Consider the following 179,671-nt stretch of genomic DNA (forward strand, 5'->3'; position numbering starts at 1 on the left):
GCCTGACGGGCCCGCCCCTGACGGGCCCGCGCCTGACGGGCCCGCGCCCGGCCGGGAGCCACCCGGTGAAGCCGGGAAGGCCGCCCGGTTCTCCGCCGGGCCCGCCGCCCCGCCCCGTACCCTCCTCGACGTCTTCGAGGCCTCCGTACGGGCCCACCCCGACGAACCCGCCCTGGACGACGGCGCCTCCCGGCTGACCTACCGGGCCCTGGCCGCGCGGGTCGAACGCCGCCGGCGCGCGCTCGCGGCCGCCGGGGTGGGGCTCGGCGACCGGGTCGGGGTACGCGTCCCCTCCGGGACCAACGAGCTGTACGTGGCCGTCCTCGCCGTCCTCGCCGCGGGCGCCGCCTACGTACCGGTCGACGCCGAGGACCCCGAAGAGCGGGCCCGCCTGGTCTTCGGCGAAGCCGGCGTGCGGGCGGTCCTGGGCGCCGGCCGGCGCATCGACCTCACCGGCCGTCCCTCCCCCTCCGCCACCCCCACGCCCGCCGCCCGGCCCGGACCCGAAGACGACGCGTGGATCATCTTCACCTCCGGCTCCACCGGCCGGCCCAAGGGCGTCGCCGTCACCCACCGCAGCGCCGCCGCCTTCGTGGACGCCGAGGCCGCCCTGTTCCTCGCCGACGAGCCGATCGGCCCCGGCGACCGGGTCATGGCCGGACTGTCCGTCGCCTTCGACGCCTCCTGCGAGGAGATGTGGCTGGCCTGGCGCCACGGCGCCTGCCTCGTCCCCGTGCCCCGCCACCGGGTCCGCAGCGGCGCCGACCTCGGGCCCTGGCTGGTGGAACAGGAGATCACCGTCGTCTCCACCGTGCCGACCCTGGCCGCGCTCTGGGAGCCTTCGGCCCTCGACGAGGTCCGGCTCCTGATCTTCGGCGGGGAGGCCTGCCCGCCCGAACTGGCCGCACGCCTCGTCACCGAAGGCCGCGAGGTCTGGAACACCTACGGCCCCACCGAGGCCACCGTCGTCGCCTGCGCCTGCCCGCTGACCGGCGAGGAGCCGATCAGGATCGGCCTCCCGCTCGCCGGCTGGGAACTGGCCGTGGTCGACGGCTCCGGCGAGCCCGTCCCCATGGGCGGCAGCGGCCAGCTCGTCATCGGCGGCGTCGGCCTCGCCCGCTACCTCGACCCCGCCAAGGACGCCGAGAAGTACGCCCCCCTCGAATCCCTCGGCTGGTCCCGCGCCTACCGCAGCGGCGACCTCGTACGCGCCGAACCGGAGGGCCTGGTCTTCCTCGGCCGCGCCGACGAACAGGTCAAACTCGGCGGCCGCCGCATCGAACTCGGCGAGGTCGACGCCGCCCTCCAGGCCCTCCCCGGGGTCGCCGGCGCGGCCGCCGCCGTACGCACCGCGCGCGGCGGCAACCAGCTGCTCGTCGGCTACCTCGTCACCCAGGACGGCTGGGACCGCGCCGAAGCGGTCGAACGGCTGCGCGCCGAACTGCCCGCCGCCCTCGTGCCGCTGCTCGCGCCCGTCGACGCGCTGCCCACCCGCACCTCCGGCAAGGTCGACCGGGACGCCCTGCCCTGGCCCCTGCCGGACGCGGAGACCACCGCCCCCGCCGAGCGGCTGCACGGCACCGAGGCCTGGCTCGCCGAACAGTGGGGCGAAACCCTGGGCGTGCCCGTGACCGGCGCCGGCGACGACTTCTTCGCCTCCGGCGGCAACAGCCTCGCCGCCGCGCAGCTCACCACCCGGCTGCGCACCCGCTACCCCGCGGTGGCCGTCCTCGACGTCTACCAGAACCCGACGCTGCGGAAACTGGCCCGGCGGCTGGAGCGGTCCGTACGCGACGACGGCGCCGCCCGCACCGTCGCGCCGGTTCCGCTGCGCTCCAGGGCCGCCCAGTGCCTGCTGCTGCTCCCGCTGTTCACCCTCGTCGGCCTGCGCTGGACGGTGGCCCTGCTGGCCCTGGGCAACCTGCTGCACCGGCTCGGACCGTACCCGTGGGCGCCGACCGCCTCCTGGTGGTACGTCACCGCGGGCGCGGCCTTGCTCCTCAGCCCGCCGGGCCGCCTCGCCATCGCCGCCGGCGGCGCCCGCCTGCTGCTGCGCGGGGTCCGGGCCGGCCGCCACCCGCGCGGCGGAAGCGTGCACCTGCGGCTGTGGACGGCCGAGCGGCTCGCCGAGTGCTCCGGCGCCACCTCCCTCACAGGCCCCTGGCTCCAGCGCTACGCCCGGGCGCTCGGCGCCCGCGTCGGCCCCGAGGTTGACCTGCACTCCCTGCCCCCGGTCACCGGCATGCTCCGGCTCGGCCGCGGCTGCGCGGTGGAGGCCGAGGTGGACCTGTGCGGCCACTGGCTGGACGGGGACCGACTGGAGATCGGACCCGTCCGGATCGGCGCGGAGGCCGTCGTCGGCACCCGCAGCACCCTCTTCCCCGGAGCCCGGGTCGGCAAGCGGGCCGAGGTGGCACCGGGTTCCGCCGTGACCGGACGGGTCCCGGCCGGCCAGCGCTGGGGCGGGGCCCCCGCCGTCAGGCTCGGCAGGGCGAAGCACGACTGGCCCGAGGAGCGGCCGCCGCGCCCGCTCCACTGGCGGGCCGTGTACGGGGCGACCGGCTTCTGCCTGACGGCCCTGCCGCTCGTCGCCGCCCTGCCCGCGCTGCTCGTGGCCGCCCGGTTCGTGCCCGCCGGCGCCGGACCCGGCAGGGCCCTGCGCGGAGCGCTGCTCGCGGCGGTGCCCGGGGCGCTCGTCTTCGCGCTGGCGTACGCGCTGCTCCTGCTGGCCGCCGTACGCCTGCTCAGCCTCGGGCTGCGCACCGGCAGCCACCCCGTACACAGCCGCGTCGGCTGGCAGGCCTGGGCGGTCCTCCAGCTGATGGACCTGGCCCGGGCGGCGCTCTTCCCGCTGTACGCCGGCCTGGTGACCCCGGTGTGGCTGAGGCTGCTCGGCATGCGCGTCGGGCGGGGTGCCGAGGTGTCGACCGTGCTCGCGCTGCCGAGCCTGACCACCGTCGGCGACGGCGCGTTCCTCGCCGACGACACCCTCACCGCCCCCTGCGAACGCGGCGGCGGCTGGATCCGGATCGGGCGCTCCGAGATCGGCCGCCGGGCCTTCCTCGGCAACTCCGGGATGACCGCGCCCGGCCGTACCGTGCCCGACGGCGGGCTGGTCGGCGTCCTGTCCGCCACTCCGAAGAAGGCCAAGAAGGGCAGCTCGTACCTGGGGCTGCCGCCGGTCAGACTGCCGAGGTCCGCCGCGGCCGCCGACCGCGGCCGCACCTACGATCCGCCCGCCCGGCTGCTGTGGGCGCGCGGCCTGGTCGAGGCGGCCCGGTTCGTGCCCGTCCTCTGCTCGGCCGCGCTGGCCGTGCTCACCCTGGCCGCGCTGTGCGCGCTGAGCTCGACGGCCGCGCTGGGCGTCCCGGGCGCGGCCCTGCTGTCCGGAGCGGTCCTGTTCGTGGCGGGCGCCGCCGCGTGCGCCGTCAGCGTGGGCGCCAAGTGGCTGCTGGTGGGCCGGCACCGGGCGGGGCAACACCCGCTGTGGAGCGGCTTCGTCTGGCGGGGCGAACTGGCCGACACCTTCGTGGAGGTACTGGCGGTGCCCTGGTTCGCCGGCGCGGTCCCCGGCACCCCGCTGCTGGTCCTGTGGCTGCGCGGGCTCGGGGCGCGGATCGGGCGCGGCGTGTGGTGCGAGAGCCACTGGCTGCCGGAGGCGGACCTGGTGACCCTCGGCGACGCGGTCAGCGTCAACCGGGGCTGCGTGTTGCAGACGCACCTCTTCCACGACCGGATCATGCGGACGGATACTGTGGTCCTCCGCGAGGGCGCCACCCTGGGCCCCGGCGGAATCGTCCTGCCCGGGAGCACGGTCGGGGCACGCACCACCCTGGGTCCCGCCTCCCTCGTGATGGCCGGGGAGTCCGTCCCGGCCGACACCCGCTGGCTGGGCAATCCGATCGAGGCGTGGCGGTCCTGAACGGACCCGGGCACGGCGCAGGGAGCGCGAGCGGCGATGAGTGGCCAGACAGCGGCGGCTGACCCGTACTTCCCGGACAACGGAGACCCCCGGTACCGGGTGCACCGGTACGAACTCGCCCTGGACTACCGGCCCGGCCCCAACCGGCTGGCCGGCACCGCCCGGCTCAGCGCCATCGCCGGGCCGGCCCCGCTGGCCGAGTTCCACCTGAACCTCGCCGCGTTCAGGATCGGCCGGGTCCTGGTGGACGGCCGCGTCCCGCGCCACACCCACCGGGCCGGACGGCTCCGCGTCCGGCCGGCCGCACCGCTGCCGCCCGGCGCCGCGTTCACGGTCGAGGTGCACTGGGCGGGCAACCCCCGGCCGGTCCGCAGCCCCTGGGGCGGCCTCGGCTGGGAGGAACTGACCGACGGGGCGCTGGTGGCCAGCCAGCCCGTCGGCGCACCCTCCTGGTACCCGTGCAACGACCGGCCCGCGGACAAGGCCGCCTACCAGATCTCCCTCACCACCCCGTCCGCCTACACGGTGGCCGCCGTCGGCCGGCTGCTCACCCGGACCACCGGGGCCAGCACCACCACCTGGGTGTACGAACAGGCCGCGCCCACCGCCAGCTACCTCGTCGGCCTGTCCATCGGCACGTACCGGACGGTGCCGCTCGGCGACCCGGACGGCGGCGGGGTTCCGCAGAGCGCCCACGTTCCCGCCCGCGTGCTGCCGCGCTTCTCGCGGGACTTCGCCCGGCAGCCCGCCATGATGCGGCTCTTCGAGGAGCTCTTCGGCCCCTACCCCTTCGGCGAGTACACGGTGGTCGTCGCCGACGAGGAACTGGACGTACCCGTGGAGGCCCAGGGCCTCTCCCTGTTCGGCACGAACCACGTGGACGGCGCCCGCGGCTGGGAACGCCTCGTCGCCCACGAGCTGGCCCACCAGTGGTTCGGCAACAGCGTGGGCGTCGCCGACTGGCGCCACATCTGGCTCAACGAGGGCTTCGCGAAGTACGCCGAATGGCTCTGGTCGGAGCGCTCCGGAGGCCGCCCGGCGCACGAGCACGCCGCGGCCGCGCACCGGATGCTGGCAGGGCGGCCCCAGGACCTGGTACTGGCAGACCCGGGCCGCAAGCTGATGTTCGACGACCGCCTCTACCAGCGGGGCGGCCTCGCCGTGCACGCCGTCCGCGGCGCCCTCGGCGACGGGGCCTTCTTCCGGATGCTCCGCGACTGGACCGCCCGCCACCGGCACGGCGTGGTGACCACCGGCGGATTCACCGCGCACGCGGCCGACTACGCCGCCGGGCCGCTGGACGGCCTGTTCCGGGCCTGGCTGCACGAGCCGGCGTTGCCGCCGCTGCCCCCGGCGCCCGCCGGGGGCCCCGCCGCCTGACCGGGCCCCGGGGAGCCCGGCCGGACGTCACTGCCCGGCGCGGCCGCTCACCAGGGGCCACTCGCGGTGCAGGGCGCCCAGCGGGACACGCCGCTCGACGACCGGCGTACCGAACACGGACAGCTGGAGCTGGAGCTGCCCGCTCAGGCCGAAACCGCCGTACAGCGCCCAGGAGCCGTTCGCCGTGGTCCCGCCGCCGGTGGCCGCGCTCGCGGTGGCCTCGGCCTCGCCGCGCAGGTAGGGGGCGAAGTCGGCGGTGACGCCGACGGCCCCGTACAGGCCCACGGAGGCCTCGGCCCCGAGGGTGCTCCTGACGCGCCCGGCGGTGGTGACGGCCGCCCTCACCGGAGTGCCGCGCACGTCCGAGGCGCTGACCGGGGACCAGCCCTTGCCGGCCGCGTAGCTGCCGCCGACCCGGAAGTCGCCCTTGACGTCCTGCTGGACGTCGAGGGTGACCCGGCCGTCGGCCTCCACCTGCACGTAGCAGGTCAGTTCGAGGTTGACGACGACGGGGACCGGCCCCACCTGGACGACGGGGGCGCTGCGCAGCCTGGCGAACGGGATCCGGCGGGGCTCGCCGGTGCTCGCGGCGGCGCGGCCCTTGAGCGCCCACCGGGAGGACCAGTCGCCGCTCATGCCGAGGAAGGCCGTGCCCGGTCCCTGGCCGCCGCCCTTGCCGCCGTCGTACGCGAACTCCACCCGCGGGGCCAGCTGTACGAAGCCGGACACCGAAGCACCCGCCGAGGCGGAGGCGCCCCCGGCGGTGTCCACGGCGGCGTCCACGTCGAGCCGCAGGGTGCCCAGCGGCAGCCCGGCGCCCTCGGGTCCGTAGCGGACGCCCTGGCCCTTGGCCCAGGAGAAGGTGACCCCCTTCATCAGGGGCTCGACGACCACCGAGGCGGGATCGACGGGGACCTTGCCCTCGGCCTTGTCGTCGCCGAGGGCGGCGGCGAGCGTCGCGGGCGCGGTCTTCACCTCGGTGCCCCGGTCGCTCTTCCCGACGACCTCGGTGACCTTCGCGAGCAGGCCGTCGGGGGCGCCGGGGGCCGGCGCGCTGGCGATGACGTCACCCACCGCGACGGGTTTCGCGGGGGCGGCGGAGGGCCCGGCGGAGCGGCTCGGCACGGCGCCCGCACCGGCTTGCGTGGACGCGGATATGACGGCGCGTCCGCTCGCCTTGTCGTAGGAGGCGACCTTCAGCGGGGCCTTCTCCGGGCCCTGGCCGCCGCGGGTGCGGGCGATGGCCGACGGGGTGGCCGCGCCCTGGGGCGCGGAGTCCACGTCCAGCTGCCGGGTGCCGTCGGCGGAGGGGAGCGCGGCGGGGCTGCCCGGCGCGGCCGCGCCGGTGCCGGCCGGGGAGGAGCAGCCGGCGGTGGTGAGCGCGAGGGCGGTCAGGCCGGGCAGCAGGAGGCGTCTGGTGAGCGTACGCACGTGGTGTGACCTTCATGGGGGGAATTGCCGTTACTGGCGGGTAATGTGAAGGTTGATCATGCCACGCGCGCCCGGCGCGGGTCACATCGGCCGTTTGCCAACTCGTCTGCCGGGCAAGGTGATTGAAGTTTCACTCACGGTGGTGTTCAGCCCCGCCAGATCCTCCGGTACGCCTCGCGGTAGCCGGGCGGGTCCCAGGAGGCGGCGCCCCGGCTGTTGGCGGCGGTGGCGATGTGCACGGGGGCGACGTGGCCGCTGGCGGGCTGCCCGGCGAAGGCGCGGTTGAACTCGTCGACGATCTGCCAGCCCTGCTGCGACAGCGGCTCGGGGACGGTGGCGGCCTGGTACTGCCCGCTGTTGATCCGGTGGAAGGCGGAGGGGTCGCCGTCACCCGCGCCGATGTTCAGGGGAGGACCCGAGCCGGGCCGTCCCGCCGCCCGCAGGGCCGGGGCCGCGTCGGCGAAGTACAGGTCGTTGATGGCCACCGAGTGGGTCCAGTCCTTCCCGAAGCGGGACAGCAGGGAGGAGACCGCCTGCGGGGTGCGGCTGCTCGCGTCCGGGATCGGGATGTTCTCGTACGTCAGGAGCCGCACCCCGGCACAGGTGGCGAGCTCCCGCTTGATGAGGGCCGCCTTGTTCCGGGCGAAGGGGATCGAGTCGTCGGTGAACAGGACGACCCCGGCGTCACCCCCCGACCGGGCGATGATCCAGTCCGCGCTGATCCTCGCCACGTCCTTCACCCGCGTGGTGACGTTCGTGAAGAGCGCCGGGTCCCGGGTGGGCCCGGGGGAGTCCACCGCGTGCCAGCCGACGACCGGGATGCCCGCCGCCTCCGCCCGCGCCAGCTGCCGCGCCTCCGGACGGGGGTCGAAGCCGCCGATGACGATGCCCGAGGGCCTCAGGGTGACCGCCTGGCTGAGCGCCGCCCGGATGCCGGCCGGGGTGCCGTCCCCGTCGATCACCCGGACCGGCCAGCCGATGGCCCTGGCCGCCTCCTGGACGCCCTTCGCGACTCCAGCGACGCCCGGGTTGGTCATGGTCTGCGCCACGTAGACGAGGCTCTTGCCGGCAACCGCCGCCGGACCGGTGGTGGGGCCGGCCCAGGAGGCGTCGGCGGTCTCGGCCCGCCGGACGGCTGCCTCGGCCCGCGCGAGCGCCTCGGGGCAGCCGGTCCCCGACGGCCGGCCGCCGGACGGCGGGCCGCTCCCGCAGCCGGCCAGGAGGACGGCGGCGACCGCGGCCAGGGCCGCGGCGGTGACGGGCGTTCTCGGATTCGGGTGCTTCGGGTGCTTCGGGCGCTTCGGGTGCACGGTGCTCCTGGCGTGGGTGCGCGTACGGGGATCTACGAGGGGCCGTCCCCGCCCGGCGCGGGCGGACGCCGGACGTCCGCCCGGCCGGAGGCGGCCGCCCCGGCGCGCAGCCGGCGGCGGGCCGCGTATCCGGCCAGGCCGACCGCGGCGAGCAGGGTGGCGCCGTTGAACAGCGGAGTGGCCCAGAACTGGGCACCGAGCTGGCCGATCCCGGCGAGCCCGACGGCGAGGACCGCGACGGCCACGACCGTGCCGAGGGCGTTGGCGCGGCCGGGCCTGATCGTGGTGGAGCCGAGCAGGGCGCCGACGAAGGCCGGCAGGAGGTAGTCCAGCCCGACGCTCGGATTGCCGGTCTGCTGCTGGGCGGCGAGGAGGACCCCGGCGAAGCCGGTGACCAGGCCCGAGGCGGCGAAGGCCCAGACGCAGTAGGACCGGGTGGGGATGCCCAGGGCGGCGGCCGCGCGCCGGCTGGAGCCGATGACGTACAGGCAGCGCCCGGCCGGCAGCCGCTCCAGCACCACCCACAGGACGGCCGCCACGGCCAGGACGTAGAAGGCGGGCAGCGGCAGCCCGAGGAACCGGGAGTCGTACAGGGCGGTGAAGGAGGCGGGCAGGCCCCGCGGACCGGGCACGATCCGGGCGCCGTCGGTGATCCAGCCGGTGACCGCGTACATCATGCTGCCGGTGCCGAGCGTGGCGATGAACGAGTCGATCTGCCCGAACTCGACGATCACCCCGGCCAGCGCACCGGCCGCCGCGCCGCCGGCGACCACCACCAGGCAGGCCAGGGGCCAGGGCCACCCCTCGGTGACGACGAGCCGCATCACCATGACGTGGGCGAGGCCCAGGCCGTAGCCGATGGACAGGTCGAACCTGCCGGTGACGATCGGAACCGTCGCCCCGAGCGCGAGGACGGCGGGGATCGCCTGGTTGGACAGGATCGCGGAGACGTTGTCCCGGGTGGGGAAGGTCTGCGGCAGGAGGAGGGAGAACACCAGGAAGAGCAGGGCAGCCAGGACGGGCAGGCCGTAACCGCCGATGTGCCGCCCACCCACGTGCCCCAGCGGGGACCGCGGCGGGGAGGAGCGGGTCACGGTCCCGTCGCGCTTCCGGTGATGGCCGGCATCGCCGACGCCGTCCGGGTCAGTTCCGCCACGGTCAGGTCCGGGCCGAGGAGCTCGGCGCCCACGGCTCCTCGTACGAAGACCAGCGCGCGGTGGCACAGGTCCGCGACCTCCTCGAAGTCGCCGGAGACCAGCAGCACGCCCAGGCCGGCCGCGGCGGCCTCGCCGAGCAGCCGGTGGATCACGGCCTTCGCACCGACGTCCACACTGGCGGTCGGCTCCTCCAGGACCAGCAGCCGCAGCCCGCCCCGCAGCCACCGGCCGACCATGACCTTCTGCTGGTTGCCGCCCGACAGGGTGGCGATCGGCACCTCGCTGTCGCGGGGGACCACGGAGAACCGGTCGATCAGCGCGGCCGCTTCGGCGCGCTCGCGCCGGGGCGCGGTCCAGCGCCACGCGGGCACACCGGCGGCACGGGGGTTCGCCAGGAAGTTCTCCCGCACCGTCAGTTCCGGGGCGCAGCCCTCCTCCTGGCGGTCGCCCGGCACGAAACCGACACCGGCGCCGAGGGCGTCGGCGACCGTACGCGGCCGGTACGGGCGGCCCCCGAGCAGCATCCGCCCCCCGAGGGCCGGCCGGAGGCCGGCCAGCGCGCGGCCCAGCTCCCGGTGCCCGGCACCGGTCAGACCCACCGTGCCGAGGATCTCGCCGGCGCGCAGCTCCAGGCCGACCGGTCCGGCGTGCGCGGTCCGCACGCCGTCGAGGAGCAGCAGGGGAGCGCCGCGGGAGGGGGCGGGGGCGGGAACGGCGGGGCGGCGGACGGCCGGCTCGTGGCCGGCGACGGCGCGCACCAGACGGTCCGGGCCGTAGCCGGCGAGCGGGCCGTGCTCGACCAGGCGGCCGTCGCGCAGGACGGCGAAGGTGTCGGCGACCCGGTACACCTCGTCGAGCCGGTGGGTGACGTAGAGGATGCCGTGGCCCCGGTCGCGGAGGGCGTGCAGTACGCCGAACAGCCGGGCGCAGTCGGCGGCGGGCAGGGTGGCGGTCGGCTCGTCCAGGACGATGACCCCGGCCCGCGCGGCCAGGGCGCGGGCGATGGCGACCAGCGAACGCTCGGCCGGGTCGAGGTCCGCGATCCGGGCGTCGGCGTCGAGGTGCCCGGCGACGATCCCCAGGGCGCGCTCGCACCGCTCCCGGGTCCGCCGCCAGGAGATCAGACCGCCGCGGCGCGGGTAGCCGGTGCCCAGGGCGATGTTCTCGGCGACCGTCATCCAGTGGACCAGGCCCGGGTCCTGGTGGATGAAGGACAGGTGCCGGGCGGCCCCGTGGGAACCGAGCGGCTGACCGGCCACGGTCACCTCGCCCCCGTCGGCGCGGTGGACCCCGGCGAGCACCTTGATGAGGGTGGACTTGCCGGCGCCGTTGGGACCGAGCAGGGCGAGGACGCTGCCGGGGTGCAGGTCGAGGTCGACCGAGTCCAGCGCGAGGGTGCCGCCGAAGCGCTTGCGCAGACCGCGCACGCGGACGAGAGGTTCTCCACCGAAGCGCGGAGGTGGGCTCATTCCTCGACTCTAGAGGATCACCCGTCGGGATCGGCTCACGCCGCGTCCAGGGCGCATTCGGCCCATATGACCTTTCCGTCCGGCGTGTAGCGGGTGCCCCAGGCCTGGGCGAGCTGCGCGACGAGGAACAGGCCCCGGCCGCCCTCGTCGGTGCCGGCCGCCCGGCGCATGCGCGGGGCGGTGCCGCTGGTGTCGTACACCTCGCAGATGAGGGTGCGGTCGTGGATCAGGCGTACCCGGACGGGCCCGCCGCCGCCGTACCGGATGCCGTTCGTGACCAGCTCGCTGAGCAGCAGTTCCGCCGCGAAGGCGGTCTCCTCCAGGCCCCACCGGCTCAGCTGGCCCATGGCGGCGGCGCGGAGGTCGCAGACGCGGGCCGGGTCGGCCGGCAGCTCCCAGCCGGCGATCCGGTCGGCGGGCGTGGCGCGGGTGCCGGCGACCAGGAGCGCGATGTCGTCGGCGGGGTGCTCGGGCGCCAGCGCGTCGAGGACCGCCCGGCAGGTGTCCTCGGGGGAGCGTCCGGGGTGGCCGGTCAGGGTGCGGCGCAGCTCGCCGAGGGCCACGTCGATGTCGCGGTGGCGGTCCCCGAGGAGCCCGTCCGTGTAGAGGACCAGCCGGCTGTCCTCGGGGAGGCGGAGCTCGGCGGACTCGAACGGCAGACCGCCCAGGCCCAGCGGGGGGCCGGCGGGCAGGTCGGGGAAGGTCACGGTGCCGTCGGGCCGTACCAGGGCGGGCGGCGGGTGGCCGGCCCGGGCCATCGTGCACAGCTGCGTGGTCGGGTCGTAGACCGCGTACAGGCAGGTGGCACCGACGATGGCGGTACGGCCCAGGGCCGGATCGTCCCCGCCCTCCTCGCGGTCCAGCCTCACCATGAGGTTGTCCAGGTGGGTCAGCAGCTCGTCGGGGGCCAGTTCCAGCTCGGCGAAGTTCCGGGCGGCGGTGCGCAGCCGGCCCATGGTCGCCGCGGCGTGCAGGCCGTGGCCGACGACGTCGCCGACGAGGAGGGCGACGCGGGTCCCGGACAGGGGGATGACGTCGAACCAGTCGCCGCCCACTCCGGTGTCGGCGGGCAGGTAGCGGTGGGCGACCTCGACGGCGCTCTGTTCGGGCAGCCCGTGGGGGAGCAGGCTCCGCTGGAGGGCCAGGGCGAGGGTGTGCTCACGGGTGTAGCGGCGGGCGTTGTCGATGCACAGGGCGGCGCGGGCGGCGAGTTCCTGGGCCAGGGAGCGGTCGTCGTCGCCGTAGGGGGCGGGGTCGCGGGAGCGGTAGAAGCTTGCGACGCCCAGGACGACGCCGCGGGCGAGCAGGGGGACGGCGATCAGGGAGTGGACGTTGTGGGCGAGGAGCAGCCCGGTGTGCTCCGCGTCCTGGGCGATCCAGCCGAAGGCGGCCCGCAGATCGGGTTCCAGCACCGCCTGTCCGGTGGCCAGGGCGCGCATGTGGGGCGTGGTCGGGCGGAGCTCCACCCGCTCGCCGGCCGGGTAGAAGGGGCAGTCGTCGCGGATGCCGTGGACCACGGTGCGGACCAGCTCGCCGGTCGGGTCGCCGGACTCCTCACCGCGCAGCACCGACTCCGGCAGGTCGACGGTGACGAAGTCCGCCAGCCCCGGGACCGCCGTCTCGGCCAGCTCCCGGGCCGTGCGGCCCACGTCCAGCGTGGTGCCGATCCGGGTACTGGCCTCGGCCAGCAGCTCCAGGCGCCGGCGTGCCGCGACGGCGTACCTTCCCACCTCCGGCTCGCCCACCAGCACCAGCCCCCGGACGGCACGGCCACCCGGGCCGGCGGCCCCGGCGGGGGCGGCGGCCGTCCCGGACGGCGGGCGGGCCGCGTGGGCGGGCGGGGGCGCGTGGTGCTCGTCCTCGTCGGGCAGCAGCGCCTCGACGACGACGCCCTCCACCCCGTCCGCACTCGTCACGGGCCGGCTCACGAGGGTGACCCGCCGCCCGCGGGACAGCGGCACCTCGGCGGCGGCGCGGTGCGCGCCGCACAGCAGCTCGGTGGCCTTCTCCTTGAGGGTCGTGTGGTCGCTCTGCTCCAGCTCGCTCAGGAGCAGCTCCGCCAGGGTGACCGGGTGCCCGTCGAGGGCGTCCCCCCGGGTCAGGGCGAGGGCCCGGGACCGGCTCCCGGCCTCCAGGTACGCCTGGAGCAGGCCGCGCTCGCGCGCCGAACTCTGCTCCATCAGCCGCCGCTCGATGGCCTCGGCGGCCCGGCGCACGACCGCGGCCAGCGCCGGGTCGGCGTCCGTGCAGGGGTAGCCCAGGCACAGGACGCCCTCGATGTGCCCGCTGAGCTGGTCGCGGACGGGCACCGCGGTGCAGGCGCTGGACTGGGAGCGCTCGGCGAAGTGCTCGGCGCCGTTGACCTGGACGAGCCGCCGTTCCGCTAGGGTCAGTCCGATCCCGTTGGTCCCCGCGACCCGCTCGGCGAAGACGAAGCCGGGCTGCGTCTGGATCGGCGGCAGCCGGCCGGGCAGGGACCTGTCTCCGAAGCGGCGTTCGAGGACGGTGCCGCGGCCGTCCGCGAGGCAGATGTTCATCCGGCTGCCCGCGAAGATCGACGCCAGCCGGTCGAGTACGGGTGTGGCGGCGCGGACGAGGGGACCGTCCGCGTCGAAGTCCTGGGTGAACGGCAGTTCGGTCTGGTCCGGCGACAGCCCCAGCACCATGCTGCGCTGCCAGGAACTCAGGATCGGACCGCGCACGCTCCGCACGACCGATTCGGCCGACCCGCCGTGCAGGAACCGGTCACGGGACTGCACGGGGCCGGTGCTTGTGCGGTCGTCCACGACCCCCATGTGCACCACTTCCCTCGCCGCAGTAGTCTCGATGGCCCGATTTGAGTATATTCCTCACTTTTTGCCCGGGTGTGGGGGTGGGGGCGGCCCGCCGGAGGTCCGGTCACAGCACCGCGACCGGATTGACGGGGGATCCCGTGCCGCCCGGCACGTTCAGCGGGGTCACGACGAGCATGAACGTATGGCGGCCCGCCTCGGCGCAGGCGGCGGACAGTGCCTCCAGGTCGAGGTTGTCCAGCAGGGGGACCCCCATCGCCGTGATCGCCAGCGTGTGGACGGGGGAGTGCAGGCCCTCCACCGGTGAGGGCCGTACGTCGCTGTCCCCGTCGGCGCCGAGCAGGGCGACGGCCCGCCGCGCCAGCAGCGGTACGGCGTCCACGTGCCAGCCCGCGCTGCCCGTGGCCGGGTCCCACGGGCCCTTCTCCCGCCGGCGGCGGAAGCGTCCGGAGCGCAGCAGGACCGCGTCGCCGTCGCCGATGGTCACGCCGAGCGCCTCCTCCGCGGCCAGGACGTCCCGCGCCCGCACCGCGTGCCCCGGCTCCAGCCACGGCACCCCGAGGACGGCGGGCAGGTCCAGGAGTACGGCCCGGGTGACCAGCGGGCCCAGGGCCGCCACCGAGCCGAAGCGGACGCCCCCGGCGCCGGTCTCCTCGCGCGCCGTGCGCCCGTCGTAGAGGCGCCCCCGGTAGCCCATGTGCGCCAGCGCGTCGAGATGGCTGACGGCCTTGCCGTGGTAGTCCGCGCCGAGGAAGTCCTTGTACGCGGACGGCTCCGGGGGCTCCACGTCGCCGAGGTCGGTCATGTGGTGCAGGGCCGGCCGCGCGTTGTCCGGGCCGGGGACGGTGTCCCAGGGCCGCCCCAGCGGCACGACCGTGCCGGACCGGACCAGTGCGGCGGCCCGGCGCACGTGGTCGGCGGTCACCGCGTTGAAGGCGCCGCGGCCGGGGTCCTCCCACCGGCCCCAGGTCCGGACGGCGTCGAACAGGGCGTCGAACTCCCGGCGGGAGACGGAGGCTCCGTCCGGGGCAGTCCCGCCGGGGCCCCCGCCCCCGGGACGGGGCGGGGGAGCGGGGGCATCGGCGGCACTGGGGCTCATGGGGCACTCCGGGGTCGTACGTCCGTGGCCCGAGCTCTATCCCCGCCGGGACGCGCCCTCTACCAGGCCCGCATCGGCTCGCCCTCCACGAGCTGGGAGACGAAACCGTCCGGACCCTGCGCGGGCTCCCCCAGGACCGTCACGCGGTGCATGACCCGGTCGACGTCGAGGTGGGCGAAGTCGGTCGGGGCGAAGTGGCAGGTGCTGCGGTTGTCCCAGAAGGCGATGCTGCCCGGCTCCCAGCGGAAGCGGACGGTGTACTCGGCGCTCGTCAGGTGCTGGAACAGCAGATCCAGCAGGTGGCGGCTCTCCAGCTCGGTGAAGCCGGTGATCCGGGTCGTCGAACCGGGGCTGACGAACAGCGCCTTCTCGCCGGTCTCCGGGTGGACGCGCACCACCGGGTGGACGGCCACCTGGGGGTCCTCGCAGTAGATCCGCAGGATCTCCCGGTCCCGCGCGTCGGAGTGGCGCAGGTGGACGGCCGTGAAGAAGGCGTGCTCGGCGGTCAGCCCGTCCACGAGCTCCCGCAGCGGTGCCGACAGGCCCTCGTACGCGGCGACCGTGTTGGTCCACTGGGTGTCGCCGCCGAAGGCCGGGGTCCGCTCGGCCCGCAGGATGGAAAGGCTGGGCGGGTTGACGGCCTGGGTCAGGTCGCTGTGCCAGCCGGCCAGCGGCGAGGACCACTTGCGGCGGTAGTGCTCCTCGAAGTCGGCCCCGTAGCGCTCGGTGTCCGCCTTCGGGTCGACGGTGAGGATCTCCGGGTGCCCCTCGGGGTGCACGCCGTGCTTCTTGCCCGGCCGCCGGGTCAGCGCGCCGAAGCGGCGGCCGAAGGCTATGTGCTGGGCGTGGGTGATGTCCTGGCCGCGGAAGAAGACGACCCGGTGGGTCAGGACGGCCTGCCGGATCTCGGCCACCGTGGCCTCGTCGAGCTCCTGGCCGAGGTCGACCCCGGAGATCTCGGCCCCGATGCGGCCGGCCACCTGCTCGACGGAGATCCTGGTGGGCTGCGCGGTCTGCGTCACGGTTCTGCCTTTCTGGGACTTTCCACGCAAATGGTGCAAGGAACGGCGTGGGTGAACAGCCCCTCGTCCGAGGGGCTCCGACGGTTGACGGGCTCAGGCCGGCCGGGCCACCAGCTGCGTCCACAGGGGCAGCAGCAGCAGCGCGAGGACCGAGCTCTTGATGACGAGGGAGGCCGACATGTCGACCCCCACGTCGTAGCGCTGGGCGAAGATGAAGAGGTTCTGCGGCGCGGGCATCGCCGCGATCAGGACGAGGTAGCTCAGCCACTCGCCCTCCACCCCGAAGACGTAACGGCACATCGCGAAGGTGATCAGCGGCAGCGCCACGCACTTGAAGCCGATGATCCAGATCTCCTCCAGGGTGGTGCCCCGGACACTGATCCCGCTTCCGCCCAGGTGCAGGCCGAGGGCGAACAACGCCACCGGCGAGGCGCTGTCGCCGACGAAGGCGAAGCTGTCCAGCACGACCCCGGGCACGGTGACGGGGAGCAGGTTGAGCAGGATGCCCGCGTTGCAGGCGATCACGACCGGGGTCATCAGCGAGGCGGCGACGGCCGATCCCAGCCGCCGCGCGGGACTCCCGGCCCGGTCCGGCCGGCCCAGCTCCATGATCGAGATGACGATCAGGGACAGCACGCACACCTGGAAGAGCAGCACCGGGAAGATGGGCGCCGCGTTCCCGAACAGCATGATGAACACCGGCACGGCGAAGTAGGCCGTGTTCACCTGGACGGCGGCCATGATGCGCAGCGCCACACCCCGCGGATCGCGTACGCCCACGGTCCAGGCGATGACCCCGATCAGCGCGGCCGCGGCGCACGCCGCGGCCGCGTAACCGCTGATGGCCCGCCAGTCGAACAGGGCCCCCAGATCACTGCGGTAGATGTTCCCGAAGAGGAAGCAGGGCACGGCGAAGAGGAACGCGTAGTCCGCGAAGACCTTGGAACTCTCGGCCGGCACCACCTTCCGCCGTGCCAGGACGACCCCGCATCCGAAGGCCAGCACCACCGGTGCGAGTTTTTCCAGAGCATCTACCGCTCCCATGCACGTGCCCTTGCTCTTGCGGCCCCCAAGGGGCCTGCTTTTCCGTCGCGACGGCTTGCTACCGGGCCCGTCCGCCGGGGGCGCGCAGCTCCGCGCGCCCCCGGACCAGCTCCTGGTAGGCCGTGACGATCTTGCGTGTCACCGCGTTGCCGGCGACGTCGTAGTGATGATCATCGAGGCGGCCGACGGGGAGGATCTCACACGCGGTCCCGCACAGGAACGCGCCGTCGGCCTCGCCCGCGAACGCCGGGGCCAGATCGGCGACCACGCACTCGATGCCCTCCCGCTCGGCGATCGCCAGCACGCACGCCCGGGTGATCCCGTCGATGGTGCAGCGGGTCGTCGGGGTGTACAGCACCCCGCCCTTCGTGAAGAACAGGTGCGCCCCGGTCGCCTCCACGAAGTTCCCCCGGTCGTCGAGGAGGAGGGCGTCGTCGAAGCCCGCCCGCAGCGCCTCGTTCTTGCTGACCGTACCGATCATGTAGTTGCCGGCGGCCTTGCTCTTGACCGGGGCGTACTCCGGCGAAGGCCTGCGGTAGCGGCCCGTCACCAGGGAGATCCCCTGGTCGACGGCGTCCTCCGCCGCGTAGTAGCCCGCGGGGAGCTCCCACGCGGCCACCGAGGTGTGCACCGACGTCTTCAGCGCGGCGGTCTGGATGATCTCCGAGCCCCGCCAGGCGTTCATGCGGACGTAGCCCTCGCTGAGGCCGGCCTCGGCGATCACCGCGCGGGTGGCCTCGTACAGCACGTCCTCGCCGTACTCGAGCTCGAAGTCGAGGATGCGGGCCGAGGCGCCGAGGCGCGCGATGTGCTCCTCCAGCATGAACGCCTCGCCGCCGTACACGCGGATGCCCTCGAAGACGCTGGAGGCGTAGTGCAGTCCGTGGCTGAGCACGTGGAGCCTGGCGTCGGCCCAGTCCACGAGGGCGCCGTCGTACCAGATCTTACCGGTGCGCTGGTCGAAGGGGATCACTGCTGCCTCCTTCTCAGAGCGCGAGGTCGAAGAGCTGACGGGGCAGGTCCCCGACGAGGGCGACGAAACGCCGCTGGTGCCGGGTCAGGCTCCGCACCGACACCCCGTGCAGGGCCAGCGGGTTGATCGGGTACAGCACCAGGGTGTTGCTCCGGTACGGGACGGTCGTGACCTCCTCGACGTACTCCGGGTCGATGTCGAAACGGTTGTCACCGTACTCGGAGGCGCTGGTGCGGAACTTGTGCGCGCCCGGCCGGTACTTGTAGAGCACCAGGTCGCCGCCGGTCGCGTCGTCCTCGGGAAGGCGCATGTAGAACAGCCCGCCGAAGAGCTTGTGCGGTTTGTCCACGTGCGGCCCCCGGTACGCGGAAGGACGCCCGGTGACCGCCGAGTTGATGACGGCCGTGCAGTCCAGGAGGATGTCGTGCGTCTCGAAGCCGTCCCGGTTGCGGCGGCCGACGCGCAGCTCGCGCAGCGGACCCACCAGCTTCTCGGCGTCCGGGAGGTTGGCGAGCAGGTCCTCCTGGAAGAGGTCGAGGAACTCCTCGTAGAAGGCGGGGGAGGAGTGGTAGGTCACGAAGTCCTTCCACACCGCCGCCATCGTGTCGTCGGCCAGGACCATCTCGGACATGTAGTTGTAGCGCTCGTTCGAGGTGATCGGCTTGCCGATCCGCTCGCCGATGTACTCCGCGGTCGGCATCGACTTCGCCAGCGCCTCGTACAGCTCCTGGGGCAGGGCGTCGCTGATCACGATGTGCGGGAACGGGTCGCGGCGGATGTCGTCCTTGGTGACGCCGGCCAGGAGCGAGGTGATGGCGGGCCGGGATTCGGGCGTGTCGGTCATGTCCTGTCTCTTTCCTAGGGGTGGAGGGGGGCGGGGGTCAGCCCGCGGGCGGAGAGCCAGCTCTCCAGGACCAGGAGGGACCAGAGCAGCTCGGCGGCGTGCGCCCCCGGGCTCTCGGTCTGGGCGCGGAACAGCTCGTGGACGGCGTCCCGCCGCACGTAGTCGCGGCAGCGGGCGCCGGGGCCGAGGAGGAGGTCGCCGACCATGTCGTACAGCGCCTCGCCGGGCCGGATCATCGCCGCGACCGGCAGGGTGAACGGCTGCTTGGGCCGCTCGATGACGCTCCGGGGCACCCAGCGCCGCGCCGCCCGCGCCACCGGCGCCTTCACCGTGTCCCCGGCCACCTTGACGCCGGCGGGCAGCGCGTGCGCCAGACGCATCACCGACGGCTGGAGGAACGGGATCCGGGCCTCCACCGAGTGGGCCATGCTCAGATGGTCGACCCGGCGCAGGATGTAGTACGGGAACCGCTCGGCCTGGTCGTAGCGCAGCAGCGTCTCCAGCCTGCCGTGCCCGCCCGCGCCCGCCCGCCGCGCCAGCTCGTCGCCGCTGCGGTCGCCGAAGTGGCCCCCCGACGCCCGGACGTGCTCCAGGTAGCCGGGCGTGTACAGCCGGGCGAGCGACGCCGTGCCCGCGACGGCCATCGTGTCCTGGTAGGCGCGGTGCCAGGCGGAGTCGCCGTCCCGGTCGGCCTTGACGAAGCGGGCGTACCCGGCGAAGAGCTCGTCGGCCCCGTCGCCCGTCAGGGCCACCTTGAACCCGGCGTCGTGCACGGCCTCGAACAGGGCGAAGGTGCTCAGGCTGTGCGGGGCGTTGTTCGGCTGGTCCAGGTGGCGGGTGAACCGCTCGACGAGCTCGGGGAACCCGGCCGGGTCGAGGAGCACCTGGTGGTGCTCCGTACCGCAGTGCCGGGCCACCTCCGCGGCGTAGTGGCGCTCGTCGGCCGGCCAGTCACCCCGGTAGGCGATGTTGAACGAGGCCACGTCGGACACCAGATGGGCGGCGAGCGCGGTGGTGTAGCTGGAGTCGAGCCCGCCGCTGGTGATCACGCACACCGGCACGTCCGCGTCGAGCATGCGGCCCATCTCGGTGAGCAGCAGTCCGTCCAGCAGGTCCGCCGCCGCGTCGACGGTCGCGACCCCGCCGGGCCAGTCCGGCTCGGCGGGCTCCAGGGCGGTCCGGGTCAGGGCCGGGCGCCCGTCCGCGAACCGCAGCACCGAGCCGGGCTCCAGGGTGCGGACCCGGGTGTAGACGGTGCCCGGTCCCCACACCGCCTTCCCGCCGAGGTAGCGGTCGACCGCGAGCGGATCGAGCTCGTCGGGGAAGTCCGGGAAGCGGGAGAGCGCCCGCAGTTCGGAGGCGAAGCACAGCCGGCGGCCGTCGGCGGACACGTAGTAGTAGAGCGACTTCATGCCCGCGTGGTCGGTGAAGAGCTTCAGGCACGGCTCTTCGCGCTCGTCGACGACCGCGATGGCGAACATGCCCTCCAGACGGCTGGTGAAGGCGTCGCCGTACAGCTCGTACAGCGGCAGCAGCACGTCACCGTCGCAGTCGCCCTCGAAGGAGTAACCGTGCGCGGCCAGTTCGGCACGCAGCTGCCGGTGGTTGTAGATCTCGCCGTTGAACACGCAGCACAGCGCGCCGCGTACGAAGGGCTGGTCGCCGGCGGAGACGCCCTGGATGGCGAGCCGGTTGTTGCCGAGCGCCCAGCCGTCACCGCGCCGGACGGTCTGCGCGTCGGGCCCGCCCTCGAACATCGCCGAGGAGACGGCGTCGAGCACGTCCCGGCCCGCGGGCTCCCCGCCGAAACAGCCGTGGATGCGGCACATGGCTCACACCTCCGTCCGGGCGGGGGCGGGGACGCTCCCCGCCGCTTCGAGGGAGAGCGCGGCGGATCCGGCGCGGCTCTGCCGGGCCCCGGGGTGGTGCCGGCCGACGAACTCGGTGACCAGCTCGACCTGCCGCAGGATGTCGTCCAGCTGCACGGGGGAAGGACTGACGCCGTGGCCCTCCAGGGCACTGTTGCCCGTCTTCAGGTAGACCGGCGACGCCACCCGGACGATGTCCGGGGCCTCGTAGGTGCGGATGAACCCGCCGGAGGACCGCGGGTTGTCCACGTGCAGGTCCAGCGGAACCGTCACCGCCTGCCGCAACGCCGCGATCATCGGCAGCGTCAGGTCGCGCACCGGGTTGAAACTGTTCGCGCCGAGCATCTCCAGCATCTGCGCGGACGCCGGATTGCCCTGACCGCAGTGCGCGGAGACCTTCAGGTGGATCCCGGCCGGCAGGTCACCGGCGGTGCGCAGCCGCCCCAGCACCCACAGCAGGCCCTCGTCGTAGACGACGAACCCGCGTACGCCCAGGCCGATCCCGCGCTTGACGTCCTCGACGGCGCGCACGATCTGCTCCTGGCCGCGCAGCCGGTAGCCGATCCGGGCACCCTCGGGCGTCTGGGCCCCGGCACCGATGTCGTTCGTGGCGCGGGGGCCCACCGACATCAGGACCTCGGCGCCGAACTCCTGGCCGAGCGCGACGTATTCGCCGATCTCCCTGGCCGTGTGCCGGTACATGCCGCGGGTCTCGGTGATGCGGTTGATCGTGAATCCGCGGCGCCGGCTCTCCCGCAGCAGCCGTTCGGCGGCCGCCACCGAGTTCACCGTCGGCACCTCGATGCGGAAGTGCCCGCCGTCGGCGAAGACGGCGTCCGAGTCGGGGGTGAGCTGGGGGTCCCCGTCCGGCAGGCCCAGCCGGGCGAGCTGCCGGCGGGTCTGGTCGAAGAATGCGGTCGTGGTCGTCGTCCTCACCTCGTCACCTCGATGCCGAGCCGGTCGGCCATGCCCCCGACGATGTCCTCGGCGATGCGGATCGACGTCTCCCGGTCGGCGTGCACGACCTGGACCTCGCCGAAGTTGCCGAGGTTCCCCCGGCAGGGCAGCAGGGTGTCGCCCTCGGGGAAACGGACCGTGAGCGAGTGCAGGCTGTCGCCGTACTCCTCGGCGGCCCAGCCGAGGTCGGGCACCCGCTCGGGGGTGGCCACCCGGTCGGCGGCGCCGAACCAGCGGACCGTCGCGTACGCGTCGAAGACCGTCGGGCCGCGCTCGATCGGTTCGTTCAGGTGGATCCGGACGAGCAGTTCGAAGATGTCACCGCCGCCCGCGAGCCGGAACAGGTTCGGCAGGCAGGAGCCCATGATGCGGGGGTTCAGCTCGATCAGCCGGGGCGTGCCGTCCGCGCCCAGCATCACCTCCACGTGGAAGACGCCGAGCCGCAGACCGACGGCACCGACCACCTCCTCGGCGAACCGCATCACCCGGTCGTGTTCCTCCGGCGAGATCCCCGCCGGGATCGTGGTGCCGGTCTCCAGGGCCTCGTGCCGGTGCCAGGTGGACCGCTCGCTGACGGCCAGCCGCAGGAACCGGCCGTGCACGAGGCCGATCTCGGCGGAGACGAAGCGTCCGCTCAGGTACTCCTCGACGAGGATGCCGGCCGCGTACGCGTCGTCCGGGGCGTCCGCGAGGACGGCTGCCAGCCGCTCCCCGTCCGCGACCACGTGGGCGCCCTCGCTGCCGGAACCCCGGGCCGGTTTGACGACGACGGGGTATCCGCCGTCGGCCGCGAACGCGGCGGCCTCCTCGAAGCCGGAGACGACCGCGTACCGGGTGGTGTCCACGCCGGCCGCCGCGAGGATCTCCCGGCAGCGGTCCTTCTGCTTGGCCGCCTCGGCGGCGCCGGCGTCGGTGAAGGGCACCCCGATCTCCTCGGCGATCCGCGCGACGGGGACCACCAGCGCGTCGACGGTGGCCACGAACCCGTCGACCGGCCGCTCCCGGTGGACCTCCAGGACGAGGGAGCGCAGCGCCACGGGGTCGGTGGCGTCCTTCAGGACGTGGACCCGGTCGACGAACCGCGCGTACGGGGAGGCGTCGAAGTCGATGTTCTGCGCCTGCTCCATGAGCAGCGAGCGGATCAGCGTCACGTGGTGGCCGAGCCGCTTGGCCGCCTCGAACGCGGGCGCGTTGCCGGCCTTCCAGGTCACGAAGACCACGTGCCGGACGGGCGCGGACGGGTGTGGGGGGTGGATCGGGTCTGTCATCGTGTCTTCCTCGCGAAGCGCTGGCCGATGCGGACGAATCCCGGGACCGCGGTACCGGGGGTGGGAATGAAGGAGATCGAACCGGCGAGTATGTTCTTCTCGGACATCGAGCTGAAGCCGCCGGCGCCGGACAGCACCAGGTCGCCCTCGTCCAGGCACAGCCACGCGCCGTCCGGCTGCCGCTCGGAGTACGCGTAGCGCAGGTGCTCCGCGCCGTGCAGCACCTCCAGCCGGTAGCCGTCGGAGGCGTACACGCCGGCGCAGTCGTCGAGTTCCATCTCGAACGGGCGCCCGGTGCGGATGAGCCCCTCGCCGGTGAGGGAGCGCAGCAGGTCCTCGTACAGACCGAAGGCCGGGTAGGCGTTGGCGAGCAGCAGCAGGAAGGAACGTTCCTCGGGGAAGATCTGGATGAAGTTGTGGTGGCCGCTGCCGTTGGAGTTGAAGCCGAAGGCGGACGGCCCGAACATCAGCCAGCCCAGGCCCCAGGCGTGCATGAAGTGGTGGCCGGGGACGGGGATCTGGGGCGTGCGCATCTCCCGCGCCAGCCCGGCCGACAGCAGGCGCTCCCCGCCGGGGGCGACCCCGTCGCCGACGGCCAGCATCGCGATCCGCGCCAGTTCCTCCAGGGTGAGGCACACGGAGAACGAGCCGGCCGCGTCGTCGGCGATGGTCTGCGGCGGCGGGTCGTGGCGTACGTAGCCCTTGACCCGTTCGGTCCACACGTAGCCGACGGAGACGGCGTCCCCGTAGTGGCCGTCCTCGGTGAGGGTCTCGGGGACCTCCCGGATGCCGAGCGGGGCGAGCATCAGCTCGTTCACCGCACGCCGCCAGGGCATGCCGAGCAGCTTCTCGATCAGCGCTGCGACGATCGACGTGCCCACCGCCGAGTACGCGAACACCTCGCCCGGCTCGAACAGCTGGCCGTAGGCGGGCAGGGTGGCGATGTAGCTGTCGAGGTCCGGCAGGCCGGTGTCGTGCCAGACCTCGTACGAGTCGTCGACTCCGCTGGTGTGCGACAGCAGGTGCCGCAGGGTGACCTTGACGGTGCCGCCGTCGCGGCGCCGGAACGCCTGCGGCAGCAGCTCGTCCAGCGGCTGGTCGAGGCCGAGCAGCCCCCGGTCCACCAGCCGCAGGGCGACGAAGGCCAGCATGGGCTTGGTCACGCAGGTGACGCGCTGGCGCGTGCCGGGACCGTACGGGGCCCCGGACGCGGTGTCGGTGACGCCGTGGTAGCTCAGTTCCAGGGTGCCGTCGAGGAACACGGCGGCGCCGGCTCCCGGTACCCCGTGCCCGCGCGCGGACTCCCGCAGCGTGTCGGCCACGGCGCGGCGCCGCTCCGCCGGCCCCGCCGCCGCCCCGGAGGCGGAGGCCCCGGCGGCCTCCTCGCGGGTGCGGCGCAGCAGCGCGGCCTGCTCGGCGAGGGTGCGGTGGCGGTAGACCTCCGCCACCCGGACGGGCCGGCCGGCCGCGTCGGACAGGCGCGCCGCCAGCAGCGTGGCGAGCAGGGAATGCCCGCCCACGGAGAAGAAGTCCAGGCCGGGGGAGACCTCGGTCAGACCGAGGAGGTCGGCCCACACCCCCGCCACTTCCGCCTCGTCGGGGCCGGTCGGGCCGTCACCGGTGAGCCCGGCCGCCGCCGGCCCCGGCCCCCACTCGATGTCCCGTGCCGCCAGGGACTTGCGGTCGACCTTGCCGTTGGGCAGCCGCGGCAGCCGCTCCTCGACGATGATCCGGGCGGGCTGCATGTAGTGCGGCAGCTTGGCCCGCAGATGGGCGGCCATTGCCTCGACGGTGACGTCGTCGCCCTCCAGGCCCACGTAGCAGACCAGCCGGGTGTCACCGCCGGTGCGCACGGCCAGGGCCGCGACGTCGCGCAGGCCCACGACCCCGCGCAGCGTCGCCTCGATCTCGCCGAGCTCTATCCGGAAGCCGCGCACCTTCACCTGGTTGTCCTTGCGCCCGAGGAAGTGGAGCTCGCCCTCCTCGGTCCACCGGGCCAGGTCGCCGGTGCGGTAGAGCCGTCCCCCCGGCACCGCGCCGAGGTGCGCCGGTGCGGCGACGAACGAGGCCGCCGTGCGCTCGGGGTCGTTGATGTAGCCGGCGGCCAGGCCGTCGCCGCCCAGATGGAGTTCGCCGGTGGCGCCGTGCGGGACGAGCCGGCCGAGCGGGTCCAGGAGGTGGGCGGTGGTGTTGTGGACCGGAACCCCGATCGTGGGGGCTCCGTCGACGGGGCCGGTGAAGCACTTCCAGGTGGAGTACGTGGTGTCCTCGGAGGGCCCGTAGAGGTTGTAGAGCCGCTCGGTGCCGGTGGACGCGAAGGCCTCGTTGACCAGTTCCCGGGAGAGCGGCTCGCCCGCCACGTTGAGGACGCGGGTGGAGGAGGGCACCGCGCCGCGCTGGAGCAGGACGTTCAGGGCGCTCGGCACGGTGTTGACGAGGGTCGGGAGCAGCCCCTCGTCCTCCGTGAGGGCGAGGACGTTGTCCACGACGACGACGCAGCCGCCCCGGGTGAGCGGCGCCCACAGCTCGAACACGGACAGGTCGAAGTTGAGCGAGGTGGAGAAGAGCACCCGGCGCAGGTCCTCGGCCGTGTACGTCTCCCCGGCCCAGGCGAGGAGGGCCACCACGTTGCGGTGGCTGATCACCACGCCCTTGGGCAGGCCGGTGGAGCCGGAGGTGTGGATGAGGTGGGTGGTGGAGGCCGGGTCGACGGTGACGTCCGGCGCGCTCTCGTCCTCCGTCTCCGCCTTCTCCCACAGCTCCCGCCACGGCAGGGCCCGCACGCGACCGTCACCGAGCCAGGCCGGGGCGTCCTCGCCGTCGTGGACGACCGCCGCGAGGTCGGCGGTCGCGGCGATGGCGCCCAGCCGGTCGGCCGGATAGGCGGGGTCGAGCGGTACGTACGCGCAGCCCGCCTTGTGGACGGCGAGCAGGAGGACGACGCTGCGGTGCGTGCGGGCCAGCGACAGCCCGATCCGCGAACCCGGCGCGATCCCGTGGGAGGCCAGGGCCCGGGCCAGCCGGTTGGCCTGCCGGTCGAGCCGGCGGTACGTCAGTACGCTGTCCCGCCACGCGACGGCGGGCGCGTCGGGGGTCCGGGCGGCCTGGGCCTCCACCAGGGCGTGCAGCGGGGTGTCCCGGTCGTAGGGGCGGGCCGTGTCGTTGAACCCGTGGAGCAGCCGGTGGGCCTCGGGCCCGGACAGCAGGGCCAGGTCACTCACCGGAACCCCGGGGCGGGCGGCCGCGTCCGCCAGCAGGGTGTCCAGGTTCGCGGCCATCCGCGCGATCAGTGCTCCGGGGAAGAGGGCCCGGTCGTAGTGGAGGGTGAACAGCGGGCCGTCCGGCCCGGTCCGCGCCTCCAGCAGGAGCGCGAAACCCCCGGGCACGGGGGCGGTGCCGTCGGACTCCAGGAAGCCCGCCCGCAGGCCGTCGCCGAGGTCGGCCACCGTGCCGGGCGCGGCCTCCCGTGCCGCCTTCCGGTACGCGCCGGCGAGTGCGAGCGCCAGGGCGGGGAGGGTCGGCTCCGGTGCGAGTACGGAGCGGACGGCGACCGGCGGCGTACCGTGCGCGCCGCCCGCCCGGGCCAGCACGATGTCGTCCTGGCCGCTGTAGCGGTGCAGGAGCACGGCGAACGCGGCGTGCCACAGGTCGGCGGGCCCGGCCCCGGCGGTCGTCCCGCCCGGCGCCGGGACGGTGCCCGGCCAGGAGTGCGTGCCCCGGCCCGTGCCGTCGGCGCCCTGCCCGGCGTCCCGCACGGGCAGTTGCAGGGCCTGCGGTGAGTCGGCGGAAATGTCGCCCACAGTGATGGTCCCCTCGTTTGCATTTCGTTCGCCGGCCGTGCGGCGGACATGCCGAATACACGCACGGCACATCTTCGGACCCCGCGCAATCGGATTTCTCCGCAGCGGGTCATTCGTACGCGCGCGTCATCGCCCGGACCGGAATGCGGTAAAGGGTGACGGCGCGGAAAAACACCGGAACAGGAACGGGTAAAGGAACGGCGGAAAACCGGACGGAAAGGCCGGAAGGGCCGTGAAGGCAGGGAATGGCGGGAAGTGGGCGGGAAGAACCGGAATCGGCGGCGGGCGGAAGGGGCGGGCGGGACCCCCGTCAGGCGGGGAGGGCCTCGGGGGCGGCCTCCCGGCTCCTGAGCGCCCGGTCGGCGATGCGCGGCATGGCGGCTCCGGCCAGCGCGAACCCGAGGGCCATGGCCAGCCAGCCGAGGCTCCCGTGCTCGATGGCGAGCCAGGTCAGCAGCGCCGGAGCGATCATCTTGCCCATGTCCGAGCCCATCGCGTACGTGCCCTGGTACTGGCCCTGGGCGTGCTCGGGCGCCAGCGCGAACGACATGCCCCAGCTGCCCGCCGACTGGCGGATCTCGCCCAGCACGTGGGCCAGGGCCCCGAGGAGCAGCAGGACTCCGGCCAGCGTCGCCGAGGTCCCGCCGCTGAAGGAGAAGACCACGCAGGCGAGCGCGAGGCACAGCGCCCCGGACCGCGAGGCCCTCGCCGCGGCGCGCGGCTCGTCGGTGCCGCGAGCAGCCCTGACCTGGAGGAGGACGACGGCGACCGTGTTGGTCAGCAGGATCGCCGCGATCATCCAGCGCGGTGCGTCGGTGCGGTGCAGCACCCACAGCGGCAGGACGACGTCGAGCAGCAGGTTGTGCATGGACAGCAGGCCGTCCAGCACCACGAACGTCAGGTACGGGCGGTCCCGCAGCACCTTCAGGGCCGGTCCGGGGCGGGCCGGCTGGGCAGCGACCGCGGGCAGCATCAGGGTGAGCAGCCCCGTCGCCAGATAGGTGGCGGCGTTGAAGGCGACGGCCGCCTTGTACGCCCAGACCGAGTCGGCGGCGAGCAGCAGCCCGGCGAGGGCGGCTCCCACCGAGACGCTGACGTTGCTGGTGGCCCGCAGGTAGGCACGGACCGAGACCCGGTCCTGCGGCGGCACGAGTCCGGCGACCATGGCCATGCGGGCGCTGCGGCTGGCGCTGTAGGCGACGGCCTGCGCGCTGACCACCAGCAGGTAGGCCGTGAAGCCCTCCACCGCGAGCAGGGCCGCCGTGAGCGGACCGAGGGCGATGAAGGACCAGATCTGCACCGAGCGCGGACCGATGCGGTCGGCCAGGTGTCCGGTCGGGGTGCTGACCAGGAGGGCGATACCGGCTGCGACACCGACGCCGAGGGCGAACCGCCCGGGCGAGAGCCCGAGCACGGCGGTCGCGAAGATGGCGTTCAGTGCCATCCAGAGGCCCTGCCCCAGGGTGTGCACCAGGGTGATGCCGGTCAGGACGCGTGCCGGGCCGGCGGGCGGCAGCAGGCGGTTCAGCATCGGCCTGCCGCGTTGCGGTCCGCTCGTACGGACGTCATGAAGCTTCCTCGTGCGCACGCCAGGATCACTGACACGCCCCCACCCCTCGTTAAGCGCCGTTGCCAACGACAAGATTCGGGAAATTCCCCCGTGGTCGCGGAGCCGAGATCGTCGGCGCCGCAGGCCATATCGAAACTTGATCGACATCTGGCTGTCCAGGAAATACCCCTGTGACCCCGATCACATGATCGAAATCCTGGGATCGGGTAAAGGGTGCAGAAAAACCATGTGGAGAAACGGTCGCCCCCCTGCCCTTACCGGCCAGTAGGGCATAGGGCGGAGTGCTGCATTCCGGGGGGTCTTCCGGTCATCCCGCCGCTCAGGAGGATTGGCCGGGCCGTCCTCGGGCAGGCGGCGGGTGGAGCGGAGGAGGCCGTATGTCGCGAGAGACGCCCCAGGGGCGCGACGAGAGCCCGGACGAGCGGGCGGACCGTCAATGGCAGGAGCTGATCCAGGAGATCCGGGTGGCCCAGACGGGGGTGCAGATCCTCTTCGGGTTCCTGCTGACCGTCGTCTTCACGCCGCACTTCCAGGGGCTGGCCGACATGGACAAGGCCGTCTACGTCGCCACGGTCGTCCTCGGCGCGCTGGCCACCGGCGCCCTCATAGGGCCCGTCTCCTTCCACCGGATCGTCTCGGGTCGCCGCATCAAGCCCAAGGCGGTGGTCTGGGCCTCGCGCCTCACCTTCGCCGGCATCGTCCTGCTGCTGGCCACCTGCACCTCCGCCCTCTTCCTCGTCCTGCGGGTCGCCGCGCCCGACACGGTCGTGCCCTGGCTGGTTTCCGCCGTCGTCGCCTGGTACCTGCTGTGCTGGTTCGCACTGCCGCTGTGGGCGCGGACGCGCTACACCTCCGAGGAGTAGGAACCATGGCCGGGCACGCACTCTCCCGCAGCGAACGCAGGTCCCTGACCGCCATCGAACGGACCCTGCGGACCGACCCGCGGTTCCGGCGGGTGATGACCGTCGGAGCGGAGCTCCTCCCCGACGGGCGCGGCACTCCGGAACGCCGGGCCGAGCCGGAGGAACCGCGCAGCAGGCTCCCGGGCGCGGTCTGGGCGTCGGTCGTCCTCTCGCTCGTCCTGCTGCCGCTGGCGGCCGCCACCTCGTCACCCGCCCTGATCTGCGCCTTCGCCGTGTCCTACGCGGTCACGCTCGTCGGCATCGGGCTGCTGCTCCGGCACTGGTGCGGCCGGTGCGGCTGATCCGCCGGGCCGGGACCGCGAGAACCGAGCGGCTCACGAAGACAGAGGAGACCGAAAAGACCGAGAAGACCTAGGAGTGCGATATGAGCGAGCACAGGCAGCCCCACCGGTCCGCGCCGTCCACATCCTCCGGGCCGGCCGGCGAGAGCGGCGACGGCGCGGCGCGCCGTCCGGCGGATGAGGCCGAGACCGGCAGGGCCGGGGACACCGGCCCCGACGAGGAGGGCGGCGGCCGCTTCGCCAAGCGGCAACGGCCGGGCCTCGGCCGCGAGGAACAGACCCGCCCCTACCCGCCGGGCTCCCACCCGCGGCCCGAGCGGGAGAGCGACGACCGCTGACCGCGTGCCCGACAGGGCCTAGAGCAGCGCGGCCGCGCACTCCTCGGCGAGGTCCTCGGCGTGCGGCGGCAGGGGTCCGCCGGCGCGCAGATGGCGGCGGACGACCGAGAGCGGCACGTCGACCATGGCCAGGGTGACGCGCTCGTGGCCCTGGGCGTCCGTCGCGCCGAGGGCGGCGGCGAGGGCGCGCACGGTACCGAAGACGCGGTGATTGCCCCGGTCCGCACGCGCCCGGTGTTCCTCGGACCAGTCGGCGCGGCCGAACTCCTCGGGCCCGTGGAGCAGCAGCGATGCCTCCTGCGGGTGCGCGCGGCTCCACGCCACGACGTGCCGGGCGGCCGCGCGGGCGGCCCGTCGGGGGTCGGGGTCGCTGCCGAGGGCGGCGGAGTAGCTCTCCTGGAACCGTTCGACGGTGCGCAGCCACACTTCGGCGAGCAGGGCCGTGCGCCCGGCGAACCGGTAGTACATGGAGCCGCTCGGCGCCCCGATCGCCTGGGCGACGGCGGACACGGTCACGGCGCCCGGTCCGGCCGAGGCGGCCAGCCGGACGGCGGCGTCGAGGATCTGGTCGGTGTCGAAGCGGGGTGGTCTCGCCATGAATCAGAGAGTACCCTCCAATTTATTAGAGAGAACTCTCTAATACTGTGACGGGAGGACCGACGCATGGGCGTCTACAACGTGCACGAGCGTTTGCTGCCGGCGAAGGGGAGTGAGGTGGGCGCGCTCGTTGACACCGTGTCCCAGGGGGCGGGGGACCGGCTGTGGCCGCACGCCTGGCCGCCGATGGAGTTCGACCGCGGCCTGACCGTGGGCTCGGCCGGCGGCCACGGCTCGGTCCGCTACCGGGTCACGGCGTACGTGCCGGGCACCTGGGTCCGATTCACGTTCGGCGGGCCGCGCGGATTCCACGGCTTCCACGAATTCGCCGTGCTGCCCGTCGACGAGGAGCACACGGTCCTGCGGCACACCCTCGCGATGAGGACCACCGGCCTCTCGCGCCTGGGCTGGCCCCTCGTCTGGCGCCCCCTGCACGACGCGCTGCTGGAGGACGGCCTGGACCGCGCCGAACTGGCGACCGCGGGGACGATCGCCCGCCCCGCCCGCTGGAATCCGTACGTCCGCCTCCTCTACGCCCTCGTCCGCCTCCTCGGCCCCAAGAACTAGAGTTTCGGATCTGGCCGGGGCCGCGCGACGCGACGAGTCCGACACCCCACAGGGGTCAGGGGAGCTCGGGGATGAACGGCAGGTAGTCCTCGGTGCCCTCCGACGGGACCACCGCATAACTCGCCTCGGGCAGTTCGTTCCACACGCCCGGCAGGCTTCCGAGGGGCTCGGAGACCACCAGCCGCGTCTCGTCGGACACCTCGCGCAGGTACGGCAGCTCCGGGTAGAGCTGGCGCACCGTCTCGGCCCTGCTGCTGTAGTACAGCGAACGGGACCGGCCCTGGCTGGAGTAGCGGAAGGCCCAGACCCGTGTGCCCTCGCTGACGGCGACCGTCATCTGGAGCGGGTCGGCCACCCCGTGCTCCTTGCCGAGCCGCTCCACCAGACCCACCATCCGGGCGACCGCCCCGGGCGGGTCCTGGTCGAGCCCGAAGGTGACGGCCAGGTAGAACATCACCTCGGAGTCGGTCGACCCCTCGATGCAGGGGAACAGCGCCGGATCGACGGCCATGCACAGATCGCGCTGGAGGCGGCGGAAGTCGGTGATCGCGCCGTTGTGCATCCACAGCCAGCGGCCGTGCCGGAAGGGGTGGCAGTTCGTCTGCTGGATCGCCGAACCCGTGGAGGCGCGGACGTGCGCGAAGAACAGCGGTGAGCGGACGTGCGAGGCCAGCTCCCGCAGGTTCTGGTTGTTCCAGGCCGGGCCGATGTCCCGGAACACCGCGGGGGTCCCGTCGCCGTCGGCGCTGTACCAGCCGATGCCGAAGCCGTCGCCGTTGGTGGACTCGACCCCCATCCGCGCGTGCAGGCTCTGGTTGATCAGCGAATGCTCGGGCTGGTAGAGGACGGCGTCGAGCAGCATCGGTGAGCCGGAGTAGGCGAGCCATCGACACATGTGCACCATCCCTCTCGTGCGCCACTGCGTCCGAGCCTAACTCGCCGGGCGATCGCACGGCCTCCCGTTGCGCCGGGAGGGTGGCACCCCCGCATGGCGGCGCGCCGAGCGGGGCACGCGGCCCCGCCCCGCGCGTCCGCAGCCGCTTTCCCCGCGGCGGGGAAGCCGGTCCTCCCCGCCCCGCCTACCGTCCGTCGCCGGAGTCGTCCGGCCAGCCGTACCCGGTGCGCGGCGCCTCCGGTACGGCGCCCAGAGCCGCCAGGTCCCGGTCGGCGGCCCGGCTCAGCTGCCCGGCCAGGTCGCGCATCGCCCGGCTCGCCGCCAGCTCGTCACCGATGGCCGGGACGTCCACGTCCTGCGGGTTGCAGCGCGCCCGGCCCCGCCCGACCATCGTGGCCTTCCCGGTCTCGAGCACCGCCCTGGCTTTGGTCGTGCCGTCCTCCTCGACGAGGTAGACGCCGACCTTCCACTCCTCGGCGTGTGACATGGCCTGCCTCCTGACCTCCCGGGGCCTCGTCCTACCAGGATCCCTCCGCCGGGGCCCGTCCGGCCACGGCAGGACGGTCGCCCTGCCCGGGCCGCGTCACACCGCGGGGACGAGGCGTGCGGGGGTCGGGCCGTCGGGACGCACCGTGAGGCTGTACGCGGCCCCGGCCGGGACGGAGTCGAACACCGGGGCCTGCAGCGGCAGCAGCCGCTCCAGCAGGGCGGTCGACTCGCGCAGCGCGAACTGCGTGCCGAGGCAGGCGCGCGGGCCCATGCCGAAGGGCAGGTAGGCGCCGGGCTGCGTGGGCCGGCCGCCCGGGGTGGTGAAGCGGCCCGGGTCGAAGCGCTCGGGGTCCGGCCACAGCCGCGGGTCGCGGTGCGTGAGATACGGGCACACCAGCAGGTCCGTCCCCGCCGCGACGGCGTGACCCGACAGGGTGTCGGCCTCCGCCGCGTGCCGGGGCAGGATCCAGGCCGACGGGTAGAGCCGCAGCGTTTCGCTGACCAGTGCCTGGAGGGCCTCCCGGCGCTCCGGCGAGCCCTCGGGCCCTGCGGCCAGGGCCTCCTCGCGGGCCGCGGGGTGGCGGTCGAGGAGCAGGTACAGCCAGGTCAGCGTGGTGGCGGTGGTCTCGTGGCCGGCGACCAGCAGCGTGACCAGCTCGTCGCGCAGCAACCGGTCCGTGTACTCGGGGTGGGTCGCGGAGGCGTCGACCAGCACCTGGAGCAGCCCCGGCCCGTCCGGGCCCGTCTCGCGGTCCCGGGCGGCGGCGACGGCGTGCCGGGCGACCGCGTCGATCCGGGCCAGGTCGGCGGCCACCGACCCCCGGGCCTCCACCTCGTCGGCGGGCAGGCTCGGCAGCGCCGCCACCACGGCCGCCACGGAAGCGAGCTCCCGCGCGGTGCGGGCGTCCAGGGGGTGGCCGGTGAGCGCGCGCCAGATGGTGTCCAGGGCGAAGCGGCGCATCTCCTCGCCGACGTCGAAGGTCTCCCCGGTACGCGCGAACCGGGCCCAGCGCTCGGCGGCGGTACCGGCCGCCGCCGCGATCCGCTGCTCGTACCGGCGCATGCCCGTACCGGTGAACTGCGACTGGAGCAGCCGTCGTTGGCGCTTCCACGCCTCCCCGGTCGCGGCGAGCACCCCGTCGCCGATCAGCAGGCGGGCCCGGTGGGAGCGCTTGACGTACCGCTCCGGATTCCGGGCCAGCACGTGCTGCACGGCCTCCGGCCCGGTGACCAGCACGGTGGGCTCCGGCCCGATCCGGACGGCGGCCACCCCGCCGCACCGCTCACGCGCCAGTGCCAGCAGCTCGATCAGCCCGCCCCCGCCCGCCCGCCACCGCCCGACCTCGGCGGCGTCGAGCTCGGGCACCGGCAGCCCCCCTCCGGCGGGCTCCTCCTGGGCGGGCGGCCCGGTAACGGCGTGCGTGGCCACGGCGGTTCTCCTGTCCGGCGGGGATGGGGCAGCACGGACTGTACGCGTGCGCGTACCCGCGCACGAGGGTGCTTCGAGCCGATACGGCCAGGTACGCCCCCTAAGGCCCTGTCGTCAAAGTCCCCGCCTGGCCCGCGGCGGCCTGCACCGCACCTCGCCGCGTTGTCGGGGCGCCCGAGTACGTCCAGTACTCGGGCGCCCCTCCGCCTTGCGATGCACGGCACCGAAGGCCGCGGGCCTGACCGGCGCTGCTTTGACGACAGGCCTAGCTCTGGGGTGCCCAGCGCTGTGAGGCGTTGCCGTTGCAGGTGTTGGCGACCAGGCCGCTGCTCAGTCCCAGGTCGAGGCAGCCGCCGTTGTAGACGTTGCGCAGGGTGCCACCGGAGCCGGTGCGCCAGGTGCGGGCGGTGTCCTGGGCGCAGTCGCCCACGAAGACGGCCTGGCCGAGCATGTTGCCGTAGAGGCAGCCGCCCGTCTGCTGGTTGACCAGCTTGAAACTGCCGTCGCCCTGGCTCCGCACCGTCCAGCGGGCCGTCGGGTCGGAGCAGTCGCCGTAGTCGGAGGAGCCGTAGACCTGGGTGACGCACTTCCCGTTGTTGCCGTTGCGGTAGTGGCGGGTGCCGGAGGCGGGGGGAGGCGCGGCCGCCGAGGATCCGCCTCCGCCGGGGGTGCCGGAGCCGCCCGGATTGTCGGGCGTGCCGGCCGTGGGGCCAGGGCCCGTGCCCGTGCCGGGTCCCGCGCCCGTGCCCGTCCCGCCGTTCCCGGCTGGCGGGGCCGGCGGTGCGCCCGGACTCTGGCCCTGCGCCGGGGACTGCCCCGGGGAGGCCGCCGCCGGACCGGACGGGCTGCCGCTCGCCCCCGAGGGCACGGGGCCGGACGGCGCGGCCGACGGAGCGGTGCCGCCCTGGGGCGTGCCCGGGCCCGGAGCGGGCACGGAGGGCTGCGCCCCGGCCCGGGAGGGGACGGTGATGTGCGGCAGGTACTGGACGGCGATGGTCGTGCCGCCCGCCACCACGACGACGGGGAGCACGGCGAGGAAGACCCGGGTGCGGCGGCGCCGTTCGGGACGGGTGGCCGGCGGCTCGGCTCCCGCGGCAGGCTTCCCGCCGCCCAGGGGCAGCGTCGGTACGTCGATCTCCTGCACGTCCGCGGCGAACGCGGCCCGCTCGGCCAGTCGCCCGGTGACCGCTTCGGGCCACAGGGGCGCCTCGAAGGGGCCCCGGGCGGAGGCCCGTTCGAGGAGTTCGGCGGCGGTGGGACGGTGCGCGGGGTCCTTGGAGAGGCAGGCGGCCACGACCTCCGCGAGGTCGGGGTCGAGCTCCCGCAGGGGTGCCAGGTCGGGCTCCTCGTGGACGATGCGGTAGAGCACGCCGTGGCCCGATTCCTCACCGAAGGGCGGCCGGCCGCAGGCCGCGTACGCCAGCACCGAGCCCAGCGCGAAGACGTCCGTGGCTCCGCTCAACGCCTTGGCCCCCGACGCCTGTTCGGGCGCCATGTACGCGGGCGTGCCCACCACCATCCCGGTCCGGGTGAGCTGGCTCTGCTCGGCGGCCCGGGCGACCCCGAAGTCGATCAGGGTGAGGCCGTCGAGGGTGAGCATGATGTTGGACGGCTTGAGGTCCCGGTGCACCATGTCCAGCGCGTGCACCGCCGCCAGGCCCTCGGCGGCCTCCCGCAGCAGCAGCCACAGGGCCCGCGCGGGCAGCGGGCCGCCGTGCAGTGCGAGGGCCTCGCGCAGGGTGAGGCCGGGGATGTAGGCGGTGGCGAACCACGGGGGATTCGCGGTGCGGTCGCTGTCGAGCAGCGGGGCGGTGACCTTCCGCGGCAGCCGGGCGAGGTTGTCGAGCTCGTGTCCGAAGCGGCGCCGGAAGTCCTCGTCCTCACCGACGACGGAGGCGAGGAGCTGCTTGACGGCCACGTACCGTCCGTCCAGGACCCCCAGGTACACCCGCCCCATGCCGCCGGCGCCCAGCCGGCCCGCCAGTGCCGCGCGCCCGATCAGCCGCGGGTCCTCCGCGTCCAGCGGCTCGGCCCCGCTTCCCCTCAGCTCTAACACGTCAGCCCCGTCAGAATTGGAATGAGTTTCCAGAAACCTACCGGACGCGGCGGGATACTTCAGCGGCGATCCCCAACGATTTCCGCCCTGTTGGGCGCGAGCGTCCCGGGACGGCAGGCCCGTACCGGGACGGCACGACGCCCGGGCCGGCCGGCCCGGGCGTCGTGATCGGGATCGCTCAGGCCGCTCAGGCCAGGTCGAACCGGTCCAGTTCCATGACCTTGTGCCACGCGGCGACGAAGTCCTCGGCGAACTTGCGCCCGGCGTCGTCGCTCGCGTACACCTCCGCCAGCGCCCGCAGCTCCGAGTTCGAGCCGAAGACGAGGTCGGCGCGGGTGCCCGTCCACTTCACGGCGCCCGTGGCGGCGTCGCGGCCCTCGAAGGTGTTCTGGTCCGCCGAGGTGGCCTTCCACGTCGTGCCCAGGTCGAGCAGGTTGACGAAGAAGTCGTTGGTCAGCGTGCCGGGGGCGTCGGTGAACACGCCCAGCTGGGACTGCTGGTGGTTGGCGCCCAGGACGCGCAGGCCGCCGACGAGGACGGTCAGCTCGGGGGCGGACAGGTTGAGCAGGTTGGCCCTGTCGACCAGCAGGTACTCGGCCGGGAGGCGGTTGCCCTTGCCGAGGTAGTTGCGGAAGCCGTCGGCGGTGGGCTCCAGCGCCGCGAAGGACTCGACGTCCGTCTGCTCCTGCGAGGCGTCGACCCGGCCCGGGGTGAAGGGCACCTCGACGTCGTGCCCGGCGTCCTTGGCGGCCTGCTCCACGGCGGCGCAGCCGCCGAGGACGATCAGGTCGGCCAGGGAGACCCGCTTGCCGCCGGTCTGGGCGGAGTTGAAGGACTCCTGGACGCCCTCCAGGGTGCGCAGCACCGTGGCCAGCTGGTCGGGCTCGTTGACCTCCCAGCCGGCCTGCGGCTGGAGGCGGATGCGGGCGCCGTTGGCGCCGCCGCGCTTGTCGCTGCCGCGGAAGGAGGAGGCCGCCGCCCAGGCCACGGAGACGAGCTGGGACACGGTCAGTTCGGTGCCGAGGATCCGCTCCTTGAGGGAGGCGACGTCCGCGGCGTCGATCAGCTCGTGCGTGCGGGCCGGCAGCGGGTCCTGCCAGAGCAGGGTCTCGGCCGGCACCTCGGGGCCGAGGTAGCGCACGACGGGCCCCATGTCGCGGTGGGTCAGCTTGAACCAGGCGCGGGCGAAGGCGTCCGCGAACTGCTCCGGGTGCTCCAGGAAGCGGCGCGAGATCTGCTCGTAGGCCGGGTCGAAGCGGAGCGCGAGGTCCGTGGTCAGCATCGTCGGGGCGTGGCTCTTGGACGGGTCGTGCGCGTCCGGGATGGTGCCCGCGCCCGCGCCGTCCTTCGCGACCCACTGCTGGGCGCCGGCGGGGCTGCGGGTCAGCTCGTACTCGTAGCCGAAGAGGTTCTCGAAGAAGTTGTTGCTCCACCGGGTCGGCGTCGTGGTCCACGTGACCTCGAGGCCGCTGGTGATGGTGTCGGCGCCCTTGCCGGAGCCGTACGTGCTCTGCCAGCCGAAGCCCTGCGCCTCCAGCGGCGCGGCCTCGGGGTCGTTGCCCACGTGGTCGGCCGGGCCGGCGCCGTGCGCCTTGCCGAAGGTGTGGCCGCCGGCTATCAGCGCGACGGTCTCCTCGTCGTTCATCGCCATCCGGCGGAACGTCTCACGGATGTCGCGCGCGGCCGCGAGCGGGTCCGGGTTCCCGTTGGGACCCTCCGGGTTGACGTAGATCAGACCCATCTGGACGGCGCCGAGCGGGCCTTCCAGCTCCCGGTCGCCGGTGTAGCGCTGGTCGTCGAGCCAGGTGGTCTCCGGGCCCCAGTAGACGTCCTCGTCGGGCTCCCACACGTCGGCGCGGCCACCGGCGAAGCCGAAGGTCTCGAAGCCCATCGACTCCAGCGCGACGTTGCCCGCGAGGATCATGAGGTCGGCCCAGGACAGGCTCTGGCCGTACTTCTTCTTCACCGGCCACAGCAGCCGGCGGGCCTTGTCGAGGTTGGCGTTGTCCGGCCAGCTGTTGAGCGGGGCGAACCGCTGCTGGCCGGAGCCCGCACCGCCCCGGCCGTCACTGATCCGGTAGGTGCCGGCGCTGTGCCAGGCCATCCGGACCATGAACGGGCCGTAGTGGCCGAAGTCCGCGGGCCACCAGTCCTGCGAGGTGGTCAGCGTCTGCTCGATGTCCCGCTTCACGGCGGAGAGGTCGAGGGACTTGAAGGCCTCGGCGTAGTCGAACCCCTCGCCGAGCGGGTTGGCCACGGCGGGGTTCTTGGCGAGGATCTTCAGATTGAGGCGCTCGGGCCACCACTGGCGGTTCCCGCCGCCCTGGGTGGGGTGGAGGGCGCGCTCGTGCGCGACCGGGCAGCCGCCTGCGCCCTCTGTTTTGGCGTCTACGACGACTGCGTCATGGTTCTCAGACATGGAAATCCTTCCGGACCAGGCGGATCACGCTGTTCAGGAACGGGCGCGAGGTAACGGTGGTGCGACAGCAGGGGGTGCGGCGGCGGACCTCGCCCCGCCGTCCGTCATCCGGACGACGGACCGGCCCGTCACCTCGCTGTCTCCTGCCGCTTCGGGATGTTCTTGTCCCTTGGCTATCAACGCATCAGATCCTACGATGGACACAGTCCAAGTCAAGAAGCACACCAAGCCCGGATCCCATCGGCTCCCGGATTCCCACGGGGGCTCCGGGCGGCCCCGTCGAACCCGAAGAGGTGAGCCGACATGAGTGACCTGCTGGAACGGCTGCGCAGGCGCGGCTGGCGGATGACGTCACAGAGGCGCGTCGTCGCGGAGGTCCTGAACGGCGACCACGTGCACCTGACCGCCGACGAGGTGCACGCCCGGGCCGTGGACCGGCTGCCCGAGATCTCGCGGGCCACCGTCTACAACGCCCTGGGCGAGCTCGTCGCCCTCGGTGAGGTCGCCGAGGTCTCCACCGACGGCCGGGCGAAGCGCTACGACCCCAACGCGCACCACCCGCACCACCACCTCGTCTGCTCCGGCTGCGGCCTCATCCGGGACGTCCGCCCCGCCGGGAACCCGCTCGCCGACCTCCCGGCGGGGGAACGCTTCGGCTTCTCGGTGTCCGGGGCCGAGGTCACCTACCGGGGACTGTGCCCGTCCTGCGCCCCCTGACGGGCGTCAGCCCCCCGGCCGTGCCGCGCCTACCTGTACGCGGCGAACGCCTTCGTGAAGGCCAGCGGCTCCTGGAGCACGGAGCTGCAGGTGGCGTCGGCGTGGCCGAGGGCGCCCGCCGCGCACTGCCGGTCGCGCGCCGAGGACCACATCGCCAGCCGGCCGATCCCCTTCGACTCGGCGAAGCGTACGAGCTCCGTCGCGTCCGCCACGCCGAACACCTCGCTCGCCACGTCGTTGACGCCGATCATCGGTGTGACCGCCACCGCCTTCCAGGCGGCCGCGTCCGAGAGCCCGAGCACGCCCTTGAGCTGCGCCTGGGTCGCCGTCGCGGCCTGGATCGCGTACTGCCCCATGTCCCCGCCGTACGCCGGCCCGTAGTCCATCGCCATGATGTTGACGGTGCTGATCCGCACCCCGTTCCTCGCGGCGTCGGCCAGCAGGGCCACGCCCGGCTGGGTCAGCCCCTCCGGCATCACGGGCAGGGTGAACGCCACGTCCAGGCCGGGGTGGGACTTCTGCAGCCGGGCTATCGCCTGAGCGCGGCGGGTGTTGGCGGCGGTGTCCGGCAGGGCGGCGCCCTCGATGTCGAAGTCGGCCTTGGTGAGCCGGTAGGTGTCGACCACCTTCCTGTAAGCGGCGGCCAGTTCGTCGACGGTGGCGCAGTTCAGCGCCAGCTCACGGCCCGCGGCCCCGCCGAACGACACCCGCACGTCGCCGCCGGCTCCTCGCAGGGCGCCGATCTGGGCAGCCACCTTGTCGCTCGCCAGGTCCGTGACCCCGCCCCACAGCGGCGAGCAGCCCCCGCCGGCGGTGACGAAGGCGAGGTGGAACTCCTTCACCCCGGTCCTGGCCGCGGTGTCGAGGAGGTCGTGGGCGGGATACAGCGAGGTGTCCACGTACGGGGCGAACCGCGCGCCGCCGCGGGGAGCGGCGGTGGCCGTCCCGGTGGGGGAGGGCGGAGCCACGGGACTCGCGGTGGCCGTGGCGGTGGCCGTGGGTGCGGCCGTCGCCGTCGCGGTCGGCGCCGCCGTGGGACGGCCGTCCGGCTGGGGTGTGGCGCCCTGGCCGGGCGAGCACTTCACCGCGTCGATCAGGCAGCCGGTGGGGTCACCGGGCGTGCCCGCGCCGCTCGCCACGAAGCCGACGGTCACGGACGCGCCCGGCGCGAGCACCGCGTTCCAGCCGGCGGGCTTCACGGTGACGCGCTGCCCCTCGACCGTGTGGGTCCCGTTCCACAGCGAGCCGATCCGCACCCCCGCCGGCAGGTCGAACTGGAGCGTCCAGCCGGACCGCTCCCGGCCGGTGTTGTTGGTGATCACGTACTGGCCGGTGTAACCGCCGTTCCAGGAGCTGGACTTGGTGTACACCGCCCCGACGGACGTGGCCTGGGCCGTGCCGGTGAACGCGAAGACCGCGCCCGCCAGTACCGCCGCCGCCACGCCCGCCCCCGCGGCGGCCTTCGCCCTGCCGCTCGTCCTGCGCCGGTGTCCGCCCGTGCTGCTGCCCATGGAGTGCCTGCCTCTGTATGACCGGGGAGTTGGGTACGGGGCAGCACGCTAGCCACCGGGAAACGGACATTCGTCCGCTTCGGGGCACCGTCGGCGAAGCTTAGGTTCCGCTTAAGGCGGCGGAAAGGGCGCCCTCAGGAAGGGACGCGCGCCCAGGAAAAGGCCGCCCTCAGGAAGGGGCGCGTCCACCAGCCCGGCCCGTCGGCCGCCGGATCAGGCGGCGGTCCACCCACCGTCCATCGGCAGGGAGGCGCCGGTGACGTGGCCAGTGTGGGGGCCCCAGAGCCACAGGGTGACCGCGGCCACCTCCTCCGGCTCGATCAGCCGCTTGATCGCGGAGCCCCGCAGCAGCACCTCCTCGACCACCCGCGAGGCGGGGATGCCGTGCGCCTCGGCCTGGGCGGGGATCTGCCGCTCCACCAGCGGGGTGCGCACGTAGCCGGGGTTCGCGCGGTTGCTCGTCACCCCGTGCGGTGCGCCCCCAGGGGCCACGCGCCCCGCGAGGGCGGACGCCGTTCCACCGGATGCGGTGGTGTTCGCGCTAGGCACGCCCCGGATCAGGGACGTACGCCGTCCCGTGCCGATGTGCGCCGCCGCCACACTCGGCGGTCCCGCTGTGGCGGAGCGCACCACTGCCGCCCGGGGGCGTCGGCGTTCTCCGCGCTCTCGGCCTTCTGCGGGGTTCGGGGGGCGGACCGGCCCGGGACGCGCTGTCGCGCGCGCCGCCGGGCCGCCCGTCCTACTGGTGGGGGCGCCAGGCCGGCAGGCCGGCCGACGACGGGCGCCAGGCCATCACCTGTGCCAGGTGGCGGAGGATCTCCTCGGCCTCCCGCCGGACCTGGACGGGGACGTCGCCCCGCTCGCGTACGAGCTGGGCGTAGATCGGCGCATCACTGCTGGTGCTGCTCACTTAGGACTTCACTCCCCTGAAGCCGGCACCGCGGGCCGGGCGGCACAAGTGTAGGCGGCGGCTTCGCGGCAGCCGAACAGAGGTCGGTACGGGCGCGGACGGGCGCTCACTTGCATTCGGTCCCGTCGGCCGGAGCGGTGCCGTCGACCAGGAACGCGTCGACCGCCTTGGTGGCGCAGGCGTTGTTCCCGTAGCTGCCGTGTCCCTCGCCCTTCACGGTGAGGTTGATGCCGACGCCGCGGCCGAGCGCGTCGGCCATCCGCTTCGCGCCCTCCACGGGGGTGGCGGGGTCGCCCGTGTTGCCGATCACCACGATCGGGGCCGCGCCCTCGGCGGACACCTGCGGCTTGTCGCTCGTACCGCGCACCGGCCACTGCGAGCACCCGAGCAGGCCCTCGGCCATCTCCGGGCCGAACACCGGGGAGGCCGCGCGGAAGGCGGGCTCCTGCGCCGTCTTCTCCTCGACGGTGTACCGGCGGCTGGTGTCGACGCAGTTGATCGCCGCCTGCGCGGCGTTGGAATTGCTGTAGCGCCCGTCCTCACCGCGGCCGCTGTAGCTGTCCGAGAGCAGCAGCAGGATGTTCCCCGTTCCCAGCTGCCGCAGCTCGCCCAGACCCTGGACGAGGTACTCCCAGGACTCCTTGTCGTAGAGGCTGGCGGCGATGCCGGTGAGGGCCATGTCGGAGGTCAGCTTGCGGCCGCTGTCCGTGGCGGCGGGCTTCGTCTTGAGCTTCTCCAGCAGCTCGTTGATCCGCTTGTTGCCCTCGGCGTCGCTCGGGCCGGTCGGGCAGTTGGCGGTGTATTTGTCACGGCAGTACTTCATCGCGTGCTCCAGCGCCTGCTGGAAGCCCTTGGCCTGGCCGAGACCGGCCTGAGCCTCGTCCGCGGTCGGGTCGACGACCGCGTCGAACACGGTGCGGCCCACGTTCTTCGGGAACAGGTGGGCGTAGACCCCGCCCAGCTGGGTGCCGTACGAGATGCCGAAGTAGTTGAGCTTCTGGTCGCCGAGCACCTGGCGCATCAGGTCCATGTCGCGGGCCGTGTTGGCCGTGCCGACGTGGGGGAGCAGCTTGGCGGACTTCTGCTTGCAGGCGTCGGTGAACTTCTTGACCTCGTCGAGGATGTTCTCGGAACCGGTGCCCTCGTCCAGCGTCTTGTCGTCCAGGCAGATCACCGGAGCGCTGTTGCCCACGCCGCGCGGGTCGAAGCTGACGAGGTCGTAGACCGCGCCCAGCTTCTTGTAGTCGTCCGCCGCCTGCGGGAGCGTCTGGACGCCGGAGGCGCCGGGACCGCCGAAGTTGTAGACCAGGGAGCCGATGCGCTTGCCGGCGTTGGTGGCCTTCTTGCGGATCAGCGCCACGTCGATGGTCTCGCCGGCCGGCTTCGCGTAGTCGAGGGGCGCCTTCATGGTGGCGCACTGCCAGGCCGCTCCCGGGGCCTCCCCGCCGCCCTGGGCCGCCGACGGCGCCGGGCAGCCGCGCCAGTCGGGCTTCTGCCCGGTCAGCGAGGCGGGCAGCGGGGGCAGCTGCGTGGGCGTGGCGGCGGGAGCCGACCCCGAGGGCTTCGCACGCGCCGGAGCCTTCGCATCGCTGCCGCAGGCCGCCAGGGCGGGCACCGTCAGCAAGGAGACGGCGGCCAGGGCCGCCGTCCGGACGGGGCGGCGTATGAGGTGGGGCATGCGGGGACTCCTGCGCGGTTCGGAGGGCCATGGGTAAACGAAGGACAAAGTGTAGGGGCGGGTTCCGGCCATGCTTCCCCGGGGTCCGCCCAGGTCGTCTCTTTCGGTTCTCGCCGGTCAAGCCCGCGTCTCCCCCGGCTGCCGCCGCGTGCATCGCAGGGGAGGAGCGGGTCAGGCAGATCCGGAAGAGGCGGCCTGGCCGGCGGGCGTCGCGTCCGCCGCCCGCAGGGCCCGGTACCGGCCCGGAGTCGTACCGAACTCGCGGCTGAAGGCGTGCGACAGGGCGTACGGAGTGCCGTACCCCACCCGGCGCGCGACGACGGCCAGCGGCTCCTCGGTGTTCCGCAGCCGGGCGGCGGCGAGGTTCAGCCGCCACCAGGTGAGGTACGCCATCGGCGGCCGCCCCACCAGGGCCGTGAAGCGCCGCGCCAGCGTCGGGCGGGACACGCCCGCCTCGGCGGCCAGCCGGTCGTTGGTCCACGGCGCGGCCGGATCGGCGTGCAGCGCGCGCAGCGCGGCGGCCGCCACCGGGTCGCCGAGCACGGCCGGCCAGCCGCCCGCCGCACCCCCGGCCGTCAGCCAGGAACGGATCATGTAGACGAGCAGCAGGTCGAGCAGGCTGGGCACCACGACCCCGGCACCCGGCCGCTGCCCGCAGAGCTCACGGCCCAGCAGGTCGATCGCCGACCGGAGTTCGGGGTGGCTGCCCACCCGGTTCGGCAGGTGGACCACGGGCGGCAGTTCCGCCATCAGGGGGTGCGCCCGGCTGCGGTCGAGCCGGTACTTGCCGCACAGCATCTCCAGCGCACCCGTGCCGCCGCCCGGCCGCCCGGGCCCGCGCCACGCCTCCGCGACCGTCTCGAACGGCACCGCCCGCGCCACGGCCGCCGCGTCGGCCGGGCCGTCGGCGATCACGTGTCCCGTGCCGTGCGGCAGCAGCACCGCGTCACCCGCGCCCAGCGACACGGGCGGTCCGCCGTCGGGCAGCAGCCAGCAGCCGCCCTCCAGTACGACGTGGAAGCCGGCGCCCTCGTACGCCGCGAACCGCGCGCACCAGCTGCCCTCCACCCGCATCCGGTCCGACGAGGGCCGGCCCACCCGTACCGCCGCGATCGCGTCGCTCACCACATCCACCGCGGCACCCTATCCGAGGGACTCCCGTGTGAGCCGCTCCCGTATGCGGAAGAGCGATCCGGGCATTGAGCCGCTCATGGCAGCCTCCCTAGGGTGATGATCATGGACAACGCGAACGGAAACACCATCGTGCTCGGCGACGTCGAGGTCATCCGGGTCGTTGAGTGGCAGGGCCCCTTCGGACCCGCCGCGGGCCTCGTCCCCCGCGCGGGGGAGCGGCTGTGGCGGGAAAACGAGGACTGGCTGGCCCCCGACCACCTCCGCCCGGAGGACGGCACCGCGGTGATGGCCCTGCAGACCTGGGTCCTGCGCAGCGGCGGGACCACCGTCCTCGTCGACACCGGCGTGGGCAACGGCCGCGAACGCCCCGGCACCCCGCTGTTCCACCGGCGGGAGGGGGACTTCCTCGGAGCGCTGGCGCGGGCGGGCGTTCGCCCCCAGGACGTCGACTACGTCGTCAACACGCACCTGCACGCCGACCACGTCGGCTGGAACACCCGAGACGGCCAGGACACCGATGGCGCCGCGGGGGAGTGGACGCCCTCCTTCCCCAACGCCCGGTACCTCATCCCGGCGGCCGACGACCACCACTTCGGCCCGCGCGGCCGTTACGCCGGAGGAGAGCGGGAGGACGACCGGCTGATCTACGAGGACAGCGTCGCGCCCGTGCACCGGGCCGGACAGGCCGTGCTCTGGGAGGGCTCGCACCGCATCGACGAGCACCTCACCCTGGAGGCCGCCCCCGGACACACCCCCGGCTCGTCGGTGCTGCGCCTGGCCTCCGGCACCGATCGGGCCGTGTTCGTCGGCGACCTCCTGCACAGCCCGGTCCAGATCCTCTCCCCGTCCTGCGACAGCTGCTTCTGCATGGACCCCCGGCAGGCCGCGGCCACCCGCCGCGAGGTCCTCGGCCGGGCCGCGGACCTGCGGGAACTGGTGGTGCCGGCGCACTTCGGCGGAGCGGGGGCCGTGGAGGTCCGCCGGGAGGGGGAGGGGTTCGGGATCGTCCGGTGGGCGGCCTACCGTCCCGGCCGGTGAGCGAGCGGGACCCGGGGCGGGCAGCGGCCGGAGCGGCCGGAGCTGCCGGATTGCGGAGCCGGATCATCCGGCTGTTACGGTCCGGAGCATGCCCGCACTGGTCGCCCCCACCGCCCGCCTGCATTCCTCCTGGCTCGCCGCGCAGGAGGAATGGGGGCCCGACGCCCACATGGACGGCGCCGGACTCGGCTCCGCCGACGACGTCGACACCCCCGAGGGCTTCGCCGACTGGACCGGGGAGCTGCTCCGCCGGTCCGACCGCACGGCCCCGCTGGAGCAGGGCCGGGTCCACGCCACCCACTGGTGGATCACCGAGGGCGACACCTACCTGGGCGCCATCGACCTGCGGCACTACCTGAACGGTTTCCTCCTCGACGCGGGCGGCCACATCGGCTACGGCGTCCGCCCCTCGGCACGCGGGCGCGGTCTGGCCACCTGGGCCCTGGGCGAGGTGCTGCGCGAGGCGCGGCTGCTCGGCATGGACCAGGTCCTGCTCACCTGCGACCCCGGCAACGAGGCGTCCGCCCGCACCATCGAGCGGAACGGCGGCGTCCTGGAAGACGTACGGGAGACCCTCGTCGGCCCGAAGCGCCGCTACTGGATCACCCTCTGACGGACACCCCCGAGCCCTGCGCCAGACCGGAGAGGCGCAGCGCGCGGAGCATGGCCGGAAGGTCCCAGCGGCCGCAGGAACAGCCGCCGGCCAGCGCCTCCAGCGTCCCGGGCGACAGCTCGCGGCGCAGCGCGGCGTCCAGCAGCCGCGCCGCCGTCTCCGCGCGTCGGGCGGCCGCTCCGCAATCGCAGTCGTCCCAGGCGCCTTCGAGCAGCCGCAGCAGCTTCCGGCGGTCGGTGAAGCGGCTCATCCCGCAGTCCAGCCCGTCGTCGTCCAGGTCGTCCGGGTAGGGCGCCCGGACCCAGGAACCGTTCTCGGACCAGTAGACACAGCCGAGCTGCCAGCCGCCCAGCAGGTCGCGCAGGGTCTCGTACGGCAGCCAGTCCGGGCCGCCCGCCAGCATGTCCACGGCCGGCTCGTGCCACTTGACGGCGCTCGACTCGTCCTCGCCGAAGAGCACGTACCGGTCCTCTCCCGTCCGGGCGAAGGTCCACCAGGTGCAGCCGCAGTCGTCGAGGTGCAGCCCCTCCCCGTCGATCCAGTGCCCGGTCCGGTGGACGCCGCGGCCCTCCGCCTCGGTGGTGGCCTCCAGTACGGCGACCAGGGCCCAGTGCGCCCACAGGACCTCGGCGGGCGGCAGGTCCCCGGGCAGGCCGGGGCGGTGGATGGTCATGGTGGCGGAATCCCCCTGGACGTGACGGTCGTTCACCGTCCCAGCCTAGACCGTGTGCCGCGTGCCCCCGCCGTACGGCCGCCGCGGGCCGTGAGCCCGCGGCGGCCGGTTCTCATCGGGCGTTGTTCTCCGGCAGGTCCATCTCGGCCGGGGCCACCGCGAAGCCGCGGGCGGTGGCCTTCACCGGCTTCTTGCCGCAGAAGGCCCCTTCGAGGGTCCCGCCCAGGGCGGTGTTCGCCGCGCCCCGGTTCGAGGTGTTCGCCATGGCGCTGAGGGTGCGCGCGCCGTCGCGGGTGGCGAAGGCGTAGGTGTAGAAGCCCTGCACGGTGCCGGTGTGCCCGTAGACGGACGTGCCGCACGACAGGTCGTAGCGGCGCAGGCCCAGACCGTAGAAGCGGGTGTTCGTGGCGTCGGTGGGCGTCATGGTGAGCATCTGGTCCAGCAGGGCGGGCGAGACCAGCTTCCCGCTCACCAGCGCGGACATGAAGGTGCCGAGGTCGGCCGGGTTCGAGATCATCGCGCCGGCCGACTGCGCCCACGACACCGTCTGCTCGGTGGAGTCGACCAGCGGGGCGCCCGCCTCGTCGGGCGTGAGGTAGCCGTGCGTGTGCAGCCCCTTGATCCTCGTGTCGGGGTGCACGTACGAGGTGTTGCGCAGCTTCAGCGGCTTGATGATGCGGCGGTCGTACTCCTTGGCCACCGGCCGGCCCGTGGCCTTCTCGATGAGCATGCCGACGACCACGAAGTTGGTGTTCGAGTACTTGTACGCGACTCCCGGCTCCGTCGTGCGCGGCTCGGCCAGGGAGAGCTTCACCAGCTCGTCGTAGCCGAACACCTTGTTGCGTACGGCCTCGAAGCCGGGGACGGTCTTGTCGAACATCGCGTTCGTGTAGTCCGCCAGCCCGCTGCGGTGGGTCAGCAGGTGCCGCACGGTGATCCGGTCGTCGGGCAGCAGGCCGGGCAGGTAGCGGTTGACCGGCTTGTCCAGCTCGATCTTCCCCTCGTCCACCAGCTGGAGGAGCACGACCGTCGAGAACGTCTTGGTGACGCTGCCGATCCGGAAGCGGGCCTGGGGGTCCATGGCCTGGCCGGTGACCGTGTCGCGGACACCCACCTTCTCGACCCGGACGTTCTTCCCGTCGCCGATGCGGGCCAGCGCGCCGGGGGCTCCGGCGGCGGTCGTGTTCCGCAGCGCCTGCGCCACGGCCTCCAGGTCGGGATCCGGCAGGGTGGCGGCGGTGGTGGCCGCCCGGGCCATCCCGGGGAAGGCCGCGGGCGCGGCCTGGGCGGCGGTGGCGGGCGCCACGGCGGCCACCGTGGCCAGCAGGGCGGCGCTGACGGCCAGACGGCGGTTCAGGGGCAGGGGCACGTTGTTCCTCTTACTCGGTCGGTGCGGTTCCCGGGACGCGGAGGCCGCCTGCCGTACGGTGCGGGGGCGGGCGGGCGTCCGAGTCGATCAAGAGCTTACGCAAGATCACGCAAAGCCGGTCATCGCGGTTGCGGCCCGCGGTGCCCTCATCTCGCCGCGCCCCGAGGCCCGCTGACGTTCCGTAGGGCAGCGGATGGCGACGGCCTCCGTGCCGGACGGGGGGAGCGGGCCCTCACCGGGACGGCCTCCGGCGGGCGGTGGCCGACGCCGCCCACGGCCCCGGCGGCCGCTGCGGCAAGAGACGGGAAGAGACGCGAAGAGCCGGGAAGACGCTCGACGCCTGCGAAGACGGCCCGCGGCGACGGCCCGCGGCGGTTGCAGCGGCACACCGCGGGGCGGCCCCCGTCCCGGGGCCGGGGCGCCGCGGGCGCCCGGCGGAATCCACCCGGCCGAAATATGATGGGGCCCGGATCTTCACGCGGCGGGAGCAGGGAGAACATGGGCATACCCCGGAGGGGTCCGTGACCCGGTGGCGTCAACCCCATCGGCCGGACAGCGCCGACCTGCTGAGCATGCTGGGACGGCTCAGCGCCCAGGCGAGGGAAGGTGCCCGGTTCCAGCACGCCCGGGTGGAGCTGGCCGGAGCCCTCCAGCGCGAGATGCTGCCCCGCTCCCTGCCCGTACTGCCGGGCCTGCGCACCGCGGCCCGCTACGCGCCCGCCCAGCACGGCCTGGAGATCGGCGGCGACTGGTACGACGGGTTCCGGGTGCCCGAGGAGGCCCTCGCCTTCTCCGTCGGGGACGTACAGGGGCACGACGTGGCCGCCGCCGCCTTCATGGGGCAGGTCCGGGTCTGCCTGCGCGCCGTGGCGGCCGTCGTCGGCGATCCGGGCGAGGTGCTGGGCCGGGCCAACGACGTGCTGCTCTCCCTCGACAGCGACCTGTTCGCCACGTGCACCCTGCTGCGCTACGACCCGCGCACCGGCGACCTCGCCAGCGCCCGGGCCGGCCACGTGCCGACCGTCTGGGCCACCACCGCCGGCCGTCACGGCATCGCCGAGGACGCGGGCGGCCCGCCCCTGGGCACGGTCCCCGGGGCGCGGTACGCGGTGACCCGCCGCCGGCTGACGGAACCCGGATCCATCGTCCTGCTGACCGACGGCGTGGTCGAGGGCCCGGCGTTCCCCATCGAGGTGGGCCTCGAACGGGTGCTGCGGATCGTCAGGGAGGGGGCCGGAGGCGACCCCGGAGAGCTGGCTGCCGAGGTGATGAAGGTGGCCGACTCCACCGGCCACGCCGACGACGCGGCCGTGCTCGTCCTCAGCCACGACGCGGCAGCCCCCTGATCCCGGGCGCCAGGCGTGTCACGCCCCTCCCCGACGGCCGGGCTGTTGTCTGATGCTGTGGTGCGCACCGTGGAATGGCGAGGCCGGTCCGAAGCGCTCCTTCGGATCCTCGGGGTCGCCGCCGCCTACTACCTGAGCGGCCGGCTCGGCCTGCTGCGTCAGGTGGTCGTCGAGGGCTCGGTCGTCACGCCCCTGTGGCCGCCCACCGGAATCGCCCTCGCGGCCCTGCTCTGGTTCGGTCCGCGCGTATGGCCGGGCATCGCCATCGGCACGTACCTCGCGATCGAGGGGATCAGCGGCTTCCGCCCCGCCGGCCTCGTCATCGTCGCGGGGAACACCCTGGCGCCGCTGTGCGCCTACGCCCTGCTCCGCCGCACCGGTTTCCGGCCGCTGCTCGACCGGCTGCGGGACGGTCTGGCGCTGGTCTTCCTGGGCGGCCTGCTGCCGATGCTGATCAGCGCCACCGCCGGAGCCGGGACGCTCGTCCTCACCGGCGACCTGCCGCTGCCGGAGTTCTGGGGGGTGTGGTCGGCCTGGTGGGCCGGGGACACGATGGGGGTACTGCTGGTGACCCCGCTGCTGCTGGTCCTGCGCGGGGCCCGGCTGCCCCGCGACCCCTTCCGGATCGCCGAGGCGGTCGCGCTGCTGGTGGCGGCCGGCGTGGTGACCTGGGTGGCCTCCCGCAGCACCCTGTCGCTGCTCTTCCTGGTCTTCCCGCTGCTCATCTGGGCCGCGGTGCGCTTCCAGCTGGCCGGCAGCGCGCCCTGCGCCCTGCTGGTGTCCGTGCTGGCCGTGGGGGCGGCGATCGAGCAGGAAGGCCCCTTCGCCCACCACACCCTGCTGGAGGTCATGGTCAACCTCCAGGCCCTCAACGGGGCGGCCGCCCTGACGGGGCTGCTGCTGTCGGCCCTGGTCACCGAACAGAACAACATCCGCCGCAAGATCGAGGAGGTGTGCGAGGACCTGGCCGAGGCCGTGGCCCACCTCGCCCCCGGCCGGAGGGACGAGTGATCAGGGCAGCGGCACGCCCCGGGCCGTGGTCCACAGCTCGTACCACTCCTCGTGCGTGAGGTCGGGCCGGCGCAGGGCCGCGTCGCCGCAGGCGCGGATCCGGTCGGGCCGGGCCGTGCCGATGACCGGCGCGATGCCCGCCGGGTGCCGCATCAGCCACCACAGCAGCACCGACTCCGGGGTGGTGCCCTTCTTCCGCGCCAGTTCCTCGAGCAGGGTGGCGGTGGCGTGCTCGGCGGGGGTCCGCTGAAGGCCCGTGAACCGGCCCTGCGCCAGCGCGCCCCAGGCCTGGAGCCGGATGCCGTGGTCGAGGCAGTGCTCCAGCGTCCCGAAGGGGAAGCCGTGGCCGGCGCCGTCGGGGGTGTTGAGCAGCACTCCGGCTTCCACCCAGGCACGGCTGTGCAGGCTCATCTCCAGCTGGTTGGCCACCAGCGGTACGTCCAGACGCGCCTGGAGGCGGGCAATCTGCGCGGCCCCCATGTTCGAGACCCCGAAGGCGCGCACCAGTCCCTGGCCGTGCAGGGACATCAGGGCGGCCGCCAACGCGTCGGGGTCCGCGAGCGGGTCGGGGCGGTGCAGCATGAGCACGTCGATGACGTCGGTCCGCAGCCGTTCGAGGCTCTCCTCGACCCGCCGGACGATGCTCGGGCCGCGCAGGTCGTAGTGGCCCTGGCCGCCGTCCTGGCCGGCCAGGCGGATGCCGCACTTGGTCTGCAGGGTGATGCGCTCACGCAGTCCGGGGGTCCGGGCGAGGACCTCGCCGAAGACGGCCTCGGCCTTGCCGTGCCGGTAGATGTCGGCGTGGTCGAAGGCGGTGATGCCGATGTCGAGGGCGGCGCGTACGGCTTCCTCGGCGGCGTCGATGTCCTGGGGCCCGTACGCACCCGGCTCCCAGCTTCCGCCCAGCCCCATGCACCCGTACAGCACCCGGTGGGCTTCCGCACCCGCGTTCGCGTTCTTCGTCACGGGGGTCAGCCTAGATAGGTCTTCTAATGCCGGCGCCGGTGGGTGCGGGCCTGGCAGGTCCACCACGTGACGGCCCCGGTCAGTCCGCCCAGCCACCACAGGAGGACCGCGGGGGCGGACGCGTACGAGGGCCACAGCAGCAGGCCGATGGCCCAGCCGGTGGCGATCACGGCGAGCGGGGGAGCCGCCGCGTACGCCCACACGGGCGCGCGGCGCGTCAGCCGGACGGCGAGGCGGCCGAAGGCGAACGCGACCAGGGCGAAGCCGCTGATCAGGAGCAGAGGGACGAGCCCCACGGTCGGAGCCTCCAGTGTCGGGAACGCCAGGACGATACGCGACCGCCCTCCGCGCGGTCCAGATGTTCGACAACTCCTTGACTCCTCAAGCATTCTTCTAGATGCTTGAGGAGTCAAGGAGGTAGCGATGAGTGATGCGCTGGATGCGCTGGACGTGTCCCTGCGCCTGGTGAAGGCCCAGACGGCCCTGGTGCGCCGGTTCGACTCCCGTCTCGGGTCGTTGTACGGGGTCAGCCTGGCCGACTTCATGGTCCTGCTCCACCTGGGGCGGGCGGAGGGCGGCCGGATGCGCCGGGTCGACCTCGCCCGGGCGCTGGGGCTGACGGCTTCCGGGGTCACCCGGGGGCTGGGCCCGCTGGAGCGGATCGGCCTGGTCATGCGCGAGGCGGATGCCCGCGACGCCCGCGTAGCCTACGCGGCCCTGACGGACGCCGGCCGCCGGCGGCTGGAGGAGTGCCTCAAGGCCGCCGGACAGGTAGCCGCCGAGGTCTTCGCCGCACCGGAGTGGGCCCCGGCCGAGGTCGGGACCCTGAGTGCCCTGCTCGCGCGCATGGGCGGCACCGGACTGCCCGAGGACCGCGGGTCCGGGGTCTGACCGGGAGGTGCCGGCGTACGGGCCGGAGGGCTGGGCCCTCCGGCCCGTACGGGTGTCCGGCGCCGGCCGGAGCCCGGTCCGGCACGGCTACCAGTAATGCCGTCGTCCTCCCACGGCGTGCCCGACGGCTCCCAGGATCCACAGGACGAGGCCGATCAGGACCAGGATGATGCCGATGGTCCACAGGATGGATATGCCGGCGATGTAGCCGACGATCAGCAGAATGACACCCAGAACGATCATGGTGTTCTCCCATCTCCGGGTGGGCGTCTGCCCGTTTCCGGCGAGGGAATGCCTCGGCGCGGGGGCGAATGCGGAACGGTGAGGCCGCCCGCCGCCCCGGGTGACGTCGCGACTACTGTGGGATGAACGCACGGCGCGGCGCGAAGCCGCGCCCGCATTCGATTCAGGGGGAATGGAAAATGGCATCTCAGCCCGCCGCGGTCGATCTGCTGGAGCTCAGCCCGGACTTCGTCCGCGACCCGTATCCGGTGTACGCGGCGCTCCGGGAGCGGGGACCCGTCCACCGGGTACGCACGCCCGACGGCGAGGAGCTGTGGCTGGTCGTCGGCCACGAGGCCTGCCGCAAGGCCTTCACGGATCCGCGGCTCAGCCGCGACTGGCGCCGGTCGGGGGACATCGGCCAGATCATCAACACCGAGCAGGACGACCCGTCGCTGGCGCACATGCTGATGTCCGACCCGCCGGACCACACGCGCCTGCGCCGCCTGGTGGCCCGGGAGTTCACCCAGCGCCGCATCGAGTCGCTGGCGCCCCGCATCCAGCAGATCACCGACGAGCTGCTCGACGCGATGGCGGCGAACGGGGACCGCCGCGGCGACCTGGTGGAGGCCTTCGCCCTCCCCCTGCCGATGACCGTCATCTGCGAACTGCTCGGCGTGCCCGAACTGGACCGCGAGGCGTTCCGCGGCTGGTCCAACGAAATGGTCGCCCGCACCAGCCCGGAGGCCGAGGCCGAGGCGTACGAGGCGATGCCCCGGTACCTCTCCGGCCTCATCGACGCCAAGCGCGCCGAGCCCGGCGAGGACCTGCTCAGCGCGATGATCCACGCCGTCGACGAGGGCGGCGACCGGCTGTCGCCGTCCGAGCTGATCGGCATGAGCGTCCTGCTCCTCATCGCCGGACACGAGACCACCGTCAACATGATCGGGAACGGGATGCGCGCCCTGTTCGCCCACCCCGACCAGCTCGCCGACCTGCGCGCGGACCTCGGTCTGCTGGACGGCGCGATCGAGGAGATGCTCCGGTACGACGGACCGGTCGAGACCTGCACTCCGCGACTCGCCCTGGAGGACGTGGAGATGGGCGGCGTGGTGGTCCCCAGGAACTCCACCGTGCTGATAACCATGGCCGACGCGGACCGCGACCCCGCCCGCTTCGAGGACCCGGACCGCTTCGACATCCGCCGTGACGCGCGCGGCCACATCGCCTTCGGCCACGGGCTCCACTACTGCCTCGGCGCGCCTCTGGCCCGGATGGAGGGCCGCATCGCGCTCCGCTCGCTGCTGGAGCGCTTCCCGGACCTCGCGAGCGACGCCGACGAGGCCCGGCTCCGCTGGGTGCCCGGCATGCTGATCCGCGGGGTACGGGCGCTCCCCGTCCGCTGGTGACCGGCCGTCCGGTCCGCTCCGGCCGGCGCCCGCCGCCGGTCTGACGCGGACCGGCGCGGCGCCCTACTCGGGGGCGGAGAGGTGCCGTTCGGCGGCGAGGACCGCTTCGTGGGTGGTGGGCCGTCCCATCAGGACGCACAGGGTGTATGCCACGTCGTCCATGGCCCGCAGCGTGCCCGGGTCCGTGGGGGAGGCCGCGAGGCGGGCCTGACAGCCGCGCAGGCGTGAGAGGACCTCCTCGGTCCGCAGGCGGCTCGGCAGGATCCCGACCCCCTGGAAGGTGCCCGGCGGCAGTGGCGTGCGGGCCGCCTGAACCGCCCTGCGCAGGGCCCGTTCCACCCGTGTCGGCACCGGCAGGCCGAGCGAGCCGGCGACCATCGCGGCCGACGCCTCCGCCGGGGTGATCCGGGCGCGGTCGGCCGCCGCCAGGAGGATCTGCTTCGCCTCGCGTGCCGAGCACGGCGCCGCGGCCATCACCAGGCCCAGCGCCCACAGCTCGGTCGGCGCCTCCCGGACGGGCCGGCCCGCGAGGGGAGCGGCCTCCGTCGTGAGGGCGGTGGCGGACGGCGGATCACCAGGAGACGCCACGTAAGGATCCCTTCGGCGGGGCGTGTGCCCTCCCACGCTGACACAGCCGGTGGCGATCCGCACGTTCCGCTCCGCGCGGCTCGCTTGTCAGAACGCCGAGTTGGCGAACCAGCGGCCGAGCAGCTCCCCGTCCCCGGCGGCCTCCACGGCCGGCGCCGTGCGGTCCAGACGGCCGTAGAGCAGCAGCAGGAGATCCGCCGCCCCCGCCCGGACCTCGGCCCCGGCCGGGGACCGAGGCGTCGTCCGGGACCGGGCCGAAGCCGTCGGGCCGCAGGCGCACGAGCCAGGTCCCCTCCGTGCCGGTGCACCGGAACCGGATGGTCTCGCCGGATCCGCGCAGGTCGGTGACGTTCGGTGCGAACGGGGCGGCGAAGCGCAGGTTGGTCAGGAACTCGTCCACGCCGTCCCGGGCGAGCGCGGGGTCGATGAAGGAACCGAGCCCGGGCGTCCGTTCGGCGTCGACCCGGTGCACCAGCGTCTCGAACAGCGTCCGGCGGGCCCAGGACCGGGCGTGCCCGTCCGCACCCCACACCCACAGGGGTGAGTCGAGGTCGGTGCCGGCGAACACCTCCGCCGCCTCGGCGGCCCCGGCGCGCAGCCATTCGGCGTAACCGTCCTGCCGCTCGGGCAGGCGCAGTTCCACCTCGCGGCCGGCCGGGGGCCGCTGGATCCGCCGGCGCAGCAGCACCGAGAACCAGCGGTGCACGGCCCCGGTGTGCCGGACCAGGTCGCCCAGCGGCCAGCCGGGGCAGGTCGGCACGGGGGCCGGCAGGCCGGCGTCCGCGAGCAGGGCCGCGAAGCGGGCGGTCTCCGCCGCGACCGCCGCCCCGTGGTCGATCCGGTCGGCCGTGTGCATGGCGGGGATCCTCCCGCCCTGTTCGTCCGCGTTCCGTCGGACCCCTTTCACGGCCCCGGAAAGGCGGTTTCACCGGCCGCCGGCCGTCCCCTCCCACAGGCCGCGCAGGTGGGCGTGGAGCACCTCCTCGGCCTCCGCCGGGCCGAGGTGTCCGATCAGGACGTGCGTGGTGAGACCGTCCGCCAGGGCGAGGAGGGTGCGGGCCTCCCGTCGCGGATCGAGGGGCGCCGGACGGCCGGCGCCCCCACCGGCCTCCGCGATGAGCTGGGCGAACGTCTCCTGCAGGGCCGCGTAGTTCACCCTCAGCGTCTCGGCCAGCGGCGCGCTGACGGCGGCCTGCGCGACGAAGGCCAGCCAGACCCTGGCCTCGGCCCGGTGCTCCTCGCGCAGCAGCGCGACCTCGGTGGCGGCGTGCCCCACGGCGGACGCGGCCGACTGGGCCGGACTGCGCACCAGCCGGGCCCGTACGCGCTCGGCGATCCGCTCGCCGACGTGGCCCAGGGCGAAGAGCAGCATGTCCTCCTTGGTGCCGAAGCACCGCTGGACGGCGCCCATCGACACCCGCGCGTCGGCGGCGACGTCGCGCAGGGTGACGCCCTCCAGCCCGCGTTCGTCGGCGAGGCGGCAGACGGCCTCCGCGATGAGACGGCGCCGCTCCTCGTGATCCACCTGCCTGGGCATGCCCCGACCGCCTCCCCGACCCGGCCGTTGCGGCCTCCGCCGTACGGATGTCCGTACGCGGCCACTTTATCCGATGCGATTGCATCGGTTCCTCGGTTATGGTTCCGATGCAAGCGCATCAGAACGAGCAGGGGGAGCACCCGGGCCATGCAGGAAACAGAGGAAGCCTTCTGGCGGCGGCCGGCCGCCGCCCAGGCGCGAGCCGTCCACCGGGGCGAGGTCTCGGCCGTGGAACTCGTCGAGAGCCACCTGGAGCGGATCGCCGAGGTCAACCCGCGCGCCAACGCCGTGACGCAGCTCATGGCGGACCGGGCGCTCGAAGCGGCCGCCGCCACCGACCGCCGACGGGCCGCCGGCGAGCCCCTCGGGCCGCTCGCGGGCGTGCCGTTCACGGTCAAGGAGACCACCCCCGTGGAGGGCGTACCGACCACCTTCGGCGCCGAGCGCTTCCGTGACTTCGTGGCACCCGCCGACGCACCCCCGGTGGCCCGCCTGCGCGCCGCCGGCGCCATCCCGATCGGCCACGCGAACATGCCCACCCTGGTCCTGGCCGGGATGCACACGCGCAGCGAACTCTTCGGCGACACCGCCAACCCCTGGGACCCCACCCGGACACCCGGCGGCACCAGCGGGGGCGACGCGGTCGCCGTCGCCACCGGCATGGCGGCACTCGGCCTCGGCAACGACTCCGGCGGCTCCATCCGGGTCCCCGCCCAGTTCTGCGGTGTGGCGGGGCTCAAGCCCACCACCGGGCGCTTCCCCGCCGACCACCGCGTCCTCGGCCCCGACGACCCCGGCCCGGCTTCCCAGGGCCTGGTCACCGACGGACCCCTGGCCCGCCGCGTGGACGACCTGCGGCTGGCGTACGAGGCCCTGGCCGGCACCGATCCGCGCGACCCCCGGGCCGTCCCGGTACCCCTGTACGGGCCCCCGCTCCCCGGCCCCGTGAAGGTGGCGGTGGTGACCGACCCCGGCGGGCACGGCGTCCACCCCGCCGTCGCCGCGGCCGTCGCCGACGCGGCCGCCGCCCTCCGCGACGCGGGCTACGACGTGCGCGAGGTGGCGGACGTACCGCGGCTGGACGAGGCCCTGGAGGCGTACGACCAGATCACCGTGACCGAATTCGCCCCGAGCTGGCCGGTGGTGCGCACGCTCCTGGGCGAGGGAGGCGACCGCTACATCCGGATGGCGATGGAGAAGACCCCGCCCGTCACCGCCGGCGAACTCGTCCGGCTGATGGGAACCTGGCTGAACATCCGCCGCTCATGGGCCGAATTCCTCGACGAGCACCCCCTGTTGCTGGGCCCCTCCTTCACCGAACCGCCCGTCGAACCGGGACTGGAGTCCCGCGACGCCGCGTCCCGCGACCGCGTGGCCTCGGCCATGCGGCTGTGCAGCGCGACCAGCTTCGTGGGCGTGCCCGCCGTGGCCGTGCCGACCGGCCTGTACGCGGGCCTGCCCGGCGGGGTGCAGATCGTAGGACGCGCCTTCCGGGAAGACCTGTGCCTGGACGCCGCCCGGGCGGTGGAGGACCGGCTCGGCGTCCTCACCCCCGTCGACCCCCGCCCGGCGGACTGAGACCGGCGGGACCGCCGCCCCGCCCCCGGCGGCCCACCCTTTAGGGTTTGCCCATGGGTTTGACAGCAGGTCACGAGGGAGGAGCCCTGCCCGGTCCGACGGTACCGGCGCAGGGCTGGCAGGCGCCGAGCGCGGTCGAGCGAGGGCTGTACGAGGCGAGGACGCGCGGCGACTGGCCCGCGTACTACGACCTCGTCGCCCGCGCGGACCTGTACATGATGCAGTCGCGGGCGGACATCGACGCGAACCCGGGCAACTCCCGCTTCCACCCCTACTGGAACCCCCAGACCCAGTCCATGTGCCTGGCCGTCTACACCGGCGGCATGCTGCCGCCGCCCGCCGCCGACCCGGTCTACAACTGCTACGACCTCGGCTGGTTCGCCCGGGTCTGGAACCCGAACGACCCGCCCTACCTCGTCGTCAACCCCGGCAGCCCCTGCGAGGGCGTACTGCCGGCCGGGCCGGAGGGCCGCGCCCTGTGGCAGCGCCACTCCGCCCCCGTCGAGCGGCCCGGGCTCGCCCAGGACGCCATCCACACCCTGGAGGTCGGCGGCCCCCGCAGCGGCCCGGTCGCCTTCGGCCTCGCGGCCGGCGCGCACATCGCCGTACGCAACGGCCGCTACTGGAACTCCATGGCCTATCACGGCTGCGGCTACCTCGACGAGAAGCGCACGCTGGAACGCTGGTGGGGCGTCACCACCCGGCAGGACTGGCTGGACACCGTGGAACAGCTGCTGCGCGCCGACATGGTCAGCGGCGTCTGGGAGTTCGTCCTGCAGCTGCGCCGCTCCATGGCCCTCGACTTCGCGGGACCCGTCGAGGTGGACCACTGGCGCCAGGCCGCGGGCAACGTGGTGCGCCGGCGGGCCGAGGCGGCCGCCGAACCCAGGCTGACGGCCGACGGCGTCACCCAGGGCAGTACCGTCACCCCGGCGGAGATCGAGGGCCAGGTGACGGGCGTGCAGCGGCTGATCGGCCGCATCGCCCGCTACGAGGCGCGTTTCCGTGCCGACGGCCTGCTCCCCGAAGGCGGCTTCGTCCGCTCCGTCGAGGCCTGGGACTACGGCCGCGCCTCCGGCATGGCCCGCTGGGGCCTCGCAGCCCGCCTGTGCTCCCTCCAGGAGGCGGAGGCGGCGGTGGTCCGCGCGGGCCGCCTGGTCCAGGTCAACTACCGCTCGTGGGAGGACTTCTCGGCCGCCTACGTGCTCGGCCGCTGCCTCCACTTCGACGAGGAGGAGTTCGGGGAGTGGTACGAGACGGTCCTCGGCGTCCACCGCGTCCTGACCACGGATCCGGGGAGCCCCTGGCGCACCCTCCCCTGGACCTGACGGCGCCCCGCCGGGCGCGCCGGATCAGCGGGCGGGTCCGGCACCGGCCGGCACCTCGTAGATCCTCCCGTCCACACCCGCCCGGTAGAGCCGGCCGGCCGAGAAGCCCTGGCCACCATGCCCGTAGGTGATCTGCGTGGAGAGGTGGAGCCCCGACTCGACGGCGCACAGCCCGCCGTCCTCCACCCGCCAGATCTGTCCGGCCGCGTGCGTGGCGATCAGCGGGCGGCCCCGGCCGTCCAGGGTCAGCCCGTCCGGCAGGGCCAGGGCCTCCGCGGCCTCGGCGGACACCCACAGGCGCGGACGCGCCGGGTCACCGACGGGGATCCGGTACAGCCCGGGGGCGACGGTCGTCTGGACGACGTAGACCTCGCCGCCGTCGGGGGAGACGGCGATCCCGTTGGGCTGCGGCACCCGCGCCCAGGCCGGGTCGACCCGGCCGTCCGGGGTCACCCGGCCGATGTTCCGCCCGCCGAGCGTCGTGGTGTACACGGTCCCGTCCGGCGCCAGGGCCACCCCGTCGATCCCGCCGAGACCGGAGGCGTACGTACTGACCGCGCCGGATTCCGGGTCCACCCGCAGCAGCTTCGAGGTGGGGAAGAGGTCACCGGTCAGCGAGTGCGCGAGGTCGTTCCCCGTACCGACGAGGAGCCGCCCGTCGTCGCGGACGACGATCCCGCCGTTGGCCCCGATGTTCCCGGTGAGGGCGACCGGTGCGCTGCCCGGCGCGTCGATGCGGTAGACGCGGCCGCTGAAGTACGCGGTGGCGAACATCCGGCCCCGCCGGTCGACGGCGATCGACTCGGCCCAGTCCGGGACGTACGCCACCTGAGCGGGCGGAGCCGCTTCCGTGGCGCCGCCGCACGGGGCCGCCGCGTACGCGGGCCCGGAGGCGGCCGGCACCGCCGTGGCCGCGGCCAGTACGGCCGCCATGGCCACCAGGCCGGCGCGCGGCCCCCTCCGGGCGCTGCGCAGCACCCTGTTCAGCCTCATCGCTCCCCCTCCGTGCCCGGACCGCTCCGCCCGTGAAGTATCGGCGCCGGCCGGGCGCCGCACCACCCCGCCCCGGTCGCCTACGCGCGGGCGTCGGGAACGTGCGGCATCGGCGTGGAGTGCAGCAGCTCCAGCCGGCGCTGGACGGCTTCCACGGCGCCCGGGCGGGCTCCGGGCACTCGGCGGCGCAGGGCGGCCAGGCCGGGGCCGAGCTCCTGAGCCCTGTGCGGGTCCCGCAGTTGCTGCCACTGGTGGTGGGCGCGGTCGACCGCGCCCACCACGTCCGGGGCGTCCATGGCCTGCCGGCGGGCAAGACGGGCCGCGGCGGCGGCCATCCACAGCTCGCAGCTCCCCGCCGGATCGCCGGCGACGTGGGCGAGATCGGCCCGGACCTCCAGCCAGTGGATGGCCTCCGGGGACCCCGGGCCGTGCAGACCCACGGCCCGCCCTTCCCACCGGGCAGCGAGCACGGCGGCCTCGCCGTGCCGTCCCGCGTGCGCGGCGGCGAAGACCACCGTCAGCGGATCCTCGTCCATCGCCACCGGGGCCGGCGCGGTGCGGGGCCAGGGGGCGGCGGTGGCGTCCGAGGCGAGGAACAGCGCCTCCTCGTGGCCCGTTTGGAAGGCGGCCTTCGCGTGGAGGTCGGCGAGCGGCGGGGTGAGTCCGCTGCGCCAGATGGTGGCCACGGCCCGCAGGTAGGCCGGCTCGGCGGGCCGGTGACGGCTGAGCGGCGCTGCCACACGGCCGTGGAGGGAGGCGCCGGTGCCGAGGGTGAGACCGTACGCGCGGATCTGCTGCCAGGCGTCGGGGGCGGCGACCAGGTCGACGATCACCCGGGTGGTGTGCGGGCGGCGGGGCTTGAGCTCGTCGGCCAGCCAGGGCCAGGGGAGAGCGGTGTAGCGCACGGTCGCCGACGTGGTGCCGGCCAGGGCGAGGTGGAGCTGGTGCCGGCGGGGATCGAGGTGGAGCTGCCCGGCCAGGAACAGACTCAGCGGCCCCGGGGCGGCGGCGGCTGCCCGGATGCGGGTGAGGACGGTCTGCTGATCCACCGGGTCGGCGAGCTCGATGATGGTGCCGGCCGAAGCTTGGGTCAGGGAGCCGGGCGGGACGGCGGCGAGGGTGGACAGGGCGCTCGTCGCGTTGATGAGCCGGCCTTTGCCCCTCGGCGCGGCCGCCAACAGCAGCGCGGTCCCCGGGGTCTCTCCTGTGATCACACCAGCACCGTACGCCTCCCGGGGGGGGGCGAAGTGCACTGACGGCTGCGGGCGGACCGCCGGGGGTGCGTGCACCCGCCGGCGTTGGTCACCGGCTCGGTCACGAGCGACGGCGCGTCCTCCCCGCCGCGGGCGGCGGGCCGGCCGGGGCTCGTCATACCCGTTCCGGGCGGTCCGCCGGCCCGTTCAACAGGTACGGCCGGTCCCGGTCGGCGACCGCGCCGATCGGGCCGGCGGCGCGGAGCACCGTGTCCAGGACGCGTTCCGGCTCGGCGGCGTAGCAGTGGGCGAACCACGCCATGTTCGCCTCGACCACGGCCCAGCCCCCGTCGGCGAGCCGGCCGATGTCCAGGCACACCGCGCTGGGCAGGCCAGCGGCCGTGGCGTCGAGGACCGTACGGCCGAAGGAACGGCTCCCGGCGTCCAACGGCGCCGGGTCGAGGCGCCCGCAGACGGCGTAGCGGCTGCCGGTGACGAGTTCGCCGTCGAGGACGAACAGGCGGTACTCCGCGATGAACTCCACCACGCCGCTCACCAGGACCGGCGTGGAGCCGTCGAGCTCGCCGGGCAGGCCGGTCCCGTCTTCGTGGACGGCGGCGGGCAACAGGTCGATCTTGGCCGACGGCGGTTTCACGAAGGCCCGTTCCCGCAGCTGACGCGCCTCGGCGAGGGTGGTGAGCTGTACGTGGCGCCGCAGGAGGGCGCCCGGGACGCGGGTCAGCCAGTCGTCGGGCGGTTCGAGCAGCCCGAGGCCCAGCGGGCCGGCGAGTCGCGCGGCCGCACGGGGGCCGCCGTACCAGTGCGCCCTGCGCCCCGCGGCGCTCGCCGCCCGGTCGGTCACCTCGTAGCCGCGCCAGGCCGCTGCCCGGGCGATGAGTTCTCCGGTGGAGGTGCGGGGTGCGGGCAGGACGAGGACGGGCGGGGTACGGGCTTCCATGCCGGGGAGCCTAGGCCCTGTCGTCAAAGTAGCGCCGGTCAGGTCCGCGGCGTCCGGTGCCGTGCATCGCAAGGCGGAGGGGCGCCCGCGTACTGGACGTACTCGGGCGCCCCACAACGCGGCGGGGTGCGGGGCCGGGGGCCGCGGGCCAGGCGGGACTTTGACGACAGGGCCTAACGAAGGGCGGGGCGAGCGCGGATGCGACCTCCACCGGCCGAACCTGCCGCGCCCCAGAGCCTGTTCGCCGTCGTGGCGCTGCGGGCGGGCGCCGGACGCGGGTACCGCGCCGGCGCACTCGACTCGGTACGGCTCCTCGTCAGGACGGCTTGGTGGCCGAGAAGGCGGTCACGGTCACCTTGTCGTCGCACAGGGCGAAGACCCCGTCGTCCATGGCGATCTGGTGCGCGCCCGCGCCGGGGACGCCGATGACGAGGGTCGGAAAAGCGGCGGGAGTGGCACCGGAGACGCAGTACCCGTCCGCCTCGCCCTGGACGTTGACGAAGGTGAGCTTCGTCCAGGCGCGGGCGCCCGGCGCCAGCGGCACGGGTGACGCCTTGCCGCCGTGGGTGACGGAGAGGGGCAGGTTCTTGTCGGGCGAGCCGTGGCCCGCGCCGGCGACCGTCGGGAACCCGGTGAGCGTGCAGGGGTGCTTCGAGGTGTTGGTGACCGAGAGGACGGCGGCGCCCGTTCCGGTCCCCGGCGGCCGGACCTGGGCCTGCTGGGCGTCCGAGACCTTCACCCCGTCGATCGTGCAGGGCTTCGCCGCACCGCCGCCCGGAGGGGACGCCGAGGGGGTGGGCGCCGTCCCGCCCCCGCCGCCGGTGGAGGAGCCGCCCGGGGGCGTCGGCTTCGCCGGGACCGACGCGGCGGGCGGTGCCGGCGGGGTGCCGGCCGCCCCGTCCTCGGCCGGACCGCAGCCCGCCATCAGAGCGGTGGCCGCGGTGGCCGCCACGAGGGCCGCCGCAGAGCGGCGCAGGCCTGCTGTGTGGTGCATGGGTGCTCCTCGGTGTTTCCCGGCCGGCCCCGCACCGGCACGCGTGGGGGGACACGACGCCGCGCCCGGCCGGAGTTCCCGGGCCGCGCCGTTGTGGCGGTCCTGTCACGCGACCATGACGTTTCCGGCGACGCCCCGGGCGGAACGGGGCGCGCGGACGGGAACCGCCTTCCCACGGTAGGCCCCGCCGGGGGAGCCCGGGCGGAGCGGAACGCCGTGTTCCGGTGTGGCGTCGAGCCGCCGTGCGCATCCCGGGGGCACCGGGCTCCGCCGGAGGGCTACGCTGCCGCCGTGACGGGTACACAGACGGGCCGGAGGCGGCTGGTGCGGGCCGGGCTCGGCGTGGCCGCGGCGGTGCTCGCGGGCTGCGCGGCGCACCCCGGCCCGGCGCGGCGGCTGCGGCTCGCGACGGGGCCGCGCGGTGGCCCGTACAACGCCTTCGGCAGGGCCCTGGCGCGGGCCGCCGCCGCGAGCGGGCAGCACCTGGAGGTGGTGCCGGTGGACACCGCCGCGAGCGTGGACAACCTGAGGAGGCTGGACGAGGGCTCCGTGGACCTGGCCCTGGCCATGGCGGACGTCGCCCGGGACGCGGTGCTCGGGCGGGAGCCCTTTCCCCGGCCGGCCGGGGTGACGGCACTGGCCCGGGTCTACGTCAACTACACGCACCTCCTCGTCCCCGCGGACGGGCCGGTGCACTCGGTCGGGGACCTCGCCGGGCGGCCCGTCGCGGCGGGCGCCGCGGGGTCCGGGGTACAGGTGGTCGCCGGACGCATCCTGCGGGCGGCCGGGCTGAGCGGCGCCGGCGCGGGCCCCACCCCGGCGTACGCGCGGCAGCTGGGCCTCGCCGAATCGGTGGCCGCCCTGCGCGCGGGAACCGTCGCGGCGCTCTTCTGGTCCGGCGGGGTGCCCACGCCCGCGCTGACGGCGCTGGCGCGCGAACTACCGCTGCGCTTCCTCCCGCTCGACGGCTACGCGGGCCCGCTGCGCGAGCGCCACGGCCCCGTCTACACGGCGGTCACCCTGCCGGCCGGGGCGTACGGACTGGCCGGACCCGTCGGGACCCTCGGCGTCGGCAACTACCTCCTGGCCCGGGACGCGGTGGCCGCGGACGCCGTGGGCGCGCTGCTCCGGGTGGTGTTCGACCGGTGGCGCGACCTGCTGCGCGAGGTGACGGCGGGGGTGCGGCTGGAACCCCGGTTCGCCATCTCGACCGGCGAGGTCCCCCTCCACCCGGGCGCCGCCGCCTACTACCGCTCGGTGTACGGCTGAACACCCTGCCGACCCGGCCCACGGCCGACCCCCTCACGGCTGGGGCCCACGGCCGGGCGGCCTCGGCCAGGCCGCTCACGGACGCGCGGTGAACGGCCTGGCCGCCCGCGGCGAGGTCCGGTCGCCGAATCCACCGAGGCCTGCCTGCGGCCGGGGCGGCCCCCGTCCCGGGCCGGCTCACGGCCGCGCGCCCGCCCGGCCGTCCGGCGGCACGGGGTGTCACGCCGGCGGCAGGCGCAGCTCCACCGTCAGGCCGTGCGGGTCCGTGCCGCTGACGGCCAGACGGCCGCCGCTCAGCCGGGCGATCTCGTCCGCGATGGCGAGGCCCAGCCCGCTGCCGCGCACGTTCTGGTGGGCCGGCGAACGCGTGAACCGGCGCAGCAGCAGCCCCAGTTGCTCCTCGGGGACCCCCGGCCCGTCGTCGGCCACCCGCAGCACCGCCCACCCCTCCCCGTCCCGCCGGGCGCACACCTCCACGCGGCCGCCGGGCGGTACGAACTTCACCGCGTTGTCCAGCGCGGCGTCCAGGACCCGCCCCGCCGCGTCCGGCAGCGCGCGGGCCCACAGCTCCCCGGAAGGGGCGCCGGCCGTCAGCTCCAGCCCGGCGGCCTCGAAGACGGGCACCCAGGCACGCACCCGCTCCCGTACCGCCCGGGACACGTCCTGCTCGCGCGGCTCCGGCGCCGCCGACTCCACCCGGGCCAGCGCCAGCAGCCCGTCGAGCAGCTCCTCCAGCCGCTCGGTCTCCTCGAGCGCCCGGCCGTGTTCGGCCCGGCCGGGGCCCGGGGCGATGTGCGGCTCGACGTTCTCCAGCTGGAGCACCAGGGTGGCCAGGGGGTTGCGCAGCTGGTGGGAGGCGTCGGCGACGAAGTCGCGCTGCCGGCCGATGGAGTCGGCCAGGGCCTGCGCCATGGTGTTGAAGTGCCGCCGCAGCCGCCGCAGTTCCGGCGGGCCGGTGTCGGAGACCGCCCGTGTCTGGAGGCTTCCGGCGGTCAGCCCCTCCACGGCCCGGTCCAGGTCGAGCAACGGGCGCATCAGCCAGCGCGTGATGCCCACCGCCACCAGCGCCGCCGCGGCGAAGGCGGCGGCCGCCCCGGCGGCGATCAGCGACCAGCGCACCGCCACGTCCCGCCGGGCGGCGTCCGTGGACACGGCCAGCAGGACCGCCCCGCTGACGCGCTCGTCCCGCCCCACCGGCTCCGCGAGCACCACCCGGGCCGGTCCCCAGGGCCGCACCGTGGGCAGCCGGTCGGTGGAACGGCCCGTCAGCGCACGGTCCCGGGCCTCCGCCGCGGCCGTACCGCCCGGGCCCGCACCCGTGAGGGCGTCCAGGGCGGGGTCCGCGCCGGCCCGCGCCACCGTCGCCCCCGCCGCGTCGACCACGACCACCCCGGCCCCGTACAGCTGGGCGTACCGTCCGATCTCGGCCGACAGTTCCGCCCGGTCGGCGGCCGTGCCCGCCCGGTCGGCGAGGTCGGCGAAGCGCACCGCCTCCGAACGCCGTTGCAGGAGCAGGTGTTCGGTCCGCCCGCGCGCGTACGCGTCGGCCAGTGGCACGCACAGCAGCAGCGCGGCGGCCCCCATGAGCACCATCAGCACCGCGAGGAGCCTGCGCCTCACGAGTCCCGGTCCCGCTCTTCCCCCGCGTCCGGGGCGCCGAGCCGGTAGCCGAACCCGCGCACCGTACGCACCAGGCCGGGACGGCCGGTCTTGGCGCGGATGCCCGCCACGTGCACGTCCAGGGAGCGGGAGGCGGCGAGGAAGGCGTCCCCCCAGATCCGGTCCAGGATCTCCTCCCGGGAACGCGCCTCGTCGGGGTACGCCGCCAGGATGGCCAGTACGTCGAACTCACGTCGTGTCAGGCGGACTTCGGTCCCCGCCACCGTGACGGTGCGCCCGGCCGGGTCCACCTCGACGTCCCCGCGCCGCACCGGCCCACCGGGGTCCCGCGCCGGGCCGGCGCCCGCGGCGCCCGCCCGCGCGCCCGTGCGGCGCCGTACGGTGTCGATCCGTGCCATCAGCTCGGCCATCCGGAACGGCTTGACCACGTAGTCGTCGGCGCCCGCCCGCAAACCCTGCACGATGTCGCGCTCCTCGCACCGGGCGGTCACCACGATCAGCGGTGCGTCGCACACCGTACGCAGCCGGCGCAGCAGTTCCAGCCCGTCGAGGTCGGGCAGGCCCAGGTCCAGCAGGACGAACTCGGCCTCGCGGACGTGCCGCAGCGCGTCCAGCGCCCGGGCCACCCGGCGCACCGTGTGCCCGCGCTGTACGAGGGCGGTGCCCAGGGCCCGGGCCATGCGGTCGTCGTCCTCGACGAGCAGTGCGTGCATCGGCGGTTACCTCGAGACGCGTGACCGGTGCCCGTGAGCCGGGGCAGCAGCTTACGGGAGCCGCCGCCCCGGGGCACCGGCGCGGATCAGCGGCCGGCCCCGGCGGAGGCCTCCGCCGGCTTGCCGTCACCGCCGGACCCGGCCGCTCCCGCCCCGGCCTCGGCCTCGGCGCGGCTGAGCGCGGCATTGCGGGTGTCGGGCATCAGGACGTAGGTCACGAGCGAGATCAGCGCGCAGCCGGACACGTACCAGAAGAACATCTTCTCGTGGCCGCCGCTCTTGAACCACAGGGCCACGTACTCGGCCGTGCCGCCGAACAGGGCGTTGGCGATGGCGTACGGCAGCGCCACGCCCAGGGCGCGCACCCGGGTCGGGAACAGCTCGGCCTTCACCGCCGCGTTGATCGAGGTGTAGCCGGTGACGATCACCAGTGCCAGCAGGGACAGGCCCAGTGCCGGCCAGTACGAGTCCGCGGAGCCGAGGGCCGTCATGATCGGGTACGTGCCGGCCGTGCAGCCCACCGCGAAGGTGATCAGCAGCGGACGGCGGCCGATCCGGTCGGACAGCATCCCGGCGAAGGGCTGGAGCACGGCGAAGAGGGCCAGGGCGGTGAAACTGACCAGCGTGGCCGTGGTCTTGGCCATGCCCGCGCTGCCGACCAGGTACTTCGTGAGGTACGTGGTGTACGTGTAGTACGCCACGGTGCCGCCCAGGGTCAGCGCCATCACCAGACCGGCCTGCCGCCGGTGCTCCCACAGTGCCTTGAGCGAGCCGCGCGGGCTGTCGTCGTGGGCGTCCTCGTCCGCGGACTCCTCCTTGAACGCGTCGGTCTCCTCGAGCCGCCGCCGCAGCCAGAAGACCACCACCGCGAACAGGGCCCCGAGGGCGAAGGGGATCCGCCACCCCCAGCTCGACAACTGGGCGGGACTGAGCGTGTGCTGCATCGTGATCAGGATGCCGAGGCCCAGCAGCTGCCCGCAGGTCATCGACACGTACTGGAACGACGAGCCCAGCCCGCGCCGGTCGCGGGCCGACGCCTCCGTGAGGTAGGTGGCGCTGGCCGCGTACTCGCCGCCGATGCTCAGCCCCTGGAGCAGGCGCGCGAGCAGCAGCACCAGGGCGCCGAAGTACCCGGCCTGGCCGTAGGTCGGGGCGATGGCGATGAGCAGGGCGGCCACCGACATCATCGTGACGGTGAGGGTGAGCGCGCTCTTGCGGCCGTGGCGGTCCGCGGCCCGGCCGAGGATCCAGCCGCCGACGGGGCGCATCAGGAAACCGACCGCGAAGATGCCAGCCGTGTTCATCAGCTGGGTGGTCGGATTGTCGCCGGGGAAGAAGGAGTCGGCGAAGTAGATCGCGAAGCTCGCGTAGACGAACCAGTCGTACCACTCCACGAGATTGCCGAGCGAACCGCCGATCAGGGCGAGGCGGCGTTTGCCGCGCTCGTCCCGGGGCGGCGACTCGGGCGTGACGGCGGACGAGGCCATGGCGGCTCCAGACGGAAGTCCCTGATGGGCGAGGGGAAACTCCCCGGATGAGGGGGGTGCCCAGAGCATGGATCCGGTGCCGGGGCCGGACAAGGCCCGGCACCCAGATCTAACGTTCCGCTAAGAAACCCGCGCGCGCCGCGGCCCCTACCCCCCCTCGGCGGGACCCGGGGGCGGGCCCCGCCGGGGCCCGGCCCGTCAGCCGGCCGGGACCGTCGTCGTCGCGGTGTTCCAGCCGGAGATCCGCAGGGCCGGCGCCGCGCCGCGCAGGTCGGCCGTGCGGTAGGCCGCCGTCAGCGTCACCGACTCGCCCGGCCACAGGGTGACCTGGTTGTCGCTCCAGCGGACGGGCAGCAGCGGCCTGCCCTCCGCGCCCAGCAGGTGCACGTCGGTGAGCAGGGCCGGCGCGTTGCCCGTACCGGTGTGGCGCACCGTCACCGTCGTCGTGGACAGGCCCCGGCCGTCCGCCGTCGTGGACGCGGTCGCCCCGACGGCCGTCCGCGGCATCGTGTTCAGGCCCGTCAGGTCCGCGTACGCGGTGGTCGGCGTGTGGTACCAGGTGCTCCTGGAGTAGTCGAGCACGTCGGCCTCGGCCGAGAGCCAGTAGACGTTGCGGCTCACCTCCCGGCCCCCACCGTCGGTGAGCAGCAGCCGCGCCAGACGGGTGGTGGACAGGCCCGTCACCGACGCGGGCAGGGTCAGGGCGGTGGTGCTCGCGCCGCCGCCCGCCACGCTCAGCCCCGTCACGGTCCGGTCGTACCGCTGAGTGCCGTCGGGGTCGAAGAGCGTCACCCGGGCCGTGAGGCCCGAGGCCGCCGACGTCCGGCTGTTGACCACCGAGGCCGCTCGGTTGTCGTACCCGTACTGGATGTGCAGGGGCTCGTTCGCCTTCTTCGCCCCGAAGTAGGCCCCGCCCTGGTCGAGGTAGCGGTCCACCAGCTGCCAGTGCAGCGAGGTCCAGCCGCTGTTGAACATCCAGTACACGACGCCGGTCGAGGGCGCGGAGGCGTCCTTCGCGTTGCGGGCGTACGCCTCGAACTGCGCGCGCACGTTCTCGTACTGGGCGAGCTGCGCCTTGCGCACGTAGTCCTCGAGGCCGGTCGGGGCGCCGTAGCGGGCCGCCAGGGCGGCGTCGTACAGCCGCAGCGTCGAGAAGGTGGCCGACGGGGAACGGTGGTACTGCGTCGCGGAGGGGTCCTTCCACAGGCTCTCCAGCTCCGCCGGGGACATCATGCGGCGCAGCGTGTCGAGGGTCGGTACGTCCGGTCCGGCGCTGGTCTCGGAGTTGAATCCGGTGGCCCCGCCCTCCCGCTTGCCGTACCAGTAGGCGGGCGGGACCCAGTCGTACGGTCCGGTCATCTTCATACCGGAACGCCCGGTGATCGGCGAGGACCGCGCGGATGCCGAGGGGATCACCGGGGCCGTCCAGTCGGCGGCCTCCAGCGCGTCGAGGTACCCCTGCTCGATCGTCCGGTCCGGTGCGAAGTCACTGCCGATCAGGAAGGAGGCCACACTGGGGTGGTGGCGCAGCCGCGCGGCCTCGGCGGCCATCGAGGCCTTCGCCACGGTGTAGTCGGCGCTCTCCCACCGCTCCCCGGCCTCGGAGCCGTTGACCTCCCCTTCCCACTTGTCGCAGCACTCCCATCCGGGCAGCGTGAGGATCCCGTACCGGTCGGTGAGGTCGAAGAACTCGTCTGGTTCGATGTGCCCTTCCAGCCGCAGCGCGTTCAGCCCGAGGTCGACGGCGTACTTCAGCCGGTCCTCGACGTAGGTGGGGTCCCAGCGCAGGAACTCGTCGGGTGACCAGCCGCCGCCCTTGATCAGCAGCGGGCGCCCGTTGACCACGTACTGGCGCGCCCCGTCGCCGTTGAGCGGCGCCCGTACGTCGCGGATGCCGAACGACCGGTGCGCGGTGTCGGAGGGCAGGCCGTCCACCGTCGCGGTCAGGTCCAGGGAGTACAGCGGCTGCCCGCCCATCGTGGCGGGCCACCACACCCGGGGCGACTCCAGCCGCAGGCCCGGGTGGTCGGCGGGGGAGAACACCACGGTGCGGGTCTCGTGCGGGGCCAGGGTGACGCTCCGGCTGACGGCGACCGGGCCGACGGTGCCCGAGACGGTCGCGGTGACCGCGGCCGGCGAGTCGTTGCGCACCCGGGCCTTGGCGGTCAGCTCGGCCGAGGAAAGGGACGGCACGGCCAGCGAGGTCACCACGTGCGCGTCGCGCAGGGCGACCGGCCCGGCCCGGCGCACGGTGACGTCGCGGACGATCCCCATGTTCTCGTCGGGCGGCGGCTGCAGCCAGTCGAGCCAGCCCATGGTGAGCCGCTTGCGCGGATTGTTGGGCTGGATCCGGAACGCCACCGTATTGGCGCCCGCCCTGACCAGGTCCGTGACGTCGAGTTCGTGCCGGGTGTAGGCGCCCGCGACCGTGCTCGCATCGGCGATCCGGCGCCCGTTGACGTAGACGTCGGCGGCGGAGATCACCCCGCTGAAGTCCAGGTACGTACGGGCACTCGTGTCGGCGACGAGGAAGTCCGACCGGTACCACCACGGGACGGTGAAGTCCCCGGCCGGGATCCTCTTCTGGTTGGTGGAGTAGAAGGGGTCCGGGTGGACCCCGGCCGCGAGCAGCGCCGCGAGCACGGTGGAGCGGGACCCGGCAGGGTACCAGCCCGCCGCCGGATAGCCGGGGCTGGACACGGCGGCGGCGGTGTCCGCGATCTTCGCCGTCGACTGGATCGCGTACCGGGCCAGGACGGTCTCGCTCCCGGGAGCCGCGGCCACGGCCGTCGCCCCCGGCCCGGCGGCCGGCGGGGGCGCGGGCGCCGCGGGGGAGGTCCCGGCGGCGAGGACGAGCGCCAGGGCCAGGGCGGCGACGGCCAGGGCGGCGGTCCGGACGTGGCCGGGGGCGGGGCGGTGCGGCACGGGGGACCTCCCGCGGGGACGGGATTCGGGATTCCGCGCGGAGTCTGTCACGGCCGGGCACCGACACGCCGCGACGGCCCCCGCACGGCGCGGCGTGTCACCGGCGGCGGAAGAAGCGGCCCCGTGCGCGCGGCCGGTGTCCGCACCGCGCCGGGTGCCGTCGGGAGCGACGACGGGGACGCCGAGTCGTCAGGCGGGACGGAGGGCGATCGTGCACAGGCGCTTGGTGGCCCGGGTCAGGGCTACGTACAGGTCCCTTTCACCACCGGGGCGGGCCGCGACGATCTCCTCGGGGTCCATCACGACGACCCCGTCGAATTCCAGGCCGCGCGCTTCGGAGGCCGGCACGACGCGTGCGTGGTCGGTGATGCCCCGGGCCGTCAGCTCGCGCACCCTGGTGTCCGGGCAGATCACTCCCAGCAGCTCGCCCGGGTGCGCGGTGCGCTGGGCACGGAGTTCCCGGACGACGGCGGCGAACAGCCCGTCCGCAGGCGTGGTCACGGTGCGGGGGCGCTCACCGCTGCGCAGCGACCGTGTGGGCTTCTGATCGGGAGCGATCCGCGCGAGCAGGTCCCGGACGCTCTCCAGGATCTCCTGCGTCGTGCGGTAGCTGACGGTCAGGTGGTGCAGTCGGAACCGCGGTCCGACGTGGGGGCCCAGCGCTTCCTTCCAGTCGCGCGCCGTCGCCACCGGGCCCGCCTGGGCGAAGTCGCCCACCAGCGTCATCGCCCTGGACGGGCAGCGGCGGACGATCATCCGCCACTGCATGGCGGTCAGTTCCTGCGCCTCGTCCACGACGACGTGCCCGTACGTACGCCCGGGCGGGCCGTCGACCAGGCTCGCCGCCTCGTCCAGCAACGGCAGATCCGCATCGGTCCACGGGTGGTCCGGACCGCGCAGCAGAAGGGACCGCTCCTGCGCGGTCAGGCGGGGCAGGTGCTCGGCGAGGGCGCCCGCGTCCGTCAGGAGCGCCTTCACGAGGTCACCGGGCACCAGCCGCGGCCACAGCACCTCCACCGCCCGGTCGACGCCGGCGTCGTCGAGGAGATCGGCACGGAGGGCGTCCAGATCCAGCTCGTGGACCGGACCCGGGTCGGCCGCGCCCTCGGCACGGCGCTGGGCGGCTCCCGTGAACCGGTCGAGGTCGATGCCCGTCATCCTCTCGGTATCGGCGTCGATCTGCTCCAGGAGGTCGCCCATGTCCCTGTGCAGCGCGTCGGTGACGGCGTCGACCAGGAGCTCCTTGAACACCTGGCGCGCGGGGTTGTGCCCCGGAACGGCCGCGGCGGCGGCGTCGCGTGCCGCGGCGACCTCCTCGCCGGAGAGGCGAACCGGCTCCCTTCCGACCCGCACCGTGAAGTCACCGGCGGGGGCCTGGTGGACGCGCAGCAGGCCGGCCAGGGCGCCGGCGAGTTCGGAGCCGCCCTTGAGGCGCGCCGTGGCGAACGGGTCCACCGCGTCCGTGGACACTCCGGCCAGTTCCCGGCAGGTCGTCAGGACCACGTCGTTCTCCCCGAGCGAGGGAAGGACCTGGGAGATGTAGTCGAGGAACCGCGCGTTCGGGCCCACCACCAGGACACCCTCCTCCGCGGCGCGCGGGAACGCGTACAGCACGTAGGCCGCCCGGTGCAGGGCGACCACCGTCTTCCCGGTGCCGGGCCCGCCCTGCACCACGGTCACCCCGCGGTGGGCGGAGCGGACGATCTCGTCCTGCTCGGCCTGCAGCGTCGCGACGGCCGCGTGCATCCTGCCCGTACGCCGCGCCGACAGGGCCTCGGTCAACGGGCCGTCCCCCACGACGTCCTCGTCGGTCGGGGCGGTCCCGTCCAGCAGTTCGTCGCTCACCGAGACGACCGTGCGCCCCTCCAGGCGCAGGTGCCGGCGCCGCCGCAGCTCCATCGGGTGGACCGGTGTCGCCTCGTAGAAGGGCCGCGCCGCGTTCGCGCGCCAGTCCACGAGCAGGGGCAGCTCGTCCTCCTCCGTATGCAGTCCGATCCGCCCGATGCGCAGCGCCGTGCCGTCCGTCCGGTCGATGCGCCCGAAGGCCAGCCCCTTTTCGGCGCCCTCCAGCCGGCCGATTTCCCCGGCCAGACGCTCGGCGGCGATTTCTTTCTCGTATGCCTCGCCGACGCTTTCCGCCGGGGCGCTCAGCACCTTCGCCCGGTGTGCTCGTGCCTCGGTGAGCCGCTCGGTGAGCAGCTCGTACAGGGAGGACACATAATCCCGCTCGGACGCAACTGCGCGCGCGGCGGGGTAATTTGTATGCGACAACAGGGGGCTCCTTCGATTCGAGCCACACCATACGGTCGAAATCCTTCGAAGATAAGCCTTGATTACTTGGTGAATCCATGGCCCTGGGTGGAATTCTCGGCGGCTGAACGCATGACACGCATTCCCCTTTCCGTATATCGCTCATCGCGTTCCGGGCGACCGGCCGCCTCGTGCTTTCCGCGCCGGCGTGTCCTTGGGGGCGGCCGCGCTCCGCAGCAGCGCGAGGAAGGCGCCGACCGCGGGGGAATGGCCGAGCCCGCGCGGCGTGCCCGCGTACACCTTCCGGCACGGCAGGTCCGCCGGATCGACCGGTACGAGGGCGATGTCGGGCCGTACCGCCCCCGCCGCCAGCTCCGGAAGCACCGTGATGCCGAGCCCGGCGGCGACGAACCCCTGTTTGGCGGTCCAGTCGTTGACGCGGAACGCCACGCGCGGCTCGAACCCGGCGGCCAGTGCGGGAGCCAGCAGGGTCCGTTCGGGGGCGACGTCCCCCTCGATCCAGTCCTCCTCGGCCAGTTCGGCCAGGCGCAGCACGGGACGCCCCGCGTACCGATGGCCGCGCGGCAGGGCCACGTACATGGGTTCGTCCAGCAGGTGGTGCAACTCCGGTCCGGACAGCGGGACTCCGGCGGGCGTGCTCAGCACGGCCAGGTCGAGGCCGCCCTCCGCCAGCAGCGCCACGTGCTTGGCCGTGGGTCCTTCCGCGTGGGTGACGGTGACGCCCGGGTGCCGCGCCCCGAACGCGGCCAGGGCGCGCGGGACCAGTGACACGTTGGCGGCGGCGAAGGCCCCGAGCCGCAGGGTGCCGCCGCCGAGGCGGCGCAGCGCGGCCAGCTCGGCGCGCGCCGCCCGCAGCCGGTCCCGCACGCCCTCGGCGTGCGGCATCAGGACGCGCCCGGCCTCGGTCAGCCGCACCCCGCGCGGCAGCCGGTCGAACAGTGCGGTGCCCCACTCCTCCTCCAGGGCCTGCACCTGCCGGGACACGGCCGATTGCGTGTAGCCGAGACCCTGGGCGGCGGCGGTGAAGGAGCCTTCCCGGGCCACCCGCAGGAAGACCTCGTACAAGCCATGTGATTCGGGCATGGCAGCCATGCTAGACATTCGCTTGTCGCATGTGTGGGCGGAACCTACCGTCGAGGCCATGGACAAGATCGCATTCCTCGGCCTCGGCAGCATGGGGCTTCCGATGGCCCGCCGCCTGCTCACCGCCGGTCACCCGCTGACGGTCTGGAACCGTACGCCGCACAAGGCCGGCCCGCTCACCGCGGCCGGCGCCCGCCTCGCGGACAGCCCCGGGGAGGCCGTCCGCGCGGCCGGCATCGTCATCACCATGCTCGCCGACCCGGCGGCCGCACGTGCCGTGGGCGACGCCGTGCTCCCGGCCCTGCGGCCCGGCACCCACTGGATCGACACCTCCACCGTGGGGCCCGACACCATCGCCGAGCTGGCCGCCCGTCTCCCCGAAGGGGTGACGCTGACCGACGCGCCGGTGATGGGCAGCGTCGACCGGGCGGCGACCGGCGAGCTGTGGGTCCTGGCGGGCGGGCCGCTGCCCGGTGCGGTACGTACGGTCCTGGACCGGCTCGGAACGGTCACCGAATGCGGGCCCCCCGGCTCCGGGGCCGCCCTCAAGCTGGTCCTGATCAACGCGGCGATCGGTGGCGTGGCCCTGGTGTCCGAGGCGCTCCGGCTCGGCCAGTCCCTCGGTCTGCCCGCCGACCTGGTCCGCGGCGAGCTGGCCAAGGGCCCGCTGTCGGGAGCGGTCGCCCGCACCTTCGCGGCCGGCTCCCACTTCCCGGTCGCCCTCGCCGCCAAGGACGTCGCCCTGGCCCTGGACACCGCCGGGGCCCGCCTTCCGCTCCTGGGGGCCGTCCACGCGGAACTCGCCGCCCGCCCCGACCTGGCCGGCGAGGACCTGGCCCGCATCCGTCCCTGACGGCCCGCGGCGGGACCGGCCGGAGGCATGATGGCGGTGTGAGCGTGCCCCCGGCCGCCGGCGGCAGCGCCGCCGGGGCCCCCGGATTCCTGGACGTCGCCCCCACGCCCCGGACCGCCGTCGCCTGGCTGCCGCCAGCGGGGCTGTGGCCGCCCATCCAGGACATCCGGGCCGAACACGACCCCCAGATCCGCCGCTGGCCACCGCACGTGAACCTGCTCTTCGGCTTCGTGCCGGAGGAGGACTTCCCGGCGGCCGTCCCGCTGCTGGCGGCCGCCGCCGCACGGTGCGGGCCCTTCACCGTCCGCCTCAGCGGCGTGCGCACCTTCCGGCACCGCGCGTACGCCACCCTGTGGCTCGACCCCGCGGCGGCGGGCCGGAAACCCTGGACGGCGCTCCAGCGGACCCTGGCGGAACCGTTCCCCCGCTGCCGGGGACGGTTCCCGCACTTCACCCCGCACCTCTCGCTCGGCCGCACCCGCGACCCGCGCCGCTTGGCTCCGGTGTGCGCCGCCCGCCTGGACGGCATGCGGGCCGGGGTGGGGGAGGTGGCAGTGCTCTTCCGCCGGGGCGAGGGACCCATGCGGGTCCGCGCGGCGATCACCCTCGGCACGGGGGAGACGGCCTGGCGGCACCCCTGATCGGCGTCAGCGGGGTCCGGCCGCCAGCAGCCGTGCCCGGAACAGGTCGAGGACCGTGTCCAGGGCCTGGCGCGTGGGCTGTCCCGGCTCGTCGACCAGGTGCTCCGTCAGGACGGAGTGCGGGGGCATGGCGCTCCCGGGATCCGCGTCGGCGGCGTCCAGCTCGACCGCGACGAACGCGTCGCCCAGCTCCCGGCGCAGGTGGGCGAACCGGTCCCCGGGCACCAGCCGGTCGCCCCGGAACCGCAGCCCGAGCACCTGGAGGCCCTCGCGTTCGCACCGTCCGCGTACGACCGCCAGGTCCTCGGGGGAGATGTCGATGCTGCCCGCGCGGCCGCGAGTGCAGGCGAGCGGCAGCGAGGGCTGGGCCAGCACGGGGGCGAGCAGACGCTCGTCGGTGGCCATGGCCAGGGCGAAGCCGCCGGTCAGGCACATGCCGACGGCGCCGACCCCCGGACCGCCGCACCGCTCGTGCTCGGCGGCGGCGAGCGCCCGCAGCCACCGCACCACCCGCGAACTGCGGCCCGTCGCCAGCAGCGTGAACTCCCGGCTCACGCACACCCGCCACATCGTCTTCGCGAGGTAGCTCCCCGCCTTCGGCCAGCCGGCGGTACGGGGGTCCGCGTCCCGCCCCGGTTCGCCGAAGAGGACCGGCAGGACCGCGGTGCACCCGGTCTCCGCCACCCGCGCGGCGAACTCCAGGACCTTGGGGGTGATGCCCGGGACCTCCGCCATGACGATCACCGCCGGACCCGAGCCCCGGCGCAGCACCCGGCGGGTGGCACCCCCGTACGTGAACGTGCCCTTGCTGAAGCCGGTCAGGTCGTGATCCGCCACGGTCCCGCTCTCTGCGTCGAATGCTCGAAACCTCCTGGGCGCGCCCCAAGTTACCGGCACGTAGGGGCTGCCGGTCAAGAGGGACCCCGCGCCGAAACGAAGATCATCGGCGTGCAGAATGACCCGTATGTCGATGACGAACCTGCCGAAGACGGCCACTGTTGACGATGCCCCGTCGATCAGCCGTGCCCTGGCCCGCGCCTTCCACGACGACCCGATGATGAACTGGTTCTTCCCCGCCGAGGAATCGCGAGAGGAGAGCCTGGCCCGGTACTTCAGCACCATCTACACCCGCCAGTACGTCCGTCACGGGGTGTGCGAACGCACCGACGCGGCGGCCGCCTTCTGGGTGTCGCCGGAGGAGCACGAGAAGGCCGTCCCGGACGCGGAGACCATCCAGGAGCTCACCGCCATCCTCGGCGACCGGGCCCCCCTGTTCCGGGACGCCGTCGAGCTGGCCGCGCGGCACGCGCCGCAGGAACCGCACTGGTACCTGGCGCTGATCGGCGCGGACCCGGCCGGCCAGGGCCAGGGCCACGGCGCCGCACTGCTGCGCTCCGGCCTGGCCAAGGCCGACGCGGAGGGCCTTCCCGTCTACCTGGAGTCCTCCAAGCCGGCCAACCTGCCCGTCTACGAGCACTTCGGGTTCACGGTGCTGGGCGAGGTCGAGCTCCCGGGCGGCGGCCCCACCCTGTGGGCCATGCGGCGCGCCCCGCAGGCCTAGCGCCTCCCGCGCCTTACTCCCGGCCGCGTCCGCCAGCGGGTGCGGGGGGCGGACGGATGCGGAATGCTGGTCAGTGCCGCGGCGCCGGCGGGTGGCGGGGCGGACTGGCGAGGAGGGGCCGATGGACGCTTCGCAGGAGACCCGGCCGGTACGGGTACCCAGGCGCGGGACGCGCAGGGCGGCGCTGCTGTGCTCGCTCGCCGCCCTCGCGGCGGCCGCGGTCCCGGCCTCGGCCGCCCGCACCCGCGCCGCCCCGGATCCGGTCGTGGTGGTCGACTGCTTCGAGCGGCCCCAGGTCCGCCCCGAGGAGTACCTGCTGGCCTGCGGCGACGGCAACAACCGGCTCGTCGGGCTGCGCTGGGAGAGCTGGGGGCCGAGCGCGGCCACCGCCACCGGGACGGACATGGTCAACGACTGCCGTCCCTACTGCGCGGCGGGGCGCTTCCGCCCGTACCCCGTGAAGGTGACGCTGAGCCATCCCCAGTCCTGGCCCGACCGCCCCGACGTCCGGCGGTTCACGATGATCCGGCTGATCTACACCGACACCGCCCCGCACCCGGTGCCGAAGGACGTGACGTACAAGCTCGTCTACTGACTCGTCCACTGGGGGGCCACGGAAAGGGGCCGGCTCCGCGCCCCTGGCGCCGAGCCGGCCCGCTCCGTCCTGCCGCGGCAGGTCAGTCCGTGCCGAACTCCATCGCGGCGCGGTCCAGCATCTGCTCGTCGTCCGAGACCTCGCCGCGCGAGGCGATGGCCTCGGCGCCGCCCTCCGGCATCTCCGGCATGGTGCCGATCAGACCGGTCGCGGCCGCCTGGGCGGCGCCGATGGCCGGGCTGCCGGTCCCGATCAGCCCCAGGACGGCGTACTGCTCCAGCTTGGCGCGGGAGTCGGCGATGTCCAGGTTGCGCATGGTGAGCTGGCCGATCCGGTCGACCGGGCCGAAGGCCGAGTCCTCGGTGCGCTCCATGGACAGCTTGTCGGGGTGGTAGCTGAAGGCCGGGCCCCGGGTGTCGAGGATCGAGTAGTCCTCGCCGCGCCGCAGCCGCAGGGTCACCTCACCCGTGACGGCCGCGCCGACCCAGCGCTGGAGGGACTCGCGGACCATCAGGGCCTGCGGGTCCAGCCAGCGGCCCTCGTACATCAGCCGCCCGAGGCGGCGGCCCTCGTTGTGGTACTGGGCGAGGGTGTCCTCGTTGTGGATGGCGTTGACCAGGCGCTCGTACGCGGCGTGCAGCAGGGCCATGCCCGGCGCCTCGTAGATGCCGCGGCTCTTGGCCTCGATGATCCGGTTCTCGATCTGGTCGGACATGCCCATGCCGTGGCGGCCGCCGATGGCGTTGGCCTCCATGACCAGGTCGACGGGGGAGGGGAACTCCTTGCCGTTGATCGTGACCGGGCGGCCCTGGTTGAAGCCGATCGTCACGTCCTCGGTGGCGATCTCGACGGACGGGTCCCAGAACCGCACGCCCATGATGGGGTCGACCGTCTCCACGCCGGTGTCCAGGTGCTCGAGGGTCTTGGCCTCGTGCGTGGCGCCCCAGATGTTGGCGTCGGTGGAGTACGCCTTCTCGGTGCTGTCGCGGTAGGGCAGGTCGTGGGCCAGCAGCCACTCCGACATTTCCTTGCGGCCGCCCAGTTCGGTCACGAAGTCCGCGTCGAGCCACGGCTTGTAGATCCGCAGGTGCGGGTTGGCGAGCAGGCCGTAGCGGTAGAACCGCTCGATGTCGTTGCCCTTGAAGGTCGAGCCGTCGCCCCAGATCTGGACGTCGTCCTCGAGCATCGCCCTGACCAGCAGGGTGCCGGTGACGGCACGGCCGAGCGGGGTGGTGTTGAAGTACGCCCGCCCGCCCGAGCGGATGTGGAACGCACCGCAGGTCAGCGCGGCCAGGCCCTCCTCCACCAGCGCCGCCCGGCAGTCGACCAGGCGCGCGATCTCGGCGCCGTAGGTCTTCGCCCGGCCGGGCACCGAGGCGATGTCGGGCTCGTCGTACTGGCCGATGTCGGCGGTGTAGGTGCACGGGACGGCACCCTTGTCGCGCATCCAGGCGACCGCGACGGAGGTGTCGAGACCGCCCGAGAAGGCGATGCCGACGCGCTCGCCGGCGGGAAGGGAGGTGAGGACCTTAGACATAGGAAGATTATGCATGCTGCCGCATGGTCATGCAATTCTGGCTCGGTCGGGAGCCCTCCGCCTCAGGCCGTGCCCCCGAAGTGCCAGGACTCGATGTCCCGGTAGTGGATCGGTCCCGGGCCCCGGCCGACGTTGCTGCCCACCAGGTGCAGACGCCCCGCCGCCCACTCCCGCCCGCTGAAGGACGCCAGCACGGCGGCGGCCTCCACCGCGGCGGAGGAATCGCCGCGGCGGGCCCGGGCCAGCGTCAGATGGGGGCGCAGGGGCCGGTCCGCGAAGGCGACGCCGCACTCCTTGACCACCGCGCGCACTTCCGAGGCCAGCACGTGCAGCTCATCGAGCTCCCCGCCCACCCCGCTCCACAGCACCCGCTCGTCGAAGTGCCCGCCGCCGCGCAGGGACAGCCGTACCGGCCTGCGCGCCGCCGCCAGGTCCGCGAGCGCCGGCCGCAGCGGCGGAACGGCGCCGACCGGGAGCTCGCCCAGGAACGCCAGGGTGATGTGCCAGTCCTCCACGCGGTTCCACCGCATGCGCGGGTACGCCTCGTAGGCGGGGCCGAGGGCCCGCTCCAGCTCCTCCTTCGCGTCGTCGGGCGGGGCGAGGGCGATGAACACGCGGACGGTCGCGGCCTGGGTCTGTTCCTTCACGTACGCCTTCGTACCGCCTTCCGGCCGCTCGGGTCACCTTCCGCCCCGTCAGCTCCGCCCGCCCGGTGCCCGAGGGAGCCGGGGTGCGGGTGCTTTCTATCGCCAATCCGCGTCGTTTCTAGAATGGACGGGTGAAGGACATCGATGCGATCGCGGCGCTGCAGGATCCCGTACGACGCCGCCTGTACGAGTACGTGGCCGCGCAGGGCCGGGAGGTCGGCCGCAACGAGGCCGCCGAGGCGGTCGGGGTCGCGCGCACGCTGGCCGCGCACCATCTGGACCGGCTGACCGAGGCCGGGCTGCTGGAGAGCGGCAGCCGCCGGCTGACGGGCCGCTCGGGGCCGGGTGCGGGCCGTCCCGCCAAGGTGTACACGCGGGCGCGGGCCGAGCGGTCGGTCTCACTGCCCGCCCGGGACTACCGCACCGCCGCCGAGCTGCTCGCCGAGGCCGCCGAGGGGGCGGGGCTGGACGCCGCGCTCTGCGCGGCCGCGCGCCGGCGGGGTGAGGCCCTGCGCGGTTCGGCGGCGCCCTGTGGCGGCCTCGAGGAAGCCGCGGAGGTGCTGGCCGGCCGCGGCTACGAACCGCACCTGGAAGTCGCCGAGGGGGAAGCCGGGCCCGCCGGGCCCGTCGTCCGCATGCGCAACTGTCCCTTCCACGCCGTCGCCGAGCGCTTCCCTCCGCTCGTCTGCGGCATGAACCTCGCCCTGCTCGAGGGGCTGCTCGGCGTCGAGGGCCCCGTACGGGCCCGTATGGACGCCAGGCCGGGGGAGTGCTGCGTGGTCGTCGAAGCTTCTAAAGACAATCAGCATTGACATAGAAATGGGGCCGTGCTGGGATGACGCCATGACCGCATCCCAGCACGGCCCGCGCGCCGCCCACCTGGCCCAGTTCAACGTCGCCGCGCTCCGCCACCCCCTCGACGACCCGCGCATGGCTCCCTTCGTCGAGATGCTCGCGCCGCTCAACGCCGCCGCCGACGCCACGCCCGGCTTCGTGTGGCGGTTCGCGGAGGAGGGGGCCGCCGACGCCACCGGGCTGCGCCCGGCGGGGGAGGACGTGATCGTCAACATGTCCGTCTGGGAGACCCGGGAGGCCTTGTGGGAGTTCACCTACCGCAGTGGGCACCTGGAGGCGATGCGGCGCCGCCGCGAATGGTTCGAACGGCACGTCGAGGCGCACCTGGTCCTCTGGTGGGTCCCCGCCGGCCACCGGCCGGGCGTCGAGGAGGCCCTGGAGCGGCTCGCGGACCTGCGTGCGCAGGGCCCGTCCCCGCGCGCCTTCACCTTCGCCTCCCCCTTCACCGCGGCCGAGGCCGCCCCGTACGTGCGGGCCGTGCCGCCGGCCCGACCCGGAGAGACCTCCCGGGGCGACCGCGCGGTGGCGGCCCGCGGGCTCAGGTGAGGGAGGCGACCAGCAGGGTGAAGGCGCCGATGATGACGGCGACCCGGACGTAGTGGAAGCGGTCCCACCGGTTCATCTGCTGCTTCCAGTCGGCGGGCCGGTTGTCGGGGGTCCACGTCTTGCCCCGGTTGTTGATCGGGACGAGCAGCAGGACCGACATGATCACGCTGACGATCAGCAGCGCGCCGGCGGTGACGACGAGCCCGGTGCCCCGGTGGTGCCATCCGGCGGCGGCCCAGGCCGCGACGAGGGCGAGCGAGGTGATGTACCAGACCGGCATCACGGCGCCGAGCATCCGGCCCCCGTGGGCGCGCCCGAGCTGGCCGCTGTCCTCGGGGAGGCCGTTGAGGATCGGGTTGATGACGAAGGCGACGGAGAACTCCACCCCCACCATCACGCCGACGACCACGGTGGTGAAGACCTCGAGTGCGTTGAGCATGATGACCCCTTCAGGATCTAGCGCCGCTAGATGATGAGGCGATGCTAGTACTGCTGCCGCTTGGTTGTCTAGCGCTGCTAGGATCGCCTCATGTCGGTACAGGAACGCAAGGAACGCGAACGGGCGGACCGCGAGCGCCTCATCGTGGCCACGGCCCGCGAAATCGCCGAACAGCAGGGCTGGGACGCGGTCACCACCCGCCGGCTCGCCGAGCGCATCGAATACAGCCAGCCCGTCCTCTACAGCCACTTCCGCGGCAAGCGCGAGATCATCGGTGCCGTCGCCCTCGAAGGCGCCGCCGAAATGGCCGCGTCGCTGCGTGCCGCGGCTTCCGCCGCGGCCGGGCCGCGTCCCCGGGTCGCCGCCCTCGCCCGGGCCTACCTCGACTTCGCCGCACGCAACCCGGCGGTCTACGACGCCATGTTCCGGCTCGACGGCGGCCTGGCGTTCGCGACGGAGGAGACCCCCGAACCGCTGAAGGACGCCTTCGCCGCCCTGCTGGAGAGCCTTGGAGAGGTCGCCGGGGAAGACGTCCACCCGGGGCTGTTCACGGAGGTGTTCTGGGCGGCCCTGCACGGGCTGGCGACGCTGACCCGGTCGGGACGGCTGCCGCCGGAGGACGCCGAGCGGAGGACGGAACTGCTGGTGGACCGGCTCGCCGTGGTCTGACGCACGTCCCGGCGCACACTGCCGCGGTGCCGGCGGGCGGGGGAAGGTGCTCCACATCGGAGCGTCCCCCGCCCCCGCGCGGGCCGCGCCCGTGAACGGCAAGCCGGCCTTCGCCGTGGGGCGCTGACCTCACGTCAGGGCATGAGCAGGGGTGCTGCAACGGCTTCGCCGGGGGAACATTCCGGCGGGGCGCCTCGTTCACCCCAGGCACATGCCGCACCGCACGACCGAGGAGTGCCTTGCCCGACGCTTCGCCCACCACCGGCATGCCCTCCCTTCCGCCCCTCGCCGACCAGGCCGAAGAGCTGATCCGCCTCGGAGTGCACGAGCTCGCGGGGATGTCCGCCGACGAGCTGCGCGCCTTCGCCTCGCACGCGGCCGCCCGGGGTGCGGCCGCGGATGGCGGCACCCTGCTCGCCGTCCACCCCGGCCGGGTCCCGGCGTCCGCCCTGGCGCCCCTGCTCCGCCGCGAGGGCAAGCCCGGCTTCGTCGTCGTCGACATGCCCGACGCCGACGACTTCGCCCCTTGCGGCGTGGAACTGCCCGACGCTCCCCTCTACCTCGTCACCGGCGTCGACCGCGGTGACCGCATGGCCGACTGGAGCCCGGAAGAGGCGCTGCCCGCCCTCGCCCAGGAGGGCCGCAGCCCGCTGCTGCTCACGGAGGGCATCCACTGGGTGCTCCAGCGGCCCGAGGTCCTCGAGCGCAACCGTTGCTTCATGACCATCGGGTCGCGCCTGCGCAAGGCCAACGGGGCGCTGGACGCCCGGACCCCCGCGATCTGGATCAGCAACGGCACCGGACGGGACGGCCGCGAGCGGCGCGACGCCCCGAAGATCGGATGGTGCTGGTGGGGCAACCGGCACACCTGGCTGGGCTTCGCCAGCGCGACCGGCCGCGGTGACGTGGCGGCTTCCTCGTAAACGGACCGGGTCCTGACTCTACGGCTGTAGAGTCAGGGCCCCGGGCCCCGGGCCCCAGCAGTCGTGGACGGAAGTGGTGTCGTATGCCGAAACGTCACGCGGTGGTGGCCGGCGCCGGCATCGGCGGCCTCACGGCGGCCCTCGCCCTGCACCGCCGGGGCTGGCGCGTCACCGTCTGCGAACGCGCCCCCGCACCACCGGTCACCGGGGCGGGCATCGGCCTCGCCCCCAACGCCCTGCGCGCCCTCGCGGCGATCGGTGCCGACGCGGCCCACGCCGCGGGCACCTCGGTACCCGGCGTGATGGGAGTACGCCGCCCCGACGGCCGGTGGCTCACCCGGGCCGCGACCGCCGACATGGCGGCCCGCTACGGAATCCCCCCGATCGCCGTCCCGCGCCCGGCCTTCACCGCCGCCCTGGCCGCGGCCCTCCCGCCCGAGGCCCTCCACTACGGGACGGCCGTGACCGGCGTCGACACGGCCGGCGTCGACACGACCGCGTCCGACGCGCCGGGTTCCGACGGTGCCACGGGCCGTGTGACCGTCCGTACCGAAGCCGGCCCGCACCTGACCGCCGGGCTGACCGCCGACCTGGTCGTTGCCGCCGATGGAATCCACAGCAGGCTGCGCCGCGCCCACTTCCCCGCCCACCCCGGCCTGCACTACCTCGGCGAGACCGCGTGGCGGGCCCTCGTGGACGCCCCGGACCTGCGGATACCGGCCATGAGCGAGACCTGGGGGCGGGGAGAGCGGTTCGGGGTGACCCCGCTCGCCGACGGGCGGTACTACCTCTACGCCACCGCCCGTGTCCCGGCCGGCACCCGTTCGGCCGACCCCCGCGCCGAGCTCCGCCGCCGCTTCGGCTGCTGGCACGACCCGATCCCGGCGCTGCTGGAGCGCGTCGCGCGCCTCGGCCCCGACGAGGTCCTCCAGAACGACCTCTACGACCTGGCCGCCCCGCTCCCGCGCCTGCACCACGGCCGGATCGCCTGGCTCGGCGACGCGGCCCACGCCATGGCACCCAATCTCGGCCAGGGCGGCTGCCAGGCCATCGAGGACGCGGTGGTCCTCGCCCACCTGCTCCCCTCCGGTGACGGCCCGGACGACACGGACTCCGTACCGGCCGCCCTCGCGGCGTACACCGCCGCCCGCCGCGACCGCACCGACGCCGTACGGGTCCGTGCCCGGCGGATCGGCCGGCTCGGCGCCCTCCGCAGCCCGCTCGCGGCGGCGGCCCGCGACCTCGCGGTCCGTGCCACCCCCGGCCGGCTGGCCCTGCGCGGCATGGACGACCTCTTCAACGGCTTCCGCCTGCCCGGCTGAGCGGGTGCGCGGGGCGGCACGGCGGCCGTGATCCGCCCGACGTGCCCGGCCGCCCCCTGCGGACCGGGTCCCGCTCCCTGCGACCGGGTCGGCGGCCCCGGCGCGGCGGGCGCTCAGGCCCGGATCACCTCGGGGCCGCGGCCGGTGATCTGGTCCGCCTGCGCATCGGTCAGTCCGGTGTCCGTGACCAGCACGTCCACCTGCTCCAGCGTGGCGAACCGGGCGAAGTGCCGTGCGCCGTACTTGGAGGAGTCCGCGACGAGGACCACCCGGCGGGCACCGGCCACCATGGCCCGTTTGACGGCCGCCTCGGCCAGGTCGGGAGTGGTCAGCCCCGCCTCCGCCGAGAAGCCGTTGGTCGCGATCACCGCCGTGTCCGCCTGGACCTCGGCGAGGTCGCGCAGGGCCCATGCGTCCACGGCCGCCTGCGTACGGTGCCGCAGCCGGCCGCCGACCATGTGGAGCCGCAGCCCCGGGTGCCCGGCGAGCCGGGCGGCCACCGGGAGCGCGTTGGTGACCACCGTGAGGGTGGAGTCCGGCGGGAGCAGGGCGGCCAGCCGGGAGACGGTGGTGCCCGCGTCCAGCAGCAGGCTGCCCTCCTCGGGCAGCAGGGCGAGCGCGGCCCTGGCGATCCGGTCCTTGGCGGCCGCGGCGGTGGTGTCGCGCTCGGCCAGCCCCGGCTCCAGGCGCAGCCCCCCGGCGGGCAGTGCGCCGCCGTGCACCCGTCGCAGCAGGCCGGCCCGTTCCAGGGCTGTCAGATCCCGCCTGACCGTCTCCTGGGTGACTCCGAACTCCTCCGCCAGGGCGGGGACTTCGACGCGTCCGCGCTCCTGGGTCAGCTGGACGATCCGGTGCTGACGCTCGGGTGCGTACATGGGGAACGGATCCGTTTCGTAGGGGTTGGTCCCTGTCCACGACGGACCCTACTCGTATCGGGATCCGGCGGCGGCCCCGCGACCGGGCGGTCCCCGGGCCGCGCCGCCCGGGGTCAGCCCTCGCCGCCCTCGCCGCCCGGCGTGTACGCGGCGAACGGCGCCCAGCCCTTCACCGCGAAGGCGCCCGCGTCCCGCACGACGTCCAGGGCGCCGTGCGAGCCGAAGTGCGCCGGAACCAGCAGCGCGTTGTGGTCGGCGGCCCAGCCCAGCAGCCGGCGCCGGGTGGCCCGGGCCTGTCCGGCGTCCTCGCAGAAGCAGCTGTTGGCGTCCGGCTCCATGACCTGCACCGGACTGTGCAGCAGATCGCCCACGAACACCGCCCGGTCGCTCCCGGAGGCGAGGGTGAGCACGCTGGAGCCGGGGGTGTGCCCGGCGGCGAGGTCCAGTCGCAGGTTCGCGTCGATCTGGTGGCCGTCCTCCCACAGCACCACCTGGCCGGCCTCGTGGACGGGGGCGACGCTGTCCTCGAAGACGCCGGCGTTGCCGTCGCCGAGAACGGAGGGGTGGCCGTTGGCCGGATTCCAGAACTCGAAGTCGTTCCGGTTGATCAGATAGCGGGCGTTCGGGAAGGTGGGCACCCAGCGGTCCCCCTCCAGGCGGGTGTTCCACCCGACGTGGTCCCCGTGCAGGTGGGTGTTGACCACGAGGTCGACGTCCTCGGGCTTGACCCCGGCCCCGGCCAGCTCGTCGAGGAAGGCCGTCTCCTGCCGGTCCCAGGGCGTGCCGGGGCGCGCCTTGTGGTTGCCGCCGCCGGTGTCGACCAGGATGACGCGGCCCTCGCTGCGCAGCACCCACGTCTGCAGTGCCACCTGGGACACGGGCGGTTCGCCGTCCGCGAAGGCGGGCCGCAGCCAGTCGGCGTGCGCCGACCAGACGTCCGCGCTGCTCGCAGGGATGAACTCGTGCGGGGTGAGCCCGAGCGGTCCGTAGAACTCGCGGACCCGGGTCACGCCGACATTGCCCAGCTCGATGGTGTCTGTGGTGTTCATGGCTCCACCCTGCGCAGGGCCCGGCGCGGCAGCCACACCCTTCGCTGCCTATCCCCGGCAGGGAGGGGCAAGCCCCCGCGGGGCCCGCGATACTGGGCCGCATGGAAGGACAGAGCAGCCTCGGAGCGTTCCTGCAGGCCCGCCGGTCCCGGCTGACACCGGCGGACATCGGCCTCGACACGTACGGCGAACGGCGCCGCGTCCCCGGCCTGCGCCGCGAGGAACTCGCCCTCCTCGCCGGGGTGAGCGCCTCCTACTACGCACGGCTGGAGCAGGGGCATTCGCACAACGCCTCGCCTGAGGTGCTGGACGCGCTGGCCCGCGCGCTGAACCTGGACGAGTCCGAGCGGCGGCACGTCCACGACCTCGCCGGCCTGGCCGTCAGGCGGCCCGCCGTCCGTCGCCCGCCGCCGGAACGGGTCGACGAGGCGACACGGACACTGCTGGACTCCATGCCCGACGTCCCGGCCGTCCTGACCGGCCGCCGCGCCGACATCCTGGCCTGGAACCCGCTGGGGCACGCCCTGTTCGCCGGCCACCTCGACCCCGCCGCGCCCGGCCGGCCCGCGGGCCGGCCGAACATGGCGGCGCTGATCTTCCTCGACCCGTACCTGCGCGAGCTGTACGCCACCTGGGAGTCCAAGGCCAGGGCCGCCGTCGCCAACCTGAGGTACGCGGCGGGCCGCCACCCGGACGACGCGCTCCTCGGCGCGCTCGTCGGCGAACTCAGCATGAAGAGCGACGAGTTCGCCACCATGTGGGCCGACCACCGGGCCCGCCCCTGCACCGCCGCCGAGCAGCGGATGTGGCATCCCCTGGTGGGGAACCTGACCGTGACCCAGCAGGCCCTGCGCGTCAGCGACGACCAGACCCTCCTGGTGGCCACGGCCCCGGCCGGCTCCGAGCACCACACGGCGCTCAAGCTCCTGGCCCAGTCCACCGCCCGCTCCCGGCCCTGACCCCGCGACCGGCCTGGCCCCGTTCCCGGCCCTGACGCCGTCATCCCCGCGCGTGCGGCGGTCTGATCAGGCGGCGGACGGATTCCACGACCGTCTCGCGGTGGCGGGCCAGCCGCGCGGCCGGCCAGGCCCCGGCCGGGCCGCCCGCAGCGGGCCCGCCCACCGCGCCCGTCCACGCTTGCGTCAGCCCCATGACCAGCGTCAAGACGTCCTCCGGGTCGAGGTCCGGGTCGATCCTCCCCGCCGCCTGGGCCCGCTCCACGGCCGCGATCTTGCCCCGGTAGGACTCCGCGACGAGCTCCGTGGTGTCCGGCCGCTCCAGCTGCTTCCACTGCACCAGGCGCATCAGGTCGGGGTGCGCGAGGAAGTGGTCGAGGACCGCCCCCGCGTACCCCGGCAGGTCCTCCGCGTCGAAGGGGACGGACTCCGAGCCCGTCTCCAGGGCCCGCTGGAGCACGGCGTCGAACAACTGTTCCTTGTTGCCGTAGTAGACGTAGATGAGTCGCTTGTTCGCCTGGGCGTTGGCCGCGATGCGGTCGATCCGCGCCCCGGCGATGCCGTAGGCGGCGAACTCGGCGAAGGCGGCGTCGAGCAGGCGCGCCTTGGTTGCGCTGGAATCCCGTGCCATGCCTGGCACCCTAGCAAGTAACTATCCGGTTATTGACATCGGCCGCACCCTCCCGGCACACTCGAACTATCCGGTTAGTTACTTAGGGCTGACCGGCACCCCACACCTCACCCCCCGGAGGAACACCATGGAGATCCGCGCACTGGGCGGCCAGGGCCTGGAGGTCGGCGCCGAAGGCCTCGGCCTCATGGGCATGAGCGCCCACTACGGAGCCACCGACGAGACCGAGTCCCTCGCCACCATCGACCGCGCCCTCGCACTGGGCGTGACCCTGCTCGACACCGCCGAGGGCTATGGCCCCTTCCTCAACGAGCAGCTCCTCGGCAAGGCCCTCCGCGGCCGCCGTGACGCCGCCGTGGTCGCCACGAAGACCGGTGTCGAGTTCACCGACGAGGGCACCTTCCGGGGCCACAACGGCACACCCGAGTACATCCGCCGCTCCGCCGACCGCTCCCTGCGCCACCTCGGCACCGACCACATCGACCTGTACTACCTCCACCGCGTCGACCCGGCCGTGCCCATCGAGGAGAGCATCGGCGCCATGGCCGATCTGGTCACCGCCGGCAAGGTCGGCCACATCGGGATCTGCGAGGCCGCCGCGACCACCATCGCCCGCGCCCACGCCGTGCACCCGCTGGCCGCCGTGCAGACCGAGTACAGCCTCTTCGAGCGCGGGATCGAACACGACGGCGTACGCGACACGCTGCGCGAGCTCGGCATCGGCCTCGTCGCCTACTCGCCGCTCGGCCGCGGCTTCCTCTCCGGAGCCGTGACCAGCCCGGACGACTTCGCCGACGACGACTTCAGGCGCACGGACCCCCGCTTCCAGGGCGACAACTTCGACCGCAACCTGGCCGTCGTCGACCGCGTCCGGTCCCTCGCCGCCGAGAAGGGGATCACCCCCTCGCAGCTCGCGCTGGCCTGGACCCTGCGCATGGGCGCCGTTCCGATCCCCGGGACCAAGCGCCGCCGCTACCTGGAGGAGAACGTCGCCGCGACCGGGGTCACCCTGACCGACGCCGACCTGGCCTCCATCGACGCCGTCGCGCCGCACGGCGTGGTCTCGGGCGACCGGTACGCACCCGAGCTCATGGCGTCGCTGAACGGCTGAGCCCCCGGGCCGGCCGCCCTCGCCGGCCGCGGGTCACGTCAGCGCAGGGGGATGGAGCGGTACTCGTCCAGGACCGCGAAGCCCGTGCTGTCGTACAGGCCCATCGCGACCTCGTTCCCGCCGAAGACGTTGAACATCAGCGCCTCGTCGCCGCCGTGCCGGGTCGCCCACTCGCCGACGGCCATCGCGGACCGGCCGTAGCCCTTGCCGCGGTGCTCCTCGTACACCTCCAGGGAGAAGCCGAAGGTGACCCCCGGCAGGAATCCGTGGTTCACCCAGCCGGTGCCGATCATCTCGCCGTCGGTCTCCATGGCGTAGAAGGCGTGACCGGGGGTCAGGTAGCCCAGCGGAAGGAGCCGGGCGAAGTCCCGGTCGGACTTCTCCTTGGCCTGCTCCGGGGTCAGGACCCCGGCCCGGACTATGTCCGCGATGTAGGCGGCCTCCTCGCCGGCGTACCAGGCGGGGTACTCGTCCTCGGTAAGCCGGCGGACCGTCAGCCCCGGCGGCAGCGAGGGCCGTTCGGGGACGGTACGCATCCGGTTCTGCCCGCGTACGGGATACCCGGCGAAGGGTCCGGCTCCGCCGGTGAGCCGGACCTCGATCCGTTCGGCTCCGTGTTCGGCACACCACCGCTCGGCCCACTCCCGGCCGTGCGGCACCGTGAGGTCGTGGATCCTGCCCACCACCGCCCCGTTGTCCTCCGTCACCCCGACCGCGATCCACCCCGTGCCGTCCGTGGCCACCGTCCAGCCGTCGATCCCCTTCACGGCCCGCTCCAGCAGGGCCCGGGCCAACGGCTCCGAGCACCCCGCGGCCCGGTACGCGGCCAGCACCCGCTCCTCGAACCCGCCCCGCCACGCGCCGTGTTCGGCGACGATCTCCATCTCGCTCATCCGTCCACCCTAGGTCTCCCGTGGACCCGGCGGGGCGGAGCCTCCTGATCCGCCGGGCGCCCTCGGCCGTGGCGGATCCCCGGCCGGCCGTGACATCCTCGCTGGACGACCCCTTCGGACGGATCGCGCGACGCGGCCCCGCACCTGCCGGCACCGGCGCGCCGCCCGCACTCCGGTCCTCCGGGACGCCGGTGCACGTGACGGGAGAGAGGGACATGCGCGTCGGGATGACCCGCGTGGGCGCGGGGCGGTGGCGGGTGACCCGGCCGTGGCCCGCCCCCTTGCGCCCGTACGTGCACAGCTACGCCGGCTACTGGGAGACGGCGGCCTCGCCCTACCGAGTACGGATCGTGCCCAACGGGCGGGCCGTCGTGGTGATCAGCCTGGGGGAGCCGTTCGCCCAGGTCCGGCGGCTGGACGACACGGACCCGAACGGGCGGGCGCCGGTGCCGGGTTCGCTGGCCGTGGGCCTGGAGGACGGGCCCAGGGTGTGTGAGCATCCCGGGGGCCAGGAGGCGATACGGCTCGAACTGACCCCGCTCGGCGCCTACCGTCTCTTCGCGGTCCCGATGAGCGAGCTGACCAACAGGGCGGTCGGGCTCGGGGACGTCCTCGGCCCCGGTGCCGACGTGCTGGTGGACCGGCTGGCAGCCGCCCCCGACTGGGGGGCCCGGTTCGACCTGCTGGACGCCGCGCTGACGGCAGGGTTCCAGAACGGTCCCGTTCCCTCCCGGGAAGTGAGCCACGCTTGGCGCCTGCTGTCCCGTACGGGTGGGGCGGTCCCGGTCGGCCGGATCGCGGCCGAAGTCGGCTGGAGCCAGAGCTACCTGGCCCGCCGGTTCACCGAACAGGTGGGTCTGACGCCCAAGGCGTCCGCCCGCGTGCTCCGCTTCCACCGGGCGGTGGGGCTGATCACCCGGGGCGGCGCGCGGCTCACCGAAGTGACCGCCGCCTGCGGCTTCTACGACCAGGCCCATCTGAACCGGGAGTTCCGCGCCCTCGCCGGAACCACTCCCGGACGGATGGCCGCCGCCCGTGTGTCGGAGGGGGCACTTCCCCTGTGAGGGGTGAGGTCGGATTCGTCCAAGCCGGGAGGCCCGCCCGTCGCTACTGTCCCCGTTCGTAGTCGATCACCCGGTGCGGACGGACAGCCCCGCCCCGGACTGACCAGAGGGGGAGTACTCGATGGAAGACCTGCTGCGCATCCTCGTGGCCGGCGCGCTCACGGGCGGCCTGATCGGATTGGCCGGAGCTCTGGGCCGGCGTTCCCGTCGGCGCAGGGAGGGCGGCGACGGGAACGCCCGCTGACGTTTCACCCCCGCGGCCAGGGCGCGGCGGACCGGCTCTGACCCGAGGCCGGAACCCGCCCGTCCTGGCCGTTTCGCCCGTCCGGGCGTCACCGTCCTGGACGACCCCGGCACCGACGTCACCGCCGGACAGGCGGCCTGGCCCCCCTGGCGGTGGCCGACGGGAAGGAGGCAGAGCCGGCCGGATTCGAACCGGCGTCCTCACGGTGTTGGAGACCGCGCGCGTCGACCTCTGCGCTACGGCCCCGCCCGCCCGGCATCCTACGGGGCGCCCCCGGGCGGGGGCTGATGGGAGCAGTGGCGGCTGCGGAAGTGCCGGGGGCGTGGTGGCATCGGTCGTATGAAGGATCCCTTCGGATGTGACGAGCCGCCACTCCTGGCCCGGGCCGACAGCATGGACCGGGCCGCCGCCCGGCGCGCGGTCGCCTCCCGCGCCCTCGATGCGGAGGACCTGGAGGCCCTGCTGGACATGATCGGCCTGTGGCCCGAGGACGATCCGCCGGACGTGCGGCGGCGGCGCTGACCGTCGCCGCGTACGGGAGGGCCGGCGCGGAGGGTCCCGGGCCGGCCGCGGCGCTCAGGAGCCCTCGCGCCGGCGCTCTTGCTCCAGGCGGCGCCCCTTCTCCTCCGCCCGCTTGCTGCGGGACGCGGTGACGGGTTCGGGGTGGACGGGGTCCTGGCTGGGCGGCTGCGGCCGCTCGCGTTCGTCGCGCCGTTCGCCGGGCCCCTGCCGCGTGTCCTTCGTACCGCCCATGACGGGTGACTCCTCCGTGCCGGGGTGCGATTCCTCCGTTCACCCTGACACGCATCGCCCCGGGCCGCGCCCCGTCGGGCACGGACCGGCGCGTGAGGGCGGTGTGTGCCTGTGGTGCGGATACGTTCACGGAGGTGTGCGGGTCCGGTGCGGGTCCGTCCGCCCCGCGAGCTGCGAGGACGCCCGAGGACGCCGGGCGGGTTCGCAGCTGACTCGCGGCCCCGCACCCCTCGTTGGCGCGCCGCGCCGCCCGAAAGGTGTCCGGAGCACCCTCCCGTCGACGGTAGGGTGACGTGCGCCCGTCAAGACGGGCCCTCCTGCTCACTGATATTTCAACGGGGTTTGAACGTGAAGCTTCGCCATGTCCGCGCGGTCGCAGTATTCGGAATCGCCGTCGTCGCCTTGACCGGAGCCCGTGGTTCGCACGGTGCCAGCTGTGGCGGCGGCAGCAGCTCCAGCTCAAGCAGCTCCAGCGGTGGCAGCACCACCGGTGGCAGCGACAGCAGCAGCACCAGCATCAGCGGTGGCACCACCGGCACCAGCGGTGACAGCAGCACCACCACCGGCACCAGCAGCGGTACCAGCTCCAGTTCCACCAGCGGCTCGGTCACGGGCGGTTCCAGGGACAAGGCCGAGCGCGACATCCGGATCGACGGGTGCAAGCTGGACAGCACCGGCAAGAACCTGGTCGCCAAGCTCACCGTCACCAACAGCGGCTCGCTGGACTACACGTACAACATCACGATGAAGTTCCGCGGCGACTCGACCTCCACCGCGACCCCCGCCGCGATCCCCGCCCAGGCCCGGGTGAGCGGCCTGAAGGTCAAGGCGGGAGCGTCCCAGCAGACCGAGGCCACGACCCCGTACCTGGGGAAGGGCAACGGCAGCGAGTACAAGGAGTGCGTCGTCGCCAGCGCGTCGAAGAGCTCCCTCTGACGCAGGACGAGAGGTGTCCGGCCGCGGGGGCGCCGTACCCGTCCCCGCCGCCCGGGTCCGCTCGTGAGCCCCGTACGCCCGTCAGCCGACGGGGGTGCGGGGCTTCCCGTATGCGTGACATGCGACACAGCGCTTTCGCCGGTCCGCAGGGGTTCACGAAGATCGTCAGCGCCGATCATTTCGCCATTTGTCCCTGTTTGGCGTGGACATACCGCACTCCGCCAGAAACGGAATGAGGGGCTCTCATTTCACCTCGCCCAACGTTCCTGGTGCGAGGTGGTTTTAGCGGCGCGTCAGCTGCGCCCGACCGGCCGTGACGGCGCCGATGCACGATCTTCGCGCCCTTTCAAGCGGGAGCCGGGAACACCCGACGGGTCCGTCGGTGCCGGCTTGCCATGCCCCTGCGGGCCTTCTAAGAATGGCGCATCCTCCGGCGCTCTCGCGGTCCGGCGCCGGGAGCTTCGCGATCACCGAGTGAGGTCCCGCATGAAGAAGCACCGTAAGAAGACGCACTACAGGAAGATAGCCGTCGCCGTCGGGGCGCTGGCCGTCGTGGGCGTGCCCACCGCCGCCATGGCGTGCCTGGACACCGAGGACACCGGCCGCGTCCGGTCGGCCGCGGCGCAGCTGGACGTGCCCTTCGGCGACACCGGGGCGCCGCTCCCGGCGCAGGCTCCGGTCCAGGCCGACACGCCCCCCGGCGCCGATGCGGCGGAACCGGTACGGCCCGTCGCCGAGCAGCCCGCCGAGCAGGTCGCCCCGGCCGCGCCGCCCGCGCGCCCGCAGCCGCGGCAGCCCCAGCGGTCCCAGCCGCAGCCCCGGCCGGCGGAGGTCTCGGCCGAGCCCGCCGCCCCGCAGGCCCCCGGTGCGCCGTCCGACGCCCTGACCAAGGTCCTGGAACTCGTCAACCAGGCGCGCGCCGCCGCCGGCTGCCCGGCGGTCACCATCAACGAGAAGCTGACGAAGGCCGCGCAGGACCACAGCGCGGACATGGCCGCCCACCGCAACATGTCCCACACCGGCTCCGACGGTTCCGACGCCGGCCAGCGCCTCACCCGCGCGGGGTACGAGTGGCGCACGTACGGCGAGAACGTCGCCTACGGGTACAGCAGCCCCGAGCAGGTCATGGAGGGCTGGATGAACAGCCCCGGGCACAAGCGGAACATCCTCGACTGCTCCTACAAGGAGATCGGCATCGGCCTCGCCCAGCCGGGCCAGTACTGGACGCAGGACTTCGGCGCGGCACGCTGATCCCCGCAGGTGCCCCACGGGCCCGGGCGCCGCTGCGCCCGGGCGGCCGGGACGCCCGTCAGGGTGACGCCGGACCCGGACCCCAACCGGGACCCGGCCCCGGGCCCGGCGCCGGCGCGGGCTGGGCGGCCATGACCAGGGCCGCCGCGAGGTTCTCCTTGCGCATCCGCTGGTCGACGTACAGCAGCGAGACCGCGAGCTGGGGGTAGACCACCTGGAACAGCGCGCTGATCACGACGCCGGCGAGCAGGCAGACGGAGTACACGACGACTCCGAAGACCAGCGGTGCGACGTCCCCGCCGCTCGCGCCGGCTCCCAGCAGGGCGGGGAACAGCGCGAGGACGCCCACCAGGCCGAACGGCATCTGGATGGTGTAACCCCCGATCATCCCGATGGCGTACGCGAGGAGGGTGATGCCGAAGACGCGCCACCAGCTGTCGCCGACCAGCCGGGCCGAGCGCCGCAGTGCGTCGACGGGGCCGAGCCCCTCGAACACCGCCGCGGCGGGCGCGAGGCCGAACCGCGTCATGAGCCAGACCGCCACCGGCATCCACGCCAGGGCGCCCGCGATGACCAGCAGGAAGGCGGCCGGCGGGCCGGATCCGTCCCAGGCCGTGAGGGCGAGCGGGAAACCGATCGCGTAGATCAGGAGAACCGGCCCGCCCGCGATCAGTCCGATCAGCAAAACGACGCCCAGCACCGAAGGCATCCGGGACCAGCTGCGGCGCCACATCGAGCGGAAGGTGGCGGTGCGGCCGAGCACGGCCTCCTGCACCACCGCCGGGCACAGGGCGCCGATCACCGCCGTGCCGGCCAGCATCACGAACACCAGCAGCAGGCCCCCGGGCAGGAGGGCCAGGACCACGTCCGTGACCTCCGCGCCGTCGGGCCGCTGTCCCGGCGCGGGGTCGAAGACCGCGGAGAAGCTGTCGGGCAAGGCCAGGACGGCGATCACCACCGCGGCGACCGCCAGCAGGAATCCGGTGCCCTGTACCGCGAACACGACGCCGACCAGCGGCTTCCAGTACCGGCGCAAGGCCGTGAAGGCGCCGCCGATCATCTCGCCCACGTCGAGCGGACGCAGGGGTATGACCCCCGGCTGCGGAGCCGGCGGGATCCAGCCCCCTGCCCACTGAGGCGCGGACTGCCCGGGGTGCGGACCCCACCCGGCGTTGTACGACATCGCTGTTCCCCCTTTTGAGCTGGAGGAACAAGGTATCCCGGCGGGCCCCCGCACAGGAGCGGGGTGTCCGCCGGGCGGGACGACGGTCCCGCCCGGGCGGGCTTCCCCGCCGGGCGGGACCGTCGGAACGCGGCCAGGGGCCGCGCCGCCGTCAGGTGTTGGCGCAGACGTTGCCGGCCGCCGGGTTGACCAGGCCGATGACGTTGATGCTGTTGCCGCACGCGTTGACCGGGATGTGGATCGGCACCTGGACGACGTTGCCGGACAGGACGCCCGGGGAGCCGACGGCGAGGCCGTTCGCGTTGGCGTCGGCGACGGCGGAACCGCCGGCGCCCAGAATGCCGGCCGCGGCCAGGACGGTGGCGGCGATCGCAGTACGAATACGCATGTCACTCCAAGGTAGATGACGGAACGTCGAAGCAGGATCACACCGCTTGTGAGTGCCTGGAGCCCGGCATTCACCTGACCAACGGCGTGTTACGTCATCAACGGCGACCGGGGCGGCCGGCCGGCGCGGCGGTTCGTCCCGCCCGGCCGCGTGCCGTATAGTTGATCTCGAGCTCGCCGCCGTGGAACACGGTGGGGGACAGGCGTTGGTGGTCCAAGGAAAGACACCCCACTTCCCGTGGGGGAATGCAGGTGCAAGGCCTGCCCAGCGCTCGATCAAGGCCCCGGCCTCCTCGTGGAGACCGGGGCCTTCGCGTACGTGCGGGGCGCCGGGCGGATCGCCCCGGCCGTGGTCAGACCTCGCCCCGCCAGGCACCCGTCTCGACCCCGCGCGACTCGATGAACAGCTTGAACCTCTTCAGGTCCCCGGCCACTTGGCGCTTGACGAAGCCCAGCTTGTCGGCCGCGTTCTCGGCCAGTCCCTCGGGCACCCAGTTCATGTGCAGGACGACCTTGGTGGTGCTCGCGTCGATCGGCTGGAAGACGACCAGTCCGGCCTGCCGGGTCTCCCCGTCCACCGTCATCCACGCGACGCGCTGGTCCGGGAGCTGCTCGGTGATCCGCGCGTCGAACTCGCGCTGCACACCGTTCACGTTCGTCACCCAGTGGGTGAGCGTGTCGCTCCGCTGCTCGACGCGTTCGACGCCCTCCATGAAGGCGGGGAAGTCCTCGAACTGCGTCCACTGGTTGTAGGCCGTACGCACCGGAACGTTGACCTCGACGTACTCCTCGACATGCGACATGTGCACCCCTTCCCTGTCCCCGGCAGCCCCGCACCCCTCGGTGCCGGTCGCTCCGTCAGGACGTCCACGGCCCCGGGTACCCACCCTCGCCAGGCGCATGCGCCGGCCCCCGCCGGCGCCGTGAGGGTGTCGGCTCCCGAGGTCGGGGCAGGGGCGTGGAGGTCCGTGACGTCGCCGTCCACATCCGCCGAGGAGATGAATGAACGCCGCTCTCCGCCCGCTTGCCGTCCTGGCCGCCGCGATCCTGCTGACGGGCGCGGCCGGCTGGGCCGTCGACCTGCTGCTGCGCCGGGCCGACGCACGTCACCCCGAAACACCCCTGTGGCACTCGCTGCGCCGTTGCCGTCCGGCCTTGCAGATCGTGCTCCTGGCCGCGCTGCTCAGAGGGGCGCTCCAGCAGACCGCGTGGCGGCCGCTCCAGGAACACGAGGCCGTCGTGGGCCGCGTCCTCTCCCTCGCCCTGATCGGTGCCGGCGCCTGGCTCGTCGTGGGCGTGGCCTCGGCCGTCGTCGAATCCGCGTACGCCCGCTACGCCACCGGCACCCGAGACCCGGCCAGGGTCCGCCGGGTGCGCACGCAGGTGACCCTGATCATGCGGGTCGTGACCGCCGTCGTCGTGGTCGTCGCGGCCGCGGCGATGCTGCTGACCTTCCCGAGCTTCCGCGCACTGGGCACCTCGGTGCTCGCGTCCGCCGGGATCATCGGCATCGTCGCGGGCGTCGCCGCGCAGTCCACCCTGGGCAACCTCTTCGCCGGTTTCCAGATCGCCTTCGGCGACATGGTGCGCATCGGGGACACGGTCGTGGTCGCGGGCGAATGGGGCGTGGTGGAGGAGATCACGCTGACCTTCCTCGCCGTACGCACCTGGGACGAGCGCCGGATCACGATGCCCGTCTCGTACTTCACCACCCGCCCCTTCGAGAACTGGTCGCGCGGCGGCGTGCAGATGACCGGCACCGTCTTCCTCCACTGCGACCACGCCGCCCCCGTGGACCTCATACGGGACAAGGCGCACGAGATACTCACCCGGTGCCGGGAGTGGGACGGGCGCGGCTGGGACGTGGCGGTCACCGAGACGACCCCCTCCACCATGGTGGTGCGCGTGATCGTCACGGCCAAGGACGCCGACGACCTGTGGACGGTGCGCTGTGCCGTCCGGGAACAGCTGATCGCCTGGCTGTCGGAGAAGCATCCGGAGGCCCTGCCCCGCGTCCTCCTCGCGCCGTCGCCGGGCGCGCCCGGGTTCCGCGAGGCGGAGCCCGGCGGGTGAGCGTGAGGCCAACGGCCTTATCGCGGGGGTGCGTTGGGGCGGCTCACGCATACGGGAACGGCCGAGGGGCACACGCGGCTCATGACCGTACCCAAGACAGCCGTCCTCGTCCTGGACAGCGCCGAGCCCGAGGTGCTGGCCCGTTTCTACGCCGAACTGACCGGGGCCACGGCCGGCCCCGCGGAGGGAGACGGAGACCTCATCCTCGTCACCGGCCGCACGGGCGTCGTCCTCGGCGTCCGCCGAGACCCAGACCACGCCCCGCCGAGCTGGCCGCCCCCGGGAGAGGCCCAGCGGGCCGAGCTGCGCATCCTCGTGGCGGAGCGGTCCCTCGACGAAGCCGAACGCGAGGCGGTGACCCTGGGGGCCCGCCCGCTGGCCGCCGAGGGCGGCGAGACCCGGCCGGGCAGCCGGACCACGCTGCGCCGCTACGCCGACCCGGCGGGCCACCCGTTCGTACTCGCCGCCCACGAAGGGGCGCCGGAGGGGTGAGCGGCGCGGCGCCGGAGGGACCGTACGCGGTGTCACGGCGGCGACCGGCCGCCGGTGCGGTGAGGATCGGGGCATGGGCTTCCTCCTGCCGGTCCTCTTCGCACTGTTCGCGGCGTCCAGCAACGCGCTCGGGACCGTCCTCCAGCGGCGGGCGTCCCTCACCGTCCCGCAGAGCGAGGGATTCCGTTTGGGGCTCGTCCTCGACCTGCTGCGGCGGCCCGTGTGGCTCGGCGGGATCCTGGCGGTCATCGCGGCCGGCGCCGGGCAGGCCGCGGCACTGGCCACGGGGCCCCTGGCCCTCGTACAGCCCCTCTTCGTGCTGGAACTGCCGCTCGCCCTGCTGATCTCCTCGGTGCTCGCCCGGAGCCGGCTGCCGCGCACCCTGTGGCTCGCCGTGGCGGGAGTCGTGGCCGGGCTCGGCATCGTCCTGGCGGCCGCCGCGCCGACCGGGAACCGTACGCAGATCCCGTTCGGCCGCTGGGTCCTGGCACTGGTGGTGTGCGCCGCGGCGGTGGCCGCCCTGGCCGCCGCCGGACTGCGGCGGCCGCCCGGCCGGATGCGGGCCGGCTGCCTCGGCGCGGCCACCGCCGTCTGCTACGCCATCACGGCGGCCCTGATGAAGTCGGCCGTGCACACACTCGAAGACGGCGGCGCGGACGCGTTCCTGACGGCCTGGCAGACCTACGCCTTCGCCCTGAGCGGCGTCTGCGCCCTGCTGCTCCTCGGACACGCCATGCAGGGCGGCCCGCTGGTCGCCTCGCAGCCCGCGCTCACCCTCGGCGACGCCTGCGTCGGCATCGCGTTGGGCGTCCTGCTGTACGAGGAGCACCTGCGGGCCCACTGGTGGCTGGTCCCGCAGTTCCTGGGCCTGGCCGTGATCTGCGCGGGCGTACTGGCCCTGGCCAGGGTCGCCACCCCGCCCGACAGCGGCACCTCGTAAGAAAACATGCCTGCTCCTGGGTCCGTCTCGGTTATCTTGCCTCGTCATGAACAGGCCAGGGAGGTCCCACCCATGAGCAGTGCCACATCGTCGTCCTTGCCCGAGCGGATCGAGCTCACGGGCGAGGGGCTCGTCCTGCGTGACTGGACGGAGGCGGACCTGGCCGCGATGCCGGAGCTGTTCGACCACCCGGACATCGCGTACTGGACGCCGATCGTCTCGCCCTTCGACGAGGCGGCCGCGCGGACACGGCTGGTACGGGCCCGGCAGCTGCGGCAGGAGGGCACGACCGTCCTGCTCGCCATCACGGTCGACGGCGGCGCGGCGCTCGGCGAGATCATGCTGCGGCGCGCCCCCGAGGGCATGGAGATCGGCTACGCGGTCGGCCCCGCGCACCGGGGCCGAGGACTGGCGGCACGGGCGGTAAGGGTGATGGCCGCGTACGCGTTCGAGCAGCTGGACGCGGAGCAGGTCATCCTCGAACTGGAGGCGGAGAACGCCGCCAGCGTCTCCGTGGCGCGGAAGGCAGGCTTCGGCCTGCTCGACGTACCGCTGATCAAGGGTGAGGAGAAGGGGCGGCCGTTCGTCCTGCAGACGTGGGGCCTCAACCGCCCCTCGTAGACCTCCCGCCACGCACGCCACGGTGACCGGCCCGGTCCGCCGGGCGGCGCGCTCACGTCCGCGCGGGGCATTCGAGGGCGGACCGCGGCCGGCGCGGCCCGCCCCCGGATGCGGCGCGGCCGGTCAGCCGCTGATCGAGAAGAAGATCGAGCCGTCCTCGGCCCACCACCAGGCGCCCTGGCCCTTGTTCCACTCCGAGGCCCAGCCGTCGAGGGCCTTGACGAGCTCCTCCAGGTCGTACCGGAGATCGGAGTCGATCCGGTCCAGCACCGCCCGGTAGGCCTCGACCGCGGGTCCGGCCTTCGCCAGCGGCCAGCATCCGATCTCCGGTGAGCCTTCCAGGGGGTGAGGGATGCGGAAGGGGATCTCCGAGGGCGGGCCGCTGAAGACGTACTGGTACGGCAGCAGGTCCGCCGGCACGCCTTCCGCGCTCAGCGCGGCGTCCAGAGCCGAGAAGTAGGTGACCGGACTGCGGTAACTCGCCAGGGTGGAGCCGTCGCTCGCGTTGTGGTCGATGATGATCTGGAGGGCCGCGTAGTAGGCGCACCCGGCGTAGTCGGCGGAGGATTCGGCCCGGCCGGCTATCAGTTCCTCCAGTGCGTCCGGGACCGGCAGACCCCAGTCCACACCCTGGCGGTCGAGATCGGCCTGACGCGCCCGTGCCCTGGCCCGCATGCTCTCGAGGCGTCGCGATTCGTCGGCGGTCAGGTCCAGGGCGGGCACGAAGCGCAGCACCTCGCCGCGGTTCGCCATGCTGTAGTTCACTACCTTGCTCATGGGGGCATGCTGCCAAAAGGCACTGACACCCCCGGCGGCAGGGACCGCTACGCGGCTGTGTGGACGTGTCCCTCCGCGATGGGACACCCGCACCCGGACCGGCCAACTGTTCATGATCCGTTAGGCTGTTCGACGTTCGCGGCGCGCCCACGCGCCGCGCGGAGCAGGCGCAGGACCGGGGGAACAGCGAGTGAGCACGGCCAGGCCGCAGGTGGGCGTCGACGGGGGCGGACTCCTCGCCACGGCGAACGAGTTCTTCCACACCTGCATGGGCGACCACGCCCCGGGACCGGACGAACGCCCGCACGACAGGCTCATCAGCGGGATGCAGCTCGGAAGGACGCTCCTCGGCATGGTCGCCGCGGTGTGGCTCGTCGTGGCCTATCCGCTGAGTTCGGGCCGGGAGGAGTTCGTCCTCGGCAAACTCGTCGAACTCGGCATCGCCTGCGCCGTTCTGCTCGCGGGGAGCGTCATCGGCATCACCGCCTTCCTCGCCGCGGGCACCCCGGACCGGCGCCGCGCCTTCGCCCGCCGGCTGCTGGGACCGCTCGTGTCCATGCTGGCGCTCGCCCTGGGCCCCGCCGTGACCTGGCTGTCCCTCAAGACCGTCAAGGGCGAACTCGTCGGCGGAGACGACCTGATGGACTTCTTCTCCGCGATCGTCGGCCGCGGGATCCTCTGCTCGCTGCTCAGTCTCGTCGTACTCGTCATAGGCTGGCTGATCGCCATCGCCCTGCTGATCGCCTCGGTCCCGTACACGATCCTCACGGCCTACGTCTGCGTCACCACCTGCTTCCGCGCCTCCGACGTCCACCAGCTGCTCCCCGCCCTGCTCTCGCCGCTGCTGGTGTGGTCGCTCTTCGCCTTCCAGGTCTTCAACGGCCCGGACGTCGCCGCACCCCCGGAGGTGCTGTACACGTTCCTCCTCGGCGGCCCCCTGTCGGTGACCGCGCTCTCGGTCTGGGAGGTGCGCCGCCTGCGCGGCCGGTACGGGATCACCCTGCGCCGGGCCCTGGGCCGCTGATCCTGCGCCGTGGACGACCGGTCCACGCGGCGTGACCACTCCGAACGTGTCTGGGACAACGGCGCCGTACGGGGCAGACGCCCGGAAGGGGAGCGCGACCGCGCTCCCGGACCGGAGGGCTGATCATGCATTCGACTTCTGGTGGGAGCGGGGTCCGCAGCGGCGCCTCCCGGACCGGGATCGTCGCCGCCGCCCGGGCGGGGCTGGCCACGCGCGGGGTCCTGTACGTCCTGGTCGGCGCGATCGCCCTGCGCATCGCGTTCGGCCAGGACCCGGGGCGGCAGGCGGACCGGCAGGGAGCGCTCGCCGGACTGGCGGCCGGGCCCCTGGGCCGGGTCCTGATCTGGGCCGTCGCCATCGGCCTGGTCGGGATGACCCTGTGGCGCCTGTCGGAAGCGGTCTTCGGCGGGGCCGGGTCCGACGGGCGCAAGGCCGGCAAACGGCTGGCGGCGGCCTTCCGGGCGGTCTTCTACGCCGTGGTCGCGGCGTCCGTGTTCGCCTTCGCGGCCGGGCAGGGCGGCGGGAAGTCCAGCGACGAGCAGTCGCGCGACGCCACCGCGAGCGTCCTCGAGTGGCCCGGCGGCCGTTGGCTGGTCGGTCTGGTGGGGCTCGCCGTCGCCGTCGGCGGAGTCGTGATCGCGGTGTCGGCGGTGCGGCGCACGTTCCGCGACGACCTGGAGGTGCCTTCGCGGCCGGGCTGGCTGAACGGTGTCGTCGAGGCGCTCGGCGTGGCCGGCGGCCTCGCCCGGGGCGCCCTGTTCGCGGGCGTGGGCGGGTGTGCGCTCTACGCGGCGGTGGAGTACGACCCAGGCAAGGCCAAGGGCATCGACGACACCCTGCGCGCCTTCGCCGACACCCCGGCGGGGCCGTGGCTGCTGGTCGTGGTGGCGGCGGGCCTGGTGCTGTTCGGCCTGTTCTCGTGGGCGATGGCCGCCTGGCGGCGGGTCTGACCGGCGCGCCCGTGCCGAGGCGCCCGGACCCGCGGCGGCGGATGCCCCGCGGGTCCCCGCGCCCAGCCCTCCGGCGCCGCCACCGGAACCGCGGGGCCACCGGCGCGGCGAACCCGGCCACCCGCCCGGCCCCTCGGCCGAGCCGGCCCGCGCACGGTCGCCCGTACGCCACCGATCGGCCCCCCGCGACGTGTCGCCGCGCCCGTCACCGGTCACGGCGTGCAACCGTCTCCCCATGACCGAAGGCTTGACACCTCACCTCTCCCCGGCGCGCATCACCGTCCTGGGCCTCCAACCCGGTACCCCGCCCTTCCGGATCGTCGAGCTCGACGGAGAGGTCGTCGGCCGGGCGGAGTCGATGACGGACGTGCTGCTGGTCGCCGCCGAGGCGGGGATCACCATCCATGACCTCGACGACCTGGACGAGGTCCGGTGGGTCGGCGGCGGCAAGTTCACCTGGACCCTGCACTGACCGGCCGGGGCGGACGGCCCCGCCCGCTCCCGCCGGCCCGGTCCCGTCCTCCTCAGCGCCTGATGACGGCGTCGAGGGTCCGCGCCAGCGCGGCCTTGACCGCCGCGCGGTGGTGCAGGGCCACCGGCGCGGACGCGGGGTCCGGCCGCACCCCGCGGTCAGCGAAGACGTAGAGCATCCGAAGCGTGCGCAGGCAGTTCGTCAGGTGCGCGGGGACCGGCGAGGGGACACGGTCCGAGCCGAAGCGGGCGGCGACCGGTTCGAGCCACGAGGTCGCGTCACGCTCGCTCATATCGTGCCGGGTCAGCACCCGGGCGAGCGCCCTCGCCAGCCGGTCGTCCTCCAGCTGGTCGAACACGTGGGCGGTGGGCGCCGTGAGCCGCGCGGCGGCGAGGTCCAGCATCCGTACCGGGTCCACCTCGGGACGGCACCCGAACCGGTTCAGCAGGTCAGCGCCGTGCGCCACCGCGTGCAGCCAGCCCAGCTCCTCGTCGTGGCCCCGCAGGTCCGTCTCCGCCGGGTACCAGCGCTCGAAGGCGTCGACCCAGGCGGGCCTGAAGTCGCCCCCGGCCACGAGCATGTCGAGCACGAGAGGGGCGAAGGTACGGGCCTGGACCGCGGGATCGGTGAAGCGGGCGGCCATCTCGTCACCCAGTGCCAGCCGCCGGGGGGCGGGTATCACCCCGCGGGCTATCCAGGCCGCGAGGACGGAGTGCGGGGCCCCGTCCCGGATCCGCGGATCCGGATCCGCGAGGGCAGCCGACAGCAGCCGCACCATCTCTTCCATGGAGTGGCCGGCGGGCACCGCGCAGTCGGCGGCTTCGATCTCGGTCCAGTTGATCACGGCGCGCAGGATAGCCCGCCCTGGCCTGCCGCACCGCCCATTATCCCGGCGGCTGCGGACCCGCACCGGCGCGCGCCCGGTGGGCCGTCCCGGGCGCACGTGACCGGCTTCCAGGGGCCAAGCGCCCGGGGTCAGGCGTCAGGCGCCTTCGCCGAGGACGGTGCGGATCAGCGCCCGCTGGTCGTCGGACAGGCACGGGTCCTGGACGTCGAGGACCTCGCCGTCGACGGTGATGCGGTAGTGGAAGCCGTCCGCCACCGAGGAGACGGCCCGGTTGGCGAGTTCTTCGAGCCGTGCAGCGTCCCGCCGGCCGGTGGTGTCGAGTGAGCGGAGCTTCTCGGCTCCGGTGAAGCCGCCGGTACGGGTGACCGTGATCAGCATGATCGTTCCTCCGGGTGCTGTGGGCCGGCGCGCGGTCCGCGCGCGGCGGCGTGCTGCCGCCGCCTCCCCGCGTGCCCCCGATGCCGGCCCGTTCCCGCCCGGCGGCCGGGAACGGCCGGAAAGCACCGCCCGGCGGCCGGTGGGGCGCGGTCGGGTCAGCGCTGGGGCACAGGACGGCGGCCCCACGCCGTGAGCATGCCGGGGCCGAGCTCGGCCAGGCCGGGGGAGTCGAGGTAGGCGAGCGCCTCGTCGAAGACGGCCGGTTCCAGCCGGCCCGGGGCGAGGAGGTCCGTCCGCATCCGCTGCCAGGTCTCGCGCCAGAAGGCGGCGAGCGGGCCGCCCGGGGTCAGGGGCGGGCAGACCAGCTCCGCCGCGACGTCGGCCAGCCCGGCCGCGCGCAGGGCGTGCGGGTAGGAGCGCACGGCGGCGATGTCGGTGCCGATGGTCTCCGCCAGCGTCCGCCACATGGCGTCCAGGGTGCGGCGGTACGCGGAGCGCGCGTCGGCGGGGTCGGGCACGTCCGCCGCATCGCTGAGGACGAGGTACCCGCCGGGCTTGAGGCGCTTCGCGAGGCGGTCGACGAGGGCCCGGCGCTCGGGGAGGTGCATGAGGACGAACCGGGCGTGGACCAGGTCGAACGAGCCGGGCTCCGCCGCGTCGTCGAGCCGGGTCAGATCGCCGGCGAGCACCCGCAGCCGAGGTCCGGCGAGCGGGGTCAGCCGGCTGGTGTCACGGTCCAGGGCGACGACCTCGGCACCGGCCTCCTCGGCGAGCCAGCGTGCGACGGTGCCCGTACCGGCGCCGGCCTCCAGGCAGCGCCAGCCGGGACCGACGCCGAGATCGCGAAGCCGCTGCCGGGTGAGCGGGTCGTACACGAGCGCCGCGTGGTCGATGCGCTCGCCCTCACCCGGCCGCCCGGGCGGGAAGAGGGCCTCGCCGTACCGGCCCGCCGGCTCCGGGCGCTCCTCGGGTGATGCTGCTGCCACCGTGACTCCTTCGACCGGAAGGCCCGTACCGGCCCGCCCCACGATCGCCCGCCGGCCCGCCGGGACGACGGCATTGGACCGGTCGGCGGCGCGCCCCGGGCACCGCACCCCAGGGGGTGTCCGGCGGATCACGGCCCGGCCCGCCCGGCACCGCGGCTCGCCGCGCCGGCGTCGGTCGCTCATGGCCCGCAGCTACCGCTGGGAGGGGCCACCACCGCAGTGGCTCCCTCCTCCGCCGTGCAATCCACGGCACCTGGGGGGAGCACCGGGCTTGACCGGCCCTGATCCGCCGGACACCCCCTGGTCACACCCCCGCGCCGGCGGGGAGCTGGTCCCGGGTCCCGTGAGCCGTCCGTCACCCCGCCCCCGCGGCGCTCCGCCGCGCGGTGAGCAGCAGGTACTCCCACTCCATGGCCCCGTCCCGCAGGGCCCCGGCCGCCAGGTCGGCGAGGGCCCCGTCGAGGGCGGCGGTCCGCTCGGGATCGTCGGCGATGTTCCGGTAGACCGTGATCGTCGGCCCGTAGGAGGCCTTGAAGAACTCGCGGAACTCCTCCGGCTCCCCGAACGCCTCCACGCGGAGCGTCCGCCGGCGGGCGTCGACGTCGGTGACGCGGTCGCCCAGGAGCGTCCGTACGTGCTCCTCCCGCCCCCACAGCGGCGGCGGCTGCGCTCCCGGCGGGGGCGGAGGCGCGTACGGCTTCATGGTGGCGAACATCTGCCCGATGAACCCCTCCGGGGTCCAGCTGACGAGACCGATCGTGCCGCCGGGCCGGCAGACGCGCACCAGCTCGTCGGCGGCGGCCTGGTGGTGCGGGGCGAACATGACCCCGACGCAGGACATCACCGTGTCGAAGGTCCCGTCCTCGAACGGCATCGCCTCCGCGTCCGCCTCCTGCCAGCTCAGCCGGGCGCCGCGCGCCGCGGCCTCCTGCCGACCCACGGCCAGCAGCTCGGGCGTGAGGTCGGAGGCCACCACCTCGCCGCCGGCCAGCGCGGCCGGGATCGAGGCGTTCCCCGACCCCGCGGCGACGTCCAGCACCCGGTCCCCCTCCTGCACCCCGCAGGCCTCCACCAGCACGGGCCCGAGAGGTGCCACGAGCCGTGTCGCGACCGCGGGGTAGTCGCCCAGTGCCCACATCGCCCGGTGCTTCGCCTTGAGCGCACGGTCGGCCTCGCGCGCGTCCGCCGTCTGGGTCATGCCACCCGCCTCCCTCGTCCGGACGGTCCGATGGCCGTCCCTTCGAGCATAGGAACCCCGCGGGTCACCGGCCCGGCGAGACCGTCACGGATCCGCTCGGGTGGAGTCCGGGTGACCGAGGCCCGGGCACGAACACCGACAACGGCGGACCCGGCACCGACGTGTGCGCGAACCCCGGCACGGGCCCCGGCTGCCAGTGACCCCCGCGGGGTGCTGCCGGACCCGGGAGCACCCCGCCCCGCCGGCCGGGCGCCGGTTCCACCACACGCCCGCGGCCCCTCAGCCGCCGGCGAGCCGCCACGCGGCGAGGGCGAGCCTGGCCCGCATCAGTCCCGCCGGGGAGCTCAGGTCGAGGCCGAGGGCCCTGCCGATCTGCTCGATCCTGCGGGCCACACTGCTGTGGTGCAGGTGGAGCAGGTCGGCCGCACGGCGCAGGGACCCGGTGGCGCAGTAGGCGTCCAGCGTCTCCAGGTCCTCCGGGCTGCCGGCCACGGCGGCGAGCGCCACGACATCGGGATTGCCGCGCAGCGTCTCCGGAGGCACCTCCGCCAGGAGCGCCAGCGCGCCCAGAGCGGCGTAGCGGACGACGGGTTCGCGCGGCGTGGCGAACCGCAGGGCGGTACGGGCCTCCTGCCACGCCCGGTCGGGCCTCCCGGCAGCGCCGACGCCCGCGCACACGCCCTCCGGGAACCGGTCCGGATCCAGGGCGGCGGCCAGGATGACGCCCACCCCGGCGAGCACCGCCCCCTTCACCGGCCGGCCCGGGCAGACGAGTCCGCCCACCCGGTCCAGCGGCAGCCGCTGCGACCGAACGGCGGCGACACGGACCGGCGGACCGGCGGCGAAGCCCAGGAGCCGCAGCGCCCGGGCCCTGGCCGCCTCGTCCGTGCCGGGGCTGATGACCAGCTCGACGAGGGCCGGGTCCGCCATGGTGGTACGGGCGGGCCCGTACCGTTCGACGGCGCCCGCCACGGCGATGGCGAGCCGCTCCAGCAGGACCTCGTCGAGCGGTCCGGCCGGCCCTGGCCGCTCCAGCCACACGGAGCCGATCTCCTCCTCGTCGAGCACGACGGGCACCTCGCCGGACGCGGACACCGACCCCGGCGCCTGCGGGACCTCGCGGCCGTCGGACGTCACGCGGATCGTCCGCCCGGTGCCGTGGAGCCGGATCCCGGTGACGCACTCCGCCAGGCCCGCGGAGGCCCGGGCGAGCGCCGCCAGGTCCACCCGCCGGCGCATCAGCGTGTCGTAGAACGCGACGATGCGGAGCGCCCCGTCGACGTACGGATCGAGTCCCGAGAGCCGTACGGCCAGTGCCTCCATACCGGCAGCATAGAAGGCCGGACCGGTGGGCGCGGCCCGCCGACCGGCGCGCGATCGGGCCGGGATGCCCGACGGGCGGCGGACGACCCGGGCCCGCCGGGCCCGTGAGGATGTTCGCCATGGACCCCGAACTCGAAGCCTTCATACCCTTCTTCCCCCGGACCGACCTGAGCGACCCGGTCGCGGCCCGCGAGGCCTTCGCCGAACTGGCCACCGCGGTACCGGCACCGGACGCCGCGCACATGCGGGTCGAGGACCGCACCGTCCCCGCCGACCCGGACGTGCCCGTACGGATCTACCACCCGCACGGAGCCCGGGGTGCCCTCGTGTGGATGCACGGCGGCGGCTTCGTCATGGGCAACCTGGACACGGAGCACCCGTGGGCCAGCCGCATCGCCGCGGGCTCCGGCGCGGTGGTGATCTCGGTGGACTACCGTCTCGCCCCCGAACACCCCTTCCCCGCCGCCCTGGACGACGCCTACGCCGTACTGGCCTGGACGGCCGCACACGCCGCCGACCTCGGCATCGACCCGGCCCGCATCGCCGTCGGCGGACACAGCGCCGGCGCGAACCTCGCCGCCGCGGTGACGCTGCGGGCCCGCGACCAGGGGGGACCGGAGATCCGGTTCCAACTGCTCAACCAGCCGGGGCTCGACGACCGCCAGGACAGCTGGTCGGCGCGGAACTTCACCGACACGCCCTGGTTCTACCGGGACAAGGCCGTCGCGGGCTGGCGGCACTACCTGGGCGGCCGGCCCGCCACCCCGTACGCCGCGCCGGCCCGGGCCGCCGACCTGTCCGGCCTGCCCCCGGCCTACCTCTCCACCGCGGAGTTCGACCCGAACCGCGACGAGGGCCTCGAGTACGGGCTGCGCCTGCTCCGGGCGGGCGTACCGGTCGAGATCCACCAGTGGCCCGGCACCTTCCACGGTTCGCAGGCCCTCCTGTCCGCCGAGGTCTCCCAGCGCCAGAACGCCGAACTCGGCGCCGTCCTGGGCCGTGCCCTCGCCGGCTGAAGCACACGCACACCACCCGACAACCCGAAAGGACCCGGACCTTGACGATCCGACCCAAGACCCGCACCCGCCTCGCCCTGTGCGCCGGCGTGGCCCTGCTCACGACTGCCGCCGGGGCCCCCGCGGTGGCGGCGCCCCCTACCCACGGGACGACTCCCGTCGAGCTGAGGACGGCGATGGACGCCGTCCACCGGGCGGGAATCCCGGGGGTGTACGGGGAGGTACGCGTCGACGGCCGGACCTGGCGCGGCGCCTCCGGAGTCGCCGACGTCACGACCGGACGCCCCGTCAGCCCGGACATGCGCCACCGCGTCGGCAGCGTCACCAAGACCTTCACCGCCGCGGCGGTCATGCAGCAGGTCGAGCGGGGCAGGATCCGGCTCGACGCGCCGATCGGCGACCACCTCCCCGACCTCGTGCCGGGAGAGCGCGGCAGGAAGATCACGGTGCGGATGCTGCTCAACCACACCAGCGGCCTTCCCGACTACGTCCGTTACGCCTTCCCCTCCCTGGCGGTCAATTCGCCCCAGAGCCTCGACGACAACCAGTTCCGGCGGTTCCGCCCGGCCGAACTGATCGAACTGGGGCTCGCGGCGCCCCCCACCGGCGAACCCGGCGGACCGACGGGGGTGTACTCCAACACCAACTACCTCCTGCTCGGCGAACTCCTGGAACGGGTCACCGGCACCCCGGCCGAGGAGTACATCACCCGCCACGTCATCCGGCGCGCGGGACTGCGGCACACCGGGTTCCCGACGGGCCCGTACCTCGACGGTCCGCACGCGCGCATGTACGAGGCGGCCCACGGCCTCCTCGACCCGCCGCGCGACTACAGCGTCTACGACCCGTCCTGGGTCGGGACGGGCGCGGCCCTCGTGTCGACGATGGACGACCTCAACCGCTTCTACGCCAAACTCCTCGACGGCAGGATCGTCAGCCGTGCCTCGCTGGCGCAGATGCAGCGCACCATCCCGGTCCGTGCCCTGGACGGCACGACGGTCCAGTACGGCCTCGGCCTCCACAGGGTCACCGTCCGGGACTGCGGCACCTTCTGGGGCCACGACGGCTCGGCCTGGGGCGCCGGAACCATGTCCCTGACCCGCGACGACGGCAAGCGTCAGATGTCCGTCGCCTTCAACCTCCAGCGCTGGAACGCGCGGGACGCCTCGGGGAACCCGCTGCCGCACCCCATCGACGACGCCCTTTCCACGCTCTACGGCGAAGCGATGTGCGACGGGGCGGACACCGCGCGGGCCCACCCGTCCACCCCTTGACGGACCCCGCCTCCGCCTCCGCGGTCAACCCGGCCGCGGGGGCGGCGGCCACCGGCAGACCCGTGTGATGTGGCTCACCGCCCCGCCTCCCGCACCGTCCCGTCGCCGAGGATGGCGAGGGGAAGAGACGCGAACGGGGGAGTCGCCGCGGCCATGACCACCGACCCGAGCCTGAGCGCGATCACGGGCGAACGCACCGGCCTGATCAACCTGGCCTACCGGTTCCTCGGCTCCCTGGCCGAGGCCGAGGACGCCGTACAGGAGACGTACGCCCGCTGGTACGCCATGCCGCGGCACCAGCAGGAGGCCATCGAGTCACCCGGTGCGTGGCTGACGAAGGTGGTGAGCCGCGTCTGTCTCGACGTACTCGGCTCGGCCCGGGCCCGTCGCGAGAGCTACGTGGGCCAGTGGGTTCCGGAGCCGCTGCCCGACCGTACCGAGTGGAGGAACGCCCGGTCCGCCGGGGCCGGCTGCGATCCGGCCGACCGGGTCACCCTGGACGAGTCGGTCGACATGGCCTTCCTCGTGGTACTCGAATCGATGACCCCGGCCGAGAGGGTCGCGTTCATCCTCCACGACGTCTTCCGCTACCCCTTCGCGGAGGTCGCCACGATCGTCGGCCGCACCCCGGCGGCCTGCCGCCAACTGGCGTCATCGGCCCGCCGCCGCATCGGTACGGCGCGCCCCCGCGCGGGCACGGCCGTTCGGCGGGCCGGCGTCATCAGGGACTTCAAGCAGGCCTGGGAGGCCAAGGACGTCGCGGCCCTCGTCGGCCTCCTCGACCCCGACGCCACGATGATCGCCGACGGCGGCGGTCTGGTCGGCGCGGTACTGCGTCCCGTCGTGGGCGCAGAGGCGATCGCCCGCCTCGTCACCGGGATCGGCGGCAGGGCGGCGCCCGGCCCCACCCTCCTGGAACGGTCGGTCAACGGCCGCCCCGGGCTGGTGGCCCAGCACGCCGGCACCACCGTCACGGTGGCCGCGTTCGGGTTCACGGACGACCGGATCGCCCACATCTGGGCGGTGCGCAACCCGGAGAAGCTACGGACGTGGAACCGAACGGTTCCGCCGGGCCGCGGACCGGAATCGCCACCTGACGGAGCGCCTATTTCCGCACGGCCGGCGCTTCCGAGATGATGTGCGCCCGTCACTCCCGGCCGAAAGGAACGGAGCATGGCCACGTGGTGGTCAGGGCAGGGCGTACTCCGCCGCAAACCGATCGAACACATCGAAGAGCCCGAAGGCGCACCCAGTGAGCAGCTCGCCCGCACCCTCGGCCTGTGGCAGCTCACGGCGATCGGCGTCGGCGGCATCATCGGCGCCGGCATCTTCACGCTCGCCGGAACGGTCGCCAACGGCGTCGCGGGACCGGCGGTGCTGGTCTCCTTCCTCATCGCCGGCGTGGCCAGCGCCGCGGCGGCGTTCTCCTACGCGGAGTTCGCCGGCCTGATCCCGAAGGCCGGTTCCGCTTACACCTACGGGTACGCCGTCCTCGGCGAGCTGGCCGGCTGGTTCATCGGCTGGGACCTGCTGCTGGAGTACACGGCCATCGTCGCGGTCGTCGCCATCGGCATCTCCGGCTACTTCAACTTCCTCCTGGAGGAAACGGGCGCCTCCCTCCCCACATGGATGCTCGGCGCCCCGGGCACCGGCGACGGACACCGCTTCGACCTCATCGCGGCCGTCCTGTGCCTGTTCACGGCCTACCTGCTCACCCTCGGCATCAGGAACGCGGCACGCTTCGAGACCGTCGTGGTCGTCCTCAAGGTGCTGGTCGTCCTGCTGGTCGTCGTGGTCGGCTTCTTCCACATCAGGTCCGAGAACTACACGCCCTTCTTCCCGTACGGCGTGGGCGGCGCCTTCACCGGCGCGGCCACGGTCTTCTTCGCGGTCTTCGGCTACGACGCCATGAGCACGGCGGCGGAGGAGTCCAAGGACGCCCAGCGGCACATGCCCCGGGCGATCATCTACTCCCTCGCCATCGCCATGGTGCTGTACGTCCTCGCCTGCCTGGTCCTGACGGGCATGCAGAAGTACACCGAGGTCGACCCGGAGAGCGGGTTCTCCAGCGCCTTCAAGGCGGCCGGGCTGCCCGTGGTGGCCGACGTCATCGCGGTCGGCGCGATCATCGGCATCCTCACGGTGATGTTCACCTTCATGCTCGGCGTGACCCGCGTGTGGTTCTCCATGAGCCGCGACGGACTGCTGCCCCACTGGTTCGCCAAGACGCACCCGACCCGGCACGTCCCGACCCGGGTCACCTGGATCGTCGGCGTGGCATCGGCGGCCATCGCGGGATTCGTGCCGATCGGGGAGGCGGCGGAGCTCACCAACATCGGGATCCTGCTCGCCTTCGCCGTCGTGTGCACCTCGGTCATCGTGCTCCGCTACCGGCGCCCCGACCTGCCCCGCACGTTCCGCACGCCGCTCATGCCCTTCACCCCCGCGATCGGGGTCATCGCCTCGGTCTGGCTCATCACCTACCTGCGCGTGGAGACGTGGCTCCGTTTCGGGCTCTGGTTCCTCATCGGACTGGTCGTCTACTTCGGCTACTCCTACCGCCACTCCAAGATGGCCGGACGCACCCCGGACCCGGCCTCCGGAGGGAGCCCGCGGGTGTAGGAGGCCTAGGCCGTCGACCGGGAGCCGAGGGCGCCGGGCGTCTTCGGGATCCACGACGGCACGGCCGTGGCGGCCGCGGGGTCCGCCTCGTCCATGAACACGTACCAGTCGCGGTCCTCGCCGCCCATGCCCGCCCGGGTGTTGATCTGCTTGACCTGGCCCGTCGTGTGGAAGTAGAGGACGATGCTCTGCCGCTTGGAGCCCTCGTCGTAGAACTCCGCCGTGACCTTCCCGCGGGCGCCCTTGCCGAAGGCGGAGATCCAGTTCCGCGCCGTCGGCGCGGGGGCACTGTGGACGGTGCCCGGCGCCGCGAGGGCGGCCAGTTCCTCCGCGTCCCCGTCGGCCGTCCGCCAGACCACCTCCTGGGCGATCCGCAGCGTGTCCACCGACGGGTACCCGACCACCGCCAGCGGCTCGTGGCTGCCGTAGTCCCCGGCGTAGCGGATGTCCCGCTCGTCCGTCTGCTCCGCACAGGCCGTCAGCGCGCCGGCCGTCGCCGCGGTGGCGACGACGGCGACGGCGGCCCGCCGGGCCGTCGCCGAAACCACCCGCCGGGCCCGGCCGTACGCCTCCCACCTGCTGTGTTCGTCCATGCGGTCAAGGTAGCGGAGGGCGACGGCATGTCCGCAACGTCCCCTCGGGGCGGCTCAACATCGGCTCCGGCGACGCCGTACTCGTCCACGGCCCGGCCCGGCTGGCCGGCTTCCGGGGGCGGATCGAGGAGGACACGGGCGGCGCGGCCGGTTCCGCCCGCTCGGCCGAGGTGTCGTGGCAGTGCTCCGACATCACCGCCGCGGAACGGGCCCTGGGATGGAGCCCGCGGCGGCGACTGGACGGCATGCCGGCCTCCTTGTGGGGCGTGGGCGCCGGGGCGGCCGCCCACGACGGCACCCGCGTGCCATGAGCCTGCTGGTCCCGCTGTACGCGCATCCGGCGGAGGACCCGGGAGCCTGGGCCCGGCTGACCGCGGCGGCGTCCCGGACCCACTCGGTGGTGCTGAACCCCGCGAGCGGCCCGGGCCCGCGCCCCGATCCCGTGTTCACGGCCGCGGCCGCCGCCCTGCGCACGGCCGGCGCCCGGCTCCTCGGCTACCTCGACACCGCGTACGGGGCCCGGGAAGGAGCCCAGATCAACTACGAGACCCCGCGCTACCAGGAGTGGTACGGGGTCGACGGCCGCCTCCTGGACCGGGTGACGGCGGACCGGCAGGGGCCTGCCGTCGGCTGGTCCGCTCGCTGCGCCGGCTCGGCGCGACCACCGCCGTCCTGAACCCGGGGGTCCACCCGGAACCCCGGTACCTGCGCTTCGCCGACCTGGTCGTGACCCTCGAGGGCGACTGGCCGACGTACGCGACCGGGTTCACCAGACCCGGATGGACGGCCCGCCACCCGGCCGAGCGGTTCTGCCATCTGGTCCACGCGGTCCCCGAGGCCCTGATCCCGCTCGCCCTGCGCACCGCCCGCGAACGCGGCGCGGCCGTCTGCGGCCCGGTCACCGGCGGACTCCCCAACCCCCGGGCGCGGCCGACCCCGGTCCTGACGGCCCCGGACGACTGAGCCGGACGGCCGGTACGAGGACCACACGGGCGGGTCGGCACCGCGCGCCCCGGCGCGCCCGGCCGCCCCCCACGTGCTTCCATGACGGACGTGCCCCGGCCCGGGCCTTCCGCCACCGCCGACAGAAAGCACCGCGATGACCGCGATCCTCTCTCCCGCGATCCGTTCTCCCGCCACCACCACGCCGTACGACGTCGGCCTGCCCGTGCTGCGCGCGGTACTCGGCGTGATCATGACCGTCCACGGCACCCAGAAGCTGTTCGGCTGGTTCGACGGCCCCGGCCTGCGGGGCACCGGTGTGTTCTTCGACAGGGCCGGCTACCCGGCGGGCGAGACCATGGCGGCGGTCGCCGGCCTCACCGAGACCCTCGGCGGCCTCGGCCTGATCCTCGGCCTGCTCACCCCGCTGGCCGCCGCCTCCGTCGTCGGCGTCATGCTCAACGCCATCACGGTCAAGTGGACCGGCTCCGTCTTCGGCCAGAAGGGCGTCGAGTTCGAGTCCCTGATCGTCGCCGCGGCCGTCACCCTGGCCCTGACCGGCCCGGGGCGCTTCGCCCTGGACCAAACGGTGCCGTTCCTGCGCCGCCACCGGCCGGGCCACGGCCTCGCCGCGCTCGCCCTGGCGGCCGTACTCGCCGCCGTGGCGCTGCTGCTGCGGCACTGACCCGGAGGGCATCATGACCGGGTGACAACGGACCCCGGCGACGACCCCGGTGACGACTCCCACGACGACTCCCGCGGCACCACGGGCGAGCGGCCGGTCGTGCTGCCCTACGCCGACCCGGCCTTCGTCGCGGACCCCTTCCCCCTCTACCGGCACCTGCGCGAGGAGGCCCCCGTACACCGGGCGGTCATCGCGGGCGGCCTGGAGGCCTGGCTCGTCACCCGCTACGAGGACGCGCTGGAGGCCCTGTCCGACCCCCGCCTCAGCAGCGACGTACGCGACGCCACGGACCCCCGGCTGCTGCGGCAGCTGCCCGGCACGGAACGCGAGGCGATGCTCGGCAACATGCTCCGCAGCGACCCGCCCGACCACACCCGGCTGCGCCGCCTGGTGTCAAAGGCGTTCACGGCCCACCGGGTGGCCGGGATGCGGCCCCGGATCCAGGCCGTCACCGACCGCCTCCTGGACGCCGTCGCCCCCGCCGGCCACGCCGACCTCGTCGCGGACCTCGCGCTGCCGCTCCCGGTCACGGTGATCGGCGAACTGCTCGGGGTGCCGGCGGACGACCGCCACGACTTCCAGCGCTGGACGGACCAACTGATCACACGGGGCGCGGAGCCGCCGGACCCCGCCGTGGTCAACGAGGCGTGGCAGCACATGCACGCCTACGTCACCGGGCTCCTCCGGGACAAGCGGGCACACCCCGGTGACGACCTGCTCAGCGGCCTCGTCACCGCCCGGGACGAGGAACGGCGGCTGACCGAGGACGAGCTGATCGCCATGGTCTTCCTGCTGCTGGCCGCCGGCTACATCACCACCGTCAACCTGATCGCCGGCGGCCTCGCCATGCTGCTCACCCACCCCGCCCAGCTGGCCCGGCTGCACTCCGATCCGGGACTGCTGCCGGGGGCGGTCGAGGAGTTCCTCCGCTACGACGGCCCGGTCAGCCCCGGCATCGCCCGGTTCGCGCGCGAGGACGTCGAGATCGCCGGGGCGAGGATCCCGCGCGGCTCGACCGTTCTGATCGCCTCCGCCATCGCCGACCGCGACCCGGCACGCTTCCACGACCCCGAACGCCTGGACATCACCCGCCAGGACAACCCCCACCTGGCCTTCGGGCACGGCATCCACTACTGCCTGGGCGCACCCCTGGCCCGGCTGGAAGGCGAGATCGCCATCGGCACGGCCCTGCGCAGGCTCCCCGGGCTCGCGCTCGCCGTACCGCCGGACGCCGTCCCCTGGCGCCCCGGCGGCCTGCGCGGCCCCCTGAGCCTGCCGGTGACCTTCACCCCCGGCGGCCGGCGGCCCGTGCCTCTCCGTACCCCGTGAAGCCGCGGCACCGGACGGCGCGCCCGCGCGGGTCCGCGTACGTGCGGGAGGACCGCCGGAAAGAACGGGCGGCGATGTCGAGAAGCCGCCACGACGGGAAGGGGCGCCCGCCGGTCACCGACGGTCCGTTCGCCGAGACCAAGGACCTCATCGCCGGATGGACGGTGATCGACGGCGACAGCTACGAGCGCGCCGTCGAGCCGGCCGGTGAACTGTCGGCCGCCCCCGGGGCGGGCGGCAAGCCGATCCACGAGCGGCTCGAACTGCGCCCCCGACGCGACCCGCGCCGGCACCGCCCGCCGCCGGCGCGAGGAACTCGTCGAGCAGGAACCCGCCCCCGGCCCGGCCCCCGCCGCGGACGACACGCTCCGGCTCTACTTCCCGTGCGCCCACCCCTCGCTGACGCCGTCGTCCGCGGTCGCGCTCACGCCGCGCGCCGTCGGCGGGCTCACCACCCGCCAGATCGCGCAGGCCTACCCGGTGCCCGAGGCGACCATGGCTGGGGTACCTCCCAGCGGTAGCTGGGGGAGCATCAGCCGCACCAAACGCACCGTCTCCGCCGTACGGTTCGACCGTCCCGGCGACGTCGCCACCGTGCCGCGCGTCCTGTGCCCGGTCTTCAACGAGGGCCACTCCGGGGACGTCGACCTCGCCGCCGAGGCCATCCGGCTCACCCGGCAGCTCGCGGCGGCCTGCGACCACCCGGAGGTCGCCGGGCTGCTCGCCCTCATGCTGCTCCACCACGCCCGGCGCGCGCCCACCGCGGGGGAGACCGCTTGCCCGACAGTCCCGTCGTCCGCCTCAACCACGCCGTCGCCGTCGGCGAGGCCGACGGACCGCGCGCGGGCCTCGCGGCGCTCGCGGAACTGGACGGCACCCTGCCCCGCCGCACGGCGGTGGCGGCGTACCTCCACGAGCACGACGGTGACCTGGCGACGGCGGCCCGCCTGTACGCCGAAGCGGCCCGCAAGCCCCCAACCTCGCCGAGCGCGACCGCCTGACGCGCCGGGCCGCCCGGCTCAACGCCCGCGGACGCCGCCGCTGACCGCCGCCCGGGCTACCACGCACGGGTGCATTCCCGCCCCGGCCCGGGACGGAACCCGCCCGCGGGGAAGCCTTGTCGGACGGCGGTGCACCCGCCGGGTGCCCGCCGTACGGCATCAGGAGGAGCGGCTTGGACAGCACCACACCCGCACGGGCCCGGCCACGGCGCCGCCTTCCGCGCACCCTGGCGGCGGCCCTCGTCTGCTCCGCCGCGTCCGCCCTGCTGGCCGGGTGCGGGGCACCCGCGCCGCGACAGCACGCGGCACGGGACGCGGCGGCCGCCTTCGAACGCGCCCTGGCCGGCTCCGACTACGCGGCGGCGTGCGAACTGCTCGCCCCCGGCACCCGCGAACAGCTCGAGCAGGAGGAGAAGCGGTCCTGCGCCCAGGCACTGCCCGGAGCGGACGTTCCGCGCGGCGGGTCCGTACGGGGCACCGAGGTGTACGGCAGGCAGGCACTGCTGCGGCTGGGCGCGGACACGCTGTTCCTGTCGCAGTTCCGCGGCGGCTGGAAGGTGGTGGCGGCGGGCTGCACGCCGCGCCCGGACCGTCCGTACCGGTGCACGCTCAGGGGAGAGTGAGATGAAAGGTCTCTTCATCACCTGTCTCGCGGTCATCCTGGGCGGCCTCGGTTACTTCATCGCCCTCGGGGTGATGCACCGGTGAACGCACCCGCGGACAACGACAAGGACAACGGCGGCGGGAGCGGAAGCGGAGGGAAGGGCGGGCGCCGGGGCTTCTGGCGCGACAACAGCCTGACCCTCGCCTTCGGAGCGGGCTTCCTGCTCGTACTGGCCGGCCAGGCCATCGCCGGACACGCCGAGTTCAACGAGGCGCTCGCGGTCGACGGGCTGGAGCCCCTCGGTTTCGGGGACTACCTGATGTCCTCGGACTTCGCCGTGGACGTCACCGAGAACTGGCAGTCGGAGTTCCTCCAGTTCTTCCTCTACGTCTTCGGCACCGTCTGGCTCCTCCAGCGCGGCTCCCCGGAGTCCAAGGAACTGCACAAGGCCGGGACCGAGAGCGACCGCGACCAGCGCACGGGCGTCCACGCCCGGGCGGACTCGCCGCGCTGGGCGGGCACCGGGGGCTGGCGGCAGTCCCTCTACTCGCGCTCGCTCGGCCTGGTGATGGCGATGCTCTTCCTGCTGTCCTGGCTCGCCCAGGCCATCAGCGGCGCCGCTGCCTACGGCGAACAACAGGTGCGGCAGCTGCAGGAGCCGCTGGGCCGGGGCGCGTACCTCGCCTCCGCGGACTTCTGGAACCGGTCGCTGCAGAACTGGCAGTCCGAACTGCTGGCGGTCGCCGCGATGGCCATCCTCTCGGTCTACCTGCGCCAGCGCGGCTCCCCGGAGTCCAAACCGGTCGGCGCCCCGCACCGGGCCACGGGCGTCGAAGGCTGACGGGGCCGCCCGTTCCGGCCGGAAAGATGACCACCCGCCGCCTGTCCCGCCGGGCCCCGCGGTGCGAACCTGACCCCGCCGCCCGGCCGGACGAAGGCGCCCACGAGCTCCGATCGTGTGTGCGGCCCTTCGCTGACCCGCCACAGAGGGAGTCCACCGCATGCAGAACCGTCCGGCCGATCAACCGCGCAAGCGAGCGGTGTGGGGGATATCCCTCGCGCTGATCGCGGTCACCGCCCTGCTCGGTGCCGCGCCCGGGGCCGCCACGGCGGCACCCCCCGCCGGCCCGCCCGTCCCCACCCTGACCTGGGGCCCCTGCGCCGACCGCCCGGGGGACGGCTTCGAGTGCGCGACGGCCCGCGTACCGCTGGACCACCGCGACCCGGCCGGGCGTACGATCCCCCTCGCGGTCACCCGCAAGCCGGCGGCCGACCGCGCCCACCGCACCGGTGTCCTGCTGCTGCACCCCGGCGGGCCCGGCAACTCCGGTGTGGACTTCGCCCGTAACAGCTACGAAAACCTCCCCGCCTCCCTCCGTGACGCCTTCGACGTCGTCGGCTATGACATGCGCGGCGTGGGCCGCAGCGGGCAGGTGGAGTGCTGGAACGACAAGGAGTACTCCGCCGCCGTGGACGCCGCACGCGGCGTACCCGGCCCCGGAGCCGTGCGGGACGCGATCCGGCAGGGCCTCGACTTCGCCACCGCCTGCCGGGAGCGGGCCGCGGACCTCGTGCCGTACGTCGGCACCGGCTCGAACGCCAAGGACATCGACCTGCTCCGCCAGGCCCTCGGCGAGCGGACGCTCACCTTCTACGGCCGCTCCTTCGGCAGCTACGTCGGCACCGTCTACGCGGCCCAGTTCCCCCGGCGCGTCCGCGCCATGGTTCTCGACGGCGCCTACGACCCCCGGAGCTACGCCGACGTCCCCTACGCCTACGACGCCGCGCAGTTCGCCGCCCTGGACGCGGCGGTCGGCCGGTTCCTGGACTGGTGCGCGCGGGACGCCGCCGCGTGCGGATTCGGCGACGGCCGCCCCCGCGAGGCCTTCGAGGAGCTCAAGCGGGCACTGGACGCCGACCCCGTCATCACCGCGAGCGGACGACCCGCCACCGGCTACACCCTCGCCTACCGCCTGATGTTCAACATCAACGCGGGCAAGGAGATCTGGCCCCACCTGGGCCAGGCCCTCCGGGCGGCCCAGGCGCGCCAGGCTTCCTTCCTGCTGAACCCGCCCTCACCCGGCTCCTTCGACTTCCTCAACGTCAACCTGGCCGTCGAGTGCGCCGACCGCGTCTACCCCGCAAGCCCCCTGCTGCTGGGCGCGCTGGTCAGCGCCGAAGCGGCCGCCGCCCCGCTGCTGGGCCCCCCGATCGGCTTCGGCCCGCCCACCTACGACCACAACCACGCGACCACCTGCGCCCAGTGGCAGGCGGAGCGCCCCAGCCGCTTCGAGGGCTCCTACCGCGCGGCCGGGTCCGCGCCGATCCTGGTCCTCGGCACGACGGGGGACCCGGACACCCCGTACCAGGACGCCGTGACCCTCAGCCGGACCCTCGAGAACGGCCGCCTGCTGACCTTCGACGCCGAAGGCCACACCGCGTACAACCGCAGCGCGTGCGTCAGCGCCCTGGCCACCCGGTACCTCGCCACCCTCGCGCTGCCCGCCCGGGGCACCGTCTGCGCGGACGAGACGCCCCCCGAGGCACCCGGCCGCCGCACCGCGGCCATCGAGGCCGACGAGACGCGCGACGTGATCCCGGCCCCGCGCGGTTAGGCTCACCCCATGACTGTGCTCGTATACGAAGACTTCGGCACCGGCCGCCACCGCGAGGCCTCGCTGATCCGGCATGCCCTGGGCAGCGTCCACGACGAGGAGTTCGTGGCCGGCCTCGCCGGGGGCATCGGCTTCATGTACTTCGTCTTCGAGTACGAGGGACGCCTGCCGATCCTCACGATCGTGGCTCAGGCCCACCCCGAGCCCTGGGTGCAGGTCGCGCTCGGCCGCCTCGGGGTCCCGTACGAGGCCACCCGCGCGATGAACCCCCGCTGGGGCCGGGTCCGCGCGGCGCTGGACGCGGGACAGCCCGCCTTCTGCGTGGTCGACCGCTCCTCCCTGCCCTGGCACGCGGCCGACCCGGACGCCGAGATGACGGGAACCGACCCGTACACCGTCGTCATCGCCGGCTACGACGGCGACGACCTGCTGATCGAGGACGGCGCCGAGACGCCGTACCGGATCGACCGCGAGGAGTTCGGCGCCGCCTGGACCGCGCACCGCAAGGGCCGCCACCAGCTGATCGTGCCCACGGGACCGGCCGAGGGGGAGCCGGACGTGGAGGGGGCGATCGCCTCCACCGTCACGCACCTCACCGGGCCGGTGCTGGGCAACGCCTTCGACGTGAACTTCGGCTTCACCGGCATGGAGAAGCTCGCCGCCCAGCTGCGCGACCGCACCACGGCCAAGGGCTGGGAACGGCGCTTCGGCAGCTCGCCCGAGGCCCTGCGCGCCGGCACCGGGCGGCTGTACGCGTGCCTGGAGGAGGAGTGGACCGCTCCGGGCGCGACCCGGCCGCTGTACGCCGACTTCCTCGACCTCGTCGGACGCCCGGAGGCCGCCGGGCTCTTCCGGGAGTCCGCCGGCCACTGGTCGCAGCTGGCCATGCTGGCCCGCGACGCCGACCCGGAGGCCGGTGCGCAGGAGCGGCGGGAGCTCTTCGACGCCTGCGCGGAGCGCGTGGACCGCTGCGTGGACCTGGAACGCCGGGCGGTCCGGGCGCTGGAGAAGTAACGGGCGGGCGGGCCGGTCCGGGTACCCCCGGACCGGCCCGCCCGGCCGCGGTCACCCCAACTGCTTCCTGATCAGCTCGTACGAGCGGACGCGGTCGCGGAAGTCGTAGACGGGCGTGGTCAGCATCAGCTCGTCCGCGCCGGTCTCGTCGGCCAGCTGCGCGAGGCGCCGGACGACGGTGTCGGGGCTGCCGACGGCCTGCTGCGCGCGGAAGCCGGCCAGGGCCTGCCGCTCCTCCTCCGTGAAGGGGTGGGCGGCCGCCTCCGCCGGGGTGGGGAAGGGCATGTCGCTGACCCCCTTGAGGAGCCCGGCCTTGACGACGTTCATCGGCCCGCCCCGCCACAGGGCCTCCTCCTCCGTCTCGGCGCACACCGTCTCCACGCACAGCAGCACCCGGGGCCGGGCGCACCAGCGCGAAGGGGTGAACGCCGTCCGGTAGTGGGCCAGGACCGCGCGGGTGTTCTCCGGCCGGATGTGGTGGGCGACGGCCACCGGCAGCCCGAGCTCCCCGGCCAGAGCCGCCCCCGCGGTGCTGGAGGCCAGCAGCCACGGTTCGGGCAGCGGCCCGAGGGCGACCTCGTCGACCAGCAGGGACAGGATCGAAGCCACGTCCTCGCGGTACTCCGCGTCCGTCGTCGGCCCGGCTCCCCGGCGCAGGGCCCGTGCGATCCCTTCGTCGAAGGTGCCGGGGCCGCGGCCGATGCCCAGGTCGATGCGGTCCTCGTGCAGCGCGGCCAGCGTCCCGAACTGCTCCGCGACCGTGATGGGCGCGTGGTTGGGGGCCAGCACGCCTCCCGAACCGAGACGGACGGCCGAGGTGGAGGCCGCGGCGTGGGCGGTCAGCACGACCGGCGGGAAGGCGCCGATCGCGGGGGAGTGGTGGTGCTCGGCGTACCAGATCCGGTGGTAGCCGAGCCGTTCCAGCTCCTGCGCGAAGGCCGCGGTGTCCCGCAGGGTGTCCACCGCCCGGGTGCCGGTCTGGACCATCGCGACTTCGAGGGCCGAGAGAGGTATGTCGATCATGTCCGCCAGCATAGGGACCGGCCGCCCCGCCGGGCGGTGCCGTGATCCCTTTCCCGCCACGGGCCGGCAGCCCCTCGGAACTGACCCGTTGACAGGTGGGGCCGCGTCGGTCCGGAGCGGCCCCGTCGTGCTGGCCGCGGTCCGGCCGCCGCGGCCCCCTCCTCGCGCAGCGCGCGGGGTTCGAGGTCCACTGGACCGCGCTGCCCGCGGCCGCGGCCGTCCCGCCCCGCCGGTGCAGTGGCGTTTCACCAGGTGAACGCGCTAGTCCACGCGGGTGAGTTACCGCCCGAGCCCTGTCCCGGGCGGGCCGCGGGTCGTTACAACCGGATCGTGATCACGTTCGTGCCCCCTTCGGGCACGGCTGTCACCGCCGCCTGACGGCGTTTCCCCGAGTAGCGATAGAGAGACGGCCTTTTCCATGAACAACCGCCTGCGGTACCTCGCCGCGACCCTGGCAACCGGCTTCGCCCTGGCGCTCACCGCCGGTGCTCCCGCCGACGCCCGCCCCAGCGGCGTCGACAGCCAGTGCGGGAAGTACATCTGCGTGATGACCGCCCACCACAACCGCTTCGTCCAGGACATCACCGTCCAGACCAAGGACGGCCTGCCGGGCACGCTCCGCTCCTACTGGGGCAACTTCCACGGCCCGAGGGTGAACGCCGCCTCGCACCGCTGGACGGTGGGTTACGAGCAGGCGGAAGCGAAGCTCGTCTGCGGCGGCCTGGAGCGTGACGGCCGCAGCATCGAGGACGGCATCTGCGTCACCATCTGACCCCGACGTCACGCCACCAGGTGCCGCCGGCCCACCCAACAGGGCCCGGCGGCACCGCCACGCCCCCGTCGGTACGACCGGGTCTCGTGGTCGCCCATGCCGGCCCCCGGGCCGGGTGCCTGCCTCGGCGCCGCTGTTGAGCCACGCTCCGCGTGGCGAACGGCGGTGCTGTGCGCCCCGTGGGTCGAGCCGTTCCCCCTGGGCTCCTCCCGCCCCACCGAAGGTGGCTCGTTCGTGCTCTGGCCTCGGGGCGGTGCTGCCGTCACCGTCGACAGGGCAGACGTCGACCGAAGGGACGCCCGTTGGGAACACCGGCAACACCCCTCTCCACCCCGAGCAAGCAGCTCATCACCGCCTGGCAGGGCCGGCTCCTGACCCGGTTCGCCGGAGTCGTACAGCACAGGTTCGCCAGGCACCGCTTCCGCCCCGACGTGGCCCTGCGGAATGCGGCGATGCGGGCGGCGAACCGCCGCGGTGTCGACCGCGACGAGCTGGTGCGGGTCACCAGGCTCAGCACGGCGACCGTCACCAAGGCCCTGGCCGGAAACTCCACGCCCACCGCCACGGCGACACCGTGACCGCCTAGGCCGTCTCTTCCGGCGACGACCTAGCGCGGCCCCGTCCAGCCGGCGCCGTCGTCCGGGACGCGGCGCCGGACCTGGTCCTCCTGGGCGAGGCGGCGCAGCAGCTCGAAGACGGGGGCGCAGATCGCGAAGACGATGACGGCCCGCTCCGCCAGGGCCACCGGATCGTCGAGGCGGGCGGCGCGCTCCAGGTCCAGCCGGGCCACCGCCTCGGCGAGCCGGGCGTACGCGGCCAGCTCGCCGGGGGCGTACTGGGCGTCGAGCCGGCGCAGCTCCTTGAGCGCGGCCGTCAGCCCCTGCACGTGGGGCGAGGTGGCCGGCGCCCGCCAGTCCAGGGCCGCGAGCAGCTCCGACACCTCCGCTCCGGCGGCCTCCTCGGCCTCGGTCTCCTCCGCGCCGCACTCGGGGCCCTGGGCGGCCACCGGCACCGGGAGCGCGTAGCTGATCGCGCCGAGCGCGCCCTCGGTGCTGTGGGCCTGGTCGACGGCCCCGAGCACGTCGCGGGTGGCGGCGATGGACAGGCCGCCGAGCGTGGTCAGGGCCTTGATCAGCCGCAGCCGCTGCGCGTGCTCCTCCCCGTACTCCGCCAGGGTCGCGGCGGTCGCCCGTCCCGCCGGGAGCAGGCCCTGCCGCCGGAAGTACTTGATGCTGGCGACCGGCACGCCGGTGACCCGGCTGAGCTCCGAGATCTTCATGCGGTTTCCCTCCTGATCTGCGGTCCCGTGCGGTCGGTACACGTCATCGGCGATTGGACACCACAACAAGATACTGCCAGTATCCAGTAGCTGGATACCATAAGTATCCAGCTCAGGAATCGCAGCCGCACCGGAGAATCGATGCCTCACCCCACGCCACCCTCCGTGCTCCGCCGACCCCAGCTGTGGATCGGTACGGGACTCATCGCCGCAGTGGTCTCGATGTTGTTCGCCCTGCTCTACGTGGGCGGCAACGTCGACCCGAGAGGAAACCTGCGCGACCTGCCCGTGGCCCTGGTCAACGCCGACGCCGGCGCCGACGCGGGCGGCCGCCGCGTCAACCTCGGCCAGCAGGTCGTCGAGGGCGTCGAGAAGGCCGCCAAGGGTGACAAGAGCATCGACTGGCAGCTCGTCAGCCGTGAGGAGGCCGACAGGCGACTGGGCAGCGGCAAGGTGTTCGGCGCCCTGGTCATCCCGAGCGATTTCTCGGCCACGATGACCGCGCTCGCCGCCCCCCAGCCCCCGGCGCAGGGCAAGGCCGCGCCGCCGACGCTGACGGTGCTGACCAACCAGGCCGCCGGCAGCATAGGTTCCTCCATGTCCTCCCAGGCCGCCCAGAAGGCCGCCCACGCGGCCTCGGCGCAGCTCGGCCAGGAACTCCTCAAGCAGGCCGCCGCCCAGAAGACCCCGCTGCCGACGGCCGCGCAGCTCCAGCTGACCGACCCGGTGACGGTGACCGTCGCCGACGGCCACCCTGTGGGCTCGCGCAGCGCCATGGGCCTGAGCGCCTTCTACTACGCCCTGGTCCTGGTCGTCTGCGGCATGCTCGGCGCCAACCTCGTCAACTCCCAGGTCGACACGGCCCTCGGCTACCTGCACACCGACTACGGCCCGGTCCGCAAGCGCGAACCCGTCCAGCACACCACCCGCGTCCGCACCCTGGCCGTCGCCGTGGCGCTCATGCTCGGCATGTCCCTGGTCATGGGCACCCTGGTCGAGGTCGCCACCGTCTCCATCCTGGACATGGACGCCTCCCACCTCGGCCTGCTGTGGCTCTACTCGGTCGCCACCATCGCCGTCGTCGGCATCGGCGGCCTCGCCCTGTTCGCCGCGTTCGGCACCCCCGGCATGCTGCTGGCCACCATCGTCTTCATCGCGATGGCGGTCCCCTCCTCGGGCGCCACGGTGCCCGTCCAGGCGCTGCCCGGGTTCTTCCGGGCCCTCGCCGAGTTCGAGCCGCTGCGCCAGATCACCGAGGGCCTGCGCTCCCTGCTGTACTACGGAGCCCAGGCCGACGCGGGCCTGACCCGCGCGTGGACCGCGATGGGCATCGCCCTCGTCGCCGCGCTGGCCTTCGGCTTCGCCGTCACCCGGCTCTACGACCTCCGTGGCCTGCACCGCATCCCGTGGCCCGACGCCGCTGCGGCCTCCCCCGAGGAGACCCCGGAGTCGCCCGCTGCCGCCGAGCCCACGCCGTCCGCCACGGCCTGATACGGGCCCGGCCCGCGGGCCGTGGGTCCCTTCAGGGCAACGGGCGGCAGGCCGCAGCCGGGATCCTTGGAAAGGCGGGTTCCGCGCGGTACCCCTGACAGGGCGCAGCGCGGAACCCGCCTTTCCGTATCCGGCCGACCCGGCCGGACCCCCGGCGGGCCCGGCCCGCGCGCCCCGACCGACGGCAGGAGCGCCCCGTGACCTCAGGCTGGACCCCCCGCCCGCCGGACGCCGGCCACCCCGGAGGCGAGCACCTGCCGGAACTCGACATCCCGCCGCCGGGCCGGCAGCGGCGCTGGACGGTCCTGCTCCGGCTGCTGTTGCTGCTGCCGCAGCTGATCGTCACGGTCCTCCTCGGCATCGCCGCCTTCTTCGTGACGATCGCCGGATGGTTCGCCGCGCTGGTCCAGGGCCGCCTGCCCGACGGCATCGCCCGCTTCCTCGGTTCCTTCCTGGCGTACGAGACCCGCGTCACCGCCAGTGCGATGCTGCTGGTGGACCGGTACCCGCCGTTCTCCTTCGACGCGCCCGGCCATCCGGTCAGGATCGAGCTGCGCCCCGGCGAACTGAACCGGCCGGCCGTACTGTTCCGCCTCGTCCTGATGATCCCGGCGATGATCGTGACCAGCCTCCTGCAGTACGGCTGGGCCGCCATCGGCTGGGTGTTCTGGCTGATCACCCTCGTGCTCGGGCGGATGCCCACCGCCGTCTTCGGCGCCGTCGCGGCGGTCGCGCGGTTCCGGATGCGCTACCAGGCGTACGCGATGATGCTGACCCCGGCCTACCCCAAGCGCCTGTTCGGCGACGGGCCGGCCGCCGCCGCCCGTCCCGCCGAGGCCATCGCCTCGGGCACCCGCCCGCTGGTCCTCGGTACGCCGGCGAAGGTGCTGGTCGTACTGATCCTCGTCCTGGGCATCCTCGCCGCGGGCGCCTCCCCGACGCTCCAGGTCACGGACGACGACTGGACCGACTCTCCGGCCCCGACGAGGTTCGAGAGCGGGAAAACCGCACCGATCCGGACAAGCTGAGTGGCCTTCAGGTGAACGCGGGCCGCTCGGCAGCAGGTCAGCGACTCGCGTTCCGCCGGAACCCCGCTCCTCACCCCCCGTTTCCGCCCGGACACGGAACGGCGCACACCGCTTGAGCTGCCCGAACGCCCATTCGCAATCCGGTATTCGAACGTGCTGTCCGTAAATCGGCCGTCGATATGCATGTCACCTTCACAACCGACAGACTCGACCACAACGGAGCCCGACAACGAAAGTAATTGTCGCGCTCAACCTTCGGATCGAAAGTGAGTCTTGTCGTGCGCTACCGCTTCGCAGCCGTCTCCTCCGCCGCCCTCCTCTGCCTGGCGGGTGCCACCGGTATGGCGGAGGCCAAGCCCACCAGCCTGTACGCGCCGTCCGCGCTGGTCTTCTCCGTCACCCAGGGCGACGACGCCAACGGCGGCACCGTCCTGCGCGCCGCCACCCTCAGCTGTATGCCGTCGGCCCAGGGCACCCACCCCGACCCCAAGGCCGCGTGCACCGCCCTCAACTCCACCGGCGGCACCTTCGACCGCCTGCTCGCCGCCCCCGACACCGACCGCGCCTGCCCGATGCACTACGCGCCGGTCACCGTCACCGCGGAGGGCGTCTGGCAGGGCAGCCGCGTCACCTGGAAGCACACCTTCTCCAACGCCTGCACCATGAACGCGACCCTCAACGGCAATGCTGTCTTCGCGTTCTGATGCCCCGTCCGGGCTTCCGGTCACGGCCGCCCGGGAAGCATCCGGGTGACCGGCCGCGTGGCACCTGCAGGGGTTCCGCTCGGGTCAGCCCCGGGCCCCTGCAGGGCCGCACGGCTCAGGAACGCGGGAAGTCCAGGTTCCCCATCCACCAGTTCCCGGCGGCGTCGGTGCGGGGACTGGTCCAGAACTCGATGACCGCGCTGGTGAACTCCTTCGCCGACAGCGTTCCGTCGCCATCAGCATCGAGGTGGGCGAACGCCTCGGCTGCTCGTTCCCGAGTGAAGCCGGGGAAGTGCCCCCGCTGGAACGCGAAGAACTCCTCGGGGCTGATCCGGCCGTCGCGATCGATGTCGGCGATGTCCAGGTAGGTTTCGGCGATCCCGCCCAGGGCGGCCTCCGCCGCCTCCGGGTTCTCCGCCAGCGTCCGGGTCGACGTGACGAACTGGTCCTTGGTGATCCCCTCGCCGCCGACCGGGACGAACGGCAGGTGCACCTCCCGCCAGATCCCCAGATAGGCGGCGACGATCCGTTCCTCCGCGGGGGAACCCTCCGCATTGCCGAGGGAGGCCGCCACCCGGCGGCCCATCTCCCTGTGGTCGTCCTCGGTGAGCACCCCGTCGCCGTTCGCATCGAGCTGGTCGAAACCCTGCTCGATCTTCGCCGTCAGAAAATCCTGACTCCCCATCACTGCTCCTCCCTGACCCACCTGTACGAAAGAGCGGGGGCACCCACGTGTGCCCCGCCCCCAAGCCAACGATCAGGTGCCCGCAAGAACACGCCTCGGATTCCCGCACCGGGCATGCTTATGCTGCCGACCGCCCCGTCGCTCCTTCTCGTATGCCCGCCCGAGGCCCTGCCGGGCCAGGCCCGCGCGTGGGCACAGGCGGAACCCCGCCTCGAGGAGGAGGTGCCGGCGTCCGAACCTTTGGCCAGGGGTATTCTCTGGCGATGTCGAATCAGTCAGTAACGGCGGGCGTCGGTCTCGCCGGTGTGATGGCGCACTGCGGCGGAAGCCCGGTGGGTGCCGTCCAGCTTTTGGCCGGGGCCATGGCCTCGGCACCGGCGGCTCCCGAGCCCTATGCGGTGCTCGCCGAGTTGTGGCGGGACCGGCGCTCGGAACTGGAGGAGGGTCTCGAAGGGAACGGCTCCTTGAGTGCCGTGCCGGCGCAGGCGTACTTCTTGTTCCTTGAAGGGGACATGGACGACGCGGCGATGGCCCTCGGCTCGGTCACGGGTGTGCGGCCCGACGTGGCGTGGGGCGCCGCACCCTGGTTCGGCGATGCTCGCTTCCTCGGCGCGGTGGGTGCCCCGGCGCTGGCCGAGGCGTGTCTGCGGGCGTTGGACTACGGCCACGACCTGGACTCCGACGAGATGCGGGAGCGGTTCGAGCCCTGGTTCCGCGCCCTCGACGTGGTGTCCGAACGGAATCCCGTGCCGGAGTCGCTGGCCGCCATGGCCCGGCTGCCCCGGGCCTGCGGCCGGTACGACCTGGCCCTCGCCCTGTGCGACCGCGCCGATGCCGTCGACCCGGTCATGTGGACCGCAGTCGCACGAGCGGCCACCTGGCGAGCGAGGGGCGACCTGGATCAGGCCGCTGCGGCCTTCGAAGCCGCCCTGCTCCTGGACTGCGCCAACTGGTCCCTCTACCTGGACCTGGCGGACGTGCGTGCCGAGCAGGGCGACTTCGCCGCAGCCGTGAGCCTCGTTGAACAGGGCCTGGAACACGGACCGCACGAAGTCACCCTGCGCGCGGCTCGCGCCGCCTACCGCACGCGCCTTGCCGGCTCGCCCGATGATCTGGGGGCCCTGATCGCCCTGGCGCCGGAGCTCACGAACACGACGTACCGGCGGCTGCTCATCGACTACGCGTGCGCGGGGCCGGATCTGCCCGCAGGACTCGTTGCCGAGGCCCACCGCGCCGGCCGGTCGAACCTCTGAGTTCGCTCAATCCAGGGTTGGGTGCGCCCCAGGTCAGGGCATCGTGCCCGCACCAGCGGAACGCGGAGGAATGAGGGAACGGTATGGAAGTGGTCCTGACCATGGCGGTGGTGATCCTCGTGGTGTCCTTCAAGCTGTTGTGGGGGCGCCCGCGGCGGCGCAAGACCCGCTGGGGCGACGGCGGTGGTGACTCCTGCGGCGGCGGATCCTCGTGCGGCTCGTCCTGCGGAGGCGGGGGAGGGGGCGGCGGAGGCGGTGACTGATCCCGGTCAGGATCCGGGAGCGGGCCACGGGACGTCCGTGGCCACCGGCGCGGTGTAGTCGACGCCCGGGACGGAGAACCCGTACAGGCGCTGGACTTCGGCACGGAACCAGTCGAGGTCGGCGAGACCCGCGATGGTGCCGGTCGTGGCGGCCTCCCAGCGTTCGGCGACGGCCGCCTGGACGTCGTCGGCGAGTTCCCAGGTGTCCAGCCGGATCCGCCCTTCCTCGTCCTGGACGCTCGGGGCCGCGCCGGTGAGCTGGTCCCAGAGGTCGGCGAGCTGACGGACCGGCGGCACGAGGCCCTCGCCGAGCACGCCGCGCAGCAGACCGGTGTACAGGGCGATGCCGGGGATGGCGGTCGAGGACTGCGTGACGGCGGCGCCGTTGACGGAGGTCACGGCCCGGCCGCCCACCGTCTTGCCGAGGCGCTCGTCCAGGGTGCGGGCGGTGGCCTCCAGGTGGGCCTTGGCCGCGCCGATGGTGCCCTGCCGGTAGATCGCCGCCGTCAGCGGCGAACCGATGTACGACAGCGCGGCGGTGGCGAAGCCCTCGGCCAGCAGGCCCCGGCCCGCGAGGTGGTCGATCCAGCGTTCCCAGTCCGCGCCGCCCATCACGGCCACGGTCTGTTCGACGTCGTCGCCGCCGGCCGGACCGGTCTCGACCTCGCGGACCTCGGGAGCGCCCCGGTCGTCGAAGACCAGGGTCTTGGTGCGGTTCGGCCGGCCGATCGGCCTGAGGACGGAGGCGTAGGTGGTGCCGGTGTCGGGGTCGGTGCGGCGGGGCGCGGCCACCGAGTACACCAGGTAGTCCAGGCGGCCGCCGAAGCGCTGCTCGACGAGGTCGGCGACCTGGTCCTTCATCGCGTCCGAGAACGCGTCGCCGTTGAGGAAGACCAGGTCCCGCCCGGCGCTGCGGGCGAGGTCGGCGGTGGCCGCGGTGCGGTACCAGCCGGCCGTGGCGGTACGCCGCTCGGTGGGTGCCTTCTCGAAGGAGACCGCGATCCCGCGGATGCCGGCGCGCTTGAGCCCGGCGAGGGTGGCGGCGAGGCCGTACCCGGCGGAGGAACCGATGACGAGCGCCACCGGCCCGGGGCCCTGCGGCACCTCCGCGGGAGCGGGGCACGCCCGCCACATGTCGGTCACCACCTGGCGGCAGCCCGCCGGGTGGGAGTCGAGGAAGAGGAAACCGCGGTTGCGGGGGGTCAGAACGCGCTCGTTCACGAAGGCAGTCCCTGGGTCGGCCGGGAGGAGGACGCGGCGGTCAACTAACCGCCGCTGCCTGCAAGTCTGCGTCGGCACCCCCACGGACGGGAGCCGTGCCAGGGGACAACGATCACGAGTCGATCTTGGAGTGTTCCCACCACTCCCCGTACCGAAGGCCTCCCCGACACGCGCCCCGTGAACCCCCGTCCCGCGGGGCGCGTGCCGGGCGGCCGGCCGTCAACGGGCCTTGAACGTGAAGTTCTTGACCGCGGCGGCGTCGAGGTTCCAGAACGTGACCATGGGCTTGGAGTCGATGTTCAGGAAGCCGTGGGGGAGCGGGATGCCGGCCGCCCCGCCCACCTCGTCATTGGCGGTACGGCTGTGAAACGCGACGGTCAGCGACGTCACGGTGCTGGTCTGCTCGCCGGCCCGGAAGAGGCGCACCCCCGCGTACGCCTTCTCGCCCGGCTTGATCGTGGCGAGCGCGCGAGCCGGCGACTCCATCGGCGGAGGCGGGACCTCGTCAGCGGAACGGAAGCGCACGATCGGATAGAAGTAGAGCGTGCACGGCTCGGCGCCCGTGTTGACCGCCGTCAGGAACAGGTTCTGCTCGCTGTCCTGCCGCTCGAACGCCCCGGTGATCGAGACGTGCGCGTCGGTGCAGGCCGCGGCCGTGCCCTTCCCGTCCCCCGCACCGCTCCCGCTCCCCGGCCCGCCGGACTTGCCGGGCGCCGACGAGCCCTGCGCACTGGTGGGCGTGCCGGGCGTGGTCAGTGTGGCGGACGGGGAGCCGGGCGCACTCGGCGGACCGGAAGTCCCGCCGGGGGCGGGGGAAGCGGACGTGCTCGGGGAACCGGACGGAGTGGCGGAGGCCCTCCCCGGGCCGGTGCCGCCGGCCGACTCACAGGCCGTGGACGACAGGAGCGCGGCGACCGCCGCGACCCCGATGACACAACGCTTCGATCTGCTGCGAACAGCTCCCATGGTGAACCCCCGATAGTGCCTTCACACGCTTGCGACGACCTCCCGAAAGCTTGGCGCACGGCGGCCCCCGGGCGCGGCCCACCAGGGGTTGATCATCCGCTGCCACCAGCGTGGTAGACGATGTACCACCCTGGTTGTACGAGTGTCCGGACCAGGCCGTCTAGGCTCTCGCCATGGCATTTCGGGGAGGGCGGTGGGGAACCGTACGCGCGGTGCTCCCACAGGTGGCCGACACGGTCTACGCGTTCGGGTCACTGGCGATATCGGCATCGATGCTCCACAACTGGCCCGACCCGCACCAGTATTGGCGCACCCCCGACGCCCTGGCCTACGCCCTGATCGCGGCCGTGTACCTGCCGCTGGCCGTACGCCGCCGCGCACCCCTCCTGATCCTCGCCACCACCGCCGCGGTCGTACTGGCCTACTTCACCCTGGCCTACTACCACCCGGTCGCGGTGTGCGGTCTGGCCCTGGCCAACTACACCGTCGCCGCCCACCGTCCGCGCACCGTGTCCGTGCCCTGCACCGTCACGACCTGGCTGGTCCTGCTGTGGGGGACCAGACTGGCCGAGCCCGGCATCGGCATGCTGAGCGTCGCGTTCGTCACGGCCACGGCCGCCGTCACCTGGGTGACCGGTGACGTATCGCGGCGCTTCGCCGAACGCGGCCGCCGCCTGGCCGCCCTGACGGAGCAGCTGCGCCGCGAGCAGGAGGAGCGGACGCGCAGGGCCGTCTCGGACGAGTGCATGCGGATCGCCCGCGAACTCCACGACGTCATCGCCCACCACGTCTCCGTCATCTCGATCCAGGCGGGACTGGCCGACTACGTCTTCACCACGGACCCCGCGACCGCGCACCAGGCGGTCGGCGTCATCTCCGGCAGTGCCCGTGACGCCGGCGAGGAGATGCGCCGGATGCTCGCCGTCCTGAGGCACGGAGTCCAGCACACGGCGTACGACCGCACCGGCACCCTCCCCGACGCGGACGGTACGCCCCCGGGCCTGGCACGTCTGGAGGAACTCGCCGACCGGGTCCGGGCGGCGGGCGTTCCCGTCCGGATCACCGGAGGACTCGCCGAACCGCTGCCCGCCGGCCTGGACATGTGCGTCTACCGCGTCGTCCAGGAAGCGCTGACCAACGTGCTCAAACACGCGCCCACCGCCACGGCCACCGTGTCCCTCTCGCGCGGCCGCGGCTCCATCCGCGTCCGCATCACCGACGACGGGCCCGCCCGGCCCCGGACCGAGGAGCGGGACGGCCCAGGTCACGGCTTGCTGGGCATGAGGGAACGGGCGACAATCTACGGGGGCACCGTCACGGCCGGGGCCCGCTCACAAGGGGGATTCGAAGTCGATCTCGTCATGCCCGTACCGGAGCCCTGACGACCGGTCGGCTGCGAGGAGAGCCGTCGTCCGGGGGAGTGCGTCCATCATGCCGAAGGTTCTCGTGACGGACGATCAGATCCTCGTCCGCTCCGGGCTCGCCGCGCTGCTCCGGGCGGCCCCGGACATCGAGGTCGTCGGCGAGGCCGAAAGCGGCGAGGAGGCCGTAAGGCTGTCCGCCGAACTCCGTCCGGACGTGGTCCTCATGGACATCCGCATGCCCGGCATGGGAGGCATCGCGGCGACCCGCGCCCTGGTCGGGCAGACGCCCGTGCCGAACCCCCGGGTCATCATGCTCACCACCTTCGACCTGGACGTGTACGTCTACGACGCGCTCCGCGCCGGAGCCAGCGGGTACCTCCTGAAGAACACCCCGCCGCAGCGGCTCCTGGCGGCCGTCCACACCGTCCACGCCGGAGACGTGCTGCTGAGCCCCGCCGCCCTCACCGAACTCATGAAGGCCTGCGGGGCCGGCCCGGGACGCGGCGGCCGCCCGCGCCCCGGACTCGACGCTTTGACCCCGCGCGAGATCGAGATCCTGACCCTGGTCGGCAGGGGCCTGTCCAACACCGACATCGCCGGACGGCTCGTACTCAGTCCGGCGACCATCAAGACGCACGTCCACCGGTGCATGAACAAACTGGCCCTCACCAGCCGCGCCCAGGCCGTCGTCTTCGCCTACGAGGCGGGTCTCGTCACGGCATGACGCTGTTTCCGGTGCGCATTCTCCCCTTCTCCGGGGTGCGGAGAACGCAGTCGTCGGGAAGGAGAATGCCACACGCTGATCCGCCGTCGGTGAGCTCGCCGCGGAAACAGGTGACCGGTGATCATTGGCCGGCAGGTGCGGACAGATGATTCACCCCGGGAGGCGGACGGATTTCCGTCCGGTCGGGTATTCTTGCCCGCCTTGTTCTTTTTCTTGGCCGAAAGTGCGCTCTTCGAGTCGGTGTCGGGCGCAGGCGGCGGTGAGGGCCGGGTGCCGGGTTCAATTGGCCCGGGCGTAGCGGACCTTGCCGGTCCAGATCCGTTCGAGCCGGACACGGGTGCCGGGCTTGGGGGCGTGCCAGATCTTGTTGTGGCCCGCGTAGATGCCGACGTGGCCGATGGTTCCCCCGTAGGGGAAGAAAACGAGGTCGCCGGGGGCGCGCTGGGTGCGCGGGATGTGGAGCGTGTTCTCATACTGGGCTTCGGCGGTGCGGGGAAGGCGTCGGCCGGCCTTCCGGAACGCGTAAAGGGTGAGGCCCGAACAGTCGAACTCCCTCGGGCCGGTGGCGCCGTATACGTAGGGGGAGCCTTCTTTGGAAGCCGCGATTTTAACGGCCTTTATGCCGTAGCGGGATGCGGCCTGAGCAGGGCTGGCGGGCGCGAACATCGCGGCCACGGAGAGCGCGAGGAGAAAAACGGGGGAGCGATGGCTCTTCCAGCAATTTTTTGTTTTCGGCAATCGTGATACCTCCGCATTCAGATACAGGACAGGGCCGTGATGGCGACTGTTCTCGGTGACTGCGTATTGGCTCCCGACGACCGCCTATTTTGCACGACGTGTCCGCCCCCGAAGGGCCGGACACGACGTAAAAAGTCTCGGTTAAGTAAAAGACTCCGAGATGATATGCATAGACATTGTCCTACCATTCCCCCGTTCGTCTCACAGCAGTTTGCCCAGAGGGCCGAGGTCGATGTTGAGGTCCTCGGGATCCAGTCCGAAGCGCGTCCGCAGGAGATCCATGCGGTCTTCGAGGAGCATGAGGGTCTGCCCGAGCCGTTCTTCCTGGTCCTCGGTCAGGTCGCCGGCCTCGACGCGCCGCAGCGCCTGGCGCTCCATGAGCTGCCGCAGGAGCTCGATCACGGTCAGCACGAGGCGGCCCAGCTCGCGTTCGACGGTATCGGGGTCGAGCTCCACTCGTCGGGGCGTGCTCACGGGCTCACCTGCTTCCAGGGGGAGGGCACGGCGTCGTTCACCGAGCTGATGAGGGCTTTGAGGTCGACGCGGACGAGGTCGATGCCGGCGATGCCCAAGGTGATGTCGCCGGCCAGGACCACCCCTCCGGCGAGCAGCCGGTCGAGCAGGTCCACGAGCGCGACCTCCTCGCCGGTCACCGCTCCCGCCCGCGCCGTTCGGCGGCCGTCTGGGTGAAGGAATAGGGGACCCAAGGTCCCGTGACTTCGCCGCGGATCCCGGACGGGAGGTCCGAAGGGCCGGGGACGGCGTCGAGGAAGGCCTGCCGGGCCTCTCGGGGCACGAGGTACGCGGCGTTCAGGACATTCGCGTCCCGCACCCCGGAGAGTCCGGCCTGCTGCGGGGGGTGCAGGACCGCTTCGCTCGCCCTTTCGGCCAGCCGCCGGTGCACCTGCTCGGCCGTTCCGGCGGCCAGGCCCGCGCGTTCCTCGCGGCGCCGGCGGTCGACGAGGCGCCGCTGGAGATAGCCCCGCCCCGTTCCCGGCCCGGCGGCGGACGGGTCCGCCGACGTACCGGGACCACCCTCGGCGGGGGAGGGGGAGGCCCCGGCCGTCGTCGGCGCGGGGGAGTGCGCCGCGTACAGCTTCACGCCCCACTCCTCGGTGTCCGCCAGCCGTTCCAGGGCGCACGACAGCCGTTCCCGCCCCTCGGCCAGGAGCCTGCGCACCCCCTCCTCCCCGCGGCACACCGTGGCCAGCCTCAGCGGAACCGTGGTGAGGGAGCGGCCGACGTCGGCGACCACCCGGTGGTGCCGCCGGGCCAGCGCCGACAGCCAGTCCAGGTCCTCCAGCCGCCGGCGCAGCGGGGTCTCGCCGAACTCGGCGGGGTCGACCGGGGCGACCACCGCGGCCAGCACGCCGTCGTCGACGACCCTGAGACCGGAGCCGTCGGGGCCGCAGGAGGCCAGGGAATCCGGGGCTCCCGGCCCCGGGCCCGACTCCACGACGGTGTACACGTAGAAGAGTTCCGGCTCGCTCATGCCCGCTCCTGACGCTCTTCCAGCTCCGCCACGCGCCGGCGCAGCTCCTCGTTCTCCCGTCCGAGCTCGCGCCGGCGTGCCGCGGAGGAGAGGGCGGGATCCTGCTCCCACCAGTCGATCCCCATCTCCTTGGCACGCTCCACCGAGGCCACGACGAGACGCAGCTTGATGGTGAGCAGTTCGATGTCGAGGAGGTTGATGCGGATGTCGCCGGCGATGACGATCCCCTTGTCCAGGACTCGTTCGAGGATGTCGGCGAGATTGGCGCTGGGTCCGCTGTCGTACGTACGCGGCAGGCCGGAGGGCGTCGTCATGACCGGCGGGCCCCCTCGCGGCGGCCCGCGTATGCCGGCGCGGGCTCGGCCTCCTCGTCGTTGGCCTCGTCCTCGTCATTCGGCTCGTACTCCTCCTCGTACTCCTCGTACTCCTCGTCGTCCTCGAACTCGCCGTCCTCGAAGGCGTAGTCGCCGTCGGACGGTTCCTCCGCAGCGGCGTACGCCCCGTCCTCGCGGTCGGCTGCGTCCTCGGCCGGGTCCACGGCGTCCTCCTCCCTGGGCGCGACGGCCCCGTCCTCCTCGGTCCGGCCGCCTCGGCCGTCCGGCTCCCCTTCCTCGAAGGCGAGGAACCGGGCGTAACCCCTGAGGTCTCCACGGACCCGGCGGCCCGGGGCCCCGCACAGGCGGGCCGCTCTCTCGACCACGCCCCGGGGGTGGTGTTCGACGGCCAGCAGCACCCGGGTGAGCCCGTCGCCGAGGGCGTGGAAGGTGACCACCCCGCGTGTCGTGCCGCGGGCGCCTTCAGCGGTCCACGCGATGCGCTCGCCGGGGATCCGCTCGGTGACGCGGGCCGTCCGGGACCGGAAGGTCCCGGAGCGGCCACCACCGGGGGACTCCCGGAAGCCGCGGTAGTGGGTCCACTGGTCGTAGGCGTCCTGGACCTCCACGCCGACGTCGACCGACTCCAGGACCAGGGCGGTCCCGCCACCGCTCCCCCCGCCGCCCCGGCGCCCGGGGCGGCGGCGCGGGACGAGGGACCTCAGCCCCGGGCCCTTGCCCGACGCGATGTCGTCCAGGTGCGCCGCCGAGCGTCCGAGGCCCCTGCCCGCGCCGGCCAGGAGCCGCTCGGCGCGGGTCATCAGATAGGCCTCCAGCTCCCGCCTGACCCGGTCGGCGGCGGGGCTCTCCCCGAGCCGGCCGAGGAGGCCGGACCGCGGCTCAGTCATCGTCGCCCCCCTCACCGCCGCCGGCCGCCCGCTTCGCCGGCCGGCGCCGGCCGGACCCGCCCGCAGACGCCGACCCACCGCGCGCCTTGCGGGCGGGAGCCGACCGGGACGCCCCCTTCGGGGCGGTCGTCCGGCGCGCGGGACGGGCCTCGTCCGGCCCGTCCCCGCCGTCCCCGCCGGCCGGGGCGGGGCCCATGCCGGCCAGCCGCTCCCGCATGTCCCGGGTCCGGTCGTGCAGCCGGTCGGCGACGGCCTCCAGCTGCCGGTCCACCAGCAGCCCCACCGCCGCGGACCCGACTCCGCGCAGGTCCTCGCGCAGCTGCTCGCCCAACTCCCCGAACCGCGGGTGCTCCTTGAGGCGGCTCGCCAGGAAGGAGGCGAGGACCTCCGCGTCCGGCTTCAGCCTCCTACCCATGACCAGGGTTCCCACGGTGAAGGCGAGCCTGGCCTTCCTGGTCCGTCCGAGCAGGTAGCCGGCGCCCACGGCCAGGCCCATCGTCACACGGTCGTCCATCGCGTCCGCGCCCCGCCTTCCAGTCGTGCCAGGAGCTCGTCCTCCCGGCGGTCGAACTCGGCCTCGTCCACTTCGCCCGATTCGAACGCGTCCACGAGCCGGGCCAGCTCCCGGTGGACCACGGCCGGGTCGTAGTACTGGCGCTCGGCTTCCTCGACGACCTGCCGCAGTACCCAGACCGTCCCGCGGAGGGGGGCGGCCGGCAGCAGCAGTACCTCCGTGAGCAGACCCATGGTCAGTCCGCGTCCGCGAAGCTGTAGGACGGCAGCGGCCCCGTCACCTGCACGCGCAGCCGCTCGTGCTCCTCGTGCAGGTGGCGCACCGCCGCCAGGAACTGCTCCCGCCGCTCGCGGGCCACGAGGAATGACAGGTTCGCCAGCCACCCCGTCCCCTCCGGGCCGTGCCGCAGGGCGGCCGCGTACGGGCGAAGCGTCCGCTCGACCAGGGCGGCGTCCTCCCGCTCCTGCGCGGACACTGCCCGGGCGACGCGCTCCCCGAAGGCCAGCTTCTGTTCGTGCGTGCCCCCGCCCGCCTCCCGGTTGGCCTGGTGCAGGGCACGCAGCTCCGGATCCGCGCCGATCACGGCGAAGAGCACGGCCTCCTCCTCGTGCGAGGCCTTCACGTTGAACTCGTCCTTGCCCTCCAGCTCCGCCAGCCGCTCCAGGTAGCGTTCCTGACGCCGCTCGAGCACGGAGGTGACGGTGTCGTCGTCGGGGGAGACCCCGCCGAAGCGCAGGGGCAGTACCGGCCCGGTGCCGCCCGCCTGGATCACCACCCGCTGGTGGGCGAGCAGATCGCGCCGCTTGGCCCTCAGCTCGGCCGGCGCGTCACTGACCAGGGCGACCAGCTTCCCGCCGCGCACCGTGCGCACGGGCAGTGGCGGCTCTCCCACGCCCTCCAGGGTGTCGGGCAGGTCCTGACCGGCCCGCGCGATGCCGTAGACGTACGTACTCATTCCTTCTCCTCCCGGCGGGTGGTGGTGCGCCGGCTGCGGGGCCGGCTTTCGGTCTTCTCCTCCGAGGCGTCCTCGCGGGCCTGGTGGAACGCGTCCGAGATCGTCTGCGCGGCCCCGCTCAGCGCCCCTTTCGTCTTCCCGCGGGCGCCGGACTCCGTGATCTCGCCGACGAGGTCGGGCAGGCCCGGGCTCTTGCGCGGCCCGGCCTCCAGGTCGAGACGGTTGCACGCCTCCGCGAAGCGCAGATAGGTGTCCACGCTCGCCACCACCACACGGACGTCGATCTTGAGGATCTCGATGCCGACCAGGGAGACGCGTACGAACGCGTCGATCACCAGGCCGCGGTCCAGAACCAGTTCGAGTACGTCGTACAGGCCGCTGGAGCCGCCGCCCGAGGCGGCGGGAGCGGGCTGGGCAGGAACGACAGTCATAACTTCCGTTTCCCTTTCGTCACTTGGGGACGGGGACGGGACAGCGGGGGACGGCGGCGCGGAGCGCGCCGGCTCAGCGGCGGTCCGCGCGGCCCCTCTCGTACCGGCTGGTACGCCGGTACCCGACGAGCTCGCCGTCGGCGTCGAGCTCGACCTCGTACGAGGCCAGCAGGCTCATCGTGTCCGGAACGCGGGCCAGTTCGAGGACCTCGACCGCGAGGTGCCACACGCCGTCCTCGCCGCGTTCACAGCGGCTGACCCCCTCGGCGGGCTGCGACAACAGCTCCGACAGCTGCTCGATCGCGACCCTGATCACCGAAGCGGCCCTCAGGGGTCGTGCCCCCCGGCCCGCCTTCTTCTCTTCTCCGTCGGATGCGTTGGCCATGAATTCCTCCTGGCGCGTATGTCCGTCCGAGCCGCCGCCAAACGGCCCGGCACCGCCCGCTCCCGGCACAGGGGCGTCAGAAGCCCGCCTGCACCGATCCGTTGGAGCCAAACCCGCGGTACGCGACGCGGTACGCAACACCGCGCCCCGCGGGGTGTCACCTCTCCGTTCGCGGGCACCCGCGTCCGTATGACATCGAACACAACGGCGGCCTCGCTCTGGGCCGCGGAAACCGGACCCGCCTTGCTGCACCTGCTGGTGATGGCCTTCGCCGTGCTCGTCCTCTGGGTCAGCCTCGCCCGGCACAGGTGAGCCCGTCCGGCGGCGGGGAGCGTGAACGGCCCCAGCCGCACGAGACCTCGTCAAAGGATCTTTACCGTGTTGTTCTTGGCACTGCTCGTACCGCCGCTGATGATGTGCGCCGTCCTCGGGCTCGCCCGCTACGAGGAGCACATGCTGGGGCCGTCGACGACCGGCAGGCACAGACGACGTAACGACCCCGCTCCGGGCGCACCCGCCCCCGGCGCCGGACCGCTCCCCGCACCCGCCCCCGTGCTCCCCGGCCGGCGGGGCGCCGCACACGGCCGGCCGGGACGGCGCGCACGGCGTGAGGATCCGTGCCGGACGGCCGCGCTCCGGACCGCCCGCACCCCGCGAACGCGCCCCGCACATACCCTTCCCGACGTACGCTGAGGCCGCGCCGCTCATCCCTGCCGCGCTCCCGCGGAAGAGGAAGCCCAGCATGCACCAGCCGCCGAACTCCGGCCCGCCGGACGGGCGGGGCTTCCGGACCACCGACGTGGACGTCGCCCGGAACTGGCTGAAGGCGGCCTACGGGACGAGCCTGCGCATGAAGACCCCGGCCCGTGACAGCGCGTTCCGGTATTCCCGCACCCACGCCGGCCCCGTGTCGCTGAGCACCCTGTCCCTGGCCGCCGAGTACGCCTACGCCACCGGCCCCCTCGGCGCGGTGGCCGTCACGCACGTGGTCGGCGGCCGCATGGTCGGCGAGTGCGCGGGCGAGGTCACCCCGGCCGGGCCCGGCGACGTCATGGTGATCGCCCAGCCCCACCTCCCGTACGCCGGACGGGTGTTCTCGGCCGAACTGCGTGCCGTGACGGTGCCGCTCGCGCTGCTGGAGGGGCTCGCGGGCCGTCCGGCGGGCACGACGGCCCGTCCGTTGTGCTTCACCCGCTTCACCCCCGTCTCGGACGCCATGGCCGGCCAGTGGAAGCGGACCGTCGACTACGTCGAGGCGAGCGTCCTGGCGCTGCCCGCGGGCGGCCAGCCGCTGCTGATGGACGCCGCCGCCAGGATGCTGGCCGCGACCGTCCTGGCCGCCTTCCCCACCGACGCCCGGCCCGACCCCGTCCTGGCGGACACCCGCGACGCGACGCCGGAGACCGTCCGCCGGGCCGTCGCCTTCATCGAGTCACAGCCGGCTTCCGAGATCGGCCCGGCCGAGATGGCCTCTGCCGCCGGTGTCACCGTCCGCGCCCTCCAGTACGCCTTCCGGCGCCACCTCGGCACGACCCCGATGGCCCACCTGCGCCGGGTACGCCTCGCCTTGGCGCACGCCGACCTGGTCGCGGCCAACCCCTCGCGGGACACGGTCACGGCCATCGCCCACCGGTGGGGCTTCCACCACCAGGGGCGCTTCTCCGCCGCCTACCGCGCGGCCTACGGAGTCCCTCCCCGGCACACCCTCGCCGGTTCCTGAGCGACCCCGGGCCCCGCCCCCTCCCTCCGCCGGCGCCGTCCCGGGCCCGGGGACGAGGAGGTGCTCACCCCGCTCCGCGACCTCCAGCCCTGCCTCCCGCAGGATCACGCCGAGGGCCGTCCGGAGCGCCTGGTGCAGGCCTGCCAGGGAGGTGAACCGGGACAGGTCCTCTTCGTGGCCGTGCACCTGGACGGTCGGCCGCAGCACCTCACGGGCGGCCCACCCCACCAGGACCCCTTCGGGGGCCGTCCACACGCGCAGGCCGTCCCCCTCCCGGACGGACGTGTCGAAGCCGGCCCGGGCCAGGACGAGCCGGACCCGCTCACGGTGCTCGCCGTGCCCCTCCTCGGGCGGCTCGGCGGTCGGTACGGCCGGTGTGGATGGCATGCACCTACTTCAGCGACCCGGGGCCCGCGGCGAAAGCCGCTGCGCGAAAGATCTGGTGGCGGACAGCCGGAAAACGAAGCGGCCGTCCGACGGCACCGTGTGAGACCGGACATGCGGGGCAAGCGGGTGTCACGCAAGGCAACCATGCCCAGCCGATCGGAAAGGACCACTCTTCATGACCGAGAACGTGTGGGGCTACCACGAGACGTCCGGCCGCCTTCAGGGCGTCGACCTGAGCGGATTCAAGGTCGAGGCGGTCGACGGCGCCATCGGCAAGGTGGACAAGCATTCGGACGAGGCCGGCTCCGCGTACATCGTGGTCGACACCGGTCCGTGGATCTTCGGCAAGGAAGTCCTCCTGCCGGCCGGCACCGTCTCGCGGATCGACGTGGACGAGGAGAGGATCTACGTGGACCGGACGAAGGAGCAGATCAAGAACGCTCCGGAGTTCCACCGGGAGAAGCACCTCGGGGACAGCGGCTACCACGACGAACTGGCGGCCTACTACCGGTCCGGCGGCGCCTTCGGGGGCCGTCCCCTCTGAACCGGCACGAGGATGGAGCACCCGAGATGAGCGAGCGCAAGAAGCAGCACCGCACGACGACCCCGCCCTCGGAGGCCCCGGGGGAGAGCGGGGACCAGGAGGCCCGCAAGGAAGCCGAGGAAGCCGTCGTACCGGGCGGCAAGGACGGCGAGGCGGGAGACGCCCTCAGCCCCAACACCGACGCCCAGCGCCGTACGGCCGCCCGCGACCGCCGACGCTGACGGGTACGACCGCGCTCCCCGGTGCCGCGGCGGCACCGGGGAGCGCGGTCGTCCGCCCCGGCCCCCGGAGAACGGGGCCGCCGGGGTCCCGGTACGCACGCGGACGGTGGCCGCACACCGTTCCGGGGGGAAAGGAGGACGGAGTGCGGCCACCGCTCTCGGGCGTCGCCACACCGCTCAAAGGGGCTACGCACCGACATCCCGCGTGTGTCCCGTCCCCGCGATCCCAAACCCCCCGCTCGCCGCCGATTCCGACGTGCGCGTACGGGCGGCTGCCAGCACCATGGCCTGTGCACACCGCCGGACGACGGGGCACCGCCGCGCCGTGCGGACACCCCACCGGAAAGGCAGGCCCGTCATGAGTCCCGCCGTTCCAGAGGACCCCGAGGGACTCAAACTGCTGATCGCCCGCGAGGTCGCCGCGCTGCGGGCCGCCGCGGGCCGCAGCGCCGGGGTCCGGCGCGAGGACCCGGCCGCCGCCCCGCAGCCTTCGCCGGGCGAGGAGCCCGCCGCCCGGGCCTGCCCCTGCGGGGGCAGCGAGGACCGGGACCACAGCTGCGGCGACGCCGGCCAGGAGCACGACCCCTGGGCCTGCGTGTGCGCCACCCTGCCCGCCATCCCGGTCTCGGCCGCGCTGCTCGCCCCCGTCGAGGACGCCGACGGCCGCACCGCCGACTTCGTCGTCCGGGCCGGGAACCACGTCCGGTCCGCGGAGTGGCTCGACCCGCCCGACCGGCAGGTCGGCAGCAGGCTGCTCGCGGCCCGGCCCGGCGCCGAGGCCGGCGGTCTGCTCGCCGCGCTGACGGACGTCCTGCGCACCGGCCGGGCCCTCAAGGCCCACCCGGTGGACTACACCGAATGGCGGGGCGGCCGGCTGCACCGCACCACACTGCTCTACGACGCGGCGTCCTGCGGCGGCCAGGTACTGGCGACCTGGCGGCCGGCGCACGCGCACACCGAGCTGATGTCCCTCGAAGCGCAGTACATCGCCTCCATGGGGTGGGCCCACTACGACCTGCTGGCCGGGACCACCACCTGGTCCGACGGCCTGTGCGCGATCTTCCGTACGGGACCGGAGGACCGGATGACCCTCACGGACCTGTGCGACGCGGTGCTCGTCGAGGACGTGCCCCGGTTCGGCCGGCTGCTCAGGGAACTCTTCGACGGCGAGGAGCCCCCCGGCACCGACATCCGCTTCAGCGTCCACGGCGACGCCCGCACCCTGCACGTGGTCGGCCGGCCGGTGATCGACACCCACGGACTGCCCTGGGCGATCCACCTCATCGTCCGGGACCTGACCCCGCAGGTCCGCAGCAGGCAGCGGCTCGCCGCCAGCCGGCAGCAGACCGAGAGGCTCCGCGAGGAGGCGGCGGCCGAGCGGAGGGTCGCCGCGGCGCTGCGCGAGGCGCTCCTGCCCACCCACTCGTCGCGGATCGCCGAGCTCGGGTACACCGTCGCGGCGGCCTACCTGCCGGCCGAGCCGCACGCCGCCGTCGGCGGAGACTGGTACAAGTGCCGGGTCCTGCCAGACGGCCGGATCCTGCTCGCGGTGGGGGACGCCTGCGGCCACGGCCTCGGGGCGGTCGCCCGGATGGCCCAGCAGCGGCATGCGCTGGCCGGTCTCGCCCACGCCCCCGGAACCGACGCCGGGGACCTCACCACCTGGCTGAACGAACTGATCTGCGCCGACCCCTCCGGCGAGACCGCCACCGCCGTGATCGGGCACATCGACACCGCCCGGCGCCTCACCTGGGCCTGCGCCGGCCATCCGCCGCCCCTCCTGCTCCGGGGAAGCGGCGCGGCGGCCCTGGACTCCTCGCACCGGGGCCCCCTGCTGGGCCTGCTGCCCGGGGACGGCTACGCCACGGCCACGGTCGACCTGCTGCCGGGAGACGTGCTGCTCCTCTACACCGACGGCCTCGTCGAGCGCAGGGACGAGGATCTGGGGGAGAGCATCGCCACGCTGGGCCGGCGCCTCGCGACCTGCTCGGGCCTCGGCGCCCAGCGCGTCCTCGACACCCTGATGGACCTGTACGGGCGGGAGGACTTCGCGGACGACACCTGCCTGGTCGTCATCGAGGTGCGCTGAAGCCGATGGGCCCGCTCCACACGGAGGGGCCCGCTCAACGGCCGACGGGCCCGCTCAACGCCGCACGGCGCTGCCGGAGAGCAGCCGGGAGGCCTCGATCTCCGCCCACACCACCTTGCCGTGCGCATGGGCCTCGGCACCCCAGCGGTCGCAGAGACGGCCGATGATGTGGAGCCCGTGCCCGCCCGGGACACCGCGCCGGGGGGACTCCTGGGGCCGCGGCATGGCCGTGGAGCCGTCGAACACCTCGATGCGCAGGGCGTCACCCCGGGTGAGGACGAGCTCCACGCAGCCGCCGGCGTGCAGACCGGCGTTGGTCACCAGCTCGGAGACGACGAGGAGGGTGTCCTCCGACGTGTCGGTCCCGTCCCACTCCCAGTCACGCAGCGCCAGCCGTGTGAAGTCGCGCGCCTTCGCGACCTGACCGGGAACCCCGGCCAGCGCCAGGCCGCGGCGCTGGCCCGCCGCCACGGGCCGGGGCGGATGGCCGGTCTCCGATCCGCTGCTCTTCACTGTGATCTCACCCCCGCCGTGGGACACGGCTGTCTTCTCGTGGCGACCGCTCGGGCCGCTCCCGGCTGTTTCCGTCGGTTCCATCGGTTTCCGGACGGTACGTATGCCCCCTGGCCGGCCGGCGACACCCGGCGGGTTCCGTCCCCCGGCGACTTCGAGTGCCGGGACAGTTTACGGGGGCCGGGCTCTCAGAAGTCGGCCACGCGCATTCTCAGGGTGAGACCGGAGCAGGTGGCACGGACCTCGACGAGGTCGCACAGCTGGTGGATCATCCACAGACCGCGCCCGCCGTTGACCGAGGCGAGTGCGGGGCGGCGGCGGCCCGCCAGGGGATCGGCCAGGTGGCCGCCGTCGCGTACCTCCGCCACCACGTCCAGCTCCGCGGTGGTCCACAGGCGCAGGGTGCCGTGGCCGCCGCCGTGGGAGAGGGAGTTGGCCGCGGCCTCGCTGACGGCGAGCACGAGGTCACCCCGGCGGGCCGGAGCGAGGTGGGTCCCGAGGGCCCACGCCTCGGTGAACTCGCGTACCCGGGCGAGCTCTCCACGCGCGTAGTCGAGGCTCACCGCTCCCGGAGCCGGTTCGGGGAGCGGGACGTCACAGTCGCCGCTGACGACCGTGGCGTCGGTGTAGGCCGGGCTCACCAGCTCGCGGCCCTTCTCCACGACCGTGGGATGCGTACGCCGGGCGTCGGCCACCACCGTCGCGGCCAGACCGGCCACGTCGTACGGGCACAGCACGGACGCGTCACGGCCGGCGAAGGCGGTGTTGATGAGCGCCTCGTGGCGCGTGGCCTCCAGCACCTCGGCCTCCGTCCGGCCGGGCCAGATCGGTTCGCCGACGATACGGGCCGGCCGGCCCGCGTGCCGTTCGGCGAAGTCCCGCAACGCGGCGAGGATACGGCCGGGGTTGCGGCCCAGCCGCGTCATGTCCACGTACTCGACGCCCGACGCGGCGCCGCCGAGGCTCTCCCGCAGCGGACCGAGCCGGGGACCGGGTACGGCGACCAGGACCGGCTCGTCCGCTTCGAGGGCGGTACGTACGAAACCGCCCACCCCGGCCAGGTACTCGTCGGGCCCCTGGTAGAAGAGCGCGGGATGGTGGAAGGCCCCGGGGGCGTCGGCCGCAGGAACGGTGATCATGCTGCGACCTCCAGCGCGGCGCATTCGTCCGGGAACATCTCCACCACCTTGCGGAGCGAGTACGGGGGGTCGTGGAGCAGCAGGCAGCGGCCTTGCCCGCGGAAGGCGGCCGACGCCCGCACCAGGGCGGCCACGGCGGCGGCGTCGAGGAAGCTGACCGCCGCCAGGTCGAGATGGACGACCCGTCCCGGCATCAGGCTCACGGAGGCCAGCGCCGCACCCAGCGCACGCCGGGAGTCCAGGTCCCCGCTGCCGCTGAGGCGCGCACCGGCCCGGTCTCCAAGAGGTACGGCTGTCAAGGCCACCATGACTCCTACGGGGTGAGCATCCCGGCGCGCAGCCGGGCCAGAGTGCGCGACAGCAGCCGCGACACCTGCATCTGGGAGATCCCGAGTTCGGCGCCGATCTCGGCCTGGGTCTTGTCCTGGCCGAACCGCATGCTCAGGATCAGCCGGTCGCGGGGCGCCAGTTCCCGCAGCAGCGGAGCCAGGGTGTGGAAGTCCTCGAAGAGCTCCATGGCGGGATCGAGATCGCCGAGCTTCTCCGCCAGCGCGCGGGCGGGGCGGCCGCTGCCCTGGTCCTCGTCCGTCTCACCGGCGTCCAGGGAGCCGCTGGTGTAGCCGTTGGCGGCGACCAGGCCGTCTATCACCTCTTCCTCGGACAGCCCGAGGTGGTGGGCGACCTCCTTGACCGTAGGCGCCCGGCCCAGGGTGTCGGTGAGCGCCTCCTGCGCCTTGGCCAGCTCGGAGCGCAGCTCCTGGAGCCGGCGCGGGACGTGGACGGCCCACGTGGTGTCGCGGAAGTGCCGCTTGATCTCCCCCGTGATGTACGGCAGCGCCAGCGTGGAGAACTCCACCTCGCGCTCGGGGTCGTAGCGGTCGATGGCCTTGATCAGGCCGATCGTGCCGACCTGGACGATGTCGTCCATGTCGAGTCCCCCGCCGGCCGCCCGGGCCCGGAAACGGCGGGCGGCGAACTGCACGAGGGAGAGATTCATCTCAATCAGGGTGTTGCGCGCGTACTGGTACTCCCGCGTCCCCTCCTCCAGGGAACGCAGCCGCGCGAAGAACAGCCTGGACAGCTCCCGGGCGTCCCCGGGCGCGATCTCCCGGGGCTGCTCCACGAGGGGGAGCAGGGCGTCCGACGGAGGCTCGGCTCCCGTGGCGGGGGCGCATGCCGGAGCCCTGTGGTCCGTCGCACGAGCGGGGCGTGTGAATTCGGCCGAACGAAGCATGGTGGCCGTTCCCTCCCTGTTGTCGATGCTGCCGCTGCCCCCCTGCCCCGAGATCCGCGCCTTACACGGTCCATGACGAAGAGACTTCTTCCGCGGGACGTGCCGCGCGGCGGCGGCGTCGTCCCCGGGGGATCGAGGATGCATACTCCCTTGCGGAACCAGTGCATGTGAAATCCGGGGAGGCGGACATGACCGGGGCAGAGGAAGTGCGGGGCGACGGCGTGGTCGAGGCCAGTTACCCGGCGGGACAGGGCTGGGTCGTCGCGGCGCGCGGGGAGCTGGACCAGGACACGCTGGCCTCGCTCGAGGAGGCGCTGACCGCCGCCGCGGACCGGCACCGGGTGGTGGTCCTGGACGCGAGTTCCGTCACATTCGGCGACTCCTCCTTTCTCAACCTGCTCCTGCGGGTGCACCGCAGGACCGGGCTGCGGATCGCCTGTCCGGGCGACCAGCTGCGCCGTCTGTTCGCCCTGACCGGGGCCGATACGGTCCTCTCGCTGCACTCCGACGTAGAGGGCGCCCTTGCCCCGTGAGGCCGGTGGACTCCTGAAGCGGGGTTAGCCTTCAACCGGCAGTGACGGCGAGAGTGAGGTTGGCGATGACTGAGCGGACTGGCGCGGCGGTACCGGGCGGGGCGCCAGTGGTACCGGGTGAGGGCGGCATCACGGAGTCGGAGCTGCGGCTGCTGCTGGCGGGCCTGACGGCCGTGCGCGACGGGGATTTCCGTACGCGGCTGCCCGACGCCGCCGAAGGGCTGCTCGGGGAGATCGCCACCGTCTTCAACGGGATGGTCAACCAGCTCTCGCTGTTCACGTCCGAGGTGACGAGGGTCGCCCGCGAGGTCGGCACCGAGGGGTCGCTGGGCGGCCAGGCCGAGGTCCCCGGAGTCAGCGGAGCCTGGCTGGACCTTACGGATTCGGTCAATTTCATGGCCGGAAACCTCACTGACCAGGTCCGCAACATCGCCCACGTCGCGACGGCCGTCGCCAAGGGCGACCTCTCCCAGCGCATCACCGTCACCGCGCGCGGGGAGATCCTGGAGCTGAAGACCACCATCAACACGATGGTCGACCAACTGTCCGCGTTCGCCGACGAGGTGACGCGGGTGGCCCGCGAGGTCGGCACCGAGGGAAACCTCGGCGGCCAGGCAACCGTCCGGGGCGTGTCCGGGACGTGGAAGGACCTCACCGACAACGTCAACGTCATGGCGTCCAACCTGACGGGCCAGGTGCGCTCCATCGCCCAGGTCGCCACCGCCGTCGCTCGCGGCGACCTGTCGCAGAAGATCACGGTGGAGGCGAAGGGCGAGGTCGCCGCGCTGGCCGGCGTCATCAACACGATGGTCGACACGCTGTCGGCGTTCGCCGACGAGGTGACGCGCGTGGCCCGCGAGGTCGGCACCGAGGGCCGCCTCGGCGGCCAGGCCCGGGTCCCGAACGTGGCGGGCACCTGGAAGGACCTCACCGACAACGTCAACTCCATGGCCAACAACCTCACCGGCCAGGTCCGCAACATCGCGCTCGTCACGACGGCCGTCGCCAACGGCGACCTGTCGAAGAAGATCGACGTGGACGCCCGCGGCGAGATCCTGGAGCTGAAGACCACCATCAACACCATGGTCGACCAGCTCTCCTCCTTCGCCGCCGAGGTCACGCGCGTGGCGCGCGAGGTCGGCAGCGAGGGCAGACTCGGCGGCCAGGCCGAGGTCGAGGGCGTCTCCGGCACCTGGAAGCGCCTCACCGAGAACGTCAACGAGCTCGCCGGGAACCTCACCCGCCAGGTACGGGCGATCGCCGCCGTCACCAGCGCCGTCGCCGAGGGCGACCTCACGCGTTCCATCACCGTGGACGCTCCGGGCGAGGTCGGGGACCTCAAGGACAACATCAACTCCATGGTGGGCTCACTGCGGGAGACCACCCGCGCCAACCAGGAGCAGGACTGGCTCAAGTCCAACCTGGCGCGCATCTCCGGACTGATGCAGGGCCACCGCGACCTCGGGGCCGTCGCCGAACTGGTCATGGACGAACTGACCCCGCTGGTCGCCGCCCAGTACGGTGCCTTCTACCTGGCCGAGGACACCCCCCAGGGCACGATGCTCTCCCTCGTCGGCTCGTACGGACGTGCCGCGTCCGACGGAGTGGCCGTCCGCTTCGCGCTCGGCGACTCGCTCGTCGGCCAGGCTGCCCGCAGCCGCCGGACCATCGCCACCGACCAGGTCCCCGCCGACTACATCGTCTCCTCCGGGCTCGGGCACACCACGCCGGGCAGCCTGATGATCCTGCCGATCGTCGTCGACGACCAGGTCCTCGGGGTGATCGAACTGGCCTCGTTCTCCGCCTTCACCCCCGTCCACCGCGACTTCCTCAGCCAGTTGATGGAGACCATCGGCGTCAACGTCAACACCATCGTCGCCAACGCCCGCACCGACGAACTCCTCGAGGAATCCCAGCGCCTGACCGCCGAACTCCAGGCCCGCTCCGCCGAACTCCAGGACCAGCAGGAGGAGCTGCAGCGCTCGAACGCGGAACTGGAGGAAAAAGCCGCCCTGCTGGCGAGCCAGAACAGTGACATCGAGGCCAAGAACCTGCAGATCGAGCAGGCCCGGCAGGAGCTCGAGGACCGCGCCCAGCAGCTGTCGCTCGCCTCCAAGTACAAGTCGGAGTTCCTGGCGAACATGAGCCACGAGCTGCGCACCCCGCTCAACAGCCTGCTCATCCTCGCCCAGCTCCTGGCCCAGAACCCCACCCGCAACCTCACCCCGAAGCAGGTCGAGTACGCCGGCATCATCCACTCCGCCGGATCCGACCTCCTCCAGCTGATCAACGACATCCTCGACCTCTCCAAGGTCGAGGCCGGCAAGATGGACATCCACCTCGAGAAGGTCCACCTGCCGCACCTGCTCGACTACGTCGAAGCCACCTTCCGGCCGATGACCACGCAGAAGAGCCTCGACTTCACCGTCACCACCGCCCCCGACACACCCGCCGACCTGCTCACCGACGACGCCAGGCTGCGCCAGATCCTGCGCAACCTGCTGTCCAACGCCGTCAAGTTCACCGAGCGCGGCAGGGTCGAACTGCGCATCGAACGGGCCTCCGACGCGGAGATCCCCACCGGACTGGTCCGGCACGGCGGCATGATGGCCTTCCGCGTGCGCGACACCGGCATCGGCATCCCCGAACAGCAGCTGGAATCCGTGTTCGGCGCCTTCCAGCAGGCCGACGGCACCACGAGCCGCAAGTACGGGGGCACCGGCCTCGGCCTCTCCATCACCCGCGAGATCGCCCAGCTGCTCGGCGGGGCCGTGGCGGCCGAGAGCACCCCCGGCCAGGGCAGCACCTTCACCCTGTACCTCCCCGTCACCCACAGGGACCTCGAAGGAAGCCCGGCGGCCCTCCCGGCCGCCGCCCCGGCGCCCGCGCCCCGCGGCCCGGTCCACGAGCTCCCCGCCCCGCGGCACGGGGGCGACGGCGCGAGCACGCCCGCCCGCCAGCGCCAGGGCCGCCGCCTCCTCGTCATCGAGGAACGCCCGAGCGGCCTGCTCTCCCTCGTCGCGGAGAGCGCCGAGCGCGACCTCGTACCGCGCCACGGCGGGAACGGCGAGCAGCCGGGCATCCAGGTCGTCGGCGCCACCAGCTCGCGCGAAGCCGCCGCGGCACTGGCCTCCGAGCCGTTCCACTGCGTCGTCCTCGAACTCGGCATGCCCGACGGCGAAGCCCTGCGCTTCCTCGACGCGCTGGACGGCGACCCCGCGCTCAGCTCCCTGCCGGTCCTCGCCCACAACAACCCCCGCCTGGACAACGGTCAGGAGAAGGCCCTGCGGAAGCGGGCCGCGTCCCGCCGCCTGGAACTGCTGACCAGCCTGGACGAGCTCCGCGAACGCATCGTCCTGCACCTTTCCACCGAGCGGCCCGGCGAGCTGCCGCCGCTCGTCAACGGCACGGCGGAAGCCGAGACCGCCCACCAGCTGCCCGACGGGGACCTCGCGGGACGCACCGTCCTCGTCGTCGACGACGACGCGCGCAACCTGTTCGCCCTCAGCGGCATCCTCGAACTCCACGGCATGCAGGTCCTCCACGCCGAGAACGGCCGCAAGGGCATCGAGACGCTCACCCGCAACCCCGGCGTCGACCTCATCCTGATGGACGTGATGATGCCCGAGCTGGACGGATACGCCGCGACCGCGGAGATCCGCCGCATGCCCGCCCACGCCGACCTGCCCATCATCGCCGTCACCGCCAAGGCCATGCCCGGCGACCGGGAGAAGAGCCTCGCGGCCGGGGCCAGCGACTACGTGACCAAGCCCGTCGACGCCGACGACCTCATCGGCCGCGTCCGGCACTGGCTGACGGCACCGGGCCGCCAGGACGAGGGAGCGGCAGTACGGTGATCCCTTCCGAGATCTCCCAGTCCCCCGGGGAACGAGCGGCCGCCGCGCCGGCCGGGGACCGGCCGCCGACGTCACTGCCCCGGCAGACCGCCACGCCCCTGGGGCGGCTCGTCGCCACGGTCGAGCGCCTGCGCCGGGAGGTACGCGAGGCACACGCGGCCGCCGACGGCCGGGCGCTGGTCGAACTGGCCAAGGGAATCCTGATGGGGCGCCTGAACTGCACCCCCGCCGCCGCGGCCCATCAGCTCGACGAGCTGTGCCGCGAGGCCGGGCTCTCCCCCCTCGAACTGGCCGCCGACATCGTCAACCAGGCGGCCCGCGACCATGTCACCGAGGTCGCGGCCGAGTTCGTCGAACGGACCGCGACCGCCGGGCCGGCCCCGCGCACCTCCGACGTGGCGGTACGCCTGCGCACCGCCGAGAGCGGCGTCCTCGCCTCCGCCGACACCCAGGCCGTGGCGGAATCCCTGCTGGCCAACGCGCTGACCCCGCTGGGGGCCGTCGCCGTGGCGGTGTGGGCCGCGGCCCCCGACGGCTCGCTGACCCTCGCCGGCCACGCCGGGTTCCCCGCCGAGGAGGCCTCCCGCTGGCGTCACGTGCCCCCGGGAGTCGCGACCGTGCCCCGCCTCGCCCTGCGCGAACGCGCCACGGTCACCCTCGCCGACCCGCGGGGCGACGGCATCCCCTCGATCGGGCGCCCGCACTGGCCCGACGGCGGCCGGATGGCCGTCCCGGCCGGGACCGGCGGACGCGTGCACGGCGTACTCGAAGTCTGCTGGCCCGAACCCCTGCCGCCGCAGCCACCGCAGATCCAGCGCCAGGTCGAGGCACTGGCCGAGCTGTGCGCCCACACCCTGGACTCGGCGGTCGCGCCCGACGCCGAGGCGCCGCACGGCTTCCTCCCCGACGTCTCGGAGCTGATCGCCCTCGCCGAGGGGCTGCACGACCCCACCATCATCCTGACCCCGGTACTCGATCAGGACGGCCGCCTGGCCGACTTCCGCATCCGCCACGTGAACACCCGCTTCGTCGACCCCGTGGGCCGGCCGCGCGGCGACGTCAACGGCGCGCTGCTGCTGGAGGCCTACCCGATGGCCGCGGGCGAGAGCGGCCTCTTCGAGAGCATCGAACGGGTGCACGCCACCGGCGAACCGTTCCGGGCCGAGCGCGTGAGCCTGACGGCGCTCGTCGACCAGATCCCGCTGACCTCGGTCGCGGACATCAGCGTCAGCCGTCACGGCGCCGCGGTCCTGCTGATCTGGCGCATCGAGGACGAGACCGCCCGGCTGGCGAACCTGCTCCAGCACGCCCAGCGCCTGGGCCGCATCGGCGGTTTCGAGGAGGACTTCGGCACTGGGGAGATCAGCTGGAACTCCGAGCTGTACGCCCTCCACGGACTGCCGACCACCGCCTCACCCGTACCGCTGCGGAACCTGCCCGACTACGCCCACCCGGATGACGCCGCGGCCCTCGGCCGGTTCCTGCGCGCCGTCATGCGCTACCGCCGCCCCGCCTCCGTCAACCTGCGCCTGCGACGCTCCGACGGCATCCTCCGCCACATCCGGGTCGTCGCCGAGCCCGTCCTCGACTCGGCCCAGCGCCTGCACGCCGTACGCGGCGCCTACCAGGACATCTCCGCGCAGCACTGGACCGAGGTGGCCCTCGCCGCCACCCGCGACCAGCTGGCCCTCACGGAAGCGGAATCGGCCGAACGCAACCGGCTCGCCCTCCAGCTCCAGCACGCCATCATGCCCCCGCACCACCACATCGAGGCACCGGGGCTGAGGGTCGCCGTACGCTACCGGCCCGCCGAGACCGAATCCCTGGTCGGCGGGGACTGGTACGACACGCTCGTCCTGCCCTCGGGCCTCATCATGCTGTCGGTGGGCGACGTCGCGGGCCACGGCATCGAGGCGGCCACCGGGATGGTCGTACTGCGCAACGCCATGCGCGGCCTCGCCGTGACCGGAGCCGGCCCCGCCCAGCTGATGTCCTGGCTCAACACGGTCACCCACCACCTCACCAAGCAGGTCACCGCCACCGCCGTCTGCGGCCTCTACGATCCGCGGACCCGCGTCATGCGCTGGGCGCGTGCCGGGCACCTGCCTCCCGTACTGGTCAGGAAGGGCGAGGCCAGTGCCCTCCCCCTCATCGACGGGCTGCTGCTGGGCGCGCTGCCCGACGTCACCTACGCCGAGCAGGAGGTCCGGCTCGAACCGCAGGACACCCTGCTGTTGTTCACGGACGGCCTGGTCGAGCGCCGGGACGCCTCCGTGCAGGACTCCCTGGCCCATCTGCTGGGGACGGTCGCCTCGGGGGCCGACGACCTGGACGGCCGCCTCGACGGCCTGCTCGCCGAGAGCTGGTCCGACACCGACGACGACACCTGCGTGATCGGCGTACAGGTCGACTGACGGACGCGGGTGCCGGGGTGCCGGGGGCTCAGGCGGTGTCGGACCGCGCGGAGAGCGGGGCGGCGATCCGCTCCAGCGAGCGCCCCTCGGCCGCCACGGCGAAGAAGGCGGCGACCACGCCCGCGGCGACCATCAACGCCGCCCCGACGCAGAACGCCACGACGGTGTCGGCGCGGACGCCGCTGGAGGTGAGGTCGGCGAAGACCAGCGGTCCGGAGATGCCGCCGGCCGCGGTGCCGATCGCGTAGAAGAACGCGATCGCCATCGCCCGCGTCTCCATCGGGAAGATCTCGCTCACGGTCAGGTACGCCGAACTCGCCCCCGCCGAGGCGAAGAAGAGCACCGCGCACCAGCACGCCGTCATCGTCAGCGCGGTGAGCCGGCCCGCGCCGAACAGCCAGGCCGTGCCGAACAGCAGCAGCCCCGACAGCACGTACGTGCCCGCGATCATCGGGCGGCGGCCCACGGTGTCGAAGAACCGGCCGAGGACGAGCGGCCCGAGGAAGTTGCCGAAGGCGATGACGGCGAAGTAGTAGCCGGTGACGCCGCTGGAGACGTCGAAGAAGCGGATCAGGATGGTGCCGAAGCCGAAGGTGATGGCGTTGTAGAGGAACGCCTGCCCGACGAACAGCGACAGGCCGAGGACGGCGCGCCGCGGGTAGGACCGGAAGACGGTCCGGGCGATCAGCCCGAACCCGATGCTCCGGTGCGGGGTGACGGTGATCGCCTCGTCCGGCTCGGGCAGCGGGACCCCCTTCTCGGCCTCCACCTGCCGTTCGACCTCGCCGACCAGCTCCTCGGCCTCCCGGGCCCTGCCGTGCATGAACATCCAGCGGGGGCTCTCGGGCACGTGGCGCCGGACGAGCAGGATCACCAGCCCCAGGACCACGCCGAGCGCGAAGGTGAGCCGCCAGCCCAGCCAGGCGGGGAACACGTCCGTGTCCAGCGCGACCACGGACAGCAGCGCGCCCGCGACGGCACCGAGCCAGAAGCTGCCGTTGATGATCAGATCGACCCGTCCCCGGTACTTGCTCGGGATCAGCTCGTCGATCGCCGAATTGATGGCGGCGTACTCGCCGCCGATGCCGAATCCGGTGAGGAAGCGGAAGAGGAAGAACCACCAGGGCGAGAAGGAAAGGGCGGTGAGGGCGGTCGCGGCGAGGTAGAGGGCGAGGGTGACCAGGAAGAGCCTCTTGCGGCCGAAGAGATCGGTCAGCCGCCCGAACACCAGCGCTCCCGAACACGCCCCGGCCACGTAGAGCGCGGCGGCGACGCCGGTGACCTGGGCGTCGGTGACGGACAGGCCGCTGCCGTCCTCGGAGAGGCGCCCGGCGATGTTACCGACGATGGTGACCTCGAGGCCGTCGAGGATCCACACGGTGCCCAGCCCGACCACGATCATCCAGTGCCACCGTGACCAGGGCAGGCGGTCCAGCCGCGCCGGCACCCGCGTGGTGACCGTCCCCGTATCCCGACTTCCGACACGACCCCCGAGCTCAGTCATGCACGCGCTGTTGCCCGCCGCCGGGCACCCCAAACCGCCACGGAGGCCGAACGGGTGGGTTCAGCCGAGGAACGACAGCCGTACGGTACGGCGGGGGTTGTCACGGTTGGTGTCCACCAGGACGACCGACTGCCAGGTCCCCAGCGCCAGTTCGCCGCCGACGACCGGCAGGGTGGCGTGCGGTGGTACGAGGGCCGGGAGCACGTGGTCGCGGCCGTGGCCGGGGGAGCCGTGCCGGTGCCGCCAGCGGTCGTCGGCGGGCAGCAGCGTCCGCAGGGCCTCCAGCAGGTCGTCGTCGCTGCCCGCACCCGTCTCGATGACGGCGAGCCCGGCCGTCGCGTGCGGGGTGAACACGTTGAGGAGCCCGTCGCGCCCCCGGGCGACCTCACGAAGGAAGCCGGAGCAGGCCGCCGTCAGATCGTGGACGGTCTCCGCGGAGCCGGTGGTGACGTCGATCGTCCGTGTGGTGAAGGTGTCTGTCATCCCTCCATCCTCCCCGGTCAGGGCCGGGGTCACCGGCGGGGGCCCTCGCCGGGCCGCGACCCGGGCCGGGGCGGAACGTCCCGGGGGAACGAGCGGACCTCACCCCGGGGGAGGGCCCCGAGCGGCTCGCGGGGGAGGAGCGCCGGGCTCTGGCCGAAGCCGCCGGCGTCGCCCCGGACGGCACCGGATCCCGCCGCCTCGCCACCGGCACGCCCGCGGCTCCCTTCGCCGGCCCCGACGGCCGTGCCGGGGAGAGCGCCCGGGTGCGGCGGCCCGGCCGCCGGCCGCCGGCCCCGGCCGGCCGACAGGAACTCGCGGAACACCCGGGAGGAACGCGGGTTCTTCCCGCACTGCCACACGCCGTGCGGGCAGTAGTCGCTGATGCTGTGGTAGAGCGGCTTCTGCTTGGCGATCCACGTCAGCATCCGCCGCATGTAGTCGGGGTTGTCGCCGTTGCGGAACAGCCCCCACTCGGGGTACGAGATCCGCTTGCCGTGCTCCCTCGCGAAGTCGACCTGGTGCTGGAGGCCGTACGGCTGGGTGATCTGCTCGTGGAAGGTGTTCCCGGGAGGCTGGTCGTAGGAGTCCATGCCGATGATGTCGACCACGTCGTCCCCGGGATAGCACTCGGTCCAGGCGATCGCGTCGATGCCCCGGTTGGGGGCGAAGTCGAAGCGGAACCGCTGCCCCTCCACGGAGCGCATGGCGCTCACGATGTTGCGCCAGTACTGCTTCCAGGCCTCCGGCTCGGGGCGGCACCGGTGGGTGTAGTTGAACCCGTTCATCTCCCAGCCGAGCACGATCACGGTGTCCCGCAGCCCGAGCGAGACCAGGCGCTCGGCCAGCCGCCGGAAGTGGTGGTCGTACGCGCCCTCCGCGCCGGAGCGGAGCAGCTCGGCGATCCGGTCGTCGGGAACCCCGGCCTCGTTCTGGTCCAGCATGGGCACGTTCAGGACGAACAGCCGGTCGGACCTCTGCTTGCGCCACCGTGCCCAGGCGTCGAGGGAATTGGGCAGGCCCTCGATGTTCGCCCAGGTGTCGCCGGGCAGGTAGGTATGCCCGGCGCGCAGGTCGGTTCCTCCGAGCCAGCGGGAGAGCCCCCGCATCCTGTCGACGCCGGGAGAGCCGTAGTGGAGGTACGCGCCCACCGCGACCCCCTTGCCGGCGCCTCCCCCGGGGCCCTGGTGCGGGGCGGGGGCGGGGGCGCCCCCGGTGGCGAGCAGCACGACGGCGGCCGTGCCGACGCAGGCGCCGGCCATCCAGCGGCCTCTTCGGGACATGGCGTCTCCACAAGGTCTGTGAACGATGTGCTTGCCAGTGACGTTAGGCATGCCACGCCGCGACGGCCTGCCGGGTGTCCCGATCCTGGACCATTAGCGGTAGCGGGCCGCCGCCGCTTGGCCCGACAGGGTGACGGCGGCCGCGCCCTCCGGCGACTGCCCGACGGCGGCCCGTGAGCCGGCGGGGGCCTCCCGGCCTCAGACCATGAGCAGCAGCCGCGTCTGCGGCACCAGCTTCCGGTTGACACTGGTGCTCTGCACGAAGATCGTGAAGTCGTCGTTGTGGTCGGGCTTGACGCGGACCTCCGCGTCGGGCAGGCCGAGCAGGGCGCGGGCCTCCGGACCCGTGTAGACCCGGTCCGTCTTCTTTTCCAGTACCGCTATCTGCTTTCGCGCCTGCACCTTTTCCGACTTGCTCAGCTGGTAGAAAGCGCAACCGGTGCGGTACGTGTGTCCGTTCTCCACCACCCATTCGCGGATCGCCGCGTCACGGGCCACGGGAATCAGCTGGTACTGCGACGGATCCACCGGGGTGAGGCCGGCCGCTTCGATGGCCTTCTTGTTAACGGCTTCGCCGCCCGTCGAGAACACCGCGCGCGATCCCCGGATTCCCTTGGTGCGGCCCACCATGAATTTCTCGGTGGCCTCCTGGATCACCTGTCCGGCGTCCTCCAGGCCCTGGGTGCTCGTGGCGTCCCAGATGGCGATGTTGTCCTTCGGGAAGCCGCACTGCATGGCCTCGCGCTTGCCCATCTGGTCCGGCACCAGGACGGCCAGCGTCCAGTTGTCGTCCTGCGTCTCGATCATCTTGCCCACGGCCTCGACCAGTTGGCGCGGGTCGCGGCCGGGGGCACCCGGGCAGCGGTGGCTGGCGTTCTCCTGGCCGTCGGTCAGCACGAACGTCAGGAAGCTGTGGTCGCCGTAGAGTTGGGCGGTCTGCGCCAGCTCCCGCTGTGACTGCAGGGTGGCGGCCAGCAGGGCCGTCATTCCGCCGGTACGGTACATCTGCTTCAGGGACGGCATGCGCAGCACGTCCTTGTCGTAGATGACGCACTCGACACGGTTCGAGAACACGTACACCGTGACGCGGGTTTCCTGGTCCAGTTCCTTCGAGCGGCGGGCCAGATAGGCGATCTGCTGGTCCGCGACGTCAACGACCTTCTGACTCAGGTGTGACATGGACGAACTGGCGTCCAGCACGAGAGCAACGTGATTGATGTAATTCTGGATTCCGGTCATGACCGCTCCCCCTCTTTCCGGCTTGATGCTCCGATCCTCGCACCCGCCACTGACAATCGGCCTTCGGGCGAGCGGTCCGGCGGCGTCAGTGACGGCCGTCGAGGAGCGCGCAGGCGAAGTCCTCTTGGACCGTGCGGAGCAGGGCGAGCAGGCCGGGCTTGTCGCCCTCGCTGGTCTGGGTGTGCGGACGGTCGCCCGCCGTCCCTTCCAGGCCACCCGCCCGGCCGACCCGCCCGTCATCCGATCGGCCGATCCGTCCCGTCCCGCCGTCGGCTACCCGCGCGGGCCCCGCGTCCTCGGGCGGCACCGAGCCGGCCGCCGCGCGGCGCGACCGGGGCGTCGGCCGCGACGGCCCCCGGGCGGGCCCGGCGCCCTGCGTACGGCAGGCCCCCATAACCGCTGGTGCTGGACGGCAGAAGAACCGTCTATTGGCCATACCGGCCGGCCCCGAGCAGGCTTGGCCCCATGCGAAGCGAGACGGGCCCCAAGGGCCGGCAGGCGGGCGTCAAGGCCGCCATAGCCGCGGAACGCCGCGAGCTGGCGGACCTGTTCGACGGCCTGCGGGCCGCCGAGTGGGACGCGCCCAGCCTGTGCGAAGGATGGACGGTCCGCGAGGTCGTCGCCCACATGTCGATGGGTTTCCGGCTCTCCCTGACCGCGACCCTGGGCGAACTGGTCAAGGCCCGGGGGAACCTCCACCGCATGACCGACCGCGTCGCCCGCCGCGACGCCGCCGCCCACTCGGCCACGGAGCTCGGTGCCTTCCTCCGGGACAACGCCCACCACCCCTGGACGCCGCCGGTCGGCGGGTTCCGTGCCGCTCTGGGGCACGACGTGGTCCACGGGCTGGACGTCACGGCCGCCCTCGGGCACGACCGGCGGGTCCCCGAGGACCGGCTGCGCATCCTGCTCGACGACATCAAGCCCAGCGGCCTGAAGTTCTTCGGCGTCGACCTCACCGGAGTGCGGCTTAGCGCCGAGGACACGGACTGGTCGTACGGGGCCGGCGCCCCGGTGTACGGGGACGCCCAGGACCTCCTCCTGCTCGCCTTCGGCCGCCGCCTGCCGCCCGGGCGCCTGCGCGGTGAAGCGGCCGGCCGTTTCACCGGCCGCCCCACCGGCCGCTGAATCCCGGGTGCGGCCCGCGCGCGGCCGGACGGCTCACGGCGTCTGGTCCGGTGCCCGCCACGCCGCCATCTGCTCGCGGAACTTCGGGCACCTGACGATGTCCTCCTCGCCGCACTGGACGGCGTGCGTCAGGAGCTGGTGGGCGTGGTCGAGATCGACCATGCGCTGCTCGATCTCCGTGATCTTGGCGCGGATCATCGCCTGCCTGCGCGGCTGCTCACGCTGGAACTCCCTGATCTCCGCCAGTGTCAGCCCGGCCTGCTGGCACTTGCGGAGCACCGTGATCCGCTCGGCGGCCTCCGGTGGATAGCGCCGCTGGCCGCTCTGGCGTTCCGGAAGGGGCAGCAGTCCGTGCCGCTCCCAGTACCGGATCGCCGAAGCGGGCACTCCGGTGATCTCGGCGAGTTGGCCGATCGTCATGCGCACGCCGGTCCCTCCTGGCTCCCGTCGGTCCCCCCACCCGAGGCATTTGACTTGAACCTTAGTTCAAGTTGAAGAGTGGTCACCACGTGGACGGCGGCCGACGAGCGGCCGCCGCCGGCAGATTCCGGGAGAGACGTATGACGGGAACACGTGGAGCGCAGGAGCGGGCCCACGCCCTGGTGCAGGCCGCCGAGGGGCTGTTCGCGGCGGGAGTGATGTCCCGCTCCGGGCACGCCAACCTCAGCGCGCGACTCGACGGCGAACGCCTCCTGCTCACCCCGGGGTTTGTCCGCGGGGTGCGGCCCGAGGACCTGGCGACCGTCGGTTTCGACGGAAAGGTCCTCGAGGGCGAACTGCAGTCCGTCAGCGCCGAGATCGTCGCCATGCACAGCGTCGTCTACGAGGCGCGCCCCCATGTGGGCGCCATCATCCACACGCACTCGCCCGCGGCGACCGCCTTCGCGGTGGCGAACCGGCCGTTGCCGTGCCGCACCGAGCCGATGCTGCGCTTCGGCCAGGCGGAGGAGGTGCCGGTGGTCCCCTGGGGGCCTCGGGGGTCGGACGTATCGGTGCGCGGCATCGCCGACGTCCTCGAGCGGCGCCCCACGACGGCCGCCGTCCTGCTGGCCAACCACGGCCTGCTGGTGTTCGGACCGGACGCCCTGACCACCGCCCACCTGCTGGTGGCGATCGAGGAGAGCGCCGAGGCGGAGATCGCGGCGGCGGCGATCGGCGGGGCCGCGGACTTTCCCCCGGGCGCCCAGGAGGCCGTACGGGCCGCGATCGCGCGGCGGACGTCATGACGGACGACGTGCTCGCCTCCCGTACGGAGGCGGTACGGGACCGCTACCGCTCCACACTGGGAGCCGTCCCGGAAGGAGTGCGGGAACGTCTGCGCCTCGCCGGGGACTTCGGCCGGCTTCCCACCGAGGAGGCCATCGCGGCGCTGCGGCACATCGTGCTGACGGACAGCCCCCTGGGGGACCGGGTGCAGCAGCTCGTCCACTTCGGCCAGCTGCTGGCCCTCGGCCGGGCGCACCCCGCCCGGATCCACGCCCGGGGCGCGCTCCATGCCGGGGCGGGCATCGCCGACCTCATCGGGGTCGCCGAGACCGCGCTCATCACGGCGGGCGTGCCTGCGTACGCACTGGGCACCGAGATCATCGCCGAACTCGCCCCGGGCGAAGGGGAACCCGGAGGCGCGCGGCCCGACGGCCGGAACGGCGCGGCGCGGTTCTGAGGGCGTGGGCGGGCAGTGCGCTGCCGCGCCCGCCGCCTCCGGTCCCGGTCCGGCGGTGGCTGACGGGGAGTCCGCGGGCCCGCTCGCAGCGGCCTGCGGGCTCCCCCCGCCCCGGACCGTCGGCATGAGCGGGGCTGGCGCGGGTATCCGCGGGCGGGCCGGAAAGCACCCACTCACGGAAAGGCGTACCCGCCATGACCCAGGACGACCCCGCACCGTCGGGTGAACCGCGCGAGCCGACACCCGCGGAACGCGCCGCCCGCGACCGAGTACGACGGCGCGCCGAAGGCATGACGCACCACCGGGCCGCCGACGCCCTGCACGCCGCCCGGCAGGCGGCGGGCGACCTCACGGCGGCGGACGCGGCGACGCGCGCCGAGGTGGCGGAATGGCAGCGGATCACCGACGCGCTCTTCGACCACGGAGGCCCCTACACGACGGAAGCCGACGCCTTCGTACAGGGCGAACTCACCGCCCGCCGCGAAGCCCGCTAGCGGGAACGGCCGCCCAGGGCGCCCGCCGCGCCGCCGGGTGACCCGCATCACACCCGCCTCCTGTCAGGAATCGGGGCGCCGTCTCGTCCAAGGGGCAAGCCCAACGAGACAGGAGCACGCCATGAAGCACCGCATCGTCGTCCTCGGCGCCGGATACGCCGGCGCCTTCGCCGCCGGGAACCTGGCCCGTCGGCTCTCCTCCGCCGACACCGAGATCACCGTCGTCAACGCCGAGCCCGACTTCGTCGAGCGGATGCGCCTCCACCAGCTCGCGGCCGGCCAGGACCTCGCGTTCCGCAAGCTCGCCGACGTCTTCGCGGGCACCGGGGTACGGCTGCGCCTGGCGCGCGTCACCGGCGTCGACCCGGAGCGCGGGACCGTCGCCGTGACCGGCGAGGAGGGCGACGGCGAACTCGCCTACGACACCCTGCTGTACGCGCTCGGCAGCACCGTGGCCCACCACGGGGTGCCGGGTGTCGCCGAGCACGCCTTCGACGTGACCGGCCGCTCCTCGGCGCTGCGCCTGCGCGAGCGCCTCGCCGGCCTGGGCGGGGGCGGCACCGTGCTGGTCGTAGGCGAGGGGCTGACCGGCATCGAGACCGCCACCGAGCTCGCCGAGTCCCGGCCCGACCTCGCGGTCGCGCTCGCCGCCCGCGGCGAACCGGGCGCGTGGCTCTCCCCGAAGGCCCGCCGCCACCTGCGCCGGGCCTTCGACCGGCTCGGCGTCACCGTCCACGAGCACACCCGCATCGAAGCCGTCGAGCCGGGACGGGCGGTCGCCGCGGGCGGTACATCCCTCCCGGCGGACGTGACGGTGTGGTCGGCGGGGTTCGCCGTACACCCCGTAGCGGCCGCGAGCGGCCTCGAGGTCGCCGGCACCGGCCAGATCGTCGTCGACGCCACCATGCGCTCGGTCTCGCACCCGGACGTCTACGCCGCCGGTGACTGCGCCTACGCGATCGGCGCGAACGGCCGCCCGCTGCCGATGTCCTGCGCCTCGGCCGGCCTGACCAACATGCGGGCGACAGCCGCGATCATCGCCCGCCTGACGGGCGGCGAGATCCCGGTCACCGCGATGAAGTACCACGGCAACCACATCAGCCTCGGGCGGCGGGACGCCATCTTCCAGATGGTGGACGCGGACGCCCGGTCCACGTCCCGGTACCTGGGCGGCCGGACCGCCGCGCGGCTCAAGTCGGGCGTGCTCAAGGGGGCCGCGTGGGGCATCGGCCACCCGACCTTCGGCATGCCGAAGCGCCGGCGCCGCCTGGCCGCCGCACCCGACGCGGCCGGCGCGTGGGCCACCGCATAGGCTGCGCCGCATGGACCACGCAGCCGTCGACCGGTTCGAGGCCGGCCGGGGCCGGCTGGCCTCGCTCGCGTACCGCCTGCTCGGCTCGGCGGCCGACGCGGAGGACGCCGTGCAGGACGCGTTCCTGCGCTGGCAGGCCGCGGACCGGGACAGCATCGAGGTGCCCGAGGCGTGGCTGACCAAGGTCGTCACCCGTCTCTGCCTCGACCGGCTCCGCTCGGCACAGGCGCGCCACGAGCGTGCCGCCGGGGACTGGCTGCCCGAGCCGCTCCTCGAGGGCGACCCGATGCTCGGCCCCGCCGACACCTTCGAGCAGCGCGAATCGGTGTCCTTGGCCGTACTGACCCTCATGGAGCGCCTCTCGCCGGCCGAGCGGGCGGCCTACGTCCTGCGCGAGGCCTTCTGCTACCCGCACGCCGAGATCGCCGGGATCCTCGACATCACCGAGTCCGCGAGCCAGCAGTACGTCCACCGGGCCCGGCGCCGGGTCGCCGACGAGCGCCGCGCCGGCGACGGGGCGGACCCCGCGACCGCGCGCCGGATCGTCGAGGAGTTCCTCGCCGCCGCCACCTCGGGGCGCACCGAACGCCTGGTGGAGCTGCTCACCGCCGACGTGACCGTCCTCTCGGACGGTGCCGGCCTGGCCAGGAGGCTGCTGCGGTTCACGACCCGCGAGCGCGTGGCCTCGTACGTAAGGGCCGGATTCAAGCCCACCGCGGCGAAGCGGCGGCTTGCGGGCGGCTCCGTCGCCTTCCACATCGCGGTGCTCAACGGCTCCCCGGCCGTCCTCGCCGTGGTGGGCGACCGGGTCGCGGGGGTGGTGGCGTTCGAGATCAGCGACGGAAGGGTGGCGTTCCTGCGCGGCATCGCCGCCCCGGACCGGCTCGCCCGCCTCGGCGGGGCCTGGCGGCGGCTCGGGCCCGACGCGCCGGTCATCAGCGGATGGTGACCCGCGCCGGCCGGGCCGCCGCCCGTGCTTCCGGCCGCTACCGCCTCTGCCAGAGGGTGAGCAGGGTGGTGTAGTCGGGCAGGTTGCCCTGGCCGCCGGTGATGCCGGTGACCTCCAGCATGGCCAGCCTCTTGTCGCTGGTGACCGTGCACATCAGGGTCCCGACGGGGAGGGCGGTGGGCAGGTCCTTCGCCCGGATCTCGGTGGGCAGGACCTCGCTCTGGGCGCCCCGCAGGCACTCCTGGGGCGTCTTTCCGGTGCTCTTGCCCATCGGGGTGTAGAACTCCCACCTGCCGCCGGAGATCTCACTGAGCATGATCTCCCGGCCGGGGGTGTCCTGCACGACCTGGGGGACGTCGAGGTCGGCCCTGACGATGTTGGCCCCGCCCGGCGAGCGCAGGGTGAGGGGACGGTCCCGGAAGACGGCCGTGTACCCGGCGTCGTCGGAGGCGGAGGCGGAGCCGGTGGGGGCCGGACCCGCCTCCGTGACCGGGGCCGGCCGCTTCCCGTCGGCCCCCTCCCGCATGCCGTCCGAGGTGTTTCCGGAGCGGGCCACCGTCCAGGTCAGGACCACCGCCAGGGCGACGGCCACGGCGGCGCCGGCGGCGAGGGCACCGGTCGGCGTACGCCGCGCCGCGGCGGGTTCCTCCGGCGCGTGCGACGGGCGCGGGGGCGGCGGTGCCATGGTCGGGGCGGCGGCGAAGGCGGGGCCGTGCGGCGGACGGGACGGCGGGTCGGTGACCGGCGGGTCGGTGGCCGGCGCGTCGGTGACCGTCGCTTCGGGCGTCGGCGCCAGTGCTGCGGCACGCCTGCGGGCGGTCAGCTCCTCACCCAGCGGGCCCGGCAGCCAGTCGGTGAAATCGCTCAGGGAGCGGCCCGAGGCCTCCTCGCACAGCCCGGCCAGTTCCTCCGGGCCGACGCGGGCCGCCGGGTCGGGGGACAGGCAGCGTCCGAGCAGGGGGCGGAGCGCTTCGTCGTAGAGGTCGAGGCGCGGCGGGCGCTCGGCCGTGTTGGCGATCTGCGCGGCGAGGGTGAGGGCGCCGCCGTCACCGTAGGGGTGGCGGCCGGTGGCGGCGACGGCGGCGATCAGACCGAGGGCGAAGACGTCGGCGGCCGGTCCGGCCGGCCGGCCCAGCGCCTGCTCCGGGGACATGAACTGCGGGGTGCCGACGACGCCGCCGGACGCGGTGAGCTGGAGGGCGTCCGCGGCGCGGGCGATGCCGAAGTCGATGACGTACGGTCCCTGGTCGCTCAGCAGGACGTTGCCGGGCTTGAGGTCACGGTGGACGACGCCGGCGGCGTGGATCGCGGTCAGGGCCCGCGCGGTGCAGCCGACGAGCTGGAGGACGGCCGGCAGCGGCAGCGGGCCGTACGTGGCGAGGGCCTCCCGCAGGGACAGCCCGGGAACGAACGCCGTGACCAGCCAGGGCCGTTCGCCCGTGACGTCGTGATCGACGAGCGGGACGACGTGGTAGCCCCGGACCCGGGAGGCCGCCCGGACCTCCTGCTCGAAGCGGCGGCGGAAGGCGGCGTCGCCGCCGTACTCGCGCCGGATCGCCTTCAGCGCGACGGGCTGCCCGCCGCGGGTGCGGGAGAGGTAGACGGTCCCCATTCCGCCTTCACCGATGCGGCCGAGCAGCCGGTACCCCGCGATCTCCCGCGGGTCCCCGGCGTGCAGCCGGCCCCCTGCCCCGTTCGCCGCCATGCCGAACCGGCCCCCATTCCATGATCGCCTGAAGTGTCAGCGTAGCGGACCCCGACCGCGCCACGGCCGACCCGGGCGGCCGGGCGATGCTTCAACCCGCTTCCGATGAACCGGAGTTGCCCGTCCCGGTCCGCCTCGTCAGCGCGGCGACGGCGGCCCGGTCGCCACCGGGGGTGCCCGGCACCGCCGGGCGGGCCGCCTGCCGTTCCCGACAGGGGGTGCGGCCGTCTGTTCGAGCGGCAGCCGCGGCCGCGGTGGGGCCGCTCCGCCCCCCATACGCCCGGAATCAGCCCTACCGCTTCTTTCCGCCGACGTGCGCCCTCCGGCCTCGGAACCGTACCCGCTGAGCGTGTCGCGGGTACGGCGGCCCGTGCCGCCGATCAGCCGGGCACCGGAGTTCGGCCACGCACCCCTCGATGCCCCGGACGCGGACGTTCCTGCTCCGTGATTGCCGGGCAACCGCTTGGTGCCCGTGATCACCACCCGAGGAGAGCCCCCGATGACCAAGGTCCTCGTCCTGCACAGCGTCAGCCTCGTGGGGTCGGCGCTCGCCGCTCTGCTGAGATCGGAGGGCGGCTTCGACGTCACCTCCGCCGGCTGGCGGTCCGCGGCGCGGCAGGCGGAGTCCTTACGGCCGGACGTGACCGTCGTCGACCTCGACTGTCCCGGCGCGTCCGCCACCCTGGGCGCCCGAGGGGGCGCCTCCCGCCCGCTCGCCGAGCCGCCCGCGCCCCTGCTGGTGCTCGCCACGTCCGGAACGCCCGGCTCCCTCCAGCGCGGGGTCCGGGCCGCGGCGCGCGGGTACGTGGACAAGGACGGATCACCGGGCCGGCTGATCCGGGCCATCCGCGCGGTCGCCGCGGGGGAGCGGTTCGTCGACGCCTCCCTGGCCACCGCCCTCCTGGACGCCGGCCCCGCTCCGCTGAGCCCGCGCGAACTGAGCGTGCTGGCCCGGGCGGCGGAGGGCGACTCCATCGCGGAGATCGCGCAGGCCCTGCACCTCGCCAGCGGGACCGTACGCAACTACATGGCCGCCGTCACCCGCAAGACGGGAGCCCGCAACCGGGTGGACGCCATCCGGATCTCCCGGCAGGCCGGCTGGGTCTGAGGGCCCGAATCCCTCCCGGCCGTCGGCCCCCGCTCACTCCCGCGCGTTCCACACCCCCACCAGCTCCCGGTACAGGGGCGACCTGGCCGGGAGGTCCGCATGCGTGCCGCAGACCGCACGGGTGCCGTCCAGTACGAGGACCCGGTCGGCCCGCGCCGCGGACGAGATGCGGTGGGCCACGACGACGAGGGTGCCGGGGCGTTCGGCGAGCGCCCGCTCCGCGCGTTCCTCCGCCCGCGGATCCAGATGGCACGTGGCCTCGTCCAGCAGCAGCAGCGGTGCGGGGGAGAGGTAGGCGGCCGCGAGGGCCAGCTGCTGCCGCTCCCCCTGGGAGAGCCCGGCCGGGTCCACGGGTGCGTCCGGGCCGCCCAGCCGGTCCACGAGGCCGTCCACGCCGAGGGCGGCCACCGCCCGCTCCAGCCGCGCCCCGGACACCGGCCCGGGGCACAGGTGCGTCAGGTTCTCGCGGACGGAGCCCGTGAAGACGTACGCCTGCTGCGGCAACAGGGTCCGCCGGGGATCGGGACCCCGGGCGGGCCCGCGGCCGGCCGGGGCGCCCGCCAGCAGTACGGTGCCCCGGCCGGGCTCGAGGAGACCGGCCAGCAGCGCGGCGAGCGTGGACTTGCCGATGCCGCTGGGCCCCACCACGGCGAGGTGCTCCCCCTCGCGCAGGGCCAGGTCGAGGCCGTCGATCACCGGCTGGGCGTGCGGACCGTACGCGAAGCGCACCTGACGCAGCTCCGCCGCGAGGGGCGCGGCCCCGGACGCGCCCGCCGGTTCCGGCCCGGGCTCCGGCGGCCGCGGCCCGGGGACCCGGGACTCCGCGGGACCCGCCGGTTCCGCGCCCTGCGCAAGGTCCGGCGCAAGGTCCGGCGCCGGGTCCGCGCCGGGGGGACAGAAGCGCTCCAGTACCACCAGCAGCCTGGTGCCGGCGGAGCCGAGGGCGCCCATGAGGGCGTCCAGCGCGGGCAGCAGCGACTGGACCAGGTAAGTGAGCGCGGCGGCCAGGGCACCCGCGCTCAGCCCGTGTGCGAGCAGCCACGGTGCGCCCAGGAGCAGCGCGACGACCGGCAGCCGGCCCGCCACCCCGAGCATCACCGTGCGCAGGGCGGCCCACCGCGCCAGCAGCCGGGTCAGCAGCTCCTGTTCGGCGATCAGGCGCTCCAGGCGGCCCCCGGCCTCGGCCCCTCCTCCGCAGGCCACCACGTCCCGCAGGCCCGCGGCGAGCTCGCCGGCCCGCCCCGCCAGGGCCTCGTCGGTGTCGAGTGCCCGCCGCTGCACCCCTGCCATGGGGCGCAGCGTGAGCAGGAAGCCGGCCGTCCCCAGGAGCAGCGGCGGCAGCACGAACAGGAGCAGGACCGGCGCCAGTGCGGCCATCCCGGCCAGGGCGCCGAGGGCGGTGAAGACGAAGGAGCGGGCGACGAGGACCAGGCCCGCGAAGGAGTCACGCGCCATCTCGGTCTGCTGGGTGAGCCGCGAGACGGCCCCGGAGCGCTCGGCCCGCGCGGGGTCGGCGAGCGCGCGTTCCAGGCCCTGGCGCACGGCCCGGCGGACCAGACCGTCGCGCAGCGGTTCGACGAGGTCCGCGAGCCCCCCGAACACGCCCCGCAGGGCGAGCCCGCCGAGGAGGGCCCCGGCCCCGGCCACGGCGAGCCAGCCGGTCCCGGTGCCGGGCCGGCCGGCGAGGAAGCCGTCGTCGAGGGCGCGGGCCACCGCGTAACCGCCGAGGAAGGTGTGGGCGGATTCCAGCAGCGACCACAGGGCGAGGACGCCGAGCGTCCGGGCCCGCCCGCGCAGGAAGCGGCGCCCCTCCGCGCCGACCCGCCGCCAGGCGCCCCGCCCGCTCACCGGACCGCCCCGCGACGGGCGGCCTTCCCGCCGCCCGCCCGCCCGGCGGGGGCGGATTCCCCGCCGGTGCCGAACACCGAGCGGTAGGCGGGGTCCCGCCACAGCTCCGCGTGCGTCCCCGTCGCCCGGACCCGGCCCTCCTCCAGCCATACGACGAGGTCGGCGCGGGCCGCCGTCGAGACGCGGTGGGTGATCACGAGACGGGTGGCGGCCCGCACCTCGTCGACCAGCGCCTGCTCCACCGCGCGGGCGGTGACGGTGTCCAGGCTGGAGGTGGCGTCGTCCAGGACGAGCAGCCGGCCGGCGTGGCAGAACGCCCTCGCGAGACCCAGGCGTTGCAGTTCGCCGCCGGACACCGGCGCGTCGGCGAGGGGAGTGCGGTAACCCTCGGGCAGGCGGCGTACGAACGGGTCGGCGCCGGCCGCCCGGGCCGCGGCGCGCACGGCACCGGACCCGGGCCCCGGCGGTGCTCCGAAGGCGATGGCCGCGCCGACGCTCTCCCCGAACAGCGCCGGCCGGTCGAAGGCGTGGCCGACCTCGCGGCGCAGTGCTCCGGAGGTGAGTTCCTCCAGCGGGGTGCCGTCCAGCAGCACCTGCCCGGCGTCACAGGCGGTGAGGCGTCCGGCGACGGCGGCCAGCAGGGTCTTGCCGGAGCCGGTGCGTCCCACGACCGCGGTGGTGGTGCCGCCCGGGATCCGCAGGTCGACGTCGTGCAGGACGACCGCGCCCGCACGCTCGACGCGGACCCCGCGCAGCTCCAGGGTGCCGGGGCCGTCGGGGGCGTGCTCGCGGTCCCCCTCGGCGAGCGGCGGCAGGCCGAGGAGGGCCGCGGTCCGGCGGGCGGCGGCCCTGCCCCGCACCACCGCGGCCAGCCGGCCCGTGACGGCTCCGGCGCCGGCCGCGAGCCCCGCGTACCGTACGGCGGCGAGCAGGCCCCCGACGCCGAGCGCCCCGGCCGCGAGGCGGATGCCGCCCACGCCGAGCACCACGTACAGCAGGAGCGGCATCAGGGCGCTGGTACGGGCGACGGTCGCGCCGTAGATCCGCCACGTCCGCCGCCCCTCACGGCCCAGTTCGGGCAGTTCGGCGAGGATCCGCGCGGCTTCCCGTTCCCCGGTGCCGGCGGCGGCGATGGTGCGCGCGCCGGCCAGGGCCTCGGCGAGCCGCCCCGCCATGGCGAGCTGCACCCGCTGGTACCGGCTGACGCTGGCTCCCGAGGCGCGGGTGAAGGCCCTCAACAGCAGGACCAGCAGGGGCACTCCGGCCAGGAAGGCGACGCCGGTCCAGACGTCGACGAGGAACAGGGCGACGAGCCCGCCGAGCGGGGGCAGCACGGCCGTCGCGGCGGTGGCGACGGCCGCGGGAACGGTCGCGGCGGCGGTGGCGTGCGCCGTGAGCCGGGCCGCCGTCTCGCCGGGGGCGTGCTCGGCCGCGTGGTGCGGGGCGGTGCGGAGCAGGGCGGCGAGTCCGCGCCGGCGCAGCCAGGCGGCGGAGCGGGCGTCGACGCCGCCGGTGAGCCGTGCCGTCGCCGCGTCCAGGAGGACCTCGGCCGCGGTCAGCGCCGCGCAGTACAGGGCCCACCGGGTGCCGGAGGGGTCACCGCGCAGGAGCAGGTCGAGGCAGTGGCCGAGGACGGCGGGTTCGGCGAGGGCGGCGCAGGCGGCGGCGAGCGAGCTGCCGAACACGGCGGCGGTGCGGCCGGCGCTGTGCCGTGCGGCCGCCTTCAGTGCCCGGTCGGCCGTACGGGCGGCCGCCGCCTCACCGGGGTCGTCGGTCGGGGTCATGGGCGGCGGCTCCTCGAATGCCCGCAGGCCCGGGACGGGCTGCCCGGGGATGAGGTGCGGGCCCGGGCGAGGTTCCGCCCGGGCCCGGAAAGCGTCCCGATCAGTTACAGGTGGTGACGCTCAGGCTGCTGTCGCCGCACAGGAGGAGGCTGGCGCGGCTGCCGCCCCCGGTGAGGTGCGCGGCCTCGGTGTTCTCTTCCTTGGGGGTCTCCATCGACTGCAGATCGAGAAGGGTCATGGCTGATTCCTTTCCTTCGCTGGGATGTTCTGACCGGTCACGGCCCCCCGGTGGGGGACCGGCTCTGGGGCCGCCGCGGTACGCGGCGGCGGGAGGAACGGCAGGTGCGCCCGCCCGCCGGTGGCGGCGCTTCCCAGGGCGAGCAGCGCGCCGGCGGTGCCGGTGGACAGGTCCATGGACAGGCGCATCAACTGCTCGCCGGGGAAGGCGAGTCGTCCCTGATACGGCAGCGCGTGGCGGGCCAGCGCCTCGATCTGCCGGGCGATGTCCCGGGCGCGGGTCCCGGGGCCGGGCGTGGTGGTCCGGGACAGGTGCAGGATCATGCCCGCGGCGCCCCGGAAGAGGCCGGGCTGGGCGTAGAAGGTCGCCTGGGCCGCCTGCACGATCTGGGTCCGCGCCTCCTCGAACCGCTCGTCGGGGGCGTGTTCCAGCCAGTCGTCGAGCACCATGCCGATGCCGACGCTGCCCGCGCCCAGGTAGGGCATGGTGCGCCAGCCCTCGTCCACCTGGAGGGTCCCGAAGGCGCTGGTCACGCAGTGGTCCAGGTCGCGGTGGAGGAATCGTGCCGCACGCAGGAGCAGTTCCGTGTCCCCGGTGCGCTCGTAGAGGCGCAGGTGGAGCAGGGCGATCCCGCTGTGCCCGTAGAGCAGCCCCGTCCGCTTCAGCCCGGGTGCCGCCTCGAAGGCCAGGTCGGCGCAGCGCAGGGCGGCGCTGTGCAGCGCACCCTCGCCGGTGGCCGTGCCGAGGGAGTCCAGGGCAAGCCCGATTCCGGCGAGTCCGCCGTGCAGGTCGGGGCCCGTGGACGGCCACGGTTCGTCCAGCAGGCGCCCCACGAGGGCGAGGGCGCGGTCCCGGTGGCCGAGCCGGTGGTGGGTCCAGGCCAGTCCGGCGAGGCCGTCGTAGAAACCGAGCGGGGTGCCGGAGGGCGGCTCCTTCGTACGGGCCAGCAGCCATTCCTCCGCTTCGGGCCAGGGGGCGGCGCCCGTTTCGGCGAGTGCGTACAGGACGCCGGCGGCGCCGTGGCCGAACGTCGCGCCGCCGGTGGCGGTGGCGAACTGGGCCGGGTCGCCGGGGAAGAGCCGGTCCTCCCGGTCGGGTGTGGCGGTGGCGTGCAGGGCCGCCGTCATGGAGGCGCGGGCGGCCGGCCAGTCTCCCGGCACGGCCGGGAGGTACGGCCGGGCGGGGGCGGGTGTCCGTCCGCCGGCAGCGTCGGCCGCGGGCCCGGCCCCGGGCCCGGCTTCGGATCCGGCCTCAGGTCCGGCGAGGATCTCGCGCACCGCCTCGTCGAGGAAGGGCCGGGGCACGGGGAACTGCGCCGCGGCGATGTCCGCGAGGTGCGCCGCCTTCGCCCGGTCCATGACGAGCAGGCTGGTCAGCGGCAGGAACAGGGCGAGGCGCAGACAGGCCAGCGCGTAACGGTCGACGGCGAAGCCGCGCCGGTCCGGCGGCGCCACGAAGGCCGGGTTGGCGACCGTCTGGCGCAGGCCCTCGTCGACGTGGGCGGCGGCCTCGAAGTCGAGCAGGGCGACGGACGGTTCGCCCGTGACGGGGTCCTCGGCGACCATGATGTTGAAGAGGTGGAGGTCGTTGAAGACGATGCCGCGCGAGTGGACGGCGTCGACGGCCTCCGTCACCCGTGCGTGGATCTTCAGCGCCCACTCGGTGTAGGCGGCGAGCTCCGCGGGCGCGGGATCGGCCTCGATCAGCGGGTGGCGGCGGGCGAAGTAGGTGTTGAGGGGCTTCCCGTCGAGGTACTGGAGCGCCAGGAAGTGGTGGTCCCCGACGGTGAAGGTGCCGCGTACGGCCGGGACGCAGTCCAGCCCGTCCAGCCGCTCCAGAGCCCGGCGTTCCCGGTGCAGCCGGGTGACGGCGTCCGCTTCGTCGGCGGCGAGCCCGGCGAAGGGACGGCCTTCCTTGAGGACGACCGGCTCGCCGGTGCGGGTGTCGCGGCCCGCGTAGACGCCGCCGCCGTTGGAGAAGTGCAGGGCCCGCTCGATGGTGTAGGGGATGCCCTCGAGGGTGACGGCCGAGCGCCGGTCCAGGTGGGGCCGCAGGAAGCCTGGCAGTTCGACCCAGGCGGGCGGCTGGAAGGCCGGGCCGCGGGCGTCCGGTACCAGGCGTCCGTCGGGCGTCTCGATGGCCGGGACCAGCTCGCCGTCGCCGTCGTAGCAGTGCCGCAGGGTGAAACTGCCGTAGCGCAGGTGGACCGGGCCCTCGTTCCAGCGCAGGTCGCTGAGGATGTACGGGCCGGGCTCGCCGGCCAGCAGGGCGTCCAGGTCCTCGGCGGTACGCCGGCAGGCTTCCGCGTCGGCCGGGTAGACGGTCAGGAACTTGCCGCTCGCCGCGCGGTCCGCGTACTTGGCGTTGCGCAGGTGCAGCAGGTACCGGCTCGGCACGAACTTGAAGGCGGTCCGCCGCTCCACGCAGTAGGCGTACACCTTGCCCAGGACGGCCTCCGCGTTGTCGAGGCCGGCCGAGACGTGGATCTTCCAGCCCTGGGAGGGCAGCCGGAGCCCGAGGGGGCGCAGGGCGAGCCAGTCACCGCTGCGGTGCGAGGTCCACCCCTCGGGTACGGGGGCGAGGGCCGGCGGGAAGCTCTCGCCGCCCCGCCGGTACGGGGCGTCGTAGAACCAGCGGTCGGCGTCGCAGAAGGCCGCGTGCCCCTTGTTCACACCTGCTCCCTCGGTCGGTGACGTGAGCAAAGGTGACACGCCGCCAGCACACGGCGACAGTCGCGTTTGTCACCAGCCTGACGTGCGGTACGCACGCGTCACTTGGCGCCCACCGCCCCCGGCCCGCCCGGCCGCCGCCTCGATCCGGTCACCCTGGACGGCCCGGCGGCGGACCGGTCGCGGCCGCCACCAGCAGGGGGCCGGCGCGGAGAACGCACCCCGGAGCGCAGGGCTCCGCGCCGTGGCGCGGAGCGGACCCGCGGTCACCAGGCGGAAGCCGCCCGAACTCCCGCCTCTCATCCGATTTTCGAACGATCTGTCCGTAACTCGACCGTCGATGTGCGTCGGCCCTTCACACCTGAGAGGCTCAACCCGAACTGGGCGCTACATAACAGCTGTAGTGCCACCTTCAACCTTCGAATCGAAAGCGAGTGTTGTCGTGCGTCACCGCTTAGCAGCCGTCTCCGCCGCCGCTCTCCTCTGCCTCGCCGGCACCACGGGCGTGGCGCAGGCCCAGCCCGCGAGCCCGTACGCCCCCTCCGCCATGGTCCTCACCATCACCCAGGGGGATGATGCCGCCACGGGCACCGTCCTGCGGGCGACCGTACTCAGCTGCGCCTACACCGCAGAGGGCACGCACCCCGCACCCAGGGCCGCGTGCGACGCCCTCAACGCCACCGGCGGCCGGCTCGACCGCCTGCTGTCCGCCCCTGATCCGGGCCGCGCGTGCCGGCGGAACTACGACCCCGTCACCGTCACGGCGGACGGCGTCTGGCACGGCGACCGCCTCGCGTGGAAGCACACCTTCCCCAACGCGTGCGTGATGTCCGCGACCCTGAACGGCAACGCCCTCTACGCGTTCTGAGGCGACCGCCGACGCGGCCTTCACCCGGACGGAGGGGTGTGGTCCGGCCCGTGGCGGGTACACGCGCGTCGCGCACCCGCCGTCCGGTGCCCGTCCCCGTGGAGGCCTTCTGTGACGTCCCGCCTGTCCGCCCTGATCAGCGCCCACCTCATCACCGTCGCCGGCGCGCCGCTGCAACTGCGCCTCACCTACGCCCCGACGGACCCGCTCGCCGTGCGCGCGGTCATCCTGCACGCCGGTACGCGGCTGGCGTGCTGGCACTTCGAGCGGCAGATGCTCGCGGACGGACTCGGCCGGCCGGTGGGGGAGGGAGACGTGCTCTTCCGGCCCGTGGACGGCGCCGACGGGCGAGCGCTCCGCATCGAACTGCGCGGAGCCTGCCCGTCCGGCCAGGGCCGGGCGGTGCTCCTTGCGGACGCCGACGCCGTGGCCGCCTTCCTGCGACGGACGTACGCGGTGGTGGCGGCCGAGGAGGAGAGCGCCCACCTCGACGGGCTGCTGGACGCCCTGCTCAGCCGGTGACGCCCGGCGCGTGACGCTCCCTCAGGTGGCCGCCAGCCGTTCCAGCGCGGCGGCGACGGGCGCGACGCCGTCCTCCTCCGCCAGCCTGCGGGCGATGTGCCGGGCACGGTCGCGGTAGGAGGGGTCGGTCACGGCCTTCCGGATCGCCGAGCCGAGGGCGGCGGCGTCGAGGCGGCGCAACGGCACCGCCCCGGGGGCGGTACCCAGCCGCACGAGACGGGACGCCCAGAAAGAGGCGTCGAACTGGACCGGGACGGGCACGCAGGGCACCCCGGCGCGCAGGGCCGCGCCGGTGGTGCCGGCTCCGGCGTGGTGCACGAGGGCGGCCATCCGGGGGAAGAGCAGGGAGTGCGGCACGTCCCCGATGGTGATCATGTCGTCCCCGGTGGCGGACAGTCCGGCCCAGCCGTGCTGGATCACGCCCCGCAGGCCGGCCGCGCGCAGGGCGGAGACGACGAGGGCGCTCAGGCCCCGGGGATCGGGTGCGGTGGCGCTTCCGAGGCCGACGTAGACCGGGGCGGGACCGGAGGCGAGGAAGTCCTCCAGTTCCGGCGGGAGCCGGCGGCCGGCGTCGTGGGGCCACCAGTAGCCGCAGACGTCCAGGCCCGGCCGCCAGTCGCGGGGGCGCGGAACCACCAGCTCGCTGAAGCCGTGCAACACGGGCCAGCCCTGACGTTCACGGACGCGGCGGGCGCCGGACAGGCGGACCGGGGGCAGGCCGTGCTCCGTGGCCAGGGTCCGCGCGGCCCGGGTGTAGACGCGGTCCACGGCCGCGGTGACGGCGTGCCCGCCGATCCGGTTGCCCAGCGGCCCCAGGGAACGCGTGCCGAGCATCGGGGGAGGGAAGTGGCGGGTGCCGTGCAGCGGCTGCAGGAAGAGCCCCATGCTGGGCCGGGAGCAGCCCTCGGCGATGGCACAGGCCAGGGGCGCGACCGACCCCGCGGCCAGTACCACGTCCGCGTCGCGCGCCGCGCGCACCAGCGGCAGCGTCATTTCCGGGGCGATGCTCCTCGCCAGTGCGATCGCACGCAGCAGCTTCGCCGCCCCGGTCCGGCTGCGGTGGAGCCCCCGGCCGCGCGTCGAGTGCAACTCGGCCCTGGGGTCGCCGGGAAGGGGCCGGAAGCGCACCCCGGCCCCGGCCAGCAGCGGCTCGAACCCGCCGTGGGTGACCAGGGTGACCTCGTGCCCGGCCCGGACCAGGCCCGCACCCAGGCCCGTGTACGGTGCGACGTCCCCGCGTGACCCCGCCGTCATGATGGCAATCCTCATGTCCGCCAGTGTGGCGGCATTCCCCGCCCGCGCCGCCCGGAACGGCCCGGGCGACGGAAAGTCATCCGAAACGACCGCGGTGCGGGGCGGGTTGGGATCCCTACTGCTTCTTGAAGGAGCGGATCTGATAGGTCCCCATCAGATTCCCGCCGTTGCCGGCCGATGTGGATCCCACGCGTGCGTTGTAATTGGTCTGGGTGTAGTACTGGACCCGGTTGTTCTTTCCGTTCCAGACGGAGCGGACGTTGATTCCGCGCTGAATGAAGCCGCAGTTGTCGGCCGTGTTCGCCCTCTGGGCGTCGGGCCACTCGCAGCGCTCCCCGCCGCCGTTCCAGTCGCTGTAGATGCAGAAATTGCCCGAATTGCAGGCGTACGCCGCGGGCTGGCTCTCGGTGGCCGCGGCCACGGGTGCCGCGGCGAGGGCGAGGGAGAGACCGACGGCGGCTGACGAAAACATTCGGCGCATGACAGAAGTTCCCCTTTTACGCATCGCGACCGGGGCGCTGCCCCGGAGAAAGGATGGGGACGGCCGGAGATGACCCGGAAGCGAATGACGCGCCGTTCCCGGCCGGCCCGTCAAGCATGGAGGCGCGGCCCTGAGCCGGGCGAGCCGTTTTCGCGTCAGCCGGTGGCGGGATGTCGGAATGCGCGGGCTCTGCCTCTGCGCGCCGCGAATGCGACCTCGCCTGGACACGCCGGCCGCCCGCGCACGATCGGCGCGGGCGGCCAGCGGGGTGGCGCAAGTAGCCTCGGGGCACGACCCGTTCCCAGACCGACGAACAGGATCAAGTGGTGGCCGTTACCCGCCGTACCTCGCTCACCGCCGTGGCCGGCCTCGCCGCCGCCCCGCTGCTCGGCCGCGCCAAGGCCGCCGGGGCCGCCGATGCGCCGGGCACGGTCGCGCCTGCCGCCGCCGGTGCTCCGGCGGGCCGCGCCTTCGTGGCCCTGGAGCGGCAGTTCGACGCCCGGCTCGGGGTCTACGCGGTCGACACCGGCAGCGGACGGAGCGTCCAGCACCGCCCCGACGAGCGGTTCGCCTACTGCTCGACCCACAAAGCGCTCTCGGCGGCCGCCGTACTCCAGCGGAACACACTCGAAGAACTCGAGGCCGTCGTCCGCTACGGCCCCGCCGACCTGGTGGCCCACTCACCGGTGACCGAACGGCACGTCGACACCGGCATGTCCCTGCGCGCCCTGTGCGACGCCGCCATCCGCTACAGCGACAACACCGCCGCCAACCTCCTGCTCGACGAGCTCGGCGGACCGAAGGGCCTCCAGTCGGCGCTCGCCGCCCTGGGGGACACCACCACCCGGGCCGACCGCTACGAGACGGAGCTCAACGAAGCCGCGCCGGGCGATCTCCGTGACACCAGCACCCCCCGCGCCCTCGCCGCCGACCTGCGCGCCTACGTGCTAGGCGACGTCCTCGGCGCCGGCAAGCGGGCCCTGCTGACCGATTGGCTCAAGCGCAACACCACCGGCGGCGCGCTCATCCGCGCCGGTGTCCCGGCCACCTGGGAGGTCGGCGACAAGACCGGCGGAGGCGGCTACGGCACCCGCAACGACATCGCCGTCGCCTGGCCCCCCGGCGCCGACCCCCTCGTTATCGCCGTCCTCTCCAGCCGGGGCACCCCCGACGCCGCATACGACGACGCACTCATCGCACGCGCCGCCACGACCGTCGTCACGGCCCTGGCCCTGCCCTCCGGCGGGGCTGCTGCCGCGCGGTCGAACGGCTGACCGGGCGAGGGTCGGCCCCGGCCGCTCAGGACCGGGGTCCGGGCCCGTGCCCGTTCCGCAGCCGCTCGGCGAAGGCCCGCGCGGCGGCCAGGTCGTCCCTGTTCGGCCGCTGCTTGCGGACGCCGCCGACGAGCCGGAACGGCGCCCACGTATCGAGGGCCCGGCACGAGAAGCTGCCGTGCACCCGGAAGCCCTTGCCCGCGAGGCGCCGGGCGAGGGGCCGGGTGAAGGGCGCCGGCGGCAGTTCGGGCAGCCCGCTGGTGGCGAACACGAAGGCCCGGCCGCGTGCGCCGGGAAGGGCCTCGGCCGCAGCGGTCAGCCGGGGGTGGAGCCTGCCGTAGAAGACTCCCGAGCCGAACCCCACGAGATCGGCGGCGGCCAGCTCCACGAGGTCGGCCTCCTCGGGGGTGACGACTTTCGCACCCAGGACCTGGGCCATGGCGTCGGCGACGCGACGCGTATTGCCGTGGGAGACGGAGGTGCAGACGATGACGGACTTCATCCTGAGGTTCCCTTCTCTTCTTCCGCAGTGGGGACAGCAGGAGGGCGCGACATGTGACAGGACGTCGAAGTGACGGCGCTCACAGCCGCGTACGACGCGGGCACCCCGCGTCCGGGCCTGGAAGTGACCGGGGACACGCATCACAAAGGTGCCGGACGGATACGGGGGGTGAGGTTCGGGGGGTGGGGCGGTGAGGCGCCCCACAGGAGGCAGATCACATTCGGCCCGGAATAGTAGCCCCGGCGGGGTGGGGGCTGGCCGTGTCCGGCTTGGGCGTGCGGGGTGTGGCGGGGCGAGGGTTTCGGGCGGGTTTGCGGGGGTGGGTAGTAGGTGGGGGGCGTTGCCAGGCGGGGTGGGGGCTGGCTAACTGGTGTTGTCGCCGAGGCGGCCGGGGCGCTTGGCCCCCCGCCGGTCGAATCCCTCTCCTGTGAGTGGCTCACGTGTGCCTTCGGCATGCGGCGACCGCCCTTGTTCCCTTCGGAAGGTTTCTCCGTGTCCCACGCTGTCATCCGCCGCATCGCCGCTTCGAAGAAGTCCCTCGCCGGTACTGTCCTCGCTCTGGGTGTCGCGGGTTCCATGCTCG

General features: G+C 73.9%; 172 protein-coding genes, 1 tRNA gene and 4 pseudogenes. 79 read left to right on the plus strand and 98 right to left on the minus strand.

The annotated features are described in order from the left end of the window. Positions 1 to 3,922, plus strand: a 3,922-nt coding sequence (locus ACZ51S_RS03895) for a Pls/PosA family non-ribosomal peptide synthetase (protein ID WP_468959521.1), incomplete at its 5' end; no start/stop codon positions are given. Between the two features lie 36 nt (positions 3,923 to 3,958). Further along, a complete protein-coding gene (locus tag ACZ51S_RS03900) occupies positions 3,959 to 5,302 on the plus strand; it encodes a M1 family metallopeptidase (protein WP_468885032.1) in 1,344 nt (447 codons plus the stop codon). A gap of 27 nt (positions 5,303 to 5,329) precedes the next feature. Here ACZ51S_RS03900 and ACZ51S_RS03905 read toward each other — a convergent pair whose 3' ends face one another. The 15 genes from ACZ51S_RS03905 to ACZ51S_RS03975 form a co-directional block, all read right to left on the minus strand. Next, entirely contained in the window at positions 5,330 to 6,733 is a 1,404-nt protein-coding gene (locus ACZ51S_RS03905) for a hypothetical protein (protein ID WP_468959523.1), read from the minus strand. A gap of 146 nt (positions 6,734 to 6,879) precedes the next feature. Beyond that, positions 6,880 to 7,977: a substrate-binding domain-containing protein gene (locus tag ACZ51S_RS03910; RefSeq protein WP_468959686.1), complete on the minus strand. Its 1,098-nt coding sequence runs from the start codon at positions 7,975 to 7,977 to the stop codon at positions 6,880 to 6,882. 98 nt (positions 7,978 to 8,075) lie between these two features. After that, a complete protein-coding gene (locus ACZ51S_RS03915; protein ID WP_468959525.1) occupies positions 8,076 to 9,098 on the minus strand; it encodes an ABC transporter permease in 1,023 nt (340 codons plus the stop codon). A gap of 35 nt (positions 9,099 to 9,133) precedes the next feature. Beyond that, a complete protein-coding gene (locus tag ACZ51S_RS03920) occupies positions 9,134 to 10,669 on the minus strand; it encodes a sugar ABC transporter ATP-binding protein (RefSeq protein ID WP_468959528.1) in 1,536 nt (511 codons plus the stop codon). Positions 10,670 to 10,704: 35 nt separating this feature from the next. Further along, positions 10,705 to 13,464 (minus strand): ATP-binding SpoIIE family protein phosphatase, encoded by a 2,760-nt coding sequence (locus ACZ51S_RS03925; protein ID WP_468959531.1) that lies wholly within the window; start codon positions 13,462 to 13,464, stop codon positions 10,705 to 10,707. Positions 13,465 to 13,567: 103 nt separating this feature from the next. Continuing rightward, positions 13,568 to 14,560, minus strand: coding sequence for a cyclase family protein (locus tag ACZ51S_RS03930; RefSeq protein WP_468959533.1), 993 nt, complete (start codon positions 14,558 to 14,560; stop codon positions 13,568 to 13,570). Between the two features lie 59 nt (positions 14,561 to 14,619). Next, on the minus strand, positions 14,620 to 15,582 hold the full coding sequence (locus ACZ51S_RS03935; protein WP_388937838.1) for a TauD/TfdA dioxygenase family protein: 963 nt from the start codon (positions 15,580 to 15,582) through the stop codon (positions 14,620 to 14,622). Between the two features lie 93 nt (positions 15,583 to 15,675). After that, positions 15,676 to 16,626, minus strand: a complete 951-nt coding sequence (locus tag ACZ51S_RS03940; protein ID WP_468475640.1) for an AEC family transporter — start codon at positions 16,624 to 16,626, stop codon at positions 15,676 to 15,678. Between the two features lie 58 nt (positions 16,627 to 16,684). Further along, positions 16,685 to 17,599 carry an aminotransferase class IV gene (locus ACZ51S_RS03945; protein ID WP_468959536.1) on the minus strand — a complete coding sequence of 305 codons (915 nt, stop codon included), beginning with the start codon at positions 17,597 to 17,599 and terminating at the stop codon, positions 16,685 to 16,687. A gap of 13 nt (positions 17,600 to 17,612) precedes the next feature. After that, positions 17,613 to 18,443, minus strand: a complete 831-nt coding sequence (locus tag ACZ51S_RS03950) for a hypothetical protein (protein ID WP_468475642.1) — start codon at positions 18,441 to 18,443, stop codon at positions 17,613 to 17,615. A 14-nt stretch (positions 18,444 to 18,457) separates the two neighbouring features. Further along, entirely contained in the window at positions 18,458 to 20,272 is a 1,815-nt protein-coding gene (gene asnB / locus ACZ51S_RS03955) for an asparagine synthase (glutamine-hydrolyzing) (protein ID WP_468802922.1), read from the minus strand. Between the two features lie 3 nt (positions 20,273 to 20,275). Next, positions 20,276 to 21,247 (minus strand): peptidase, encoded by a 972-nt coding sequence (locus ACZ51S_RS03960; RefSeq protein ID WP_468802923.1) that lies wholly within the window; start codon positions 21,245 to 21,247, stop codon positions 20,276 to 20,278. Then, complete coding sequence (locus ACZ51S_RS03965) at positions 21,244 to 22,536, minus strand: ATP-grasp domain-containing protein (protein ID WP_468475645.1); 1,293 nt, start codon at positions 22,534 to 22,536, stop codon at positions 21,244 to 21,246. The genes ACZ51S_RS03960 and ACZ51S_RS03965 overlap by 4 nt, the downstream gene beginning before the upstream one ends. Beyond that, complete coding sequence (locus ACZ51S_RS03970) at positions 22,533 to 26,336, minus strand: non-ribosomal peptide synthetase (protein ID WP_468959539.1); 3,804 nt, start codon at positions 26,334 to 26,336, stop codon at positions 22,533 to 22,535. Before ACZ51S_RS03970 ends, ACZ51S_RS03965 begins: the two co-directional genes overlap by 4 nt. Positions 26,337 to 26,646: 310 nt before the next feature. Then, complete coding sequence (locus tag ACZ51S_RS03975; protein ID WP_468959541.1) at positions 26,647 to 27,924, minus strand: MFS transporter; 1,278 nt, start codon at positions 27,922 to 27,924, stop codon at positions 26,647 to 26,649. Between the two features lie 359 nt (positions 27,925 to 28,283). Here ACZ51S_RS03975 and ACZ51S_RS03980 point away from each other — a divergent pair, with 359 nt between their 5' ends. From ACZ51S_RS03980 to ACZ51S_RS03990, 3 genes are all read left to right on the plus strand, one after another. Further along, positions 28,284 to 28,769: a DUF6328 family protein gene (locus tag ACZ51S_RS03980; RefSeq protein WP_468475648.1), complete on the plus strand. Its 486-nt coding sequence runs from the start codon at positions 28,284 to 28,286 to the stop codon at positions 28,767 to 28,769. A 5-nt stretch (positions 28,770 to 28,774) separates the two neighbouring features. Continuing rightward, positions 28,775 to 29,110: a DUF3040 domain-containing protein gene (locus ACZ51S_RS03985; protein ID WP_468475649.1), complete on the plus strand. Its 336-nt coding sequence runs from the start codon at positions 28,775 to 28,777 to the stop codon at positions 29,108 to 29,110. Between the two features lie 83 nt (positions 29,111 to 29,193). Then, the gene (locus ACZ51S_RS03990) at positions 29,194 to 29,448 is read left to right on the plus strand and encodes a hypothetical protein (RefSeq protein WP_468885004.1); all 255 of its coding nucleotides are present in this window, start codon (positions 29,194 to 29,196) and stop codon (positions 29,446 to 29,448) included. 18 nt (positions 29,449 to 29,466) lie between these two features. On the opposite strand, the gene ACZ51S_RS03995 is transcribed toward ACZ51S_RS03990, so the two are convergent. Continuing rightward, the gene (locus tag ACZ51S_RS03995; protein WP_468475651.1) at positions 29,467 to 30,045 is read right to left on the minus strand and encodes a TetR/AcrR family transcriptional regulator; all 579 of its coding nucleotides are present in this window, start codon (positions 30,043 to 30,045) and stop codon (positions 29,467 to 29,469) included. 66 nt (positions 30,046 to 30,111) lie between these two features. Here ACZ51S_RS03995 and ACZ51S_RS04000 point away from each other — a divergent pair, with 66 nt between their 5' ends. Further along, entirely contained in the window at positions 30,112 to 30,612 is a 501-nt protein-coding gene (locus tag ACZ51S_RS04000; RefSeq protein WP_468959543.1) for an SRPBCC family protein, read from the plus strand. A gap of 55 nt (positions 30,613 to 30,667) precedes the next feature. On the opposite strand, the gene ACZ51S_RS04005 is transcribed toward ACZ51S_RS04000, so the two are convergent. The 5 genes from ACZ51S_RS04005 to katG all read right to left on the minus strand — a co-directional run bounded on the left by ACZ51S_RS04005 (position 30,668) and on the right by katG (position 37,900). After that, positions 30,668 to 31,507 carry a class II glutamine amidotransferase gene (locus ACZ51S_RS04005; protein WP_468475653.1) on the minus strand — a complete coding sequence of 280 codons (840 nt, stop codon included), beginning with the start codon at positions 31,505 to 31,507 and terminating at the stop codon, positions 30,668 to 30,670. Positions 31,508 to 31,691: 184 nt separating this feature from the next. Next, positions 31,692 to 31,994 (minus strand): DUF1876 domain-containing protein, encoded by a 303-nt coding sequence (locus tag ACZ51S_RS04010; protein ID WP_388937857.1) that lies wholly within the window; start codon positions 31,992 to 31,994, stop codon positions 31,692 to 31,694. 96 nt (positions 31,995 to 32,090) lie between these two features. Continuing rightward, positions 32,091 to 33,425, minus strand: coding sequence for a cytochrome P450 (locus ACZ51S_RS04015; RefSeq protein ID WP_468475654.1), 1,335 nt, complete (start codon positions 33,423 to 33,425; stop codon positions 32,091 to 32,093). A 265-nt stretch (positions 33,426 to 33,690) separates the two neighbouring features. Next, positions 33,691 to 35,481, minus strand: coding sequence for a serine/threonine-protein kinase (locus tag ACZ51S_RS04020; protein ID WP_468959546.1), 1,791 nt, complete (start codon positions 35,479 to 35,481; stop codon positions 33,691 to 33,693). A 187-nt stretch (positions 35,482 to 35,668) separates the two neighbouring features. Further along, a complete protein-coding gene (gene katG, locus ACZ51S_RS04025) occupies positions 35,669 to 37,900 on the minus strand; it encodes a catalase/peroxidase HPI (protein WP_468884994.1) in 2,232 nt (743 codons plus the stop codon). A gap of 303 nt (positions 37,901 to 38,203) precedes the next feature. Between katG and ACZ51S_RS04030 the strand changes: the two genes are divergently transcribed. After that, the gene (locus ACZ51S_RS04030) at positions 38,204 to 38,617 is read left to right on the plus strand and encodes a Fur family transcriptional regulator (protein WP_468475657.1); all 414 of its coding nucleotides are present in this window, start codon (positions 38,204 to 38,206) and stop codon (positions 38,615 to 38,617) included. 29 nt (positions 38,618 to 38,646) lie between these two features. Here ACZ51S_RS04030 and ACZ51S_RS04035 read toward each other — a convergent pair whose 3' ends face one another. The 5 genes and pseudogenes from ACZ51S_RS04035 to ACZ51S_RS04055 all read right to left on the minus strand — a co-directional run bounded on the left by ACZ51S_RS04035 (position 38,647) and on the right by ACZ51S_RS04055 (position 43,850). Next, a complete protein-coding gene (locus ACZ51S_RS04035; RefSeq protein ID WP_468959549.1) occupies positions 38,647 to 40,128 on the minus strand; it encodes a cellulose binding domain-containing protein in 1,482 nt (493 codons plus the stop codon). A gap of 213 nt (positions 40,129 to 40,341) precedes the next feature. Continuing rightward, positions 40,342 to 40,608: pseudogene (locus ACZ51S_RS04040) on the minus strand (SDR family oxidoreductase); the annotation flags it as partial. A 259-nt stretch (positions 40,609 to 40,867) separates the two neighbouring features. Further along, entirely contained in the window at positions 40,868 to 41,038 is a 171-nt protein-coding gene (locus tag ACZ51S_RS04045; protein ID WP_388937868.1) for a hypothetical protein, read from the minus strand. A gap of 106 nt (positions 41,039 to 41,144) precedes the next feature. Next, complete coding sequence (locus ACZ51S_RS04050) at positions 41,145 to 42,716, minus strand: alpha/beta hydrolase (protein WP_468475659.1); 1,572 nt, start codon at positions 42,714 to 42,716, stop codon at positions 41,145 to 41,147. 171 nt (positions 42,717 to 42,887) lie between these two features. Next, positions 42,888 to 43,850, minus strand: coding sequence for an AraC family transcriptional regulator (locus tag ACZ51S_RS04055; RefSeq protein WP_468802932.1), 963 nt, complete (start codon positions 43,848 to 43,850; stop codon positions 42,888 to 42,890). 96 nt (positions 43,851 to 43,946) lie between these two features. On the opposite strand from ACZ51S_RS04055, the gene ACZ51S_RS04060 reads away from it, so the two are divergent. Next, entirely contained in the window at positions 43,947 to 44,888 is a 942-nt protein-coding gene (locus ACZ51S_RS04060; protein ID WP_468959551.1) for an MBL fold metallo-hydrolase, read from the plus strand. Between the two features lie 88 nt (positions 44,889 to 44,976). Further along, positions 44,977 to 45,501 carry a GNAT family N-acetyltransferase gene (locus tag ACZ51S_RS04065; protein WP_468959553.1) on the plus strand — a complete coding sequence of 175 codons (525 nt, stop codon included), beginning with the start codon at positions 44,977 to 44,979 and terminating at the stop codon, positions 45,499 to 45,501. Here ACZ51S_RS04065 and ACZ51S_RS04070 read toward each other — a convergent pair. Together ACZ51S_RS04070 and ACZ51S_RS04075 are read right to left on the minus strand one after the other, a co-directional pair. Beyond that, positions 45,491 to 46,210 (minus strand): hypothetical protein, encoded by a 720-nt coding sequence (locus tag ACZ51S_RS04070; protein WP_468959556.1) that lies wholly within the window; start codon positions 46,208 to 46,210, stop codon positions 45,491 to 45,493. The genes ACZ51S_RS04065 and ACZ51S_RS04070 overlap by 11 nt on opposite strands. Before the next feature lie 76 nt (positions 46,211 to 46,286). Continuing rightward, positions 46,287 to 47,543 (minus strand): serine hydrolase domain-containing protein, encoded by a 1,257-nt coding sequence (locus ACZ51S_RS04075; RefSeq protein WP_468884981.1) that lies wholly within the window; start codon positions 47,541 to 47,543, stop codon positions 46,287 to 46,289. Between the two features lie 521 nt (positions 47,544 to 48,064). Between ACZ51S_RS04075 and ACZ51S_RS04080 the strand changes: the two genes are divergently transcribed. Together ACZ51S_RS04080 and ACZ51S_RS04085 are read left to right on the plus strand one after the other, a co-directional pair. Next, complete coding sequence (locus ACZ51S_RS04080; RefSeq protein ID WP_388937882.1) at positions 48,065 to 48,889, plus strand: PP2C family protein-serine/threonine phosphatase; 825 nt, start codon at positions 48,065 to 48,067, stop codon at positions 48,887 to 48,889. 57 nt (positions 48,890 to 48,946) lie between these two features. After that, positions 48,947 to 49,900 (plus strand): MASE1 domain-containing protein, encoded by a 954-nt coding sequence (locus ACZ51S_RS04085; protein WP_468475664.1) that lies wholly within the window; start codon positions 48,947 to 48,949, stop codon positions 49,898 to 49,900. Here ACZ51S_RS04085 and ACZ51S_RS04090 read toward each other — a convergent pair whose 3' ends face one another. Both ACZ51S_RS04090 and ACZ51S_RS04095 read right to left on the minus strand, forming a co-directional pair. Then, positions 49,901 to 50,866, minus strand: coding sequence for an aldo/keto reductase (locus tag ACZ51S_RS04090; protein WP_468802936.1), 966 nt, complete (start codon positions 50,864 to 50,866; stop codon positions 49,901 to 49,903). It abuts the gene before it with no gap. A 23-nt stretch (positions 50,867 to 50,889) separates the two neighbouring features. Beyond that, positions 50,890 to 51,162 (minus strand): hypothetical protein, encoded by a 273-nt coding sequence (locus ACZ51S_RS04095; protein ID WP_388937888.1) that lies wholly within the window; start codon positions 51,160 to 51,162, stop codon positions 50,890 to 50,892. 127 nt (positions 51,163 to 51,289) lie between these two features. Here ACZ51S_RS04095 and ACZ51S_RS04100 point away from each other — a divergent pair, with 127 nt between their 5' ends. Continuing rightward, positions 51,290 to 51,757: a MarR family winged helix-turn-helix transcriptional regulator gene (locus ACZ51S_RS04100; RefSeq protein WP_468884976.1), complete on the plus strand. Its 468-nt coding sequence runs from the start codon at positions 51,290 to 51,292 to the stop codon at positions 51,755 to 51,757. An 87-nt stretch (positions 51,758 to 51,844) separates the two neighbouring features. Here the strand turns inward: ACZ51S_RS04100 and ACZ51S_RS04105 are convergent, their stop codons facing one another. After that, a complete protein-coding gene (locus ACZ51S_RS04105; RefSeq protein ID WP_388937890.1) occupies positions 51,845 to 52,000 on the minus strand; it encodes a DUF6131 family protein in 156 nt (51 codons plus the stop codon). Between the two features lie 179 nt (positions 52,001 to 52,179). Between ACZ51S_RS04105 and ACZ51S_RS04110 the strand changes: the two genes are divergently transcribed. After that, positions 52,180 to 53,388 (plus strand): cytochrome P450 family protein, encoded by a 1,209-nt coding sequence (locus ACZ51S_RS04110; RefSeq protein ID WP_468959560.1) that lies wholly within the window; start codon positions 52,180 to 52,182, stop codon positions 53,386 to 53,388. Between the two features lie 63 nt (positions 53,389 to 53,451). Here the strand turns inward: ACZ51S_RS04110 and ACZ51S_RS04115 are convergent, their stop codons facing one another. The 3 genes from ACZ51S_RS04115 to ACZ51S_RS04125 all read right to left on the minus strand — a co-directional run bounded on the left by ACZ51S_RS04115 (position 53,452) and on the right by ACZ51S_RS04125 (position 55,513). Then, entirely contained in the window at positions 53,452 to 53,976 is a 525-nt protein-coding gene (locus ACZ51S_RS04115) for a DUF5133 domain-containing protein (RefSeq protein ID WP_388937894.1), read from the minus strand. Then, positions 53,960 to 54,832: a maleylpyruvate isomerase family mycothiol-dependent enzyme gene (locus ACZ51S_RS04120; protein WP_468884972.1), complete on the minus strand. Its 873-nt coding sequence runs from the start codon at positions 54,830 to 54,832 to the stop codon at positions 53,960 to 53,962. The genes ACZ51S_RS04115 and ACZ51S_RS04120 overlap by 17 nt, the downstream gene beginning before the upstream one ends. 69 nt (positions 54,833 to 54,901) lie before the next feature. After that, positions 54,902 to 55,513, minus strand: a complete 612-nt coding sequence (locus ACZ51S_RS04125) for a TetR/AcrR family transcriptional regulator (protein ID WP_468475669.1) — start codon at positions 55,511 to 55,513, stop codon at positions 54,902 to 54,904. Between the two features lie 147 nt (positions 55,514 to 55,660). On the opposite strand from ACZ51S_RS04125, the gene ACZ51S_RS04130 reads away from it, so the two are divergent. Continuing rightward, positions 55,661 to 57,091 (plus strand): amidase, encoded by a 1,431-nt coding sequence (locus tag ACZ51S_RS04130; protein WP_468884970.1) that lies wholly within the window; start codon positions 55,661 to 55,663, stop codon positions 57,089 to 57,091. A gap of 53 nt (positions 57,092 to 57,144) precedes the next feature. After that, complete coding sequence (locus tag ACZ51S_RS04135; RefSeq protein ID WP_468802941.1) at positions 57,145 to 58,419, plus strand: DUF1266 domain-containing protein; 1,275 nt, start codon at positions 57,145 to 57,147, stop codon at positions 58,417 to 58,419. 24 nt (positions 58,420 to 58,443) lie between these two features. On the opposite strand, the gene ACZ51S_RS04140 is transcribed toward ACZ51S_RS04135, so the two are convergent. From ACZ51S_RS04140 to ACZ51S_RS04155, 4 genes are all read right to left on the minus strand, one after another. Continuing rightward, complete coding sequence (locus tag ACZ51S_RS04140; protein ID WP_468802942.1) at positions 58,444 to 59,412, minus strand: SMP-30/gluconolactonase/LRE family protein; 969 nt, start codon at positions 59,410 to 59,412, stop codon at positions 58,444 to 58,446. Positions 59,413 to 59,492: 80 nt separating this feature from the next. After that, positions 59,493 to 60,626 (minus strand): hypothetical protein, encoded by a 1,134-nt coding sequence (locus ACZ51S_RS04145; RefSeq protein WP_468959563.1) that lies wholly within the window; start codon positions 60,624 to 60,626, stop codon positions 59,493 to 59,495. A 154-nt stretch (positions 60,627 to 60,780) separates the two neighbouring features. Further along, positions 60,781 to 61,563, minus strand: coding sequence for an ATP-grasp domain-containing protein (locus ACZ51S_RS04150; protein ID WP_468959565.1), 783 nt, complete (start codon positions 61,561 to 61,563; stop codon positions 60,781 to 60,783). Positions 61,564 to 61,879: 316 nt separating this feature from the next. After that, entirely contained in the window at positions 61,880 to 62,557 is a 678-nt protein-coding gene (locus ACZ51S_RS04155; RefSeq protein ID WP_468959568.1) for a DUF4232 domain-containing protein, read from the minus strand. A gap of 291 nt (positions 62,558 to 62,848) precedes the next feature. On the opposite strand from ACZ51S_RS04155, the gene ACZ51S_RS04160 reads away from it, so the two are divergent. Further along, complete coding sequence (locus ACZ51S_RS04160; RefSeq protein WP_468959570.1) at positions 62,849 to 63,826, plus strand: TAXI family TRAP transporter solute-binding subunit; 978 nt, start codon at positions 62,849 to 62,851, stop codon at positions 63,824 to 63,826. A 219-nt stretch (positions 63,827 to 64,045) separates the two neighbouring features. Here ACZ51S_RS04160 and ACZ51S_RS04165 read toward each other — a convergent pair whose 3' ends face one another. The 6 genes from ACZ51S_RS04165 to ACZ51S_RS04190 all read right to left on the minus strand — a co-directional run bounded on the left by ACZ51S_RS04165 (position 64,046) and on the right by ACZ51S_RS04190 (position 73,925). Next, on the minus strand, positions 64,046 to 65,446 hold the full coding sequence (locus tag ACZ51S_RS04165; protein ID WP_468884955.1) for a HAMP domain-containing sensor histidine kinase: 1,401 nt from the start codon (positions 65,444 to 65,446) through the stop codon (positions 64,046 to 64,048). Then, positions 65,443 to 66,159 (minus strand): response regulator transcription factor, encoded by a 717-nt coding sequence (locus ACZ51S_RS04170; protein ID WP_468802947.1) that lies wholly within the window; start codon positions 66,157 to 66,159, stop codon positions 65,443 to 65,445. Before ACZ51S_RS04170 ends, ACZ51S_RS04165 begins: the two co-directional genes overlap by 4 nt. An 86-nt stretch (positions 66,160 to 66,245) precedes the next feature. Beyond that, a complete protein-coding gene (locus tag ACZ51S_RS04175) occupies positions 66,246 to 67,646 on the minus strand; it encodes an MFS transporter (RefSeq protein WP_468475679.1) in 1,401 nt (466 codons plus the stop codon). Positions 67,647 to 67,844: 198 nt separating this feature from the next. Continuing rightward, complete coding sequence (locus ACZ51S_RS04180; protein WP_468959571.1) at positions 67,845 to 70,571, minus strand: glycoside hydrolase family 2 protein; 2,727 nt, start codon at positions 70,569 to 70,571, stop codon at positions 67,845 to 67,847. Positions 70,572 to 70,760: 189 nt separating this feature from the next. After that, positions 70,761 to 72,788 carry a HelD family protein gene (locus ACZ51S_RS04185; protein ID WP_468959574.1) on the minus strand — a complete coding sequence of 676 codons (2,028 nt, stop codon included), beginning with the start codon at positions 72,786 to 72,788 and terminating at the stop codon, positions 70,761 to 70,763. A 195-nt stretch (positions 72,789 to 72,983) separates the two neighbouring features. Then, complete coding sequence (locus ACZ51S_RS04190; RefSeq protein ID WP_468475681.1) at positions 72,984 to 73,925, minus strand: LysR family transcriptional regulator; 942 nt, start codon at positions 73,923 to 73,925, stop codon at positions 72,984 to 72,986. A 58-nt stretch (positions 73,926 to 73,983) separates the two neighbouring features. Here ACZ51S_RS04190 and ACZ51S_RS04195 point away from each other — a divergent pair, with 58 nt between their 5' ends. Both ACZ51S_RS04195 and ACZ51S_RS04200 read left to right on the plus strand, forming a co-directional pair. After that, positions 73,984 to 74,778 carry an NAD(P)-dependent oxidoreductase gene (locus tag ACZ51S_RS04195; RefSeq protein ID WP_468475682.1) on the plus strand — a complete coding sequence of 265 codons (795 nt, stop codon included), beginning with the start codon at positions 73,984 to 73,986 and terminating at the stop codon, positions 74,776 to 74,778. Positions 74,779 to 74,816: 38 nt separating this feature from the next. After that, on the plus strand, positions 74,817 to 75,419 hold the full coding sequence (locus ACZ51S_RS04200; RefSeq protein WP_468959576.1) for a 2'-5' RNA ligase family protein: 603 nt from the start codon (positions 74,817 to 74,819) through the stop codon (positions 75,417 to 75,419). A gap of 6 nt (positions 75,420 to 75,425) precedes the next feature. Here ACZ51S_RS04200 and ACZ51S_RS04205 read toward each other — a convergent pair whose 3' ends face one another. Further along, complete coding sequence (locus ACZ51S_RS04205) at positions 75,426 to 76,256, minus strand: dienelactone hydrolase family protein (RefSeq protein ID WP_468475684.1); 831 nt, start codon at positions 76,254 to 76,256, stop codon at positions 75,426 to 75,428. 118 nt (positions 76,257 to 76,374) lie between these two features. Here ACZ51S_RS04205 and ACZ51S_RS04210 point away from each other — a divergent pair, with 118 nt between their 5' ends. Next, a complete protein-coding gene (locus ACZ51S_RS04210) occupies positions 76,375 to 76,980 on the plus strand; it encodes a GNAT family N-acetyltransferase (protein ID WP_468959579.1) in 606 nt (201 codons plus the stop codon). A 121-nt stretch (positions 76,981 to 77,101) separates the two neighbouring features. Beyond that, positions 77,102 to 77,575 carry a hypothetical protein gene (locus tag ACZ51S_RS04215; RefSeq protein ID WP_468475686.1) on the plus strand — a complete coding sequence of 158 codons (474 nt, stop codon included), beginning with the start codon at positions 77,102 to 77,104 and terminating at the stop codon, positions 77,573 to 77,575. A gap of 82 nt (positions 77,576 to 77,657) precedes the next feature. Here the strand turns inward: ACZ51S_RS04215 and argG are convergent, their stop codons facing one another. Both argG and thpR read right to left on the minus strand, forming a co-directional pair. After that, the gene (gene argG / locus ACZ51S_RS04220; RefSeq protein ID WP_388937939.1) at positions 77,658 to 79,112 is read right to left on the minus strand and encodes an argininosuccinate synthase; all 1,455 of its coding nucleotides are present in this window, start codon (positions 79,110 to 79,112) and stop codon (positions 77,658 to 77,660) included. A gap of 62 nt (positions 79,113 to 79,174) precedes the next feature. Next, the gene (gene thpR / locus ACZ51S_RS04225) at positions 79,175 to 79,759 is read right to left on the minus strand and encodes an RNA 2',3'-cyclic phosphodiesterase (RefSeq protein ID WP_468475687.1); all 585 of its coding nucleotides are present in this window, start codon (positions 79,757 to 79,759) and stop codon (positions 79,175 to 79,177) included. Between the two features lie 131 nt (positions 79,760 to 79,890). Between thpR and ACZ51S_RS04230 the strand changes: the two genes are divergently transcribed. Both ACZ51S_RS04230 and ACZ51S_RS04235 read left to right on the plus strand, forming a co-directional pair. Further along, complete coding sequence (locus ACZ51S_RS04230) at positions 79,891 to 80,571, plus strand: helix-turn-helix transcriptional regulator (protein ID WP_468959582.1); 681 nt, start codon at positions 79,891 to 79,893, stop codon at positions 80,569 to 80,571. 31 nt (positions 80,572 to 80,602) lie between these two features. Continuing rightward, entirely contained in the window at positions 80,603 to 81,160 is a 558-nt protein-coding gene (locus ACZ51S_RS04235; protein WP_468959584.1) for a DUF3291 domain-containing protein, read from the plus strand. Here the strand turns inward: ACZ51S_RS04235 and ACZ51S_RS04240 are convergent. Beyond that, on the minus strand, positions 81,153 to 81,599 hold the full coding sequence (locus ACZ51S_RS04240; protein ID WP_468475690.1) for an anthrone oxygenase family protein: 447 nt from the start codon (positions 81,597 to 81,599) through the stop codon (positions 81,153 to 81,155). The genes ACZ51S_RS04235 and ACZ51S_RS04240 overlap by 8 nt on opposite strands. A gap of 90 nt (positions 81,600 to 81,689) precedes the next feature. Between ACZ51S_RS04240 and ACZ51S_RS04245 the strand changes: the two genes are divergently transcribed. From ACZ51S_RS04245 to ACZ51S_RS04255, 3 genes are all read left to right on the plus strand, one after another. Continuing rightward, positions 81,690 to 82,268 (plus strand): TetR/AcrR family transcriptional regulator, encoded by a 579-nt coding sequence (locus ACZ51S_RS04245; RefSeq protein WP_468475691.1) that lies wholly within the window; start codon positions 81,690 to 81,692, stop codon positions 82,266 to 82,268. A 266-nt stretch (positions 82,269 to 82,534) separates the two neighbouring features. Continuing rightward, a complete protein-coding gene (locus ACZ51S_RS04250) occupies positions 82,535 to 83,191 on the plus strand; it encodes a DUF5701 family protein (protein WP_468475777.1) in 657 nt (218 codons plus the stop codon). 83 nt (positions 83,192 to 83,274) lie between these two features. Further along, complete coding sequence (locus ACZ51S_RS04255; protein ID WP_468475692.1) at positions 83,275 to 84,513, plus strand: FAD-dependent monooxygenase; 1,239 nt, start codon at positions 83,275 to 83,277, stop codon at positions 84,511 to 84,513. Positions 84,514 to 84,626: 113 nt separating this feature from the next. Here the strand turns inward: ACZ51S_RS04255 and ACZ51S_RS04260 are convergent, their stop codons facing one another. After that, positions 84,627 to 85,388, minus strand: coding sequence for a DeoR/GlpR family DNA-binding transcription regulator (locus tag ACZ51S_RS04260; RefSeq protein WP_468475693.1), 762 nt, complete (start codon positions 85,386 to 85,388; stop codon positions 84,627 to 84,629). A 113-nt stretch (positions 85,389 to 85,501) separates the two neighbouring features. Beyond that, positions 85,502 to 86,437: an MBL fold metallo-hydrolase gene (locus ACZ51S_RS04265; RefSeq protein ID WP_468959588.1), complete on the minus strand. Its 936-nt coding sequence runs from the start codon at positions 86,435 to 86,437 to the stop codon at positions 85,502 to 85,504. Between the two features lie 101 nt (positions 86,438 to 86,538). Between ACZ51S_RS04265 and ACZ51S_RS04270 the strand changes: the two genes are divergently transcribed. Beyond that, positions 86,539 to 87,396 (plus strand): helix-turn-helix domain-containing protein, encoded by an 858-nt coding sequence (locus ACZ51S_RS04270; protein ID WP_468475695.1) that lies wholly within the window; start codon positions 86,539 to 86,541, stop codon positions 87,394 to 87,396. A gap of 40 nt (positions 87,397 to 87,436) precedes the next feature. On the opposite strand, the gene ACZ51S_RS04275 is transcribed toward ACZ51S_RS04270, so the two are convergent. Next, entirely contained in the window at positions 87,437 to 88,024 is a 588-nt protein-coding gene (locus ACZ51S_RS04275; protein ID WP_468475696.1) for a TetR/AcrR family transcriptional regulator, read from the minus strand. Between the two features lie 127 nt (positions 88,025 to 88,151). On the opposite strand from ACZ51S_RS04275, the gene ACZ51S_RS04280 reads away from it, so the two are divergent. After that, positions 88,152 to 89,135: an aldo/keto reductase gene (locus tag ACZ51S_RS04280; protein ID WP_468802964.1), complete on the plus strand. Its 984-nt coding sequence runs from the start codon at positions 88,152 to 88,154 to the stop codon at positions 89,133 to 89,135. Positions 89,136 to 89,173: 38 nt separating this feature from the next. Here the strand turns inward: ACZ51S_RS04280 and ACZ51S_RS04285 are convergent, their stop codons facing one another. After that, positions 89,174 to 90,028: a GNAT family N-acetyltransferase gene (locus ACZ51S_RS04285; protein WP_468475698.1), complete on the minus strand. Its 855-nt coding sequence runs from the start codon at positions 90,026 to 90,028 to the stop codon at positions 89,174 to 89,176. A gap of 215 nt (positions 90,029 to 90,243) precedes the next feature. On the opposite strand from ACZ51S_RS04285, the gene ACZ51S_RS04290 reads away from it, so the two are divergent. Together ACZ51S_RS04290 and ACZ51S_RS04295 are read left to right on the plus strand one after the other, a co-directional pair. Continuing rightward, the gene (locus ACZ51S_RS04290) at positions 90,244 to 91,092 is read left to right on the plus strand and encodes a helix-turn-helix domain-containing protein (protein WP_468959592.1); all 849 of its coding nucleotides are present in this window, start codon (positions 90,244 to 90,246) and stop codon (positions 91,090 to 91,092) included. Between the two features lie 121 nt (positions 91,093 to 91,213). Then, positions 91,214 to 91,336: a hypothetical protein gene (locus tag ACZ51S_RS04295; RefSeq protein WP_388937959.1), complete on the plus strand. Its 123-nt coding sequence runs from the start codon at positions 91,214 to 91,216 to the stop codon at positions 91,334 to 91,336. A gap of 171 nt (positions 91,337 to 91,507) precedes the next feature. Here the strand turns inward: ACZ51S_RS04295 and ACZ51S_RS04300 are convergent. Next, positions 91,508 to 91,582 (minus strand) — tRNA-Trp (locus ACZ51S_RS04300). A gap of 93 nt (positions 91,583 to 91,675) precedes the next feature. On the opposite strand from ACZ51S_RS04300, the gene ACZ51S_RS04305 reads away from it, so the two are divergent. Next, positions 91,676 to 91,858 carry a hypothetical protein gene (locus ACZ51S_RS04305; protein ID WP_468959595.1) on the plus strand — a complete coding sequence of 61 codons (183 nt, stop codon included), beginning with the start codon at positions 91,676 to 91,678 and terminating at the stop codon, positions 91,856 to 91,858. Positions 91,859 to 91,912: 54 nt separating this feature from the next. Here the strand turns inward: ACZ51S_RS04305 and ACZ51S_RS04310 are convergent, their stop codons facing one another. Then, positions 91,913 to 92,089 carry a hypothetical protein gene (locus tag ACZ51S_RS04310; protein WP_468959597.1) on the minus strand — a complete coding sequence of 59 codons (177 nt, stop codon included), beginning with the start codon at positions 92,087 to 92,089 and terminating at the stop codon, positions 91,913 to 91,915. A 348-nt stretch (positions 92,090 to 92,437) separates the two neighbouring features. Here ACZ51S_RS04310 and ACZ51S_RS04315 point away from each other — a divergent pair, with 348 nt between their 5' ends. Together ACZ51S_RS04315 and ACZ51S_RS04320 are read left to right on the plus strand one after the other, a co-directional pair. After that, entirely contained in the window at positions 92,438 to 93,025 is a 588-nt protein-coding gene (locus ACZ51S_RS04315) for a hypothetical protein (RefSeq protein ID WP_468959600.1), read from the plus strand. Between the two features lie 486 nt (positions 93,026 to 93,511). Further along, complete coding sequence (locus tag ACZ51S_RS04320; RefSeq protein ID WP_468475703.1) at positions 93,512 to 94,276, plus strand: CAP domain-containing protein; 765 nt, start codon at positions 93,512 to 93,514, stop codon at positions 94,274 to 94,276. A gap of 58 nt (positions 94,277 to 94,334) precedes the next feature. Here ACZ51S_RS04320 and ACZ51S_RS04325 read toward each other — a convergent pair whose 3' ends face one another. The 3 genes from ACZ51S_RS04325 to ACZ51S_RS04335 form a co-directional block, all read right to left on the minus strand. After that, entirely contained in the window at positions 94,335 to 95,459 is a 1,125-nt protein-coding gene (locus ACZ51S_RS04325; protein WP_468802967.1) for a hypothetical protein, read from the minus strand. 151 nt (positions 95,460 to 95,610) lie between these two features. Continuing rightward, the gene (locus tag ACZ51S_RS04330) at positions 95,611 to 95,847 is read right to left on the minus strand and encodes a chaplin (protein ID WP_468475705.1); all 237 of its coding nucleotides are present in this window, start codon (positions 95,845 to 95,847) and stop codon (positions 95,611 to 95,613) included. A gap of 352 nt (positions 95,848 to 96,199) precedes the next feature. After that, positions 96,200 to 96,649: an SRPBCC family protein gene (locus ACZ51S_RS04335; RefSeq protein WP_388937970.1), complete on the minus strand. Its 450-nt coding sequence runs from the start codon at positions 96,647 to 96,649 to the stop codon at positions 96,200 to 96,202. Positions 96,650 to 96,848: 199 nt separating this feature from the next. Here ACZ51S_RS04335 and ACZ51S_RS04340 point away from each other — a divergent pair, with 199 nt between their 5' ends. The 4 genes from ACZ51S_RS04340 to ACZ51S_RS04355 all read left to right on the plus strand — a co-directional run bounded on the left by ACZ51S_RS04340 (position 96,849) and on the right by ACZ51S_RS04355 (position 99,972). Beyond that, positions 96,849 to 97,919 (plus strand): mechanosensitive ion channel family protein, encoded by a 1,071-nt coding sequence (locus ACZ51S_RS04340; RefSeq protein WP_468802968.1) that lies wholly within the window; start codon positions 96,849 to 96,851, stop codon positions 97,917 to 97,919. A gap of 81 nt (positions 97,920 to 98,000) precedes the next feature. Then, positions 98,001 to 98,411 (plus strand): VOC family protein, encoded by a 411-nt coding sequence (locus ACZ51S_RS04345; RefSeq protein WP_468475707.1) that lies wholly within the window; start codon positions 98,001 to 98,003, stop codon positions 98,409 to 98,411. 73 nt (positions 98,412 to 98,484) lie between these two features. Then, positions 98,485 to 99,351: a DMT family transporter gene (locus tag ACZ51S_RS04350; protein WP_468959603.1), complete on the plus strand. Its 867-nt coding sequence runs from the start codon at positions 98,485 to 98,487 to the stop codon at positions 99,349 to 99,351. 72 nt (positions 99,352 to 99,423) lie between these two features. Then, positions 99,424 to 99,972 (plus strand): GNAT family N-acetyltransferase, encoded by a 549-nt coding sequence (locus tag ACZ51S_RS04355; protein WP_468802970.1) that lies wholly within the window; start codon positions 99,424 to 99,426, stop codon positions 99,970 to 99,972. A gap of 123 nt (positions 99,973 to 100,095) precedes the next feature. Here the strand turns inward: ACZ51S_RS04355 and ACZ51S_RS04360 are convergent, their stop codons facing one another. Next, positions 100,096 to 100,749, minus strand: a complete 654-nt coding sequence (locus tag ACZ51S_RS04360; RefSeq protein WP_468802971.1) for a DUF7691 family protein — start codon at positions 100,747 to 100,749, stop codon at positions 100,096 to 100,098. Between the two features lie 190 nt (positions 100,750 to 100,939). Between ACZ51S_RS04360 and ACZ51S_RS04365 the strand changes: the two genes are divergently transcribed. The 3 genes from ACZ51S_RS04365 to ACZ51S_RS04375 all read left to right on the plus strand — a co-directional run bounded on the left by ACZ51S_RS04365 (position 100,940) and on the right by ACZ51S_RS04375 (position 103,195). Continuing rightward, entirely contained in the window at positions 100,940 to 101,773 is an 834-nt protein-coding gene (locus ACZ51S_RS04365) for a hypothetical protein (RefSeq protein WP_468959605.1), read from the plus strand. 125 nt (positions 101,774 to 101,898) lie between these two features. Beyond that, positions 101,899 to 102,723, plus strand: coding sequence for a DUF1206 domain-containing protein (locus ACZ51S_RS04370; RefSeq protein ID WP_468802972.1), 825 nt, complete (start codon positions 101,899 to 101,901; stop codon positions 102,721 to 102,723). A gap of 235 nt (positions 102,724 to 102,958) precedes the next feature. Further along, positions 102,959 to 103,195 carry a hypothetical protein gene (locus tag ACZ51S_RS04375; RefSeq protein WP_388937983.1) on the plus strand — a complete coding sequence of 79 codons (237 nt, stop codon included), beginning with the start codon at positions 102,959 to 102,961 and terminating at the stop codon, positions 103,193 to 103,195. A gap of 52 nt (positions 103,196 to 103,247) precedes the next feature. Here ACZ51S_RS04375 and ACZ51S_RS04380 read toward each other — a convergent pair whose 3' ends face one another. From ACZ51S_RS04380 to ACZ51S_RS04400, 5 genes are all read right to left on the minus strand, one after another. Next, complete coding sequence (locus ACZ51S_RS04380; protein WP_468475713.1) at positions 103,248 to 104,039, minus strand: DUF2785 domain-containing protein; 792 nt, start codon at positions 104,037 to 104,039, stop codon at positions 103,248 to 103,250. Positions 104,040 to 104,177: 138 nt separating this feature from the next. Continuing rightward, the gene (locus tag ACZ51S_RS04385; protein WP_388937986.1) at positions 104,178 to 104,420 is read right to left on the minus strand and encodes a protealysin inhibitor emfourin; all 243 of its coding nucleotides are present in this window, start codon (positions 104,418 to 104,420) and stop codon (positions 104,178 to 104,180) included. 155 nt (positions 104,421 to 104,575) lie between these two features. Continuing rightward, entirely contained in the window at positions 104,576 to 105,406 is an 831-nt protein-coding gene (locus tag ACZ51S_RS04390) for a class I SAM-dependent methyltransferase (RefSeq protein ID WP_468475714.1), read from the minus strand. A 355-nt stretch (positions 105,407 to 105,761) separates the two neighbouring features. Next, positions 105,762 to 106,604, minus strand: a complete 843-nt coding sequence (locus ACZ51S_RS04395; protein ID WP_468802974.1) for a class I SAM-dependent methyltransferase — start codon at positions 106,602 to 106,604, stop codon at positions 105,762 to 105,764. A gap of 279 nt (positions 106,605 to 106,883) precedes the next feature. Next, complete coding sequence (locus ACZ51S_RS04400) at positions 106,884 to 107,927, minus strand: helix-turn-helix domain-containing protein (RefSeq protein WP_468959608.1); 1,044 nt, start codon at positions 107,925 to 107,927, stop codon at positions 106,884 to 106,886. 119 nt (positions 107,928 to 108,046) lie between these two features. Here ACZ51S_RS04400 and ACZ51S_RS04405 point away from each other — a divergent pair, with 119 nt between their 5' ends. From ACZ51S_RS04405 to ACZ51S_RS04420, 4 genes are all read left to right on the plus strand, one after another. Further along, entirely contained in the window at positions 108,047 to 108,943 is an 897-nt protein-coding gene (locus ACZ51S_RS04405) for an alpha/beta hydrolase (protein WP_468475717.1), read from the plus strand. Between the two features lie 176 nt (positions 108,944 to 109,119). Beyond that, positions 109,120 to 110,217: a serine hydrolase domain-containing protein gene (locus tag ACZ51S_RS04410; RefSeq protein ID WP_468803015.1), complete on the plus strand. Its 1,098-nt coding sequence runs from the start codon at positions 109,120 to 109,122 to the stop codon at positions 110,215 to 110,217. A 153-nt stretch (positions 110,218 to 110,370) separates the two neighbouring features. After that, positions 110,371 to 111,354 carry an RNA polymerase sigma factor SigJ gene (gene sigJ / locus ACZ51S_RS04415; RefSeq protein WP_468959610.1) on the plus strand — a complete coding sequence of 328 codons (984 nt, stop codon included), beginning with the start codon at positions 110,371 to 110,373 and terminating at the stop codon, positions 111,352 to 111,354. Positions 111,355 to 111,390: 36 nt separating this feature from the next. Further along, positions 111,391 to 112,839: an amino acid permease gene (locus ACZ51S_RS04420; RefSeq protein ID WP_468475719.1), complete on the plus strand. Its 1,449-nt coding sequence runs from the start codon at positions 111,391 to 111,393 to the stop codon at positions 112,837 to 112,839. A 5-nt stretch (positions 112,840 to 112,844) separates the two neighbouring features. On the opposite strand, the gene ACZ51S_RS04425 is transcribed toward ACZ51S_RS04420, so the two are convergent. Further along, on the minus strand, positions 112,845 to 113,432 hold the full coding sequence (locus ACZ51S_RS04425) for a hypothetical protein (RefSeq protein ID WP_468475720.1): 588 nt from the start codon (positions 113,430 to 113,432) through the stop codon (positions 112,845 to 112,847). 307 nt (positions 113,433 to 113,739) lie between these two features. On the opposite strand from ACZ51S_RS04425, the pseudogene ACZ51S_RS04430 reads away from it, so the two are divergent. The 9 genes and pseudogenes from ACZ51S_RS04430 (at position 113,740) to ACZ51S_RS04470 (ending at position 121,622) form a co-directional block, all read left to right on the plus strand. Next, positions 113,740 to 114,395: pseudogene (locus ACZ51S_RS04430) on the plus strand (spherulation-specific family 4 protein). 136 nt (positions 114,396 to 114,531) lie between these two features. After that, positions 114,532 to 115,059: a DoxX family protein gene (locus ACZ51S_RS04435; protein WP_468475721.1), complete on the plus strand. Its 528-nt coding sequence runs from the start codon at positions 114,532 to 114,534 to the stop codon at positions 115,057 to 115,059. 99 nt (positions 115,060 to 115,158) lie between these two features. Beyond that, complete coding sequence (locus tag ACZ51S_RS04440) at positions 115,159 to 116,388, plus strand: cytochrome P450 family protein (RefSeq protein WP_468475779.1); 1,230 nt, start codon at positions 115,159 to 115,161, stop codon at positions 116,386 to 116,388. 86 nt (positions 116,389 to 116,474) lie between these two features. After that, a pseudogene (locus tag ACZ51S_RS04445) lies at positions 116,475 to 116,660 on the plus strand (YciI family protein); the annotation flags it as partial. Between the two features lies 1 nt (position 116,661). Then, positions 116,662 to 117,433 (plus strand): annotated as a pseudogene (locus ACZ51S_RS04450) (DUF6596 domain-containing protein); the annotation flags it as partial. A 129-nt stretch (positions 117,434 to 117,562) separates the two neighbouring features. Continuing rightward, positions 117,563 to 118,012 (plus strand): hypothetical protein, encoded by a 450-nt coding sequence (locus tag ACZ51S_RS04455; protein ID WP_468475722.1) that lies wholly within the window; start codon positions 117,563 to 117,565, stop codon positions 118,010 to 118,012. Between the two features lie 81 nt (positions 118,013 to 118,093). Then, complete coding sequence (locus ACZ51S_RS04460) at positions 118,094 to 118,834, plus strand: DUF6766 family protein (protein WP_468475723.1); 741 nt, start codon at positions 118,094 to 118,096, stop codon at positions 118,832 to 118,834. A gap of 160 nt (positions 118,835 to 118,994) precedes the next feature. Further along, a complete protein-coding gene (locus tag ACZ51S_RS04465; protein ID WP_468959612.1) occupies positions 118,995 to 120,608 on the plus strand; it encodes an alpha/beta hydrolase in 1,614 nt (537 codons plus the stop codon). A 9-nt stretch (positions 120,609 to 120,617) separates the two neighbouring features. Then, positions 120,618 to 121,622: a BtrH N-terminal domain-containing protein gene (locus ACZ51S_RS04470; RefSeq protein WP_468475725.1), complete on the plus strand. Its 1,005-nt coding sequence runs from the start codon at positions 120,618 to 120,620 to the stop codon at positions 121,620 to 121,622. 51 nt (positions 121,623 to 121,673) lie between these two features. Here ACZ51S_RS04470 and ACZ51S_RS04475 read toward each other — a convergent pair whose 3' ends face one another. Then, a complete protein-coding gene (locus tag ACZ51S_RS04475) occupies positions 121,674 to 122,645 on the minus strand; it encodes an LLM class flavin-dependent oxidoreductase (RefSeq protein WP_468475726.1) in 972 nt (323 codons plus the stop codon). A gap of 418 nt (positions 122,646 to 123,063) precedes the next feature. Here ACZ51S_RS04475 and ACZ51S_RS04480 point away from each other — a divergent pair, with 418 nt between their 5' ends. Continuing rightward, the gene (locus ACZ51S_RS04480; protein WP_388938013.1) at positions 123,064 to 123,417 is read left to right on the plus strand and encodes a hypothetical protein; all 354 of its coding nucleotides are present in this window, start codon (positions 123,064 to 123,066) and stop codon (positions 123,415 to 123,417) included. A gap of 302 nt (positions 123,418 to 123,719) precedes the next feature. After that, entirely contained in the window at positions 123,720 to 123,995 is a 276-nt protein-coding gene (locus ACZ51S_RS04485; RefSeq protein WP_468802982.1) for a hypothetical protein, read from the plus strand. A 29-nt stretch (positions 123,996 to 124,024) separates the two neighbouring features. On the opposite strand, the gene ACZ51S_RS04490 is transcribed toward ACZ51S_RS04485, so the two are convergent. After that, positions 124,025 to 124,696, minus strand: a complete 672-nt coding sequence (locus tag ACZ51S_RS04490) for a MerR family transcriptional regulator (protein ID WP_468475728.1) — start codon at positions 124,694 to 124,696, stop codon at positions 124,025 to 124,027. 141 nt (positions 124,697 to 124,837) lie between these two features. Here ACZ51S_RS04490 and ACZ51S_RS04495 point away from each other — a divergent pair, with 141 nt between their 5' ends. From ACZ51S_RS04495 to ACZ51S_RS04505, 3 genes are all read left to right on the plus strand, one after another. Beyond that, positions 124,838 to 126,187, plus strand: coding sequence for a YhgE/Pip domain-containing protein (locus tag ACZ51S_RS04495; protein WP_468802983.1), 1,350 nt, complete (start codon positions 124,838 to 124,840; stop codon positions 126,185 to 126,187). A 197-nt stretch (positions 126,188 to 126,384) separates the two neighbouring features. Next, positions 126,385 to 127,215, plus strand: coding sequence for a DUF4389 domain-containing protein (locus tag ACZ51S_RS04500; protein WP_468802984.1), 831 nt, complete (start codon positions 126,385 to 126,387; stop codon positions 127,213 to 127,215). A gap of 341 nt (positions 127,216 to 127,556) precedes the next feature. Then, a complete protein-coding gene (locus ACZ51S_RS04505; protein WP_468803017.1) occupies positions 127,557 to 127,919 on the plus strand; it encodes a subtilase-type protease inhibitor in 363 nt (120 codons plus the stop codon). Between the two features lie 115 nt (positions 127,920 to 128,034). Here ACZ51S_RS04505 and ACZ51S_RS04510 read toward each other — a convergent pair whose 3' ends face one another. Next, positions 128,035 to 128,604 carry an EF-hand domain-containing protein gene (locus ACZ51S_RS04510; RefSeq protein WP_468475731.1) on the minus strand — a complete coding sequence of 190 codons (570 nt, stop codon included), beginning with the start codon at positions 128,602 to 128,604 and terminating at the stop codon, positions 128,035 to 128,037. Positions 128,605 to 128,867: 263 nt separating this feature from the next. On the opposite strand from ACZ51S_RS04510, the gene ACZ51S_RS04515 reads away from it, so the two are divergent. Then, complete coding sequence (locus ACZ51S_RS04515) at positions 128,868 to 129,857, plus strand: tetratricopeptide repeat protein (RefSeq protein ID WP_468802986.1); 990 nt, start codon at positions 128,868 to 128,870, stop codon at positions 129,855 to 129,857. An 83-nt stretch (positions 129,858 to 129,940) separates the two neighbouring features. Then, positions 129,941 to 130,120 (plus strand): hypothetical protein, encoded by a 180-nt coding sequence (locus tag ACZ51S_RS04520; protein ID WP_388938027.1) that lies wholly within the window; start codon positions 129,941 to 129,943, stop codon positions 130,118 to 130,120. A gap of 6 nt (positions 130,121 to 130,126) precedes the next feature. Here the strand turns inward: ACZ51S_RS04520 and fabV are convergent, their stop codons facing one another. Next, the gene (fabV, locus tag ACZ51S_RS04525) at positions 130,127 to 131,341 is read right to left on the minus strand and encodes an enoyl-[acyl-carrier-protein] reductase FabV (protein WP_468475733.1); all 1,215 of its coding nucleotides are present in this window, start codon (positions 131,339 to 131,341) and stop codon (positions 130,127 to 130,129) included. Between the two features lie 219 nt (positions 131,342 to 131,560). After that, positions 131,561 to 132,307, minus strand: a complete 747-nt coding sequence (locus tag ACZ51S_RS04530; protein WP_468475734.1) for a DUF4232 domain-containing protein — start codon at positions 132,305 to 132,307, stop codon at positions 131,561 to 131,563. 173 nt (positions 132,308 to 132,480) lie between these two features. Between ACZ51S_RS04530 and ACZ51S_RS04535 the strand changes: the two genes are divergently transcribed. Both ACZ51S_RS04535 and ACZ51S_RS04540 read left to right on the plus strand, forming a co-directional pair. Further along, the gene (locus ACZ51S_RS04535) at positions 132,481 to 133,689 is read left to right on the plus strand and encodes a sensor histidine kinase (protein WP_468475735.1); all 1,209 of its coding nucleotides are present in this window, start codon (positions 132,481 to 132,483) and stop codon (positions 133,687 to 133,689) included. A 49-nt stretch (positions 133,690 to 133,738) separates the two neighbouring features. Continuing rightward, on the plus strand, positions 133,739 to 134,395 hold the full coding sequence (locus ACZ51S_RS04540) for a response regulator (RefSeq protein ID WP_468475736.1): 657 nt from the start codon (positions 133,739 to 133,741) through the stop codon (positions 134,393 to 134,395). Between the two features lie 279 nt (positions 134,396 to 134,674). Here the strand turns inward: ACZ51S_RS04540 and ACZ51S_RS04545 are convergent, their stop codons facing one another. From ACZ51S_RS04545 to ACZ51S_RS04595, 11 genes are all read right to left on the minus strand, one after another. After that, on the minus strand, positions 134,675 to 135,061 hold the full coding sequence (locus tag ACZ51S_RS04545) for a C40 family peptidase (protein WP_467895216.1): 387 nt from the start codon (positions 135,059 to 135,061) through the stop codon (positions 134,675 to 134,677). Between the two features lie 273 nt (positions 135,062 to 135,334). Continuing rightward, on the minus strand, positions 135,335 to 135,607 hold the full coding sequence (locus ACZ51S_RS04550; protein ID WP_468884882.1) for a gas vesicle protein K: 273 nt from the start codon (positions 135,605 to 135,607) through the stop codon (positions 135,335 to 135,337). After that, entirely contained in the window at positions 135,604 to 135,786 is a 183-nt protein-coding gene (locus ACZ51S_RS04555; RefSeq protein WP_388938037.1) for a gas vesicle protein, read from the minus strand. The genes ACZ51S_RS04550 and ACZ51S_RS04555 overlap by 4 nt, the downstream gene beginning before the upstream one ends. After that, complete coding sequence (locus tag ACZ51S_RS04560) at positions 135,783 to 136,625, minus strand: GvpL/GvpF family gas vesicle protein (RefSeq protein WP_468475738.1); 843 nt, start codon at positions 136,623 to 136,625, stop codon at positions 135,783 to 135,785. Before ACZ51S_RS04560 ends, ACZ51S_RS04555 begins: the two co-directional genes overlap by 4 nt. Further along, positions 136,622 to 136,939 (minus strand): gas vesicle protein, encoded by a 318-nt coding sequence (locus ACZ51S_RS04565; protein WP_468475739.1) that lies wholly within the window; start codon positions 136,937 to 136,939, stop codon positions 136,622 to 136,624. Before ACZ51S_RS04565 ends, ACZ51S_RS04560 begins: the two co-directional genes overlap by 4 nt. Then, complete coding sequence (locus ACZ51S_RS04570; RefSeq protein ID WP_468959616.1) at positions 136,936 to 137,847, minus strand: SRPBCC family protein; 912 nt, start codon at positions 137,845 to 137,847, stop codon at positions 136,936 to 136,938. The genes ACZ51S_RS04565 and ACZ51S_RS04570 overlap by 4 nt, the downstream gene beginning before the upstream one ends. Beyond that, positions 137,840 to 138,361, minus strand: a complete 522-nt coding sequence (locus ACZ51S_RS04575; RefSeq protein ID WP_468959619.1) for a DNA primase — start codon at positions 138,359 to 138,361, stop codon at positions 137,840 to 137,842. Before ACZ51S_RS04575 ends, ACZ51S_RS04570 begins: the two co-directional genes overlap by 8 nt. Further along, the gene (locus tag ACZ51S_RS04580; RefSeq protein WP_468475742.1) at positions 138,346 to 138,594 is read right to left on the minus strand and encodes a gas vesicle protein GvpG; all 249 of its coding nucleotides are present in this window, start codon (positions 138,592 to 138,594) and stop codon (positions 138,346 to 138,348) included. The genes ACZ51S_RS04575 and ACZ51S_RS04580 overlap by 16 nt, the downstream gene beginning before the upstream one ends. A 2-nt stretch (positions 138,595 to 138,596) precedes the next feature. Next, positions 138,597 to 139,316 carry a GvpL/GvpF family gas vesicle protein gene (locus ACZ51S_RS04585; protein ID WP_468475743.1) on the minus strand — a complete coding sequence of 240 codons (720 nt, stop codon included), beginning with the start codon at positions 139,314 to 139,316 and terminating at the stop codon, positions 138,597 to 138,599. Next, positions 139,313 to 139,747, minus strand: a complete 435-nt coding sequence (locus ACZ51S_RS04590; RefSeq protein WP_468884871.1) for a gas vesicle structural protein GvpA — start codon at positions 139,745 to 139,747, stop codon at positions 139,313 to 139,315. Before ACZ51S_RS04590 ends, ACZ51S_RS04585 begins: the two co-directional genes overlap by 4 nt. Before the next feature lie 73 nt (positions 139,748 to 139,820). After that, on the minus strand, positions 139,821 to 140,132 hold the full coding sequence (locus tag ACZ51S_RS04595; protein ID WP_468475745.1) for a gas vesicle protein GvpO: 312 nt from the start codon (positions 140,130 to 140,132) through the stop codon (positions 139,821 to 139,823). Positions 140,133 to 140,321: 189 nt separating this feature from the next. Between ACZ51S_RS04595 and ACZ51S_RS04600 the strand changes: the two genes are divergently transcribed. The 5 genes from ACZ51S_RS04600 (at position 140,322) to ACZ51S_RS04620 (ending at position 145,093) form a co-directional block, all read left to right on the plus strand. Next, the gene (locus ACZ51S_RS04600; RefSeq protein WP_388938051.1) at positions 140,322 to 140,444 is read left to right on the plus strand and encodes a hypothetical protein; all 123 of its coding nucleotides are present in this window, start codon (positions 140,322 to 140,324) and stop codon (positions 140,442 to 140,444) included. Between the two features lie 430 nt (positions 140,445 to 140,874). After that, complete coding sequence (locus ACZ51S_RS04605; RefSeq protein WP_468959622.1) at positions 140,875 to 141,852, plus strand: helix-turn-helix transcriptional regulator; 978 nt, start codon at positions 140,875 to 140,877, stop codon at positions 141,850 to 141,852. A gap of 562 nt (positions 141,853 to 142,414) precedes the next feature. Next, positions 142,415 to 142,783, plus strand: a complete 369-nt coding sequence (locus ACZ51S_RS04610; RefSeq protein ID WP_388938054.1) for a PRC-barrel domain-containing protein — start codon at positions 142,415 to 142,417, stop codon at positions 142,781 to 142,783. Positions 142,784 to 142,809: 26 nt separating this feature from the next. After that, on the plus strand, positions 142,810 to 143,004 hold the full coding sequence (locus tag ACZ51S_RS04615; protein ID WP_468959625.1) for a hypothetical protein: 195 nt from the start codon (positions 142,810 to 142,812) through the stop codon (positions 143,002 to 143,004). Positions 143,005 to 143,362: 358 nt separating this feature from the next. Continuing rightward, positions 143,363 to 145,093: a SpoIIE family protein phosphatase gene (locus tag ACZ51S_RS04620; protein ID WP_468959627.1), complete on the plus strand. Its 1,731-nt coding sequence runs from the start codon at positions 143,363 to 143,365 to the stop codon at positions 145,091 to 145,093. 54 nt (positions 145,094 to 145,147) lie between these two features. Here the strand turns inward: ACZ51S_RS04620 and ACZ51S_RS04625 are convergent, their stop codons facing one another. The 4 genes from ACZ51S_RS04625 to ACZ51S_RS04640 all read right to left on the minus strand — a co-directional run bounded on the left by ACZ51S_RS04625 (position 145,148) and on the right by ACZ51S_RS04640 (position 147,979). Further along, complete coding sequence (locus tag ACZ51S_RS04625) at positions 145,148 to 145,606, minus strand: ATP-binding protein (RefSeq protein ID WP_468475749.1); 459 nt, start codon at positions 145,604 to 145,606, stop codon at positions 145,148 to 145,150. 188 nt (positions 145,607 to 145,794) lie between these two features. Then, entirely contained in the window at positions 145,795 to 146,745 is a 951-nt protein-coding gene (locus ACZ51S_RS04630; protein ID WP_468959629.1) for an anti-sigma factor RsbA family regulatory protein, read from the minus strand. Beyond that, complete coding sequence (locus ACZ51S_RS04635) at positions 146,742 to 147,053, minus strand: STAS domain-containing protein (protein ID WP_388938064.1); 312 nt, start codon at positions 147,051 to 147,053, stop codon at positions 146,742 to 146,744. Before ACZ51S_RS04635 ends, ACZ51S_RS04630 begins: the two co-directional genes overlap by 4 nt. A 5-nt stretch (positions 147,054 to 147,058) precedes the next feature. Then, a complete protein-coding gene (locus ACZ51S_RS04640) occupies positions 147,059 to 147,979 on the minus strand; it encodes a SigB/SigF/SigG family RNA polymerase sigma factor (protein WP_468959631.1) in 921 nt (306 codons plus the stop codon). A gap of 188 nt (positions 147,980 to 148,167) precedes the next feature. On the opposite strand from ACZ51S_RS04640, the gene ACZ51S_RS04645 reads away from it, so the two are divergent. From ACZ51S_RS04645 to ACZ51S_RS04655, 3 genes are all read left to right on the plus strand, one after another. Further along, on the plus strand, positions 148,168 to 148,512 hold the full coding sequence (locus ACZ51S_RS04645) for an STAS domain-containing protein (protein WP_388938067.1): 345 nt from the start codon (positions 148,168 to 148,170) through the stop codon (positions 148,510 to 148,512). Positions 148,513 to 148,577: 65 nt separating this feature from the next. After that, on the plus strand, positions 148,578 to 152,369 hold the full coding sequence (locus ACZ51S_RS04650; protein ID WP_468475752.1) for a HAMP domain-containing protein: 3,792 nt from the start codon (positions 148,578 to 148,580) through the stop codon (positions 152,367 to 152,369). After that, entirely contained in the window at positions 152,366 to 154,783 is a 2,418-nt protein-coding gene (locus ACZ51S_RS04655) for a SpoIIE family protein phosphatase (protein WP_468959633.1), read from the plus strand. Before ACZ51S_RS04650 ends, ACZ51S_RS04655 begins: the two co-directional genes overlap by 4 nt. A gap of 28 nt (positions 154,784 to 154,811) precedes the next feature. On the opposite strand, the gene ACZ51S_RS04660 is transcribed toward ACZ51S_RS04655, so the two are convergent. The 5 genes from ACZ51S_RS04660 to ACZ51S_RS04680 all read right to left on the minus strand — a co-directional run bounded on the left by ACZ51S_RS04660 (position 154,812) and on the right by ACZ51S_RS04680 (position 159,596). Further along, complete coding sequence (locus ACZ51S_RS04660; protein WP_468475754.1) at positions 154,812 to 156,287, minus strand: MFS transporter; 1,476 nt, start codon at positions 156,285 to 156,287, stop codon at positions 154,812 to 154,814. Positions 156,288 to 156,347: 60 nt separating this feature from the next. After that, positions 156,348 to 156,770, minus strand: coding sequence for a YjbQ family protein (locus tag ACZ51S_RS04665; RefSeq protein ID WP_388938074.1), 423 nt, complete (start codon positions 156,768 to 156,770; stop codon positions 156,348 to 156,350). Positions 156,771 to 156,799: 29 nt separating this feature from the next. Further along, a complete protein-coding gene (locus tag ACZ51S_RS04670) occupies positions 156,800 to 158,050 on the minus strand; it encodes a glycoside hydrolase family 26 protein (protein ID WP_468959635.1) in 1,251 nt (416 codons plus the stop codon). Between the two features lie 198 nt (positions 158,051 to 158,248). Then, on the minus strand, positions 158,249 to 159,289 hold the full coding sequence (locus ACZ51S_RS04675) for a vWA domain-containing protein (RefSeq protein WP_467895085.1): 1,041 nt from the start codon (positions 159,287 to 159,289) through the stop codon (positions 158,249 to 158,251). Positions 159,290 to 159,374: 85 nt separating this feature from the next. After that, positions 159,375 to 159,596 carry a hypothetical protein gene (locus ACZ51S_RS04680; RefSeq protein ID WP_468959638.1) on the minus strand — a complete coding sequence of 74 codons (222 nt, stop codon included), beginning with the start codon at positions 159,594 to 159,596 and terminating at the stop codon, positions 159,375 to 159,377. Between the two features lie 158 nt (positions 159,597 to 159,754). Here ACZ51S_RS04680 and ACZ51S_RS04685 point away from each other — a divergent pair, with 158 nt between their 5' ends. Further along, on the plus strand, positions 159,755 to 160,417 hold the full coding sequence (locus tag ACZ51S_RS04685; RefSeq protein ID WP_468959640.1) for a maleylpyruvate isomerase family mycothiol-dependent enzyme: 663 nt from the start codon (positions 159,755 to 159,757) through the stop codon (positions 160,415 to 160,417). A 33-nt stretch (positions 160,418 to 160,450) separates the two neighbouring features. Here ACZ51S_RS04685 and ACZ51S_RS04690 read toward each other — a convergent pair whose 3' ends face one another. Then, positions 160,451 to 160,837: a MerR family transcriptional regulator gene (locus tag ACZ51S_RS04690; protein ID WP_468475780.1), complete on the minus strand. Its 387-nt coding sequence runs from the start codon at positions 160,835 to 160,837 to the stop codon at positions 160,451 to 160,453. Positions 160,838 to 160,977: 140 nt separating this feature from the next. Between ACZ51S_RS04690 and ACZ51S_RS04695 the strand changes: the two genes are divergently transcribed. From ACZ51S_RS04695 to ACZ51S_RS04715, 5 genes are all read left to right on the plus strand, one after another. Continuing rightward, complete coding sequence (locus ACZ51S_RS04695; protein WP_468959641.1) at positions 160,978 to 161,643, plus strand: class II aldolase/adducin family protein; 666 nt, start codon at positions 160,978 to 160,980, stop codon at positions 161,641 to 161,643. After that, entirely contained in the window at positions 161,640 to 162,080 is a 441-nt protein-coding gene (locus tag ACZ51S_RS04700; protein ID WP_468802996.1) for a carboxymuconolactone decarboxylase family protein, read from the plus strand. Before ACZ51S_RS04695 ends, ACZ51S_RS04700 begins: the two co-directional genes overlap by 4 nt. 194 nt (positions 162,081 to 162,274) lie before the next feature. Then, complete coding sequence (locus ACZ51S_RS04705) at positions 162,275 to 162,574, plus strand: hypothetical protein (protein ID WP_468475761.1); 300 nt, start codon at positions 162,275 to 162,277, stop codon at positions 162,572 to 162,574. A gap of 121 nt (positions 162,575 to 162,695) precedes the next feature. After that, a complete protein-coding gene (locus ACZ51S_RS04710; protein ID WP_468959643.1) occupies positions 162,696 to 163,886 on the plus strand; it encodes an NAD(P)/FAD-dependent oxidoreductase in 1,191 nt (396 codons plus the stop codon). Positions 163,887 to 163,896: 10 nt separating this feature from the next. Next, positions 163,897 to 164,835 (plus strand): sigma-70 family RNA polymerase sigma factor, encoded by a 939-nt coding sequence (locus ACZ51S_RS04715; protein ID WP_468475763.1) that lies wholly within the window; start codon positions 163,897 to 163,899, stop codon positions 164,833 to 164,835. A 37-nt stretch (positions 164,836 to 164,872) separates the two neighbouring features. On the opposite strand, the gene ACZ51S_RS04720 is transcribed toward ACZ51S_RS04715, so the two are convergent. Beyond that, on the minus strand, positions 164,873 to 166,540 hold the full coding sequence (locus ACZ51S_RS04720) for a serine/threonine-protein kinase (protein WP_468475764.1): 1,668 nt from the start codon (positions 166,538 to 166,540) through the stop codon (positions 164,873 to 164,875). 499 nt (positions 166,541 to 167,039) lie between these two features. Here ACZ51S_RS04720 and ACZ51S_RS04725 point away from each other — a divergent pair, with 499 nt between their 5' ends. Further along, entirely contained in the window at positions 167,040 to 167,648 is a 609-nt protein-coding gene (locus tag ACZ51S_RS04725; protein ID WP_468959647.1) for a response regulator transcription factor, read from the plus strand. A gap of 33 nt (positions 167,649 to 167,681) precedes the next feature. Here ACZ51S_RS04725 and ACZ51S_RS04730 read toward each other — a convergent pair whose 3' ends face one another. The 4 genes from ACZ51S_RS04730 to lanKC all read right to left on the minus strand — a co-directional run bounded on the left by ACZ51S_RS04730 (position 167,682) and on the right by lanKC (position 174,190). Beyond that, positions 167,682 to 169,496, minus strand: a complete 1,815-nt coding sequence (locus ACZ51S_RS04730; RefSeq protein WP_468802999.1) for an ATP-binding cassette domain-containing protein — start codon at positions 169,494 to 169,496, stop codon at positions 167,682 to 167,684. Then, a complete protein-coding gene (locus ACZ51S_RS04735; protein WP_468959650.1) occupies positions 169,493 to 171,280 on the minus strand; it encodes an ATP-binding cassette domain-containing protein in 1,788 nt (595 codons plus the stop codon). The genes ACZ51S_RS04730 and ACZ51S_RS04735 overlap by 4 nt, the downstream gene beginning before the upstream one ends. A 100-nt stretch (positions 171,281 to 171,380) precedes the next feature. After that, positions 171,381 to 171,518: a SapB/AmfS family lanthipeptide gene (locus ACZ51S_RS04740; protein ID WP_388938101.1), complete on the minus strand. Its 138-nt coding sequence runs from the start codon at positions 171,516 to 171,518 to the stop codon at positions 171,381 to 171,383. Beyond that, on the minus strand, positions 171,515 to 174,190 hold the full coding sequence (lanKC, locus tag ACZ51S_RS04745; protein WP_468959652.1) for a class III lanthionine synthetase LanKC: 2,676 nt from the start codon (positions 174,188 to 174,190) through the stop codon (positions 171,515 to 171,517). The genes ACZ51S_RS04740 and lanKC overlap by 4 nt, the downstream gene beginning before the upstream one ends. Before the next feature lie 439 nt (positions 174,191 to 174,629). Here lanKC and ACZ51S_RS04750 point away from each other — a divergent pair, with 439 nt between their 5' ends. Beyond that, positions 174,630 to 175,055: a subtilase-type protease inhibitor gene (locus ACZ51S_RS04750; protein ID WP_468475769.1), complete on the plus strand. Its 426-nt coding sequence runs from the start codon at positions 174,630 to 174,632 to the stop codon at positions 175,053 to 175,055. Positions 175,056 to 175,166: 111 nt separating this feature from the next. Continuing rightward, positions 175,167 to 175,577 carry an SsgA family sporulation/cell division regulator gene (locus ACZ51S_RS04755; protein ID WP_468475770.1) on the plus strand — a complete coding sequence of 137 codons (411 nt, stop codon included), beginning with the start codon at positions 175,167 to 175,169 and terminating at the stop codon, positions 175,575 to 175,577. A 21-nt stretch (positions 175,578 to 175,598) separates the two neighbouring features. Here ACZ51S_RS04755 and ACZ51S_RS04760 read toward each other — a convergent pair whose 3' ends face one another. Both ACZ51S_RS04760 and ACZ51S_RS04765 read right to left on the minus strand, forming a co-directional pair. Beyond that, positions 175,599 to 176,846 carry a glycosyltransferase gene (locus ACZ51S_RS04760; protein WP_468959654.1) on the minus strand — a complete coding sequence of 416 codons (1,248 nt, stop codon included), beginning with the start codon at positions 176,844 to 176,846 and terminating at the stop codon, positions 175,599 to 175,601. A gap of 100 nt (positions 176,847 to 176,946) precedes the next feature. Continuing rightward, positions 176,947 to 177,312, minus strand: coding sequence for a peptidase inhibitor family I36 protein (locus ACZ51S_RS04765; protein WP_468475772.1), 366 nt, complete (start codon positions 177,310 to 177,312; stop codon positions 176,947 to 176,949). 326 nt (positions 177,313 to 177,638) lie between these two features. Between ACZ51S_RS04765 and bla the strand changes: the two genes are divergently transcribed. After that, complete coding sequence (gene bla, locus ACZ51S_RS04770) at positions 177,639 to 178,586, plus strand: class A beta-lactamase (RefSeq protein WP_468959656.1); 948 nt, start codon at positions 177,639 to 177,641, stop codon at positions 178,584 to 178,586. Positions 178,587 to 178,611: 25 nt separating this feature from the next. On the opposite strand, the gene ACZ51S_RS04775 is transcribed toward bla, so the two are convergent. Further along, positions 178,612 to 179,088 carry a flavodoxin family protein gene (locus ACZ51S_RS04775; protein ID WP_468959658.1) on the minus strand — a complete coding sequence of 159 codons (477 nt, stop codon included), beginning with the start codon at positions 179,086 to 179,088 and terminating at the stop codon, positions 178,612 to 178,614. Positions 179,089 to 179,671: the final 583 nt, after the last annotated feature.

The sequence above is a fragment of the Streptomyces sp. NPDC034043 genome (assembly GCF_055575675.1).

What these genes read in the sequence shown, in the direction of transcription:
- ACZ51S_RS03900 (WP_468885032.1), top strand. Translation starts at nt 3,959, where the DNA reads ATGAGTGGCCAGACAGCGGCGGCTGACCCGTACTTCCCGGACAACGGA.
- ACZ51S_RS03920 (WP_468959528.1), bottom strand. Translation starts at nt 10,669, where the DNA reads ATGAGCCCACCTCCGCGCTTCGGTGGAGAACCTCTCGTCCGCGTGCGC.
- ACZ51S_RS03925 (WP_468959531.1), bottom strand. Translation starts at nt 13,464, where the DNA reads ATGGGGGTCGTGGACGACCGCACAAGCACCGGCCCCGTGCAGTCCCGT.
- ACZ51S_RS03930 (WP_468959533.1), bottom strand. Translation starts at nt 14,560, where the DNA reads ATGAGCCCCAGTGCCGCCGATGCCCCCGCTCCCCCGCCCCGTCCCGGG.
- ACZ51S_RS03940 (WP_468475640.1), bottom strand. Translation starts at nt 16,626, where the DNA reads ATGGGAGCGGTAGATGCTCTGGAAAAACTCGCACCGGTGGTGCTGGCC.
- ACZ51S_RS03950 (WP_468475642.1), bottom strand. Translation starts at nt 18,443, where the DNA reads ATGACCGACACGCCCGAATCCCGGCCCGCCATCACCTCGCTCCTGGCC.
- asnB (WP_468802922.1), bottom strand. Translation starts at nt 20,272, where the DNA reads ATGTGCCGCATCCACGGCTGTTTCGGCGGGGAGCCCGCGGGCCGGGAC.
- ACZ51S_RS03965 (WP_468475645.1), bottom strand. Translation starts at nt 22,536, where the DNA reads ATGACAGACCCGATCCACCCCCCACACCCGTCCGCGCCCGTCCGGCAC.
- ACZ51S_RS03980 (WP_468475648.1), top strand. Translation starts at nt 28,284, where the DNA reads ATGTCGCGAGAGACGCCCCAGGGGCGCGACGAGAGCCCGGACGAGCGG.
- ACZ51S_RS03985 (WP_468475649.1), top strand. Translation starts at nt 28,775, where the DNA reads ATGGCCGGGCACGCACTCTCCCGCAGCGAACGCAGGTCCCTGACCGCC.
- ACZ51S_RS03990 (WP_468885004.1), top strand. Translation starts at nt 29,194, where the DNA reads ATGAGCGAGCACAGGCAGCCCCACCGGTCCGCGCCGTCCACATCCTCC.
- ACZ51S_RS03995 (WP_468475651.1), bottom strand. Translation starts at nt 30,045, where the DNA reads ATGGCGAGACCACCCCGCTTCGACACCGACCAGATCCTCGACGCCGCC.
- ACZ51S_RS04000 (WP_468959543.1), top strand. Translation starts at nt 30,112, where the DNA reads ATGGGCGTCTACAACGTGCACGAGCGTTTGCTGCCGGCGAAGGGGAGT.
- ACZ51S_RS04005 (WP_468475653.1), bottom strand. Translation starts at nt 31,507, where the DNA reads ATGTGTCGATGGCTCGCCTACTCCGGCTCACCGATGCTGCTCGACGCC.
- ACZ51S_RS04010 (WP_388937857.1), bottom strand. Translation starts at nt 31,994, where the DNA reads ATGTCACACGCCGAGGAGTGGAAGGTCGGCGTCTACCTCGTCGAGGAG.
- katG (WP_468884994.1), bottom strand. Translation starts at nt 37,900, where the DNA reads ATGTCTGAGAACCATGACGCAGTCGTCGTAGACGCCAAAACAGAGGGC.
- ACZ51S_RS04030 (WP_468475657.1), top strand. Translation starts at nt 38,204, where the DNA reads ATGAGTGACCTGCTGGAACGGCTGCGCAGGCGCGGCTGGCGGATGACG.
- ACZ51S_RS04035 (WP_468959549.1), bottom strand. Translation starts at nt 40,128, where the DNA reads ATGGGCAGCAGCACGGGCGGACACCGGCGCAGGACGAGCGGCAGGGCG.
- ACZ51S_RS04050 (WP_468475659.1), bottom strand. Translation starts at nt 42,716, where the DNA reads ATGCCCCACCTCATACGCCGCCCCGTCCGGACGGCGGCCCTGGCCGCC.
- ACZ51S_RS04060 (WP_468959551.1), top strand. Translation starts at nt 43,947, where the DNA reads ATGATCATGGACAACGCGAACGGAAACACCATCGTGCTCGGCGACGTC.
- ACZ51S_RS04065 (WP_468959553.1), top strand. Translation starts at nt 44,977, where the DNA reads ATGCCCGCACTGGTCGCCCCCACCGCCCGCCTGCATTCCTCCTGGCTC.
- ACZ51S_RS04100 (WP_468884976.1), top strand. Translation starts at nt 51,290, where the DNA reads ATGAGTGATGCGCTGGATGCGCTGGACGTGTCCCTGCGCCTGGTGAAG.
- ACZ51S_RS04105 (WP_388937890.1), bottom strand. Translation starts at nt 52,000, where the DNA reads ATGATCGTTCTGGGTGTCATTCTGCTGATCGTCGGCTACATCGCCGGC.
- ACZ51S_RS04110 (WP_468959560.1), top strand. Translation starts at nt 52,180, where the DNA reads ATGGCATCTCAGCCCGCCGCGGTCGATCTGCTGGAGCTCAGCCCGGAC.
- ACZ51S_RS04120 (WP_468884972.1), bottom strand. Translation starts at nt 54,832, where the DNA reads ATGCACACGGCCGACCGGATCGACCACGGGGCGGCGGTCGCGGCGGAG.
- ACZ51S_RS04125 (WP_468475669.1), bottom strand. Translation starts at nt 55,513, where the DNA reads ATGCCCAGGCAGGTGGATCACGAGGAGCGGCGCCGTCTCATCGCGGAG.
- ACZ51S_RS04130 (WP_468884970.1), top strand. Translation starts at nt 55,661, where the DNA reads ATGCAGGAAACAGAGGAAGCCTTCTGGCGGCGGCCGGCCGCCGCCCAG.
- ACZ51S_RS04135 (WP_468802941.1), top strand. Translation starts at nt 57,145, where the DNA reads ATGGGTTTGACAGCAGGTCACGAGGGAGGAGCCCTGCCCGGTCCGACG.
- ACZ51S_RS04140 (WP_468802942.1), bottom strand. Translation starts at nt 59,412, where the DNA reads ATGAGGCTGAACAGGGTGCTGCGCAGCGCCCGGAGGGGGCCGCGCGCC.
- ACZ51S_RS04150 (WP_468959565.1), bottom strand. Translation starts at nt 61,563, where the DNA reads ATGGAAGCCCGTACCCCGCCCGTCCTCGTCCTGCCCGCACCCCGCACC.
- ACZ51S_RS04155 (WP_468959568.1), bottom strand. Translation starts at nt 62,557, where the DNA reads ATGCACCACACAGCAGGCCTGCGCCGCTCTGCGGCGGCCCTCGTGGCG.
- ACZ51S_RS04170 (WP_468802947.1), bottom strand. Translation starts at nt 66,159, where the DNA reads ATGCACGCACTGCTCGTCGAGGACGACGACCGCATGGCCCGGGCCCTG.
- ACZ51S_RS04175 (WP_468475679.1), bottom strand. Translation starts at nt 67,646, where the DNA reads ATGGCCTCGTCCGCCGTCACGCCCGAGTCGCCGCCCCGGGACGAGCGC.
- ACZ51S_RS04190 (WP_468475681.1), bottom strand. Translation starts at nt 73,925, where the DNA reads ATGCCCGAATCACATGGCTTGTACGAGGTCTTCCTGCGGGTGGCCCGG.
- ACZ51S_RS04195 (WP_468475682.1), top strand. Translation starts at nt 73,984, where the DNA reads ATGGACAAGATCGCATTCCTCGGCCTCGGCAGCATGGGGCTTCCGATG.
- ACZ51S_RS04210 (WP_468959579.1), top strand. Translation starts at nt 76,375, where the DNA reads ATGACCCGTATGTCGATGACGAACCTGCCGAAGACGGCCACTGTTGAC.
- ACZ51S_RS04215 (WP_468475686.1), top strand. Translation starts at nt 77,102, where the DNA reads ATGGACGCTTCGCAGGAGACCCGGCCGGTACGGGTACCCAGGCGCGGG.
- argG (WP_388937939.1), bottom strand. Translation starts at nt 79,112, where the DNA reads ATGTCTAAGGTCCTCACCTCCCTTCCCGCCGGCGAGCGCGTCGGCATC.
- ACZ51S_RS04235 (WP_468959584.1), top strand. Translation starts at nt 80,603, where the DNA reads ATGACCGCATCCCAGCACGGCCCGCGCGCCGCCCACCTGGCCCAGTTC.
- ACZ51S_RS04240 (WP_468475690.1), bottom strand. Translation starts at nt 81,599, where the DNA reads ATGCTCAACGCACTCGAGGTCTTCACCACCGTGGTCGTCGGCGTGATG.
- ACZ51S_RS04245 (WP_468475691.1), top strand. Translation starts at nt 81,690, where the DNA reads ATGTCGGTACAGGAACGCAAGGAACGCGAACGGGCGGACCGCGAGCGC.
- ACZ51S_RS04250 (WP_468475777.1), top strand. Translation starts at nt 82,535, where the DNA reads ATGCCCTCCCTTCCGCCCCTCGCCGACCAGGCCGAAGAGCTGATCCGC.
- ACZ51S_RS04255 (WP_468475692.1), top strand. Translation starts at nt 83,275, where the DNA reads ATGCCGAAACGTCACGCGGTGGTGGCCGGCGCCGGCATCGGCGGCCTC.
- ACZ51S_RS04260 (WP_468475693.1), bottom strand. Translation starts at nt 85,388, where the DNA reads ATGTACGCACCCGAGCGTCAGCACCGGATCGTCCAGCTGACCCAGGAG.
- ACZ51S_RS04265 (WP_468959588.1), bottom strand. Translation starts at nt 86,437, where the DNA reads ATGAACACCACAGACACCATCGAGCTGGGCAATGTCGGCGTGACCCGG.
- ACZ51S_RS04270 (WP_468475695.1), top strand. Translation starts at nt 86,539, where the DNA reads ATGGAAGGACAGAGCAGCCTCGGAGCGTTCCTGCAGGCCCGCCGGTCC.
- ACZ51S_RS04275 (WP_468475696.1), bottom strand. Translation starts at nt 88,024, where the DNA reads ATGGCACGGGATTCCAGCGCAACCAAGGCGCGCCTGCTCGACGCCGCC.
- ACZ51S_RS04280 (WP_468802964.1), top strand. Translation starts at nt 88,152, where the DNA reads ATGGAGATCCGCGCACTGGGCGGCCAGGGCCTGGAGGTCGGCGCCGAA.
- ACZ51S_RS04285 (WP_468475698.1), bottom strand. Translation starts at nt 90,028, where the DNA reads ATGAGCGAGATGGAGATCGTCGCCGAACACGGCGCGTGGCGGGGCGGG.
- ACZ51S_RS04290 (WP_468959592.1), top strand. Translation starts at nt 90,244, where the DNA reads ATGCGCGTCGGGATGACCCGCGTGGGCGCGGGGCGGTGGCGGGTGACC.
- ACZ51S_RS04295 (WP_388937959.1), top strand. Translation starts at nt 91,214, where the DNA reads ATGGAAGACCTGCTGCGCATCCTCGTGGCCGGCGCGCTCACGGGCGGC.
- ACZ51S_RS04305 (WP_468959595.1), top strand. Translation starts at nt 91,676, where the DNA reads ATGAAGGATCCCTTCGGATGTGACGAGCCGCCACTCCTGGCCCGGGCC.
- ACZ51S_RS04310 (WP_468959597.1), bottom strand. Translation starts at nt 92,089, where the DNA reads ATGGGCGGTACGAAGGACACGCGGCAGGGGCCCGGCGAACGGCGCGAC.
- ACZ51S_RS04320 (WP_468475703.1), top strand. Translation starts at nt 93,512, where the DNA reads ATGAAGAAGCACCGTAAGAAGACGCACTACAGGAAGATAGCCGTCGCC.
- ACZ51S_RS04325 (WP_468802967.1), bottom strand. Translation starts at nt 95,459, where the DNA reads ATGTCGTACAACGCCGGGTGGGGTCCGCACCCCGGGCAGTCCGCGCCT.
- ACZ51S_RS04330 (WP_468475705.1), bottom strand. Translation starts at nt 95,847, where the DNA reads ATGCGTATTCGTACTGCGATCGCCGCCACCGTCCTGGCCGCGGCCGGC.
- ACZ51S_RS04335 (WP_388937970.1), bottom strand. Translation starts at nt 96,649, where the DNA reads ATGTCGCATGTCGAGGAGTACGTCGAGGTCAACGTTCCGGTGCGTACG.
- ACZ51S_RS04340 (WP_468802968.1), top strand. Translation starts at nt 96,849, where the DNA reads ATGAACGCCGCTCTCCGCCCGCTTGCCGTCCTGGCCGCCGCGATCCTG.
- ACZ51S_RS04345 (WP_468475707.1), top strand. Translation starts at nt 98,001, where the DNA reads ATGACCGTACCCAAGACAGCCGTCCTCGTCCTGGACAGCGCCGAGCCC.
- ACZ51S_RS04350 (WP_468959603.1), top strand. Translation starts at nt 98,485, where the DNA reads ATGGGCTTCCTCCTGCCGGTCCTCTTCGCACTGTTCGCGGCGTCCAGC.
- ACZ51S_RS04355 (WP_468802970.1), top strand. Translation starts at nt 99,424, where the DNA reads ATGAGCAGTGCCACATCGTCGTCCTTGCCCGAGCGGATCGAGCTCACG.
- ACZ51S_RS04360 (WP_468802971.1), bottom strand. Translation starts at nt 100,749, where the DNA reads ATGAGCAAGGTAGTGAACTACAGCATGGCGAACCGCGGCGAGGTGCTG.
- ACZ51S_RS04370 (WP_468802972.1), top strand. Translation starts at nt 101,899, where the DNA reads ATGCATTCGACTTCTGGTGGGAGCGGGGTCCGCAGCGGCGCCTCCCGG.
- ACZ51S_RS04375 (WP_388937983.1), top strand. Translation starts at nt 102,959, where the DNA reads ATGACCGAAGGCTTGACACCTCACCTCTCCCCGGCGCGCATCACCGTC.
- ACZ51S_RS04385 (WP_388937986.1), bottom strand. Translation starts at nt 104,420, where the DNA reads ATGCTGATCACGGTCACCCGTACCGGCGGCTTCACCGGAGCCGAGAAG.
- ACZ51S_RS04395 (WP_468802974.1), bottom strand. Translation starts at nt 106,604, where the DNA reads ATGACCCAGACGGCGGACGCGCGCGAGGCCGACCGTGCGCTCAAGGCG.
- ACZ51S_RS04400 (WP_468959608.1), bottom strand. Translation starts at nt 107,927, where the DNA reads ATGGAGGCACTGGCCGTACGGCTCTCGGGACTCGATCCGTACGTCGAC.
- ACZ51S_RS04405 (WP_468475717.1), top strand. Translation starts at nt 108,047, where the DNA reads ATGGACCCCGAACTCGAAGCCTTCATACCCTTCTTCCCCCGGACCGAC.
- ACZ51S_RS04410 (WP_468803015.1), top strand. Translation starts at nt 109,120, where the DNA reads ATGGACGCCGTCCACCGGGCGGGAATCCCGGGGGTGTACGGGGAGGTA.
- sigJ (WP_468959610.1), top strand. Translation starts at nt 110,371, where the DNA reads ATGACCACCGACCCGAGCCTGAGCGCGATCACGGGCGAACGCACCGGC.
- ACZ51S_RS04420 (WP_468475719.1), top strand. Translation starts at nt 111,391, where the DNA reads ATGGCCACGTGGTGGTCAGGGCAGGGCGTACTCCGCCGCAAACCGATC.
- ACZ51S_RS04425 (WP_468475720.1), bottom strand. Translation starts at nt 113,432, where the DNA reads ATGGACGAACACAGCAGGTGGGAGGCGTACGGCCGGGCCCGGCGGGTG.
- ACZ51S_RS04435 (WP_468475721.1), top strand. Translation starts at nt 114,532, where the DNA reads ATGACCGCGATCCTCTCTCCCGCGATCCGTTCTCCCGCCACCACCACG.
- ACZ51S_RS04465 (WP_468959612.1), top strand. Translation starts at nt 118,995, where the DNA reads ATGCAGAACCGTCCGGCCGATCAACCGCGCAAGCGAGCGGTGTGGGGG.
- ACZ51S_RS04470 (WP_468475725.1), top strand. Translation starts at nt 120,618, where the DNA reads ATGACTGTGCTCGTATACGAAGACTTCGGCACCGGCCGCCACCGCGAG.
- ACZ51S_RS04475 (WP_468475726.1), bottom strand. Translation starts at nt 122,645, where the DNA reads ATGATCGACATACCTCTCTCGGCCCTCGAAGTCGCGATGGTCCAGACC.
- ACZ51S_RS04480 (WP_388938013.1), top strand. Translation starts at nt 123,064, where the DNA reads ATGAACAACCGCCTGCGGTACCTCGCCGCGACCCTGGCAACCGGCTTC.
- ACZ51S_RS04490 (WP_468475728.1), bottom strand. Translation starts at nt 124,696, where the DNA reads ATGAAGATCTCGGAGCTCAGCCGGGTCACCGGCGTGCCGGTCGCCAGC.
- ACZ51S_RS04495 (WP_468802983.1), top strand. Translation starts at nt 124,838, where the DNA reads ATGCCTCACCCCACGCCACCCTCCGTGCTCCGCCGACCCCAGCTGTGG.
- ACZ51S_RS04505 (WP_468803017.1), top strand. Translation starts at nt 127,557, where the DNA reads ATGGCGGAGGCCAAGCCCACCAGCCTGTACGCGCCGTCCGCGCTGGTC.
- ACZ51S_RS04510 (WP_468475731.1), bottom strand. Translation starts at nt 128,604, where the DNA reads ATGGGGAGTCAGGATTTTCTGACGGCGAAGATCGAGCAGGGTTTCGAC.
- ACZ51S_RS04515 (WP_468802986.1), top strand. Translation starts at nt 128,868, where the DNA reads ATGTCGAATCAGTCAGTAACGGCGGGCGTCGGTCTCGCCGGTGTGATG.
- ACZ51S_RS04520 (WP_388938027.1), top strand. Translation starts at nt 129,941, where the DNA reads ATGGAAGTGGTCCTGACCATGGCGGTGGTGATCCTCGTGGTGTCCTTC.
- ACZ51S_RS04530 (WP_468475734.1), bottom strand. Translation starts at nt 132,307, where the DNA reads ATGGGAGCTGTTCGCAGCAGATCGAAGCGTTGTGTCATCGGGGTCGCG.
- ACZ51S_RS04535 (WP_468475735.1), top strand. Translation starts at nt 132,481, where the DNA reads ATGGCATTTCGGGGAGGGCGGTGGGGAACCGTACGCGCGGTGCTCCCA.
- ACZ51S_RS04540 (WP_468475736.1), top strand. Translation starts at nt 133,739, where the DNA reads ATGCCGAAGGTTCTCGTGACGGACGATCAGATCCTCGTCCGCTCCGGG.
- ACZ51S_RS04545 (WP_467895216.1), bottom strand. Translation starts at nt 135,061, where the DNA reads ATGTTCGCGCCCGCCAGCCCTGCTCAGGCCGCATCCCGCTACGGCATA.
- ACZ51S_RS04560 (WP_468475738.1), bottom strand. Translation starts at nt 136,625, where the DNA reads ATGAGCGAGCCGGAACTCTTCTACGTGTACACCGTCGTGGAGTCGGGC.
- ACZ51S_RS04565 (WP_468475739.1), bottom strand. Translation starts at nt 136,939, where the DNA reads ATGACGACGCCCTCCGGCCTGCCGCGTACGTACGACAGCGGACCCAGC.
- ACZ51S_RS04570 (WP_468959616.1), bottom strand. Translation starts at nt 137,847, where the DNA reads ATGACTGAGCCGCGGTCCGGCCTCCTCGGCCGGCTCGGGGAGAGCCCC.
- ACZ51S_RS04575 (WP_468959619.1), bottom strand. Translation starts at nt 138,361, where the DNA reads ATGGACGACCGTGTGACGATGGGCCTGGCCGTGGGCGCCGGCTACCTG.
- ACZ51S_RS04580 (WP_468475742.1), bottom strand. Translation starts at nt 138,594, where the DNA reads ATGGGTCTGCTCACGGAGGTACTGCTGCTGCCGGCCGCCCCCCTCCGC.
- ACZ51S_RS04585 (WP_468475743.1), bottom strand. Translation starts at nt 139,316, where the DNA reads ATGAGTACGTACGTCTACGGCATCGCGCGGGCCGGTCAGGACCTGCCC.
- ACZ51S_RS04590 (WP_468884871.1), bottom strand. Translation starts at nt 139,747, where the DNA reads ATGACTGTCGTTCCTGCCCAGCCCGCTCCCGCCGCCTCGGGCGGCGGC.
- ACZ51S_RS04595 (WP_468475745.1), bottom strand. Translation starts at nt 140,132, where the DNA reads ATGGCCAACGCATCCGACGGAGAAGAGAAGAAGGCGGGCCGGGGGGCA.
- ACZ51S_RS04600 (WP_388938051.1), top strand. Translation starts at nt 140,322, where the DNA reads ATGACATCGAACACAACGGCGGCCTCGCTCTGGGCCGCGGAAACCGGA.
- ACZ51S_RS04605 (WP_468959622.1), top strand. Translation starts at nt 140,875, where the DNA reads ATGCACCAGCCGCCGAACTCCGGCCCGCCGGACGGGCGGGGCTTCCGG.
- ACZ51S_RS04610 (WP_388938054.1), top strand. Translation starts at nt 142,415, where the DNA reads ATGACCGAGAACGTGTGGGGCTACCACGAGACGTCCGGCCGCCTTCAG.
- ACZ51S_RS04615 (WP_468959625.1), top strand. Translation starts at nt 142,810, where the DNA reads ATGAGCGAGCGCAAGAAGCAGCACCGCACGACGACCCCGCCCTCGGAG.
- ACZ51S_RS04620 (WP_468959627.1), top strand. Translation starts at nt 143,363, where the DNA reads ATGAGTCCCGCCGTTCCAGAGGACCCCGAGGGACTCAAACTGCTGATC.
- ACZ51S_RS04630 (WP_468959629.1), bottom strand. Translation starts at nt 146,745, where the DNA reads ATGATCACCGTTCCTGCGGCCGACGCCCCCGGGGCCTTCCACCATCCC.
- ACZ51S_RS04635 (WP_388938064.1), bottom strand. Translation starts at nt 147,053, where the DNA reads ATGGTGGCCTTGACAGCCGTACCTCTTGGAGACCGGGCCGGTGCGCGC.
- ACZ51S_RS04640 (WP_468959631.1), bottom strand. Translation starts at nt 147,979, where the DNA reads ATGCTTCGTTCGGCCGAATTCACACGCCCCGCTCGTGCGACGGACCAC.
- ACZ51S_RS04645 (WP_388938067.1), top strand. Translation starts at nt 148,168, where the DNA reads ATGACCGGGGCAGAGGAAGTGCGGGGCGACGGCGTGGTCGAGGCCAGT.
- ACZ51S_RS04650 (WP_468475752.1), top strand. Translation starts at nt 148,578, where the DNA reads ATGACTGAGCGGACTGGCGCGGCGGTACCGGGCGGGGCGCCAGTGGTA.
- ACZ51S_RS04660 (WP_468475754.1), bottom strand. Translation starts at nt 156,287, where the DNA reads ATGACTGAGCTCGGGGGTCGTGTCGGAAGTCGGGATACGGGGACGGTC.
- ACZ51S_RS04665 (WP_388938074.1), bottom strand. Translation starts at nt 156,770, where the DNA reads ATGACAGACACCTTCACCACACGGACGATCGACGTCACCACCGGCTCC.
- ACZ51S_RS04670 (WP_468959635.1), bottom strand. Translation starts at nt 158,050, where the DNA reads ATGTCCCGAAGAGGCCGCTGGATGGCCGGCGCCTGCGTCGGCACGGCC.
- ACZ51S_RS04675 (WP_467895085.1), bottom strand. Translation starts at nt 159,289, where the DNA reads ATGACCGGAATCCAGAATTACATCAATCACGTTGCTCTCGTGCTGGAC.
- ACZ51S_RS04685 (WP_468959640.1), top strand. Translation starts at nt 159,755, where the DNA reads ATGCGAAGCGAGACGGGCCCCAAGGGCCGGCAGGCGGGCGTCAAGGCC.
- ACZ51S_RS04690 (WP_468475780.1), bottom strand. Translation starts at nt 160,837, where the DNA reads ATGACGATCGGCCAACTCGCCGAGATCACCGGAGTGCCCGCTTCGGCG.
- ACZ51S_RS04695 (WP_468959641.1), top strand. Translation starts at nt 160,978, where the DNA reads ATGACGGGAACACGTGGAGCGCAGGAGCGGGCCCACGCCCTGGTGCAG.
- ACZ51S_RS04700 (WP_468802996.1), top strand. Translation starts at nt 161,640, where the DNA reads ATGACGGACGACGTGCTCGCCTCCCGTACGGAGGCGGTACGGGACCGC.
- ACZ51S_RS04705 (WP_468475761.1), top strand. Translation starts at nt 162,275, where the DNA reads ATGACCCAGGACGACCCCGCACCGTCGGGTGAACCGCGCGAGCCGACA.
- ACZ51S_RS04710 (WP_468959643.1), top strand. Translation starts at nt 162,696, where the DNA reads ATGAAGCACCGCATCGTCGTCCTCGGCGCCGGATACGCCGGCGCCTTC.
- ACZ51S_RS04715 (WP_468475763.1), top strand. Translation starts at nt 163,897, where the DNA reads ATGGACCACGCAGCCGTCGACCGGTTCGAGGCCGGCCGGGGCCGGCTG.
- ACZ51S_RS04720 (WP_468475764.1), bottom strand. Translation starts at nt 166,540, where the DNA reads ATGGCGGCGAACGGGGCAGGGGGCCGGCTGCACGCCGGGGACCCGCGG.
- ACZ51S_RS04725 (WP_468959647.1), top strand. Translation starts at nt 167,040, where the DNA reads ATGACCAAGGTCCTCGTCCTGCACAGCGTCAGCCTCGTGGGGTCGGCG.
- ACZ51S_RS04735 (WP_468959650.1), bottom strand. Translation starts at nt 171,280, where the DNA reads ATGACCCCGACCGACGACCCCGGTGAGGCGGCGGCCGCCCGTACGGCC.
- ACZ51S_RS04740 (WP_388938101.1), bottom strand. Translation starts at nt 171,518, where the DNA reads ATGACCCTTCTCGATCTGCAGTCGATGGAGACCCCCAAGGAAGAGAAC.
- ACZ51S_RS04760 (WP_468959654.1), bottom strand. Translation starts at nt 176,846, where the DNA reads ATGAGGATTGCCATCATGACGGCGGGGTCACGCGGGGACGTCGCACCG.
- ACZ51S_RS04765 (WP_468475772.1), bottom strand. Translation starts at nt 177,312, where the DNA reads ATGCGCCGAATGTTTTCGTCAGCCGCCGTCGGTCTCTCCCTCGCCCTC.
- ACZ51S_RS04775 (WP_468959658.1), bottom strand. Translation starts at nt 179,088, where the DNA reads ATGAAGTCCGTCATCGTCTGCACCTCCGTCTCCCACGGCAATACGCGT.